A 230,686-nucleotide genomic window follows, 5' to 3' on the forward strand; every position below is an offset into this window, starting at 1 on the left:
GGGAGTGATGACCCGCCCGCCCAAGCGGACAATGGTATCCAAATCTTTTGCCGCCGAATCGATCTCACGCCGAACCACTGTCGGACCGCGTAGTGCTGCGGGCAGCTCGTGCTCACGAACAGCACGGGCGGCCTCACACACCCCGACCGAGGCGATCAGTGCCGACAGCGGCGCACACGGCCCCTGCACCACCCGCGACAGATACACCCAGGCGAGCCTGCGATCGTCTCGATCACCGTCCAGATCCACCACATCACCGACCACACGCAGCTCGCTCATTGCGCACCTCGCTGCCGGAAGTTCAACGACGACATCACATCCTGCACGGTGGGCAACTCCCCTTCGCGCAGATCGCAGACCGTCCAGGCCACCCGGATCGCCCGGTCGGCACCACGCGCCGACATGCGCCCGAGCCGTAAGGCCGCCTCGATCGGCGCGATGGATTCCCTGGGCAAGGTGAAGCGCTTGCGCAGGATATGGCCCGGCACTTCGGCATTGGTCGTCCAGCCGTCCGCGCTCCACCGCTGCGCCGCGCGGGCCCGTGCGCACGCAACGCGTTCGGCCACCGTGGCACTGCTCTCGACCTGTTCGTCGCTGAAGGTCGCCCCGGCCTGGCCGTGCATCTGGACCCAGATGTCGATGCGATCGAGCAACGGACCCGACAGCTTGCCCAGGTAGCGGCGTCGTGCCAGCGGCGCGCAGATGCAGTCCACATCGCGCGCGGGTGCACACGGACAGGGGTTGGCCGCCAATACGAGTTGGAAGCGGGCCGGGTACCGGGCGACACCATCACGCCGGGCGATCCGCACCTCCCCCTCTTCGAGCGGCGTCCGCAGTGCCTCCAGGACCTTGGTGCCGATCTCGGCGCACTCGTCGAGGAACAGCACCCCGCGGTGCGCCCGGCTCACCGCGCCGGGACGAGCCATGCCGGAACCGCCGCCGATCATGGCGGTCACCGATGTCGAATGATGCGGTGCGACAAAGGGAGCCAGCGTGAGCAACGGCTGCTCGGCCGAGAGCGATCCCGCCATCGAATGGATCGCGGTCACCTCGAGGGACTCCACCTCCGACAGCGGCGGCAACAGACCCGGAAGACGTTGCGCCAACATCGTTTTGCCGATTCCGGGCGGCCCGGTGAGCAGCAAGTGGTGCCCACCCGCCGCCGCGACCTCCAGCGCCCAGCGCGCCTCGTCCTGACCGACCACGTCGCTGAGGTCGCCGCACGGTGTCTGTATCCCCGGCACGACCCCGTCGGGTTCGACCAGTTTGCCCTCACCACGCAGCCACGCCACGACCGCTCGCAGACTCGTCGCGCCGAGTACCTCGATCCCCTCGACCAGTCCCGCTTCGGCAACCGCCGCGGCGGGCACGACCACGGTGGGCAACCCGGCCGCACGCGCAGCGATCACCGCGGGCAACACCCCGCGGACCCGCCGCACCCGGCCGTCCAGCGCCAACTCGCCCAGCAGCACCGTTTTCACCAGCCGCTCGCCGGGTACCGCCCCGGCGGCATCGAGCACCGACACCGCCAGTGCCAGGTCGTACACGCTGCCCACTTTCGGCAACGTCGCGGGCGAGAGGGCCAGGATCACCCGGCCGTCCGGCCACTTCTCCCCCGTGTTCGCCACCGCGGACCGGACCCGATTGCGTGATTCCTGCAGTGCGGTATCCGGCAGGCCGACGAGATTCACCGAGGGCAGACCCTGACCGATATCGGCCTCGATCTCAACCAGTTGCCCGTCGACGCCGGTCACCGCCACCGACAACGCCCGTCCGAGTGCCATCAGAAGGCCGCGGTCAGATGATTGATGACCGGCCCGCTCCCCCGCGGGACCAGCACCGACACCACGTCGAAGCGAATCCGCCGCCACGGCGCGTTCTGCTCGGCCAGCCACAGCAGCGCCAGCCGCCGGATGCGCTGCTGCTTGCTGAAGGTGACCGCCTCGGCCGGAATACCGAATCCCAGCCCCGACCGCGTCTTCACCTCGACGAACACGGTGACCGACGGGTCCTGGACGATCAAGTCCAGCTCACCGTATCGACACCGCCAATTACGGGCGACGATCTCCATCCCCGCCTCGCACAGATACTGCGCGGCCAGCTTCTCCCCGTATGCGCCGAGCGCCTGTTTGTGTGCCATGAGCGAAAGCATGGCCACCCACGCTCACCCAGCTGACTCACGCGACCTGGGCAAACAGAAAACCTGTGGATAACTGCCGCCCTGTGGATAACTACTCGGGCAAGCGCAGGTCCGGCTTCTCCAGCTCCTCGATGTTCACGTCCTTGAACGTGATCACCCGCACGTGCTTGACGAAACGTGCCGGGCGGTACATGTCCCACACCCAGGCATCGCTCATCCGCACTTCGAAATACACCTCGCCGTCGGCGTTCTGCGGGCGCAGTTCGACAGAATTGGCCAGGTAGAAGCGCCGTTCGGTCTCCACCACGTACGAGAACTGGCCGACGATGTCCTTGTACTCGCGGTACAACGACAGTTCCATCTCGGTTTCGTACTTCTCGAGGTCCTCAGCACTCATCGGGTGGGACGTCCTCCTGCTAGCAGCGCCGCGTTCATTGGTGACATCATCGCGCATGTGCCGCGCGAGTAGCCACTCGGCTACCTCCGGGCACCTCTAGCTCGCGCACATTCCGCCAGGAACGGCGGTGTTCGGTGCTCGGTCCGAGCTGTCGTAGCGCGGCGGTGTGCTCGGGCGTGTTGTAGCCCTTGTGCGCGGCGAAACCGTAGCCGGGCAGCTGTGCGTCGAGCTCGACCATCATCCGGTCCCTGGTCACCTTCGCCAGGATGCTCGCGGCCGCGATGCAGGCCGCGGTGCCGTCGCCGCCGATCACGGGCAGCGACGGCGCGGGCAGTCCGGGGACCTTGAATCCGTCGGTCAGGATGTAGCCGGGGGTGCGTCCGAGGCCGGCGACGGCTCGGCGCATGCCCTCGATATTGGCCACGTGGATCCCGATCGAGTCGATCTCCCACGCGGGCACCACGACGACGCTCCAGGCCAGCGACAACCGCTGAACCACCGGGAACAGCTCCTCACGCGCCGCCTCCGTGAGTTTCTTGGAGTCGTCGAGCCCGGCGAGCTTGTCGTAGGCCTTGGGCGCCAGCAGGCACGCCGCGACCACCAGCGGGCCCGCACAGGGTCCGCGGCCCGCCTCGTCGACTCCGGCCACCGGCGCGAGGCCACCGCGCACGAGCGCGGCCTCGAGCGTGCGTAGGCCGCCCGCCCGGCGCATCACCATCCGCGGCGGCCAGCTGGTCCGATCCTGCCCCACAGTTCGATTGTCCCGTCGCGTCAGTTCTGCCGGGGTGTTCCTGGTGCGCATTCGCTCCGGAACACCCCTGCTCAACGTGTCAGTTCTCTTGGGCGTTCTGGCTCTTCACCGGGCCCATGCGGTTCGGCGGCCAGATCTTGAACACCGTCTTGCCGCGGACATTGTCCACCGGCACCGTGCCCTGCAGATCGTCGCTGACGTGGGCGCGCGAATCAGCCGACTCGTTGCGGTTGTCGCCCATCACCCACAGATTGCCCTCCGGCACCTTCACCGGACCGAACACCCGGCCCGCCGGGTAGACGGCGTTGGGACGGTCGGTGTACCACGGGTAATCCTTCTTGATGTACGGCTCGTCGAGCGGTTTGCCGTCGACCATCACGCGGCCCTGCGGATCGCAACACTGCACGGTCTGCCCGCCGACCGCGATGACGCGCTTGACCAGATCGTTCTCGTCCGGCGGGACCAGCCCGAAATAGGACAGGAAGTTCTGGATACCGCGCACGACGGAGTTGTCGGAACGCACGGACTTGTAGTGCCCGTTCCACGACGGCGGCCCGACGAAGACCACCACGTCGCCAGGCCCGGGTTCGGAGCCGTAGTAGCTGATCTTCTCGACGTAGATTCGATCACCGATCAGCAGCGTGTTCTCCATCGACTGCGAGGGGATCACATACGGACGCCCGACGAAAGTCACCATCAGCGCGGCGATCACCGCCGCGATCACGACCAGTATCGGCAGCTCCTGCCAGAACGGGCGCTGTTTCTTGTCGGCGCGCTTTTTTCTGCGCCGCCCACCGTCGTCACCCGAATCGGACACCGACACCGAACCACTTTCGTCTGCCACGCCGAACAGAGTAGCCCGGCACCCCGACGTGAGTCGGGTACCGGGCTACCTGAAGAATTCTGGTACTGCGAAGTGCTACTGCGAGATCAGCGCTTTTCCTTGATCTTGGCAGCCTTGCCGCGCAGATCGCGCAGGTAGTACAGCTTGGCGCGACGCACGTCACCACGGGTCACGACATCGATGTGGTCGATGTTGGGGCTGTGCACGGGGAAGGTGCGCTCGACACCGACGCCGAAGGACACCTTGCGGACCGTGAAGGTCTCGCCGATGCCGCCGCCCTGACGCCGGATCACGACGCCCTTGAAGACCTGGACGCGCTCCTTCGAGCCTTCGATGACCTTCACGTGCACGTTCAGGGTGTCGCCCGGACGGAAGTCGGGGACATCGCTACGCAGCGACTTCTGGTCGACGAAATCAAGGGTGTTCATTTTCCACCTTTTCGGATTCTTTGCGTGAACAGAGGAACCTGGCGGCACTCGCGCGCTCGACCGGTTCATGCTCAGAACAGGAGTGCTCTCGGACATGACTCGTCCAAGGCAACCGGTTCATTGTGCCAGACCGGGTAGCCGCGATCGAAATCGGGCCTCACTCATCGCCGTGCTGGTCGGACGCCGGGTTCCTGGACGCTGGGTTCTTGGACGGTGGGCTTTTGGACGCTGAGATGTCGAATGCAGGGTCGGTCCGACGTCGCGGCAGCAGATGCGGGTGCGGCAGCGGGGCGGGCGGCGCCGCGACGACGGTGCGCGCCAAGACCGCCTCGGCGGCGGTGCGCGCGTGCTCGACGTCGGGTTTGCCCGCGATCAGGTCCTGGACGAAGATCTTCGCGCGGATGACCGGTCGACGGTACCGCCGCTCGCGCGCGATCGCCCGGTTCATGGTCTTGGGCCGGTTCCCATAGCGCCAGCGCGCCCACGGCGCGCCTGGCCGGCTCAACCGCACCGCCCCCACCAGGAGAAACGGCGTGAAGAACATACCGAACAGCCCGGTCCAGATCTTGCCCTTGGCGATCACCACCGCGGCGAGCGCCAGATTCACCACGACCGTGATCGCCACGCCGACCCGCACCCCGACCCCGGCCGACTTGCGGAATTCGTCGTAGTCCAGAAACGTCGCGGGCTGCACGCCGAGCAGCAGCAGCCCGGTCACCGCGAGCGCGACGAACACCGCGTCCACCGAGGTGCGTCCCTGTTCGGACCAGTAGACGTCACGCAGATAGAAGATCAGCGCGAACTCGTCGAGTACCAGCGCGGCGCCGATCCCGAAGATGGCCGACAGCACGCTCGAGGTGACCTGGGTGGCGTCCTCGGCGGTGGCGATCAACCCGATGCCCGAGAGCAGCACGGTGATCACGCCGAACACCATGTGGTGGATGTGGGTGTCGCCGGCTTTCACGTTGCCGGGCCACCAACGCACGTTGGCCCGGATCATCCGCACGCTGACCCGGATCACCACGAAGCCGAGGATGAACCCAAGCAGGAAGCAGAGCAGGGGCAGGCGGCCGTGCGAAATCACCTCGTCTTCGAGCCACCGTCGCATGCCGCCCGCCCTGTCGTCGAGTTCCTACTTGTTGCCGAAACCAGCCGCACGCAGTGCGTCCGCCATCGAACCGGTCGGTGCGGCGGCCTGCTTGCGCTGGTTGCCGCCGTTACCCTGTCGGCCCTGGTTGCGAGCCGGGGCCGGACCGCGACCGCCTTGCTGGCCACGACCCTGACCGCGCGGCGCGCCGCCACCACGATTGTCCCCCTGCGCGGGCTTGCCCGGCTCGTCATCGAGTCGCAGAGTGAGCCCGATCCGCTGCCGGGCGACATCGACCTCGAGGACCTTCACCTTCACCACGTCACCGGACTTCACCACTTCGCGCGGATCCTTGACGAAGTTGTGCGACAGCGCCGACACGTGCACGAGGCCGTCCTGGTGCACGCCGACGTCGACGAAGGCGCCGAACGCGGCCACATTCGTGACGACGCCTTCGAGCACCATCCCCGGCTTCAGGTCGGCGACCTTCTCGATACCCGCGGCGAACTCGGCGGTCTTGAATTCCGGACGCGGGTCGAGGCCCGGCTTCTCCAGCTCGGCGATGATGTCGCTGACGGTGGGCACACCGAATTTCTCGTCGGTGAAGTCACCGGGCTTGAGCGCACGCAGGGTGCTGGTGTTGCCGATGACCTCGGCCATCTCCCGGCCGGTGTGTTCGAGAATGCGGCGCACCACCGGGTAGGCCTCGGGGTGCACGGCGGAGGTGTCGAGCGGGTCGGCACCGCCGCGGATACGCAGGAAGCCCGCGCACTGTTCGAAAGCCTTGGGGCCCAGGCGCGGAACCTCGAGCAGGGCCTTGCGGCTGTTGAACGGCCCGTTCTGATCACGGTGGGCCACAATGCTTTCCGCCACCGGCGAGGAGACACCCGACACGCGCGAGAGCAGCGGCACCGAGGCGGTGTTCACGTCGACGCCTACCGCGTTCACCGCGTCTTCGACGACCGCGCCCAGCGAGCGCGCGAGCAGTGTCTCGGAGACGTCGTGCTGGTACTGGCCGACGCCGATCGACTTGGGATCGATCTTCACCAGTTCGGCGAGTGGATCCTGCAGGCGCCGGGCGATGGAGACCGCACCGCGCAGCGACACGTCCATGTCGGGCAGTTCGGCCGAGGCATACGCCGAGGCGGAGTACACCGAGGCGCCCGCCTCCGACACCACGATTTTGGTCGGCTTGTTCTCCGGGATCCGCGAGATCAGTTCCACCGCAAGGGCATCGGTCTCACGGGAGGCGGTGCCGTTGCCGATCGCGATGAGCTCCACGTTGAAGCGGGCGACGAGCGCGGCCAGCACGGCGAGGGACTTCTCGGTCTGCCCCTGCGGCTTGTGCGGGTAGATGACCTCGGTCGCGACGGCCTTACCGGTGGCGTCGACGACGGCGACCTTCACACCGGTGCGATAACCGGGGTCAAGGCCCATCGTGGTGCGGGTGCCCGCGGGCGCGGCGAGCAGCAGGTCGCGCAGGTTCGCGGCGAACACGTCGACCGCGTCCTTCTCCGCCGCCTGCCGCAACCGCATCCTGGTGTCGATACCCAGGCTCACCTGAAGTTTCGTTCGCCAGGCCCAGCGAACAGTGTCGAGCAGCCAGGAATCGGCCGGGCGGCCCTTGTCGGCGATGCCGAAGGCGACCGCGATGCGGCCCTCGTAGATCGTGCGCTCGCCGGGCGCCGGTTCCTCGGTGTCGGCTTCGAGGTGCAGCGTGAGCATCTCCTCCTTCTCCCCGCGCAGCAGCGCCAGGATCCGGTGCGAGGGGAGTTTGTGGAAGGGCTCGCTGAACTCGAAGTAGTCGGAGAACTTTGCCCCCGCCTCCTCTTTGCCCGCGCGCACCGTCGAGGTGACCTGGCCCCGGTTCCACATCAGTTCACGCAGCTCACCGACCAGGTCAGCGTCTTCGGCGAAGCGTTCGACGAGGATCGAGCGGGCGCCGTCGAGCTGTTCGGCGGTGTAGCCGGCCGGATCGGTGTTCGGGTCGCCGATCAGCGCGTCGGCCACCGGCTCGTGGCCGGCTTCGCGCGCGATCTGCGCCTTGGTGCGGCGCTTGGGCTTGTACGGCAGGTAGATGTCTTCCAGGCGCGCCTTGGTCTCGGCGAGCATGAGCTGCGAGTGCAGGGTGGGATCGAGTTTGCCCTGGCCGCGGATGGATTCGATGATCGCGCCGCGACGCTCGTCGAGTTCACGCAGATACCCGAGCCGTTCCTCGAGCTGGCGCAACTGGGCATCGTCGAGGCCGTCGGTGACCTCCTTGCGGTACCGCGCGATGAACGGAACCGTCGAACCGCCGTCGAGCAGTTCGACGGCGGCGCGGACCTGGGTCTCGCGCACCCCCAGCTCATCGGCGATCCGCCTGCCTACGCTGGCGATGGTGGTCGTGCTGTCGGCGATCTCGGGCGCTGTCGTCACAGCCGCAGAGACTACAGCTCATCACCGACACCTCGCTGGCACCCAGGTCAGCGGATTGCTCGCACCTCGGGTTCGGTGATCGGCCGATCCAGCGCGGTGTCGGTGCGTTCGCGCAGGAATTTGTCGAACATCGCCGCGACGTAGCCCCGCACCAGCGACGCCACCCGATCCGGATCGATCGCCCCGATGTAAGTCGACGCGGCGGGCCGGGCGAGCGCGGGGACCAGCGATGGCATATCGGTGAAGTCGTAGTGCGCCGAATCCGCCACGGCCAGATGACGTTTCCAGCCGGTAGCTCGCTTCCAGAACGCGTCGAGGGACGGATTCGCATCACCGACTTCCTCGATCTGACCGCTGGTCAAGACCAGGGTCGGCCGGTCAACGCCCTCGGTGGCCGCGCGGCCGAAGGCCTCGTCCACCCCGATCTGCCCGTCCATGTCGACGGCGGCATCGATCCGGCGATCCTCGTGCATGGCTTCGACGGCTGTGTACCCGCCGGAGGAGTGCCCGACGGCGCCAACCCGGTCCAGGTCGAGTACCCGGCCCAGATCGACTGGCAGAGAGTCGGATACGGCATCGGGGTTCGCCCCTGCGGCCAGCGCGGCCAGCGAGTCGAGGACGAACCGGAAGTCGAGCAGTCGTGCCGCGATGTACTTCTCGCGGATGGCGGTGTCGAAGCCGTTCGGCGCAGCGGCGGGCCGCACGATCCGGCCGCCGGGGAACTCGACGGCCGGACCGGTTTCATAGGTGTGATCGATGGTCACCACCACGTAGCCGCGCGACGCCAGGTCCTCGGCGAGCCCGGTGCCGAGAACCCGCGAGACACCGGCGCCGGGGGTGTACAGCACGACCGGATAGGTGCTCGCCGCCTGTGCGGGCGCCTCCCGGTGGGCGTGGGCCAGGGCGCCGGGCAGCTCGATGCCGAGTTCGGCCTCCAGTCCCGGGATCAGTTCGGTCGACGCGTAATGCGCACGCGGGTAGCGATCTACCTCGGTCGCTGGGTAGAACACCGACACCATCAGTTCCCTCGACCGGTCGGGCTGGAACGGGTCCGGCCGTGCGTCGTCGACCAGGTGCAGCGTCGTGGCGCCGACCGGCAGAGTTCCGGTGGGACCCGGGAGAACGCCGACGCCACCCGGTCCGGCATCGGCACCGCCCACACTCGACGCGACCAACCCGCAGACCGACATCGACACCACCATCGCGCGACGGAACACCGTCTCCCCCATCATTATTCGGCACGGGGCCGAAACGCCCGACCGTCGCGAACACGCTAGCAAGAAGCTCCGGTGCCCGCGACGGATCGAGCCCACACGCTCAGCCGAGGATCTCCCTGGCGAGTTCGCGCATCTCGGCCTTGCGGACCTTCCCGGTGACCGTCATCGGGAACTCGTCGACCACGTGCACATAGCGCGGGATCTTGTAGTGGGCGAGGCGGCCGGTGCAGAAGGTACGGACGGCGTCGGCGTCGAGGGGTGTCGCACCCTCGCGCAGGCGAATCCAGACCATGAGTTCCTCACCGTATTTCTCGTCCGGTACCCCGATGACCTGGGCGTCGACGATATCGGGGTGGGTGTAGAGGAATTCCTCGATCTCGCGGGGGTAGATGTTCTCGCCGCCGCGGATGACCATGTCCTTGATCCGGCCGGTGACCGCGAGGTAGCCGTCTGCGTCCATGACGCCGATGTCGCCGGTGTGCATCCAGCGGGCGGCGTCGATCGCCTCGGCGGTCTTGTCGGGTTGTTCCCAGTAGCCGAGCATCACCGAGTAGCCGCGGGTGCACAGTTCGCCCGGTTCGCCGCGCGCCACGGTGCGCCCGGTCTCCGGGTCGACCACCTTCACCTCGAGGTGCGGGCCGACGCGTCCGACGGTCGCGGTGCGGCGGTCGATGCTGTCGTCGCGACGGGTCTGGGTGGACACCGGCGAGGTCTCGGTCATGCCGTAGCAGATGGCGACCTCGCCCATCCCCAGCCGATCGATCACCCGTTTCATCACCTCGACCGGACACGGCGAGCCCGCCATGATGCCGGTGCGCAGGCTCGACAGGTCGTAGTCGGCGCCGGCGTCGAGTTCGGCCAGCATCGCGATGAACATCGTCGGCACGCCGTAGAGCGAGGTGCAGCGTTCCGCGGCGACGGCGGCCAGCGCCGCGGCCGGATCGAACGACGGCGCCGGAATCACCGCTGCCGCACCGTGGGAGGTGACCGCGAGGTTGCCCATCACCATGCCGAAGCAGTGGTAGTACGGAACCGGGATGCAGACCCGGTCGGCCTCGGTGTACCCGCACAGCTCGCCGACGAAGAACCCGTTGTTGAGGATGTTGTGGTGGCTCAGCGTCGCACCCTTCGGGAAACCCGTTGTGCCCGAGGTGTACTGGATGTTGATCGGATCGTCGGCCGACAGCGTCGCGGCGATCGCGCCGAGGCGTTCGTTGTCCGGCACGGCCTCGGCCACCTGCCGCCACTGCGCGGTGCCGAGGATCAGCACCTGTTCCAGGGCGGGACAATTCGGCCGGACCTGCTCGATCATCGCGACGTAGTCCGAGCTCTTGAACTCCGGCGCGGCGATCAGAGTGCGTACCCCGGCCTGCACGAGCACGTATTCGAGTTCGCTGGTGCGGTAGGCGGGGTTGATATTGACCAGGATGGCGCCGATCTTCGCGGTGGCGTACTGCACGAGAAACCATTCCGCGCAGTTGGGCGCCCAGATACCCACCCGGTCACCGGCTTCGATGCCGTGTGCGGCGAGGCCGGTCGCGACGGCGTCGACCGCGGCACCCACCTCGCGGTAGGTCCAGCGCCGGTCCGTCGGGTAGTCGATGAGTGCGTCACGTGCCGGGTAGGCCGCTACGGCGCGGTCCAGGTTCGCGCCGATGGTGTCACCGAGCAACGGGATGTCGGCGGGACCGCAGCTGTAGCTGAGTTCGGACATCACCGGATCTCCTTGCCGCGCAGCAGGAATCGCTGCACCTTGCCGCTCGGCGTCTTGGGCAGGCTGTCCACGAAATGGACCCTTCTCGGATAGGCGTGGGCGGCGAACTTGTCCTTGACCAGCTGCTGCAGTTCGGCCGCCAGCTCGGCGCTGCCCTCGGTGCCGGTCTGTGTCACCACGAAGGCCTCCAGCACCTCGCCGCGCAGGTCGTCGGGCATCCCGACCACGGCGGCCTCGGCGACCTGATCGTGCATGACCAGCACACTCTCGACCTCGAACGGGCCGATCCGGTAGCCCGCCATGATGATCACGTCGTCGTCGCGGGAGCTGAACCGGAAACAGCCGTCGGTGTCGCGGGAACCGACGTCACCGGTCAGATACCAGCGACCGTCGGCGGTGAACCGGGTCGCGGTGCGCTCCGGATCGTCGAGGTAGCCGAGGAACCACAGCAGCGGGCTGTGCTGGGTGTCGATGGCGACCCGGCCGATCTCGCCGGGCGCTGCCTCGCTGTCGGCGTCCTCGGACAGGACCACACAGGACCACCCGGGGAGCTGCCTGCCCATCGAACCGAGTGGGACGGCCACGTCGAGGGCGGGGTGCCACGCGTGGCAGATCACCATGCCGTGCTCGGTCTGGCCGTAGTGATCGCGCACCGGCACCCCCAGCGTCCGCTGCGACCACGCCACCACATCCGGGGTCAACGGCTCGCCCGCCGACGACGCCCGGCGCAGCGTGAATCCCGCCGGGACCGGACCGCTGTCGGCGCGCAACGCCCGGTAGACGGTCGGCGCGGCGGCGAAGTTGGTGACGCCGAAGCGCTGCAACACTTCCCAGGTGAGTGGCGCCGAGAAGCCCGCGTGCAGCAGCAGGCTGCGCACGCCCGTGGCCAGCGGCCCCAGGATCGCGTAGTAGAGGCCGTACGCCCAGCCCGGATCGGCCGCGTTCCAATAGACGTCCTCGGGGCGTACGTCCAGGGCGAACTCCTGGTAGGCGTGGAACGACGCCAGCGCGCGTACCGGGATCGGCACGCCCTTGGGGGTGCCGGTGGTGCCACTGGTGAACAACTGGACCAGCAGACCGTCACCACCGACCACCACCGGCTTCGCGCGTGGATCGTCGGGCCGGTGCCCGTCGAGCAGATCGTCGAAGCGCAGCGCGCCGGGGACCTCAGCGTCGCCGACAACGATCGTTCGGCAGTCGGTCGCCGCGAGTTTCGGCGCCTGGCCGGCATCGACGACGACGACTTTCGTGTGGCTCGCCGTCAGCCGGAACTCGACCGCCGGCGGCGCGAACGCGGTGAACAACGGCACGTGCACCGCGCCGCGGCGCCAGATACCCAGCAGGGCCACCACGAGCTCGACGGACTTCGCCATCAACGTCGCCACCCGGTCGCCCGGTTCGACGCCGAGTTCGGCCAGCGCGGCGGCGAATCGGGCCGAGCGCTCCCGCAACTCACCGTAGGTCAGGTCGTACGCGCGCAGATCGGACTCGATCACCGTGAACGCGATCTGCTCGGCCGGGTGCCGATCGCAGAGCAGATCAGCCGCACAGGCCTCGGGGCGGTCGTAGTGGTCGAGCAGGTCGCGCACCCGCACGTCCAGATCGGTAGTCATCGCAGCTTCTCCTCAACACCCCGGATGTCGGCCACCGGGTGTGTCCTAGAATGTGGCATAGCTCACGTACACCACTACCCCCGAAAAGGGGTGATCCATGACTTCCCTGTTGCGCCCGCGCGACGGTGACGCGCTGCGCGCCGAGATCCGCTGGGTGGCGGGCCGGGCGGGTGTCCCGGTGGTGTTCGGCGGCGCGGTCGACGAGGACACCCTGCTGCTCAGCGAGTTCGCCGGCACCGTCACCACGGGTCTGCGCGGACTGTCGGTGCTGCGCACCTCTGGGCTGGGCGGGCAGGCCATGGAGTACCGCAGGCCCGCGTCGGTGGCCGACTATCGGGGTTCGTCCGCCATCACCCACCACTACGACGCCGCGGTGGTCGGCGAAGGGCTGCGGTCGGTGATGGCCGTGCCGGTCCTGGTCGCCGATCGACCTCGCGCGGTGCTCTATGCGGCCACCCGCGGCACTGGTCCCCTCGGTGACCGCACCGCCGAGGTGATCCTGCAGGCGGGTAGGCGGCTGGCCACCGAGATCGCCGTCCGCGACGAAGTGGACCGCCGAGTCCGGCTGCTCGAGCTCGCGACGCCACCGTCGACGACCGCGCCCGCCGCGACCGAGGAGTTGCGCGAGATCCACGCCGAACTCCGCGCCATCGCGACCGCCACCGGCGATCCCGCACTGCGCGACCGGCTTTCCGGGGTCTGTGAACGACTGACCGGGGTGTTGACCGGCGAGTCGGTTGGCGATGCGCCGCGGCTGTCGCGGCGGGAACTCGACGTGCTCGCTCAGATCGCGCTCGGCTGCACGAATCAGGAAGCGGCGCTGCGACTCTCGCTCGGTGCCGAGACGGTGAAGAGTTATCTGCGGCAGGCGATGAGCAAGCTCGATGCCAGCACTCGGCACGAGGCGGTGGCGCGGGCACGTCGGCACGGCTTGCTGCCCTGAAGTGCCGACGTCCAGGGCTCGCTCAGCTGTGCGTGAATTGTGGGATATATCACTACTATTCGAGTGTCGGTGGTGTCACGGCAACGGTGCAAACGGCCAGTGGGTATCCAAGGCCTGACACCGTGGCACCAGACGCCGACGCCGAAGGTCGCATCACGCGCACTCCGGCAGTACCTAATCACCAAGGGATGCAATGCCTGTACTGGGAACATCGGCACACAGCCCGTTGCGCCCCATCATCTCCGGCACGACCGCACCGACAGGCGCCGGGGCCGAACCCGTTCCGGATGGAATCAGCAACCCTCACTCTGGACGATCGCACAAAGAATGACCTCGATGGATACCCAAATGTCTTTAGCACAAAACAATCTCGGCGCGCATCCGGCCCGGTACCGTCGGTCCGATGACGGAGCCTTTTCAACTGGCCGGCCTCTCACTGGACTGTGACGACCCCGAGTCCCTCGCCCGCTTCTACCTCGGGCTGCTCGGTGGCCGTGTCCTGTGGAACGATGCGCACAGCGTCGGGATCCGTATCCCATCGGGACTGACCGTCGCCGCGCAACGCGTCGAGGATTATTTTCCGCCGCAGTGGCCGGGCACCGCCGCGGTGCATCTCGACCTCGCCGCCGACGCCGACCTGAATCTGTGCGAACAGCACGCACTCGCGATCGGCGCGAAACCCGCACCGGTACAACCGGACCCGCGCTGGCGCGTGTTGCTCGACCCCGCTGGGCATCCGTTCTGTATCACCACCCGCGTGGTATCGGGATAGATCAGGGCAGCAGATCCGGACGGCGTCGCGCCGTCCGGTCCAGCGACTGTTCGTGGCGCCATGCGGCGACTTTGGCGTGATCGCCGGAGAGCAGGATCGGGGGCACGTCGAGGCCACGCCAGGACACCGGCCGGGTGTAGCTGGGGCCTTCCAGAAGTCCGTCGGAGAACGAATCCTCCTGGTGGGACTGCTGATTGCCGAGCACGCCGGGGATCAGCCGTACCACCGCCTCGGTCATCACGAGCACCGCGGCTTCACCGCCGATGAGGACGTAGTCGCCGATACTCACCTCTTCGACCCGGACGCGGCGAGCGGCATCGTCGAACACGCGCTGGTCGATGCCCTCGTAGCGCCCGCAGGCGAAGACGAGGTGTTTCTCGGTGGCCCAGCGCTGCGCGGTGGCCTGGGTGAACGGCACACCCGCCGGGGTGGGGACGACGAGCAGCGCGTCGTCGGGGCACACCTCGTCCAGGGCATCGCCCCAGACGGTGGGCTTCATGACCATGCCGGGACCACCACCGTAGGGCGAGTCGTCGACCGATTTGTGCACGTCGTGCGTCCAGTTGCGCAGGTCGTGCACGCCGATCGAGATCAGGCCCTTGTCGACGGCCTTGCCGAGCAGCGCGGTGCGCAGCGGCTCGAGGTATTCCGGGAAGATCGTGACGACGTCGAGTTGCACGAATTACTCCGGATCGAGCAGGCCCTCGGGCGGTGTGATGACCACCAGTCCATCGGCGAGCGAAACCGTCGGCACGATGGCGGTGACAAAGGGAATGAGAATTTCGCGACCGTCGTCGGCGGCACGCACCGACAGCAGTTCGCCCGCGGCCGAATGCAGCACCTCGGTGACCGTGCCGACGGCGGTGCCGTCGGCGAACTCGACCCGAAGGCCTTCGAGTTCGTGGTCGTAGAAGGCGTCGTCGTCCTCCGACGGCGGCAGCGAATCGCTGTCGACGACGAACAGGGTGCCACGCAGAGCGTCGGCGGCGGTGCGATCGTCGATGCCGTCGACGAATACCAGAAGCCGGCCCGAGTGCTCTCGGGCCGACTTCACGGTGTAGTCACGGGTCGCCGAGGACTTCGGCATCCTGCCGCGCAAGGTGACACCCGGCGCGAACCGGAGGTCCGGCTCGTCGGTGCGCACATCGACGACGAGTTCGCCGCGCACGCCGTGCGACTTGGCGACCCGACCTACGACGAGTTCCATCTAGGCGTCGGTATCGACCACGTCGACCCGGATCCCACGGCCACCGATGCCGGCGACCAGGGTGCGCAGCGCGGTCGCGGTACGACCACCGCGCCCGATCACCTTGCCCAGGTCTTCAGGATGGACGTGTACCTCGACGGTGCGTCCACGACGGCCGGTGAGCAGCTCGACACGGACGTCGTCAGGGTTGGCGACGATGCCGCGAACCAGATGTTCGACGGCATCGGCAACAACAGCAGTCATTACTCGGCAGCCTCGGTGGCGGCTTCCTCAGCGGCAGCCTCGTCCTTCTTGGCGGCCTTCTTCTTCGGGGTGACGGCCTCGGTGGTGGGCGCGTTGTCGGCGGCGGCGAGCGCGGCGTTGAACAGGTCCAGCTTGGAGGTCTTCGGGGCCTTGACCTTCAGGGTGCCCTCGGTGCCCGGCAGGCCCTTGAACTTCTGCCAGTCGCCGGTGATCTCCAGCAGACGCTGCACGGACTCGGTGGGCTGCGCGCCGACGGACAGCCAGTACGCGACGCGCTCGGCGTCGATCTGGATCAGCGAAGGCTCTTCCTTCGGGTGGTACAGGCCGATGGACTCGATGGCCCGGCCGTCGCGACGCGTACGGGCGTCGGCGACGACGACGCGGTACTGCGGGTTGCGGATCTTGCCGAGACGAGTGAGCTTGATCTTGACAGCCATGCTGGTCAGTCTTCTTTCAGTAGTTTGGTCACCACGCGATTCAGCGACCCGCATGGTCTGCGGGTCCGGTTTCGCGCATGTGTGCGTGACCGCCGCGCGGTACGTAACCGGAGACGGGCTGACACTGTCCAGGAAGGACGAGGGTTCATTCTGCCAGACGACCCACTGCCCCCGGAAATCGCCTCCGCCGTTCGCGCGCTATCTCACCGCAACTGAGCGGTGTCCACCACGACCGGCACCGGACCCGGCGCCTTGATCGACTCACCGTCAGTCGCGAACACTTCCTGGCGATAGCCGGACTCACCCAGCGTGTAGGCCCAGAATCGAGCGGGCTTCCCGTCGGGGAGTTCGACGATCCACAGGTACGGCACCCGAGCCGAGGCGTAAGAGGCAATTTTGGTATCGCGTTCCTCACGACTGTTTCCGGGCGACCAGACCTCGGCAGCGAGCAGCACATCCTCGGCGGCGAAGGTGGTGTGCTCAGCAGAGGCGTGCACCACGACAACATCCGGGATGATGCTGGTCCGGAACGGGGTACTGATCCGCACCCCAACGGCAGGCAGTGCCGTCAGATCCGGACGATCCGCGGCTCGAACGGCGGCGCGCAGAGCGACGAACAGCTCACCGGCGGCGTACTGATGCGGACCACCGGGCGGCGGCGTCATGTGCAGGTACCCCCAGATGAGTTCGAGTCGCGATCCATCGACCGGCTGCTCTTCGGCGAGCCAGTCCTCCACAGTCTTCGGGCCCAACGGGTGGATCATCGAAACCTCGGCGCTCATGGTCATCTCCGCCGATCTCCCCTGGTCGTACCGACAAACTGACAACTCGGACCGGACTAGTTACTGGGGCCGCGCGACGATCGATTCAACCTCGATCACATGTTTGCACAAGTTTGCAGCCTGTAGATAACACTACAGAGTCATGACCATTGGCCAGGGGGAATGTTGTGCCACAGGCAGCGACATCGCGAACCGCGGCCTCAGCGGTGGCCGGTGACAGGATCAGGGGTTTTCACCACCAGGCCGCGCAGGACGACCCATTGCGGGTCTGTGAGTGATCGGGGGTTTACCCGAGGATCGTCGGCGTAGACGACGAAGTCGGCCGGGGCGCCGTCTTCGATGCTGGGGCGGCCGAGCCAGGTGCGGGCGTTCCACGAGGCAGCGCCGAGGGCCTCGTGCGGGGACAGGCCCGCGCCGGACAACGCGGTGATCTCGTCGGCGATGCGGCCGTGGCGGATGGAGCCGCCCGCGTCGGTGCCCGCGTAGATCGGCACCCCCGCCTCGTGGGCCTTGCCGACGGTGTCGCGGACGCGGCGGTGCAGGTCGCGCATGTGGGCGGCGTAGACCGGGAACTTCGTGGCGCTGTCGGCGATGCCGGGGAAGGTATCGATGTTGATCAGGGTGGGGACAAGGGCGGTGCCGTTGGCGACCATCAGCTCGATGGTGTCGTCGGTGATGCCGGTGCCGTGTTCGAGGCAGTCGATGCCCGCGTTGATCAGACCGGGCAGCGCGTCCTCCCCGAACACGTGCGCGGTGACCCGAGCGCCGTTCGCGTGGGCCGCGTCGATGGCCTGCTTCAGGATGTCGTCACTCCACAGCGGCCGCAGGTCACCCACGGAACGGTCGATCCAGTCCCCCACGATCTTCACCCAGCCGTCGCCGAAGCGGGCCTGCTCGGCGACGATCTCGGGCAGGTCGCGTTCGTCGTCGAGTTCGATGCCGAGTTCGCGGATGTAGCGCTTGGGGCGGGCGATGTGGCGGCCCGCGCGGATGATCCGCGGCAGCTCGGCGTGCTCGTCGATGAAGTGGGTGTCGATCGGCGAGCCCGCGTCACGCAGCAGCAGCGCGCCCACGTCGCGTTCGGTCTCAGCTTGCTCGATCGCGCCCTCGTGGGTCTCGTCACCGCCGCCGTAGCGGATGCCGACATGGCAGTGCGCATCGACGAGGCCGGGCACGATCCAGCCGGTCCGGCACAGCGTGTCGGCGCCGGCGACCGGTTCGAAGGTCACCATGCCGTCGACCACCCACAGGTCGCGTTCCTCGTCACCGGGCAGCACCACCCCGCGCACGTGCATGAAGAGCCTCCTCGATGTCGACGCTGCCTGCCAACCTACCGCCGACGGCACCGCGCCGCAGACGGCGACGCCCTCATCGACGCGGCCAAAGCCGCTGCCGCCCTAGACGATCAGCTCCCCTGCATCTTTCGAGGTCGCGGCGCGAACACGCGGAGCTGGGGGCTCGAGGCATCGGGAGCCCGGCCGCAGTGCCCACGAGACCAGCACGCAGACCGCGAAGAGTCCGGTCCACAGCAGGTGTTCGACGCCGGAATCGGACGCGAGGTGGGACGCGAACGCTCCGGTGAAGTTGTAGAAGGCTCCGGCATAGGCCCATTCCTTCACGCGGCGCAGACCCGGCGCCACGATCACCACCGTTCCCAGGATCTTCCAGACGCCCAGCATGGTGACGAAATAGGTGGGGTATCCCAGATCGACCATGCCCGCGACCGTCGAATCCCGGCCAAGCAGATCGGCGATGCCCCCGCTCCCGAGGACCGTCACGACGATGCCGGTCGATACCCAGAACGCAACAGCCACCGCGCGCCCCGTACCGATCCGCGCGCGCAACCGCCCGGGTGTCCACGCACCGACGGCAATGGATCTGCGCTGCTCAGGACGGGTCGCCCAGGACAGGCACGTCATCGTCGCGAAACCGAGCGGGCCGACCGCGGCGGGGTCACCGTCGACGGCCAGCGAGACCACCGCACCGAGATAGACGAACAGCACCCCGGCGTACACCCACTCCTTGCACCGAGGCAGGCCGGGCGCCAGCAGCACGAGCGCCCCCGGAATCTTGGCGATGCCGAGGATGACCAGCACGTAGGCGGGGTAGCCGAGCTGGTCGACGGCCACGTCGCGCACGATGTCGATGCGCAGGATGTCCCAGACGCCGCCCATCGCCGATTCGAAGGCGATGATGGCGGTGGTTATCCAATAGACGATGCTCCGGCTGTTGTTCGCGATGCGCGACAATACGGTCATGGCTGATCCTCAGGTCGGTGGCCGCCGAGCACGGCGAATTCGGGTTGACACCGATCTGACCGAGCAGCGGATCCCGATGTGACAGCGTGCGGAATCAGTGCTCGTCGAGGACCATCGTCGCGAGCCGACCGGGGTCGCCGATCATCTCGATACCCACGATCCTGTCGCCAAGGATCGTGAACGCGAACACGATCCTGGCGCGACCACCGACCGACCAGACCGCACCGGGTTCGCGGTCGATCGTGGCGAGCCTGGCCCCCTTGGCACGACCCGAGAACGTCCGGGCGACGGCGTCCGCCCCCAGGACCTCCCCGCCGGCGCCTGCCGCGACGACGGTCTCGTCTGCGCGCAGCACCACGTCGGGGTCGAGCAGTTCGAGCAGTGCCTCGAAGCGTCCAGTGCGCGCCGCCCGCAAGAAGGCGTCGACGATCTCGCGCCGTCGGCCCACATCGACGGTGGCGGGCTCGTCGATGCCATGGACGCGGCGTCGCGCGCGGCTGGCGAGCTGCCTGGTCGCCACACTGGAACGGCCGAGGATGGCGGCGATCTCGTCGAAGGGGACAGCGAACAGATCGTGCAATACGAAGGCGAGCCGTTCGGCCGGGCCGAGCGTGTCGAGGACGACCATCAGGGCCGAGCCGACCGAGTCGGCCATCAGCAATTCTTGTTCGGGCGCCATCGCGCCCGCGCGTTCTGCCCCGTCGTCGACGAGTTCGGTGCCGTAGAGATGTTCGCGCAGGCTCTTGCGACGTTGCAGGACATTGAGCGCGACGCGCGACACGACCGTGGTCAGCCAGCCCGCCAGGTTGTCGACCTCGGAGACGTCGGTTCGGTTCAACCGGATCCAGGCCTCCTGCACCGCGTCCTCGGCGTCGGTGGTCGAGCCGAGCATCCGGTACGCCACCGCCCGCAGGTGCGCCCTGTTGTCCTCGAATTCGCGGGTCAGCCAATCGGTGTGGTCCATGTGTCACATACCTCCTCGGGGATCGGTCAGTAGTGATGACCGGCCGACCCGCGCCGGTGTGACAACGCCCCACCGAGGAGACCCGACCATGACCGCACCAGCGAAGACCCTGATCTACCCGGTCACGAACCTGGGGCAGGCAAAAGCGCTCTACCGCAGGCTACTTGGCATCGAGCCCGTGATGGACGAGCCCTATTACGTCCAGTTCGATCTCGACGGGCACCTCGTCGGGCTCGACCCCAACGGCCACGCCAAAGGCCTGACCGGACCTGCCCCGTTCTGGCTCGTCGCCGATATCCACCAGCATCTGGCCGAGCTGATCGCCGCGGGCGCCGTCGAAGTACAGGCGGTGACCGACGTCGGCGGCGGAAAACTCATCGCGTCGGTCACGGACGCCGACGGCAACATCATCGGTCTGATGGAGCGGTGACGATGGTTGCTCACCGTGTACCCGCCTGGTTGCGTACCGGCTTCTACTGGTTTTTGGCCTTCGAGTTCTTCGTCGGGTTCGTCACTAAGTTCTGGCCGGGCGAGACCTTTTTCGGACCGGCCTATGCCGAGAAATTCGCCGACTGGGGTTTCGACCCGAACATGCGTTATGTGGTCGGCGCGATCGAACTGGTCTGTGCGATCCTGCTGGTCGTTCCCCGCAGACAGACACGATTTCTCGGCGCCGCCACGCTGGTGCTGCTGCTGACCGGGGCGGTGACCACGCATGTCATCGATGACGCGCCGGTCTACGAGGAGGTCTCGGCGCCGCTGCACCTGGTGATCATGCTGTGCGTCGCTGTCGCGAACTGGCCCACCGATGTACGGCAACTGCTGTGGTGGCGCCCGGCGAGCGGCGGACCGCCCGCGCGGATATCGACGCGCGACGCGGCGTTCCTGGAATGAGGTGATAGCCGGGGGTGTCGCCCAGCCCGGCTACACCCCCGCTGCCACTAGCTCCCCGACGGATCCCCGTCGAGGAAGACTGTCACCCTGGCGATACGCGCTGAGTCGGGCGCGAAATCGACGAACGCCACACCCGGCGCCGCGCCGACCCACACGCTCACGCTGACCGTGTGTCCGGCAGCGATCATCTTGTCCCACCGCATGTTCCGCGCGCTGTCGACGAAATCTGCCACCGAGATCGGGCGCCCGGCGGGTAGCTCCACCACCGTGCGATCGTCGAGGAGTGCCCGCACCCCACCCGAGTCACCGGATGCGGCCGCGGTGAAAAGCCGCCGGACGACGCGCTTGCCCGACCCACCCACACCGCGCAGCGCTCGCATCATCCCCATCGCCCCGCCGACACCGAGCTCGGCGACGAGTTGCGGCCCGAGCTTGGCCCCCGCGAGCAGTCCGGACGGCCCCGTGCGCAGCAGTCGCGCGATCATCACCCCCAGCTCCCAGTGCGCGGCGAGCCGGGCGATCCGCCAGCCGCCGTCGGTGGCGACCAGGTCGTAGCGCAGATGCATCGGCACGGTGACGGTGGCGCCGGTCGACATCGTGGTCTCGATGTGCAGGTCACGGACCACCGTGTATCCGGCGACGATGTCGCGGTCGACGCGGAAGGCGATGGAGTTCGGCGCGATGAAGACGTTGTAGAAACGCGAGATCGCGGCCGGACCGATGTGCTCGCGCGAGCCGTACGGGTCGTGCACCGCGGCCTGCTCGGCGAACAGCCCGACCCAGGCGGCCTTGTCGTGCGCGGCCACGGCACGCGGCGATGCCTGCACCGCCGCCAGCAGATCCTGGGCGGTCCGATCCAACGGCATGTAGGTCCTCCATAGTCACGCTTCCCCTGTGCGATCCATGATAGAACGTGTTCTAGTTTTGCGTCGGCGATCGTGTGCGGCGCCTGTTGGACAAGAGGATCTCGATGGACTGGTACACCGGGAACACCACCTACGACACGGTGCTGGCCATCGCCTTCGCCTTCGCCGCGTTCGTGATCGTCGGCGGATTGTTCGCGCAGAGCCCCTACGGCCGCTTCGCGTCGAACAAGGTCGGCTTCAATCTCAACCCCAAGCTGGGCTGGTGGCTGATGGAGCTGCCCGCGACCGTCGTGTTCGCGGTGTTCTATCTCAGCGGCCCCGATCGCTTCGAGCCGGTGCCGCTGGTACTGGCCGCCATCTGGCTACTGCACTACGGCAACCGCGGCTGGTTCTTCCCGCTCTCCATCCGGCAGGTGCCGGGCAAGAAAAGCAGCTTCAACGTGTCGGTGGTCGCGGCGGGCGTGTTCGTGACGGCCCTGCACGGCTACCTCAACGGCGCGTTCTTCAGCAACGACTACAACAACCAGTACGGCACCGCATGGCTCACCGATCCGCGCTTCCTGATCGGCGTGGTCGTCTACCTGTGCGGGTTCGGACTGCTGGTGCGGTCCGAGGCGATCGTGCGCAATCTGCGCGACAAGAACGACCCCGGCGCCGCCGAGTACCGGATCCCGCACGGCGCGGGCTTCCGCTTCGTCAGCAGCCCGGCCTACCTGGGCGAGCTGATCGCCTGGGCCGGATTCGCCCTGCTCACCTGGTCGCTGGCCGGTGTCGTGATCTTCCTGATCACCGCGGGGAACCTGGTGCCACGCGCCTTCGCGACCCACCGCTGGTACCGGGAGAAGTTCGCCGACTACCCGGCGAACCGGAAAGCGCTGATCCCGGGCGTGATCTAACACCCGGCCAGCATCCGCGACCCTTGGGGAGCGGCGGCCACGAAGTGGCCGGTCCGCGGCCGGGTCGCCGGTTAGATGCCGTTGCGTAGGCGACGAAGGAGCAAGCAACGGCATCTAACCGGCGGCCCCTTGGGGCCGCGGACACGCGCGCGCCAGCGCGCCAAAAGTTCAGTTTTTGGGGAACTTCAGCTGGGAGAGGTCGATCCCGTCCAGGCCGGGCGGCAGCTGATCGAGACCGGGCGGCATGTTCGACAGATCCATGCCCGGCGGCAGGCCCGGCATTCCGGCGGGCATCCCGGGGAACCCGCCGCGCACCTTCGGCGGTGTGGGCCCACGCCCGCCCTTCTTGCCCTTCTTGCCACCCTTTTTGTTGTTGCCGCGACGCGCGCCCGGCATCCCCATCTGCCTGCCCATCGCGGCCATCATCTTCTTGGCTTCGAAGAACCGGTCGACGAGCTGGTTGACCTCGGACACCTGCACGCCGGAACCGTTGGCGATGCGCAGGCGGCGCGAGGCGTTGATGATCTTCGGGTTGTCCCGCTCGGCGCGCGTCATGCCGCGGATGATCGCCTGCACCCGGTCCAGCTGCTTGTCGTCGACCGCGGCCAGCGCGTCCTTCATCTGGCCCGCGCCGGGCAGCATCCCGAGCAGGTTGCCGATCGGGCCCATCTTGCGGATGGCCAGCATCTGGTCGAGGAAGTCCTCGAGGGTGAGCTCGCCGCTGCCGATCTTGCGCGCGGTCTCCTCGGCCTGCTCGGCGTCGTAGACCTGTTCGGCCTGCTCGATGAGGGTGAGCACATCGCCCATGCCGAGGATGCGCGAAGCCATCCGGTCGGGATGGAAGACATCGAAGTCCTCGAGCTTCTCACCGGTGGAGGCGAACATGATCGGCGCACCGGTGACATTGCGCACCGACAGCGCCGCACCACCGCGGGCGTCACCGTCGAGCTTGGTGAGCACGACACCGGTGAACCCGACACCGTCGCGGAAGGCTTCGGCGGTGCTGACCGCGTCCTGACCGATCATCGCGTCGAGCACGAACAGCGTCTCGTCCGGCTGCACGGCATCGCGGATGCCCGCGGCCTGGCGCATCAGCTCGGCATCGATACCGAGGCGACCGGCGGTATCGACGATGACCACGTCGTACTGCTTGGCCTTGGCTTCTTCGATACCGGCCGCGGCGACGGCGACCGGGTCGGCCGCGGTGATCCCGAGCGGGTTCTCGCCGCCACCGATGGAGGTGCCGCCATGCGGGGCGAACACGGGCACACCCGCGCGCTCACCGACGACCTGCAGCTGGGTGACCGCGCCGGGACGCTGGAGGTCACAGGCCACCAGCAACGGCTGGTGCCCCTGACCCTTGAGCCATTTGGCCAGCTTGCCCGCGAGGGTGGTCTTACCCGCACCCTGCAGACCGGCCAGCATGATGACGGTCGGCGGGTTCTTGGCGAGGTTGAGGCGACGGGTCTCGCCACCGAGGATCGCGACGAGTTCCTCGTTGACGATCTTGACGACCTGCTGCGCGGGATTGAGCGCGCCGGAGACCTCCGCGCCCTTGGCGCGCTCTTTGACGTTGGCGATGAAACCGCGCACCACGGGCAGCGCGACGTCGGCCTCGAGAAGTGCGAGGCGGATCTCACGCGCGGTGGCGTCGATGTCGGCCGGTGACAGACGCCCCTTACCGCGCAGATCCTGCAGTGCACCGGTAAGCCGGTCGGACAGGGATTCGAACACCGATCGCGCTCCTGATCTGAAAGGGTCTCAGGTCGTCAGACCGAAGTCGGACGTCTATTGCCCTCCCAGGGTAATGGAGGTTATTCGGTATGTTGCACGTGCGGTGGCGCCGTGCGGCGCAACTCGTGCGATTCGATGTTCACCAGGTACACCGCTTCTCTGCCGGTGAGACCGAGTTCCCGGGAGAGCGCCTCGATCCGGAGCCATTCGGAATCGGCGCTGTCGGCGTGACGGGCGGCGGTCGAGGCGATGGTCATCGCGGCCAGCGCCTGCGCACCACTGAGGGTGCGACCCGGCAACCACGAAACCACCCACAGGTCACCACCGACGCAGCGCGCGATGTGCGCGGTCGCGTCGCTGGTCATCATTGACGCGGAAACGACTTCGATAGCCACGGATCAGCTCCCCTCGTACGAGTGACAGCCGGACCAGAGAAATGCTATAGGTCACATCTCGACTTATCAGGCCGCGAGATCGCTGTGTAGCAACCTGATAGCAATCAGTGAGTAAACCGTGTCCTTACGATGTCAAGCGGTGCCGTCGGTTTCGGTGGGCGGCGGTGCGGGAGCAGGCCGCGGAATCACGTCGAGGACGGCCTTCTCGATGCGATCGCGCACAGCCGGACTGTCGGTGTCGCCCAGATCGAGGCAGAAGGCGTCGACCACGGCCGAGCCCATCGTGACCACCTTCGCCCACCGGACATTGGCGCCCGTCGCGGCGAAGGCGCCGGCCAGCCTGCTCAGCAAACCGATGCGATCGTCGGCACGGAGCTCGAGAATCACCTGGCCGGATGTGCTGGTAGGTGACCAGATGAGTCGAGGCTGAGCGCGCGCGTACCGACCGGGCCCGGTTCCGGCCGCTTCGGCTTCGCGTTTGGCCAGCACAGCGGGCAGGTCGAGCGCGCCGGACGTTGCCCGGATGAGTTCCTGCCGCAACAGGCCAGCGTCCGGCGGATCGCCGAATTTCGGCATCACCACGAAAGTGTTGATCGCCGAGTCACCCGCGCCGCCCAGCGAGGCCGACAGCACCCGCAGCGAGTGCAGCGCGAGCACGCCTGCCGCGTCGGAGAGCAGGCCGGGCTCGTCGGGAGCGATCACCGTCACCACGAACGTGTGTTTGCCGTCGCCGGGCGCGAGCGTGACGTGTACGCCGCCCGCCGTGGCCTTGTCCACGAGTTCCGGGTCGATCGGTTCCGGTTGCGGCAGCGGCTCGCCCGCCATGACGAGGCGGCAGCGGCGCACCAGTTCACCGATCAGCGAGGCCTTCCAGTCGCCCCACACACCGGGGCCGGTGGCCATCGAATCAGCCTCGGCCAGCGCGTGCAGCAGTTCGAGCAGGCCGACGTCACCGCCGAGCGCGTCGGCGACCCGCTGCACCGTCGCCGGGTCGTCGAGGTCACGCCGGGTCGCGGTGTCGGGCAGCAGCAGGTGGTGGCGCACGATCGCGCTGAGGGTGCGCACGTCCGAGGGCCACAGGCCGAGCCTGCGGCCGATGTGGGTGGCCAGTTCGGCGCCCACGATGCTGTGGTCACCGATTCGGCCCTTGCCGATGTCGTGCAGCAGCGCGCCGAGCGCGAGCAGATCGGGTCGGGCGACCCTGGTGCTCAGGCCGCTGGCGTAGGCGACGGTCTCCATCAGATGGCGATCGACGGTCCAGGTGTGCAGCGCGTCGCGCGGCGGCAGGTCGCGGACCGCGCCCCATTCAGGAAAGAGCCTGCCCCACAAGCCCGTTCGATCGAGTGCCTCGACCGCGTCGATACTGCCGCGGCCCGCGCCGAGCAGCACGAGCAGATCGTTGAGCGCGTCCTTGGGCCACGGTTCGCGCAACTCGGGCGCGTCCTCGGACAGCCGGTTGAGCGTGGTCGCCGACATCGGCAGACCGGTCTGGGCCGATGCCGCGGCCACCCGCAAGATCAGCCCCGGATCGCGTTGCGGGCGCGCGTCTCTGGCCAGCACGACTTCGCCGGAGTGCTCGACCACCCCCTCATCGAGTGGTCGGCGCACCGGCATGCGGCGCAGTCTCGCCAGACCGCGTCGCGGGAGCGCGTTGGCGGCCGTGCGCAGACCGACGTCGCACGAATAGCTCACCGTACGCGCCGAATCGGTCAGTGTCCGGGCGAGATCGAAGCGATCGCCGATGCGCAGGGCGGCGCCGATCTCGTCGGCGTCCTGGGCGCGCAGTTGATCGCGGGCGCGACCGGCGACGCGATGCAATTCGGTGCGTACGTCGAGGAGCCTGCGGTGTGCCTGTTCGAGTCCGCCACCGGGGACCTCGGGGCCCAAACCCGGCATGGCATCGGTCAATTGGGCGATCGAGAGCGCGTCGAGCAGCTGGATGTCGCGCAGGCCCCCGCGACCGTTCTTGAGGTCGGGTTCGGCGCGGTGGGCGATCTCGCCGCTGCGCTGCCAGCGGGCGGTGGTCTGGGCGATGAGGTCGTCGAAGCGGCCCCGGATTCCGGTGCGCCATTCGCGGCGCACGCCGCCGATGAGCAGATTGCTGAGGTCTTGGTCGCCGACGATGTGGCGGGCTTCGAGCAGACCGAGCGCCGCGATCATGTCGCTGGAGGCCACGCGCAACGCTTGCGGCACGGTGCGCACGCTGTGGTCGAGCTTGATGTGGGCGTCCCAGAGGGGATACCAGAGCTGGTCGGCGATCTCCGAGACCACCTTGGGGTCGACGTCGTCGTGCAGCAGCACGAGGTCGAGATCGGAGTAGGGCAGCATCTCGCGGCGTCCGAGTCCGCCGACCGCGACGACCGAGAGGCCGCTGTCGGCGGTGATGCCGAGTTCGTTGCCCTTGCTGGTGAGCCACAGTTCGAACAGATCGACCAGGGCCCCGCGCAGCGATTCCGGATCGAGTCGCGGGTTTCGGGTGCCCGCACCGTCGAGCAGTTGCGCCCTGGCCTTGACCAGATCCGCCGCTCCGTTGTTCTGAATACCGCCGTTCCGCTGTGCCACAGCCCACACCACCCATTCATGCGGGCGGCCCCGCCCCGACCGGATTCTCACCGGTGGGAGCGGGGCCGCCACTCGATAGTTTGTCGTGCGTTCCCTACCGAATTACAGTGCGTCGCTTCCGCGTTCGCCGGTACGGACGCGGATGATGGTGTCCACCGGGGTCACCCACACCTTGCCGTCACCGATCTTGCCGGTACGCGAGGCTTCGACGATCACCTCGACGACCTTCTCGACCGACGCATCGTCCACGACGACCTCGACCCGGACCTTGGGCACGAAATCCACCGAGTACTCGGCACCGCGGTATACCTCGGTGTGGCCCTTCTGCCGGCCGTATCCCTGGACTTCGCTGACGGTCATGCCGAGCACGCCTGCCTGTTCCAGCCCGGTTTTCACATCTTCGAGCGTGAACGGTTTGACGATTGCCGTAACCAGTTTCATGTTCGTCATGCCTCCTTGACGAGTGAGCGTGCCGTGTTACCCACAGCAGCGAAATCGTATGCGGTTTCCGCGTGCTCGGACTCGTCCAGGCCCGCGGCCTCGGACTCTTCACTGGCGCGCAGGCCGATCGTGAACTTGATCGCGTACGCGATGATGGCCGTGGCGACCAGCGAGTAGGCGAGAACGGCGAAAGCACCGACGGCCTGCAGCTTCAACTGCTCGACCCCACCACCGTAGAACAGTCCATCGACAGCTGCGGGAGCTTCGGCCGTAGCGACAAGGCCGACCATCAGGGTGCCGACCAGACCACCGACGAGGTGGACACCGACGACGTCGAGCGAATCGTCGAAGCCGAAGCGGAACTTCAGGCCGACGGCCAGCGCGCACAGCGCACCGGAGACGACACCGATGGCGAGCGCGCCGATGACGTTGACCGAGGAACAGGCCGGCGTGATGGCGACCAGACCGGCGACGATGCCCGAGGCAGCGCCGAGCGAGGTCGGGTGACCGTCACGGATCTTCTCCACGAGCAGCCAGGCCATCATCGCGGCCGCGGTGGCGAGCGTGGTGGTGAGGAAGGTGGCACCGGCGATGCCGTTGGCACCCAGCGCCGAACCCGCGTTGAAGCCGTACCAGCCGAACCACAGCAGACCGGCGCCGAGCATCACGAACGGCAGGTTGTGCGGGCGGAACGGGGTCTTCGGCCAGCCCTTGCGCTTGCCGAGGATGAGGCAGAGCACCAGACCGGCGGCACCGGCGTTGATGTGGACCGCGGTACCACCGGCGAAGTCGATCGCCTTGAGGTTGGTGGCGATCCAGCCGCCGTTCTCCGCGGTGATGCCGTCGAAGGCGAACACCCAGTGCGCGACGGGGAAGTAGACGACCGTGGCCCAGATTCCGGCAAATACGAGCCACGACCCGAACTTCAAGCGGTCGGCGACCGCGCCCGAGATGAGTGCGACCGTGATGATCGCGAACATGAGCTGGAAGGCGACGAACACCGAGAGCGGGATCGTGCCTGCGAGCGGGACTGCAGCGGGGGCCGCGGGGTCGGTGGTGGCGAGATAGTCGCCGCCGAAGACACCCTTCAGGCCGAAGTACTGCGTGGGATCACCGAGTAGGTTGCCCTTGTCCTCGCCGAACGCCACCGAGAAGCCGTACAGACACCACAGAATGGTGATCAGGCCCATCGCGGAGACGCTCATCATGATCATGTTCAGGACGTTCTTGCCACGGACCATGCCGCCGTAGAAGAACGCCAGACCCGGCGTCATCAACAGCACGAGTGCGGCCGCGGCCAACATCCATGCTGTGTCACCGGCACTTGGATCGCCGATTACGGGAAATGCCACCTTGTGTTCCTCCTCATCTCGGGCCCTGCCGATGACGGCAAAAGGACCTGTACAGAAGGGTCGCGACTCGGTGTTTCATCCGTTGAGCTGTGGTGTTTCACCTGAGTGAACGGATAGCGCTGTTGTGTTGCGTCCACGTTTCGTGTGGTTGGCATGAGCTTGTCAGCTCACGGTGAGGTCGGTACGCAAGTGCGATTCGCCGCGAGTTCGCCCGGCGATTCGCCGCGGGCATCGTCGCTGGCAGACAGCGCTGCCCGCCCGATCGCCGGATCGGACGGGCAGCGCGCGAACAGCTACGCGGTACCCCCGAGCAGCGCGTCGACGAACGCTCCCGGCTCGAACGGGGCCAGATCGTCGGCGCCCTCGCCCAGGCCGACCAATTTCACCGGAACGCCGAGTTCGTGCTGCACCTGGAACACGATTCCGCCCTTGGCGGTGCCGTCGAGTTTGGTGAGGACCACGCCGGTGATGTCGACGACGTCGGCGAAGACGCGCGCCTGCATCAGGCCGTTCTGGCCGACGGTCGCGTCGAGGACCAGCAGCACCTCGTCGACCTCACCCTTCTTCTCCACGACCCGCTTGACCTTGCCCAGCTCGTCCATCAGGCCGGTCTTGGTGTGCAGGCGGCCCGCGGTGTCGATGAGAACGGCGTCGACACCGCCGTCGATGCCCGCGGTGACCGCGTCGAACGCGACGGCTGCCGGGTCGGCGGCCTCCTTACCGCGCACGGTCTCGGCGCCCACCCGTTCACCCCATGTCTGCAGCTGATCAGCGGCGGCGGCGCGGAAGGTGTCGGCGGCGCCGAGCAGCACGCGGCGACCGTCCGCGACGAGCACGCGGGCCAGTTTGCCGGTGGTGGTGGTCTTGCCGGTGCCGTTCACGCCGACGACAAGCAGGATCGCCGGCTTGTCGCCATGCGGGAGGGCGTGGATGGAACGGTCGAGCTCGGGGCGCAGCGCTTCGATCAGCACGTCGCGCAGGGCGCCGCGGGCCTGTTCGGGGGTGCGCACGCTGCGCGAGGCCATCTCCTCGCGGAGGCGCTCGACGATCTTCGCGGTGCTCGCGGTGCCGATGTCGGCCAGCACCAGGGTGTCTTCGATCTCTTCCCAGGAGTCCTCGTCGAGGTCGCCGCCGCCGAGCAGGCCGAGCAGGCTCTTGCCGACGGCGTTCTGGGAGCGGGCCAGGCGGCCGCGCAGGCGGACGAGGCGGCCGGTGGTGGGGTCGATCTCTTCGATCGCGGTGGTGGTCGCGTCGACTTCGGCCGGGGCGGTCTCGGCCGCAACCTCGGTCGACGCCGTGTCCGCGGGCTCAGCCTCGGTGGGTGCGGTCTCCGGCGGCGTGGCAACGGTGTCCGAAGGTGCGGCCTCCGCAGGGGCCGCGGTAGGCGCGGTAGCCGGGGTGTCGGTCGGCAGCGTGTCCGCGGGCTCGGCCGGTGCGAGGGTCGACGCGTCGTCGGGGACCACCACCGGCTCGTCGACGGCGACATCGCCCTCGGGCAGCGGCACGTCGGTGATGCCGCGCCGCGGGGCGTCACGCGGGACCGCGGCGTCGTCGCCGATGTGCGGTTGGCCGTCGGTGTCGGTGCGCTCACCGACGGGCTCGGGTCTCGGCACGGTCGCCGTCGAGCCGCCCTGGCTGAAGCTGAATCCACCGGACGCGGTGTAACCACCGGAGCGGTCCGTCAACTCCTTGTCCGGCTCGGGCGGGGCCAGCGAAATCTGGCGTCGCTTGTACAGGACGAAACCCGCGACGAGCGCCACCAACAGGACGGCGGCGATCGCGGCGATCAGGATCCACGCTTGCGAACTCACCCGGCGAGTCTATTCGGGCGGCAAGTTACCGCACGTCGGCGGCGTCTGCGCGGCGGGTCGGCGAGGCGATTGCGGGCCTGTCGCCACATGGCGGAAACACTACAGATTCGTTGTCCTGCGGAACTTCTGGCGGTTGCCCCATAGGATCAGCGGAGTGACCGATCGAAACGTGCTTGGGGGGCCGCTGGAAGAGTGCGGCGCCGATCCTCTCACGGGCTTCTACCGGGACGGCTGCTGCAGCACCGGTCCGGAGGATCTCGGCAGCCACACCGTGTGCACCGTCGTGACGGCGGAATTCCTGGAGCATCAGGCATCCATCGGCAACGACCTCAGTACCCCCCGTCCAGAGAACAATTTCCCCGGCCTGCAACCGGGCGACCGCTGGTGCGTGGTGGCGGTCCGCTGGTTGCATGCCCACGAGGACGGCGTCGCCGCCCCCGTGGTGCTGGCCGCCACCCACGAGAACGCGCTGGAAGTCATTTCCATGGACATCCTGCGCAAATACGCCGTCGATGTCCCCGACGACGTCAGCGACCTGCTGTAAGGGGTCGTCTCCCGTTCCGTCGGCGGTGAGCCTTCTGGCGGCAGGCCGCCGAGCAGTAGCGGGCGGGCCTGCCGGTGGTGGAGCGATCGAGTCGACCGCCGCAGACGGGGCACACCGGCGGAGTTTCGTCACCGTCCCTCGTTTCGTTACGGTCGATTTTCGCGAGTTCCGTGACAAGCGGCGGGCGGGTTCGCAGGGCGTCGAGAACGAGGACGACAGCGGGGGCGAGGGGGTCTTCCGCACGTCGATGCCGTTGGATGGCAACGCATCCCGTGAAGATGTCGAGGACGTCGGTGACGACCACATCGGAACGCACCGCCCCTTGACGTTGGGCTGAGACGAGCAGGGCACCCAGCGCGCGGTGGAAGCGGTCGCCCGTGCCGCGGAGCAGGGCGCGTGGCCAGCCGTCGTCGGATTGCACCAGGTCACACAGGTCCTTGTTGCCGGGCGTCGTGACGATGACATGCGCGCACAGGGCGAAGAAGGCCTCGCCCGGGTCCGGATCGGTGAGGTGTTCGGCGGCCAGCGCGGCCAGTCGGTCGACGCGCTGTTGCATAACCGCTTCCAGCAGATCGGTTTTCGTGGGGAAATGCCGGTGCACGGTGCCCGCGCCGACGCCCGCGCGGCGGGCAACTTCGGCCAGCGAGACGGTGGTACCGCGTTCGGCGAGTGCCCGCTGAGCGGCGGCCAGGATCAGCGCGCGGTTGCGTCGCGCGTCGGACCGGATCGCCGGTTCCGCGCGGTTGTCGACCGTCATTTCGTTACGCCTTCCCTGCACCGGACCTGGCCAACCGGGTGTGAGCGCCCGTAACGTCCGGAATACGGGTCGACCGACCCGATTGTAGGCCTACGATCGTTCACGAACGGAACTCCTCCGCGATGACCTCAGCACTCCCCGTCCTGATCACCGGCGCCACCGGCAAGCAGGGTGGTGCGACCGCCCACCGATTGCTCGCCGAAGGACACCGGGTCCGCGCGCTGGTGCGCGACCTCGACTCCCCCGCCGCTCGCGCACTGGCCGACGCCGGTGCGCAATTGACCGCCGGCGACTTCGACGACCCCATCTCCCTGCGCGCCGCGGCAACCGGCACCCGAGCCGTATTCCTCGTTCCCCCAGCTGATTACCGCGCGAAAGGCTGGGGTGAAGACACCGAAGCCCGACGCGGTCTCGCCATGATCGCCGCGGCCGAAGCCACGGGTGTAGAGCAGATCGTGTTCACCGGCGTCGCCACGATGGGCGCCGCGAAATCATGGGGCCAACAGGGCAAACGCCAGATCGAAGACGCCCTAGCCGCCTCCGGCCTGCGCTACACCGTGTTGCGCCCGGTGCGCTTCATGGAGAACTACCTCCTGCAGGGCTCCCCCGTCGACGGCATCCGCGAAGGCGGCGAACACCGCCACCTGTTCCCCGCCGATCGCCCCCTCCAGATGATCGCCGTCGACGACATCGCCGCCTTCGCCACCCTGGCCTTCGCCGCCCCCGAAACCTGGCACACCCGCACCCTCGAACTCGCAGGCGAAGCCATCACCCCCGTCGACGCGGCCACCATCATCAGCGCCGCGACTGGCCACCCCATCCACTACCGCGAAGTCACCGAGGCAGAAGCCGACGCCATCGGCCCCCAACTCGGCAACACCTGGCGCCTGATCCGCGAAACCGGCGGCTGGCAAGCCGACCTCCCCACCTTGCGCACCCTGTACCCGCACCTGACCTCCCTGCACGACTGGCTAGAACGCAGCGGCACCCAACGAATCCACGCCCAAATCAACACCAAAACCCCGAAAACCCACCGCCCGCACTGACACACAACCCAAACCACACCGCCCACCCCAAACCCGCCATAACCGCACTCCCGACCACACCGCGCACCTCGGCCCGTCCCCGTCTTCCACACCCACCCCACAACCACGCGCACCCAGCTCGTCCCCGTCTTCCACAACCCACCCACCCCAGCCACCGCACTCCCGACCCCTAGGTGTGTTGACCTGAGAGGTTAGGGACGCGGCTAGCTGGCGGACGTCCTCCGAGTGCGGTGTGGGCTCGGTGGTGATTGTAGGTATGGAGCCACTCGGTGAACGCGGCTCGGCGTTCGGTCTCTGACCGGTAAGCGCGGGCATAGGCCCATTCATCGACAAGGGTGCGGTTGAACCGTTCGACCTTGCCGTTGGTTTGTGGCCGGTAAGGGCGGGTCCGTTTATGGGTGATCGAGGCCGCGGTCATCGTCTGGGCCCAGAGCCGGGACCGGTAGCAGGGACCGTTGTCGGTCAGGACTCGTTTGACGGTGATCCCGTTGGTGGAGAAGAACTTCTGGGCTCGTTGCCAGAACCCGGCAGCGGTTTCCTTGCGTTCGTTGGGCAGGATCTCGGTGTAGGCGAGGCGGGAATGGTCATCGATGGCGTTGTGGAGATAGCTGTAGCCCAGATGGCTGCGACCACGGCTGTCGAGAGTCTTGCCCGCGGTCCGGGTGCGGTTGGTGCGCCCGAGTTTTTGCCCGACCGCGCGGGCCCCGCCGCCGTCGGGGATGTTGCCCAGCTTTTTGATATCGACATGGACCAGGTCGCCGGGGTGATCGTGTTCGTAGCGGCGGATCGGGGTGCCGGTGGTGCGGTCGAGCCAGGCCAGGCGGGCCAGTTTGTAGCGTGTCAACACCCGGTGCACGGTGGAGGGATGCAAACCGAGTAGGTAGGCGATCCGTGCTGGTCCCCACCGGCGTAGGACACGGATTTTGATGATGCGGCGTTCGGTGCGGGTCGGGGTCCGGTTCGGGCAGTGGTGCGGGCGTGAGGATCGGTCGGACATGGCCGCGATGCCGTGGTGGCGGTAGCGGTTGGCCCAGCGGGCGGCGGTGGTGGGTGAGACTTGGAATCGTTCGGCTGCCCGTCGTAGTGGCCAGCCGTCGTCGATGACACAGCGGGCTAGTCGTAGACGGCCGAGTTCGGTCAGGGGTGCATTACGGTGTGTCATTGAAGACCTCCGTTGAGAGACGCGTTCCTTAGACAGCTCGCATCTCACTCGGAGGTCTTCGCCATGTCAGCTCGCCACGCCGTTACCAACCTGCATGGTCAACACACCTAGGGAGGGACGGCCACGAAGTGGCCGGTCGCGGCCGGGTCGCCGGTTAGGCGCCGTTGCGTAGGCGACGAAGGAGCAAGCAACGGCGCCTAACCGGCGGCCCCTCGGGGCCGCGACTCGAGCGCGCCAGCGCTCCAACAAACACAGCCAGCGCCTCCAGGACTACTCAAACCCCCGGAGTTCTGCCACAACCCCTCTCACACCGTGGCCGACACCGACTCAGCAACCTCAGCCCGGTTCAACCGCTGCGAGATCACCTGAGTGATGCCATCGCCGCGCATACTCACACCGTAAAGCGCGTCGGCGATCTCCATAGTCGGCTTCTGGTGCGTGATCACGATCAACTGACTCTTCTCACGCAACTGCTCGAACAACCCGATCAGCCGACGCAGGTTCGTGTCGTCCAAAGCCGCCTCGACCTCGTCCATCACGTAAAACGGGGACGGCCGAGCGCGGAAGATGGCAACCAGCAAAGCCACTGCCGTGAGCGACTTCTCACCACCGGAGAGCAGGGAGAGACGCTTGACCTTCTTGCCGGGCGGCCGGGCCTCGACCTCGATACCGGTGGTGAGCATGTCCGACGGGTCGGTGAGCACCAGCCTGCCCTCACCGCCCGGGAACAGTTTCCCGAACACCCCGACGAATTCGCGTTCCACATCGGCGTAGGCCTCGGTGAACACCTGAAGGATCCGAGCGTCGACTTCGGCGACCACATCGAGGAGGTCCTTGCGCGCGTTCTTGACGTCCTCGAGCTGGGTGGCGAGGAAGGTGTAGCGCTCCTCGAGTGCCGCGAACTCTTCCAGCGCAAGAGGATTCACCTTGCCGAGGGTGGTGAGGTCCTTCTCGGCGCGTTTGGCGCGACGCTCCTGAGTGGGCCGGTCGTAGGGCATCGGCTGCGGTGCGCTCACCTGCTCGCCGCGCTCCTTGGCCTCCTCGTACTCGTGCATCTCCAGCGCCGACGGCGGCAACGGCACGTCGGGTCCGTATTCGGAGACGAGGTCGGCCAGCGCGATGCCGAACTGTTCGGAGATGGTCGTCTCCAGCTGTTCGATGCGCAGTGCCGCTTGGGCTTTGGCGACTTCGTCGCGGTGCACGGCATCGGTGAGCTGGGCCAGCTGGGTGTTCAGCGCACGCGCGCGTTCCTTCACCTGTTCGAGCGCGGCCGCGCATTCCCCACGGCGACGGACCAATTCGTCACGCCGTGCCGCGGCGGTGGTCACCACCTGCTCGAGTTCCTGCTTGATCTTGGTACCGGACTCGGCGACCGCCGCGGCCACCGCGGCCGCCTGGCGCCGAGCGGCCTGCGCACGCTCCGCGCGAGCCCTGGCCTCCCGCTCACCACGAGCAGCCCGGCGCAGCGAATCCGCTTTGCCACGAACAGATTCCGCGCGTTCCTCCGAGGTGCGCACCGACAGCCGCGCCTCGACCTCCATGGTCCGGGCTTCGGCGAGCGCGGCGGCGGCTTCCTCACGCGCGTAGCCCGCGGTCTCGGTGCTCGCGGCACCGAAACTGTCATCGCTGCCGTCGTGTTCGAACTCGGCGTGGCGCAGCCGGTCTTCGAGTTCGGCGAGGGAAGCGAGTGACTTCTCCCGTGCCGCTTCGGCTTCCGTACGCTGAGTGGCCAGCCGCTCGCCTTCGGTCTGCGCCGCACGCGCACTCTGCCCGACACGCGCGAGCCGGTCGTAGATCGCCAGCAGTGCCTGATCGGATTCGTGCAGCGCCATCAACGCGTGATCGGCGGCGTCCCTGCGGTCGGTCTGTTCGGCCAGCGCGCCTGCCAGCGCCGCTTCCAGCTCCTCGGCTCGACGTTGCGCGGCGGCCAACTCGGCGGTGGCAGCGTCGATGTCGGCCTGGACCTCGAGCTGGCTCGGCATCCGTTCCGAGCCGCCGACGACCCAGCCGGCACCGGCCAGATCACCGTCACGGGTGACCACCCGCAGTTCCGGGCGCCGGGTGACGAGTTCGCCCGCGCTCGCCAGATCATCGACAACCACGACGCCTGCCGTGAGGGCAGCCAGCGCGGGCCGCACCTGAGCGTCGCCGTCGAGCACGTCCGCGAGCCACTGCGCACCGGCGGGCAACGACCCGCGCTCGCTCGCTACCGTGCCCTCGGTCGCGAAGACGAACGCCACCCGTCCCCCGTCGCCACTACGCAGTTCGCGCACCGCGGCACCAGCGGTGGTCGCCGTGTCGGCGGTAATGGCGTCGGCGAGCGGACCGAGCAGCGCGGCCACGGCGGCCTCGAATCCCGGCTGCACGCGCAACAACCCGGACAACCGCCCACCGACCCCGCTCACCCCGTGCTCGAGCAGCCAGGCCGCGCCGTCCTTACGGGCCAGGTTCATGCCGAGCGCTTCGATGCGGGCGCCGAGTCCGGCGACCAGTTTGCTCGCCTCACGGTCCAGCTCGCGCAGTTCCCGCACGCGCTCGTCGGCGAGTTCCTTGGCGGCGACGGCGTGTTCGTGCTGGGCGTCGAGACCCTTCTCCCCCGCGTCGAGTTCGCCGAGTTCGTCCTGCACGGCGTCGTATTCGACCTGCGCGGCCTCGCCACGGTGCCGGGCGTCGGCGATGGCCACGGACAGCCGCGCGATCTCGGCGTCCACCGACTGCGCGCGGGTGCGCAGATTGTCGACCTGGCCGGACAGCCGGGCCAATCCCTCACGGCGGTCCGCGATCGCGCGTACGGCCGCCAGGTGTGCCTGCTCGGCGGCCTTGGCGGCATGTTCACGGTCGGCGAGGGCTTCGCGGGCCGCTTCGAGCGTTTCGGTGGCCATCTCGACCGCGTACCGCAGTTCGGCCTCTTCGGCCTCGATCCGGTCGGCCTCGGCCTCTAGCTGCTCCGGGTCGCGGCCGGTGCCGACCGGCGCCTCGGTGTGCAGGTGCCTGGCCCGGTCACTGGCGATGCGGATGGTGGCGTTCACCCGTTCGGTCAGCGCCGAGAGCTGGAACCAGGTCTGGGCGGCGGCCTCGGCGCTGGGGCTCAGCCGCGACAGCTGGAACTCCTGCTGCGCGAGCGCGGCATTAGCGGCGTCGAGTTCGGTCTGCACGTTGATCTGCTGCTCGCGGGCGTAGGCCTCTTTGCTGAGCTGGGATTCCAGCTCGCCACGGCGGGTGACCAGGTCGTCGGCGGCCAGCCGCAGCCGGGCATCGCGCAGGTCGGCCTGCACGGTCTGCGCGCGGCGGGCGACCTCGGCCTGGCGGCTGAGCGGCTTGAGCTGGCGGCGCAGTTCGGTGGTGAGGTCGGTGAGCCGGGCGAGGTTGGCCTGCATCGCGTCGAGCTTGCGGACCGCCTTCTCCTTGCGCCTGCGGTGCTTGAGCACGCCCGCGGCCTCTTCGACGAACGCGCGCCGATCCTCCGGCCGCGATTCCAGGATCGCCGACAACCTGCCCTGACCCACGATCACGTGCATCTCGCGCCCGATACCGGAGTCCGACAGCAGTTCCTGCACATCCATCAGCCGGCACGTACTGCCGTTGATCTCGTACTCGCCCGCGCCGTCGCGGAACATCCGCCGGGTGATCGACACCTCGGCGTAGTCGATGGGCAGCGCGCCGTCGGAGTTGTCGATGGTCAGCGTGACTTCGGCGCGCCCGAGTGGAGCCCGCCCGATCGTGCCCGCGAAGATGACGTCCTGCATCTTCCCGCCCCGCAACGCCTTGGCACCCTGCTCGCCCATCACCCACGACAGTGCGTCGACGACATTGGATTTGCCGGACCCGTTCGGCCCGACGACGCAGGTGATGCCCGGTTCGAAGCGCAAAGTGGTCGCGGACGCGAAGGACTTGAACCCCTTCAACGTCAGACTCTTCAAATGCACTACCGAGGACCCTTCCTACGCGCGAGCAACCATGCTAGCTCCCCCGCCTCCCCGTGACTCGGGCCAGACCTGGGCGCGTGGGCTTACCGCAGGCGAGCGGCGGTCATCTCGATAGCCGAGTCTGCCCGCACCCGGCGAGTTACCGATGTTCTTACTTCGGCATGTCGGCCAAAGTACCGGCAATTCATGGTTGGTGCGGATCGATGGGCTTCGCGTGTGGGTCGAGGTGCTTCATCTGCTTCTGCAGCTGACGGAGATGGGTCTGGGTGCCGGGGGTCGCTTCCCAGCCGGTGATCACGCGGAAGACCAGGACCGCGCCCCACGGGCCGATCACCCACATCGGCCAGAAGTAGGTGAGTTCGCCGGCCGTCAGCGAGATCAGACCCCAGATGACCAGCACGATCACGCTGACACCCAGCCAGGAGCCCGCCTCGATGCGCTGCCAGACCGGGAAGCGCGTCCCGGGCTTGCGTTCGACCGGCGCGGCCTGCTGCTGTTTCGTCAGCGCGGGCAGGTCGGACAGGACGACGGCGAGTTCGTCGCGTGTGGTTGTCGCGTAGACCTTGGCCACACGCAGGTCGTATTCGCCCAGGTCGAGTCTGCCGTCGGCCAGATGCGTGCCCAGCTGGGCGACGATCGCGTTGCGTTCGGCGTCGGACGCGCGCGTACCCGGGGTGATATCCATGCCGACGTCCTCTCGGTCACATCCACGATGGAGTGCTGAATTCCAGCGTCCACCCTCCACAGTGCGATGTCAACCGTTCACGCTCGCTCAGAGGATGGCGAAGGCCACCACGAGACCCAGCGCGAAGTGCGCGGCAGCGACGACGAGGACCTCGGGGGTGTAGGTCTTGGCGTGCAGTGTGCGGCCGATGTCGATGCCGGTGACCTTCTCGATCACCCGTACCGAGATCACCTGGGCGATGATGCCGACCAGGCCGTACACGATGGCCGCGATCAGCCCTTCGGACAGCTTGCCGCTGCCGCCGGTGGCCAGCACCGCGAACACGACGATGAGCGCCATGCTGATCATCCCGGCCGCCGAGACGATGATCGCGTTCGGCATGCCGGCGACCACCAGGTCGCGCAGCTTGCCGGGCGTGGTCAGGTCGATGGCGTAGAAGCCGATCAACATGAGGACGAGGCCGATCAGGCAGTACAGGATGATGGCGCCGACGCCTTCACCGAGCGCACTCCAATAACCCGATTCCAGGGCGAGGGCGGTCATCGTGGTCCTTTCGAACAATGTTGTGAGGTCAGAGTTGTCAGTCGACGATGCGGTGCGGCACGAACGCGGCGCCGTCATCGGTGATCAGGCCGGCGGTCTCGCGAATGCCGAGCCCCGCCGCGGTGTCACCCACGACCCAGGCGCCGAGCACCGGGCGCATCCCGTCGAATTCCGGTAGCGGGTCGAGCAATTGGTAGACGAAACCCTCGGCGCCGTAGACGCCGCCGGTCGCGGTCTCCATGCCGGGGCCGACGATGGTCATGTTGGCACCTTCGCGGCCGAGCTTGGGCTTGCGAATGTATTCGGTGAGCTCGTGCGGGTTGTCGAGATAGGCGGGCAACAGGTTCGGATGGCCGGGATACATCTCCCACAGGACCGCCAGGATCGCCTTGTTGCTCAGCAGCGTGGTCCACAGCGGTTCGACCCACGCGGTGGCGGGCAGGCTGCCGACGACGCGCTTGCCGAAGTCGTCGTCGAGGATCCACTCCCACGGATACAGCTTGAAGATCGCCTCGATCGGCGCCTCGGCCAGATCCACGAACCGGTTCAGCTCGGTGTCGAAACCGACTTCCTCGATCGGCAGCGCGACCGTGTCGAAACCGGCTTCGGCCGCCGTCTCCTGCATGTACGCGGTGGTGACGTTGTCCTCGCCGGTCGCATCGGCACCCGACCAGGTGAAGTGCAGTTCGGTGCCGGGCAGCACGCCGCGCAGTTCGGTCCAGCGCTCCACCAGTTTCTCGTGCAGCGAATTCCATTGGTCGCCACCGGGATACATCTGCTGCAGCCAGTGCCACTGGATGATCGCGGCCTCCAGCAGGGAGGTGGGAGTGTCGGCGTTGTACTCCAGCAGCTTGGCCGGGCGGCGCGCGTCGTAGCGCAGGTCGAAGCGGCCGTACACGTAAGGGTCACTGCGACGCCATGATTCGGCGATCGGGCCCCACGTCCATTCCGGCAGACCGAAATCGGCGAAGCGCTCGGTGAGTACCACGTGTTCGGCGGCGTGCAGGCACATCGACTGCAGCAGTTCCACATCGGCTTCCAGCGCGAGGATCTCGTCCATCGAGAACTCGTAGTGCACCGACTCGTCCCAGTACGGCCGCGGCTGTCCGCTGGCGTCGCGCCCCGGCGCGCCGTAGACCAGCCCCTGCTTCTCGACGATCTGCTGCCAGTCCGCGCGTGGCGTGCTCTTGTTACGCCGCATCTACGATCCGCTCCCGCCGGTCGACTTGCTGCCGAGGCCGCCGCGCTGCACCGTGGTGCCGCTCTTGGTCTTGATCTCGGCGTTGCGCGGTTTCACCGAGGTGCCGCCGGTGGGTGGCTTGCCGATCGTCGGTGTGCCGCCGTAGTGGTAGCGGTACTGCGGCCAGCCCAGAATCAGCAGTCCGCCGCCGTGGCCACCGCTGGAACCGTCGCTGCGGAAATTGGTCTTGCCGTCGCCGCAGTTCTCGTCGGGGACAACGACTTCCTGTCCGTTCTCGTCGATCTGCACGCACGAGGCCGTCACCTGGTCGGGTGCGGTGATCGCGCGGTAGGCGAGATAGCCGCCACCGACGAGCGCGGCGACACCGACAATGGCGACGCCGCCGATCATCACGCGTTTGCGGTTGCGCCGCTTCTCTTCCGCCGCGGCCGCCGCCGCACGCTCGGCTTCCTCGGCTTGCCTGCGCGCCTTGTCCCTGGCGCGGGCCTCACCGACGGTCGGGGGACGCGGCTGCGTGACACCGGGTTCCTGCCGCGACATCCGGCCGGACTGTGGCCTGCCCGGTTGCGGCTGGCCGGGTTGCGGCTGGCCGGGTTGCGGCTGGCCGGGTTGCGGCTGGCCGGGTTGCGGCTGGCCCGGTTGCGGCTGGCCCGGTTGCGGCTGGCCACCCGCACCGAAAACCGGCTCGGACGGTGTCGAACCCGTGCCCGGGTCCGGCGTCACACCGGCATTCGGGTCGAACGGCTCCGAACCCGCGTTCGGCGGCGTCCAGCCCGCGCCGGCGTCGGGCGGGGTCCACGGCGATCTCTCGGGTTCGCCGTTCGAGGGTTGTTCCGGTCGATCGGGCGGACCAGGGTTCTGTGTGCTCACCGCTGCCGCCCCCTAGCCCCCGCAGTCACCACTAGCGCTCCTCGAATCCCGTCATGTCGCCCCGCGCGGGCTCCCAGCTTTCCACAACCAGGTCTACCCGCCCGGGCGCACGCCCAGACAAACTGTGTGTCGCGTGCCCGATGGCTTGCGAACTATCGAGCGCTTCGCCGGACCGTAGCAGTTCCAGCAATTTCTCGCCCGCCGTTCGTGGCCCTTCGGCGACGACGTGGACGCGACCGTCGCTGTGGTTGCGCGCGTAGCCGACCAGGCCGAGTTCCAGTGCGCGCGACCGCGTCCACCACCGAAACCCCACGCCCTGGACATACCCGTGCACCCACGCGCTCAGCCGAACCGGCTCGTCGCTCATGGCTCCATCTCGCTGACGCTCGGCTCCGTCATCACCGCCGGGTCGGCGGTGCCCACCGATCGCTCGCTCATGCGTCGATGTCGAAGGTCAACGTCACCTTGGTGCCCGCTTTGAGCGTGCGGCCCACGGTGCAGACCTTGTCGACGGCGCGCTGCACGGTGACCAGTAGTCGCTCGCGGGCGGCCTCGTCGAGTTCGGACAGGTCGAGTTCGAGGACCTCGTCGAGCTGCGGGTAGAGCTCGTTCTCGCGGTCGGCGTCGCCGGAGACGCGGATGGTGGCGTCGAACTCGTCGCCGAGGCGGCGCGACAAGGGCAGATCCGAGCTCAGCCCGGTGCACCCCGCGAGCGCGATCTTCAGCAGTTCACCCGGGGTGAAGGCGCCCGGCACGCCCTGGGAGGCGATCAACACCTCGGCGCCGCGGTTGCTGCGCCCGGTGTATGCCCGGGTTCCGGTGCGCTCGACCCACAGTTCGGTGGGGGCGTTGGTCACGGGTGCGGTCTGCTCAGCCATGCCTTGATCCTGCCATTCGCTCGAGGACGATCCACGCCTGGGAACGTCCACGCCACACCCGGCATTCCGGTCGGGTGACCGGGCGCACGCTCATTCCTGGAAGCGGTAACCCATCCCCGCCTCGGTGAGCAGATGACGCGGATTGGCCGGGTCGTCCTCGAGCTTGCGGCGCAACTGCGCGAGGTAGACGCGCAGATAGTGGGTCTCGGTCGCGTACGCGGGCCCCCACACCTCGCGCAGTAATTCCTTGCGCCCCACCAGCTTTCCGCGATTGCGCACCAGCATCTCGAGCATCCCCCACTCGGTCGGGGTGAGGTGGACAGGCGCACCCTTCTTGGTGACCTTCTTGGCGACGAGGTCCACGGTGAACGAGTCGGTGACCACCACCGGTTCGACGGCGTCGGTCGCGCTGGCCCCGCGCCGAACCGCCGCCCGCAGCCGCGCGAGCAACTCGTCCATCCCGAACGGCTTGGTGACATAGTCGTCGGCACCGGCGTCGAGTGCCTCGACCTTGTCGGCCGAATCGGTCCGCGCCGACAGCACGATCACCGGCGCCGAGGTCCACCCACGCAGTCCGGCCAGCACGTCGATGCCGTCCAGATCCGGCAAGCCCAGATCGAGAATGACGACGTCGGGATGCCGTTCGGCGGCAGCACGCAAAGCCGCGGCACCATTGCCCGCGGTGATCACCTCGTATCCGCGCACGGACAAGTTGATCCGCAGCGCACGCACGATCTGCGGCTCGTCATCGACCACCAACACCTTGATCAGTGGATGCGTTTCCCCGCCTCCGCGCGTATTCGAGCCGGACTCGTGCGCGTCGTCACGCGACGTCGGCGACCGACGGTCGAGCGCGTCGCCCGTCCCCGATGAGTTACCCATGTGCTCACTTTCCTCGGGGGTCGACGTGTGCCGCTGCCGCGGGTGTGCCGGACGGTAGGTCGACCAGCATGGTCAGGCCGCCGCCCGGGGTCGGCTCGGCGTGGACGGTGCCGCCCATCGCTTCGACGAAGCCGCGGACCACCGAAAGGCCGAGGCCGACGCCGGTGGTGTTGTCGCGGTCGCCGAGGCGTTGGAAGGGTTCGAAGAGTTGCTCTTCGGTGCCGGAGGGGACGCCGGTTCCGACATCGACGACGGCGATCGACACCCGGTCGCCGTCGTGTTCGGCGGTCACCCGCACGGGCGACTCGCGACCGGAGTGGCGCAGAGCGTTGTCGATCAGGTTGGCCAGTACGCGTTCGAGCAGGCCACTGTCGGCGAGCACGGAAACCTCACCGACCTCGACCTTCACCCGGTCCATCGCGGCTCGGCGCAGGCCGCGGGTGCCCATACCGACGCTCACCAGCGCGCGGTGCACCGCCTCGTCCATGTACACCTGCCGCAGCTGCGGGGTGACGACCCCGACTGCCAGCCGCGAGGAGTCGAGCAGATTGCCCACCAGCGCGGTCAGCTGGTCGACGGATTCCTCGATCGCTTCGAGCAGTTCGCCGGTGTCCTCCGCCGAGAATTCGATGTCGTCGCTGCGCAGGCTCGACACCGCCGCTTTCGCGCCTGCCAGCGGTGTGCGCAGATCGTGGCTGACCGCCGACAGCAGCGCGCGGCGCAGCCGATCGGCTTCGAGCAGTGCCGCCGCCGCACTGGCTTCCTCGGCCAACCGGGCTTGGCGCACCAACCCGACCGCCTGATTGGCGACCGCATTGAGTACCGGCCGGTCGGTGGAGTCGATCGACCGCCCGGCCAGCAGCAGATGGCTCTGCGCGTCACCCGCTTCGATGACGGTCTCGGCGTCCGACGGCCGGCTCGGTGGCTCACTGCCGACCGCGGCCACGATCTGGTCCCCGCACTGCACGCTCACCGCGCGCTGCCCGTAGGTTTCGCGGACCTGCTCGAGCAGATTGGGCAGGTCGGCGCCGTGCAGCACGGATCCGGCGAACATCGTCAGCAGCTCCGCTTCACGAGATGCCTTGCGCGCCTGCAGTGTTCGCTTGGCCGCGACATCCACCAGTGCCGCCACGGCCACCGCCACGATGAGCAGCACGACCACAGTGACGAAGTTGTCCGGTTCGGCGATGGTGAAGCTGTAGCGCGGATCGGTGAAGTACCAGTTCAGCAGCAGCCCGGACAGCAACGCCGACAAACCGGCGGGGACGACACCACCGAACAGCGCGACCGCGACGACACCGACGAAGAACATGGCGCTGAGCCCGCCGAGCTGCAACCACCGGTCGAGGAACACCCCGCAGATCACGCTGACCAGCACCGGGACGATGATCGCCGCCGGCCACGCGCTCACCGGTCGCCGCGGACGCAGCCAATGCCTGCGCACCCCACGATTGGCTTCCTCGTGGGTCACCATGTGCACGTCGATCTTGCCCGAGCGCTGCACGACGGTGGAGCCGATGCCCTCGTCGAGCATTCGCGCCCAGCGCGAGCGCCGCGAGGTGCCTAGCACCAATTGGGTCGCGTTGACCTCACGCGCGAAATCGAGCAGTGCGGTGGGCACATCGTCGCCGGTCACGGTGTGCAGTGAGGCGTCGAGACCGGCGGCCAGATCACGCAGCTTGGCCATCCGCTCGGTCGATACCCCGACCAGCCCGTCACCGCGCACCACATGCAACACGACCAGATCGGCACTGGACTTCGACGCGATCCGCCCGGCCCGGCGCACCACCGTCTCCGACTCGGGACCGCCGGTGACCGCGACGACGACCCGTTCGCGCGCCTCCCACAACTCGGTGATCTTGTGGTCGGCCCGGTACCTGGCCAGCGCCGCGTCGACCTGATCGGCCAGCCACAGCAGCGCGAGTTCACGCAGCGCGGTGAGGTTGCCGGGGCGAAAGTAGTTGCGCAGTGCCGCGTCGACCTTGTCGGCGGCGTAGACGTTGCCGTGGGAGAGCCTGCGCCGCAACGCTTCCGGTGTCAGGTCGACCAGTTCCACCTGATCGGCGCCGCGCACCACCGCGTCGGGCACGGTCTCGCGCTGTTCGACGCCGGTGATCTGCTGGACCACATCGTTGAGGCTTTCGAGGTGTTGCACGTTCACCGTGGAGATCACGTCGATGCCCGCGGTCAAAAGTTGCTCCACGTCCTGCCAGCGCTTCTCGTGCACGCTGCCCGGTGCGTTGGTATGCGCGAGTTCGTCGACCAGCACCACCGCGGGCTTGCGCGCGAGCACCGCGTCGACATCGAGTTCGGGCAGCTCGGTCCCTCGATAGGAGACCATCGTCGGCGGAATCCGCTCGATGCCGTCCAGGAGTTCGGCGGTCTTCTTACGCCCGTGCGTCTCCACGACAGCCGCGACCACATCGCGGCCGCGTTCGGACCGCCGATGCGCTTCGCCGAGCATGGCGTAGGTCTTGCCCACGCCGGGCGCCGCACCGAGGTAGATGCGCAGTTGTCCGCGTTTCACCGTTCCATCATCGCGTGTCGGCGCGCCGGAGCCGGCGGGCGCACCGGCAACACCGCGACGGTCACCATCGGTGCGTGCGAGGAGTTCAGCCGACCGAGCACCCGGATCAAGAGCAGTGCTCCGACAAAACCGAAGATCACCGCAAGGGTCACTACCGACACCGCGATCTCACTTTCCGTGCGCGAGGGAATCCGACGGCGCCCTTCGCCGACCGGTGCCCACTTTCTACCGCCCGAACGGGAGCGTGATCTCGATCTTTACGGTGTGTTGACAGCTATCGCGCCTGCTTTGACGGCATCAACACACCCGTCGCGTCAACATTCCGCAAAGGCCGGGCCCCGAGGCGCTAAGGAGTCGTAAGGAAGCCACGCCGAGCCGCGATCCGGCGTTTCACTCACCTAGGCGCTCCACCTCGGAGCCCAAGGAGGTTGGAAATGTCTGTCGTGGTGTTCACGGTGCTCACCGTGGCGATCTTCGCGCTGCTGGGCTTGATCCAGCGAGGGGTGGAGAAGCTGTGATCGCGAACCTTGCCGGTCTCGTCCTGGCCGCATCCGTCGCCGTCTTCATGGTCGCGGCGCTGCTCTTCCCCGAGAGGTTCTAGGTGAACACGACAACCGCGGGGATCGCCTTCGTGGCGGCCCTGGTCATCACGCTGGCCCTGGTGCACGTGCCGCTCGGCGACTACATGTTCCGGGTGTACAACGGCGACAAGCACTCTCGGGTCGAACGACTGATCTACCGCGCCATCGGCGCCAAGCCCGAGGTCGAGCAGACCTGGCCGATCTACGCCCGCAGTGTGCTGGCGTTCTCCGCGGTAGGCCTGCTTTTCCTGTTCTTCTTCCAGCTGGTCCAAGGCGCGCTGCCGCTGCACCTGAACGATCCGGGCACCGAGATGACCCCGGCGCTGGCGTGGAATACCGCGGTCAGCTTCGTCACCAACACCAACTGGCAGAACTACTCCGGCGAATCCACCCAGGGACACCTGGTGCAGATGGCCGGGCTGGCGGTGCAGAACTTCGTCTCCGCGGCCGTCGGCATGGCGGTGGCGGTGGCGCTGGTGCGCGGTTTCGCCCGCCGCCACACCGGTGAGCTGGGCAACTTCTGGGTCGACCTGGTGCGCGGCACGCTGCGCATCCTGCTGCCGATCGCGTTCGTCTTCGCGATCGTCCTGGTGGCGGGTGGCGTGATCCAGAACTTCCACCTGCACGACCAGGTCGCGCAGACCGTCGGCGGCGCGCAGCAGACCCTGACCGGTGGACCGGTCGCGAGCCAGGAGGTGATCAAGGAGCTGGGCACCAACGGTGGCGGCTTCTACAACGCCAACTCCTCGCACCCGTTCGAAAACGCGTCGACCTGGACGAACTTCCTGGAGATCTTCCTGCTCCTGGTGATCTCGTTCTCGCTGCCGCGCACCTTCGGCCGGATGGTCGGCAGCACCAAGCAGGGGTACGCGATCGTCGCGGTGATGGGCACCATCGCCCTGACCAGCATCGCGCTGACCAACTTCTTCCAGCTACAGCACCACGGCACGGTGCCGACCGCGATCGGCGCGTCGATGGAAGGCGTGGAAACCCGGTTCGGCGTGGCGGATTCGGCCACCTTCGCCGGTGCCACAACCCTCACCTCGACCGGTGCGGTGAACTCGTTCCACGATTCCTACACCAGCCTCGGCGGCATGATGACGATGTTCAACATGCAGCTGGGCGAGGTGGCACCCGGCGGTGTCGGCTCCGGTCTCTACGGCATGCTGATCCTGGCCGTGATCACGGTGTTCGTGGCCGGTCTGATGGTCGGCCGCACCCCCGAGTACCTCGGCAAGAAGATCACCCCGCGCGAGATCAAGCTGGCCGCTTCGTATTTCCTGGTGAGCCCGCTGATCGTGCTGGTCGGCACGTCCGTCGCGATGGCGCTGCCCGGCCAACGGGCGAGCATGCTCAACTCCGGCCCGCACGGACTCTCGGAAGTGCTGTACGCCTTCACATCCGCGGCCAACAACAACGGTTCCGCCTTCGCCGGTCTCACCGGCAACACCGAGTGGTTCAACACCGCGCTCGGCCTGGCGATGGTGTTCGGGCGATTCCTGCCGATCATCTTCGTGCTGGCCCTGGCCGGCTCGCTGGCCGCGCAGGGCACCACTCCCGCGTCGATCGGCACGCTGCCGACGCACCGGCCGCAGTTCGTCGGCATGGTCGTCGGCGTGACGGTGATCCTGGTCGCGCTCACCTTCCTGCCCGCTCTCGCGCTCGGGCCGCTCGCCGAAGGAATTCACTGACATGACAAGTTCCACACTCGAATCCGCACCGCGGACCAAGGGCGTGCGCAAGGGCGTTCTCGACCCGAAGCTGCTGCTCACCGCACTTCCCGACGCGGTCCGCAAGCTCGACCCCCGCACCCTGTGGCGCAACCCCGTCATGCTGATCGTGGAGATCGGCGCGGCGTGGTCGACGATCCTGGCGATCGGCGACCCGAGCTTCTTCGCCTGGGCGATCGTCGTCTGGCTGTGGCTCACGGTTATCTTCGCGAACCTGGCCGAGGCCGTCGCCGAAGGCCGTGGCAAGGCGCAGGCGGAGAGTCTGCGAAAAGCCAAGACCGACACCGTCGCTCGCCGGCTGGCCGACTGGACGCCCGGTGGCCGCGTCGTCGAAGAGCGCGTCGCCGCACCGGAACTGCGTCGCGGTGATGTCGTCGTCGTGGAGGCCGGTCAGATCATCCCCGGCGACGGCGATGTCGTCGAAGGCATCGCCTCCGTGGATGAATCGGCCATCACCGGTGAATCCGCGCCGGTGATCCGCGAATCCGGCGGCGACCGTTCGGCGGTGACCGGCGGCACCACCGTGCTCTCGGACCGGATCGTCGTCAAGATCACCCAGGAGCCGGGCGCCAGCTTCATCGACAAGATGATCGCCCTGGTCGAGGGCGCGAGCAGGCAGAAGACGCCCAACGAGATCGCGCTCAACATCCTCCTCGCCGCACTCACGATCATCTTCGTGTTCGCGGTGACGACCCTGCAGCCACTGGCGATCTTCGCCAAGTCGAACAACCCCGGCGTGCCGGACACTTCGGCGCTGGACGCGCACGGCATCACCGGCATCGTGATGGTCTCGCTACTGGTCTGCCTCATCCCGACCACCATCGGCGCACTGCTCTCGGCCATCGGGATCGCCGGCATGGACCGTCTCGTGCAGCGCAATGTCTTGGCCATGTCCGGTCGCGCGGTGGAGGCCGCGGGCGATGTGAACACGCTGCTGCTCGACAAGACCGGCACCATCACCCTCGGCAACCGGCAGGCCGCCGAATTCATCCCTGTTCCGGGGGTCCTCGACGACGAACTGGCCGACGCGGCGCAACTGTCCAGCCTCGCCGACGAGACCCCGGAGGGCCGCTCGATCGTCGTGTTCGCCAAGGAGGTGTTCAACAAGCGCGAACGCAGCGCGGGGGAACTGCCTGGCGCGACGTGGGTGGAGTTCACCGCACAGACCCGCATGTCGGGTGTCGACCTCGCCGACGGGCACCAGCTGCGCAAGGGGGCAGCCGGTGCCGTCACCGAATGGGTTCGCGCCCAGGGCGGTTCGGTGCCGAGCGAAGCGGCGGCGATCGTCGACGGCATCTCCGCCTCCGGCGGCACGCCGCTGATGGTCGGTGAACTCCGTGACGGAACACCACGCCTGCTCGGTGTCATCCATCTCAAAGATGTGGTGAAGCAGGGCATGCGGGAGCGTTTCGACGAAATGCGGCGCATGGGCATCCGCACGGTGATGATCACCGGCGACAACCCGTTGACCGCCAAGGCGATCGCCGACGAGGCGGGCGTGGACGACTTCCTCGCCGAAGCCACTCCCGAGGACAAGCTCGCGCTGATCAAGTCCGAACAGGACGGCGGCCGCCTGGTCGCGATGACCGGCGACGGCACCAACGATGCCCCGGCTCTGGCCCAGGCCGATGTCGGTGTCGCGATGAACACCGGCACCTCGGCCGCCAAAGAGGCGGGCAACATGGTCGATCTGGACTCCGATCCGACCAAGTTGATCGAGATCGTGGAGATCGGCAAGCAATTGCTGATCACCCGTGGCGCGCTCACCACGTTCTCCATCGCCAACGACATCGCCAAGTACTTCGCGATCATTCCCGCGCTGTTCGTGGCGCTGTTCCCCGGGTTGGACGCACTGAACATCATGCGGCTGGCCAGTCCGCAGTCGGCGATCCTGTCCGCGGTCATCTTCAACGCGATCATCATCGTGGCGCTCATTCCACTCGCCTTGCGCGGTGTGAACTATCGAGCGACCAACGCGTCGAAACTGTTGAGCCGCAACCTGACCATCTACGGCCTCGGCGGCATCATCGCGCCGTTCGCCGGCATCAAACTCATCGACCTGCTCGTCCAACTTCTCCCCGGGATGGCCTGAAATGCGCTTGTCGACCTGGATCCGGCAGCACCTGGCCGCGCTACGCGCCCTGCTCGTGCTGACCGCTATCACCGGAATCGTCTATCCCCTGACCGTTTTCGCGATCGCCCAACTGCCGGGACTCAACGAGAACGCGGAAGGCTCGCTCATCGAGCGGGACGGAAAGCTGGTGGGCTCCAGCCTGATCGGGCAGTCGTTCACCGACGCCGACGGCACCGCCATGGCGCAGTACTTCCAGAGCAGGCCATCGGCCGCGGGCGACGGCTACGACCCGCTGTCCACCGCGGCGAGCAATCTCGGCCCGGAGGACATCGTCGACACCGCCGACCGCACCAGCCTGCTCACCACCGTCTGCGCACGCTCGAAGGAGGTCGGCGACCGTGAGGGGGTCGACGGCGCCCGGCAGTTCTGCACGAAAGACGGTGTGGGCGCAGTGCTCTCGGTGATCGGACCGCGTGCTGCCGATGGTGATGTGGCGCAGCCGGTGCAGGTGGTCAGCGTCAACGAGCTCTGCCCCGCGCGGCCGTTCCTGACCACGTTCCGCGGCGTCGCGGTGGAGTGCGCGCAGGAGGGCGCGGACTACTCCGTCGGCCGGATCATCCCGATCCTCGGTGACGCATCGGCCGAGGCCGCCGTCCCCGCCGACGCGGTCACCGCGAGCGGCAGCGGACTCGACCCGCACATCTCCCCCGAATACGCGACCATCCAGGTCGAACGGGTGGCGAAGGCGCGCGGCGTCACCGCCGCGCAGGTACGGGAGCTGGTTGCCGCGCACACCGACGGACGCACACTCGGATTCCTGGGTGAGCCTCGGGTGAATGTCGTCGAACTCAACCTCGACCTCGACGCCCGCTACCCGTTCAAGGGCTGAGACAACCACAAGCGGGGCCGGAACCACACTGGTTCCGGCCCCGCTCGGGTGCATTCAGTCCCCGACCCGCTGCGCTAATCCTCGTCTGTGATCAGAGCCCAACCCTCCGGCAAGCCCGTCACGGTCACAGCGGAGCCGCAAACCTCGAGATCCACCGTCACCCCTTCGCCGAGCCGGAACTCCGACATCCGCACACACCCCCAGGCCGGGGGCACCTGCGGCCGCAGCGTCAGCGTCTTGGCGGGCACATCGGGATCGAGCCCGAGGAACGACCGAACCAGTAGCAACGGCGCCGCACTCGCCCACGCCTGCGGCGAACACGACGTCGGATACGGCACGGGCGCGGCGAATCTCGCCCGCGGGAACCCACAGAACAACTCGGGCAGCCTGCCGTCGAACGCGGCCGCCGCGTCGAGCAAACCACCCGACAGTTTCGTAGCGAGTTCCACCGCACCCGGCACATGCTGGTACCGCATCAATCCGGCGACCGCGATCGCCGTGTCATGCGGCCAGATCGACCCACTGTGGTAACTCATCGGGTTGTAGGCACCCATATCCGAAGCGAGTGTCCGTAGCCCGAAGCCCGAATCCATCTCCGCGCGAGACAGGTTCCGGATCAGCACCTCGGCATGCTCGTCGGTCGCGATCCCCGACCACAGGCAGTGCGCCGCATTGCTGGTCAGCGCGTCGACCTGGCGCTTGCGGCCGTCCAACGCCACCGCGTACCACCCGTAATGGGGTAGCCAGAACTGTTCGGCGAACTTGGTGCGCAATTCGTCGGCTCGCTCCCGCATCCGCACGGCCAGCTCGGGATCGTCGAATTCGTCGGCCAGTTCCGCGCGGGCCAGGAACGCCGCGTACACGTACCCCTGCACCTCGGCCAGTGCGATCGGGGCTTCGGCGATATGTCCCGCGGCGTCGTTGATTCCGTCGAAACTGTCCTTCCAGCCCTGGTTGATCAGGCCGCGATCGGTGGCGCGCACGTACTCGACGAAACCGTCGTCGTCGCGGTCACCGAAATCGGTGATCCAGCTGATCGCGGCGTCGGCCGCGGGGAGCAGGGTGGCGATCGACGCCGGATCCGCGCCCCACCGTAGACATTCCGCGAGCAGCATCACGAAAAGTGGTGTGGCGTCCACGGTTCCGTAGTAGATCTGGCCGCCGAGCACCTGCCCGACCGACGGGCCGCGCCGCATCTCGTGCATGATCCGGCCCGGCTCCTCCTCGACGAGCGGGTCGATGGTCTGGCCCTGCAACTCGGCGAGCTGCTGCAGAGTGCCCAGTGCCAGATCGGTTTCCAGCGGCAGCGACATCCACGCCGTGAGCAGCGAGTCGCGGCCGAACAGCGTCATGAACCACGGTGCGCCCGCCGCCACGAAGGGCCGGTTGGTGCCCGAGTCGGTGTGGATCTGCAACGCACCGAGATCACTTTCGCTGCGCCGCAGGATCTGGTTGAGCAGCCCCGAGTCGGCGGAGATGTCGGTGGCGGTGGCCCGCCACGCCGCGATCTTGCGCACGGGCTCGCTCGCCCGGTAGCGCTCACCGGGCGTGCCCGCGGTCTGCGGGCGTTGCGCGGCGCCCGCGGGTTGCGCGGTGATCTCGGTCTGCCAGCGCCCGCCCGCCGGGACGACGACCCGCCAGATCATGGTGCCGGGCAGCACCATCGGCTCGACCGTCGAGGTGAGCGCGAGCCCACGGGACAGATCGGCGCGGTCGTGCAGCAGCAGTTCACCGTCGGTGGTCGTCATCTCCGCGCGGCGCCCGTGCGTGCGACCTTCCTTCACCGCGAACAGGTCGACGAAATCGGCGTCGACGTGCAGTTCCAGCACCACCGCCGTCGCCTCGCGACTCATGTTCTCGAGCGTGATCAGCTCGTGCATGCCTTCGGCGACGAGCCGATCACGCACCACGAGCAGGGTGCTGTCCGCCCGGCCCTGCTGCGGCGGTCTGCGCAGCACGAACCGTGCCGCGAAGGCCTCCGGGCTCAGTACCGACAGCGCCTCGGGCCGTTTGCCGTCGATCATCAGCTCCCAGCGCGAAATCACCCTGGCGTCACGGAAGAACAGGCCCTGCGGCTTGCCCGGCTCGATATCGCCGAGCCGGTCGGACAGGCAGAACGTGCCGCCTTCGACAAGAGTGATGTTGCCACCGCCACCGAGCCCCGCGGGTTCCCCCGCGTTGAGGGGGCTCGGCGCCGAGGCGCTGTCGCTACTCATGCGCGCCCGTTGGCGACCGCCCCGACGGGCATCGACATCGCGTAGGCGGAGTCGTACCCGATCGTGGTGCGCGCGAGCAGTTCCCGGTACACCTGTTCGTAACCGCGGCCGAGGGTGTCGGCGCCGAAGTTGTCGACCACGTGTTTGCGGCAGACTGCCGGATCGTAGGTCTGCACTTCGGCGATGGCGGCGGGCAGTTCGGCCGGATCCTCACAGATCCGTCCCGTGACCCCGTCGACCACCACTTCGCTCACCGCACCGCCGCGCAACGCGACCACCGGCGTTCCGCAGATCATCGCCTCGATCATCACCATGCCGAACGGCTCCTCCCATCGAATGGGGAACAGCAGACACTTTGCTTCGGAGAGCAGTTTACGCTTGGCGGTGGCGTCGGCGAGACCGAACATCTGATCCTGGTCGGTCATCCGTGGCCGCACGAACTCTTCGAAGTAGGCCTTCTCCGGCGGCTCACTGCACTTGCCCGCCAGGATCAGCGGCATGCCGGCGGCGTGGGCGGCATCGAGCGCCAGATGTGGGCCCTTGTCGTGGCTGAAACGGCCGAGAAACAGCGCGTAGTCCTGCTTCTCGGTCTGGTACGGCCACTGATCGGGACGCAGCGCGTTGTGCACCCGGCCCGCCCACTGCAGGTCGGGCGCCAGCGCACGCTGACGGTCGCTGATCGCGACGAGCGAGCATTCCTCGCCCAGTTCCTTGTAATAGCGGTAGCAATCGTCCTGCACCGGACCGTGCACGGTGACCACCGTCGGCAATCCGAGATTGGCGTAGGCGGGCGCGTTCAGCGGGCCCGCGAAGGTGTGGTCGTGGACCAGATCGATGCCTTCGGTGTCGGCCAGCCGCTCGATGGCGCGGCGCACCCGCAGCGCGTGCACGATCTCCGGGAACGGGTCACCCAGCCGTTCGGGCTGGATCCGGTCCCACAGCGGGACGAAATTCGCCTCGGTGCCGTCGATCCCCGCACCGAACAGGGTGACGTGATGGCCACGCTCACACAGTGAGTCGACCAGATCGGCGACTACGGCCTCGACGCCGCCGTAGGCCTTGGGTGGAACATCGAAATACGGTGGAACGACCATGGCGATCCGCAGTGGACCACCGTGGTGATTGATCGGATAGAGATCGGACGCGGACAAACCGACCGGCGACATTGCCGACGTGTCTGTACTCATGACCTTCCTTCCAGGGACGCAACCTCGCAACACTTGCGCGAACAAGAGGTGGCCGCCTCGGCGGAGGTGGAGACGAGAGCTTCACCGCCGTCCATGGGGCATGGTTGGCCTGGCCAGACGCAGAGCGCACCGTTTCGGGTGCCCGCCTGAACAGAGGGGCCGTCAAAGAACGTACCCCGCTACCGCAGAGTAAACCAGCGTGTTGCTGGAAAAGTTCGATATCGATTCCCTACCGGGGCAGGAGATTACGCCGTCAGAGGCGCTCTACACCGTATAGATTTCAAGATCTATCAAGGTCAGCACCGGATTTATCCCGCACCCGAAGATGGCGAGCCTGGCCTTACCGAACGTTTGCCGTTCATGAAAAGGAGAATCCAGCGAATCACCGGCGATCGGCTACGGCGTGCAGTCTCTCGGCGTCGCCAGTTCCACACACGCGGCGGCGCCGAACTCCTCGATGACAAGTTTGCCGCGCCCGTGAATGAGGTACTCGATGAAGTTCGCGGCCAGCGATTCCGCCGGAATCCTGCCATCGGGGTGGTCGGTCAGTGCGTATTCGACCGACCAGAACGGATAGGTGTGCGCGAGCATGTTCTCCTTGGTGGCGGCCACGCCACTCAACATGATCGCCTTGACATCCCCGGTAACCGCCGCGGTCTCCACATAACCGATGGCGCCGGGGATCTCGGCGACGGCGCCGAGCATCGCCGTGGTCGAATCGGCGCGGCAATGCCTGCGCTCGGGCGGCCTGCCGAGGCACGAAGTGGTGGCGTCGGACTCGCGGGTCGCGATGCCGAGCCGCCAGTTGATCGCGTTCATGGTTCCCGACCCGGGTTGACGATCGACCAGCGTCACCGGAAGGTCGGGACCGCCGACCTGCTGCCAGTTCTTCACCCGCCCCGCGTACAAGTCCTGAACCTGCCGCACTGTCAGGCTTTCCAGGTTCAGATCGCGATGCAGGATCACCGAATAGACAGCCGCGGCGATCGCACGTTCGGTCAGCGTTCGATAGCTGTCGAGCTTGGGGCCTTCACCGATCGAGACCATATTCGGCGCGGGCGCGGACTCGACCATCTTGTCGTGGCCTTGCGTGGTTCCGTGGAAGTCGAAGGAGAACTTCGCCTCGGTACACCTCGCCCCGTATGTTTGCGCGGCACGCTGGATCATCGGCGCCATAGCGGTGGAGCCGACCAGCGTGAGTTCGCCTGCGGCACAGTCACTCGGCGGCGGGTCCGGCTGCAGGGCGAGGACACCCTGTACCGCGATCAGCGCGACCAGGAACCCCGACAGCGCCATCAGCTTCTTCGACGGGCCACCATGGCTGGTGGTCAGCACAACTTTGCCCCGCTTGACACCCCCGACCAGCACCGGCTGCTTGGGCTCGCCGTCGCCGTGCACCCGTTTCAGCACCGCGAGAATCTTGTAATGCTGGCGCCGTTCGAGCTGCACCTTCGGTAGATCGATCACACCCGCGAAGCGCTCACCCTCCCCTTTGGTACGTTTGCCGATGCCCGACCCGGGGCCGAGGTTGTCAGCGGGTGGGCCGTCCAGCTCGGTCACCGCCAGGCCGATGACCTCACGGCCGGGAAACTCGACATGCAATCCGACGAGGGGATCGGCTCCCCGCATCGTGTAGTCGTCGGGGTCGATAGCGAGCGTTCCGCTGTTCTCGACGCGCATCAGCACCACCGACAGCTTCGACAGATCCAGCGCTTCCCCGCCGGCTTCCGGGGTGCTCAGGTTGTTCAGAGCGCCGACCAGCGAAGCGGTGTCGGTCTCGCCCGTCACCGGGGTATCCATCTGGAAGCGGTACCCGAGCCGGCGCCGCCCGACCAGGACGAATTCACGCACGAACGCCGCCGACGCGACCACGAGGCCGGTCGCCGACAGAATCAGCTCCAAAGGAATATCCATCGCTCCCCCACTCGAACCACATGATCAATTGACAAGCGAGTTGATATGTACCAGGCGGAATTCCGCCTATCGCAAATCGAAATCAATTGTTGGGCAAGGCTTCACCTACCGTGCAGAATGTGGGTTCGACCGGTTCGCTGCACGGAATGTTGCCGAACTCGATCATGGTGAGCCTGGCCTTGCCGCGCATCAGATAGTCCAGGAATTGGGCAACCAGTGAATCGCCGGCGATCGGACCGTGCGTATAGGCGTACTCGACCCCGGTGAACGGGTAGCGACCCGCCCGCATCGCGTCCGGCGACGCGCTGACCCCGTCGATCGACACCGCGGTGACCTCGGCCGTGACCGACGAGGTCTCCAGATAGCCCACCGCACCAGGGGTTTTGGCAACGAAGGTAGCCATCTCGTCGGTCACATCGACCTCGCAATGGTCACCGGTGCGTGCCATGCCGATGCAGCTGCTGTAGCGCAACACCTTGCGGTTGTCCTCGAGCATGCGCGATTCGAGTGCACGACGGGTGCCGGAGCCCGCCGTGCGGTCGATCAGGACAACCGGTAGATCGGCGCCGCCGAGCTGACTCCAGTTCCGTATATTTCCGCGGTAGAGGTCTCGGATCTGATGAGTGGAGAGGTCTTTGATGCCGATGCCGGGATGCAGGACCATCGAGAACGAGCTGAGCGCCAATCGGTGCCCGGCCAGGGTTTCGAAGGAATTGCCCTTCGAGCCGTCGCCGATCGCGAGCATGTTCTGCGTCGCGCCCGCACGGGTCAGCGTGCGCAGACCCGGCTCGGTGCCGGTGAAGTCGAAGGCGAATTTCGCGTCGGTGCAGGTCTTCTCGTAGCTCTGCGCGGCGCGCCGGATCATCGGGGCCATGGCCGTGGACCCGACAATGGTGAGTTGACCAGCGGCGCAGTCCTTCGGCGGCGGATCCGGTTGCACGACAGCATAAATCAACTGGATCACGAACACCACGGCCATGAACAGGCCGAAGCCGAGCAGCAGCGGCTCGCGCCGGGACCGGGTGGTGGTCATGTAGATGCTGCCGCCCCGGAGGCTGCCTCCGTGCACCACGATCTCGCGATCGTCGGTGATCGGGTCGGCGTCTTGGGCTTGCAACAATGCGAGCACCTTGTAGTGCTCGCCGCGCTGCAAGATCTCCTTCGGCAGCACGATCCTGCCCTGCCCCTGCGCGGTGGTGCTGGTTTCGATGGCGCGCAGTTCGGCACTGAAGTGATCGCGCGCTCGACGTTCACCGGACCGGGTGACCCGCTCGGTCACCTCGGTCGCCAGCACGCTGTGCCCCGGGAACACCAGGCGCGGGCGATCGGCGGACCGATAGTCGTCGTCATCTATGACGGTGCCGCCGTCGTTCTCGATTCGGATCAACACCATCGTCATGTCCGAGGCATTGGGCACCATGAGCGGAATCCGACTCACCGGCGTATTCATCTGCACGCGATAGCCCAGGTATTTTCGTCCGACGAAGACGAATTCGCGCAGGAAGGCGGCTACCGCTACCGCGATGCCGACCACCGACAGCGCGATGTCGATCGGAAATTCGCTCACCAGTCCCCCACAATGCTCGCCGCCGCGTACAGCGAGTTGAGTTATATCAGAACGTCACCCGTTCGAGTCCCCGCACCAGGCGAGCAACTCCTCGACCGGCCAGGTGTCGATCACCTTATCGGCGGACACGCCGTGTGCGAGTGCGCGTTCGCATCCGTAACCCTGCCAAGCCAATTGGCCAGGTGCGTGGGCGTCGGTGTCGATGCTGAACAAGCAATCCATCTCGACCGCCAGCTCGATCAGACGACCAGGCGGGTCGCGACGTTCGGGGCGGCTGTTGATTTCGACGGCGGTGCCGTAGCGGCGGCAGGCCTCGAAGACGAGTTCGGCGTCGAACGACGATTCAGGGCGGGTGCCACGAGACCCTTCGACGAGGCGGCCGGTGCAGTGGCCGAGGATATCGACATTCGGGTTCGCCACGGCGTAGACCATGCGTTTGGTCATGGTGTCGCGGTCGTCGCGCAGGTGCCAGTGCACGCTGGCGACAACGACATCCAGACGTTCGAGGAGTTCGGCCTGCTGGTCGAGGGTGCCGTCGTCGAGGATGTCGACCTCGATGCCGGTGAGGATGCGAAAGGGCGCCATCTGCTCGTTGAGCTCGGCGATCACGTCGAGTTGACGTAGCAGCCGCTCGGCGGACAGGCCGTTGGCGACTTTGAGGCGCGGGGAATGGTCTGTCAGAGCGCAGTATTCGTGCCCCAGCGCCGCCGCTACGCCCATCATCTCAGCGATCGGACTACCACCATCGGACCAATCCGAATGGGTGTGCAGATCGCCACGCAGCGCCGCGCGCAACTCCTCGCCCGCCGGCGCGATCGGCTTCGCCTCCTTGCGGAGCTCAGCCAGATAGTCGGGCACCGCACCGGCACAGGCCTGTTCGATGATGGCCGCGGTCTTCGGCCCGATTCCGGCCAGCTCACGCCAACTGTGTTCGCTTGCGCGAGTATCGAATTCGCCCGAGGAGAGACCGGCCACGACATCGGCGGCGCGGCGGTAGGCCTTCACCCGGTGCGTTTCCGCGCGACTGCGTTCGAGCCAGAACCCGACCTCGCGCAGCGCCGCCACCGGACCCGGACTCGCCGCCGATGTCATCGCGGCTACTTGATCCGGCCGTACTTGAGGAACGCGACGCCGTCGGCGTACACCCGGCTGGTGATCACCCGGAACCGCTCCGGCGCGGGAAGTTTCGCTCCGCCGCCGAAGAGTGGCCTGCCGGTGCCGAGCACCACCGGATGCAGCTTCAGGAACACCTGGTCGATTTCGGGCAGCAGCGTCTGCGCCAGTTCACCACCACCGCAGAGCCAGATCCCCAGTCCGTCTTCGCGTTTGAGCTCGCGCACCGCGGCGGTCGGGTCCTCGGCGATCAGCTCCACACCCGGCGCGGGCGATTCGGGCAGCGTCGTGGACACCACGAATTGGCGTAGATGTTCGTACGGGCTGGCGGTACCGGTGCGCACCCCGAAGTCGTGGGTCTTGCGGCCCATGATCACGGTATCGAAGTAGATGTTGCCCGCCCCGATGCCGCGCGCCTCGCGCACCTTGGTGGGCAGGGTCTCCGGGTACTGCGAGATGATCGCGGGCCCATGGTCCCCGCCTACCGGAAAGAAATCCAGCGTCCCGTCCTCGGCGGCGATGAAGCCGTCGATCGTCGATGCCACGAAATAGGTCAGCTTGCGCATAACGTCCTCCCTGCACGGACCCGGCCTGTCACGACCTGTCACTGGAAACGTTAGCGTGCCCGGATCAGCGGTGGCGCGGCTTCCGTTGACACTTCGGACAGGAAAACGACGATCGATTCATGAATTGCTCACGAACCAGCAACGTGGCGCACCGATCGCAGGGTTCGTTCGCGCGCCCGTAAGCGGCCAGTGACCGGGCGAAATAGCCGGATTCGCCGTTAACATTCACGTACAGGGCGTCGAACGAGGTGCCACCGACGGCCAGCGCTTCGGTCATCACCGCGGTGACCCCGTCGAGCAGGGTGCGCACGACCGGGCGGGTGAGATCGGCGGCGAGGCGGGTGCCATGCAGACCGGCCCGCCACAGCGCTTCGTCGGCGTAGATGTTGCCGATGCCCGAGATCACCGTCTGATCGAGCAGCACGCGTTTGATCTCGGTGTTCTTGGCGCGGATGGCCGCGACCACGGCCTCGCGGTCGAAGAGTGGGTCGAGCGGATCGCGCGCGATATGGGCCACGGAATCGGGCACCACGGTCCCGTTCACCTCGACGAGGTCAGCGAGCGCCCAGCCGCCGAAGGTGCGCTGGTCGACGAATCGCAGTTCGGCACCGTCACCGAGCACCGCGCGGATGTGCGCGTGTTTCTCGACGGGCGCGCCCGCGGGCTGCACGAGCATCTGACCGCTCATGCCCAGATGCACGACCAGCGCGGTATCGGGCTCGTCGAAGGTGAGCCAGAGATATTTCCCGCGCCGCTGCGCGGAGTCGATCCGCAATCCGGTGAGTCTGGCCGCCAGATCAGCACCACCCGCGACGTGCCTGCGCACAGCTCGCGGGTGGGTGACAGTGACGGTATCGATGGCCCGGCCGACCGCATGATCGGCAAGACCGCGCCGAACAACCTCTACCTCGGGCAGTTCGGGCACGGATCAGGCTTTGTCTGCGGATTCGGCGGTGAGAGCCTTGTAGGCGGTACCGGCGGCCTTCTGCTCGGCTTCCTTCTTGGAGCGGCCGACACCCGAACCGTAAGGATGACCGGCGATCACCGTGGTAGCGGTGAACTCCTTGTTGTGGTCCGGTCCGGTGGAGGTGATCTCGTAGGCGGGCACACCGAGACCGCGCTCGGCGGTGAGTTCCTGCAGGCTGGTCTTCCAGTCGAGGCCCGCGCCCATGCGAGGGCCGCGCTCGAGCAGATCGGCGAACAGGCGAAGCACCACCACGCGCGCGGTTTCGATGCCGTGCTCGAGGTGCACCGCACCGAGCAGCGACTCCATGCCGTCGGCGAGGATGCTCGGCTTGTCGCGGCCGCCGGTGAGCTCTTCGCCCTTACCGAGCAGCAGATACTGGCCGAGTCCGCCGTCGCCGAGGCCACGCGCCACCTCGGCGAGCGCGTGCATGTTCACCACGCTGGCGCGCAGTTTCGCGAGTTCACCCTCGGACTTCTCCGGGTGCTCGGTATACAGGCGCTCGGTGATGCTGAGGCCGAGTACCGAGTCGCCGAGGAACTCCAGGCGCTCGTTGGTCGGCAAACCGCCGTTCTCGTACGCGTACGACCGGTGCGTCAGCGCTAGGCGCAGAAGCTCCGGTCGTACGTCGACACCGAGGGCGGTGAGCAGGCTGGCGTGATCCGCCGCGCCCACATTGTCTTTACTGGCTGTCACGTTGCTAGGAATGATCTACAACGATCAGACTGCAGAGGTGACCTGGCGGCCCTTGTAGGTGCCGCAGGACGGGCACGCGATGTGCGGGAGGGTCTTCTCACCACACGCGCGGTTCGGGCAGGTGACCAGGGTCGGCGCGGTGGCCTTCCACTGGCTGCGCCGCGACCGGGTGTTGGAACGGGACATCCGGCGCTTGGGAACAGCCACGGTACTTCTCCTCTTGGTATTCGCTGACCGCGCGGCATCGCCTGCCGCGGGAGCGGATCGGTATTAGGTGGTGGAACCCTCAGGCGGGGTCGCCGGTACCGGGCTCTTCAGTGGCAAACTTCGCCAACTTCGCCCAGCGAGGGTCCAGTATCTCATGCCCATGATCAGGACCCGCAATCGCCATCCGCACACCGCACTCCGGGCACAGGCCCGCGCAGTCCGGCGAGCACAGCGGCTGCAGCGGAAGCTCCAGCCCGATGGCGTCGAGGATCACCGGCTCGAGGTCGACGAGATCGTCTTCCATGCGGTAGACCTCGGCATCCTCGGTCGTCTGTTCGGTGGTGCTGTCCGGATACGCGAACAACTCCGTCAGACGAATCTCCACCTGGTCGTCGAATGGTTCGAGGCAGCGCGAGCACTCCCCGGCCGTCGGTCCGGACGCCGTGCCGGTGACCAGCACACCCTCCGAGACCGCCTGCAGTTGCAGGTCGAGTTCCACCTCGGCGTCGGCCGGGATGGCGATCAGGTCGAGACCCAGCCGCTCGTGGTCGGTGACAGTGCGACGCAGCTCCCGCATGGTTCCCGGCCGGCGGCCGAGATTGCGGACGTCCAGCACGAAACCCGCCTCCGACACAGGACCATTGGTCTTGCGTGGACGCGTGGGCGAACCGGAACCGGCGGACATCACTGACTCACTAACCTTTGAGGGGATGATGGGCAACCACTCAACAGTACGGCAGGACCCCGTCGGAACTCAAAACGCGCGGTGCGATCAGCGGCGGTGGTCGGCAGCGTATTCGGGGTATTCGGCACCGGGCCCGCTGCGCATCTGCTGGCGACCGCGGGTGATCGAGCGCCGGGTGGTGTTGAGCGTCTCTTCCATCGACGCGAGCCGGTTGCCGAAATCGGCCATCTGCTCGTCGACGTAGTCGTCGCATTCGGTGCGCACCCGGTCGGACTCGGCCTGCGCCTCGTCGATCAGGCGGGCGGATTCGGCGTGCGCGACCCGCACCACCTCGGTCTGCGCGACCAGGCGGGCCTGTTCGGCCTTGCCGTCGGCGACCGAGCGCTCATAGGAGGCCTTGCCCGCTTCGATGGCGCGGTCGGCGTCGATCTGGGCGCGGCCGGTGAGCTCGTCGTATTCGGCGTTGCCGTCGGCGACGACCTGGTCGGCCTCGGCCTGGGCCGAGGTGACGAGGCGGTCGGCGTGGGCGGTGGCCTCGGCGACCATCCGATCGGCGTGATCCTTGGCGTCGGCGAGGATGCGATCGGCCTCGGCGCGCGCGGAGTCGATGGTGGTGCGCGCCTGCTCGTTGGCCGTGGTGACCGTCGTCTCGGCGCCGCTGCGGGCATCGCCGACGATCTTGTCGCGGTGATCGAGGACGTCCTGGGCGTCGTCGAGTTCGCCGGGTAGCGCGTCGCGGACATCGTCGAGGAGTTCGAGGACATCGCCGCGCGGCACGATGCAACTGCGCGTCGGCGGGATGCCGCGCGCCTCTTCGACGATGGCGACCAGTTCGTCGAGTGCTTCGAATACGCGATACATGCTCACTACCCTCCTGCTTCGATCCCGGCGAAACCACTACCGCCGACGCCCAGTGTGCCCTTCTGGGGCGCGTGAGCCGAATGTCGTCGCGGTGTGTCGCGACAGTGTCCAAGATCGCACAGATATCAAGTGGAGTGCGGCCCTCCACTTCGGCTACCATCGGTAAGCACGACAACGCCGTCCGCCGGGAAGCACCGCAGCTCATCCGCTGTTGTACTCACTCGACAGCGACGGTCGTCCACGGAGCGGAGCAGCGTTTGTTCGAGGCTGTTCCACTCGAGCGTCTGTTCATTGGGATCGGAGTCGAACATGACCCTCCTGGAAACCCCTAGGAGTCCGGTGTCGCACGTCGCGGGCATGTTCACTCCCTGGACCGGCCCGTTTCCCGCGGTGGCACCGAGCGAAGTCGCACCCACGCTGCGCCCGCAGTTCGAGGGCGCGCTCACCTACCTGCGCGGCGATCGGGCCCTTCCCCAGCTCTTCCGGTTCGCCCTTGTCGGCGGATCCAGCAATATCGCCTATGTGCTGCTGTTCTTCGCGATGCACAGCGTCGGCCCGCTGATCGCCAACGTGGCCGGGTCGGTGGTCAGTACGGTCATCGCCAACGAATTCCACCGTCAGCTCACCTTCCACGCCACCGACCGGGTCACCTGGTTCACGGCGCAGTGGGAAGGCGGCGGAATCGCGTTGATCGGTCTCGCGATCACCACCGCGGGTTTGGCCGGACTGGATTTCTGGGCGCCCGGTCTGGGCGACATCACCCAAGCCCTGACGGTCCTCGCCATCACCGCCGCGGTCGGCGGCATGCGCTTCCTTGCGCTGAGAGGCTTGTTCCGCCTCCCGGTCCCCGCGACATCCAGCCAGGGCTAGCCGGCCGGGACTCGCGTCGGCGGCCGGCGGTTGGGCGTTCGGCCCAGTCGGCTCCGGTCCGGTGCGCTAACCCTGTTCTGACGAGATCAGCTCTTGCGTTCCGCGATCCGGTCGAGGAGGCGCTTGTGGACGGCCGGCGGGAGCATGTCGCTCACGTCGCCACCCAGGGCCGCTACTTCCTTGACCAGGGAGCTGGACAGGAAGCTCAGGGACGGGTTGGTGGCGATGAAGAAGGTGTCCACGCCGGCCAGTTTGTGGTTCATCTGGGCCATTTGGAGTTCGTAGCCGAAATCGCCCGCGTCGCGCAGGCCCTTGACGATCGCGGTGACGCCTTCCTGCTTGGCGAAGTCCACCGTGAGCCCCTGCCAGGAGGCGACGCGCACGTTCGGCAAGTGCGAGACCGATTCGCGCAGCAGGTCCATGCGCTCCTCGACGGTGAACATGCCCTGCTTCTTGGGGTTCACATTGACGGTGATGATCACCTCGTCGAACTGCGCGGCCGCGCGAGCGAACACGTCGAGGTGACCGTTGGTGACCGGGTCGAAGGAGCCGGGGCACAGTGCTGCAGCCATAGGTCAGACGCTAGCACCGTACTCGGCCAGCTCGACTCTGGTCTCCCCGTATTTACGGGTCTTCAAGGCCACATAGCCTGTGGGCCAGGCGATTTCGGGTGAACGACTCGATCGTTCGACTACCACCAGCGCCTCGGGGGCGAGCCAGCCGTTGCTCGCCAACGCGGTGAGGTCGGCGATCACGTCTTCGGTGCTCACGTCGTAGGGCGGGTCCGAGAACACCACGTCGTATGCCCTCGGCGCGGTCTGTTTCAGCACCGAGGAAACGCTGCCGAGCCGCAATTCGGCACCGGGCAACCCGAGCTCGGCGATATTGGCGCGTACGACCTCGCCCGCCTTGCGGTCGGACTCGATGAGCAGCGCCTGCTCGGCGCCGCGTGAGAGCGCTTCCAAGCCCAGCGCACCCGAGCCCGCGTACAGGTCGAGGACCAGCGTCCCGTCCAGATCGAGGCGGGCATCGATCGCGCTGAACAGGGCTTCGCGCACCCGATCGGAGGTGGGCCTGGTGCCTGCGGGCGGCACCTTCAAGCGCCGCCCGCCTGCCACACCCGCGACGATGCGCGTCATTCCGACTCGCGTGCGACCAGTTCCACCAGCAGGTCGCCGCCCTCGACCTGGGCCACCTTGGTGGTCGCGATCCGGCCGACCACGCCACCGCGCGGCGCGGTGATGGCCGCTTCCATCTTCATCGCCTCGATCGTGCCGACAGTGTCACCGGCGTGGATCTCGTCGCCCTCCGACACCGCAAGGGTCACCACACCGGCGAACGGCGCCGCGATATGCCCTGCGTTGTTCTTGTCGGCCTTCTCCGCCGCGGGCACCTCGGAGGCGACGGAGCGGTCACGCACCGCGACCGGGCGCAACTGCCCGTTCATGATGCACATCACCGTGCGCATGCCCTTCTCGTCGGGCTCGGAGATCGCCTCGAGGCCGATGAGCAGCGTGACGCCCTTCTCCAGCTGCACGCGGTGTTCTTCGCCGCGACGCAGGCCGTAGAAGAACTGGTTCTCCGACAGCCCGGTGGTGTCGCCGTACTTCTCGCGGTGGGTGTTGAATTCGGCGGTCGGGCCGGGGAACAGCAGCCGGTTCAGCGTGGCGCGACGCTCGTCGGACGAGCCGTCGAGCAACTTCTGATCCGCCGGGCTCAACGGGGTCTCGGGCTTGGGCTCGTTGCGCCCGGCCAGCGCCTTGCTACGGAACGGCTCGGGCCAGCCGCCCGCAGGGGTGCCGAGTTCACCGCGCAGGAAGCCGATCACCGAATCCGGGATGTCGTAGCGGCCCGGATCGGCGGCGAAGTCCTCGATGTCGACACCGGTGCCGACCAGCGCGAGCGCGAGGTCACCGACGACCTTCGACGACGGAGTCACCTTGATCAGGCGACCGAGCAGCCGGTCGGCGGCCGCGTACTTGGCCTCGACCTCTTCGAACCGGTCGCCCAGGCCGAGCGCGATCGCCTGCTGACGCAGGTTCGACAGCTGACCACCCGGGATCTCGTGGGTGTACACACGACCGGTCGGCGCGGGCAGGCCCGACTCGAACGGCGCGTAGACCTTGCGCAGCGCCTCCCAGTACGGCTCGAGGTCGCACACGTTGCGCAGGTTCAGGCCGGTGTCGTGTTCGGTGTGCGCGGTAGCGGCCACGATCGCCGACAGCGCGGGCTGTGAGGTGGTACCCGCCATGGCCGCGGACGCGCCGTCGACCGCGTCGGCCCCGGCCTGCCAGGCCGCCAGGTAGGTGGCCAGCTGACCACCGGGGGTGTCGTGGGTGTGCACGTGCACCGGCAGATCGAAGTTACTGCGCAGTGCGGTCACGAGTTTCGCGGCCGCGGGGGCGCGCAGCAGGCCGGCCATGTCCTTGATCGCGAGCACGTGCGCGCCCGCGTCGACGATCTGTTCGGCCAGCTTCAGGTAGTAGTCGAGGGTGTAGAGCTGTTCGTTCGGGTCGAGCAGGTCACCGGTGTAGCTGAGCGCGACTTCGGCTACGGCGGTACCGGTTTCGCGGACCGCGTCGATCGCCGGGCGCATCTGGTCGACGTTGTTGAGCGCGTCGAAGATGCGGAAGATATCGATACCGGTGGTGGCGGCCTCGGAAACGAACGCGCGCGTGACCTGTTCGGGGTAGGGCGTGTAGCCGACGGTGTTGCGACCGCGCAGCAGCATCTGCAGGCAGATGTTCGGCACGGCTTCGCGCAAGGCGGCCAAGCGTTCCCACGGGTCCTCGTGCAGGAACCGCAGTGCCACATCGTAAGTCGCGCCGCCCCAAGCTTCGATCGAGAGCAGTTCGGGGGTCAGCCGCGCGACGTGCCCGGCCACACCGAGCAGACCGTTGGTGCGCACACGGGTCGCCAGCAGCGACTGGTGCGCGTCACGGAAGGTGGTGTCGGTGACGCCGAGCGCCTTCTGCTCGCGCAGCGCCTTCGCGAAACCCTCCGGCCCGAGAGCGAGCAGACGCTGACGCGAACCGTCCGGCGGCGGCAGCGTCAGGTCGACGGCGGGCAGCTTGTCGTAGGGGTACACCGTGGTCGGACGGTCACCGTTGGGCTTGTTGACGGTGACGTCGGCCAGATAGGTCAGGATCTTGGTGCCACGGTCGGCCGACCCACGCGAGGTGAGCAACTCGGGACGCTCGTCGATGAACGAGGTGGTCACCCGGCCCGCCTGGAAATCGGGGTCGTCGAGCACCGACAGCAGGAACGGGATGTTCGTCGTCACGCCACGGATCCGGAATTCGGCCAGCGCGCGGCGGGCGCGCGCGGCGGCGGCGGGCAGGTCGCGTCCACGGCAGGTGAGCTTGACCAGCATCGAGTCGAAGTAGGCGCCGATCTCCGCGCCCAGGTTCGCCCCACCGTCGAGACGGATACCCGCGCCGCCCGGGGTGCGGTAGGCGGTGATGCGGCCGGTGTCGGGGCGGAACCCGTTGGCCGGGTCCTCGGTGGTGATGCGGCACTGCAGCGCGGCACCGCGAATCTGCACCGTCTCCTGACTCAGGCCGAGGTCAGCGAGGGATTCACCCGCCGCGATGCGCAGCTGCGACTGCACCAGGTCGACATCGGTGATCTCCTCGGTGACCGTGTGCTCCACCTGGATACGCGGGTTCATCTCGATGAACACGTGGTTGCCGCGCTCGTCGAGCAGGAACTCCACGGTGCCCGCGTTGATGTAGCCGATCTGGCGAGCGAACGCCACCGCGTCGGCGCAGATCCGTTCGCGCAGTTCCGGTGACAGGTTCGGGGCGGGCGCGAGCTCGATCACCTTCTGGTGGCGACGCTGCAGCGAACAGTCCCGCTCGAACAGGTGCATGACATTGCCGTGCTGGTCGGCCAGGATCTGCACCTCGATGTGGCGCGGGTTCACCACCGCCTGCTCGAGGAACACCGTCGGATCACCGAACGCCGACTCCGCTTCGCGCGAGGCCGCTTCGATCGACTCACGCAACTGCTCGGGCGCGGCGACCCGGCGCATGCCACGACCACCACCACCGGCGACGGCCTTGACGAAGATCGGGTATTCGAGTTCGGCCGAGGCGGTGAGCAATTCGTCGATATCGGCCGACGGCTCGCTGGACTTCAGCGTCGGCAGCCCGGCCGCCTTGGCCGCGGCGATGGCCGTGGCCTTGTTGCCGGCCATCTCGAGGATCTGGGCGGTGGGTCCGATGAAGGTGATGCCCGCGGCGGCACAGGCCGCGGCGAGGTCGGGGTTCTCCGACAGGAAACCGTACCCGGGGTAGATCGCGTCCGCGCCCGCGCTCTTGGCGGCCTCGATGATCGCCTCGATCGACAGATACGCGCGAACCGGGTGACCCTCTTCGCCGATCTGATAGGACTCGGCCGCCTTCAGGCGATGCACGGAATTGCGATCCTCGTACGGGAACACCGCGACCGTTCCGATGCCGAGTTCGTAGGCCGCGCGGAAGGCACGGATAGCGATCTCACCACGATTTGCGACCAAGACTTTCGAGAACATTGGCCTACGGTACCCGGACCCGACCGGCGGCCGGACACGCAAGGTGGCTTCGCAGCAATCTTCACACCGCACACCCGCCCACCTGCGAAGTTGCGTTCATCAGGCCGTCACATCTCACCGCGGAAAGCGGCGTGCGGTGCGCCGCGCACGGTCGGTGCGCAACCGCAGGTCACAGCACTGATCGTGGCGCCTCGGCGCACCGCGTGCCCGCCGAGGGCCTATGCTGGGTGACGCAGCTGGTTCGCCTGCGCGGTGGAAGAGTCGGAGCCCCGACCTCCCGCACAGGCGTCGAATCCGAGTGCGATTCAATTCGCGCCGGGTGAGAGGGAACCCGGTGAGAATCCGGGACTGTCCCGCAGCGGTGAGCGGGAACGACCGCCGTCATCAGCACTGGGCCGCACGCCTGGGAAGCGACGGCCAGTAGGTCGGTCGATCACACGACCGGTGCCCGCGAGTCCGAAGACCTGCCGACTGTGCCGGATACGCCGTATCCGGCGGCCACCGCCTCGTGGATCGGGCGCGCGGACCACCGAAATGCCGGCCTGTCGTGTTCACGACCGGTTCCGGCGGTGTGGCGCGTACCCGCGAAAAGGCGACGGCTCCCCCTGCACGACACTGGAGAATCTCCGTGACTGTTACGCACACCCCGTTCACCGCAACGGTTCTCGGCCTACCGCGCGTCGGCCCGAACCGGGAACTCAAGCGCGCCACCGAGTCCTACTGGGCGGGCCGCGCCGACGCCGCGCACCTGCATTCGGTGGGTCGTCGGCTCCGTCGCGACCAACTCACCGAACTAGCTGCGGCCGGACTGGATTCGGTGCCGGTGGGCACCTTCTCCTACTACGACCAGATGCTCGATGCGGCCGAACTGCTCGGTGCCCTGCCTGCGCGCGTCGCCGGGATCGCCGACCCGCTCGACCGGTATTTCGCGGCCGCGCGCGGCACCGGCACGGTCGCTCCGCTGGAGATGACCAAGTGGTTCGACACCAATTACCACTACCTGGTACCCGAAATCGACGCGACGACCACCTTTTCCCTGCACCCGGGCAAGCTGCTGACCGAACTCGACGAGGCGATCGAGCTGGGCCTGCCCGCGCGGCCGGTAGTGATCGGTCCGATCACCTTCCTGAAGCTGGCCAAGGCCGCCGCCGGGACCGCGCTGGAGCGGCTACCCGAACTGCTGCCGCTGTATCTGGACCTGCTGGCCCAGCTGGCGGACGCGGGCGCGCGGTGGGTGCAGCTCGATGAGCCGGTGCTGGTCACCGACCTCAGCGACGCAGAGCTCGCCCTGGTCGGCCAGACCTACAGCGCGCTGTCGGCCGCGCCGCACCGGCCCGCGATCCTGGTCGCCACCTACTTCGGGCACCCCGATGCCGCCCTGGCGGTGCTGGCCGAGACCGAGATCGAAGGTGTCGCTCTCGATTTCACCGCGGGCACCGAGGTCTCGGCGGTCGCCGCGCTGCCCGCCCTGGCTCGCAAACTGGTGGTGGCGGGTGTGGTCGACGGGCGCAACATCTGGCGCGCCGACCCCGACGCGGCCCTGGGCACCCTGGGCACCCTGCTCGGCAGCGCCGGCTCGGTGGCCGTGTCGAGTTCGTGCTCGCTGCTGCATGTGCCGTATTCGCTGGCCTCGGAGACCGGGCTCGACGAGCGGCTGCGCTCGTGGCTGGCCTTCGGCACCGAGAAGGTCGGCGAGGTGCGCGTCCTGGCGACCGCCCTCACCGCGGGCGTCGACGCCGTCGCCGACGAGCTGGCCGCGGCCCGCGCCGCCGCCGACTCACGCCGCACCGACCCGCGCCTGCACAACGCCCAGGTCCGCGACCGATCGGCCGCGCTCGACGAGAACGATCTGGCTCGTTCCCCGGCCGACGAGCGGCGCGCACTGCAGCGCGATCACCTCGACCTGCCGGTGCTGCCGACCACCACCATCGGCTCCTACCCGCAGACCTCGACCATCCGGCTGGCCCGCGCGGCACTGCGCAAGGGCGAGATCGACCAGGCCGAGTACGTGCGGCGGATGCGGGCCGAGATCGCCGACGTGATCGCCCTGCAGGAGACGCTCGGCCTCGACGTGCTGGTGCACGGCGAACCGGAACGCAACGACATGGTGCAGTACTTCGCCGAACTGCTCGACGGTTTCGCCGTCACCGAGGCGGGCTGGGTGCAGTCCTACGGCACCCGCTGCGTGCGCCCGCCGATCCTGTTCGGCGACGTCACCCGGCCCGAACCGATGACGCTGTCGTGGATCGGCTACGCCCAGTCGCTGACCACCAAGCCGGTCAAGGGCATGCTCACCGGCCCCGTGACCATCCTGGCGTGGTCGTTCGTCCGTGACGACCAGCCGCTGGGCGACTCGGCCCGCCAGGTCGCGCTCGCCATCCGGGACGAGACCGTCGACCTGGAAGCCCAGGGCGCGCGGATCATCCAGGTCGACGAGCCCGCCCTGCGCGAGCTGCTGCCGCTGCGGGCGGCCGAACAGCCCGCTTACCTGCGGTGGTCGGTGGACGCGTTCCGCCTCGCCACCGCGGGCGTCGCCGACACCACCCAGGTGCACACGCACCTGTGCTACTCGGAGTTCGGCGAGGTCATCTCGGCGATCGCGGGCCTTGACGCCGATGTCACCTCGATCGAGGCGGCCCGCTCGCACATGGAGGTCCTCGACGATCTGAACGCGGCCGGTTTCGCGCTCGGCGTCGGGCCGGGTGTCTACGACATCCACTCGCCGCGGGTGCCGTCGGTCGAGGAGATCACCCGCTCGCTGTCGGCCGCGTTGAAAGCGGTTCCCGCCGAGCGCCTCTGGGTGAACCCCGACTGCGGCCTCAAAACCCGCGGCCCGGTGGAGGTCGAAGCGGCACTGCGCAACCTGGTGGCAGCCGCGGCGACCCTGCGCTGACCTGACCACTGCCCCGGCGGTCTTCGCGTCCGTTCGGGGCAGTGTGTGCCGGGAGGGGGTCGGGCGAACTCCCGACTGCGATTTGCCCGATAGGAGTTCGCTATCTCTACCGAAACAGCTGGAACAGGCGTATTTTCGGGAGCGGCGTCCAGCGGAAGGTGACGGCAGCGAATTTCCCCGATGTGCCCGGCACACCGGGGAGCCGGTGTGCCCGACCAGCGCACTCTTCGCACGTTACGCACGAGTAGTGTCGCGTAAAATCCCTTGCAGCACTGGACATCTCCGCGAGTATTCACGTCTTTCAGCGAATATTGCGAACAAGTCGCGTTAGGATCTTCGTCGTGCGGAAGATGTACGCGGGGGCCAGGCTACGAAGGCTGCGCGAAGAACGGCGGATGACCCAGGCAGCGCTAGCGAAGTCGCTTGACCTCTCACCCAGCTATCTCAATCAGCTAGAGCGGGATCAGCGGCCGCTCACCATTCCTGTTCTGCTGAAACTCAACTCGACCTTCGACCTCGACGTGCAGTTCTTCGCCGCCGACTCCGACGCGCGGCTGGTCTCGGACCTGCACGAGGTGCTGGTGGAGGCCGCGGGCGGCGGCGACACCGCACCGATCACCGAGGTCGAGGAACTGGCCACCAGGCTGCCCGAGGTGGCGCGCATCGTGATCGCGATGCACCGACGGCTGCGCGCGGCGACCGACCAGCTGGACCTGTTGTCCTCGCGCGTCGACACGCCAACCGGCGCGCCGGGCGCACCGATGCCCTACGAGGACGTGCGCGACTTCTTCTACGACCACCGCAACCACATCGCGACCCTCGACCACGCCGCCGAGCAGCTGTTCGAGGAATCCGGTCTGAGCATCGGCTCGCTGGATCGTCAGCTGGCCAGGATCGCCGAGGAACGCGCGGGCGTCACGGTGCTGGTGCGCGGCGACGGCGCCGACCCGGCCATCCCGAAACGCCACTACGACCCCGACACCCGCACCCTCACCCTGGCCAGGCGGCTGCGTCCAGGGCAGCGGGCCTTCCAGATCGCGACCACGTTGGGCCTGCTGCTCTACGGCCGCGAGATCGACAACGTGCTCGCCGAATCCCGGGCGCTCACCGGCGAATCCCGCACGCTGGCCCGGGTCGGGCTGGCCAACTACTTCGCCGGCGCGCTGATCCTGCCCTACGGGCGATTCCTGCGTTCGGCCGAGGAACTGCGCTACGACGTCGACCTGCTCGCCCTGCGTTTCGAGGTCGGTTTCGAGACGGTCTGCCATCGGCTGGCCACCCTGCAACGTCAGGGACAGCGCGGTGTGCCGTTCTTCCTCGTCCGCACCGACCGGGCAGGCAACATCTCGAAACGCCAGTCCGCCACCGCTTTCCACTTCTCGCGGGTCGGTGGCAGCTGCCCGCTGTGGGTGACCCACGAGGCCTTCGCCCATCCCGGTCGCATCCTCACCCAGATCTCGGAGATGCCCGACGGGCGTCGCTACCTCTGGATCGCGCGCACTACCCCCGCCGCGGCGCAGGGCTTCGGGACGGCGTCGAAGAACTTCGTCGTCGCGCTGGGCTGCGATATCGAATACGCCGATCGGCTCGTGTACTCGCAGGGAATGCAAGTGGACGATCCGCAGGTGGCTGTGCCGATCGGCGCGGGGTGCAAGGTGTGCGAGCGGCCGTCGTGCCCGCAGCGCGCGTTCCCGCAGATCGGGCGCCCGCTCGCCGTGGTCGAGCACACCAGCACCGATCTGCCGTATCCGCGGTTGCCACACACCACCGCGAACGCCGTCACGCGATCGGCGCCGGCCTAGCCGCTGTGGCGCCGAGCTCGTTCGGCGGTCAGGATTTGGCGAGGTATTCGATGCGTTCGCCGTCGACGGCGGCGTGCATCATGCCCGCCAAGCCCGGGTGCTTCACCAGACCCGGGTCCTCGGCGACGACCTGGCGGGCGAGTTCCTGTGCGGCGGTGATCACTTCGAGGTCGTCGAGGAGCGAGAGCAAGCGCAGCGACCGGGCGGTGCCGGACTGGGCCGAGCCGAGGACGTCACCTTCGCGGCGCTGACGCAGGTCGAGCACCGAGAGTTCGAAGCCGTCGGTGGTCGCGGCGACGGCCTCGAGGCGCGCCATCGCCGTGCCGCCGGGCGCGGCATCGGTGACCAGCAGGCACAGACCGGGGTGCTTGCCGCGGCCGATGCGACCGCGCAGCTGATGCAGCTGGCTCACGCCGAACCGGTCGGCGTCGACGATCACCATGACGGTCGCGTTCGGTACATCGACACCGACCTCGACCACGGTGGTGCAGACCAGCACGTCGATGGTGCCGTCATTGAATTGGCGCATCACGTGGTCTTTTTCATCGGACGGCAGCCTGCCGTGCAACAGGCCGACCCGCACCCCCGCCAGCGGACCGGCGCCCAGCGTCTCGTACATCTCGACAGCGGCCGCGGTGGTCGGCCCTTCCTTCTCGGCCTTCTTGCCCTTGGCCGGTGGCGCGTCGGGATCCTCCCCGATGCGCGAGCACACCACGTACGCCTGCCTGCCCTGGCCGACCTCTTCGACGATGCGTTCCCACGCCCGATCCACCCAGCCCGGATGCAGTTTGCGTGGCACGACTTTCGACACGATCGGCGATCGACCCTTGGGAAGCTGGGTGAGCGTGGAGGTTTCGAGGTCGCCGAGGGTGGTCATCGCGATGGTGCGCGGGATCGGGGTGGCGGTCATCACCAGCAGATGCGGGCTGATGCCGCCTTTCGCCTTGGCGCGCAACGCGTCTCGCTGCTCGACCCCGAAGCGGTGTTGCTCGTCGACCACGACGAGGCCGAGGTCGTAGAACTCGACGGCATCCTGGATGAGGGCGTGGGTGCCGATGACGATGCCCGCCTCGCCGGTCATCGCGTCCAGCAGCGCCGCCTTCTTCGCGGCCGTCGACATCGATCCGGTGAGCAGTACGACCTTGGTCGAGTTCTCGGCGGCACCGAGTTCGCCCGCGTTACCGAGGTCACCGAGCATCGCGCGCAACGACCGATAGTGTTGCGACGCGAGGACTTCGGTCGGCGCGAGCAGTGCGCACTGGCGGCCCGAGTCCACCACTTGCAGCATCGCGTTCAGCGCGACGATCGTCTTGCCGGAGCCCACCTCGCCCTGGAGCAGGCGGTGCATCGGGCGGGTGCGGGAGAGGTCCTCCGAGATCTCCGCGAGCACCTGCTGCTGGCCCTCGGTGAGTTCGAACGGCAAGCGCTCGTCGAAGTCGGCGGCGATGCCGTCCGCCGAGGGTGGGCAGGCCGGGGCGGTGCGGCCCTCTACCTCGTGGCGACGCTCGGCCAGCACGAGCTGTAGCGCGAGCGCCTCGTCGAAACGGAGCCTGTCCCTTGCCTTCTCGATGTCGAGCTGGTGCTCGGGCAGGTGGATCAGGCGCAGCGCTTGCGCGAGCGGAAGCAGTTGACGTTCCTCGCGCAGGTCGGCGGGCAGCGGGTCCTCGATGGGGTCGAGCTGGTCGAGCACCTGCCGGATGCAGGCCAGCAGGTCCCAGCTCTGCACCTTCGCGGTCGCCGGATACACGGGCACGAATTCGCGCTCGAAGAACGCGGCATCGACGCCCCCAGCGCCTTTCGCGCTCTGCGCCAGGCCGCGCAGGGCACCGCTGCCGCGCACGGAGGTGAGTTCCTCCACGCCGGCTTCCGCCTTGTCGGGCAGGATCAGGTAGTCGGGGTGCGAGAGGTTCCAGCGGTCGGGGCGCCACCAGTGGACGGTGCCCGACATCATCGCTCGCACACCTTCTTTCACCAGATAGCGCACTTTGTCACCGTTGAAGAAGGTCGCCTCCAGCGGGCGCTGCGCACCGGTGTCGAGCTGCACCTTCAACAGGGAGCCGCGGCGGTTCTTCATCGGGCGCAGTTCGGTTTTCGTGATCCGTCCGATCACGGTGATGTGCGCGCCCTCCTCGGGTTCCTCCTCGGTGAGCGGCTGCCCCTGGGTGGCGTAGCGCACCGGATAGTGACGCAACAGATCCTCGACGGTGGTCATGTCGAACGCCTCGGTCAGCCGGTCGGCCGCCTTGACGCCGAGCACGTGGTCGAGCCGGTCACTCAACGTCGCCATCTACTCGACCCCTATCTGCACCAGATCCGCTTGCTGTCCACCGGAATACACGACCACCTCGACGCCGGGGAAACCGGCCGTCACGTGATCGGCGAGCACCTGCGCCAGCTCGGGCCCCGCGTCGGCGCCCATCAGCAATGTCACCAATTCCCCACCGAGACCGAGCATCCGGTCGAGCAGGATGCGTCCCGCGCCGACCACATCGGGGTCGATCACCACCACATCGTGCCCGACCAGGCCCAATCCGTCACCAGGGGAACACATTCCGACCATGGTCAGGGCCCGCACCCGTGCCGCCCGCAACGCACCCCACCGGGTGGTCGCCGCCGCCTCCGACATCGCGAACGCGTCATCCACCGCGATCCGCCCCCGATCGTGCACGGCCAGCGCCGCGAGTCCCTGCACCATCGACGCGCTCGGCAGCAACAACACATCGCGCGACCCGTCACGCGCGGCCACACCGACCGCGACGAGTTCCTGCGCGGGCAGTGCCCCGTTGGGCAAGACCAGCACTTCCCGATTCGGCATCGCGCGGATCGCCCGCAGCAGGGTGCTCGTATCGACCTGCCGATCCTCCCGCAACACCACCGCCCCGGCATCTTCGAACAGGCGCGCGGCAGCAGCGCCGGCAGCCACCGCGAGGACACCACGGTCCGCGCGGGCATCGTGATCGGCCGGGCCTGCACGCCCGTCGCCGGTCGCCGGCACGGCATCTCGTTCCACGGGGCGCACGGGTCGACCACCGGCACCGCGCGCGTGCGGCTCGCACGGCGCGGAGTTGTCGGGCGCGCCGTCCCGGCCCTGCGTGTGATGTGTGGCGAGGCCGTCGACGCGGAGCTCGTGGTGGCCGCCGAGTGTCGCGGTCACCGCGAAACTCTCGATTCGGATCGCGGTCACGGGCCCTACCGCGAGCCCGGCCTCGATCGCGGCCCCCGCGTCACGGCAGTGCACATGGGCGGACCAGGTGCTGTCACCGTCACCGACCACCACCACCGAGTCGCCGAGCACGGCCAGCCGATCCCGCAGCCCACCGGCGGCGGCGTCATCGGTGCCGGAGATCACGTACATGACCTCGAAATGCGGATCGGCCGCCTGATCCCGGCGATCGTGGTCGTCACCGAAGTCGGGATGCCTGCGGTCCTGGTCACCCCGCGACGGGCGCGATTGTTCGTCAGCTGTACTGCCCGCGGTGCCGGCGGCAGGCTCGCCAGCTCGGCTGTTCTGGTCGTCGGGGTGCCGGTGTGGGCCGTGGTCGGCTCGTTCACCCCTGGTGTACCTGACGCGATGGGGTGCGACACCGCAGACTTCGGCCACGAGGCAGTCGAGCAGCACCAGCAGCCCGCGCGCCCCCGCGTCGACGACTCCGGCCGCGCGCAGCACGCCCAGCTGTGCCGGTGTCTCGCTCAGGGCGCGTGCGGCACCGGCGGCGGCGGATCGGGCGACAGTCACGAGGGACTGATCGGTGGACTCGGCGGCCGCCACCGCGGCACGATCGAGAACTGTCAGGATCGTGCCCTCGACCGGGGCACTGAGCCCGGTTCGCACGAGCACCGCCGACCGCCGCAGGGCCACCTGCAGCCGCTCCCCGGTCAACGGACCGGCGACGACGGCCTCGGCGATCCCGCGCAGCACCTGCGACAGGATGATCCCCGAGTTCCCGCGCGCGCCCACCGTCGCGCCGCGCGCCAGGGCCTGGGCGATGAGGTGCGGCGAAGGCCTGCCGACACCCCCGCTGTGATCGTCGGCACAGGGTTCGTCGCGGGCGGCGAGGCTCGACAACTCCCCCTCGACAGTGCCGAGGGCTTCCTGCCTTTCGGGGACGCCGACAGCGGCGGATCGGACATCCAGCACCGCCCGGTCCGCGGCCGCGACGGCCGCTCGCATGGTGGCGAGGAGGTTGGTGCCGGTGTCGGAGTCGGCGATGGGGAAGACGTTGAGTGCGTCGATCTCGGCACGGCGCAGTTCTAGGTCGGCGCGGCAATTGCGTGCCCAGACCAGCAGGTCGGGGCCGTCGAGAGACTCCCGCACGTGCGCCACCGCCACCTCGCTCCCCGTTCTACGTGCCCGCGCGCCGAGCACGCACGCCAGGTTAGCGGCAGCGACCGACCGCGCCTCACTGAGCGCCGCCGCCGAGCGTCCACAGCCCCGCGCACGGCCGGGCGCGGGCAGCGGTACGCTGACCTCGGACGGGCCCTCATCCGGGCTGTGCTCGGCGATTCGACCGGGATACCCGGTTTGGAACTTCGAGGCCCGGCCCGCTAGTCTTGCAGGGTTGCCTCGTGCGGCCCACGTGGGTCTGCGCTGGCCGACGTCAGTCGGCAAGGCATTTGACGACATCAGTTTCCGGTTCAGCGGGCATTCGTGCGCCGCTGGCCGCTTATGACATGAAGGAGCTCGCGACATGGCTGCCGTTTGCGACGTCTGCGCCAAGGGCCCCGGTTTCGGGAAGTCGGTCTCGCACTCGCACCGGCGCACCAACCGTCGCTGGAACCCGAACATCCAGACCGTGCGTGCGCAGGTTGCCCCTGGCAACACCCGCCGGATGAACGTGTGCACCTCCTGCCTGAAGGCGGGCAAGGTCGTCCGCGGCTGATTTTCAGCCCGTACATTCTGCCGACAGTGCCCCGGCACCCTTCGTGGGTGATCCGGGGCTTTGTCGTACCACGGCCCGGCCTCCTCGTCCGGACTCGTCGTGGCTGACTGGCGGATCGCACCGCTGACCGCGACCCGGGTCACCGAACTCGCCGCCTGTCACATCGCCAGCTGGCGCGAGGCCTACGGGACTCTCGTTCCCGCGCACATCCTCGACGGCTTCGACCTCGAACGCTCCGCGATCACCTGGGAACGTCGCCGGGCAGGCGGCCGCCACCAGCTGCCGGTCGCGCTGGCCGGCGACCGGCTGATCGGCTTCGCCGCTGGGACGAACTCGGCTCGCCACCCCGAGGCCGGCCTGCCCGCGTCCACCGAAGCCGAACTCGAAGCGCTCTACGTTCGCAGCGCCTGGCACGGTACCGGCGTCGCCGACGCGCTGATCGACGCGGCCGTGCCAGGCTCGCCGTGCACCCTCTGGGTCTTCGCCGACTATCCGCGCGCCCACGCCTTCTACCGCAGACACGGCTTCACCGACACGGGCATCCGCCGCACCGACCCCTTCACCCTGCTCCCCGAACAGTTGTGGCGCCGCGCTCGCCGCTGAAGCCAAGGCACGGTCCGTTCGCGGCTCTGCGCCGAACACCGGGCCCACGAGGTAGTACTTCTCGCCGTGTGGATCTCCGCAGCGAACCCGATGACGGCGAAGGGGTTCGCCCGAGCGTGACGACCGGGAACGGCGCCGATTAGGGTGACGCCCATGAGTACCACCGAACCGGTCCCCGCCGCCGAGATCATCGACGGCGTGCTCCAACTGACCATCGCCACCTCCGCCGCGGGCACCTCGATGGATTTCGATCTGATCAACGCGGGCACCGCGGCCCTGCGCGCACTCGACCCATCGGTCGGCGCCGTGCTGCTCACCGGCGCGGGCGCGAACTTCTGCGCGGGCGGCAACGTCCGCAATTTCGCCGCGTCCGATGACCGCGGTGCCTACCTGCACCAGCTGGCCGACGAGCTCCACGATTTCGTCCGCGCACTGGCGGATGCCCCCGTCCCCGTGGTCGCCGCCGTACAGGGCTGGGCGGCGGGCGCGGGCATGAGCCTGGTCTGCGGCGCCGACATCGCGATCGGCGGCCCGTCGACGAAACTGCGCCCCGCCTACCCCGGCATCGGCTTGTCGCCCGACGGCGGCATGTCCTGGCTGCTCCCCCGCATCGTCGGCCTGAGCCGCGCCACCGAGATCCTGCTCACCGACGCCGTCATCGACGCCGAAGAAGCCGTCCGCCTCGGCATCCTGAGCCGCACAGTCGCCGACGACGACATCCGCGCCGAAGCCCTGCGCGTAGCGCAAACCTTCGTCAACGGCCCCCGCGCCACCTACGCGGCCATGAAAAAACTGCTGGCCCAGTCGCCCACGGCGATCCTGGACCAGCAGCTCGACGCCGAACGCGACAGCATCTCAGCCGCCGCCGACAGCAAAACGGGCCAAGAAGGCGTAGATGCCTTCGTAGCCAAGAGAAAACCGAACTACGTGGGCCTCACTTAAGAGTCACCCACTCCCGCGAGTGAACTGACCCACCTGACGCGACCGCGCCACGCAGGAAAGCCAGCCACCACGGGTTTTCGGCCGCCTCGCATCCGAAGGGCGAGACGGAACGCCGAAGGCGCAGTATCGCTCTCGGATGCGAGGTAATCAGGGCCGAAAACCCAGCGGTGCCAGCCGCTTTAACACGCTGCGCCGAGGGCGCTGAAGGTGTTCTGCAGGAGGCAGGTCACCTTCGCGTTCACGCCCGAGGAAATCGTGGAGGTGCCGGTGGAGGTCCATTCCTCGCCGACCTGGGTGGTGGCCACCGGGGCGGCCTGCTCGTTGTAGGGCTCGAGCTGCAGGCCAGCGGCGGAAGCCGAGCCCGCGCCCGCGGTAATGGCGGCGGCGACGGCGGCGGTCGCGAGGGCAGCGCGAACGGTGGAGATGTGCATCGGGTTGTGCTCCTTCATCATTCTCTTCTGGTGCGGGCGACGCCCCGGGTCAGGGCAGCCGCCAGTCGACGGGGTCGGCGCCGAGTTCGTCGAGCAGTTCGTTGACCCGGGAGAACGGTCGTGAACCGAAGAACCCGCGCGAGGCGGAAAGTGGTGAGGGGTGCGCCGATTCGACATAGGGCACCTCGGCGTCGACGAGGGTGGGCTTGAGCGAACGCGCGTCGTTGCCCCACAGCACGGCCACGAGCGGCTCGTCGCGCGCGACCAGCGCCCGGATCGCCTGCTCGGTGACCGCTTCCCAGCCTTTGCCGCGATGCGAGGCGGGCGCGCCGGGGGTGACGGTGAGGACCCGGTTCAGCAGCAGCACACCCTGATCCGACCAGGGGCTCAGGTCGCCACAGGTCGGCGTATCGAAGCCGAGGTCCTTGCAGTATTCGGCGAAGATGTTGGACAGGCTGCGCGGGACGGGCGAAACCTGCGGTGTCACAGAGAAACTCAGCCCCATCGCGTGGCCGGGCGTCGGGTAGGGATCCTGGCCGACGATGAGCACGCGCACCTTGTCGAACGGGCGCCCGAACGCACGCAGCACGTTCTCCCCTTCGGGAAGATAGCCGCGGCCTGCCGCGTTCTCCTCGCGTAGGAACTCGCCCATTTCGCTGATGCGGTCAGTGACCGGCTCCAGTGCCCGGGCCCAGCCCGGATCGATGATCTCCGACAGTGGTTTGGCACCCATGACCGCACAACCTATCGTTCGTCGCCGGTGAGCGTGGCGTCCGCCCCACGGAACGATTCCCAGCCGGTGCCGCCGGTGGGTGCGATGCCGTCGACCGTGACGCCACTGCCTGCGGTGACGACGCCGATCGGCCGCCAGCCCGCCGGTAGCGCGATGTCGGCAGACCAGGTTCCGGCGAAGGCGTGGTCCTCGCCCCCGGCCAGAATCCATTGCGCGGCATCGGCATCGAGCAGCTTCGCGACTGCGGAGAGTCCGGGATCGGACAGCGCCGAGCTGTGGACATCGATCGCGACCTTCGAGGCGGTGGCGAGATGTCCGAGGTCGGCGAGCAATCCGTCGGAGATGTCGGTGAGCGCGGTCGGGGTGTGCGTGCCGAACGCGTCGATCACCGCCGCGTAGGGCGGCTGCGGAACACGATGTGTCGCAAGGGCATAGGTGAACTCGGGATCGGCGAGGTCCGCGTCCCCGGTCAATACGGCCAGCCCGGCACCGGACCAGCCGAGTTCGCCTGCCACCGCGACGATGTCGCCGACCATCGCACCGGATCGAGTGATCGCGGACTGCCCGCCCAGATCGCCGAACGCGGTCACCGAGACGACCAGCTGTTCGCTGTGCACCAGATCGCCGCCCGCGATCGACCCCCCGGCGCGGCTCGCCTCGATCCACATCCCGTCGGCGATCCCCTCGACCACCGGCACGGGGGTGTCGGCCGGGCAGCCGAGCGCGACCACGAACGCCGTCGGCCGCGCCCCCATCGCCACCACGTCGGCGGCGTTCTGCGCGATGGCCTTGCGGCCGATGTCGACGGGCGAGGACCAGTCGAGCCGGAAGTGCCTGCCTTCGACGAGCATGTCGGTGCTCACCACGAACCGCCCGTCGGGCGCGGCGATCAGCGCGGCGTCGTCACCGGGTCCGAGCAGCACGTGCGCGGCCTGCTCCCGACCGGCGTTGATACGGTCGATCAAGGCGAATTCGCCCAGCTCACGCACCGTCTGCGGACGGCTGTCCTCGCTGATGGCCGACCCCTTCCCACTGTGCTGCTGACCGACGAAATCGCCCCGACGGTACCCTTTCGGAGGCGATCGGGCACCACCGACGGTGCAGGCGAACCCGCGAACGGAAGGACCACACAGCTATGGCGGACTCGACACCGGAGGATCGCGACGAGGCGACCACCCCCGAGGACACCGCCACCACCGACGCGAAACCGTCGATCGGCGAGCAGACACCGGCCGACACCGACGCGTCAGGCGACGAGGCGGCGTCCACCGGGAACACCCCGACTTCAGCGGATCCCACCGTCGACATCGCGAAGGCGAGCCCCGCTGCCGAAGCAGACCCCGATGCCGAAGCAGACGACGCCGACCTCGAGACACACCACTCCCCCGCGCTCATCGCCACCGCGGTCGCCCTGCCCGTCGTCCTGATCGTCGCCGTCTTGGTCGCCGCCTTCATCGCCCTGCGCGCCCCTGTCGAACGCGAACCCCTCGCCCTCGGCCCCGTCCCGGCCCCCGCCGCCGACGGCCCCGCCTGCCAAGCCCTGCTCCCCGCCCTGCCCGCCGAGCTCGGCGACTACACCAAGGCCACCCTCGTCGAGCCGGCCCCGCCGGCCACCCGCGCCTGGCAGCTCCCCGAGGGCGGCGACCCGATCACGCTGCGCTGCGGCCTCGACCGCCCCCTCGAATTCAACCGCGCATCCCCGCTCACCGTGATCGACGGCGTGAAGTGGTTCCAGGTCCGCGACGAGGTCGGCAAGACCGGCACTTGGTTCGCCGTCGACCGCGAGACCTATATCGCCCTGACCGTCCCCGACGGCTCCGGCACCAGCGCGGTCCAGACCGTCTCCGACACCATCAACGCGAATCTGCCTGCCCGCGAACCGACTCCGGGCGAACTCTGAGTTAACAGCCTGGGGCCGTAAGGCTTTCGAGCACAACCCCGCCGAAAGCCTTACCGCAGAACAGAACTAGCGCAGCCCGGTCCCGCGTGCGACGGCGGTCTCGATCAGCGTCGACACCAGCGTCGGGTAGTCGATCCCGGTGGCTTCCCACATCCGCGGGTACTGCGAGATCGGCGTGAAGCCGGGCATCGTGTTGATCTCGTTGATCACCGGACCGTTCTCGGTGACGAAGAAGTCGACCCGTGCCAGCCCCTGGCAGTCCAGCGCGCGGAACGCCCGCACCGAAAGCTCCCGGATCTCGTCGGCGACATCGTCGTCGAGCTTGGCGGGCACATCGAATTCGCACACGTCGTCGAGGTATTTGGTGGCGAAGTCGTAGAACTCGGGCGCTGCCGTGTCGGCATCGGGCATCCGGATCTCGGAGACGACGCTGCCGCGCACCGCGCCGTCGGCGAATTCCAGTACGCCACACTCGACTTCGCGTCCCACGATGCCCGCTTCGACGATCACCTTCGGGTCGTGCGCACGGGCGGCGGCGATAGCCGCGGGGAGATCGGCCCAGTCGGTGATCTTGGTGATGCCGATCGAGGAACCACCGCGCGCGGGCTTCACGAAGGCGGGCAGCCCGATCCGAGTGCGGTCGGCCGCCGGCAGGGTTTCGACACCCGGCCGCAGCACAACCTGCACGCCGACGGGCAGGTTCTCGGCCGCCAGCAATTTCTTGGTGAACTCCTTGTCCATCCCCGCCGCACTGGCGAGAACGCCCGCACCGACATACGGGATCCCGGCGAGTTCGAGCATGCCCTGGAGCGTGCCGTCCTCGCCGAAGGGCCCGTGCAGGATCGGGAACACCACGTCAACATTGCCCAGCACCGCGTGCGAGTCGAGCGCGACCAGCGCACCGGAGCGGCTGGGGTCAGCGGCCAGCGTGAGGGCCGTCCCCGACGCGTCGACCTGCGGCTGCACACCGTGACTCAGCGCCAGCTCGCCGATCCCGTCGGCCAGCACCCAGCCACCGGCGGGGGTGATGCCGATCGGCACCACCTCGTAGCGCGCCGGATCGAGGTTGCGCAGCACACTGCTCGCCGACACACACGAGACGGCGTGCTCGCTGCTGCGCCCGCCGAACACCACAGCTACCCTGATCCGTTCCGTCATGAACGTCACCGTAGTAGGTTCGCGCCGCTGTGGCGCTATCGCCCTTATTCGGGCTTGATCCGCCTGCCGAGCAGGCTGCCGACCGCCTCGCTCACCGATAGCCCCTCATGACACACCTTGTGCACCGCGTCGGTGAGCGGCATCTCCACCCCGTGCTCGGCGGCAAGGGCCCGCACCGATGTGCACGACTTCACACCTTCGGCCACCTGCCCATTGGTCGCCTCCTGAGCGGCGGCCATCGAGCCGCCCGCGCCGAGCACATACCCGAAGGACCGGTTGCGCGACAACGGCGAGGTACAGGTAGCCACCAGATCGCCGACGCCCGCGAGCCCGGCCAAGGTCACCGGTTGCGCCCCGAGCGCGACGCCGAGCCGCATCACCTCGGCGAGCCCGCGCGTGATCAGGCTCGCGACCGAGTTGTCGCCCAGACCCATTCCCGAGGCGATACCGCACGCGAGCGCGATGACGTTCTTGCACGCGCCACCGATCTCACAGCCGATCACATCGGTGTTGGTGTACGGCCGGAAATATCCGGTGGCACACGCTCGCTGCGCTGCCCCGGCCCGCTCGGTGTCGGTGCACGCGATCACCGTCGCCGCGGGCTGGCGTTCGACGATCTCGTGCGCCAGATTCGGACCCGACAGCACCGCGATCCGGCTCGGCTCGGCCCCGGTGACCTCCGCGATCACCTGACTCATCCGCAGCAGCGACCCGGTCTCGATCCCCTTGGCCAGACTCAGCAAGGTGGCATCGGCGCCGATATCGCCCTTCCACAGATCCAGATTCGCCCGCAACGACTGCGACGGCACCGCGAGCACCACCAGATCCGCCCCGTCCAGCGCGACCCGGTGATCGTCGGTCCCCCGCACCGGCGGCAACTGCACGCCGGGCAGGTAGAACGGATTGCGATGCTCGGTGTCGAGCGCCTGCGCCACCTCGGCCCGTCTGGCCCAGATCGTGACGTCGGTCCCCGCCTCGGCCAACACCTTCGCGAACGCAGTACCCCACGACCCCGCACCCATTACCGCCGCCCTCGTCATCAGCCCAATATGCCATGCAAGGATCGAAGCCATGCACACCGTGCACGCCGTGATGGCGGTCAAACACATCGACCGGGCCAAGAGCAGGCTCGCGAGCGAGCTGAGCACCGAGCAACGCGCCCAGCTCGTGCTGGCCATGTTCACCGATACCGTCGTGGCCGCCACCGCCGTGCCCGAGGTGTCGTCGCTGACCGTGGTCACCCCCGACCCGCTGGTCGCCGCCCGAGCCCGCGAGCTCGGCGCGCACGTGATCGATGAACCGCCCGCAGGCGACGATCCACTCAACACGGCACTGGCCGCGGGTGCTCGCGATGTGCGCGATCGCCACGGACCCACCCACCTGCTCGCCCTCCAGGCCGATCTGCCCGCCCTGCGCACGGCCGAATTGGCCGACGTGCTCGCCGTCGCCGTCGGTACTCGCTCGGTGGTGATCGATCACACGGGCACCGGCACCGCCGCATTGCTGGTCCGCGACACCATCGCACCGCTGTCGCCTCGCTTCGGCGCCGATTCCGCGCGCGCACACCGGGCGGCCGGTGCCGTGCCACTGTCCGGGCACTGGCCTGGCCTGCGCTGCGACGTCGACACCCCCGAGGATCTCGATGCCGTCCGCACGCTGGGAGTCGGCGAATTCACCACATCGACCCTGCGTGAATTCGGATTCTCATCGCACAGAAGTGATCCCGTTCGCACCGTGTGCTAGCCGATCGCCACCCTCGCCGGGAAAGGGACGAATCGTGCGATGTCGTGATGCGCAAGGCCCCTTCCTCGAGGGATGATTGATCTCGTGAGCGATACGGAAACCATCAAGCAGCTGCCCCCGATTTCCCCGCCACCCGCGGCCGCCATCACCTCGGGCGGTGACGCGAGCACGCAGCGATTGCCCCGAGATCGCTACCTCAACCGCGAACTGAGCTGGCTCGACTTCAACGCCCGCGTTCTCGCCCTCGCCGAGGACGCCTCGCTGCCGTTGCTGGAGCGGGCCAAGTTCCTCGCGATCTTCGCGTCCAATCTCGACGAGTTCTATATGGTGCGCGTCGCCGGTTTGAAACGCCGTGCCGAAACCGGTCTCTCGGTGCGCTCGGCCGACGGTCGCTCACCGTCGGAGCAGCTGGAGATGATCACCGCCCGCGCCCAGGAGCTGGCCGATCGCCACGCCCGCGTCTTCATCGACGACGTGAACCCCGCCCTGGCCGCCGAGGGCATCGACATCATCGGCTGGAGCAACCTCGACGACGATGAGCGCCAACGCCTTTCGAGCTACTTCACCGATCAGGTCTTTCCGGTCCTCACTCCGCTCGCCGTCGACCCGGCGCACCCGTTCCCCTACATCTCCGGTCTGAGCCTCAACCTCGCCGTGACCGTGCGCGACATCGGCACCGGCGGCGAGCACTTCGCCCGCGTGAAGGTGCCCGACAACGTCGACCGCTTCGTGCGCGTGCGCCGCACCGGCGCGCCGTCGGCGATCGCGGCGTTCCTGCCGATGGAAGACCTCATCGCCGCCCACCTCGACCTGCTGTTCCCCGGCCTGAGTGTGGTGGAGACACATTCGTTCCGGATCACCCGCAACGCCGATTTCGAGGTCGACGAGGACCGTGACGAAGACCTGCTGCAGGCGATGGAGCGCGAACTCGCGCGCCGCCGTTTCGGCAAGCCGGTGCGCCTCGAGGTCTCCGACGACATGACCGAGCACATGCTGGAGCTCCTATTACGTGAGCTCGAGGTCGACCCCGCCGACGTGATCCAGGTGCCCGGCCTGCTCGACCTGTCCTGCCTGTGGCAGGTCTACGGCGTCGACCGGCCCGAACTCAAGGACGCGCCCTACGTTCCGGCCACCCCGGCGGCCTTCGGTGAGCGCGAGACCCCGCGCAATGTCTTCACCGCGCTGCGCGAGGGCGACGTGCTGGTGCACCACCCCTACGACTCCTTCTCCACGAGCGTGCAGCGCTTCATCGAACAGGCCGCGGCCGACCCGCAGGTGCTCGCGATCAAGCAGACCCTCTACCGCACCTCCGGCGACTCCCCCATCATCAACTCGCTGATCGACGCCGCCGAGGCGGGCAAGCAGGTCGTCGCGCTGGTGGAGATCAAGGCCCGCTTCGACGAGCAGGCCAACATCAAGTGGGCGCGCGAGCTGGAACAGGCGGGCGTGCACGTGGTCTACGGGCTGGTCGGCTTGAAGACCCACTGCAAGACCTGCCTGGTGGTGCGCCGCGAAGGTTCCACGATCCGGCGCTACTGCCACATCGGCACCGGCAACTACAACCCGAAGACCGCGCGCCTGTACGAGGACGTCGGGTTGTTCACCGCGGCACCGGAAATCGGCGCCGACCTCACCGACCTGTTCAATTCGCTGACCGGATACTCCCGCAAGGAGGACTACCGCAACCTGATGGTCGCGCCCCTCGGTGTGCGCGCGGGCATCATCGAGCGGATCGATCGCGAAATCGAGCTGGCCGCACAGGGTTCGGCCGCGCGGATCCGAATCAAGGCCAACGCGATCGTCGACGAACAGATCATCGACGGCCTCTATCGCGCGTCCCAGGCGGGCGTGCCGGTGCAGATCGTGGTGCGCGGCATCTGCGGCCTGCGCGCGGGCGTGCCCGGCCTGAGCGAGAACATCGAGGTGCGCTCGATCCTCGGCCGGTTCCTCGAGCACTCCCGGGTGATGGAATTCGGTGCGCAGCAACAGACCTGGATCGGCAGCGCCGACATGATGCACCGCAATCTCGACCGTCGCGTCGAAGTGATGGTGCAGGTGAAAGATCCCAAACTCGTCGCACAGCTCGCGCAGGTGTTCGATTCCGCGCTCGATCCGGCGACTCGCTGCTGGATTCTGCTCCCGGACGGGACCTGGCAGGCGAGTCCGGCCGATGGCGAGGCAGCCCAGGTGCGTGATCACCAGGCGTTCCTCATGCGTCGGCGTCGCCCCGACCAGCCGTGAGCGGTAAGGACGCGGCGATGCGCGATCCACGGGTACGGCCCAATATCCATGCGGCAGGCGCGGTTCTGTGGCGAGACGGAGCCGAGGGCGTGGAGATCGCCGTGATCCACCGGCCGAAATACGGTGACTGGTCGCTGCCGAAAGGCAAGCTCGACCCCGGCGAGACGCCCGTGGTCGCGGCAGTGCGCGAGGTAGGCGAGGAAACCGGCCTGCCTTGCACGCTGGGGCGCTATCTCGGCCACGTCACCTATCCGATCCCGGGCCACCGCCAGCTCAAGCGGGTCGACTACTGGGCCGCCGAGGCCGCCGACGGTGACTTCGCCGTCAACGACGAAGTCGACCAGTTGCGCTGGTTCCCGCTGGCACAGGTGATGGACCAGCTGTCGTATCCGATGGACCGCCAGATCGTCCGGATCTTCGCCCGGCTGCCCGCCCGCACCGACACCGTGCTGCTGGTACGCCATGCCAAGGCAGGCAAGCGTCACCGCTTCGACGGACCCGACGACTTGCGACCGCTCGAGGCCGCCGGGGAACAGCAGGCGAAGGGATTGACGCCGAATCTGTTGGCGTTCGGCGCATCCGAGATCTATTCCGCCGATCCACTGCGCTGCGTCCAAACCGTGACCCCGTTGGCAGAACAGCTCGGCGCCGAAATCAATTGCGAGCCAATGTTTTCCGAGAAAGGTTACGATTCAGCGAAAGGCACGGCGCGGCAACGATTTCTGTCGTTGGTTACCGGTCGGGGGGTGCCGGTGGTGTGTAGTCAGGGTGGGGTGATTCCCGATCTCACACAGTGGCTCGCCGAGCGTGGTGGCCTCACGCTGCCCTCGGCGCGCAATCGCAAGGGCAGCGTCTGGGCATTGTCGTTCGTTGGGGACCGATTAGTCGCCGCGGACCATATGGACCGCTCGCTGTCGACGGCAATCGTCACCACCTAGGTCACGCGCACAAGCGCGAAACAGCCGAAACGGCCCCGGGTTCCCGGGGCCGTTCTCGGTCCAGTGGTGGGTGATGCGGCCTACGTGCACATTCCCCGACCTGATCCCGCTGCGGCAGGATCAACGAGCACGACGGGCGGCAGTCTTCTTAGCAGCAGTCTTCTTTGCGGGAGCCTTCTTCGCAGCAGTGGTCTTCTTGGCCGCCGTGGTCTTGGCGGCCGTGACCTTCTTGGCCGGCGCCTTCTTGGCCGCCGTCACTTTCTTTGCCGCCGTGGTCTTCTTGGCCGCTGTCTTCGCCGCCGTGGTCTTCTTGGCGGCAGGAGCCTTGGTGGCGGCCTTACGGGCGGTGGTCTTCGCCGGGCCCTTCGACGGCGTGGCCTTCTTGGCGGCCGTCTTCTTGGCCGCGGTCTTCTTGGCCGCCGCCTTCTTGGCCGCCACCGGGGCATTCGCGCCGCGCTTGACGGCAGGCCCGGAGGCGGTCAGCTTCTGCTTACCCGCGATGACCGCCTTGAACTGCGCGCCCGGCCGGAAGGCAGGCACCGAAGTGGCCTTCACCTTCACGGTTTCACCGGTACGCGGGTTACGGGCAACCCGGGGAGCACGCTTGCGCTGTTCGAACACACCGAATCCGGTGATGGTGACGCTTTGACCCTTGTGCACGGCACGGACGATGGTGTCGACAACATTCTCGACAGCCGCGGTAGCCGTCCGCCTGTCCGTACCCAACTTTTCGGTCAGAACGTCGATCAGTTCCGCCTTGTTCATTGAATCCTCCGCAGACTAATGGCCCGTCGTCGGACCGACTAGGTACCACGGTAAACCCAGTTTGAGCAAGAGTCTATGTGCCACGCCAAAATTCATGTGGTTTAGCACACGTCCAGCTACCGCCGCCCGGGATGCGCCCCTAAGCGCCCCAGCTGATTACGCCCGCGAAATAGGCTCCGGCAGCGTCACGGGTTTCCATGACGGCCTTCCCTTTTCGAACTCGCTGATCTCGTCGGCGCGGCGCAGCGTGAGGCCGACATCGTCCAAACCCTCCAGCAGACGCCAGCGGGTGTAGTCGTCAATATCGAACGGCAACACGACGGTTCCCGCTGTGACGGTGCGCGCGGACAGGTCGACAACCAATTCGATGCCGGGCTGTTCCTCGATCAGCTTCCAGAGCATTTCGACATCGTTCTGTGACATCTGCGCGGCCAACAGCCCGCCCTTACCCGCATTTCCACGGAAGATGTCGGCGAAACGCGACGAGATGACCACCCGAAAGCCGTAGTCCGACAGCGCCCACACGGCGTGCTCACGCGAAGAACCGGTGCCGAAATCCGGGCCTGCCACCAGCACACTGCCCCGGTTGTAGGGCTCGGTGTTGAGAATGAACTCCGGATCGGCCCGCCAACCGGCGAACAAGCCGTCCTCGAAACCCGTTCGGGTCACCCGCTTCAGGTAAACGGCGGGGATGATCTGATCGGTGTCGACATTGGACCGGCGCAGCGGCACACCGATGCCTTTGTGAACGGTGAAGGCTTCCATAACGATTCCCTTTCGATCTGTAGATGATCGGTGTGACTCAGGCCAGATCGGCCGGCGAGGACAGCGTTCCCCGGACCGCCGTCGCGGCCGCGACCAGCGGCGAGACCAGGTGCGTGCGACCGCCCTTGCCCTGTCGCCCCTCGAAATTGCGGTTCGAGGTGGACGCGCAACGCTGACCCGGTTCGAGCTGATCGGGATTCATCCCCAGGCACATCGAGCAGCCCGCCTGCCGCCATTCCGCGCCCGCGGCGGTGAAAATCTCGCCGAGTCCTTCTTTTTCCGCCTGCGCGCGCACCCGCATAGAGCCTGGCACCACCAGCATTCGCACGCCCTCGGCGACCTGGCGGCCCTTCAAAACATCGGCGACGGCACGCAGATCCTCGATCCGGCCGTTGGTGCAGGAGCCGACGAATACGGTGTCGACGCTCACCTCGCGCAGCGGCATTCCCGGCGTCAGGTCCATGTAGCGCAAGGCCTTCTCGGCGGATTCGCGCTCGTTCTCGTCGCTGATCTGGGCCGGGTCGGGCACGTTCGCGCCCAGCGGCAGGCCCTGGCCGGGGTTGGTGCCCCAGGTGACGAACGGGGTGAGCGTGTTCGCGTCGATGTGGACCTCGGCGTCGAATTCCGCGCCCTCGTCGGTGACCAGCGCGTCCCAGGAGGCCACTGCGGCATCCCAGTCGGCCCCCTGCGGTGCGTGCGGGCGGCCCTTCAGGAATTCGTAGGTGGTCTCGTCGGGGCCGATCATGCCCGCGCGTGCGCCCGCTTCGATGGACATGTTGCAGATGGTCATCCGCGCTTCCATCGACAGCTTGCGAATCGCCTCGCCGCGGTACTCCAGCACATAGCCCTGACCGCCGCCGGTGCCGATCTCGGCGATCACGGCCAGGATCAGGTCCTTACTCGTGACGCCGGGCGCCAATTCACCGTCGACGGTGATGGCCATCGTCTTGAACGGGCGCAGCGACAGCGTCTGGGTGGCCAGCACGTGCTCGACCTCGCTGGTGCCGATGCCCATCGCCAGCGCGCCGAACGCGCCGTGGGTGGAGGTGTGGCTGTCACCGCAGACGACGGTCATGCCGGGCTGGGTGAGACCCAGCTGCGGACCGACCACGTGCACGATGCCCTGTTCCGCGTCACCCATCGAGTGCAGGCGCACGCCGAATTCGGCGCAGTTGCGGCGCAGCGTCTCCACCTGGGTGCGCGAGATCGGGTCGGCGATCGGCTTGTCGATATCGGTGGTGGGGACGTTGTGGTCCTCGGTGGCGATGGTGAGATCGGTCCTGCGCACCGGACGGCCCGCCGCGCGTAGCCCGTCGAAGGCCTGCGGACTGGTCACCTCGTGCACGAGGTGCAGATCGATGTAGATCAGGTCGGGTTCACGGGAGGAACCATCGCCTTCGCCTTTCGCGACGACGTGCTGTTCCCACACCTTCTCGGCCAGTGTGCGAGCGCGCTCGGCCATTGCTTGATCACCTTTCGACGGGCATACTTGGTATCTCAGCATTTGAGACGTTAGTATCGTTCTATGAGACAGCATAGCGGTATCGGTGTTCTCGACAAAGCCGTGGCGGTGCTCTACGCCGTCGCCGACGAGCCCTGCGGTCTCAACGACCTGTGCACCCGCACCGGCCTGCCACGCGCCACCGCGCATCGGCTGGCGGTCGGGCTGGAGACGCACCGGCTGCTGGCACGCGACGGCAACGGTTTGTGGCGGCCGGGTCCGGCGCTCACCGAGTTGTCGGCGGGGGCGGCCGATCCACTGGTGGAGGCCGCCGGTGCCATTCTGCCCCGCCTGCGTGAGATCACCGGCGAGAGCGTCCAGCTGTACTGCCGCGACGGGCACGCCCGCGTCTGCATCGCCGCGCTGGAGCCGCCGGTGGGTCTGCGTGACACCGTGCCGGTGGGTTCGCGACTACCGCTCACCGCAGGTTCGGCGGCGAAGGTGTTGCTGGCGTGGGCCGATCCCGAGCTGCAGCGCACGGTCCTGGCCGACGCGGTGTTCGGCGATCGCGCGCTGGCCGAGGTGCGCAAGCGTGGCTGGGCGCAGAGTGCCGCCGAGCGCGCGCAGGGCGTGGCGAGCGTCTCGGCGCCGGTGCGCGATGCGGGCGGTGTGATCGTGGCCGCTGTCTCGGTTTCGGGGCCGATCGATCGAATGGGTCGCAGGCCGGGCGCGCGCTGGGCGGCGGATCTGGTCGCGGCTGCCGAGGCATTGCACAAGCGGCTGTAGACGCAAGCGAGGCCCCCGGTCGGATTCGACCGGGGGCCTCAACTTTGCTTTGTAGCCCCGACGGGATTCGAACCCGCGCTACCGCCTTGAGAGGGCGGCGTCCTAGGCCGCTAGACGACGGGGCCAGGACGATCTCACAATGTGAAACCTTGCTGGGGTACCAGGACTCGAACCTAGAATGGCTGTACCAGAAACAGCTGTGTTGCCAATTACACCATACCCCAAAGACCGAAACGCCCGACCTTGCAATCTCCACCGAGTGGTTGTCGGTGTTGCGAGGCCGTGTTCCGCGGCGATGAGAAGATTACCAAACACTAGGGGGTAAACTACAAATCGCCTGGTCAGAAGCCGCTTTTCGGCCGTTTTCGACCCGATCGGAGCGGATGCGGCGCATGGCCGCACCCGCTCCCCACGGCTACTGCGCGGCAGGCACCCAACCACGGGCGGCCCGCAGCCGATCCAGCGAAACCTCGCGGCCGAGCAATTCCATCGACTCGTACAGCGGCGGGCTGATGTGCGAGCCCGTCACCGCGACCCGCACCGGCGCGAACGCCTTACGCGGCTTGAGCCCCAGATCGTCGATCAGCGCCTTTTTCAGCGCCTCCTCCAGTGCGGGGGTGGTCCACTCGTTCAGCGGCTCCACAGCGGCGATCGCGGCGTCGAGGACCGGGTCGGCCTCTGCACCGAGATTCTTGGTGCCCGCGGCCTGGTCGATCGCGAAGTCCGCTGGGGCGACGAACAGGAACTTCAGCAGGTCCCACGCGTCACCGAGCACCACGATGCGGGTCTGCACGAGTTCGGCGGCGACCAGGAAGGTCTTCTCGTCGATTTCGGCCCCGATGTGACCCTTCGCGGTCAGGAACTCGCGCAAACGATGGCCGAAATCGCCGGGCTCAAGAAGGCGAATCTGCTCGGCATTGATGGCGTCGGCCTTCTTCTGATCGAAGCGGGCCGGATTCGAATTCACCGTCGAAATGTCGAAAGCCGCGACCATTTCCAGCATGGAGAACACATCGCGGTCCTCGCCGATACTCCAGCCGAGCAGGGCGAGGTAATTCAGCAGACCTTCGGGGATGAATCCGCGGTCGCGATGCAGAAACAGATTCGATTCCGGGTCACGCTTGGACAGTTTCTTGTTGCCCTGGCCCATGACGAACGGCAGATGACCGAACTCGGGCGTGAACTCGGCAACCCCGATACGCTGCAGCGCGGCATACAGCGCGAGCTGGCGTGGGGTCGAGGAGAGCAGATCCTCGCCGCGCAACACATGGGTGATCCGCATCATCGCGTCGTCGACCGGATTCACCAAGGTGTAGAGCGGGTCGCCATTGCCACGGGTGAGGGCGAAATCGGGGATCGTGCCGGCTTTGAAGGTGGTTTCTCCGCGCACGAGATCATTCCACCCGAGATCTTCGTCGGGCATCCGCAAACGGACCACAGCGGGGCGACCCTCGGCTTTGTACGCCGCGATCTGCTCGGCGCTGAGATCGCGATCGAAATTGTCGTAACCGAGTTTCGGATCGCGGCCGACGGCGCGATGCCGGGCCTCGACTTCCTCCGGTGTCGAGAATGCCTCATAGGCCTCGCCTGCCTCGAGCAACCTTCGCACCACGTCCAGATGCTGGTCGCGGCGCAGCGACTGACGGTAGGGCTCGTAGGGTCCGCCGACCTCGGGACCCTCGTCCCAGATCAGCCCCAGCCAGCGCAACGCGTCGAGCAGCGCGCGGTAGGAATCCTCGGAATCGCGTGCGGCGTCGGTATCTTCGATGCGGAACACGAATTTGCCGCCGTGGTGGCGCGCGTACGCCCAGTTGAACAGCGCCGTGCGCACCAGGCCGACGTGCGGCGTACCGGTCGGCGACGGGCAGAAACGGACCCGTACTTCAGTCATGACTCTCTTCTCCGCTTGTTCAGCGCTTGGTGGCAACAGGATTGGTGAGGGTGCCGATGCCCTCGACGGTGACCGACACGTTCTGCCCGGCCTGCAGCGGACCCACGCCTTCCGGTGTGCCGGTGAGGATCACGTCACCGGGCAGCAGGGTCATCACCGAGCTGATCCATTCGATGATCTTCGGAATGTCGTGCAGGAACAGCGAAGTGCGGCTGCGCTGACGGATCTCGCCGTCGACCTCGGTGGTGATCTCCAGATCGCTTGGGTCCAGCGCGGTTTCGATCCACGGGCCGAGCGGGCAGAACGTGTCGTAGCCCTTTGCCCGCGTCCACTGACCGTCGTGACGCTGCTGGTCACGCGCGGTGACATCGTTGGCGACGGTGTAGCCCAGGATCACCTCGGCGGCCTTTGCCGCGGACACGTCCTTGCACGGCCGGCCGATCACCACCGCCAGCTCGCCCTCGTAGTCGACCTGAGAAGAGCTGGGCGGCATGATGATCGACGCGTTCGGGCCGACGATCGAGGTGTTCGGCTTGATGAAGATCACCGGGTCCACCGGTGCCTCGCCGCCCATTTCGGCCGCGTGGGCGGCGTAGTTCTTGCCGATGCAGATCACTTTGCTCGCCAGGATCGGCGCCAGCAGGCGGATATCGGCCAGCGGCCAGCTCCGCCCGGTGAACGTCGGCGTGCCGAACGGATGTTCGGCGATCTCCTTGGCGACGGCATCGCCGCCCTCGCCTTCGATGCTGACGAAAGCGACTCCATCGGGACTGGCAACTCGACCTAAGCGCATGCTCCGGAGTCTATCGAGGCGTGGCTACCTGCCCGAACGCGCCCGGGATGCGGCCGGGGTCGCTCGATAGCTACCCCGGCGAGGTGCGACCGAACTCACACCGATGTCATTCGAAGCCACTGCCCGCGTGCGGGATTCACGAGTGCGCCGATGTGACCTGTCAGACACCTCACCGGTGGGCAACATTCACGGGTCATCGGTGTAGCGTGATCTTTGATGTTCAAGCAATGAGACATCAATCTCAGATATTGGGATGCAATCGTGCAATCCGGCGAGGTGAGAATCGTGACAGATGCGCGGCCGACGGCCGAAGTGACGCAGATCCGGGACGGCAGACGCTGGCTGATGCTCGCCCTCGGCGTCTTCGCGCAGACCTCGAGTTCGATCTTCATCCACGGCACCCCGTTTTTGCTGCCCGCGCTCACCGCTCGTGGCGATTCGCTCGCGTCCGCCGGTGCCCTGGTGGCATTACCGACCGTAGGTCTGGTCTGCACCCTGATCGCCTGGGGGTATGTGGTCGACCGGATCGGCGAACGCATCGTGCTCGTGGCGGGCGCGCTACTGATGTTCGTGGCCGGTGTCGGCGCCGCGGTGGTGGACAACCCGGTCGCGTTCGGCGCGCTGCTGTTCGCCGGCGGAATCGGCGCCGCCAGCTCCAACGGAGCCAGTGGCCGGTTGATCGTCGGCTGGTTCCCACCGGATCGGCGCGGCGTGGCCATGGGCATCCGGCAGGCCGCGCAACCGCTCGGTGTCGGCATCGGCGCGATGACCATTCCGTGGGTCGCCCAGCACCACAGCATCCCCGCTGCACTGCTCGTCCCCGCGCTGATGGCGGGCGTTGCCGCGATCGGCTGCCTGATCGGCATCGTCGACCCGCCGCGTCCACCCGCCAAGGCCGCCGATCGAGCCAACCCCTACCGTGGCGATTCCACGCTGTGGCGCATCCACGGCGTCTCGATCCTGCTCGTCATCCCCCAGGGCACCCTGTGGACCTTCGGCCTGCTGTGGCTGCACCGCGACCTCGGCTGGTCACTGGCCGCGGCGGGCGCGCTGATGACCGTCACCCAATTCCTCGGCGCTGCGGGCCGGATCGGTGCCGGAGCCTGGTCCGACCGGGTCGGCACCCGGCTCGGCCCGCTGCGCCAGGTGGCGATCGCCGCCGCTATAACCATGGCCGCGCTGGCCGTCACCTCCTGGACCGACTGGTGGTGGGCGGCCATCCCCCTGATGATCGCCGCCTCGGTGATCTCGGTGTCCGACAACGGTTTGGCCTTCACCGCCGTAGCCGAGATCGCGGGCCCCTTCTGGAGCGGCCGTGGCCTCGGCATCCAGAACACCGGCCAGAACCTCGCGATAGCCGCCGTCCCACCGCTTTTCGGCGCGGTCATCGCCGTCACGGGCTTCCCCGCGGTCTATGCCTTGGCCGCGATAGCCGCCGCGGCGGCAGTACCCCTGGTTCCCAGGCCCCCGAAACCAGCTGCACAGCTGGTCGATTCATCGACAAACCGCGAATAATCTTTCAGCACAGTCGGATACCTCAATCCCTTGCTCACCGAACGTCATTCGATCCACAGCCACGAATGACAAAGGCTCGCTCCGGCATTCAGCCGGAGCGAGCCTTTCGCGTGCGGTGGGATCAGACGATGGCCGCGATGCGGTCGCCGACCTCCACGGTGGAGGCGGTGCCGGTGCGCGCGGCCAGGTCCTTGGCGACGGCGGATTCGATGCGGGCCGCGCCTTCGGTGTTGCCGAGGTGATTGAGCAGCAACGAGACCGACAGGATGGCGGCGGTCGGGTCGGCCTTGGACTGGCCCGCGATATCGGGGGCACTGCCGTGGACCGGCTCGAACATCGACGGGTTCACGCCCGAGGCGTCGATATTGCCCGAGGCGGCCAGGCCGATGCCACCGCTGACAGCGGCGGCGAGGTCGGTGATGATGTCGCCGAACAGGTTGTCGGTGACGATCACGTCGAAGCGGCCCGGGTCTGTCACCATGTGGATGGTGGCAGCGTCGATGTGCTGGTAAGCCGTTGTCACATCGGGGAATTCGACGGCGACCTCGTCGACGGTGCGCTGCCATAGCGAGCCGGCGAAGGCGAGCACATTGTTCTTGTGCACCAGGGTGAGGTGCTTGCGGCGGGCCTGCGCGGTGGCGAAGGCGTAGCGCACGACGCGCTCGATGCCGAAGCGGGTGTTGTTGGACACCTCGGTCGCCACCTCGTGCGGCGTGCCGACGCGGATCGCGCCGCCGGTGCCGGTGTATGGCCCCTCGGTGCCCTCACGCACGACTACGAAGTCGATATCCGGGTTGCCCGCCAGCGGGCTGGTGACGCCGGCATGCAGCTTCGACGGACGCAGGTTCACGTGGTGATCCAGCGCGAAACGCGTCTTGAGCAGCAGCCCACGCTCGAGCACACCACTGGGCACCGACGGATCGCCGATCGCGCCGAGCAGAATCGCGTCGTGCAGCTTGAGCTCGGGCAGCACCGACTCCGGCAAGATCTCCCCGGTGCGGTGGTAGCGCGCGGCCCCCAGGTCGTACTCGGTCTTCTCGACACCGGGCACCACCACGTCGAGCACCTTGAGCGCCTCGGCAATGACCTCGGGCCCGATGCCGTCACCGGCGATTACTGCAAGCTTCATCAACTAACTCCGTTCAAAGGAAAAGCGTGCCGCCCACCGCCACGCAACGAGTCCGCCATGACCAACTCCCCAGCCACACCGTCAAACCCCAAATCCGCCATGACCGCACTCCCAACCCCGCACCCGCGACCCCTGGGGAGCGGCGGCCACGAAGTGGCCGGTCGCGGCCGGGTCGCCGGTTAGGCGCCGGTGCGTAGGCGACGAAGGAGCAAGCACCGGTGCCTAACCGGCGGCCCCTCGGGGCCGCGACTCGAGCGCGCCAGCGCTCCAATAAACACAGCCAGTGCCTAATGGACCGCCAACACCCCGAGTCTCAGGCCAAATCGACCAGCACAACCTTCGAAGCACCAACAGCCTCAGCGATCGCGGTCTGCACCTCAGCCGGAACCTCAGCGTTGACGCGCAGCACCACGGTGGCGCCTTCGGCATCCACGTCCTGGCTCAGCTGCGCGGCCAGGATGTCGATCTCGGCCTCGCCCAGCTTGGTGCCGATCTTGCCCAGCGCACCCGGCTTGTCGCTGTAGTTCAGCACGGCCAGGTTCAGGCCCTCGGCGCGCATGTCGTAGTTGCGGCCGTTGATGTTGACAATCTTCTCGACCAGGTTCGGCTCGGTCAGCGTGCCTGCCACGTTCAGGGTCGATCCGTCGCCGAACACGGCGCGCAGGTCGACGACGCTGCGGTGGGTCGGGCTCTCGGTGGCGGTGGTGACGGTGGCGGTGATGCCGCGATCCTTGGCCAGCGCGGGCGCGTTGACGAAGGTGACCTGGTCCTCGACCAGCGCCGAGAACACACCGCGCAGCGCCGACAGCTCCAGCACCGCCACATCCTGCGCGGACAGCTCGCCACGAACCTGCACCTCGACGCTGACGGGCAGCTCGTTGGCGATGGCACCCAGCAGCGCGCCCTGCTTGCGGACGACGTCCAGCCAGGGGGCGACCTCGTCGTTCACAGCGCCACCGGTGACGTTCACCGCGCCCGGCACGAACTCACCGGCCAGTGCCAGCAGCACCGACTTGGCGACATCGGTGCCCGCGCGGTCCTGCGCCTCCGAGGTGGAAGCACCGAGGTGCGGGGTCACGACGACCTGCGGGAGGTCGAACAGCGGCGAATCGGTGCACGGCTCGGTCTCGAACACGTCCAGGCCCGCGGCGCGCACGTGGCCGGACTTGATGGCGTCGGCGAGCGCCTGCTCGTCGATCAGCCCACCACGCGCGGCGTTGACGATGATGACACCCGGCTTGGTCTTGGCCAGGGTCTCCGCGTTCAGCATGCCCTTGGTCTCAGGGGTCTTCGGCAGGTGGATGGAGATGAAGTCGGCGCGCTCGAGCACCTCCTCCAGGGTCAGCAGCTCGATGCCCAGCTGGGCGGCGCGCGCGGGCGAGGTGTAGGGGTCGTAGGCCACGATCTTGGTCTCGAAAGCCGCCAGACGCTGTGCGAACAGCTGGCCGATGCGGCCGAGGCCGATCACGCCGACGGTCTTGCCGAGGATCTCGACACCGTTGAACTTGCTGCGCTGCCAGGTCTTCTCACGCAGGGTGGCATCGGCGGCCGGGATCTGGCGCGCGGCCGAGAGCAGCAGCGTGACGGCGTGCTCGGCGGCGGTGTGGATGTTGGAGGTCGGCGCGTTGACGACCATCACGCCACGCTCGGTGGCGGCGGGCACGTCGACATTGTCGAGGCCGACACCGGCGCGGGCCACGATCTGCAGCTTCTTGCCCGCGTCGAGCACCTCGGCGTCGACGGTGGTGGCGGAGCGCACGAGAATCGCGTCGGCCTCGGGGACCGCGGCGAGCAGCGCCGGGCGGTCGGGTCCGTCGACCCAGCGAACCTCGACACCGTCACCGAGTGCGTCGACGGTCGACTGGGCGAGCTTGTCGGCGATCAGAACTACAGGACGGCCTGCTTGGCTCACAGTGGGGTACTCCTGGGGAAGAATGGGTCGGCATTACCGCCGCCCAGAATAGTCGCCCGGACTTCGGCTGCCCTTACCCCCCTGCCCGAAAACCGGGTGAAGCCTGGGCGCCGCGCCCCTCTACCATCACCGCATGTCATTGCGCACCGTCCCCGATTCGATGGACCCGGCCGTGGTGGCCGCCGTCGACGCCGAGCTCGATCGGGTGGCGGCCGAGCACACCGTGTCCATCCGGCTGGCCATCGAAAGTGGCAGCCGTGCTTGGGGTTTCCCCTCGCCGGACTCCGACTACGACTGTCGTTTCGTCTACGTGGCGGGGCTGGCGACCTATCTGTCCCCGTGGCGCACTCGCGATGTGATCGAAACCCCGCTGATCGGCCTGCTCGACGTGAACGGCTGGGATCTCGCGAAGGCGTTGCGCCTGCTGGTGGCAGGCAACGCGGTGCTCGTCGAATGGTTGATGTCGCCGATCGTCTACCGCGGTGACGAGGCGTTTCGCACCAGGTTGCGCGAGGTGGCGACGGAGGTGGCCGATCGCGACCGGATCGCCCGGCACTACCTGCACCTTGGCGCGCGCCAGTGGGCGCTGTTCGAGCGCAACGGCGGCTTGAAGAAGGTGTTCTATTCGCTGCGTCCGGCGATGGCGCTGCGGTGGCTGCGTGAGCACCCCGGCGCCGCGGTGGCGCCGATGCACCTGCCGACACTGCTCGCCGAGTGCGACCTACCCACCGACCTGGTCGCGGCCATCGCCGAACTGACCGAGCTCAAGTCGCGCACGAGAGAAATGGGTTCGGCGGCCCCGCCTGCGCTGATCGCGGCGTTCATCATCGACGAATTCGCCCGCGCGACAACGGAGTTCGATTCGCGCGGTCCGCGTGACCTGACCTCGGCCCGGGCGATCACCGACGAGTTCTTCCGGGCCGAAGCCCTGCGATGACTACGTCCTGCGACAACTACCCCTGAATAGCAGAAACTCCGCACCAGCTGGTGCGGAGCTTCACATTCGTACGCTAGTTCAGCGCAGAATCAGATGGCGCGAACGTCCTGAGCCTGGGGGCCCTTCTGACCCTGCCCGACCTCGAACTCCACGCGCTGGCCCTCTTCGAGGGACTTGAAGCCGGAGCCGCCGATCGCGGAGTAATGCACGAAGACGTCCGGGCCGCCTCCGTCTTGGGCGATGAAGCCGAAGCCCTTTTCGCCGTTGAACCACTTAACAACACCCTGTGCCATTTCAAAACCTTCTGTAGATGAGCTAGGTCCTAATAGTCCGGTCCTGGTCTCGATGTCCACCATGCCATGATCCGACGAATTCGGCCACATCCCACGGTGCAAAGTGTGCGAACTGTGAGGAAGGCAACCCCCGGAGGCCGCCAGCTGGTGCTGCCGCAGGGGTGACGTGGCCCGCTTTCGGGTGGATGCTCGGCGTATGCCGAGGTAGTTGCTCCGTGGATGCCGGATTAGCTGGGAGAACGCACCAAACCGACTGGCATGCTTCACCATCGAGAGCTCTACGTATTTGTGACGCGTCATCGTCAGCAACCCTAGATATTTTCGAGAAACCCAGTGCGGCAAATTCCCTACCAGCGTATTTTCCGAGTTCGGGAGGGCTCGCACGCCTCGCCGGGAAATCACGCTAGGAGTAGACGGTGCTGGATATCAACCATTTCACTTACGGCTGGGTAACGCCCCTGCTGGCCTATGCCATGTCGGTCATCGGGTCGATGCTGGCGCTGCGTTGCATGGTTCGCTCGCGCGCTTCGGGCATGCACGGTGGCTGGCTCACCGCGGCCGCGATCGCACTCGGTGGCACCGGTATCTGGGTCATGCATTTCATCGCGATGCTCGGTTTTTCGGTACGCGGCGTGACCATCCGCTACAACGTTCCCGTCACCTTGTTCAGCGCCGCCGTCGCCATGGGTGTGGTGTGGCTCGGATTGTCCATCGTGGTGCGCCGCAGCTGGGACAGTGCCGCGTTACCGGTCGGCGGCACCATCACCGGACTCGGTGTGGGGGCGATGCACTACGCGGGCATGTACGCGATGAAAACCGACGCCGAGATCATCTACGACCCGGTCGTGGTCGCCGCGTCGCTGGCCATCGCGGTGGTCGCCTCTATCGCGGCCCTGTGGTTCGCCCTGCACATCCACGGTTTCCTCGCCACCATCGGCGCCGCCCTGCTGATGGGCGTGGCCGTCACCGGCATGCACTACACCGGCATGTTCTCGATGAGCGCCCACACCAGCGCCCACGTCGCCCACGCGACCGGCGCCACCGCCGCCCAGCTGCTCACGCCGCTGATCATCGGCATCAGCATGGTGACCATGATCCTGCTGATGCAGGTCGGCATCACCGAAGCCGAGGACCCCAACCTCACCCGCCCCGTCCACAACCAGAACGCGAGCCGCTTCTGGCCGAGCGGGCAGAACTAACCGGCCTGCACGTGGTGGGCTTCCGGCCCGCGCCGAGTCTCGGTGACGGTGTATTCCACGCGCTGACCGTCGCGCAGCGTGCGGAACCCCTCGCCGACCAGCGCGGTGTACTCCACGAACACGTCGGGTCCGCCGGCGTCGGGGGTGATGAATCCGAACCCCTTGCCGCTGTCGAACCAGGCCACGACCCCGCTTGGCATCAACCGACCTTCCGACTCCTGTGCCTGCCAACCTGATTCGCTCATCGTCGCATGCCGGTGCCCGCGACACGAATGGCGTTCGATTCCAGGAGCCGATCGCCTGGTCGTGACATGGATATGCTCGGCGACACGGTCCGACCGGACCGGGTCAGCCGCGAGAACGGGGATTCGGTGCCGCCTTCCACCGTTCGCTGCGCGGCCGAAGCCGTCACGGTCTTCGTGGCCACGTCGGTGGCGGCGCTCGCGATCATGTTGCCGCTCAGTTTCGCGTCGTTGGCGGCGTCGCTGCACGTCGATCTGCTGGTGTTCAACGTGCCGAGGGCGATGACCGGCGCCGCGTTCGTCGCGGTGATCACCGCCGCGGTCACCATGGCCATCGGTAGCGCGCGAACGGCCCGCTGGACCGCACTGCTCGCCCTGGTCGGCATCCTGGTCAACCATCTGGCCTTCATCCCGGACAGCACCGACGGACATCTCGACGCACTGTCACTGCCCACCCTGAACTTCATCGACGCGCTGCTCGCGGGTGTGGTCGTCGGCGCGCTCGCGGTCGCGGTCTGGAACGAACCGTTGCTGCGCACCGTCTACTTGTTCGGCACGCTCGGCGGCACCATTCTCGGCGACCTGACCCAATCCCCCACCGACCCTGACTCCGACGGTTTCAGCCGCGCGCTCGGCGGCACGCTGCCCCTGTGGTTCATCGCGGCGAGCGTGCTCGCGCTCGCCTATTTCGCACTCACCACCGTGGTCCCGCCCCGCTCCACCATCGAAACCGCCATCCCGCTGGCGCCGGTGTTCGCCGCCGTCGTCGCCTTCACGACGACCATCATCACCGCACTCGCCGTGGCCTCACACAAGACCAGCGCCCCCTATCTGATCGTCGCCTCGATCGTCGCCGTCGCGACCGCGGTCGCGGCCGCGATGATCCTGCCCGGCCGTGACGGGATCCTGGTCCTGCAGATGAGCAGTTTCTCGGTGGCGGGCAGCCTCGTCATCACGCTGCCGCGCTCCGGGTGGGTCGATCTCGCGACCCTCGCCGTCACCGCCGCCTGCCTACTGATCGGCATGCGCGTCCCACGCCCGCTGGCGGCCGCGGCGAGCGTGCTCGCGCTGGCCTGCTTCGTCCTCGCCGCGGACGTCTTCTCCCCGCCGACAACCCTCACCGCCGCCCTCGGCTGCCTCGCCCTCGGCGCTGTCGCCGGGTACTGCCTCGGCACTTCGGTCCCGGTGAGCCCCGCGTCCGGAACCGTCGGTCTGGCAATTCTGTTCGTGCCGTCGATCGGTGTCGCCTTGAGCGACAGCGATATCGGCCACCTCGCCTATTCGTCCTCCTGGTACCGCACCACCGATGTCGACCGGGGTGTCGGCCCTGGCGCGGTCGCGGTCGTCGTCGCCCTCGGCTGCACGGTCGCCGTCCTTGCCCTGCTCCGCCACCGCCCGGCGCCGCCCGAGATCGTCAATCCCTAGCCGATCCCCACCCGTATTCCGAGAACGCCTGTCCTGCCATCACCTCGCCGATGCCGACCCGGCAGTAGTCGACGATCTCGTGCGGCAACCTCGCGGGATCGAACCATTCCAGTTCCGAACACTTTTCGGGCTCACGGTTGGCGACCAGGCCGGTCCAGCGGCGCACAGTGAAGAACATCTGCACCCTGCCCGCACTGTGCAGCACATGCGCGAATTCGATGTCGCACGCCTCTATTTCGACCCCCACCTCCTCGCGCGTCTCCCTGATCAACGCCGCCACCGCGGACTCCCCCATCTCCAGATGCCCAGCGGGGACATGAAACAACCCGTCCCCGAACCCCGTGTTCACCCTGCGCCCCAACAGCACCCGACCCTGGGCATCGAACAACACCAGATGAACCCCCACCAGCACCCGATACTTCGCCACTGTCACCCCTCCTGATCGAATTCCCTCCCCTAGAACTTCGAGACAGCGCCTGCCACAGATGTTTTCGGGGTATACCCACGGTATGAGTTTCCCGGTGTCCTTCGGGTTCGCCCAGGTCGGTCTCCTGGCCCTGATCGCCCTCGCCATCGCCCTCCTGGTCATGGCCGCGCTAGCCGTCACCCGCCGCCGCGGCCCGAAAGCCGTTCTCGGCCGTGCGATCCCCGGCGCCACCCTGCTCCTGGTAGCGGTCGTCCTCCTCTGGATCGCCACCCTCCTACAGACCTACCTCGGACTCACCGGCGAGATCAAAGCCGCCCACGTTGTCGCGAAACCCGTTGCAGGCCAAGAACACCAACTCGACCTGGTCCTCACCCAGTTCGACGAAGACGGCACGGCAGGCCAACCGACGACCCACCGCATCGAGGGCGACCTGTGGGCCTTGCAGTCCAACATCGTCGAACTCGAACCGTGGGTCAACGCCCTCGGCTTCCACTCCGGCTACAAGATCACCCGCCTGTTCGGCCAACGCCTAGACGGCAAATCCCCCGCCCAAGACCACACCTTCCTCAACGGCGGCGACCGCGACTTCTTCGAGGACATGAACGAAAACCGCTGGTACACCTCCCCGTTCATCCGCTCCGCCTACGGCAACGCCGTCATCGCCACCCCCGGCGAATACGACGTCTTCATCTCCCGAGACGCCATCAAAGTCCGCCAGACCGAGGGTTAGTTCACCCCGAATCCCCCGATCCCGGGTGTAGAAAGGCCTCGCGACCGACTTCGCCCCCGCCACCTGCTGGACCGACTCCGCCCTGCTCCTCAGTGCCATCGCCCTGGGCGACACAAAGCTGCTCACCCAGGCCATGGATCCTCACTACACCGCCGCTGGGCCGCCCTCTACATGGTTCGCTCTCGCATGCCGGGGCGGCGGCGTCGTGAATCGCTCAGTCGAAGAGTTCGCCAGCTCGGGTGGCGGTCACTGCCTGCATGAGCCATGCGTTGAGCTGATCGAGGTCGACGGTTTCGGCGAGGAGTTCGCGCTGGGCAGCCGAGAGCTCGATTCCACGACCGGTGAGCACGGTCAGCACCGAACGCGCGACACCCTGAGCGACCCCCTGCTCAAGGCCCTGCTCGAGGCCCTGCTCGAGGCCCTGCGCACGCAATCTCTGAGCAGATTCCGAACGGAAGAACGACAGATCCGTGTCCATTTTGTCCCTCCAGAGCTGGGCGGCGTCGGTGTGCGAGATTCCCTGTTCGATCAGTTCGGCGTAGAACTCGGTCTCATCGTCGCACCCCCGCCTGCGGAAAGCCACGATGATCGAGTCCAGTATCTCACTGATCTCCGGCTCACGCGCGTGCGTGATCGCCGACAGCGCGGCCAGGGGCAAATCAGCGAGCACCTCCGCTGGATCGGTGATCGCCGGCACGTTGTGTGGGCCGAGGACCAGCGGTTGCAGCGTGAAGCTCGTCCAGCCCCGATACGTGAGTGTCAACGGGCTGCTCGCCCACGTGGCGGTCTCCTTGTCATGGCAGACGACCACCAACACGACCGGCAACTCGTACTTGTTGTGCAGGAATGTCACGTAGTACGACCACGCAGCGATCCTGGTGCTGTCTCTGTTCGACTGCGCCTCGACGATCAGCAGGAACTCGTCGTCCGCGGTTGTCACCCGCAGGATCGTGTCGGCACGCCGTTCGACCGGCGCAGTCGCGGTGAGATCGACCGAAATCTGTTCCACTGCAATGGGTTCAGGAAAGGGGAGATCAAGAACGCGGAAGGCATGACCGACTGCGGCGGCATCATGGGTGAAGATCCCGTGCATCGCCTCATGCGATGAGCTGACCATGCGCGAAGGCTATCAATACTCGAACAAGAGTTCGAATCGGACAATTGGCGCACAGGCTGCCGACCTCACACGGGCGCTCCAACAACCATGGCCGCTAGACAACACTCGGCTCGACTCCGGAGACGCTCGCGTATGGACTCGGGTGAATGAACGATGTTCCGTCCCCTCTCGCGCGGATGTAATTGATCCACGACGCGGATCACCCCGCACGACGAAAGGTCAGGCAGATGTCCGAACGCGATATGGCCATGATGTACGCAGCACACGACGCCTTCCGGCGCGACCTCCGAGCGCTCGCCACCGCCCCCGATCCTGAACGCTGGACACAATTCCGCACCCAACTCTCCGTCCACCACACCGCAGAGGACGTCGTACTCTGGCCGAGCCTGCGCCGCCGCGGCGTGAGCGCACAGTTGGTCGAGGCGATGGCCGCCGAACACGACCGGATCGATCCGCTTCTCGCCCAGGTGAACCGAGCCTTCGACACCGCGGGCCCGGAAGCCGCGCGACCAACGCTCGTGGCACTGTCCGAGCTGTTGCACAACCACCTTCACCACGAAGAGCAGGAAACCCTGCCATTGATCAACGATCGAGAATGGTCACTACTCGACCGAGAGATGCGCCGCCGCATAGGCATTCGCGGCCTTCGCTCCTACTACTCGTGGTTGCTGCGTGACGTAGAGGGTGAACGCCGCCGCAGGGCGCTGTCCACAATCCCCGGCCCACTACGCCTGGTCATCTCGTAGACGAATAGTTGCACTTCTACAGTTCGGAGCCACTGAGGTCCCGATACTGCGCGACACGATCCCTCGATTCCCTGACGGCTGGGATCGTCACAGCCAGACGGGACCCGACCGACTAGACGCGCTGCATGTCGATGACGTATTTGCCGACCAGGCCCGTATCAGCCCTCACCACACGCGAATTCCATAGACAGCAGCAGCTTTTCGCCGCGTGCTACGCTATCGCGCTGAGCATCGGATAGCTCGACGACCGTGCGGAGTGCATTGCCGCCGATTACACGGTCGACGCTGATACGACAATCGTCAGGATAGTCTCCGTGAACTAGCCATTCCGCACCAGGCCGACCAGGTCGGCCTATCTCCCGGAACGCGGCACCAGGCGCCACAATGTGATCTTGTGGTCTATCGACCGCCGGGCCTATGAATATCTTCGATACGACCAAGCGGTCGAGATTTGCTGTGCTGGTCGCGACAGTTTCGAAGCCGGTCACCTCGGTTGCGGCGGCGTGCTGCATGGCAAGCGGCGGATCCAACTCCGCACGGATCTTGGCCCAGATGACGATGCAGACAAGGACAACCGGCACGACGACGACAACGACAAGAACACCGAGACCTGCGAACCGGCCGAGTTTAGGAATGCGGCGGACTATCGACATGTGTAGGCTCCGTCGATCAATTCGGATGCTTTCGCGTACGAACCCTCGTTCATCTTGAGGTAGTTCTTGACCTGCGGGCCGAGATCCGCCTGCGCCAGATAGTCTCTCATGGCGCCTTCCGCGTTGTATCCCGCAGCCATGAACTCATCACTCCTGGGACCGCGCAGGTCGGGCCGACTCCGTCAACCGATCGTAAGTTGCCGTGGGTACGCGACGACATCCTTGCCCCTTATCGGTCTGTGCCCCGGGTGAGCTCGGCGATGCGGTCGACCGACGGGTTGTTGCTGAACATTTTGACGCGCCGGGGCGCGGTAGCTGCCCGCAGCCCGGTACTGAGCATGGAGGAAACAACACGGTCCGGGTCGAAGGCGAATGCGATCAGCCGCCCTCTGCGGGCCAGCCGCGCCTGGTAGGCACCCAAGCCGGTGCCGACGACATCAACGATCACATCGAATCGATCGAGATCATCGGGTCGGGTCGTGCGGTAGTCCAGTGCATCGTCTGCGCCGAACTGGGTGATCCAGTCGAGGTTGCGCGCGCCGGCGAGGGCGGTGACATGCGCGCCGAGTGCCTTGCCCAGTTGCACGGCAACGCTGCCGACGCCACCGGTGGCACCACGGACCAGGAGCCGCTCCCCGGCCTGGAGCTGCGCTTTGTCGGTCAACGCGGTGGTCCCCGACACCGGGAGGGCGGCGGCTTCGAGCAGGCTCAGATTCCGCGGGGCGCGGGCGAGCCGCTGCTCGGGCACGGCGACGAAGTCTGCGATGGCCCCGAAGGTGAAGTGCGGCATGAGCCCCCACACCTCATCGCCAACGGACCAGGTACGCACGTCGGCGCCGACGGCCACCACTGTGCCGGCGAAGTCACTACCGATGCCGCGAGGGAAACGGGTTCGGGTTACCCGGCGCATCTTGCCCGCCCTGAAGGCGGTCTCGCCTGCGTCGACGCTCGCGGCACGCACCTCGACGAGGACTTCCCCCGGTCCCGGCCGGGCGTGGGTATATCTACGATGCGTAGCACCTCGGGAGGGCCGAAGCGGTCGAACTGTACGGCACGCAGGAACCGGCACAACCACGTCGGCTCCGCGAGACTCGAGCTGCGAGCAACTGCTGATGGCGGCCGGCACCGACCTCCTGGCCCGTGCTCAGGACGAGGGAACCATCCGCGACGACGTGACAATCCTCGATCTACTCACCCTCGCCAATGGGTATCCCTGGCGGTCGAACATGCTCCCAGCGCTGCCGAACACGCCACGCGACTGATGGGGATCGCCGTCGAAGGCCTCAGCGCGCCTGGACACCACACACACGAGTGACCCGATCCGTGCCCTACACCCGAGAACTCGCCCGCACGGTACTGACCACGATGCCCGGCCCACTCCGCCGGATGATCTCGTAGCTGGATGACCACTTCACCGAGCGCTGATCTCGTCCGACCGGAGCCTCCTTTGAGCTCGCTCCATCCACCCGGCGAATCCGACCGGTAAGTCATCCTCAACAGCTGGTCGGACAGCGATCCTGTCTTGCGTGCGTCGTTGCAGGTAGCGTCCGTCGTCGGTGAGATCGACCCACTGCGTGGTGTACCACGGATCAGGGCGGTCCAGAATATGACCGACCAGCAGTCGCGCCTGACCACTACCGTCGATCGGGCGCCGGGTCAGGGCTTCGTACTCTTCTCGCGGACTGCGACGCGCGTACGACTGGTGCACCGCAGAGGACTCGAGGTCGACGACATCGACGGAAATCGGCGCCTGCCGCCCAGGTTTGCACGTTGGCACCCGCCCGGCGAGACGCTTCGGCAAGTGCTCAGACGGACACAGTCGACTATGGATCGGACCATCGACCCCGTCGACGATCGCCTGCGCCAGCACCACACCGTGCGGACCGTTCTGCGCACCGACGATCCGATATTCGCGCATCATCCCCGGGTTGGTAGCCGTTGAGCCACCGCGTATTTCGATTCTGAACTGCCCGAATGTCAACGTGTGCAACGCCAACCGGATCAGTTCGCTCTCGTCCTGGTCGAGTGCCGCGAGGACACGGGCACGATGAGCCTCGTAATCGTCGACAAAGCGAAACCGACTCTGATAATGCAGCGGACGCGGGAACCGATCGATACCGTCGCCGTACCAGAGCGCAGCGAAATCATCTGGCTCCCAAACCCATTCAGCCATCGAGGGTTTGTTCTCCTGTTCAGTTCTGCGGTCGTGGTGCATCCGGCGGTGTGTTCGCCGATGGCGCGTCACCGCCGATGACCCCACCGGCGATCATTTTCGGCATCTCGCCCAACAGTTCCTCGGTGTTCTCCGCGGTGATCAAGTAGTCCGGAATCTCATGGGTGTCGTCATCGTCGCCGCCCTTGCCCCGTCCGGCGCCCGGCGCGCCCATCATCCCCGGCATTCCCGAACGGCCAGCACTCGACGACGCCGACCCGGCACCCGCAAGACCAGCCGGTGCGCCAGCTACCGGCGAACCAGCGGCCGCGCGACCCGGAATAGGCGCTGCCACAGCTGAACCCGGCGAACCACCGCCGCCGGCCCCGCCGCTGCCGGGCGAACCGGTCGACGGTGTGGCCGCGGCAGGAGAGGCAGCTGCCGGCGCGGTAGTGCCCTCCGGCGTCGCGCTACTCGGAGCGGTCTCGTCGTCTCCGCCGTCCTCGTCGTCGTCGTCGGAGGAGTCATCGTCCGCGGAATCGTCGCCACCTTCGACGGTATCCTCGGGTTCTTCCTCGACCGCCGGATCCTCAGTGGTCGCAGGCTCGGTCGTGCCGGAACCGTCACCGTCGTTCGTGCCACCGCCGTCGGTTCCGCCGCCTTCGGTTCCACCACCGCCGGTGCCGTCGTCGATCGACCCATGCAACGGGTTCGTCGGACTCACCGGGGTCGGCAAGACCGGAATACCTTCGTCCGCGGTGGTGAACGGCTTCACATAATGTTCCGCCATCACCAGGCGAGCTTCTTCTTCTTGTTCGTCCGGATCCACGTTGTTCCAGATATCCCAGGTACTGGGAGGCGTCAATTCGAAATTCTGCCCGGGCGCGGGCAGCCGATCCTTCGTCGTGGTGATCGCCTGCGCTGTCTCCCCCACCCGAGTCGCCAGCGCTTCCAGCTCCGGTGTCAGCTCGGTCGCGCGCTGGGTGTAGTTCTTGATCGCCTCACGGGACCGCTCGGCCGCCTGACCTTCCCACGCCGCAGCACTCGCACGATTCATCCGCGCGGCGAAATCGGTGACACCCTCCCGCCACTTCTGGGCGATCTGGCTGTACTGACCCGCCGCGGCCAACGCATTACCGGTGGGCTCCAACGGCTTGAACGCGCCATTGATCTGCGGGTGCTTGAAGTCAGGGGTGTACTCCTGCTTCTGGATCTGCTTGCCTTCGAAAACCATTCGTCGCTCTGCCGTCGCTCGTGGATCAGGTAGCGGGCGCTAGACGCGCTCGGCCGGGGTGTCGCCGCCGCCAGGGGTGCCGGGCGCGGGTGCTGCGGCGAGGAGTTCTTTGTAATAGGAGGCGAATTCGGCGTCGGTCTCCTGATAGCGCTGGGCGATCAGACGGTGCAGTTCCTGCAGGTCATCGACGATCTTGTAGTGCTGATCGAGGATCGCGTGGACGCTGTTGTCCGAGCCTTGGCCCTTCTCGCGGAAGCGGCGGACCATGGTCTGCGCAGAGACCAACTCCGCGACCGCCTCACCCAAACCCCACACTTCGCGTTGGGAAATATCTGTCGCGGTGCGCTGCAGTTCACGAATCAGCGTCTTGAACGTTTCGCACTCGCGCTCGATGTAGACGAATTCCTCGGCATCGACGCGCACGGACCCACCGAACCGCATGGTCAACCGCCCCTCCTGCGCTTCGGTGAGCAAGTCCTGCAGCGGACGATCACCACTCATAGTCAAATTCCCCCTGATCGAGTCTGAGTAGCCGTGTGGCAGTCACGCGCCAGCGGGAATCAAGGGAACAACCTTCTCCGCAAGACCGCGTGCAAGCTGGCAGGTATCCAAATGACCTGTCAGCTCGTTGGATTCGGGATTGTCCAGCGAGAACTCCAAGCCCCCGCCCTGCATCGCGACAGTGAGCGTGCACACCGAGCGAGGATCCTTGTTGTCTGCACGGCTAGCAGCAACGGCAGCCCGCCCGCCGATCATGTACTCGTCCCGGATCGTCAACTTCGTGTTGGCACGGACTCGGTCCACCGTCAGGTTTGTCGTGGTGATGCCCACGGCGTAACTGTCCGGCGCCGCCCAACTACAGCCACGCCACTTGACCCCACCCGCGCCGTCGTAATCAGCATTGTTGTTGGAACTGGCCACCCGCAGTCTCTCCGAATCCAACACCGACTTCGGTATGTCCCGGCACGGATCAAACCCCGCCGGCACGTCCGCCGCGAGCCCCTGCCCACTTGTCGTGGTCTCAACTCCTTCGGCCTGACCGTCGGTCGAGCCCCCGCATCCGGCGACCAGCAAAACCGCACCAACAGCCATGAACCCAGCCCGACTACGCCGCACCCCACCCCTCCTCGACATCACATGAGCCCGTCCGGGGAGTCCCCACCCCTTGAACATGCCACGCTACCCACTGATGCGACATCGGGCAATCGCGCTTCACAGACCTACAGCCCCACTCACCCCGTACCAGATCGGCGTCGAATCTCGCCCGATCGATTGGGGCCGCAACCTTCGGTGATGCGTCCGTCGAAGGCGACAACGAGTCCAAGTGGAGGTTGAACTATCGGCATCGCGCTCGGTGTTGCCGGACTGTGCGCGGTGACGTGTTCCGTGCGGCCACCCGTCGGCCGAGCTCGACTGGCAATCAAGGCGGCGTTCTTCGGCCTGGCGTATCCGACCGTCGCGATTGCTGGAGCAGCCGCGACGGTCGAGGTCATCAACGGACGGGCACCCGGTTTGGGTCTTTGGCTGCTTCCGCTGTATCCAGGATTGATCTTCAGCCTGCACGCGCTGTACGAGCGCTGTGTAGAGAGCCCTGCCACTGGCGGACATTGACCCCGTACATCTGGACTCGCAGCCCGATGGCGGCGCCACACATCGGGCGTTTCCGGGGAGCGAAGATACCGCCGCTCCTGGAGTCTCAGCCCTACCGAAATAGGCTGGGAACATGGCAAGCTGGACCGGGTGGATCTCGATGTCGAACTCGCTCTCCGAGCCGAAATCTTCACTGCTCTAGACCGATTGGTCGCGAAGAGGGGTGGCTCGCTCACTCGGAAAGAGCTTTTCAACTTCGAACTCCAAGGAGAGCGCCTTCCGCTCGTCGACGGCCAACGCGGCATCCGCAACCCCGCGTCGTTCTCATCGACACTGTCGATCATGACCACGCCGAACGGCCAGTACGTAGACGAGGTCGTCGGCGAGTCCTTGCACTCCTACGCGTACACGGTCGGCCCGATCAACAAGGGAGACAACGTCAAGCTGCGGCACGCGGTGACCACCAGACTGCCGATGATCTTCCTTCAATGGATCAACGTCGACGAGATCCGGTACGTACCTATCTACCCGGTCTACGCCATCTACGACGATCCCGAGAACAGGCAGATCATCTTGGCGCTCGACGAGAAGTTGCTGGACGTAGGGGACCCGCTGCATTTGTCGCCGGTGGAAAAGCGCTACGCCCAGCGGGTAACCGACCAACGGCTCCATCAGCCGAAATTCCGAAGCCAAGTGCTGATCGCGTACAAGAAGCGGTGCGCCGTCTGCCGCCTGGGCCGACCCGAATTACTCGAAGCTGCGCACATCATCCCTGACAACGCGGCACACGGGGTAGCGGAGATACCAAATGGGTTGAGTCTCTGTCGCATTCACCACTCTGCTTTCGATTCCAATCTTGTCGGATTCTCCCCTGACCTGGAAGTCCATGTCGGTCCGGCTTTGATGGCCGCTGAGAACGAGGGTCCGATCCTGAAGTTCGCACTGAAAGGGATGCACAAAGCCAAGCTCTCAGTCCCGGAAGAGGACCACTATCGCCCCTCGGTAGACGGACTCGCCGAGCGATTCGACGAGTTCTTGTCCGGCAAGCGACCTGCGAGACTCAGGAACCTTGATGTCGCCCGAACGGAACCCGTTCTTTGGGGCGGCGGCAAGTAATCGAACGGTCAGCAGTCCGATCGAATCTGACGGCGTTCAGCGATCACCGACCGAGCGACCGACAGGTTGCCGAGCCGCCTAGCGAGTGTGTCCATCGCGAGAGACTCAGGAAGCGCGGTCGAAAACTTCAGGCCTGCAAGGGCTTGCCGATTCACACGCGGCAGAACCAACGCCCGGCCTGTTCGTAGAGTACCCAGGTCCTCGATGCCGAGCCCGCTACGAATGCGAATCGACTTGTCATCGATCCGTTGGGCGGGCTCGAAGAGATCCGCGAACGAGGCATGGAGGGTGCGGTTGGCCGTAGTGCCTGCCCACGTCCACCATCGGGCGCCTTCATCGTCCGACATCGTGACGATCAAACGGTCAGGCGACACAGCCTGCGAATACGCCCCACGTTCGGCGGCGAGCACTCTCGCCGCGCGATCCGTAACCTGCACTCCGGGCACTTCCTCTCCCAGAAGTACTGCTCGCATTCCCCGCGCCAATTCATACGACCAGTCCGACGCGGTTCCCGACCACTTCGCCCTGCCGCCGTCGCCGACCTCCACGACCCAACACCGTCGACGCCGCCAATCGATGTTCTGCACCTGCCACGACCGTCCGGCCAGCAACAACACCGTGGCCCCGTCGCGACGTTCGGCGAGCAATTCTGTTCCGACGGTACCTATTTCGTCGTTGCCCGCGAAGACTACGAACTCGGGTGGTGCGCTGAAAACCGCCGTCAGGTCCGAGAAGTAACGGTGACCGAAGCGTCGTTCTGCTTCGGGACCGATGATCAGATAGTTCCCGTCGCGAACCAAGAAGCCCGCTCGAAGGAGATGTTCGAGGATGCGCTCGGTGTCATCATCGAATACCGAGAGCGATCCCCACCATCGACTCGCGCTGTCGAATGTCAGCTTGCTCTCTTGGAGGCAGAGAGCCAGAAACTGTTGGGCGACAATGTGTCTCGGAACGGGTGGCGGCGCGACCGGCTCGACCCAGCCGCGGGCCCAGCAATGCAGCATGCCGAACGTCGGCAGGACTTCCTCGCTGTCTATCGCGAGGAACAGGCAGTTGCGAACCGAGCCGGCCCGACGACCGGTGCGACCCAGTCGCTGCAGAAACGATGCGACCGTTCGAGGCGGTCCGACCTGAATCACCCTGTCCAGATCGCCGATATCGATACCGAGCTCGAGGGTCGACGTCGCGACGATGACGGTGTCACGAGAGTCCGCGAACGCCGCTTCGGACCGCCGACGTTCGGCTGCAGACAACGAGGAATGACACAGGTAGGTTTCAACACCCACGTCGAGGAGCGCGGCACCCAACTCCTCGGCTCGTCGCCGACTGTCGACGAACACCAGTCGCTTCTCGCCACGATGCAATGCGGCAATGACCCTGGCGGCGTTCGGGATCGAACCGACATAGTCCGCTTCTACCTCTGGCTGTGCCAGCGGACGCTCAGGTACTGGTTCGACGACGGCCCGCGGTCGGTCCGTGCTACTACCTTGGAGCCACTCGACCATCTCCGCCGGATTCCCGACTGTTGCCGACAAACCGATCCGCTGTGGAGGACGTTTCGCGAGGCGCGACAATCGCTCCATCACTGCGAGCAGATGCCAACCGCGGTCGTCGCCAGCGAAGGAATGCACTTCATCGACAACGACAACCCGCAGATCGGCGAAGAAGGCAGTGGCGTCGGTTCTGGTCGAGACGAGAACCGCTTCGAGCGACTCAGGTGTGGTCAAAAGGATGTCTGGACGGCTCCCCACGATTCGCTGTCGCTCCGGCTGGCTGACATCGCCGTGCCACACCGCGGCCGTACGGCCCAACCAAGCCGCGTACTCCAGAACTCGGGGGCCGAGATTGTTCAGCAACGCGCGAAGCGGACACACGTAGAGGATCGAAACCCCGTGCCAATCCTCGTGTGCCATACGCGAAAGTAGCGGAAAGACAACAGCCTCCGTCTTTCCTCCCGCTGTCGGTGCCACGACCACCAGATCCTGACCGGACAGCACGGGCGCGATCGCCGCTGTCTGCGACTCGCGCAACCCATCCCACCGGAGCGTGTTCACGATGTGGTGTCGCACACCCGGATGAAGCAGAGAGAACGCCTCGTCAGCGCTATCGGCGGTCATAGGTCCAGCTGCACGTCATTCGCGCTCACCGCGGCCTTCTCCGCCTCATCCATCTCGGACTCCGAGATCTGGACCTCATAGTCGTGCATCGGATCGAACGCTTCGAACTGGTCGATCTTGTCGAGCACGTCGACCAGTTTGCGCAGGAAGAGCCGTGGCGCGATCCCCACCTGCTTTCCCAAACGCCCTGCCACGGCGGACGCCAGCTGCTTGATGAAGGCATCCGTGGCAACTGAGCGAACCCGCTCGGTATTGTCCGCACCTGTCGCGTACAACTCCCGCACCCGGGTGCCGAGTTCGACCAGCTTCGCCAAATCGAAGGCAGTCAATCGCAGCTGAGGCGCGCGCACATTATCGAAGCGCGGATCCGACGAGAAGTCGGTGTGCAGTCGTTCCGCGAGTGGTGGCAGCAGTCGAATGCCCTGTTGTCCATCGAACAACGGCGGTGTCCCCGTCACCAGAAGGTAGAGGCCTGGGTACTCGCCCTTGTGGACTTCGTCGATGAATTGTCGGAGGGTGTTGAGCGCCTTCAGCCGGATGTCGGAACGCATCCGCTGAACCGTCTCGACCTCGTCGAGCACCAGAACAAGCCCTGGGTGCCCAGCGTCCTTCAAAACGGCAAGGAGCCCACGAAAGAAGCTCGGTGCGAGTTCGTTGGTCAGGTCGCCGCGAATGTTGGCTTGCCGCTTGATCGTTGCCGCCACGTTCGGTTGGCCGCCGATCCATGCCACCATCGCATCGGCGCCCGTGCGGTCTTCGGCGTCGCTCATCCTTCGGTATGCCCGGATGGCCAAGGGAAAGATCGGCGCCTTGTCGCTCACCGCGGCAAGGCGGCGATCGATCAGTACGTCGACCTCTACCCCCTGCTCGTCGGCTTCTTCGTGGACGGTGTGCAGCCATGCGTCCAGGAGCTTTCGAAGGGCACTCGGCTGCACGCTCGCCATGCGCAACGATTCGATCGCGCGTCGGTAGACCGAATCCAGCTTGTAGAGCGGGGTGTCCGACTCGTTGATCTGGACTTCGGCGACTGCGTAGCCCATCTTCAGCGCACGGTCGCCGATCCATCGCGAGAAGAACGTCTTTCCCGACCCGTACTCACCGCGAACGGCCTTGAACACCGAACCGCCCTGGGCGAGATTGCCGAGGTCCTGGGCGACTCCCATATCGAATTTCTCGAGCCCGACCGCCAATTGGTCGAGCCCGTTCGCCGGGACGGTTCCGACCCGGAGCGCGTCGAGGATCTCGCGGCGCCTCCTGTTCGACACCTGGCTCATCGGCTCAACCCGAACTGCTCGACCATCGCACCCTTATCCAGGCGCACCACATCGTTGCTCCCGAGGATCAACACCTCGTACCCCTCCACATCGAGAATCTTCTGCACTTGAGTCAGAGCGCCGGTTGCCCGACCCAGCGGGACATCCAGCAGAGCCGCGGCCTGGATGCGAGTCACCTCGAGGAACCGCGTATTCAGGAGCGCTCCGACCAGTTGACCGATCTTCGCATCAGGCACCGACACACGGCCGGCAAGTCGCCGTTGAAGGGTGAATATCTCGCTGTTCAACAGCTCGGCGACCAGCGGGTGTTCCGGTGACGGAACCTCGACCGGAGCATTGTCCGGCACGTCGGTCGAAACCTCGGGTACAACCGCGTCGCGATCTCCCAGATCCCGCGAGGTCGGCTCCCGTCCATCACGCACGTCAGGCAACGGCAATGCCTCGAGCGACCGGTCCGGAGCTCCGAACGCTTCGACGAGAATCGCGATCAGTTCGTGTCCCACACCTGCGCCGAGCTGAATAGACTGGCTACTCTTCCGCTTTGACGCACGGTTGGTCGATCCGAAGGTACTGAGGTGCAACAACGGCGAACCGTCGGTGTCGACGATGATCTTCCACTCACATTCGACCTGGTCCTCGGCTTTGTGCGGCCTGATCTGTTGCAGGCTCGGAAGTACCTTCGAAATACGCGCCATCGCGGCCTACACCCCCATCACGTGACTCGGTCGTCAGGTGCGAGCAACGTTACCGTCGCCAGGTCGCCTGATCTCGGACGACGTCACCGTACCGGTTGGCGCTCAACGATCGACAGAACTCTGCATGGCGGACTCGGACGGCTCCACCGTGGTTGGTGGCATGGAACCAGGGACCCTGAGTGTTCCTGACTGTCTTCGGATCGAAAGACTCTGCAGGAGTAAATATTTCGGCGCAATCTGACTGCCGAACGATGTGCCGCACAAGTTCAGCGGAATAGAGCGCTAGTCGCCCTGTCTGACGATCTTGTCGTATTCGAAGTCGGCCGGGAGTTCCGGGATGCCGCCCACCAACGGAATTGGATTTTCCGGCCATACTCGCACGGACATGCTCTGCACCACTTCACGCATGTAGGGAGCGATATCTCGAAGCGCCTGGTTGACGATGCGCTTGATCCCGGACCGATCGAGCGTGCCGATGAACTCGGCAGTGTCCGTCACATTGCCGCGTCTGGGAGCGCGCTCTCCGGGGGGAACGATGGCAACTTCGTAGATTGCCGCGATGTCAGCCTCGACCGCGCGCGGATGGTCGTCTCTCGCGAGCAGCTTGACCGCGACCACGACGCGGCTCTCAGGTTCAGCACCCACGTTGATGGTGACTGAGCCCTCTTCGGCTACCCAGTCCGGCAACACACCCGCTTCCCAACGCTCGACATGGATGGACCGGGTTTCGACGCGATCCAGCCGGATGGCGAAACGAAGATCCGACAGCTCGACGCGCCGACCTCGGCCCTCAACGGATATGGTGCGGTCATCGCTCACAGCGCGGCAGCTTCTTGATCGACCATCCAATCATCGGAGGAAGTCTCAGCGAGAGCGCTGTCCGGAATGAAGCCGCCGACGCCGAGAGCCCCTGCCCGCATACGGGTGTGCCACACGAATTCCTCGCCCACCTCGGGCAACCTGGACAGTTCCCGCGCCTCCATCGGTTCAGCACGCAATGTGAGCGCGGCGCCAACCGCGTGGGCGTACCGCAATACGACATCGAACGTGGGGTTGCTGGTCTCGATGTCCACCTCGAACCGGCTGATCCCGGAGCGATTGATCCCGATCGCGTCGGCCACCTTCGCCTGCGAAATGCCCCGATGCACTCGGATACCGATGAGGTCGTTGAACAGGCGGCGCCGTGCCTGCGTCAACTCCATCGCATTTCTGATGTTGTCGTCGCCGGTCAGATCCAGCGGCTCGGACTGCTTCCGCCATGGCCTCATGTGTTGCACTGTAGCGCAACAGGTAGGTGAGGAAGCTCACTTGTGACTTATTTGGGACCACGCGGAAACGGGGCCCAACAGTAGCCCTGGCTGCGGAAATAGGTCTTCAGGAAGCGCATCGCCTGCGTGATGTGCTGACGCTGTCGGCTGCGATTCTGGACGACACTCAGCTTGGCCCGCTTGCTGTCACGCAGTGCCACGCCGACGACGAGTGCGCGGTGGTTGATCGGCTCACCGAAGTAGAGGCGCCACTGAGTGCCCCTCTTGCCACCCGCTTTCAGCTCGCCGGGTTGCGTCCAATAGCGTGGTGTACGGCCCGACCATCGGACCAGGTCCGAGCGTGTCGTAGCCGGAAATAGGGAGGTCACCGCGTGACCCTTGAAGAGACCGCCAAAGTCACTTGAAGGAGAAACCACGCGATGACCTCTGTCCAGCGTATCGACCCGAACAAGCCCTTCGACGCTCAACTCGCCGCGGCCAGCCCTGATCTGCTGCGAGAAATGCTGTCCAGCTTCGTCCACACGATCATGAACGCCGAAGCCGACACCCTCTGCGGGGCCGACTACGGCCAACGCAGCGACGACCGCGTCACCTCCCGAAACGGATACCGCCACCGCGACTTCGACACCCGAGTCGGGACCATGGACGTCGCGATCCCCAAACTCCGGTCGGGCACCTACTTCCCCGACTGGCTGCTCGAGCGCCGCAAACGCGCCGAACGAGTATTGACCAGCGTCGTCGCGACCTGCTATCTGCTCGGTGTCTCGACCCGACGGATGGAGAAACTCGTCGAATCCCTCGGTGTCACACAGCTTTCCAAGTCCCAGGTCTCGATCATGGCCGCTGATCTGGATGCCCAAGTCGAAGCGTTCCGCACCCGACCGCTCGATCAAGGGCCTTACACGTTCGTCGCCGCGGACGCGTTGGTGCTGAAAGTCCGCGAGAACGGGCGCGTGGTCAACGTCCACGCTCTGGTCGCGACCGGAGTCAATGCCGATGGCTTCCGCGAGATCTTGGGCTTGCAAGTAACTTCGGGTGAAGACGGCGCCGGCTGGTTGGCGTTCTTCCGCGACCTCGTCGCGCGAGGTTTGTCCGGGGTCGAGCTGGTGACCTCGGACGCTCACGCGGGCCTGGTGGCCGCGATCGGGGCGACGTTGCCGGGGGCGTCGTGGCAGCGGTGCCGCACCCACTACACCGTGAACTTGATGTCGATCACTCCGAAGACGTCGTGGCCCTGGGTTCGGACTTTGTTGCATTCGGTGTTCGATCAAGCTGACCCTGAATCGGTTGCCGCGCAATATGATCGGATGCTCGATGCATTGACCGAGAAGCTGCCCAGAGTGGCCGCTCATCTTGATGCGGCGCGCGCGGATCTGCTCGCGTTCACCGCGTTCCCGAAACAGATCTGGCGTCAGATCTGGTCGAACAACCCTCAAGAGCGGTTGAACAAGGAGATCCGTCGCCGCACCGATGTCGTCGGGATCTTCCCGGATCGGACCGCGATCATCCGTTTGGTCGGGGCGGTGTTGGCCGAGCAACACGACGAGTGGATCGAAGGCCGCCGCTACCTCGGCTTGGATGTTCTTGCCCGGTCGCGCGGGGTCGGCGAGCTGGCTGACGCGCAGGAGGGAGACGGTGTTGAAGCGTTGACTGCCTGACCAACTGCGGTCACGCGGGGATCATCCCGTTACACCACGCATTTGGACTTGACCGCTCGCCGAGCCACGGCGCGTCAGGCTCCCCACTCGGTGCAAACTCGAGCGGACACCGATAGTCCACAGGCGAACGGTATCCACTCGCTCCGAGACCGCCCTGCTCCGACTCTTCGATCTGACCCTGGAGGTTGCCGTAGGCAAACGGGTCAGAGGCCCGGAGCTGCGCTAGCCCGGCATCCGCGTCTGGTGTGTGCTGCCACGTGCACCGACCGCGAACGACCCTGTCGCCGTGGGGATATGTGCTGTCCTCAGATTTCACTCTGCCCCTTCGAGCACGTGGCGAATACAGGTTGCCCGCCACCGAATACTACCGGTTCTGCTGTACGCCAAGGCCGTTCGCCGCCCTCACGAACAGCACGACAAGTCATCGCCGATATTCCCCAGTCGGAACAACTCTGGATCAATTGACCAGGTCGGATCAGAATGGAGCAGGCGGTCGAGCGGCAACGAGGCGCGCGTGACTGTTCCCACTCTGGGCACCGACGGCACTCGATGCCAGAAAGTTGCCGAGCTATCGCGACACCGCCGAATGGATTGAGACAGGCCGGTCCGCCTCGACGGCGACCGGGTACCTCGTCCTGGTACGGAATCAACAACCGATGTCGTTCTGACGCACGTTCGCTTGTTGAGATTTACTTGCAGACCCGATCCTCCTGCGCGTTACCGAAAGTGGTACGTCTGTTCACATGTACCTGCGGTGCACTTTTGGTTGTCGTGCACAGTGATTCGGCGAAGTTCTGGCGCGTAGCGGCGGAAGAGGGGACCCTCGGAGGGAGAGATCGCGTTACCCAGGAGCCGCATGACTGTCAGAAGTGACCGTGAAGGTGGCTTGCCCGAGACACTGCCGGCGTTGGAGCAACTGCCGGCTGATGAGGCTCGGGATCTGTTCGAGTTGATGAGGGCCGCAAGTGCGTTCGAGGCGGCCGCGTTGGACAAGTCCATCGATTCGATGGTCTCTGCGTTGCCTCGGCCCTTGCGTCGGGTGACCAAGAAGATCATGTTCGGCGGCAGATGACGGACCTCACTACGCGGGCGCAGTTGATTCTGCTGGCTCGGACGTTGCATGTTCATCCGCAGCGGTTGGATCACCTGCGGTATCTGGGGGCCGATCGGTTGCATGCGTTGCAGCAGCAGATTTCGGGGGTGTTGTTCGATCAGCACACGGAGACGTTTCGGCGGATCAGTGCGCTGGTGCCCTACATTCCGTTGACGATCTCGATTCCGTTGGTGCAGAAGCTGGTTCCGCCGATGATGACGGGGCGGGCGGCGGGGTCGGTGGGGTTGGATCATCCGGGCAAGGCGGCGGAGACGTTGACGATGTTGCAGGCGGGGTACGCGGCCGATTGCGCGCCCTATCTCGATCCGCGGGCCGTCGAGCAGCTGGCCGATCAGATGGCGCCGGAGCCGATCGTCGAGATCGTCAACGAGTTGTTGCGGCGGCGCGATTATGTGACGGCAGGACCGTTCTTGGCTTGTGCCACCACGGAAGTGATCGCCGCTGTCGAGGCGGGCGTGCGTGATGACGCGGGACTGATCTTCTCAGCCGCGTACTCCTATGACGTCGAGGTGCTCAGCGCGGTGGTTCGCCAGCTGCTCGATGGGCCGCACCGGCGGGTTCCGCGGATGACGCAGACGGTGTTGACAGGTTCTCCTGAACTGCAACATGCTGCGCTGTCGGTGTTTTCACGGTGTGCGCCCGATGTGATCCGTCGGGTCGGTGACATCCTGTTCGGGAGTGCGCAGCCCGGTGATGTCGCGCGGCTGGTGCGCACTGCGCTCGCGCTCGGGGCGGTGCCCGAATTCCTCACGCTGATCGGTCATCTCACGCCGTTGGGGCTGTGGACGTTGGTGGGCAATCCGGTGTTCAGTGATCCGGATGTGGGGGTCGACCTGGTCGCGCCGATGGACGGGCGGGGCGATTCGGAGAGTTGGCGTGGGCTTTTCACGTTGATGGCGCGGATGGATGACGATGTCAGGGGCGCTGTGGGGTACGCGCTGGCGTTGCTGTCGGAGACGACGGTGTCGGAGTTGCCCGCTCGGGCGACCGAAACCGGTTGCTGGCCCGCGTTACTCGATCTGGTCGCGGTGTCCGGAGAGCGGGGACAGTCGAGGTTCGGGGCGATCTGGGCGCAGTTGGGGCCGGAGCGGCGGGCATATCTGCATCGGTGCATCACCGAGCTGCGCTACGACACGAGGTTGGCCGAGATCACGGCGCTGGTGGAGCCGGTGGAGGTCGATCTGCTGTTCTATCAGCGTCGGCAGAAGGGGCGGTATCGCAACGGGTGACGCGTGCGGGTGCGACAAATTGGGTACTTCGGACATCGACTGTCGATTTCCAGGAGGACACCCCATGTATCCCGCTCCCGCCCAGCGCCCAGCCACCGGAGGAACGGCGGTGACCGCGGCGATTCTGGCGTTGCTCGGTGGGCTCGCGGCGTTCGGCGGGGTGGTCATGTACGCGGCGAACACGCTGCGCTTCGACTCACCCTGGTTCGGATGGGGGATCGTGCCGGGGTGGACGTCGATCGTGACGGTGCTGTTGCTGGTGATCGACGTGGTCGCCGCGGTCATGCTGCTCGCCGGTGCCGCGCTGATCTTGCGCAGGCGCAAGGCGGGGCCGACACTCGTGATCCTGGGCTGCCTCGGCGAGATCGGCACCTTCGTACTCGGCGGGTTGTCCACCGTGATCCAGCTCCTGGACTACGGACTTCCGTTGAGTCGGCAGCTGGAAGCGATCCTGGGGAATTCGAGCATCAATTTGCTGCTCGGGGCCGACGTCGACATCCACTGGGCGGTTTCGCTGTTCATGATGGTGTTCCCGGTGCTCACCTTCGTGCTGGCGGTGCTGCCGACGACGCGACGCTGGTGCCGAGGTGACGATCGCCGCCCGGCGGGGTTCGGCGCACCCGGGATGCAGCCTTTCCCGATGCCGCAACCCGGCATGCCCCAGGGCCGCGCTTACGGTGCGCCGCAAGGACAGTGGCCGCGACCGCAGGAGGGGTATCGGCCCCGATAGCGGGGGGTTTCGGCTCCGGCGGGGTCAGGACGGTGTACCTGCGCGCGTGAACCGGGTCCCCCACTCCCGCAACTGCGTGACCAGTTCCGGTGGGCCGAGGACCCGGAAGTCGGCTTCCACCTTGCCCAGCAACAGGACCGGCCAGCTGAGGTCGTCGACGGTCAGTTCTATGTGGGTGCGGTTGTCGGGGAGGGCGGTGATCGTGCACCAGCGGCCTACTCGGGCGTGGACGTCGGTGGCGGGGGCCTCGATCTCGGCGGTGACGGTGTAGCCGGAGCGGCGGGCACCGATGGCGTCGCGGACGAAGGTGGCGGCGTCGGGGGCGGGCAGAGTGCGGGGGCGGAAGCGGGTGCCGGTGGTCGCGGAGGCGGTGAGGCGGTCTACGCGGAAGGTACGCCAGTCGTGGCGGGTGAGGTCGTAGGCGACGAGGTACCAGCGCCGGCCCAGGGAGACGAGGCGGTGGGGTTCTACTTCTCGGGTGCTGGTTCGGCCGTCCGCGGCGGTGTAGGTGAAGGTGAGGCGTTCTTCGCGGCGGCAGGTGAGGGCCAGGTCGGTGAGGACGGCGGGGTCCACGTCGGAGAGGGGGACGGCGGTCCAGGCGGTGGATTCGGTCATGGCGCGCAGGGCGTCGACGCGGCGGCGCAGGCGGGTGGGTAGGACGGTGACCAATTTGCCGAGTGCTCGGATCGACGGTTCGGCCAGGCCGTCGCCCGCGCCCTGGGAGCCGGCTTGCAGGCAGACGGTGATGGCGACGGCTTCGTCGTCGTCGAGGACCAGGGGCGGCATGGCGGCGCCCGCGGCCAGTTGGTAGCCGCCGTCGACGCCGGGGCGCGCGTCGACCGGGTAGCCGAGTTCGCGCAGGCGGTCGATGTCGCGGCGCAGGGTGCGGGCCGAAACACGAAGGCGTTCAGCGAGTTCCGTGCCCGGCCAGTAGCGATGAGTCTGCAGCAGTGAGAGCAGTCGGAGGGTGCGTGCGCTCGTATCGGCCATATTTCGATTGTCCCGCAATTGCGGTCAGAAACTGGCCGCAATGGGTTCTACCTTGGATTTCACAACACCGACAAGCAAAGGATCAGCCCATGACCGAGACCTTGATCGACACCGAGCGCACCGACATTCTCGAGATGCTCGCCAAGCACCGGCACTTCCTGCGCTTCACCGTCCGCGACCTGACCGACGAGCAGGCTGGTCTGCGCACGACCGCGAGCGAGCTGTGCCTGGGCGGACTGATCAAGCATGTGGCTGCGGTGGAAGCGAATTGGGCGAGTTTCATCGTCGACGGGCCCGCGGAAGGCCCCGACTTCGAGTCGATGACCGAGGAACAGATCGCACGCTGGGGCGACATCTTCAAGATGCTGCCCGGTGACACGCTCGCCGGTGTACTGGCCGAATACGAGCAGGTTGCCGCGCGAACCGACGAACTCGTGCGCACTCTGCCCGACCTGAACGTGAGTCAGCCGCTGCCCGCGGCGCCGTGGTTCGAGCCCGGCGGGCGCTGGACCGCGCGCCGCACGTTGATGCACATCATGACCGAGACCGCGCAGCACTCCGGCCACGCCGACATCATCCGGGAATCGCTGGATGGTGCGAAGTCGATGGGCTGATTTCCGCGAAGAGGGACTCGGCTGCCGCGCGGTGTTCGGTGGCGGTGGCCGGGTCCGTCAGGTCCAGGATGTCGGCGATGCCCTGGTGGGCTGTTGCTTCCTCGAAGCGGTGGCCGAGTTGTGGTGCCAGGGTGAGGGTTTGGAGGTAGAGGGTGAGGGCTTCTTCTGGGAGGCCGGCCAGACGGCAGGTTTTGGCGTAGCTGTTGAGGAAGTGAATCTTCCAGTGGTCTTCGAAGAGCGCATCGAGCAGCGCGAAGGCCTCGCGGTGACTGGCCAGAGCCTCTTCGTGGCGGCCCATGTCGCGCAGGGCCACGCCGCGGCAGTTCAGGCACCAGGCTTCGTTGTGTTTGTGGCCGTCTTCGCGGGCGAGGGTGAGGGCGCGGTTCAGGTGGGCGAGGGCCTCTTCGGGCTTGTCGGGGGCGATCGCTACGCCAAGGGTGATCTGGGCCTGTTGCGACGGGTGGATGGCGATAGCCTCACGGGCCAGTTCGGCGGCTCGGTCGCGGTGGCCCAACTGGAGGTTGGCCCAGGCTTCGCCGGCGATGGCGTCGGCGGCGCTCGTGGGACAGCCGCTGGTGGTGTAGAGATCGCGGGCTTGGCGGAACAGTTCGAGTGGTTCTTCGATATCGCCTTCGTCCCAACGTAATTGGGCGCAGCGCATCGTCAGTTCCGCGCGCGGCAACGGGTCGCCTGCCTCGGCGACCAACGGTGCGGCGGCGGCGTAGGCGGCAGCCGCCTCGGTCATGCGGCCCGCGTTGTAGCGGGCGAACCCGAGGTCGCTGTGGGCTTCGGCGAGTTGACGTGGGTCGCCGAGATTCTGTGCGGCGGTGAGGGATTGCTCGAACAGCGAGTTGAGATGTGTGGTGCCGCACCGGCGGGCGAAGAACGCGCGCATGAAGCGCGGCAGCTCGCAGACATGGGTGTCGGCGCCCGCCTCGACGGCGGCGTAGAACACGGCCATCAGGTTGGTGTATTCGGAGACGAACCAGAAGAACGCGGGGTCACGGCCGGGGAAGTGCGGCAACTCCGCCGGGGGTGCACCGGCGGAGACGGGTCTGGTCGGCGACAGGAACGGCATGGCGGAATCGGCGGCGGCCGCGGTATGCACGTAGAAGTCGAGGATGCGGTGCAGGGCGCGATCGCGGTCGGCGGGGGTGTCCTTTTCGAAGGTGGCGTGGCGGGCGTGCTGGCGGACCAGGTCGTGCAGGCGGTAGCGGCCGTCGGCGGGTTGCTGGACGAGGTGCGCGTCGAGCAGGTCCTCGAGCATGGTGCGGGCGCTGCGCAGCGAGACGTCGGCCACGGCGGCGGCGACGTAGTCGGTGAACGTGGAGCCGGGGATCAGGCCGAGTAGGCGGAACAGGCGGCGATGATCGCGGTTGAGCTGACGGACCGACATGCCGAAGGCGGTGTCGAATTCGCTTGCGCCCTCGGCCATTCGCTCCACGAGGATGCCGACCGACCAGCCTGGTCGATGCCGAAGCCGGGCGGCGGCCAGGCGCAGCGCCAGGGGTAGGTTGCCGCACAGGCGCAGCACTTCGGCGGCTTGCTCGGGCTCTTTGGCGAGCCTGCCGACGCGCGCGTCGCCACTGGCCCGCACCAGCAGTTCGGCGCTCTCCTCGGGGGTGAGCACGTCGAGGGTCACCGGCGGGACCTCGTCGAGTTCGAGCAGCCGGTTGCGGCTGGTGATGATCGCGACCGACTCCCCCGCACCGGGCAACAGCTGGCTGACCTGGGCGGCATCGGCGACATTGTCGAGCACGACGACAGCGCGCAACCGCGCCAGCTCCGAACGCCAACAGGCCGCGCGCAACTCGACTCCCCCGTCCTGCGGCACCTTCTCCGAGGGAACCTGCAGGGCAGCCAGCAACGCGCGAAGGGCGGCGTCGGGGTCGAGCGGTTGGCGGCCGTCGGTGAAGCCGTGCAGATCCAGATACAGCTGGGCGTCCGGGTACTCGGCGGTGAGCTGGTGCGCGGCGTGCACGGCGAGGGAGGTCTTCCCGACTCCGGCCATGCCGTCGATGGCCACCACCCGGTCGGATCGCACGGCCGCGATCACGTCGGCCAGTGCTTGCTCGCGGCCGGTGAAGTCGGGCACGTCGCGGGGCAGGTCGTTGCGCGGCGGCGGTGGCGCGTCGGCCGGTGGGCTCGGCGGGGCGGGCTGGCGGCTGGTCTTCGGCGGGGCGGGCAGCGGGTTGTTGGCGCGCTCCCACAGGGGACGCAGCGGGCGCGGGTCGCGTTTGACCAGGCGGCACAGCTCCAGCACCGCGGGCCACGGCGGGACCGTCTGGCCGCTGAGGTAGCGCGAGAGCGACGACGAGCTCAAGCCGGTGTCGCGGGCCAGGGCGCGCACACCGCGGCCGGACAGTTCCTGGATCAGGCGCAGCCGCGAGGCGAGCTCGTCCTGCGGGTAGGCCCGTGCCGTCCGCTGTTGCACAACCACCGTGTTCCACTCCGTTTGTCCCGGCCCGAACCAGAAATCTTCCGACTGAGGATCAGGTGGTCAGAGCCGTTTTTCACTGTCCCACAGTGTCCCACAACCATTCTGTCGCGGCGTCCGACGGGGTGCTATCGAGTCACACCGCAAGCAGCGGAGACACCACGAACAAGGAGAACGACATGCAGTCTCGGATGAAGAACCCCGCCATGATCCTCACCGACGCGATGGGCCCGATCCAGCAGGTACTGAAGGCTGTGGAGACCGGCGGCGTCGATGCCGAGATCCTGGAGCTGGTCCACCTGCGAGTGAGCCAGATCAACGGCTGCGCTGCCTGTGTCTACGGCGGCACCACCACCGCACGCAAAGCCGGGGTGAGCGAGCAGCGCCTCGACACCCTCGTCGCCTGGCGGGAGACCCCGTTCTTCAGCGACGAAGAGCGCGCCGCCCTCGAATTGGCCGAGGCCGCCACCCGGATGGCCGACCGTCCCGACGCGGTCACCGACGAGGTCTGGGACACCGCCGCCAGCTACTTCGACGAGAAGCAGCTCGCCTCGATCGTGCTGATGATCGGCGTGACCAACATGTTCAACCGCCTGAATGCCACCACCCGTCAGATCGCCGGCGCCTGGGGCTGACGCTCCCCCTTCGAAAGGACCTTGGACGATGTCCACGAATCAGCAACCGAGCAAGAGCAATGCGCACAGCGGGTTCTCCCGGTGGATGCAGCACAGGATGAACGCGCGGATGAACCGCAAGATCCGTCGCGGCAAAGGCACCTTCATGGGGATGGATGTGCTGATCCTGCACACTGTCGGCCGCCGCAGTGGCGAGCCGCGCGACACCCCGATCAGCTGGTTCCCCGGCGAGGACGGATCCTGGCTGCTGGTCGCCTCCGGCGGCAAGAACGGACATCCCGACTGGCTCCTCAACCTGCTGGCGCATCCCGATCAGGCCACCGTCCAGCTGCCGGGCGAGGCCGGCGTCGCCGTGACGCCGCACGTCCTCGCGGGGATCGAGCGGGCCGCGGCCTGGGAACACATCGCCGCGGCACAGCCGCGGTACGACAAGTACCAGACCAAGGCCGGTCGCGAGTACGCCGTCGTGCGGCTCACCGCCTGAGGCGCGTATGCCGGTGGCGGTCAGCACTGCACGTGGCTGGGCAGGCAGCACGCGCTGAATCAGGCGGGAAGGAGCCTGCCGATCACCTCGGCGAGCTGGGCGACATTGCGGCATTCGTGCATGGTGACGATGTCGGTGTAGGCCTCGGCGGCCGAGTCGCCGGTCGACCACGAGCGGGCCGGTTCCGGATTGAGCCAGTAGACCGCTTTCGCGTGCTCCGTGATCGCTTGCAGGGCAGCGAGATTCGGGTCGGTGCGGTTGGTTCGGGCATCGCCGAGGATCAGCACGCAGGTGCGCGGGCCGACGGCGTCGAGGTAGTGGTCGACGAAACCCTGCAGGACCTCGCCATAATTGCTGGATCCGAACCGGGCGACGCCGCCTTCGCGGACGATGTTCTGCGCGAAGCCGGGCGGCGGGGGCTCACCGGGGGTGAAGTACTGGGTGATCTCGGCGCAGGTGTCGACGAAACCGAAGCTGCGGACCTTGCTGAACTGGTCCTGCAGGGCCTGCACCAACTGCAGCGTGAACTCCGCGAAACCGCTCACCGAGCCCGAGACATCAGCCAGCACAACGAGATCGGGGCGACCACGCTTGCGGGCGCGCAGCACCGGATCGACGGGGACTCCGCCGGTGGCCATCGAACGTCGCAGGGTGCGACGAAGGTCGATCTGGCCACGGACCGCCTTCTTGCGGCGTACCGCCAGACGGGTGGCGAGTTTGCGCGCCAGGGGGTGCACGAGGCGGCGCATCTCGGCGAGGTCCTGTTCGCGGGCACCGAGGAAATCCGTTCGGTCCGCGGAGTTCTCGACGCCGCGGCGGGCGATGTAGTCGGTGCCGCGCAGTTCGGCCGAACGCAGGCGGGCCTCGGTCTGGACGTCGGCCCGGAACCGATCGACGCGACGGCGGGCCTCGATGGTGCGCACAGCGGTGTCGAATTGACCTGTACCGCCCATGGTTTGGGCCACCTGCTCGGAGATCTCGTCCGGGCGTAGCGATTTCATGGTCAGATACGACGACCAGCCCGCGCCGGACGCCTGGGTGACTCGGCCCGCGCTCTCCCCCGCGCCACCGTAGGCGCCGAAGGTGTTGAGGGCTTCGCGCGCCAGCTCGGCGGTGTCCTCGCCCTGCACCAGGGTCGCGATCAGGCGCTCACGCAGGGAGTCGGCGTCCTCGCTCGGCCGGGCGGGCGGGAGTGCGACGCCGAGGAAGTACAGATCGAAGAGCTGGTCGAAGACTCCGCGCTGACCGTTGCGGCGGAGCAGGCAGGAAGCCAGGCCGGAGCGCAGGATACGGGGATCGGTGGTGCCGAGTGCCACCACCGCGGCCGCGGCGTCGATGGTTTCGCTGGGGCCCGCGTGAATGTTGTGCTCGCGCAGCAGGGTGACGAAATCGACGAGCCGAGCGCTTGTCGGGGCGAATCGGTCGGGGGGCGGGCTCACGGCCGCACACTGCTGTCCGGCTGGTCGTCGAGACCGAGCCGGTCGATGGCCACGCGATGGTCGGACTGGTATTTCAGCAGAACGCCGAGCGTCGAGCGGACCACACCGCCGGTCAGCGTCCGGGTCCCCAACGCCACCAGAGTTCTTGCCCAATCGACGGTTTCAGCGATCGATGGCGCCTTACGCAACGACAACTGACGTAGCGCGCTCACCGTCGTCACCACCGGCTCGGCCAGCGCCGCATCGAGCTCGGGGACTTTGAGCGCGACGATCGCCTTCTCCAATTCCGCTGTCGGATAGTCGATATGCAGATACAGGCAACGACGCTTCAGCGCTTCGGACAGGTCGCGGTGCGCGTTGGAGGTGAGGATGACGAAGGGCTTGCGGACAGCGGTGACGGTACCGAGTTCGGGGATGCTCACCTGGAAGTCCCCGAGGACTTCCAGCAGCAGGCCCTCGAGTTCCACGTCGGCCTTGTCGAGTTCGTCGATGAGCAGGACCGTGGGGTCGGGGTTGCGAATCGCCGCCAGGAGCGGGCGGGCGAGCAGGAATTCCTCGGTGAAGACGTGGTCGCGCGTACTGTCCCAGTCTTCGCCGGAGGTGGCGGTGATGCGAAGCAGCTGCTTGGCGTGGTTCCACTCGTACAGGGCGCGGGCCTCGTCGACGCCCTCGTAGCACTGCAGGCGGATGAGCTCGGCCCGCACCGCGGCGGCGACCGCCTTGGCGAGCTCGGTCTTGCCGACACCGGCCGGACCCTCGATCAGCAGCGGTTTGCCGAGGCGGTCGGCGAGGAAGACCGCGGTCGCGATATCGAGGGACGGCAGGTAGCCGGCGGCTGTCAGCCGGTCGGTCACCTGGTCCACCGAGGAAAAGAAGTTACTCATCGGTAACCAGTATATCGAGTGTTACCCGCGCCCGGCGATCGCGGCGGCGACTCCGTCGAGGATGAGGTCGAGGCCGAAGGTGAAATCGCCGTCCGACGATTCCTCGTCCGGCGGGACGTCGGCGAATACCTGGTCGACGAAGAGCGCGGCGACCTCGGGGAAAGGAGACAGGTCGAGGGTCGACACGTCGCGCTGGTACGCGTCGAGAGATTGAGCCTCGCTGCGCTGTTCGGTGCCGCGCTGCTCGGCCATGTGCCGGTCGGTGACGAAGGACTGCCGGACATAGCCACCGACCACGGTGATCGCACCGATCTTGGCGCCCCAGTCCAGGCCGGTATCGCGCAGGGCAGCGAGACCGGCGTTCATCCAGGCGAGGGCGTTCAGGCCGCGCGGCGGGCCCGTAATGGGGATCTGGGTCAGCCAGGGATGGCGGGCGAACACGGCTCGCTGACCGGTCGCCCAATCGCGCAGGGCGGGCCGCCAGGCGGGACCGATGACCGGCGGCAGGCCGAAGGCAGTGTCGGCCATCAGGTCGGTGAGACCTTCTTTCGAACCGATGTGGCGGTAGAGCGACATCGGTGTGACATCCAGCGCGGCAGCCACTTTCGTCAGTGACGCGGCGCGGAGACCTTCGCGATCGGCCAGCGTGATCGCCGTCGCGACGATGCGTTCCGCGTCCAGTTCGGCCGGGCGGCCGACGCGCGGTCGTGGCGAACCGGACTGCTTGCTGGTCACCGTCTCCTCATTCGTTCGGGGGTTCCCTCAACTTAACATAGGGTTTATAGTTTAAGACCTATACTAATTCCGATCGAGCCGGAGCGCTCGGAGGCAAGGGTCGAATAGCTATGGGTATCAACAAGATTCAGCGCACCACCGGGGCTGCCGCCTTCGCCGGTGCCGGGTGCACGCTGATCGAACTGCCGCTGTATTTCGTCTACGCGGGGGCACCGCCGGACGCGAACGTGCTCACTCGATGCCTGCTCGGGCTGGTCGGGCTCACCCTGTTCATCGTGTTCATGAGCGGACTCACCTACGTGGTGAGACAGCGTGACCCGGAACGCGACTGGTTCGGGTCGCTGGCTGCCAGGGCCGGAACAGCGTGGCTCACGGTGATTTTGGTGTCGACCGGCCTAGAGGTCGGTGCCGTGATCGCCGCACCGGAGCCGATCGATCCCACCATCACCGTCACCGGTACCTACATCCTGTACGGGACCATCTCGCGATTGCTGGAGGGACTGTTCCTCGTGGCATTCGCCATCGCGGCCGCACGGCTACTGCCCCGCTGGTGCATCGTGACCAGCTGGGCACTCGCGGCGGTGAACTTCGCGTTCGTGCCGTCGCTGTTCTTCGGGAACACGCCGGCGAACTTCTACGCGGCCAACGGATGGGGCAGCACGGCCACCGTCGGCGGGCTCACCATGCTGTGGTTGTTCGCGATCGGGATCACGCTGTACCGGTCGGCACCGACCGAGGCCGATCAGTACGCGTTGTCGGCCACTTCCACCTGACCGTCCTTGATCGCGGCCAGCAGCAGCCGGTAGTCAGCCATGGTCTGATCCGAATACGACATCGCGAAATCGCGCAATCCCTTGTCGAATTTGTCGCTGCCGCCGAGATAGGTGCCGATGGCGGCCGGGTCACCGGAGCGGCAGTGGGCGCGGGCCAGTACGCCACCGCACAGGCCGCCGTAATTGGCGAGCTGGCGGTGGGTCATATTCTCGAAATCGGCCGAGCCCTTCATGTCGCGGAACTGGCGCCAGTAGTAGTCCACACCCTTCGGCCCGGTGGCCCAGCCGAGGAAGATGTCACTGGCCGCCTGCATCAGCCGCTGACCCGCGACGACGCGATGTCCCTGCTGCTGGTATCGGCTCGGCTTCTGATACGGCGCCAGCACCGAGGTGCCGGCCTCCTTCATCTGCAGGAACAGCGGAGCGCCGGACTCCTTGTCCATCATCAGCGCGATGAAGCACCGCGTGCCGACGCTGCCGACCCCGACGACCTTCACCGCGGTATCGACCAGGGTGTAGCGGTTGAGCAGTACGCGCGTCTGGTCGGGCAGGCTGCGCCGGTACTCGGCGAGCACGGACTTCACGGTCTTCTCGTCGGGCAAGGTGACGGGCACCAGCAGGGGTGGCTGATTCTTGATCCGCGGGATGCCCTCGGCATCGGGTTCGGTGAGCTTTTCCAGTGCCTGCAGGCTGGTGCGCTTCATGGCCGAGGCAACCGTCTTCTCGGCCTTCTTGCGGAACTTCTTCTTCGGGATCTGCGCGATGACCTGGTCGGCATCGACGCGGTCATACCAGATTTCGAGACTGTCCTGCTGTGTCATCTGCTCGATGCCCTCGCGATAGCCACGGGCGGTCGCCTCCGCCGCCGACGCCGCCTCCGCATCGGAACAGCCATTGCCGAGCGCCGCGACCGCGACACTGGCGACCAGACGTTTGACGTCCCACTCGAACGGGCCGGGCAGTGTCTCGTCGAAGTCGTTGACGTCGAAGACGAGGTGGCGTTCCGGCGTACCGAAAAGCCCGAAATTCGCCAGGTGCGCGTCGCCGCACAGTTGCGCGATGAGCCCGGTGTCAGGACCGCAACCCAGGTCATAGGCCATCACCGCCGCGGCACCACGCAGGAAAGCGAACGGCGACTCCGCCATCCGCGCCATCCGGATCGGCACCAGATCCTGCACCCGCGTCGCGTTCTGCTGCTGCAGAATCGCCACCGGGTCCTCCCGCCCCGACACCGCCTTCCACTCCCCCAGCTCAGAACGCGAAACCCGCCTTCGCGCCGCTTTCCCCACCTCAGCGGCCTGCCGATCGAAATCCTCAACCGTCGTCATCGAGCAAGTCTTGCGCTACCGGACCGCCACGACAAGGGCCGGCGGATAACCACTCGGACACAGCAGCCCGCCCGCACCGGCAAATGCGAACGGCTCATCGAGCAAGTCTCCCGCTATCGGCCGTCGACAGCAGGGGTGGCGCTACGGACCGAGCCGCCTGCGCCACTCGTCGACTCGGCGGACGAGCTCCTGCCACCAGGTCCGGTCCGGTGGCGGAGACGGCCGAGGCTGGGGCTCTGGGGTCGGCGTGGGAGTCGGTTCGGGGTCGGGTACGGGGACCAGCACCTTGCGGCGAATCCCGGTGCAGGTGAATTGGGTCGCCCGATAGGGATTCCCGTTCTCCGCCCACTCGGAGACGATGAGCGTGAACTTGCCGTCCTCGAGCTTGCTGTAGGGATGTATGTAGCCGCCGTACAGGCGCGGGACTGTGTCGACACCGCGCGGCATCCCGGTCACCGGCCGGTGTGTGTGGGTCGTGATCCAGTTCGTGTTGTCGATGCGGTCGCCGACCTTGACGAAGATCGAGTAGTCCCCCGCGTCGAATCCGGATATCACGGCCCTGTTCTCGACATAGCGCAGGCAGATCTCGCCGAATCGCCAACCGGGCAAGATCGGCGTCGGCTCACGGTTCCAGGCCCAGTCGTCACCGTCCCAGCCCCAGCCCTGCCAGGCGTGTGGATCGGACAGGCCGTCGACCGTCGCGCGCCACAGCAGCATGTCCTTGTTCCTGGCCAGGCCGCCGGTGGAGATGATGTGCACCCAGTCGCTGTGCGGGTCCTTGGCCCAGGAGATCATGACGCGCTTACCGGCGAAGGCGTCGCACCAGAACTTCGAGCCGCTGCGCGCCCAGGTGATGCCGCTGTCGTCGGATGTCCATACCTCGCACCACTTCTCGTTGCCCAGACCCTGGGTGTACATGACCCACAGGTAGATCCGGCCGTCGATGGTCATCGCGTCGCACGGCAGGACGGTGGAGTATTCGGCGTTGTCGTGCTGGTAGTCCCACAGCTGGCGGCCGTCGGTGCTCGGCGAGGTGGCCATGACGATCGGCTCGGCGGGGTCGCGCGCAGATGTGCGAGTGATGATGGGGGAACGCCAGTTCCCGATGCCGCCCATCGGTGGGCCGTACGGGCCGTCCCCGGAGAACGAGTCGCCCCAGATGAAGCCGACGTCGCCGTTGGGCAGCTCGAACGGAATCGCGAGATCGCCGCCACCGAGGTCGGCCGAGGGCACCGGGTTCAGATCCGTGACGCGGATGACACACCTGCCCCGGTCGGCGCGAGCCGAAATCGTTGGGCTGCTTTCACTTCCGTCACGCCACCACGGTACGTCAAAATGCCGAAAGGCCCGCTCGCACGTGGCGAGCGGGCCCTTCGAGACGCGATGAAACCTTACGCGGTTTCGGTGATCGGGCTTCAGAATGCAAGCAGGACATCGAGACTCGACACCAGGTCGCGGTCTCGGTTGAAGCCACGTTCGGCTATCAGGCACACAGCCGAACGAGCTATCGAGATGTCGTCCTCGGTGGCGACGCTCAACAACTCACGCAGATCCGCGAGATCCTGCGGACGCGTCACATCGTCGCGAGAGAGCAATTTGAGAGCGATCAAGTGCCCGGTTGTCGCCACCGGCAGACTCAGGTCGGGGACGATCTCGATCTCGTCGGCAGCGGCGGCGATCTCGTGCTCTATTCCTGAACTTGCGAAGAGCAGATCGACCAGGACAGGGACGCCGTCGAAGTTTCTGCGCAGACGGATCGTGGCGAGTCGTCCGTTGTCGTGTTCGACGGACGCGTGCATGCTGTAACCGGCGTCGAACATGCTGCGCACCAGCGCTTCCGCGTCGCCGTCATCGGCTACTGCGACCGCGAGGTCGATGTCATGGGTGAATCGGGGAATCGAGCGGGCCGAGACTGCGAAGCCTCCGACGAGGGCCCAGCGGTAGCCCAAGTTGTCGATGTCGGCTCGCGCACGCCGCAGCGCTGATTCGAGGGCGTTCACGCAAACCTGGCGGATGGCCGACCAGCTGTGTCTTCAACGCCTGACCGGGACAGGAGCCAGGATGCGACTCTGTCCGCAATCTCGGTCGAGGACGCATTCGGGTACATCCTGCGCATCCGCGTGCGATACATCTGCACACCGAATTCGGACATCTCCAGGGCTAGCCGAAGCCGCTGAGCTGGTGTTCCTTCCGTCACCCCCCCAGGTTACGTCAGAACGACGAAAGGCCCGCTCGCACGTGGCGAGCGGGCCCTTCGGGGATCAGCGAATTACGCGGTTTCGGTGATCGGGCGGTCGACCCAGCTCATCAGGCCGCGCAGCTTGGCGCCGGTGACCTCGATGGGGTGCTCGGCGTTGGCCTTGCGCAGACCCTCGAGCTCGGTGTTGCCGTTCTCGACGTTGGCGACGAGACGCTTGACGAAGGTGCCGTCCTGGATGTCGGCCAGGATTGCCTTCATGCGCTCCTTGGTGCCTGCGTCGATGACGCGCGGGCCCGACAGGTAGCCACCGAACTCGGCGGTGTCGGAGACCGAGTAGTTCATGCGGGCGATGCCACCCTCGTACATGAGGTCGACGATCAGCTTGAGCTCGTGCAGCACCTCGAAGTACGCCATTTCGGGGGCGTAGCCGGCCTCGACCATGACCTCGAAGCCGGTCTTGACGAGCTCTTCGGTGCCACCACAGAGCACGGCCTGCTCACCGAACAGGTCGGTCTCGGTCTCTTCCTTGAAGGTGGTCTTGATGACGCCGGCACGGGCACCACCGATGGCCTTGGCGTAGGACAGCGCCAGAGCCTGGCCGTCGCCCTTCGGGTCCTGATCCACGGCGATGAGCGCGGGCACACCCTTGCCGTCGACGTACTGACGACGCACCAGGTGGCCGGGTCCCTTCGGGGCGACCATCGCGACGGTGACGTTGGCCGGAGCCTTGATCAGGCCGAAGTGGATGTTGAGGCCGTGGCCGAAGAACAGCGCGTCGCCGTCCTTCAGGTTGGGCTCGATGTCGTTGGTGAAGATCGACGCCTGGGCGGTGTCGGGGGCCAGCACCATGATCACGTCGGCCCACGCGGAGACCTCGGCGGGGGTGCCGACGGTCAGACCGGCCTCTTCGGCCTTCGGACGCGACTTCGAGCCCTCGGTCAGGCCGACGCGGACGTCGACGCCGGAGTCGCGCAGGCTCAGCGAGTGCGCGTGGCCCTGGCTGCCGTAACCGATCACGGCGACCTTGCGGCCCTGGATGATCGACAGGTCAGCGTCGTCGTCGTAGAACATCTCGACTGCCACTTGATTGGTCCCTTCTGAAAATGATGGTTAGGAAAAGTTATCGCGGAGGTTGCTGAGGTCGACTCAGCGGGTCGCGGTGATCGACTTCGGGCCGCGGCCCACAGCCACCACACCCGATTGCACGATCTCGCGGATGCCGTACGGCTCGACCATGCGCAGCAGCGCGTCGAGCTTGGAGCGAGTACCGGTCGCTTCGATGGTCAGCGCGTCGGGCGAGACGTCGATCACCTTGGCGCGGAACAACTGCACGGCCTCGATCACCTGCGTGCGCACCGACGCGTCGGCGCGCACCTTCACCAGGATCAGCTCGCGGGCCACCGAGGCGTCGGCGTCCTGCTCCACGATCTTGATGACGTTGATCAGCTTGTTGAGCTGCTTGGTGACCTGCTCGAGGGGCAGATCGTCGACGGTCACGACGATCGTCATGCGCGAGATCTCGGGGATCTCGGTGCCACCGACGGCCAGGGATTCGATGTTGAAGCCACGGCGCGAGAACAGGCTCGCGACTCGCGCCAGCACGCCCGGCTTGTCCTCGACAAGGACGCTCAGGGTGTGGGTCGTGCTCATTCGTCGTCGCCCTTCTCGAATGCGGCCTGCTCGCGTTCCATCGCCTCGTGGATGACGGCCGGTTCGGAGACCGACTCGTCCTCGTCGAAGAGCGGACGGATGCCGCGGGCGAACATGATCTCGTCGTTGCTGGTGCCGGAGGCGACCATCGGCCACACCTGGGCGTCCTTGCCGACGATGAAGTCGATGACGACCGGGCGGTCGGTGATGGCCTGGGCCTGCCGGATCGCGTCCTCGACCTCGGACTCCTTCTCCACCCGGATGCCCACGCAACCCAGCGCCTCGGCCAGCTTCACGAAATCGGGGATGCGCAGCGAGTGCGTGCCGAGATCGGTGTTGGAGTAGCGCTTTTCATAGAACAGGGTCTGCCACTGGCGGACCATGCCCAGGTTGCCGTTGTTGATCAGGGCGACCTTGATCGGCACGCCTTCGATCGCGCAGGTGGCCAGTTCCTGGTTGGTCATCTGGAAGCAGCCGTCACCGTCGACCGCCCAGACTTCCTTGTCCGGCGCGCCCATCTTGGCGCCCATGGCGGCGGGAACCGAGTAGCCCATGGTGCCGAGACCGCCCGAGTTGAGCCAGGTGCGCGGGTTCTCGTACTTGATGAACTGCGCGGCCCACATCTGGTGCTGGCCGACGCCGGCGCAGTAGATGGCCTCGGGACCGGCCAGGCGGCCCAGCGTCTCGATGACGTACTCCGGCGAGACGGAACCGTCGCTGGGCGTCTTCCAGCCCAGCGGGTAGTTGTCGCGGATGCCGCTGAGGTAGGTCCACCACGGACCGAGCTCGAGCAGCGGTGCGGCGCCCGACTGCGGATCGGCCTTGAGGGTCTCGATCAGTTCGACGATCACCTCACGCGCGTCGCCCACGATCGGGACGTCGGCGTGGCGGTTCTTGCCGATCTCGGCTGGGTCGATGTCGGCGTGGATGACCTTCGCGTCGGGCGCGAAGGAGTCCAGCTGACCGGTGACGCGGTCGTCGAAACGGGCGCCGAGGGTGATCAGCAGGTCCGACTTCTGCAGCGCGGCGACAGCGCCGACGGTGCCGTGCATGCCGGGCATGCCCATGTTCAGGGTGTGGCTGTCGGGGAACGCGCCCCGCGCCATCAGGGTGGTGACCACCGGGATGCCGGTGAGTTCGGCCAGCTCGAGCAGTTCGGCCGAGGCATCGGACTTGATGACACCGCCACCGACGTAGAGCACCGGCTGCTTGGACTCCAGGATCATCCTGGCGGCCTCGCGCACCTGCTTGCCGTGCGGCTTGGTGACCGGACGATAGCCGGGCAGCCGCATCTCCGGCGGCCACGAGAACGTGGTCTGGGCCTGCAGGGCGTCCTTGGTGATGTCGACCAGGACCGCGCCGGGGCGACCCGAGGCAGCGAGGTAGAACGCCTCGGCCAGGGTGCGCGGGATCTCGGCGGCGTCCTTCACCAGGAAGTTGTGCTTGGTGATCGGCATCGTGATGCCCGAGATGTCGGCTTCCTGGAACGCGTCGGTGCCGACCAGGCTCGACGGCACCTGACCGGTGATCGCCACGATCGGAACCGAGTCCATCTGCGCGTCGGCCAGCGGGGTCACCAGGTTGGTGGCGCCGGGACCGGATGTGGCCATACACACACCGACCTTGCCCGAGGCCTGCGCGTAACCGGTCGCCGCGTGACCGGCGCCCTGCTCGTGCCGGACCAGGACGTGGCGGACCTTCTTGGAATCGAACAGCGGGTCGTAGACAGGAAGGACCGCGCCGCCGGGAATGCCGAATACCGTGTCGACGTCGAGCTCTTCGAGGGACCGGACCACCGACTGGGCGCCGGTCACGCGCTCGGGCGCGACCTGGCGGCGGGTGGGGTTGGTCGCCGGGCTACCGGGGGTAGCTGAAGGCGCTGACCTGCGGGCCGATGGCCCGGGTCGTGCGGTTGGTGCACTCACCGTCTTCGTTCCTCACTGTCTCGTTCTGACTCGGACTGGCCCGGGGGCCACTGGCATTCGCCCGAACACAAAAAAGCCCCCGCCCAGCACATGGCTGTTCGAGGGTGGCGCGTCGCAAACGCGAGCTGACGTATTGACTACCTAGTCAGGCTCGACGCTGGACGCGCCGGCCGATTACGAGCTCGTTTCGAATCACACGTACGACGTTAGGCGCGCGTACTGCGTCGAGTCAAACAGGCTTTCCGCTCCGGTCCCATTCTGTGGGACTCGAGTGGTTGCGTGGGTCCGTGTACCAAGATGCGAGGATAGGAGGGTGTCATCACCGCATCAGTCCGTGCCACCGGCTAAATCGTCCCACACCACCGACGAGGGAACCGATACGGGTCGCCCGTCGCGACCCGGCGGCCTGCGCTCGGCCAGTCCGGGGCGGCTCGCGGCGATCGGGGCGGTGGTCCTGGCGTACCTGATCTTCGTCATCGCGGGAACGGTGCAGGACTGGTCGCTGGTGGTGCGGATCGGGGCGATCGTGCCCGCCGCGGTGATCGTCTGGTTGCTGATGCCGCGCAGGGCGAACACCGCGACGCCGGGTGTGCATGTGATCGCGGTTCCCCGGTTGGCCTATATCGGCGTGCTGGTGCTGGCGTTCTGCGTGTTCTTCCCGTTCGTCGGGTGGCCGGTCGCGCTGTGGCCGTTGCTGCTGGCGCCGGTGATCGCGGTGTGGTGGGTGGTGCGTACGCACACGACCGTGTCCGCGTCCGGACTGGATCTGAGTTCGATGACCGGGAAGAAGCACCTCGACTGGGCGCAGGTCAAGGGGATCAGCATTCCCAAGCGCGGCTATGTGCGCGCCCGGCTCGACGACGATTCCGAGGTGAAGCTGCCTGCCGTCAGCTACGACCGGTTGCGTGAGCTGATCGAAGCGTCCGGCGGGCTGCTGCCCGATGTTTTCGCCGCCGCGGAAGCCGCCGAGGCCGAGCGCCTCGCCGCTGAGCGCGCTGCGGCGAAGGTCGAGTCCGACGCGAAGGTTGAGCCCGACGCGAAGGCCGAGTCCGACGCGACAGCGGCGACCGATGCGAAGCCGGAGTCCGGCACCGAGCAGTAACCACGCGGGGACCCCGCAGCGATCGTCGGCTCCATCACTGTGGGAATCAGGACGTCGGTGTGCGCCGTTGTAGCGGTAAGCTGACGGCGACCGGGCACCCCGCGCCGACGGCACCACCGCGGCGACATCCCACGGAGCGACACTCCCGCCTCGAGCCCGGTTCCATCACTGGCGCACGTACCACCGGCGCGACGCGACCATCGCCCGCCGGAGTAACGTTGCGGCTTGCCGGACGCACCGCGTACTCGCACGTGGCGCGCAGGTCAGCCCCCTGCTCGCACGCTTGCCACGCACCCAGCGACTCTACGAGGATTTCAATGCCACCGCTTCGTTCACGCACCACCACCATCGGCCGCAATGCCGCGGGCGCGCGCTCGCTCTGGCGCGCGACCGGCATGACCGACTCCGACTTCGGTAAGCCGATCATCGCGATCGCGAACTCGTACACGCAGTTCGTGCCCGGTCACGTGCACCTCAAGAACATGGGCGAGATCGTCGCCGAGGCGGTGGCCGCCGCCGGTGGCATCGCGCGCGAGTTCCACACCATCGCCGTCGACGACGGCATCGCCATGGGTCACGGCGGCATGCTCTACTCGCTGCCCTCGCGCGAGATCATCGCCGACTCCGTGGAGTACATGGCCAACGCCCACACCGCCGACGCGCTGGTGTGTATCTCCAACTGCGACAAGATCACTCCTGGCATGCTCAACGCCGCGATGCGTCTCAACATCCCCGCCGTGTTCGTCTCCGGCGGGCCGATGGAGGCCGGTAAGGCCGTGATCGTCGACGGTGTCGCGCAGGCGCCGCTCGACCTGGTCAGCGCGATCTCCGCGAGTGCGAGCCCGGACGTGTCCGACGAGGGCCTCGACGAGGTCGAGCGCTCCGCGTGCCCGACCTGTGGTTCGTGTTCAGGCATGTTCACCGCGAACTCGATGAACTGCCTGACCGAGGCGCTCGGCCTCGCGCTGCCCGGCAACGGCTCCACCCTGGCCACCCACTCCGCTCGGCGTGCACTGTTCGAGCGGGCAGGCACCGTCATCGTCGATATCGCCAAGCGCTGGTACTCCGACGACGACGCGTCAGTGCTGCCGCGAAACGTGGCCAACGCCAAGGCTTTCCGCAACGCGATGGCCCTCGACGTCGCCATGGGCGGCTCGACCAACACCGTGCTGCACATCGTCGCCGCCGCGCAGGAGGGCGAGATCGACTTCGACCTGCAGACCATCGACGACATCAGCCGCAAGGTGCCGTGCCTGTCCAAGGTGGCGCCGAACTCGGATTACCACATGGAAGACGTGCACCGCGCCGGTGGCATCCCCGCCATCCTCGGTGAACTGCGTCGCGGCGGCCTGCTCGAGACCGACGTGACCACCGTGCACACCGCCGACTACGAGGAATTCCTCGACACCTGGGATATCCGCTCGGGCAAGGCATCCGACGAGGCGCTGGAACTGTTCCACGCCGCGCCGGGTGGCGTGCGCACGGTCGAACCGTTCTCCACCAGCAACCGCTGGTCCTCGCTCGACACCGATGCCGCCGGTGGCTGCATCCGTGACATCGAGCACGCCTACACCGTCGAGGGCGGGCTGTGCGTGCTGCGCGGCAACATCGCCCCCGACGGCGCGATCCTCAAGACCGCGGGCATCGACGAAGACCTGTTCACCTTCGAAGGCCCGGCCGTGGTGGTCGAGTCGCAGGAGGACGCGGTGTCGATGATCCTCGGCAAGAAGATCCAGCCCGGTGACGTGGTCGTCATCCGGTACGAAGGACCGGCCGGCGGTCCCGGCATGCAGGAGATGCTGCACCCGACCTCGTTCCTCAAGGGCCTCGGTCTCGGCAAGGTGTGCGCGCTGATCACCGACGGCCGCTTCTCCGGTGGTACCTCGGGGCTGTCGATCGGCCACATCTCCCCCGAGGCCGCCTCGGGCGGTGCCATCGGCCTGATCGAGAACGGCGACCGCATCCGCATCGATGTGCACACCCGCGCGCTGGAAGTGCTTGTCTCCGACGAGGTCATGGCCGAACGCCGCGCGAAGATGGAAGCCTCGGAGCGCCCGTGGCAGCCCGTCAACCGCGACCGCACGGTGACCACCGCCCTGCGTGCCTACGCGGCGCTCGCCACCTCGGCGGACAAGGGCGCTGTTCGTAAGGTGCTGTAGCCGCCTCTCCGCGTATTCAGGCTCGCCGCCGGTCGTTGACGCGACCGGCGGCGAGCCTGTTATCGGGGTAGCCCGATCCCGGCGGGTTACCTATGTTCTTGCGAAATCACGGGTTGCGTTTCGCGGGTGGGGCAGACTGTCCTGCTGTCAGACGAGCGCGGGTTGTGTTGTCTGCGTTGACGACTCGTCGTCGCGTCCGGTCCGGGAGGGAATCAGAGCGGTGGCCACGAGGCCGAGCAGGACGAACCCTGCGGCCAGGTAGGCGCCGAGGTTGACGCCCGTGGTCATCGCGGATCGGCCCGCGGTGGCCACTTCTTGCGTATCCGGTTGGGCCGCAAAGCCTTCGATCGCCGCGCCCGCGCTGCCGGTGATGGCGTGGGCGAACTGCTGGGACTGGGCGGGCGGCATTCCCGCCGCGGTCAGGTCTTTGTCGACGTTCGAGCTCAGGGTGGTGAAGAAGATCGTGGTGAGCAGCGCGATGCCGAGGGCGGAGCCCAGTTGACGGAAGGCACTCTGGATACCGGAGGCCTGGCCGTTGTCGGCTTCGGGGATGTCGGCGAGAACGACGTTGGTCACCTGAGCCGTGGCGAAGCCGACGCCGATGCCGTACACGCACAGGACCAGCGAGATCGACCACCACGAGCTGTCGGTGGCGGCGAAGAAGCCGAGCGCGGCCAGACCGACGACTTCGAGGCCGAGGCCGAGCCGGACCATGTTCAGCGGCGACGCCTTGCCCGCCATCCCGAAGCTGGCACCACTGGCGATGAAGCTGCCGATGGCGATCGGCACCAGGGCCAGGCCGGATTGCAGCGCGCTGTAGCCGAGGGTGAACTGCAACCACAGCGGCAGCACGGCGACGATGCCGAACTCGCCGAGACCGATGATCAGGGTCGCGATATTGCCGTTGCGGAACGAGGAGAGCGAGAACAGGCTGAGGTCCATCAGCGCTTTGTCCGCATTGCCGCCGCGCCGCAACAGCACCTGCCGGACAATGAAGCCGCCCAGTGCCAGCACACTCAGCACCAGCGCGACCAGCACCGGCGAAGGTCCACTGGACCAGGTGAATCCGGCGATGCCCATCGGATGAGTGGTGGTGATCCAGCCGTAGGTGCGACCTTCGACGAGCCCGAAGGCCAGCAGCCCGAGGCCGAGCACCGACAGGATCGAACCGATCACATCGAGGCGGCCGGCGACCTTCGGTGAGGGCGCGATGCATGCCATGACACCGACCACGATCAGCACCGCCAGCGGCACATTGATGCCGAACGCCCAGCGCCACGACACATGTTCGGCCAGCCAGCCACCGAGCAGTGGACCGAGCGCGGCGGCCGCACCGATCGTCGAACCCCACACCGCGAACGCCTGACCACGGGCTTTGCCGGTGAATGTCGCGTTCAGCAGGGCGAGTGAGGTCGGCAGGATCATCGCCGCGCCCGCACCCTGCAGGAATCGCGCGATGACGAGCAGTCCGCCATCGGGGGCGAGCCCGGCCAGGATGCTGGTCGCGCCGAACACCACGACACCGGCGACGAACACCCGGCGCGCCCCGACCATGTCGGCGACGCGGCCGACCACCAGCAGCAGGGCCGCGAACACGATCGCGTAGGACTCCTGAATCCATTGCGCCTCGGTCGAACCCGTGTCCAGGTCACTGATGATCGACGGGATGATCACGTTCACGATCGTGGTGTCGACCACGATCAGCGCGACGCCGAGGGCAATGGCGATCAAGCCGAGCCATCGGCGAAGGGACGACTCTTGACTCATCGCACACTCCTATTTCCATGGTGGAATAATTCCACGGTCAAAGTATATTCAGGGCAATAGGATGTCAAACGATGCGAAAGGAACCTATGAGCCAGGCGGACGCTCGCGCCCAGTACGAACGAATCCACGAAGGCATGCGGGCCTACGGCGCGAGTTACCGGGAGCTCGCCCGCCGGTTCGCGACCTGGCTCGGGTTGCACTCCACCGATGCCGAGGCGCTGATCGAGATCCTCACCGCCGAGGAACGCGGGGGCACGCTGTCACCGGCGCGGCTCAGTGAACGGATCTCGTTGTCCAACAGCGCGACAACCGCGCTGCTGAACCGGCTCGAACAGGCCGGTCATATCGTGCGCAGCAGGGAGCACGACGACCGCCGCGTCATCACGCTGCGCAGCACACCGCGAATCCACACCCTCGCCAATGACTTCTTCGGCCCGCTCGGCGTGCAGGTGGAGCGCACGGTGATGGAGAAATACTCCCCCGAGGAGCTGCGTCGGTTCGAGTCGTTCCTGGCCGACGTGCACACCACGATGACCGCCCACCTGGCTGAGCCCGCGCCGTCGCGACCACTGATGCAGTAAGTACATAGGCACCGGGTACCGGCTGACCCAGCCACCACACGCGACCGCCTGCCGCGTCATCGACGTACCGCGCCCTCAGGTCTGGCCGAAAGGTGCGGAGCGGCGGATCAGAAGGGGCCGATGCCCTTCAGCGGATTGCCGCCGTGCAGGAACCAGAAGGTGAGGATCGCGGCGGCGATGGCCAGCAGGACCACCACGAAGGATCCGTAAGCGGGGCGGGTGGCCCAGCCTCGGGTGCGGTCGAAGGACCAGCGGCCGGGACCGGTGAGGATGATCGCCAGGGCGGAACCGGCCAGGATGCTGTCGAGTTCGACCCCGGTGGGGGTGCCCGCGTTGTATTGGAAGCCGGGAACCATGCCCTGCTTCCACATCCACGCGTTCAGGATGGTGGCCAGCACGGCGCCCGCGGCGAGGGGTGTGGCCAGGCCGATCACCAGGAGGATGCCGCCGCCGAGCTCGCCGGCGATCACCAGGGCGGTCGACAGTGACGGGTAGTCCCAGCCGCCGCTTTCCATCATGGTCTTGGTGCCGTCGAGGCCGGGGCCGTGGAACCAGCCGGTCAGCTTCTGCAGACCGTGGTAGATGAAGGTGTAGCCGACCACCAGGCGCAGGACGAACAGGCCAAGATCCAGCGTGCCGCGACGGGCCTCGCGGTTGCGGCGTTGCAGGCGGACCGTGCCCGCCGAGGCCGCGGAGGCGGGGGGAATCGTCGCGTACCCGTAATCTTCGTCGGTGTCGTCGCGACTGGTTTTGGCGGTGCTCGCGCCGGGTACCTCATCACCGGGGTCGAGACCGAGATCCTCGTCGGTGCGCGGAATATCGCGCGGATCCGGCTTGCGCATCTGCGTCGTCGGCGAATCGAACGGGCTGGTCACCGGGCGACCTGCCGCCGACGCGCCCTGCCCGGCCTGCGCCGAACCATCGGCCTTCGGAATGTCATTCGACTTGTCGGTCACCGACCCACCTTATGACGTGGTGCGGCAGCGCGGCGTCCTTCCCCGCAACGGGCGTGTCAGCCCCGCTCGACCGTCGATGGCCGCCGGCAAGCGTGCCCGGCCCGCACCGGTGCCGGTAACGTCTGGAATATGAGTTCGGGAATCGCGCGACGCGTGGCAGTCGGGGTGGCCCTCGGCACCGTTTTGCTGGCCGGGTGCGCCCGTTTCGACGAGTCGGCGTCGAGTCCGTTCACCACCGAACCGCAGCTCGGCGGGTCCGGCGCGGAACCGAAGAAGCCACAGGAGGACCCGTCGCAACCACCGCGGCCGACCGGGCCGTGCATCGACCCCGATCCCAACGTGATCGCCACCTGCATGGAATCGGGCGCCGGGCTGATCTCGGTGGGCGAGGGCGCGCTGGTCGCGGAGCGGAAGACCGGGCGGATCCTGCAGGTGACGGCGGTCGACGCGAGCACACCGCAGCCGGAGCCGGTGGAGGTCGCCAGCGTGCCGGTCGACGGGTCGGCCGATGGCGGCCTCTCCGATATCGTGCTCTCCCCCACCTTCGGTGAGGACGGGCTGATGTACGCCTACATCACCACCGGCAGTGACAATCGGGTCGTGCGCTTGTCCAAGGACGGGGCTCCCAAGCCGATCCTGACCGGAATTCCCAAGGGCGCCAACGGCAATCGCGGCGCCCTCGAATGGTCGACGCCGACGCAGCTGATGGTCCTCACCGGCGATGCCGGAAACCCCGGTGCCGCAGCCGATCCCGGCTCGCTCGGCGGAAAACTCCTTCGCCTGGAATCACCGTCGTCGGGTACGAACACCCCGCAGGTGGTCGCGTCGGGCCTCGGTTCGGCCGGTGACATCTGCCGCGACGGCAAAGACGGCATGTGGGTCACCGACCGCACCGCCGCCGAGGACCGCCTCCAGCACCTGAGCCCCGACGGCACCCTCAGCGTCGCCTGGACCTGGCCCGACCGTCCCGGCGTCGGCGGCTGCACGGCCACCGGCGACGGCGTCGGCATCGCCCTGAGCGAAGGCAAGGCGCTGGCCGCCGTCGCCGCCGACCCCACCAGCTTCGCCGTCACCACCGCCCCCACCCTGATCGCCCAGGACAAGTACGGCAAGCTCCTCGGCGCCACCGCCAGCGCCGACGGCAGCATCTGGGTCACCACCACCAACAAAACCGACGGCGAGCCAGGCGAATTCGACGACCGCGTCGTCCGCATCCCGCCGCCGCAGGGTGGGGCAGGCGGCCCGGACTAGGTTCCGGGTCGGGCGCGAAGGCCCACGGCACCGCACGGCCTTCGCGTACCGTTGATCGAGTTGTCAGCATGCTGGCCGACTACTCGGGGGTTCGTCATGGGTGGGAACGATCGCGCGACTCGACTGGTGCAGTTCTGGCGCACCGTGGAAATGTTCAGTCCACAAACAGTTCCCGACCCGACACCACCCCGCAGGCGCGATGCCGACAGTCGAGTGGTCGATCTCGCACCCGACCAGCCCGCACCATGGGAAGACGATTCCCCGATCCGGCTGCCCGCGGCTGCCCGCGGCAAGGTCTGGCAATACAGCCTGTACGGCGGACTGTTCGACCTGGACCGGACCAGAGACGTCCTCGTGCGTTCCTTCGGTGCGGACCCGGTTGACGAGGACGGCCGCCGATCCGGCACCACGGCGGTATTCGCCTTCACCGTCACCCACGACGGCGCGATCGTCGAGAACTCGCCGACGCTGTCGGCCCTGGCCTGGGCAGTCAGCCGCCTACGCAACCCCGGCCCGCGTAATCCGCAATGGCTGGACGGTTTCGACCGCGAGGAACGGGAGTTCGTCACGGCACTCAACACTCTCGCTCCGCCGAGGCTGGGCGAGAGTGACGCACGGACACCGCAGCGCGGACCACGGTCCACCCGGATTCGTCACGCCGCCGCCGATGCGGCGAGCAAGGGCGCAGGCGCAGCAGCGACTGTGGCGGTCACCGCGGCGGCCACCGCCCTGGCCGGACCGGTCGCAGGTGGCATAGCGGGCACTGTCGCAGGCACATTCGCAGAAAAGCTATTGGCACGCGACACAGCGCCCGGTACGTCGGCGACCGAGTCCGGACCGCGGCGCGCTCGCTCGCTCACTACGAAGGATCTGTGCGCTTTCACTGCCGAACTGGCTGCCGCACTGGGTATTTCGGCAGATCTCGCGCCCACCGGGTTGCGCATCAAATGCGTACAGGTCCGGGCATGCAGTAGCGACGAAGCCGGCAGTCAGGAATTCCTGAACAGCTTCATCGCCACCGACCTGGGTGAGATCGAGACCGCGGTACGCAAGGGCGACCTCGGGCCGGCACTGCGCGACTACCTCACCGACACCGCCGACATCGCGGTCGGTCGGCGGATCGATGTGCGCCACGACACCCGCGCGGTCCTCGCCGGCGTCGAACCGAAACGGTTCCCGCCCGGGCGCTGGCCGGGCAGCACCGAGCGGCCGCTGGTGACGAGCCAACAGTTCGCGGTCAACGAAATGATGGACCGATTGGGCAGCAGCGCAGGAATTTTCGCGGTGAACGGGCCGCCGGGTACCGGCAAGACGACGATGTTGCGCGATGTCCTGGCAGCCATCGTCGTCGCGCGTGCCACCCGGTTGGCCGGCCTGACCGAGCCGAGCGCGGCATTCGGCGCGGCCGCGGGAGCGGTCCAGGTCACCAAGAACTACACGGCGACCGTCCATCGCCTGATACCGGCGCTGACCGGCTTCGAGATCGTCCTGGCCACCGCGAGCAACGACGCGGCCACCAATGTCACCGCCGAGATTCCCGGAGTCGCGGCGATCGCGGGAGCCGAAACCGATGCGCTCGGCACCGACTACTTCGCCGATCTCGCGACAGCGGTCCTCGACCAACCGGCCTGGGGTCTGGTGGCGGCGGCCCTGGGCAATATGGGCAAACGACGGCAGTTCGGGGAGCGATTCTGGTTCGGCGGTGGCGATCGCTCGCCGGACACCCCGGGGATGCTGAGCATGCTCAAACTCGCCGAGTCCGATCCGAGCACGGTGCCCGATTGGATGACAGCGGTCACCGAGTACACCGAACAGCTGAGCGAGGTCGGCTCGCTCGCCGACCAGCGCCAGGCGATCGCCGATGCCATCGCCGAGATCCCCGCCCTGCGAACCGATATCGACGTGGCGATGAGTGCGGTGCACGTCGCCGCGCAGGCGCACGCCGAGGCACGCGAGCAGAACCGACTTGCGGCCGACGACATAGCACGCGCGCAGGAGCGATCAGCGGACATCAGCGCGCGGATCGCCGAGCACGCCGGACTCCGGCCCGGCTTCTGGGTCTCGCTGTCGACTTGGTTCCGCGCGGGACGTGAATGGCATGCCGACGCCGCCGAGCTGGTGCGGGAGCGGCAGACCGTGACAGAGACGATCCGGCGACTGCAAGCTGAACTCACCCGCACCGCGCAGGTGTGGGCCGACGCGACCAGACGCGGCAACTCGATGGTTGCCCAGCACCGCGCCCTGTCCGAGCAGCTGGCCGACCGCCTCCAGCAGATACACGAGTCGATCGACAGCAGGCCGGGCACGGTGCCATACGGCGAGGTCCTCGACAGTGACGTCACGTTGCAGCTGTGCACAGTCTGGGCCGACGAACAGTTCAGCCGAGCGCGGCATCGGTTGTTCCTCTCGGCGCTCGCGCTACACCGTGCGTTCCTGCTGAACTCCGCGAAGAAGGCGCGCGCGAATCTGGCGGTGGCCGTCGCCGTCATTCGCAATGACATCGACGGTCGGCCTGCTGCGGAGACCATCGAAGCAGCGTGGCAGACACTGTTTCTCGTGGTTCCGATGGTGTCGACGACGTTCGCGTCGTTGCCTCGCCTGTTCAGCGGTCTCCAGCGGGAATCGCTGGGTTGGCTGTTCATCGACGAGGCCGGTCAGGCCACCCCGCAGTCGGCGGTCGGCGGGCTGTGGCGGGCACAGCGTGCCGTTATCGTCGGTGACCCACGCCAGCTCGAACCCGTTGTCACGCTGCCACGAACCGCCCAGACAGCGATCCTGGACCACTACGGCCTCGACCGGGAGTGGCTGCCGGACAACACATCGGCTCAGCAGGTAGCCGACCGGCTGGCACGGTTCGGCACGGCACTCGACGCCACCGGTGACGGCGACCCGGTCTGGGTCGGTGCACCCCTGCGCGTGCATCGACGGTGTGACCGGCCGATGTTCGAAATCGCCAACCGCATCGCCTACGGCGGCGACCTCATGGTGTACGGAACCCCCGAGCGCCCGGAGTTCCCCGGCGCGAGTGTGTGGCTCGATGCCAAGGCCGAACACAGCGAGGGCAAGTGGATTCCGCGCGAAGGTGAGGTACTCGCGCGCTTGCTTCGACAGCTCGTCGATGCCGGTGTGCCGCAGGCCCAGATCCGGGTGGTCAGCCCGTTCCGTGAGGTGGTCAGCGGCGCGAAGCGTGAGGCCAGAGGCTGTCTCGGAGCCGAGTTCTCCGCACGAAACGTCGGCACGGTCCACACGGTTCAGGGGCAGGAAGCCGACGTGGTGATCCTGGTGCTCGGCACCGCACCGTCGGCAGCGGGGGCACGCGCCTGGGCCGGGGCGACGCCCAATCTGCTGAACGTGGCGGTCTCCCGCGCGAAGCGCCGGTTCTATGTCATCGGTGACCATCGACTATGGCGGACACAGCGACATTTCGACGTGCTCGCCGCCGGATGGCAAGTGCGGCACTGAGCGCCGAACGGCCGCCTGGACTACGAAAAGTAGTGCAGGCGGCCGGATTTTCGGAATCAGCTGCAGGCGGCGATGACCAGGTCGCGGACGCGGGCGGCGTCGGCCTGGCCGCGGGTGGCCTTCATGACGTCGCCGACGATCTTGCCCGCGGCCTGGACCTTGCCGGAACGGATCTTCTCGGCGATGTCGGGGTTCGCGGCGAGGGCCTTTTCGACCTCGGTCTGCAGGGCCGAGTCGTCGCTGACCATGCCGAGGCCCTTGGCTTCGACGATGGCGGCGGGTTCGCCCTCACCGGCGAGGACGAAGTCGACGACCTGCTTGGCGACCTTGTTGTTGACGGTCTTGGCTTCCACCAGTGCGATCACCGCGGCGACCTGGGCGGGGGTGATGGGCAGGTCGGCGAGGGCGATGTCGCGTTCCTTGGCCTTCTCGGTGAGGTAGGCGACCCACCAGGAACGGGCCTCGTTGGCGGGGGCGCCCGCGTCGACGGTGGCGATGATGAGGTCGAGGGCACCTGCGTTGACGAGATCGCGCATGACCTCGTCGGACAGACCCCAGTCGGCCTGGATGCGGGCGCGCACCAGCCACGGGTACTCGGGGATGGTGGCGCGCAGTTGTTCGACCCACTCGGCCGCGGGGGCGACGGGCTCGAGGTCGGGCTCGGGGAAGTAGCGGTAGTCCTCGGCGGTTTCCTTGCGGCGACCGGACGCGGTTGACCCGTCGGCTTCCTGGAAGTGGCGGGTCTCCTGGATGATCTCGCCACCGGCGGTGAGCACGGCGGCCTGGCGGCGCATCTCGTAGCGCACCGCGACCTCGACGCTCTTGAGCGAGTTCACGTTCTTGGTCTCGGTGCGGGTGCCGAGTTCTTTCGCGCCGATCGGCATCAGGGAGACATTGGCATCGCAGCGCAGCGAACCCTGCTCCATCTTCACGTCGGAGACATTGAGCGACCGCAGGACCTCGCGCAGCGCCGTGACATAGGCGCGGGCCACCTCGGGGGCGCGCTCACCGGCACCGCTGATGGTCTTGGTGACGATCTCGATCAGCGGCACGCCCGCGCGGTTGAAGTCGAGCAGCGAGTGGCTGGCGCCGTGGATGCGTCCGGTCGCGCCGCCGACGTGCAGGGACTTGCCGGTGTCTTCCTCCATGTGCGCGCGCTCGATCTCGACGCGGAAGATGGACCCGTCGTCGAGGGTCACATCGAGGAAGCCCTCGGTGGCGATCGGCTCGTCGTACTGGCTGATCTGGTAGTTCTTCGGCTGATCCGGGTAGAAGTAGTTCTTGCGCGCGAACCGGCCCCACGGGGTGATCGAACAGTTCAGCGCGAGACCGATCCGGATGGCCGACTCGATGGCCTTCTCGTTCACCACGGGCAGCGAGCCGGGCAGGCCGAGGCACACCGGGCACACCTGGGTATTGGGTTCGGCGCCGAACTCGGTGGGGCAACCGCAGAACATCTTGGTCGCCGTGGACAACTCGACGTGGACCTCCATGCCGAGCACCGGCTCGTACCGGGAGATGACATCGGCGTAATCCATCAACTCGACCGTGGGTGCGCTCATGGCAAGCAGTCTATGTAAGCCCCATGACGCCCGTGGCCGGTGGTCCTAGCGCGGCGGAATGTGCTGGGTGAGCCAGTCCGTGACGTAGGTCAGCACCGCTGGGTCGATGGTGGTCTCGATGGTCGAGTATTCGCTGGGTTTGCCGGTGGCCGACGGCTGCATCAGGTGGTTGAGACCGGGGAACGTGTGCACGGTCGCGTCGGGGTCGGCGGCCAGGGCGGCGCGCATCGGCGGCTCGTTCTGGGTGGCGATCACCTGCTGGTCGGTGCCGCCGAAGAAGGCGAGGACCGGAATACGCATGGCTTCCAGCGCGGGCTTGGGGTCGTAGGTGATCAACGCGCTCATGTACGGGGTGTTCAACGAATCGACGGCACCTTGCGGCGCGCGCTCATCTTCGGGCAGGGAGTCGTTGCGCTGCTGGGAGTAGGCCTTGGCGCCTGCGGTGTCGCCCGCGCGCAGCAGCGCCGACCATTCGGTGAGATAACGCACCTGCGCGTCGATCTTGTCCTGTGGTGCGCCCGCCGCGGCCATGACCACCTTGTTCTGCTCGATCAGGACCTCGGCGCCGAGCACCGCGGGGCCCGCCATCAGCACGGCGAACGCGATATTGCTGTCGGGCTTCGCGGCGACCATCGGTGCGAGGTAGCCGCCTTCACTGTGTCCGAACAGTCCGACGCGCGCCGGATCGATCTCCGGACGCCCCCGCAGGAAGGCCACGCCTGCGGCCACATCGGCGGCGAGATCCGGATAGGTAGCCTCGTCGAGCACACCGGTCGAACCACCGACGCCGCGATCGTCGGTGCGCAACACCGCATATCCCGCGCGCGTGAAGGTGTCGGCCAGCACATGGAAGGGCCGGTGCCCACTGAGATCTTCGTTGCGATCCTGTGGGCCGCTGCCGGTGATCATCAGCATCGCCGGAAACGGCCCGCTGCCTTCGGGTTCGGTGAGGGTGCCCGCGATGGTGATGTCGCCGCTGCGATAGGTGACGTCCTCCGACCGATAGGGGTACGGCGGTGTCGGGTCCTGTGGGCGGGCGATCCTCTCGATTACCCCGCGTTCCAGCGTGAGCGGGACCTTCTCGCCGAATTGCACCCAGTCGCCGACGATGCGTTCACCGTCCAGCTTGCCCTGGAATCCCGGTTCGCCGGGCGCGTCGGGAATCTTGAACTCGATGCGATCCGGTTCGGTCCGAACATCTTTCAACGCCGCGGCGCGCACGCTCTGGATAGGAATGTCGATGGTGGCGGACCCGTTTTCGGCGAACGTCACCCCGATCCCGATCGGCTGCCCCGGCCCTTGGATGTCCCCGTGCCACGACCCCTGGACCACGGGACCGGCAGGTTCGTCAGCGGACGAGCATCCCGCCACCAGCGCGGCGACGACGAACAGAACCGAAACGACCACTCGACCGGTGCGCATGAATCCACGGTACCGACGCGCACCGACAAAATTCGGGAACCGCCCGATCTCAGCCGAAGAAGGCCGACGCCTCGCTGAGCCGTTCCGGCGGAACACGTTTGAGCTGCTTGGTCGCCTCCGACAGCGGGACCAGCCCGATCTTGGTGCCGTGCAAAGCCACCATCTGACCGAAATGCCCGGCATGCACCGCCTCGGCCGCGTGCACCCCGAACCTCGTCGCGAGAATCCGGTCGTAGGGCGTTGGACTGCCACCGCGCTGGATATGGCCGAGCACCGTGGTGCGAACCTCCTTGCCGATGCGGCGTTCGATCTCCGACCCCAGCTGCTGGGCGACACCGGTGAACCGCTCGTGGCCGAACTCGTCGATCCCACCCTCGCGCAACGCGAATCCGGAATCCGGCGCGGGATGCGCGCCCTCGGCGACCACGCAGATGAAGCTCTTGTCACCGCGCTGGAAGCGGGCCTTGATCATCGCGCACACCTGCGACACGTCGAACGGTTCCTCGGGCACCAGGGTCAAGTGGGCACCCGCGGCGATCCCGGAGTTCAGCGCGATCCAGCCGGCGTGGCGGCCCATCACCTCGACCAGCATCACCCGCTGATGGGACTCGGCGGTGGTGTGCAAGCGGTCGATGGCCTCGGTGGCGATCGACAGCGCGGTGTCGTGACCGAAGGTGACGTCGGTGCAGTCGATGTCGTTGTCGATGGTCTTCGGCACACCGACCACCGGCACGCCCTCGTCGGCGAGCCAGCTCGCGGCGGTGAGGGTGCCTTCGCCGCCGATCGGGATCAGTGCCTCGATGCCGTTGTCGTCGAGGGTCTGCTGAATCCGGCCGAGGCCCGCGCGCAGTACCTCGGGGTTGGTGCGCGCGGTGCCGAGCATGGTGCCGCCCTTGGTGAGCAGGCGGTCGGTGCGATCATCGTTGTGAATGCGGATCTTTCGATCCTCCAGCAGGCCACGCCAGCCGTCCTCGAACCCCACGATGGCATCGCCGTAGCGTCCGTTCGCGGTGCGGACCACAGCCCGGATCACCGCGTTCAAACCTGGACAATCCCCGCCTCCGGTCAAGACTCCGATGCGCATGCCGTTCATCTTGCCGCACCGGTGCGGATCAGGGGCAGTGACCTCCGGCCAGTTCGGTCAGGTGCCCCGAGATCAGCGTCGCCATCTTGTCGAGCATGGTCATGCCGTCGTTGAAACTGCCCGAATCCGGTTGCGCGGCGAAGGCGATCGCGATCCGGCCCGTGGGCGAGTCGATCAGACCGAACTGGCGAACCAGGTACTTACCGCCCTGGTCGGGACCCCAGCCGCCCTTGAACTCGGCGCTGCCGAACACGCCGAGGCCCCAGTGGTGGCTCGCGATGATCTGCTGCATGAGCCCCACCACGCGCTCGCTCTGCGGGATGCACGGCAACTGCGAGGCGAAGCGCACCTGATCGGCGAGGGTCCATTCGGCCTGGCCGTAGACCGACGCGTCGGCACGGGTGCGCGTCGTCGGCACGGTGGTGCGGGTGTCGCCGCCTTCGCGCAGCACGCCCTCGACCGCCTTGGCCGCGTCGGCGCCGCTGCCGAGCGAGGCCCACAGGGTGTCGGCGGCGCCGTTGTCGGACGCGGTGATCGCGGCGGAGGCGTAGGACGAGTAGGAGGCGCTGTTGCGCAGCGCCGCGATGGCGAGCGGCACCTTGATCGTCGACCAGGCCGGACCGGAGGACCAGCTGCCGAAGGTGACCATCTTCTTGCCACCCACCGGCATGATCGCCAAACCGGCGCTGCCGCGGAAGCCTTGCTGGAGCTCGGTGAAGTCGGCGGCCAGGCTGCCCGGCATCGCGACGGAGAAGGTCCCGTTGTCGGCGCCGGGATCGGCGGCGGGAACCGTCGTCGTCACGCGCGGTTCGGCGGCCTTCTGCTCGGTACCGCAGCCGGCCGTGGCGAGCACGATCATGCCGACCACTACCGACAACGCCACCCGGATGCGGTGGCGTCCTTCTTTATTCACTATCTGAAGCATTTTTGTTTGCAAACTCCCCCGGGGCGTTCGGTGCTGGCGACCCGTACCGTTACCGTACTGCGACATATGCCGATCGCCCACTTCGAGCGCATAACCTCAGGTCAGTCGGTGTTCGCCCGCGTAGATATTCATCGTCTCGCCACGGAGGAAGCCCACCAGTGTGAGGTCGCTCTCCGCGGCCAGGTCGACGGCGAGCGAGCTCGGCGCCGACACCGCGGCCAGGACCGGAATCCCCGCCATCACCGCCTTCTGCGCCAATTCGAACGACGCGCGACTGCTCACGACCAGCACCAGATCGTGGGCAGGCACCCGGTTCTCGCGCACCGCCCAGCCGATCACCTTGTCGACGGCGTTGTGCCTGCCGATGTCCTCGCGCAGCGCGAGCAGGGTGCCGTCGGCGGTGAACAGGCCCGCCGCGTGCAGGCCGCCGGTGGCCTCGAACACCTTCTGTTCGGCGCGCAACCCTTTCGGCAGGTCGGCGAGGATGTCGGTGCTGATCGACACGGCCTCGTGCGGGATCGGGAAGCGGGTGCGGGTGCGTACTTCGTCCAGGGCGGATTTGCCGCAGAGCCCGCAGGCACCGGTGGTGAGAAAGTTGCGGGTGTGGATCGGGACCGGGTTACGCAGGCGCAGGTCAAGAACGTTGTAGGTGTTGCGGCCTTCGCTGTCGGTGCCCGCGCAGTAGCGGGCGGTGACGATGTCGTCGGCCGAGCCGATGATGTCCTCACCGAACAGGAAGCCGTGGACGAGGTCGATATCGTTGCCGGGAGTGCGCATGGTGACGGTGAGCGACTGACCGTCGACCCGGATCTCGAGTGGCTCCTCCACGGCCAGAGTGTCGGGTCGCTCAATCCGCCCGGCCGGGGAAAGGCGGGTCGTCTTGCGCCGTGCGGTCACTCTGCTCATCCCATGACTCTGCTCACTGAGTGGGTTCTGATCAACACCGGTTGCCGATCAGCTGATCGGCGCGACGAATCGTCGCTCACGTCGAGGCCACAGCAACCGGGTTGTCATGGTCGTGCACAGTACCCAACGGTCGCCCGGTTACCGTCGAATCGGATCAGCTGGCGACCGGGCGCGGCGTGACGGCGAAGTCGGTGGTCCGCGCGGTGTCGATGAGGGCGGTGGTGAGCACCGATCCCGGCTCGGCCGACGCGGTCACGAGCACGATCTGCGCGGTGACCACCGGGTCGGCGAGTTCGAAGACCCGGATATCGGCGGTGGGTCCCAGCGCGGCGACCCACGGTTGCGGCACGATGCACGCCCAGCGCCCGGTCCTGGCGTGTTCGAGCAGAGTTGCCACCGAGTCGCTTTCCAGCTGCGGGGTCGCGGTGAGGCCTAGGGTCGTCAGCGCGTCGTCGATGAGCTGACGACCACGCATTCCCTTCGGCAGCAGGCACATCGGCAGTTCCAGCGCGTCGGCCCAGGAGATCGACGTGCGACCAGCGACCAGCGTGGTCCCCGCGACGAGGACGTGACGTTCGGTGTAGAGCGGGGTGAGAGTGAGCCCGGAGGTGTCGACACCCTGCACGTAGACCAGGCCCGCGTCGAGTTCGAATCGGCGAATCCGTTCGACGATGTCCAGTGACCGCAGACTCGTCTCGATCCGCACCCGCATCAGCGGATGTTCGGTGCAGAACGGGTCGGTGAGCAGCGCGACCGTGCTCGACGCCGCGGGCACAACGCCGATCCGCAGTTCGCCGCTGAGACCGGTCTGCAGCGCACGGACCTCGTGTTCGAGTGCCTCGCGGTCGGCGATGATCCGCCTGGCCCACAGCACCAGCCGCTCGCCCTCGGGGGTGAGTCCCTCGAACGTGCGGGCGCGGCGCACCAGCGGCACGCCGAGCTCGTGTTCGAGTTTGCGGATCGCCTCCGACAACGCGGGCTGGGAGACGTAACAGGCTTTCGCCGCCCGGGCGAAATGTCGTTCCCGGGCGAGTGCGACGAAGTATTCGAGCTGACGGAACAGCATCCAGGTATCGGGTCAGTCGTCCTGGTCGTCGGCCGCTTTGTTGCGTGCCTTCGCGATCGCGAGTGCCTGCTCGGCGGTGGCCTGGTCCGGGTAGGGGCCCATCCGGTCGCCGTACCAGCAGCTCTTGCCCTGTTCGGCCTTGTGGTGCTTGATGCAGTAGTACCACTCGTTGTCATCAGCCATCTCGCCAGTATGCAACGTTTCGCATACCGGCGTCTCGTCTGCCGGTAACGCGGCGATAGCGGGTTCGCGAATGAGCAGGGCGACAGCGATTCCCACCGCGACACCGATCACCGTGTCGATCCCGCGTTCGGTGAGCATGGTGAGCGGATCGGCCGGATCGGCGAGTTCGGTCATCGACATGATCAGCGGGGTGAAGAAGCCGAGCGCGACCGCGTAGTGCCGCGCCATGAACAACTCGGTCGGGTAGAGCAGCGCGATGATCGCCAGACCCAGCATCGCCGGGCTCAGGTGCGGGATCAGCAGCGGCGCGGTGACGGCGAGTCCGATGAACGTGCCGACCACCCGGTGCATCCCGCGGGTGATCCGGTCGCGCGAGCTCGCCGCGGCCAGCGGCACCGCCGCGCCCGCCATCGCCCAATTGGCATGGCCGACACCGAGCAGCAGCCCGATTCCGCCGGAGGTCGAGATCGCGAGCGCATACCGGCCCGCCTGGACACAGGAGACCCGTCCGGTCCGATGCGGCTCGATCCGGACCAGGTCCGCACAGGCCCCGGTGCGGCGGACCCGTTGCGCGGACTCGACATAGCCGACCACCACGCACAGCACCGCCGTACCCGCGCAGAGCACCAGCGCCAGGATCGGATCGCGCTGCGCCCCGGCCACCATAGCGATCGCGCCGAACGCGAAGATCCCGAAGAACGGTCCCTCCGGACGCAGGCCGAGCCGGTCGGTGCTCGGTGAGGCTACCGCGGCGAAGACCGCGACCGCGGACACCAGCACCGCGGGATGGGCGTTCACGCGGGCGAGCAGGATGCCCGCGCCGACAGCGCCGACCAGCATCACGGCCGCTTCGCTCTGGTGGATCAATCGTTGCCGCGGCGCTTCGGCGAAGCCGTACATTCCGGTGAAGGAACCGAAGACCGCGTAGATGAGCAGATCGGTACGTCCCATCGCGATCAGCGCGAGGCCGGGTATCGCGAGCCCGACGAAAACGCGGGCGGCGGGCAGATGATCGATCTCGGTGACGAACCGTCGGCAAAGCTGGCGCGCCCCTGTTCTCGTGGTGCGCAAGGGTTCCTCCGAAGTCGGTCGCGGGCATGCCCGTAGGGCCGATGATCAAGGGTGCATGATCGGCGCGCAGGCCGTCAACCTGCGGTGATCCCGGTCGCATCGAGGAAAAGCGCGCTGTACCGGCGGTGATAAGCGCGACCGATCGGCCGTTCGGAAACCGGTCTCGGACGCGACCGAACGACACGACGGCAGTGACCTTCGCCCGTTCGTGATCTCGGCGGTAGAGAATCCAACCGAGGCACTGGACAGAGCACATCTTTCTCGATCCGCATTCATCGCGAAGGGAAGATTTGACATGGCTGAGGGTCCGCACACCATCTGGGATCCCGATCGGGGCCCGAGCGAAGCAGCCGACCGGGCGGCCGTGCCGAAATCCAAGCATTACCATCACCCCGCGGCGGGCTGGGGCGCGGCGATCGCGGTCGGGAAATTCATGATCGGCAAGGAGCACGAGCCGCTCATCGGCACCAAGGCCATCCTGAAGATGAACCATCAGGAGCGTGGTTTCGACTGCCCCGGCTGCGCGTGGCCCGACGCGACCGACGGCTTGGTCCTCGATGTGTGCGAGAACGGCATCAAGCACGTCACCTGGGAGATGACGCACAAACGGTGCACCCCGGAATTCTTCGCCGAGCACACCGTGACCGAGCTGGCCACCTGGAGTTCCTTCGATCTCGAAGATCAGGGCAGGCTCACCGAGCCGATGGTCTACGACCCCGAGACCGACCACTATGTGCCGATCAGCTGGGCCGACGCGTTCGAGATGGTAGGCAAGGCGCTGCGCGAGCTGTCCGACCCGAACGAGGCCGCGTTCTACACCTCGGGCCGGCTCGCCAACGAGGCCACCTTCCTCTACCAGTTGATGGTGCGCGAGTACGGCACCAACAATCTGCCCGACTGTTCGAACATGTGCCACGAAGCCAGCGGCCGCGCGCTGCAGGCCTCGCTCGGCACGGGCAAGGGCACCTGCGACCTCGAGGACTGGGACAAGGCCGACGCCCTGTTCGTGATGGGCCTCAATGTCGCGTCGAACGCGCCACGCATGCTGACCTCGCTCGCCGAGGCCTATAAACGCGGCGCCCAGGTGGTGCACGTCAATCCGCTGATCGAAGCGGGCTCGCGCAACGCGATCATCCCGCACGACTTCCTCGCGATGGCCACCTTCCACCCGACCAAGACCGGCACGCTCAATCTGCAGGTGCGCATCGGCGGCGATTTCGCGCTGATCCGTGGCATGGCCAAGGCCGTCCTCGAAGAGTCGGCGACCGACGAGAAGGCCCTCGACCACGAGTTCATCGAGCGCTACACCGTCGGCTTCGACGACTACGTGCGCGAGGTGGAGGCGACCACCTGGGCCGATATCCAGACCGAGTCGGGACTGAGTGAGGCCGAGGTCCGCAAGGCGGCGCGCATCTACTGCGACTCCGACCGCAGCATCGTCAGCTGGTGTCTCGGCGTCACCCAGCACGAGCACGGCGTGGAGACGATCCGCGAGATCGTCAACCTGCTGCTCATGCGGGGCAATCTCGGTCGCGAAGGCGCGGGCCCCTCGCCGGTGCGTGGGCACAGCAATGTGCAGGGCAACCGGACGTGCGGCATCGACAACAATCCGCCCGCCGAATTCCTCGACCGGCTGGCCGAGGTGTGTGGGATCGATGTGCCGCGCGCCAACGGTTACGACGTGGTCGCGGCCATCGAGGCGATGCAGAAGGGCAAGCTGAAGTTCTTCATGAGCATGGGCGGCAACCTGGTCCAGGCCGCGCCCGACAGCGAATACACCTTCGAGGCGTTCCAGAAGGCCGACTTCACCGTCATGGTCTCCACCAAGCTCAACCGCAGCCACGTCGTGCACGGCAAGCGCGCGCTGATTCTGCCGTGCCTGGCGCGCACCGAACACGACGAGCAGCGCAGCGGCCCGCAGGTGGTCTCGATGGAGAACGGCATGGCGGTGGTGCACCTGTCCAAGGGCATGAAGAAGCCCGCGTCACCGCATCTGCTGTCGGAGCCCGCGATTGTGGCCGGCATCGCCAAAGCCGCACTGCCCCATACCAAGACACCGTGGGAGTACTACGTCGAGGACTACGACCGCATCCGCGACACCATGTCGAAGGTCCTCGACGGTTTCGAGGACTACAACCGGCGGGTGCGGCTGGGGCTCGGGTTCCGGATCCGGCAGCCCGCCCGTGAGCTGATTTTTCTCACCCCGTCGAGCAAGGCGGAGTTCTCCGTGGCGACGCTGCCCGACACGACCAACCCGGCCGGTGTGCTCACCCTGGCGACGCAGCGTTCGCACGACCAGTGGAACACCACCATCTACACCAGCAACGACCGCTATCGCGGGGTGAAGAACCTGCGCACGCTGATCTTCATGAACTCTCGCGATATGCACGACCGCGGCTTGACGGAGTTCGACGAAGTCGACATCACCAGCACGGCCAGGGACGGATCGACGAGGTCGCTCCACAAGTACACAGTCGTCACCTATGACATTCCCGCGGGCTGCGCGGCCGGGTATATGCCGGAGATGAATGTGCTGTGCGCGATCGGCGACTACAGCACCGAGAGCGATCAGCCGATCATGAAGAGCGTGAAAGTGACTGTCACACCGTCGAGTTGAACCACTGACTTCCATCGTCGGGCATCCGGCAAGGTGCAACGTCGGGAGTGTTCGCGGCCGCGGCCCGAGTCAGGGCCGCGGCCGTGCTGGGTCAGTAGACGTAGACCACGGCGTTGTCACCGCCGGTGCAGGTGACGAGCTTGCCCTCCGGTGCGCAATTCATCGTGTAGGTGGTGCCCGTGACCGGGCTCGTGGCCACTACCGGGCGTGCGCCGGTTCCGCCCGCGGCGTAGGCCTGCCTGACCGCTTCGGCGAAACCGCAGCTGGTGACGGTGGTGCCGACGGCTACCTTGCTGTAAGCGCCTGTGGTGGAACCGGATTCGCAGGGCTGTGCGCCCGCGGGCAGGGTGACCGGCCCCGCCGAAGTGGTGGGGGCCGCGGTGGTCGCGCGCGGGGCGGTGGTCGCGGGTTGGCCGGCTCCGGCCGGTGCTTGCGAAGTCGGTGCGGCCGTGGCGGTTTCGGCGGTTTCGGTTGCCGACATCACGCGCCAGCCGATCGCGCCGCCGACCGCGAGTACCACGACGGCGAGAACGCCGACGAGAACCGGTAGCAGGACCGACCGCTGTCGACCCGAATCCTGGTGTGACCAAGCCGGATCGGGGCCGTATGCCGGATCCGGACCGTAGGCGGGTTCGGGCCCGTAACCGGGATCGTAGGCCTGATCGCGGTAGGCGTGATCACCGTAGGCGCTGGGCGGTTCGTCGTAGTTGGAGTACGCGTTCTCCTGACCCGAGTACTGCCTGGTCGCGGCCGCCCGCGCTGGATCGTCGAACTCCCGCGGGGCCTGATGCGCGCCGAAAGGTGCTGCACCGCCCCGATATTGATGCGTCGGCTGCGAGCGCTGCGGGTCCGGTTCGCCGGCACCGTAATGCTGGGTCGGCGCCGACCGTTGCCGCTCGACGGGGTCGTACTGCTCGGTCGCCGGACCGAACTGCCCGTCGGGCGCACCACCGTAATGCTGGGTGGCGGCGAAACGCTGGGGATCGATCCGAGCCTCCGGATCGTCGGCCTGCTCGCCGAACCGCTGCGCCGGTGCCCCGAACCGATCGACCGGGTTCGCGCGGTCGTCACCGAACTGACCGGGCGGACCGCCGAATCGGTCGTCAGGGTCGCTCTGGTCATCAGTGAACCGCTGCGTCGGAGCCGCGAAAGGCGGGTTCGAGGTCGGCGGGCCTGACCCTGGTGCGGGAGCGGGGAAACGGGGGTTCGACGCCGGGGGGTGGTATTGCTCCGTCGGCGGGGTGTACGCGTCCGGGATGGGGTGTTCGCCGGAGTAGCGCTGGGTGGGGGCTGCTCGGTGTGGGTCCTGGCCGTATTGCTGGGGCGGGAGAAGTGGCGGGCCGGTGGGGGCCGGGTAAGGGGTGGCCGAGGTGGGGCGCTGGGGTTGCAGGAGGGGGGCGGAGGTTTCGCCAGGGGCGGTGCCGTCGTAGAGGTGCGCGTCCGGGAAGGGGCGCATCCGTGGGAGGCCCTGGTCGGGGGTATAGGCCGGCGGGGGCTCGGGGGCAGCCGGTTCCTCGGCTGACGGTAGGGGGGCGAAGTAGGCGTCGTCGGGCCGGATCTCGGCGGGGCCGGTCGGCTGGATCACCGCGGGGATCGAGATCTCGCCGGTGCCCTCGGCGGGGACGCGGCGGAATCCGGTGGTGTCCGCGGCGCCGGTGCGCGCCTCGGGTGGGCGGATGATCAAGGTCGGCTGAGCGCCGGTCGCGGCCGACTGGCTGCGCGAGGTCTCCACGCCCCCGGTCGCGGTCACCGCGCCGATCACCCGGAACTCCCCGGTCGGCGTCGGCACCTGCTCGACGTTCTCGGGCTCGTTCGCGTCGGGTTCGACCTTGCGGGCGCCACTGGCGGCACCGATGGGCACAGCACGCGCGACGCCGCCGGGCGCGGATCCCGCTGGGACACCACGCTCGGCACCACCGGTCGGCGCACCACCGCGTCCGGCACCCGCGGCGAAACCGGCCGCTGCGGCGAACCCACGCCCGGCACCGGGACCACCAGGTGGGGCACCGGCCTGTGCTCGACCCGGCGCACCAGCGGGCCCACGAAGGGTGGGACCCGACGGAGAATCAGGAGTCACATCATGACCGCCGGGGACTCGGCGAGCCCCGGAGTACGAGGCGAAAGCACCCGATGGCGGCGCGGCGACCTCCCGCACGGCCGAGGCCAGCGCTCGGCGAGCGGCGACAGCCAGCTCACCGGCCGTCGCGTATCGATCGGCCGGGTCCTTGGCCATGCCGGTCGCGATGACGTCATCGAGCGCCGCCGGTATCCCGTGCAATAACTCACTCGGACGTGGCGGGGCCTCGGACAGATGCGCGCGGACCAGCACGCTCATGCTCGCCGCAGGGAAAGGCGAAGCGCCGGTGAGGCATTCGTGCAGCACACAGGCCAGTGAGTAGACGTCGGCGCGGTGCGAGATCGGCCCGACATCGAAGCGTTCCGGCGCCATGTAGATATAGGAGCCGACCGCCATCCCGGCCTGGGTCACCGCGCTGTCACCCTCGGTGTGCGCGATGCCGAAGTCGGCGAGGTAGGCGAAATCGGCGGGTGTGACCAGGATGTTGGCGGGCTTCACATCGCGATGCACCAGCCCACCCGCGTGCGCGGCGTCCAGCGCGGCGGCGATCTGCTCGACGACGGCGACCGCGCGTTCCGGGCTCATCGGCCCGCCCCCGCGCAGCACGGTCCGCAGATCGGAGCCGGGCACCAGGCGCATATCGATGAAGAGAACCCCGTCGATCACACCCCAGTCGTGGATCGGGATGACGTGCGGTTCGGCCAGCTTGGCCGCGGCCTGGGATTCCCGGCGGAACCGGACCTGATAGGCCGGGTCCTGCGCGAGCTCCTCGGCCAGCAACTTCAGAGCGACCACTCGATCTTTGCCGGTGTCGTAGGCCTCGTAGACCTCGCCCATCCCGCCCTTGCCCAGCATCGACCGCAACTCGTACGGGCCGAATCTGCTCCCCGTCCGTGACCCAGGTGCCTGCACCAGCGTCCGCCTCCCACTTCTGGCAGGTCCGTGGACCTGCTTCTCAGTAGGCAGATTCTCCCGGTGTCACTACGCCGTGGTCAAACGCGAACACGATCGCGGCGGCCCGATCGCGCAGGTCGAGCTTGCCGAATATGTGTCCGACGTGGCTTTTCACGGTTACTTCCGAGATACCGAGTTCGGCGGCGATCTCGCTGTTGACCCGGCCCGAACCGATCAATTCGAGCACTTCGTACTCGCGGGCGGTGAGTTCGCCGAGCCGGCGATCGGTACGGGTACCGACCGGTTTCACTGTTCGGTACGCCGTGAGCACCCGTCCGGTCACCGAGGGATCGAGCCACGCGCCACCGCCCGCCACCGTGCGGACGGCGCGGATCAGATCCTCCGCCGGCGAATCCTTGAGCAGGAAGCCCGCGGCGCCTGCCCGCAACGCGCCGGAGAGCAGTTGATCATCGTCGAAGGTGGTGAGCACGAGGACCGGCGGAGCGTCGGGGCGCGCGCGCAGCAACCGGGTCGCATCGATGCCACCGACCCGCTTCATCCGCAGATCCATCAGCACCACATCGGGTCGTTGCGCGGCGACGGCGCCCGCGACCTCGTCACCGTCCGCGCATTCGGTGATGGCGAAGCCGTCGCGGCGGCGCAGGATCCGGCGCAGACCGCCGCGCACCAGTTCCTGATCGTCGACCACGAGCACTGTCAGCACCTGCTCGATCGGCGAAGCGGTTGTCACGTGTCCTCCTGCGGTTTGTTCCAGAGCTTGCCCGGCAGCAGCATGGCCGACACGCACGAACCCGCCTTCAGCGGGAACCCGACGCGCACGGTCCAGCCGTCGTCACCGTTGCCCACGGTGATCTTCCCACCCAGCAGTTCGGTGCGTTTACGCATGCCGCGCACTCCCATCCCGGTGTCGCGGCGGGGCGCGGGACCGAGCGGCAGCGGATTCGACACCACCAGCGTCGCCACCTCGGCGGTGACATCGAGGCGGACCGAGGCGGCAGTGCCCGGCGCGTGTTTGATGACGTTGGCCAGCGATTCCTGGCCGATCCGGTAGAGCGCGTGGCCGATCGCGCCGGAGACGGTGGCCAGATCGCCGGTGCGCGCGTAGTCGACGGTGAGTCCGGCGCGGCGGAAGTCACCGACGAGCTCGTCGATATCGGCGGCGCCCGGCTCGGGGGCCACCTGCGCTGGGCCCGCGTCGAGCATGCCGACGGTGCGGCGGATGTCGGCCATTGCCTGGCGGCCGAGCCGTTCGGCCTCGACGAGCGCTTCCACCGCTTCGGCGGGGTCGTCGTCGGTCTGCAGTGCGCGCCGGGCCGCGGTCAGATGCAGCAGGGTGATCGAGAGCGAATGAGCGATCACATCGTGGACCTCGCGGGCGATCCGGCGCCGTTCCTCGTCGGCCGCCTGCCCCGAGCGAATCGCCTGGTTCTCGCGTTCCTGATACAGAAAGCGCCGCTGGTACTGCAGCATCACCCCGACGAACATGCCGAGCAGGATGCCGATGATGTACATCGGCAATCCCTGCAGCGACTGATCGCCCCACTGCACGTTCCCGGCCAGGTCGAACGCGACCAGTTCGAGGATCGCGAGCAGGGTGAATCCGATCGTCCACCCGCGAGTTGCGACCGCGGCGACCTCACCGGCGACGATCACCAGCACGAACGGCGCGAAGTCGGCGGTGACCGGCTGCAAGAGGAACAGGGCACACGACAGCAGTGCGCTGCCCTTCAACAGCACGGGGTGTGGTTTCACGCGGAAGATCGCGAACAGCGGAACCGGCAGGAACGCGGTGGCCATCGCCAGCAGTGGCAGCACGCTCGGGAAGTAGGAATGCCGTTGGATCACCGCCGCACCGGTGACCACCAGCAGGGCGAAGTCGGCGGCGAGGATCACCGCGGGCGGGTAGTCGTAGGGCAGCGATTCGATGCGCTCACGCACGGTCACCATGAACTGCCGGCAGCCGTTCATCACCCGGGCGGAGAGCCGCTGCCGACGGCTCGCCCGGCCCGGCGCCTTCGCGGGGATGGCGTGACTCACATCCATGAGGTAAGGCTAGTCGCCACCTACCGGGCGAGCATCGTCCCGCGAACGGTACCGGTCTCCTACCGGGGTAGGAGAAGAAGTCGGGCCTCCGGCACGACGATCAGGCCGGTCACCGCCCGTAGCGTTTGGTTTACCCGCTCACGGAAGGTGAAGCCCATGACCTGGACCGATCTACACCACCGCACCGAGATCGTGCACACCGTGCTCGCCAGGGCCGCGATCAACCCGCACGATCCCGCACTGTTCGACGGCATCGCCGAACTCGACCGGCTCTTCGGCGGCGTCGAGGGCCTGCTCCTCGCGCTGAGCAACCGCTGGGACAATCATCTGCACGTCAAACTGGAGCTGGCCGAGATCGACGGCAGCACTCCGATGGAGGCCTATCTCGAACTGGCCGCCGAACAACCGGCGCTGCGTGCACTTCTCGACGCGCGTCCGGCGATCAGGCAGACTACCCGCGACCGCGCACTCGCACGCTGAGGCCCGACATACATTGGGGGACAAGACATGTCCGACATCGAGACACCGCAGCAACCGATGCTGGAGCTGACCCGGGTGGTCAAGCGGTACCGCGTCGGCGATCAGGAGGTGCGCGCGCTCGATGAGGTGAGCATGCGCATCGAAGCGGGCCAGTTCACCTCGATCATCGGGCCCTCTGGTTCCGGTAAGAGCACCCTGCTGCACCTGCTCGGCGCGCTCGATCGTCCCGACGAGGGCTCGATTCGCTTCCGCGGCACCGAGATCGGTGATCTGGACGAAGACAAACAGGCCGCGTTCCGGCTCGAACAGGTCGGCTTCGTCTTCCAGTTCTTCAATCTGCTGCCCACCTTGTCGGCGTGGGAGAACATCGCTGTCCCGAAACTGCTGGACGGCACCGGATTACGCAAGGCGAAGCCGCGCGCACTCGAGCTGCTCGACCTGGTCGGTCTCGGCGATCGGGCGAATCACCGACCCGCGGAACTGTCCGGTGGGCAGATGCAGCGCGTAGCGGTGGCGCGGGCGTTGATCATGGATCCGCCGCTGATCCTGGCCGACGAGCCGACCGGCAACCTCGACTCCAAGACCGGTGCGGCGATCCTCGACCTCCTCGGTACCATTACGGCGCAGGGTAATTCGGTGGTGATGGTCACCCACGACATGAACTCGATCGACTACTGCGACCGGGTGATCACGCTGCGCGACGGGCAGATCGGCGCCGACGAGCTAGCCGCCACACGGGTGGACGCATGATCGCCGCGGCATGGGATCGACTGCGGCTGTTCAACTTCGGTGAACTGCTCCGCCATCCCGGCCGAACGATGATGTCGGGGGCGGTGATGGGGGTGTCGGCGGCGTTGATCGTCGCGGTGCTGAGTATCTCCGGCTCGGTCACCGGATCGGTCGACAAGCTCACCAAAGGCCTGGCGGGCACTGCCGAGCTCGAGGTCACCGGCATCACCGATGCCGGTTTCGAACAATCACTGCTACCCCAGATCACCGCGACCCCCGGGGTGGCAGCGGCGGTGCCGATGCTGCGCGGGACGCTGGGCGCCGGGCCGGATCGGGCGCTGCTGATCGGGGCCGATCAGACCATCGGCGCGCTCGGCAGCGATCTGGCCGGGCCGATGTCGCAGTACACCACCAAGCTGATCAGCACCGAACGCGGCGTGCTGGTCGGCGCGGCCATGGGCCTGCGCGAGGGTGACCCGGTGCCGATCGGGTCGGGCACCGCGACGGTGGCCGCCGTCCTCGACTCCGAGGCCACCAACCGGCTCAACAGCGGCCACCTGGTGGCCGGGCCGCTTCCGCTGATCCAGCTTCTCACCGACCGGGTCGGCAAGCTCGATTCGGTACAGATCGTGGTGGAACCCGGCACCGATGTGGCCGCGCTGCGCACCACGCTCACCGAAGCGGTGGACGGGCGGGCCGTGGTGGCCGAGCCGAGTCTGCGGACCGCGCAGGCAGGTGGCGCGATCCAGATCATGCGGTACTCGACCCTGATGTCGTCGGCAGCCGCGCTGATCGTGTCGGCCTTCCTGATCTACAACGCGATGAGTATGGCGGTGGCACAACGCAGGCCGACGCTGTCGCTGCTGCGGGCGATCGGTGGCAAGCGTGCGCCGATGGTGCGGGATCTGCTCGTCGAGGCGGCGCTGCTCGGGCTGATCGGTGGGGCGATCGGCGCGGGGATCGGTGCGCTGATGGGGCGGTTCGCGATCGATCGATTGCCCGCCGCGATCGTGCAGTCGGTCGAGGCGAGAACCGAGTTCCAGGTGCCGAATTACGCGGTGCCCGTGGCGATTGTCGCGTGTGTCGTGGCGACGGTGCTGGCGGCGTCGATCGCCGCGCGGCAGGTGTACAAGGTGGCCCCGGTCGAGGCGCTGGCGCCCGTGGAGGCCAGCGACGCGGCGGCCACCGGTTCAGTGCTGAGGTGGGTCGCGCTCGCCGCGGGGCTGGTCCTCGGCGCGGCGGCGGTGGTCATGGCCTTCCTCGATCTCGGTCGCCTGTCGCTCGGCGCGATCACGACCTCGTTCACCGCGACGGTGTTCCTGTGTTTCGCCGCCACCGGGCCGATCGTGCGCGGGTCGGCGGCGATCGCGCGCTGGTTCGGGGCGCCGGGCGCGCTCGGAGCTACCTCGCTCGAGCGTGCTCCACGTCGCGTGTGGGCCACCGCGATGACGGTGATGATCGGGGTCGCGGCGGTGGTCGCGCTCGGCGGTGCGTCGGGGAACATGGTGAAGTCGGCGACCGATTCCTTCGAAAGTCTCGGCGACACCGACCTTTACGTGAGCCCGAGCCCGGTCGAGCAATTCCCGACCGGTCCCGTGCTACCCAGCGGTTTGGCCGAGCGGGTCGCGACGGTGCCCGGCGTCGAGCGGGTGAGCCCCGCCCAGATGGCCTTCGCGACGATCGGCAGCGGTCGGGTGATGCTGCAGGGTTATCCGCCGAGCACGTCCGAAACGCGACTCGGCGCGGTGGACCAGGCGGTGATCGATCAGATGGAGCGCCGCGAAGGCGTGGTGATCACCCGCGATGTCGCACGCTCGCTGTCGCTGGGCGCCGGCGACGAGATCACCATGCCCACGCCGTCCGGCGAGCGTAAAACAACTGTGCTGCAGGTGATTCCGTACTTCACGGCGGTCTCCGGGGTGGTGATGATGAACCTCGACCAGATGCGGGAGTGGTATCAGCGGCCCGGTGAGACGATCCTGTCGATCCAGTACGCGCCCGGCGCGGATCCCGACGCGGTGCAATCCGCGGTCCGCGCGATGGTTCCCAAGGAGATCCATGTCGACACCGGCGCCACCATGGTCGCCGCGATCTCCTCGGGCGTCGAGCAGGGTGCGGCGATGAGCAACATGATCCTGTGGATCGTCGTGCTGGTGGCGACAGTGGCGTTGCTGAACACCCTGATGCTGTCGGTCCTGGAGCGGCGCAGGGAGCTGGGGGTGCTGCGCGCCATGGGCACCAACCGCAAGTTCCTCCTGCGCTCGGTGCTGGCCGAGGCCGCGGGCATCGGATTCATCGGCGCGGCAATCGGACTCGTCGTCGGCATCGCGGTGCAATACCTGGCCACCATCGCGATCGGGCACGCGATGACCATCGACATCGTCTACCGGCCGAGCCCCCTGATCGCGGTCTACGGCGCGGTCGCCCTCGGCCTGGCGCTGCTGGGTTCGATCCCGCCCGCCCTGCGCGCATCGAGGATGCCGATCGTGGCGGCGCTGGCGGTGGACTGAAATTGCCGCCGCGGCGCCGGGCCTGCTGGTCCGGCGCCGCGGGCCGGTACTGGTCAGAGCGGGACTTCTTCCCACCAAGCGATGACCTCGTCCTGCGCGGAAGGGCGTAGGGCTCCGGCGGTGCCACTGCTTCCCCGGCGACTCACCGCGACAAGGTAATTCGCGCGATCATCATCGTCAGGGAAGCTCACGACCTGGTACGCGGTCTGCGTTCGCGCGCTGCCCGGGTCGGCAACGGCCCACCGCTGCAACGAGAACGGCACCCCGTCCTTGTCCCCCGCATCGCGAACCGCCGCCGGTAGCGCCTGCACCACCGACCGCGCCTGCCCCGCGTTCGCGTACTCCAGCACCAGGTAGCTCACGGCACCGGCCTGGCTGTCCACCCGATCGCACTGCCACGCGGTAGTGATCGGAGTCCATTGCAGCGCAGGCTCTTTCCACGCCAACTCGCTGACACTGCGCACCCCCACACACTGGACCCCGCGATACCCCAGCCCGTTACTGTTCTCCCCCTGCGGAACCAACGTCGGAAACACCCGCCGGCTCTCCGCGAACGAATCCGCCACCACCGCCACCGAACTCGACGTCACACCGGCGCCACCGTCGGCAGCGAAATCGTCGTCGTCGCCCGATGACACCACCACAACCAACGCGAGCACCAACGCCACCAGCACCAGAACCAGCGCCACCAGCAGCACCCAGCCGAACCGCTGCATCCCCGAAACCCGCCGCGGCACCGGCCAATGCACCCGATTCGAGGCTACCGACGCCCCTCTGTGCTGCGGGGGTACGGAACCGCCCGGCTGACCGGGTCCGGGCGGCTGTCCGGCATTGCCCGGCTGAATCACGGTGCCCGGGGGACCCACCCGGCCCAGCTGCCCCGCATTGTCCTGGCCGGCGCTGCCCGGCTGTATCGCATGACCTGATGGCCGTGCGACTTCCTCGGGCGCCACAGGTCCAGCCGGGGGTGCGTTCGACGCCCCCGCGATCGACGTCACCTTGGTCATGGCCGACGCGTTCACCGCGTCCAACTCGCCCGCATCGCCGGTCGACATGACATCGGTGGCAGCGGTGGGCGATACCTCGTCGACGGCAGCCTCCGCCCCGAGCGACCCTGCCACGGCGGATTTGTCCAGAGATACCGGACCGGACGGCGTTCCGGCTTCACCACCGGCCTGCAACGGTGCGCCTTCGACCGGGCCCGCCGAATCCACGGGTGCGACCTCCGCTCCGGACGCGGATTGCCGGGGATTCGACTGTGCAGCAACGGGTCCCGCTGCATTCTGCTGGTCCGGAGGCACTTCTCCATGCGGCGCCGCGGCACTGGGCGCAGCTGGCCGCTGGGCTGGAGGCAGCTCACCAGGCGGGGCCGCAGCGCTGGGCGGAGCCGGCCGCTGAGCCGGAGGCACTTCACCATGCGGGGCCGCAGCACTCGGAGCAGCCGATCTCTGGGCCGGAGGCACCTCACCATGCGAGGCCGCAGCACCCGGCGCAGCCGATCTCTGGGCCGGAGGCACCTCACCAGGCGAGGCCGCAGCACCCGGCGCAGCCGATCGCCGGGCCGCCGGAGGCACTTGTCCGCGCGGCACCGCATCCGGCCGCTGGTCCATCGGCGGAACAGCTCCGAACGGGCGGGAGGGTGGTTGCCAATTGGGTTGTGGCGCAGGCTGCATGGGCGGGGGCCGGTAACCGGGCTGCGCGAAGGGCGCGGCGGGTCCTTGCGGTGGAGCAGGCGGGTAGTAGACGGGCGCCGGGTTGACGGGTGGACGTGGCAACACCGGTGGGGTCTTCGAGGTCAGTGCCTGGCGGGCCGCCTTCGCGAAAGCGGTACACGAATCGAACCGCGCCGCAGGATGTTTCGCCATCGCGGCCGCGAGCACAGCATCCATGATCGGTGGCAGACCCGCGCGGCGCAGCGCCAGCGGTGGCGGCGGGTTGTACAGGGTCCCGCGGATGATCTCGTTCGGGTCGGCGGAGTCGAAGGGCGCCAGCCCGGTGAACAACCAGTACAGCGAACACGCCAGCGAGTACTGGTCGGAGCGGTGATCGAGTTCAGCGCCGGTCATCTGCTCCGGCGACGCGTAAGCCAGTGTCGCGGTGAACATTCCCTGCTGAGTCAGGTGGGTGGAGTCGGCACGCAGGCGGGCGATGCCGAAGTCGGTGAGGAAGACACGCTCGCCCGCACCACCGGTGGATCGGGCCAGCAAGATGTTGGCGGGCTTGACATCCCGGTGCAGCACTCCCCTGCCGTGCGCGTAATCCAGTGCGTCGGCGACCCCCTCGATGATCTGCACGGCCCGCTCCGGCGGCAACGCCATCGGGTCGACTGTCGCGGCGTCGATCCCGTCGACGTACTGCATGCTGATCCAGAGTTGCTCGCCCTCGGTCCCCCGATCGAAGACGGTGACGATACCGGGATGGTCGAGCCCGGCCGCGAGATCGGCCTCCCGTTCGAACCGCGCGCGAACTCGCTCGTCGGCGAACAGATCCCGGTTGAGCAGCTTGAGCGCGGTCAGCCGGTCAAGGCGCGGATGCCGGGCCAGATAGACCGTGCCCATGCCGCCCTGGCCCAGCATCGCCTCGATGGTGAACCCGGCGAACACCTCACCGATGTCGTGCACAACGACCCCCTTCCGACCGTGTGACCACGCTCATTCGAATTCTCGCCGAAAATCGGTGAAACTTGCTAACAGTCGTCCGGGAGTTTCCGGGCGCGCTCGACGAGAAGTTTGCACCGCCGGAGCACGCGCAATGGGTGGTGGGGAGGATTCGGTGGTGAAGTCGACCGTCATGGCGGCTGCCTGTCGCAGGCTGCTGCTCTGTGGGGTGCTGGCGGCTGCCGCACTGTCCACCTCGTGTGCCACCCCGGGCAAGCCGACGGCGGTGAGCGCACCCACGGTCAACGTCAGCAGCGAAGATGCCTGGCATCCGGGGCTGTCCATCGGCCTGCCCGATTCGCTCGCCGCGGAGTTCACCCTGCTGCAGTCGAAGCTGCCGGGGCAGGTGGGGATGGCGCTGATGCCGGTCGGCGGCGGCCGGATGACCGTCTACGGCGACTGGAGCACCGGCATCGCCTGGTCCACGATCAAGATCCCGCTGGCCGTCGCCGCGCTGCGCCACGATCCCGACCAGTCGATCTTCGAGATGGTGCAGGCCGCGATCACGGTGTCGGACAACGACGCCGCCGAAGGCCTGTGGGAATCCCTCGGTGACGCACCGGAAGCCGCCGACGCCGTGCAGCAGATCCTCGACGAGGCAGGCGACGCGGCCACCGGAAAGTCGGGCACCCGCACCGAACTCGACGACACCTCTTTCGGTGGCACCGAATGGTCGCTGGCCAACCAGGTGCGGTTCGCGTCGCGACTGCCGTGCCTGCCCAACAGCGAGATCGTCACCTCGCTGATGGGTGAGATCACCGAAGATCAGGGTTGGGGTCTCGGTCTGCTCGACGACACCGAGTTCAAGGGCGGCTGGGGCCCGGACGACGTCACCGGGATCTACACGGTGCGTCAGTTCGGACTGGTGCCCGTCGGTAGCGGCCAGCTCGCGGTAGCCCTTGCGGCACAAGCCGATTCGGGCTCGTTCGACGACACCACCGCGCTGCTCGACCGGATGGCGCTGCTGCTGGCCCGGCACCTGCCGAACCTGCGCGGCGGCGTCTGCCCGCGCTGAGCTCACCGGCTCAGCCGGGAACGACCAGGCCGGATTCATACGCCAGGACCACCGCCTGGGCGCGGTCGCGCAGCCCGAGCTTCGAGAACACCTTGGAGACATGGGTTTTCACGGTCTGCTCGGCCACGAACAGCGCCGAGGCGATCTCGGTGTTCGACAGCCCCTTCGCCACCAGTTCGAGCACCTCGCGCTCGCGCGGGGTGAGCGTGCCGAGCGCGGGGGCCGGGGCCGCGCGCACCGTATTGCGCCTGCGGGTGACGTCGGCGATGAGCCTGCGGGTGATGGTCGGGGCGAGCAGCGCCTGCCCGTCGGCGACCACCCGCACCGCGCGCACCAGTTCCTCGGCGGGCGCGTCCTTGAGCAGGAATCCGCTCGCGCCGATGCTCAGCGCCTCGTAGACGTAGTCGTCGATGTCGAAAGTGGTGAGCATCAGCACCCGCACCGGCGGATCGAAATTCGCGCCGAGAATCGCGCGGGCGGCGTCGAGACCGTTCATCTCCGGCATCCGCACATCCATCAGCACCACATCGGGACGCAACCGCTTGGCCTCGGCCACCGCCACTTTCCCGTCGGGTGCGTCACCGATGACGCTGATATCGGTCTGCGCGCCCAACAGGGCCCCGAACCCCTGGCGCACCATCGCCTGGTCGTCGGCGATCAACACGGTAATAGCCACGCCACCACCCTAATGTGCACAGACACGCAGCGTTTCACAGCAGCGCACGGTCTGAGTCTTTTCGGGCGATTGCGCCCAATAGCGAACCGCTACAGCGTCGGCAACTTCGCCGAGACCTCGAACCCGCCGCTGAGGGTGGGCGCCGCGGTGAGTTCACCGCCGACCGCGCCGACGCGGGTGCGCATGCCGTCGATGCCGTGCCCACCGCCCGCGCTCGGCAGTGCCACCGTGGCAGTCGCCGCATTGTGCACGCTCACGCTCACCACACCCGGGTCGACCGCCACCGCCACGTGCACCGCCGCTCCCGGCGCGTGCCGCGCGCAGTTGGCCATCGATTCCTGCACGACCCGATACATCACCAGCCCCGTCGTCTCCGGCACCGATGCCAGATCGCCGGTCACACTCCACTCGACCGGCATCCCCGCGCGCGCGGCCGACTCGCACAGCGCGGGCACATCCGCGGCACGCGGCTGGGGCGCGTGTTCGGGCAGCTGACCGTCACTGCGCAGTACCCCGAGCATGCCCCGGATCTCGTTGAGCGCGGTGCGAGCGGTGGCGCCGATCGATTCGAATTCAGCGCTCGCGGCCGGGTCGAGATCGGCGATCCGGTACGGCGCGGTCTGCGCCTGCACCACCACCATGGACATGTGGTGTGCGACCACATCGTGCAGGTCACGGGCGATACGTGCCTTCTCCTCGAGAATCGCCCGGCGCGCGCGCTCGAGTTCGGTCACCTCCTCCTGCCGCTCGAGCTTGCGCCGCGAAGCCAGCAGGATCCGCACGAGGTAGCCGAACAGGGCCAGCGCGCCGAACCCCATCGCCCAGCCCCACAGCGGACCGGTGTCCGAGCCGGGCATCGTCGTGGCGAACAGCATCGAGGTGGCCGCCCAGGCGACGACCACGATCGGCACCGCAGCCCGCAACGCCACCGCGAACAGCAGCACGAACAGCACGATGATGTGCACGACCTGGAAGGGCAGATCGTTGTTCGCGGCCGGCTGCAAGCCGATCGAGAACAGCAGCGCGGCGCCCGCGGAGATCGCCCACCCCAGCGCCGGGTTGACCCGGACGAACAGAATCGGGAAGACCGCGAGTGCCGACAGCATCGGCGCCACCACCGGCGAGACCTCGTGTGTCACGAACAGCGTCGGCCACGCGATGCTGTACAAAATGAGCGCGACCAGCACCGTTGCGAAGTCGAACCAGGTCTGCGCGGATATCGGTCGCGCCGCGGGGCGCAGTGGTGCGGTCATGACAATGAGACTACGAACCGTCCGGTCAGCGGACCTCATACCCACGAACCGAATGCGACCCCCTACCCTGGTGTGACCCTGGCGCCGGGTCTGCCACCCGCGCGCCCCGATAAACAAGTCCGCAGCGGGATGCCCGCGGTGAGACCCGCTCCTTACCGTCGGAGGCCATGAACACCCCGCTTCGCCCGGTACCCGCCGCTGATGCGGCCCGTACCGCAGATTCCGCCGCCTCCGCGCCATCCCCCGCTCCCGCGCAGCACCGCCGTCGTAGCGGTGTCGCGCTGTGCACCGCCGGATTGGCTATGGCCGCTGCCGTCGTGATGTCGGCTCCCGGTGCCATGGGCACCACTCCGAGCGGCGCCGAGAACGTCGCGGCCGCCGCGGCGGTGCGCGCGCTCACCGACGACAGCCCGGACGCCACCTCGCTGATCCCCCGCGACTTCGGCTACAAGTTCGGCTACGACCCGGCCGAGCAGGACGACCTGCTGGTGAATCCGAACGGTGGCTGTTCCTCGCCGGTGACGCTGCCCGCCGAGTTCGAGTCGGCCTGCAAGGCGCACGACCTCGGCTACGACGTGCTGCGCTACGCCGAGCGGGTGGACGAGCCGCTCGGCGCGTGGGCGCGTCGCTCGGTGGACGCGGCACTGAACCGGCGCATCCACGCCTCCTGCGAACTGCGCGACGACGAGTTCTCCCGCGCCCGCTGTGGTGTGATGGCCGATATCGCGTTCACCGCCGTGGACGTGAACTCGCGCCGCCAGGAGTACGGCGCCCCGGTGGTCGAGAACGTCTTCGCCCAGACCGACCCGGCCGACCGCCCCAACCTCTGGCCCCTGGCACGCACGGTCCTCGGCCTGTTCGCGGTGACGGCGGCCTCGGCCGTGATCATCGACGCGCTGCGCAAGGTGCGTCGCCGGTTCGCGTGATGCAGTTGCCGAAAACTAGGACTTGTTCTAGTTTTCACGCATGTCTCTAGTCATCGACGAAACGATCGAGATCGACGCCCCCGCCACCAAGGTGTGGGAGGTGCTCACCGATTTCGACCGCTACGGCGAGTGGAACACCTTCTGCTACGAGGCGTCGAGCACGCTGGAACCGGGCTCGCCCATCGACATGCGGGTCCAGCTGGGCAGCAACCGCCGTCCGCAGCGGGAGTGGATCCGCACCCACACCCCCGGCGTCGAGTTCAGCTACACGATGAAGCCCGTGCCGCTCGGCGCGCTGCACAGTCTGCGCTCGCACACCGTCGTCCCGCTCGGCCCCGACCGCTGCCGCTACGAGTCCCGGTTCACCCTCGCGGGCTGGTTCAGCCCCGTGGTGACGTTGGCGCTCGGCAAGCACCTGCGCGCGGGCTTCGGCGCGATGACGCGCGGCGTCGCCGACCGGGCTGTCGCCTGAGTCCGGGCCGTCCGCCCAGGAACGAAAGACGGGGCGCGCCAGGCTGTTCCGCCCGGCACGCCCCGCTTCGGAGCAGTTGTTCTCAGACCGCGCCCGGCGTCGGCAGCGCGCCGCGCGCCACCTCGTAGGCCGCGCCGACCCGGTACAGTCGGTCGTCGGCCAGTGCGGGCGCCATGATCTGCAGACCCACCGGCAGGTTGTCGTCGGCCGACAGCCCTGACGGCACCGACATGCCGGGGTGGCCCGCCAGGTTGGTCGGCAGGGTGCACAGATCCGACAGGTACATGGCCAGCGGGTCGTCGACCTTCTCGCCCAGCTTCCACGGCGTGAACGGGCTGGTCGGCGAGACGAGCACGTCGACCGTTTCGTAGGCGGCGTCGAAGTCGCGCGCGATCATCGTGCGGACCTTGAGCGCCTGGCCGTAGTAGGCGTCGTAGTAGCCCGCCGACAGCGCGTAGGTGCCGATCATGATGCGGCGCTTGACCTCTGGGCCGAAACCGGCCTCCCGGGTCAGCGACATCACCTGGTCGGCGCTGTGGCTGCCGTCGTCACCGACGCGCAGGCCGTAGCGCATGGCATCGAAGCGCGCCAGGTTCGACGACACCTCCGACGGCATCACCAGGTAGTACGAGGACAGCGCGTACTCGAAGCTCGGGCACGACACCTCGATCACCTCGGCGCCCAGTTCCTTCAGGACCGCGACGGCGGCGTCGAAGGAGGCGAGCACGCCGGATTGGTAACTGTCGGAGTGCAATTCGCGCACCACGCCGACGCGCACGCCGGTCAGGTCACCGTTGGCGCCCTGTCGCGCGGCCTCGACGACCGGTGCCACCGCCACATTGCGTGAGGTGGAATCACGCGGGTCGTGCCCGGCGATCACCTCGTGCAGCAGCGCGGTGTCGAGCACGGTGCGACCGCACGGGCCACCCTGATCCAGCGACGACGCGCACGCGATCAAGCCGTAGCGGGAGACGGTGCCGTAGGTGGGCTTCACGCCGACCGTCGCGGTGACCGCGGCGGGCTGCCGAATCGAGCCACCGGTATCAGTGCCGATGGCGAGCGGCGCCTGGTACGAGGCCAAGGCAGCCGCCGAACCGCCGCCGGAACCACCGGGGATGCGGGTGGTGTCCCACGGGTTGCGGGTCGGGCCGTAGGCGGAGTTCTCGGTGGAGGAACCCATCGCGAACTCGTCCATGTTGGTCTTGCCGAGAATCGGGATGCCCGCGGCGCGCAGCCGGGAGGTGACCGTCGCGTCGTATGGCGACATCCAGCCCTCCAGCACCTTCGAGGCGCAGGTGGTCGGCATGTCGGTGGTGGTGAAAACGTCCTTGAGCGCCAACGGAACTCCCGCCAGCGATGAGGCCGGGGTCTCGCCCGCGGCGAGCGCGGCGTCGACCACGGCGGCCGCGGCGAGAGCTTCGTCACCCGCGACGTGCAGGAAGGCGTTGAGCTCGCCGTCGACCTTGCCGATGCGATCCAGGTGCGCCTGGGTGACCTCGGTGGAGGACACCTCGCCGCCGTGGATCTTGGCTGCCAGCTCGGAAGCCGACAGCAGAGTCAACTCGGTCATTCGCCCTCTCCCAGAATCTGCGGAACCAGGAAACGCTGTTCTTCCACGGCAGGCGCCTGGTCCAGCGCCTGCTCGGGAGTGAGACCGGGCACGACCACATCGGGCCTGGTCACATTGGTCGTCGGATTCGGCGACGCGGTGGCGGGGACGTCGGCGGCGACCTCGGTGATGGTCTGCACGTGGCTGAGGATCGAATCCAGCTGACCGGCGAACTGGTCGAGTTCGGCGTCGGTCAACGCCAGCCGGGACAGCCGGGCGAGGTGAGCGACCTCGTCGCGGGAGATTGCGGGCACCGCGGGACCCCTTTCGGCTTCGGTGGGCAGTATCGGTACAGCCTAATTGGCGGGTCCTAGGGGTTTTGACGCGCCCGCCCCGCACGTCGGGCGCACCCTCCTCACACGAAAGTTCGCGCATGTCGCGGGGATGGGGTCATACTTCGGGTCGAGAACCCGCGCACGGGGGTGTAAGTATTGCTTCACCGGGTATTCGTCTCGAACAACCCCGGCCGGCAAGGAAAGGACCGCACGTGTCATACCTGCTCCGCGTGCAACTTCCGGATCGACCGGGAAGCCTCGGCTCCCTCGCACTCGCCCTCGGCGGGGTCGGCGCGGACATACTCTCGCTCGATGTCGTGGAACGCGGCGCCGGCTTCGCGATCGACGATCTCGTCGTCGAAGTCCCCACCGGCGCACTGCCCGACACTCTGATCACCGCCGCGGAATCGGTGCGCGATGTGAGCGTCGACTCCATCCGCCCGTACTCCGGCGTGCTCGACACCCACCGCGAGCTCGAACTGATCGACCAGGTCGCCAGCGCCCGCGACGACCGCCTCCAGGTCCTCGTCGACGGCTGCCCCCGCGTGCTGCGGGTCGGCTGGTCCACGATCATCGGCATGGGACCCGCGGGCGCGTACCGCATCGTCGGCAGCCCGAGTGCCCCTGAGACACAAGCGGGTTCGGCTCCGTGGATGCCCATCGAGAAGCCGATGTGGCTCGACGGCGAGGCCGAATGGGTGCCGGAGATCTGGCGCGACATGGACACCAAACTGGCCGCCGCCCCGCTGGGCAACACCGGCAGGGCGCTGCTGCTCGGCCGCCCCGGCGGGCCCGACTTCCGCCCGTCGGAAGTGGCACGGCTCGGCTACCTCGCCGGCATCGTCGCGACCGTCCTGAACTGACCGTCGGCCGCCCGGACCCCGCATCGGCGAAGGCTCTCGCGCGGCGACCACCGGGCCGAACGGCCGGGACCATTCGAAGCCGACCGCGACCGGGCGGCCCACACGGGTTGGCCGCCGATCAGCTCAGCGCGAGGCGCATGACGAACAGTTGCAGCCCGTCGTGGGTGGCCCAATCCCGTTCCGGGACACCGACGAAGCCGAGCCGTTCATAGATGCGGTGGGCGTCGACCATCGAGAACATGGTGGTGAGCGCGACCGCTTCGTAGCCGCCTGATTTCGCCTCGTCGATGACGGCGCGCACCAGCCGGGTACCGACACCGAGTCCACGCGCCTGCTTCGAGACCGCGAGCATCCGGAACTCGAGTTCCCCGGGCCGGGCGATCTCCGCATACGGTGTGCCGGGCTTCGCGACAGTCAGCGAGCCGACAACCCGTCCCTCGTGCACCGCGACGAGCACCTCGGCCTCGGCCGCCCGATGCGCGACGTCACCGAGTTCGCGCACGTAGTCGTCCCCGTCGGTGACGTATCCGTCGCCCACATAGACCTCGACGGTCAGCGCGGCGATCGCGTCGTACTCGTCGGGGTGAGCGGGGCGGATCTGCAGTCCGGTGGCCTGGTCTTCGATGCCGTACATCCCGAAATGATCCCACCTGGACATTTGTGAGCGTCGACTCACCCAGCCCTCGCGAGACCGGTGCGGGTGCTCAGGAACCCGAGTAGGGGCGCTGGCCGGGGTGGTCGGGGTACCAGTCGTCGGGGTTGCGTGGTGGGTAGACAACGGCGAGGTGGTCGCCGACGGCGGGCCAGCGGGCCGCGTCCCAGGCGAAGCGGCGGTAGACGACCTGGCCCGCGACCGTGGGGCCGGTGAGGGTGCCGGTGATCGTTACGTAGTGCTCGCCGGTCATCGCGGGCAGTGGGCTGACGCCGGTCACCGACAGCGCCCCCTGCTCGAGGTTCGATCCACGTCCGCGGCTGCGCCCCGCGGCAACGGCGCCGATCGTCACCACCAGCATCGTCACCAGCGCTGCCGCCATCACCACTTCGAGCATGCGCCCATGCTAGGCCCCCGGCATTCTCGTGCGGTTGCCCGCCGTTCGGCGACTCGCTACAGCGGCGCGAGTTCGCTGACTCCCCGCTCGCGACGCAGCTGCCAGACCGCGGTGCGGGTGCGCTGGGAGCGACCGTTGCCACGGTCGATCAGGGCACGGTTGGCGGTGGTGTAGATCAGTTGTGCGCCACGGGCATTGGTTTCCGGGTTCTGGAACAGCTGGACGAGGCGGTCGGTCTCCTCGACCGGCAGGCCGGCGCCGAGATCGTCGACGGCGAGCACCTGTCCGGTGTCGAGGGCTTCCAGCATCGCGGGCAGCACACGCAGCAGCGAACGGGTGGCGGTGGATTCGTCGGCGAGTTCGAACGGGACGTCGATGCCCTCGTGCACCAGGCTCAGGCCTGCCCCGCGCCGATCCACCATGCGCCGGTACAGCGCGTCACGCGCCGCGCGCAGGGTGCTCAGTTCGCGTTCGACGAGGAGCTGCTCCGGGTGGTCGAGATGGCCTGCCAGCGCGCCGATTTCGGCATCGAGATCACGCAGGTAGTCGGCGTACATCGGATCGTGTTCGGCGACGAGCAGATCCTCGATTCCGAGATCCGCGGTGCGCAGCAGCATCAACAGACGCGCGGCGTTGTCGGGTGAGCGGGAGATGTGGCTGCCGAGATCGTGCGCGAGGGCGTCGGTGTCGACCTCGCCCTGCTGCACAGTCAGATTCGCGGCGAACCAGCGATAGGCGGGCACCAGCGCCTCGGCGTACATCTGGCCCGCCAGACTCAACAGCAGCGCGTTGGGCCGGAGCAACGGCACCAGGGCCGACACCCCGTACCGGGCCGCCTCGAACATGGGGCCGATCTTGACCTCGTCACCATCGCGCTCGAACACGATCCGCTTGCGCGAGCGCGGATGCGTGTACAACCACTCCGCGACCACATCGGCATTGTCGAGCCGGAACCCATAGGTATACGGCACCCCCTCGGCAACGAACCCGGCGACGAATTCCGTTGGGCGATCGCCGAACCCGAGATGCGGCCGCCGCACCGGGCCCGCGTAGGGATCCCACCCGCTCACCGAATTCAGCACGGCATCGCGCATCTGCCCGAGCGCGTCGATCAAGCTGGTCTTGCCTGCCGCCGCCACCCCGTGCACCGCCGTCACGGGCACCGCCAACGGCCCGGCCCCCTTGGTCAGGCGCAATTGCTGAGCCTGTGCCAGCGATCCGTGGTTCGTCACCTGAAAACTACGCAGCAAGGGCTGACCCGCCTCTCCGAGATTCATGGCCAGACTAAGGGACTTCGATTCTTCTCGATGCGGCAGGCGGTCCAGCGGCAGCGCCCCGGCCACTACTTCGAGGTTTGCCGCGCCACCGGGCCCGCCGGTCCCGTAGTCTGGCCAAAATTCGCGAAGAGACAGGACAGTGTGATGGCGGTTCGGGTGATGGTTCGCGCAGTGGTCGTCGCGGCGGTGACGGCCGGAGCGTTGGTGCCGGCGGCGCTGGTCGGTGCGCCCAGTGCGATGGCTGATCCGTGCCCGAACGGGACCGCGCGAGTGTTCCTGGGGAACTCGACCAACTCTTGTCAGGGCGCGGGGTCGGTGTCCTACACCGACGGGCCGGTGTCGAAGGTGTGCTCGATGGCCGGTACCGATGTGACGGTCGAGATTCGGACCAACATCAAGAAGCGGCCGCTGCGCACCCAGGAGCTCAGCAACGGGCAGTGCGCGTCGTTCGATATCAAGACCCAGATCGGCAACACGGTCACCGTCACCCCGAACTGACGCGAACCGGGCTGTTCGCGTCGGCGACCGGCTAGGTTTCCACGACCGGCTCGGTCCTGACCGCGTCCGGACCGCCATCGAGCAGCAGCCGGAAGCCGTCTTCGTCGAGGATCTGGACGCCGAGTTCTTCCGCCTTGGCGGCCTTCGAACCGGGTGCCTCGCCGATCACGACGAACGCGGTTTTCTTCGATACCGAGCCCGCCGCCTTGCCGCCGCGGACGAGGATCGCTTCCTTCGCGCCGTCGCGGGTGAAGGTTTGCAGCGAGCCGGTGACGACGATCGACAACCCTTCGAGGTTGCGTTCGATCGAGGTATCGCGCTCGTCTGCCATCCGAACCCCGGCCGCTCGCCACTTGTCGACGATCGCGCGATGCCAGTCGACGGTGAACCATTCGACGACCGCCGCGGCGATGGTGGGGCCGACACCGTCGGTGGCCGAGAGTTCTTCGCCGGTAGCGGCTTCGATGCGGTCGAGACCGGCGAATTCGGCGGCCAACGCACGCGCCGCGGTCGGGCCGACGTGGCGAATGGACAGTGCCACGAGCACACGCCACAGCGGAGTGTCCTTGGCGGCGTCGAGGTTGTCGAGCAGCCGGGCGCCGTTGGCCGAGAGGGCGCCGTCCTGTTTGGTGAACAGCGGCACGCCGAGCAGATCTTGCGCGTCGAGGGCGAAGAGGTCACCTTCGTCGGTGATCGCGCCCGAGGTGAGCAGGGCGTTGGCCGCCTCGTAGCCGAGGGCCTCGATGTCGAAGGCGCCACGACCCGCCAGATGGAATACGCGTTCGCGCAGCTGGGCCGGGCAGTACTGCTGGTTGGGGCAGCGGATATCGGCGTCGCCCGCTTTGGCGGGGGCGAGTTCGGTGGCGCATTCGGGGCAGTGCGTCGGCATGACGAAGGCGCGTTCGTCGCCGGTGCGGGCATCGACGACGGGGCCGAGGACCTCGGGGATCACGTCACCGGCCTTGCGGATGGTGACGGTGTCGCCGATCAGCACGCCTTTGCGCTGCACCTCGGAGGCGTTGTGCAAGGTGGCCATCGAGACGGTCGAGCCGGCGATCGAGACCGGCGCCATCACCGCGAACGGGGTGACCCGACCGGTGCGGCCGACGTTCACCGCGATGTCGAGCAGCGTGGTGGTGGCTTCTTCGGGCGGGTACTTGTAGGCGATGGCCCAGCGCGGGGCGCGCGAGGTGGAGCCGAGGCGGCGTTGCAAGGCCATCTCGTCGACCTTGATCACCTGGCCGTCGATCTCGTGCTCGATGTCGTGGCGGTGCTCGCCCCAGTAGGCGACCCGCTCGATGACCGCGTCGATGCCCTTGACCAGGCGAGTGTGCTCGGAGACCGGCAGGCCCCACGCGGCGAGGGCCCGGTAGGCCTCGTGCTGGGAGGCCGGGCGGTATCCCTCCATGCGGCCGAAGCCGTGGCAGATCATCCGCAGCCGACGCTGGGCGGTGATCGCGGGATTCTTCTGGCGCAGCGATCCGGCGGCGGTATTGCGCGGATTCGCGTACGGCGGTTTGCCTTCGGCGACGATCTGGGCGTTCAGTGTCGCGAAGTCCTCGAGCCGGAAGTACACCTCGCCACGCACTTCGAGAAGCTCGGGGATCGGGAACTCTCCGGTCGCGGTGAGTTCGGTGGGGATGTCGTCGATGGTCCGCGCGTTGAGGGTGACGTCCTCGCCCGTTCGCCCGTCGCCACGCGTAGCCCCACGCACCAGTCTGCCGTTCTCATACACCAGGTTCAGCGCGACACCGTCGATCTTGACCTCACACAGATAATGCAGGTCGGAGCCGGTTTCGGCTTCCACCCGGCTCGCCCAGGCACGCAGCTCGCCGAAGTCGAACACATTGTCCAGCGACAACATTCGCTCGAGATGGTCGACCGCGGTGAACTCGGTCGCGAATCCCCCGCCGACCAGCTGGGTGGGCGAATCCGGAGTCCGCAGATCCGGCTGCGCGTCCTCGAGCGCTTGCAGCTCGCGCAGCAACGTGTCGAACTCGCCGTCGGTGATGATCGGCGCGTCCCGCACGTAGTAGCGGAACTGATGCTCGCGCACCTCGTCAGCCAGCTCCTGCCACCGCACCCGCTGCTCGGGCGTGGCCGCTTCGGCACTCACGGACACCGCGCTGTCGTTCTCGCTCACCCACTCGAGATTAGTCGAGCCCACCGACACTTCCGGCGACCATCACCGCACGTCGCAGGGCGCGTTCCGGTCGTTGCGGGGCGTTCGCCCGGTCAGCTACTCCGGCGACCACTCCGGGTCCTCGACGAAGGCGCGGGCGACGTCGGTGGTGAGCGCCAGAGCCTTGCGAGCCCAGGGCAACGGTGCCGCCGCGAGACCGCAGGCGGGAGTGACCAGGATTTGGGTGGCCAGGGTGGAGCGAGGGAAGCCGAGGCGGTCGATCAGGCGGACGGCGGGCTCGGCGACGTCGCGCCAGGTGATGGGCGCGACCGGGGGCTCCGACGGGGTGAGACCGAGCGCGACCTTCTTGCCGGAGTCGATGATCTCGCCGAGGGCGTCGAGGCCGGCGGTGGTGATCGTCGAGGCGTCGAAGGAGATCGCGGCGGCGGCCGTTCGGCCCAGAGTGGCGAGCGGCGGGCGAGAAGCACAGGTGTGCAACAGGATCGGGGCCGACTGGGCAGCGATGACGGTGTCGAGGATGTGCAGGGCTTCCGGTTCCGGCAGCGCACGGATGGTGTTCAGGATGCTCGGGCCCCGCAGGGAGCCGTCGAGGACCGTGTTCAGCTGGGGTTCGTCGAGTTGGATGATCACCTCGGCGCCCAGCCGTTTGCGGATCTCGGCGGCGTGCCGGGCCAGTCCTTCGGCGAGAGATTCCGAAAGATCGCGCACCGCACCGGAATCGGTGAGAATACGGTGTCCGCCGGGCAGTTCGACCTCGGCCGCGAGGGTGAGCGGACCAGCGGACTGGATCTTCACCACCTGCCCGGAACCCACCAGACCCGCTGTCTCCCAAGCCTCTTCGATGGCGTCGAGGTCGGCATGCATGAGGTCGCGCGCGCGTCGCGAGACGCCGGTCGGGCGGGGGGCCAGGCGGTAACCGCGGGTGGTGGAATCGAAGAGCAGGTCGACCAGCAGCGCCGACACACGGCCGATCATGTCGGCGCCGATGCCACGCTCCGGCAGTTCGACCAGGTGCGGCAGGACGGGCAGTTCCCCGATGATCGTGGCCGCGGCCTCGCGCGGATCCGTGCCTGGCCATGAGCCGATGCCGGTGGCCGTGCCGCCGACGAGCAGGTCGACAGGCTCCGGCGCGACGTCCTGCCGGTCGTTCTCGCTTCGCCAGAGTGTCACGCGCTCAACACCTTTCGATTCATCGAACATCGGCCAGCACCCGGTCGGTGCGAACGCAACGCCCGCCAGGCCATTTTGCCCGCACCACTTCGGCCGACCCACACCAGTCCGGCGCGACTCCGACGAATCAGGCCGAAGCGTCGACGGCGTCCGCGGAAATCCCGGTGCGGTCGGTGCCGTTGATGGTGCCGCTGCCGATCACGGTGTCGCCACCGTCGGAATCGGGCAGATACAGCACGATGGCCTGACCCTTCGCGACGCCGGTGAGCGGCTCACCGAGGCGGGCGATGAAGCCGTCACCCTGGGGCTCGACCACCGCGGGGGCGGTGCCACCGTGCGCGCGAACCTGCACGACGCATTCGACAGACGCGGTCGGGCGGACGCCGGAGGTCCAGATCGCGCGGTCGGCGGTGATGACGTCGACCTGCAGGTCCTCGACCGAACCGACCTTGACCGTGCCCGAATCGGGATCGATCCCGGTCACATAACGCGGCTTGCCGTCCGCGGCCGTGTGGCTCAGGCCGAGGCCCTTGCGCTGGCCGACGGTGAATCCGTGCACACCCTCGTGATTGCCGAGCACCGTGCCGTCGGAATCGACCAGCGCACCGGGCCGGATACCGATCTTGGCGCCGAGGAACGCGCGCGTGTCGCCGGAGGGGATGAAGCAGATGTCGTGGCTGTCGGGCTTGTTCGCCACCGCCAGCCCACGCTCGGCGGCTTCCTCGCGGATGCGGGGCTTGGGGGTGTCGCCGACCGGGAACATCGCCCGGGCGAGCTGCTCGGCGGTGAGCACCGCCAAGACATAGGACTGGTCCTTGTCCGCGTCGACGGCACGGCGCAGCACGCCCTCGTCGAGGCGGGCGTAGTGCCCGGTGACGACGGCGTCGAAGCCGAGCGCGGCGGCGCGGTCGGCCAGCGCGGAGAACTTGATCTTCTCGTTGCAGCGCAGGCACGGGTTCGGGGTCTCCCCCGCGGCATACGCGGCGACGAAGTCGTCGATCACGTCTTCCTTGAAGCGATCGGCGAAATCCCAGACGTAGAACGGGATTCCGAGCACATCGGCGGCGCGACGCGCGTCACCGGCGTCCTCCTTGGAGCAGCAACCACGCGAACCGGTACGCAGGGTGCCCGGGCTCGCCGACAGCGCCAGATGCACCCCGACCACCTCGTGCCCCGCGTCCACGGCCCGCGCCGCGGCCACCGCGGAATCGACACCACCACTCATCGCGGCGAGAACTCGCATCAGGCACCTCCTCTAGCGCCGGCCAGGCCTGCGGCCCTGGCCCGATCGATGACCTGCGGGAGCACGGTCAACAGTGTTTCGACATCGGTTTCGGTCGACGTGTGACCGAGCGTGAAGCGCAGCGAACTGCGCGCCTGCCACGGTTGCACACCCATCGCGATCAGCACATGGCTGGGCGATGCGACGCCCGCGTTGCAGGCCGAACCGGTGGAGCATTCGACACCGGCGGCGTCGAGCAGCATGAGCAGCGAGTCGCCCTCGCAACCGGGGAACGTGAAGTGGGCACTGCCGGGCAACCGGTCCGCGGGACCGTTGAGGACCGCGTCGGGCACCGCCAGCTGGACTCCGGTGATCAGCTTGTCGCGCAGCACACGCAAGTGCTGAGCGCGTGCGGGCAGGTCTGCCACGCCGTCGCGCAGGGCGGCGGCCAGCCCGATCGCCGCGGCCACATCAGAGGTACCGGACCGCAGGTCACGTTCGTGTCCACCGCCGTGCACCAGCGGCACACACGGCACGTTCCGGCCCAGCAGCAGCACGCCGATCCCGTGCGGACCGCCCACCTTGTGTCCGGCCACACTGAGCGCGGCCAGCCCACTCGCGGCGAAATCGATCGGAACCTGCGTCACCGCCTGAATGGCGTCACTGTGCATCGGAATATCGAATTCCTGTGCGACAGCGGCTAATTCGACGATCGGCTCGATGGTCCCGACCTCGTTGTTGGCCCACATCACACTGACCAGCGCCACCTCGTCGGCATGCGCGGCGAGCACCTCACGCAACACCTGCGGCGAGACAACACCCTCGGCGTCGACCGGCAACCAGCTGACCTGCGCGCCCTCGTGCTTCTCGAGCCACTCCACCGCGTCGAGCACCGCGTGATGCTCGACCGCGCTGGTCACGATCCTGGTACGCCGCGGATCAGCCGCCCGCCGCCCCCAGAAGATCCCCTTGACGGCCAGATTGTCGCTCTCGGTCCCCCCGGAAGTGAAGATCACCTCGGACGGTCGAGCCCCCAGATCAGCCGCGATCGACTCGCGCGCCTCTTCGAGAGACCGCCGCGCCGCCCGCCCCGACCCGTGCAGCGACGACGCGTTCCCGACCGCCCCAAGGGCAGCCGTCATCGCCTCGACGGCGGCAGGCAACATCGGAGTGGTCGCCGCGTGATCGAGGTAGACCGTCTTGGGCACACCGTTGACCGGACCCGAATAAGCCGACTTCATGACCGACAAAGCCTATACCACCGCTGACCTGGTCATCTTCGGGGTCCACCCCTGCTTTCTACGATTTTTCTACGATTCACCCAGGACTTCCAACACGGGTATCACCTATCTGTATTCCTGGATCCACGACAAGGGCCTGATGAGACGGTCGAGTCGGTCGGGTCGGAAGGATGCAGAGCGGGTGTCGCACGACGATCCTCATCGGCACCGCAGACAAGGAAATGAGAGGTTCCGCACGCTGCTCGAACGGCACGGCGGTGGCGGCCCCGCACGGCGGGCCGTCGCGGAGGCCGTCTGGAGGACTTCAGTTGGCCAAGAATCGCCTACGCGCCTGCCCGCTTTGGTGCCCAGTTATCCGTCAAGTAGTCCGCTCTGAGGAGCAGGCAGAGTCTCGCATTTGCCTCTACATTTCGGAGGGTTATGGATGTCACCGCTTTCGAGGTGGGATCTGTGAGCTGCCTGTCTGGTTCGAGGTGCTGCCTGGCCGCGTGGACTGTCCGATGTAGTGCTGCATCGACGGGGAACTCGGCGGCCAGGTCGTCGAAGTGCTGATCGATCCAGCGGCGACCGGCGTCGGTGATGCGGGCGTAGCGCTGCCGCCGCCCCGTCGACGGCAGATGGAGCGATCCTTGATAGCGTCGCCGGGTTGTTCCGGACCGGAAAGTTTCAGCGGGCGCACTACTCATTGTCGATCAACAGCGGGCCGAAGGGGGGAGATGTCATGGCAGACGCACAGACACCGCCGACCGCGTTCGCGGTCGTCCCGGCAGAGGTTTCTGATGCAGGCAAGTTCGTCCAGCAGACCGCAACGGCGCTGGTGAACGGAATCAGGTCGGCGGACAGCGAGATACAAGGTTTGATGTCGACCTGGAAGGGACGCGCGGCCAGTGCCTACCTCGCGGGTTGGGATGAAGCGCGAGACGGAGCTGTCGATGTGCTCGAGGCATTGGAGACGATGGCCGAACTGTTGGGCGTCACCGCAGTCTCCGCCGCCGGGGTGGACGACCGCAATGCGGCCGACACCGCCGCCATCGCCAGTTCGCTCGACCTTCCCTGAACGTCTGAGATAGGAACACGACATCATGGCAGATGACGGCAGCTTCAAGGTCGACCTCGAGCACCTGGACACGGTCACTGCACGCATCGCGGGACTGGTTGGCTTCGTCGAGGACTCGCTAGCCGGGCTCGATGCCCGCATCGCGGCGACACACCAGAACTGGACCGGCAAGGCAGCGACTGCCCATGCCGCTGCGCACACCGAATGGATGACCGCGGCCACCGAGGTCCGTGAAGGCGTCGAGGAAATGCGTGCGGCCGCAGTCGCCGCGCACAGCCACTACAACGACGCCGTGGCGGCGAACCTGCACATGTTGAAGCGGTGACGGCACTCGCCATCGCGCCGCAGGTCTACTACGACGCCGCTACCACGCTCAACAACGCTGCCGCCGCCTTCTACACCGAGATCGACGGCAAATGGGCAGACCTCAGCAGCAACGGCGCTGCGATGGCCGGAACCTACGAAGAGGCCCGCAAGTGGGCCACCTCCTACGATGACCGCGCGTTCGAAGTGCTCAACACCGCGCGCGGCGTCGCCGAGGCCGTTGATGCCTACGCGACGGTACTGCGGCAGATGGGACACAACCACGCCATCGCCGAGTACAACGCCACCATGCGCGACTCGGCAACGGCTCCCGCGCCCCCTGGCGAGCCGGCAGGGGCGGGATTCTACGTGTGCAAGGTGCCGTTGCCATCGGCCGGTGGCTCCACCAACGGCCTGGTCGATGACGGAGTGGTGAAGATCGCCGAAGCGGTCGGAATCACCATCCCCAACGGCGATACCACGAAACTCGAGACAACCGCGGGTATCTGGACCCAGATCCAATCCCTGCCCGCGGTCGCCAACCTTGTCCCCGAGTTGGACCGGGCGGCACAGATGTTCGCCGAGATCACCAGCCCCGAGACCGACGTTATCGACGCCGACTTCACGCAGCTGAAGAACGCTGCGACCACACTGATCGCCGCCTTCGGTGAACTATCGACCTCACTCCGTGAGCACAAGAGCGACCTGGACACCCTTCGCGAAGAACTCGTCAGAGAGCTAGCGAAGATGGGTCAGGACATCGTCGAAGAGTTGGCGAAAGAGATCGTCATCTCCGTCGCTATCGGGGTTCTCGCCTCAACGGTCACGTTCGGCATCGGCGCCCTGGTCGCCAGTGGGCGAATCGCCCACATCGTGGCGAAGTTCGCAGTCCCGATCGGCAGGCTCGCGAATGCGTTCAAGGCGGGCAGGATCGCCCGCGGCGTCAGCAAAGGACAAGACCTCGCACCGCACAATCTGAACCTACGAGAAATCGCGAAACTTCGCGACAAGACAAAAACCCCCGGCACGAACGGCAAGAAGCCATCGGGTTCCGGTGCACCGACGCAATTGAGTCAACGCGAAATTGACGAGATCGCAGACTACACCGGATCAACCCATCAGAAGCTCAACGGGGAATTGCGGTCGGGCGAGGTGACCCCTGCAACACAACAGCGGGTCGATACGCTGAATAGCGCATTGGACAAAATGCCGGACTACCGAGGCGGGGTCACTCGCGTGACCGATCTCCCCCCGGAAGTCCTGGCGAAATATAAGGAAGGCGGATCTGTGACAGAAGATGCCTTCACCAGTACGTCACCACTTGCCAACGGCGGCGGCGTTCGGTCAGGGCAGGTGGAGATGCAGATCTTCTCCAAGACCGGCAAGGACATCACTGAGCATAGCGCGCCCGGAAATCCCGAAGTTCTGTTCCGCTCCGGGACCGAATTCAATGTCACCAAGCGTTACTATGATTGGAATACTGGTCGTACCGTAATTCAGATGATTGAGAAATAGAAATCGCCCAAAAAGGAAAGGGTCGGATGATGACAGAAGAAAGAATTGCTGGAAAAACATTCAAGGATACGCAGGATAATCCGCCTAGCCCGGAGCTTCTGACAGAGGCAGAAGCCGCATTCGCCAAACTCAACGCAGATCGTGCCCTCACGCCGGTGTCCGGAGAGGAGGAGCCCGAACGGTTCCATGACGATATGGTCGGCACTGAATACGAAGACTGGTATCGGCAGAAGCGCGCCCAAAGGGCGAACCGAGATCAGTAGGGCGGGGCTTGTCACGAGCTGGGCTGGGCACGTAGCCGCCCGAGACCGCCTTCGCAGACCCACGACGGGCCGCGTCGTGGTCGGGATGGCCGAGAGGTAGCCGGTAGTCAGTCGCCCCCCACGACGAAGAGTTCGACCCGATCGGCAACCCGATCAACTCCTGAACGACACACGGCTCATCCCAACCGCCGGTCTGCGCATCTGAAAGGTTCTCGACATCGTGACGAGGTGGAAGTGGCGTTCGACCCCAGCTATTGATCGGGTCGGACTGATGCTCGATTCACTCGACGGACTGTCCGTCGGCGATGCGCTGGGTGCGCAGTTCTTCATCATGGGACGATCGCTGTCGAGCCTTCGATCGGGCAATCCCCCGCTGGGACCGTGGGACTGGACCGATGACACCGAGATGGCCTGCAGCGTGGTCGCCCAACTCCACCGGTACCAGGAGATCGACCAGGATCGACTCGCGGCGGGTTTCGCGCGCCGGTTCTCACCAGAGCGCGACTACGGACATGCAACTGTCACCACGCTTCGGCGAATCCGCGACGGCAAACCCTGGAAAGAGACAGCAGGCGCGGCATTCGAGGGTCAAGGTTCCTGCGGCAACGGTGCTGCCATGCGGGTCGCCCCGCTCGGGGCGTACTTCTACGATGACCCGCAACGGGTCGTTACCGAAGCCATCCGGTCGGCACAAGTCACCCACATGAACCACGAAGGAGTGAGCGGCGCCGTCGCGGTAGCAGTCGCCGCGGGACAGGCCGCGCACCTCCGCGGCACCCGAAATTCGTGCACGCCAACGGAATTCCTCACCACCGTGCTGGGCCATCTCGAACCGGGTGAGACAACGCACGGCATCGGCCGCGCTCGCGCCCTGGTCGGCACAACCGTCGCCGAGGCCGCACACGAATTGGGCAACGGCTCCAGAGTGAAAGCCCAAGACACCGTGCCCTTCGCGTTATGGGCCGCCGCAACATATCTCGACGACTACCCGGCAGCGGTCGCCGCGTGCATCGAAGCAGACGGTGACATCGACACCACCTGCGCGATTACCGGGGGCATCGTCGCGGCCTACACCGGCACCGCTACCGAGACCGGCGTACCCCAGAATTGGCTCGCGGCCCGCGAACCGCTACCGGCCTGGGTCGCCACGATCGATCGCTCACGCCGTCGACCTTGATTCCAACGGATCAGCCTCGCCGACTCGACGAGGCACCTACCGCCAGGTTCGGTCGAGGGACACGTGTCATCGAGTCCGAGCGGCCATGCTGCCCTGCGGGTCGCAACCCAACCGTTCGGCGACCTCGGAAATGTTCCCGGCCAAGGCCACGCGCAGCAGCCGACGCCCCGCCCCGATCACTGATCGCCTACGACCACTGACCAGGCTTCGGACTCACTCGTTCAGCGCACGAGTTCGATCACGGCGGCGAGTTTGTCCATGTTGTGTTCGAGCACGGTGATGTAGTTGATCCCATAGGTTTTGCGACGTTCGCGCAGTCGCTCGGCCATCTGCTCCGGTGTGCCGACGAGCACAGCGATCAAATCGTCCAGCTCCGTCGAGTCGGTTGCGGGCAAGTAGGGCACGAGTCGCAGTAACGCCTCGTCGCGCTCGTGCGGTTCGATCAGCGCCTGGATCAGCAAATTCACCTCGGTGCTGGCGGCCCGCACGCCGAGCAACTCCCGCAGATAGGCGACCCGGTCGGCGGCCTCCGCGGTACCGGCCAACGTCAGCGTTCCGCTGTCAGCGGTTCCGGCTCCGGTGAGGGCGATGATGTCGGCGTGCTCGGCGGCGACGCGCAGCATGCGATCACCCCACCCCGCGATCAGCAAGGGCGGGCCGCCCGCCTGTGCGGGCTGCGGCTGGTAGCCGGGGTCGGAGTAGAGCCGCCGCAGGGTGGTCGCGGTCTCGCCCACCAACTCGACGCGTCGCCCTGCGCTGGGAAACGGGATACCAGCGGCCTCGAACTCGTCTTTGACGTAGCCCGCGCCGAGACCCAATTCCACTCGCCCGCCGCTCAACCCGTCGACCGTCGCGACATCGCGCGCCAACAGCACCGGATTGTAGAACGGCACGTTGAGCACGAAGGTGTTCAATCGCACCCGCTCGGTGACTTCGGCGGCGAGCATCATGGCGGGGAACGGTGCGGGCATACCCAGGTGGTCCGGAACGCCGATGACGTCATACCCGAGCGTCTCGGCCCTCCTGCATTTTTCGATCCACACGTCCCGCGAACCCGTGGACATCATGTTCACACCGAATCGAAACCCGTTGTCTACACCCATCTTTCCTTTCTACCCCGCCATGTTGTCGTAATACCCGAAATACCTTGTGGCCGGTTTGTTTTCGCTGGTCGATGCGGGGGTCCGGTAGCTTCGAAGTATGGCAGCTTCGACACCTCCGGACAGCTCTGGCCATGCCGCGGCGTACGATCCGATCGCGGAAGCTTACGCCGCGGAAAATGCGACCGGTCTTCTCAACGAGTACTACAACAGGCCTGCGATCCGTGATCTGCTCGGTGACGTCTCCGGCAAGCACGTGCTGGACGTGGGGTGTGGCTCCGGTCCAACGCTCGTCGACTTGATCAAGGGCGGAGCTACTGCCGTCGGAATCGACGGCAGCGAGGCTCTCATCGACATCGCCCGTGACCGCGTCGGAAGCGCCACACAGCTGTACGTCGCAGATCTAGCTGAGCCGTTGCCATTCGACGACTCCACCTTCGACGATGTCGTGTGCTCGCTGACGCTCCACTATCTCGAGGACTGGCATTCCCCGTTGACGGAGATCCGACGGGTGATCAAGCCCGGAGGCCGCCTGATCCTGTCTGTGGAGCATCCGCTTGTCATGTGGTTCACCGACCTCCAGGCAGGCAACACGACGAACTACTTCGCCACGCGGCCACGGCATGTGACGGACATGGCGGGGCAGGACGCCGACCTGACGTTTTGGGACCGGTCGCTGTCGACGATGTTCAAGACATTCTTCGACACCGGATTTCGAGTGACCCACCTCGATGAGCCTGGTCCCGCACCGGAGGCGCTGGAGCGGTTTCCAGAATTCTTCGACGACAAGGATGACCCCCGATTTCTGGCCTTCCTGTTCCTGGTCCTGGTCCCGGTGGACGAAGCAGAGTCCGGTGGTGCGCGCTTGTAGGCTCCACGCATCAACGATTCGATGTGGGGGTAGGCATTGGCAGGCAACGGATTACGCCGAATCGCAGTGGCCCTGGCCATGGCGGTGGTCGCAGCGGCTAGTGGTACTGGGCTAGCCGCCCCGCAGGTGCCGACAGTGGTGAGCGTGGACCTGCCCGCACCGACCGGCCCGTCCTCGGTCGGGGTCACCGAATGGCATCTGGTCGACAGCACCCGCACCGATCCGTGGATCGGCGGGCCGCGGGAAGTGCTGGCCCAGATCTGGTATCCCGCCGAGAACACCGCGGCCGAGACCGCACCGTGGATGCCGCCTGGCGCGTCGGCCGAACAGGAGGAATTCCTCAGCGAGCTCGGCATTCCCGCCGGGTCCTGGACCCTCGCACCGAGCCATAGCCGCCGCGACGCACCAGCGCGCACGCGCGATGGCGGGTTCCCGGTCCTGCTGAACTCTCCCGGAATGGGCGACGCCACCGGCTGGAGCATTGCCCAGGCCGAGGACCTCGCCAGCCACGGCTACGTGGTCGTCGCCCTCAACCACACCCACGAAGCGTTCGCCGTCCAGTTCCCCGACGGCCGCACTGCCCCGACACAGGTACCGCTGGACTCCCCCCAGGAGGTTCTGCGCGACCTGCTGCTCCCCACCCGGGTGGCCGACACCCGCTTCGTCCTCGACGAACTGACCGCCGCCCACACCGGCGAGCGGCTCACGACGGCGCTGCCGACCGGACTCATCCAGAATCTGGACCCGAGCCGGGTGGCGATGTTCGGGCACTCACTCGGCGGATCGACCACCATGCAAGCCCTGCACGAGGACCCCCGGATCCGGGCGGGTGTGAACTTCGACGGCCCGGTACTCGGATCCGTCGCCGAGGGCGGTATCGACCAGCCGCTGCTGATGCTGGCCAGCGAGTTCTCACCGTGGTTCGACGCGCCGGGCTGGGAGCCGTACTGGCATCACAACATCGGGCTGAAAGTCCCGCTGCGGGTACGGGGAACTCAGCACATGTCGTTCTGCGACCAGCAACTGATCCTTGTCCGTCTCGCCGATACTGGGCTGCTGTCCGGTGAGGTGCGACAGAAGGCGGTCGGTGCCATCGACCCGTCCCGCTCGATCGACCTGCAGCGCACCTATCTACGTACTTGGTTCGACACCGTCTTCGGCCGCGGCGACCTGACCACAACGATCGCCGGCCTGGCGCAACCGGAAGTGGTGCCGTACCCATAGATCGACGGGAGTCACAGTGTTCGAGAACGACCGTCTGTCCGACTCTGAACACGCCGAGCGTCCCGACGGCTTTCCCTGAACTGCCATAGATCTCAGCGATCGACCGCCCGGAGAACGCGAGGGGTCGGTGTGGTGGATGCGGGTGTCAGGCTGGCGAGTCACGCGTCGTCGAGCTGACGGCGGAACCAGTCGGCCACGAAATCCGTGCGTTCGGCCGAGTGGTTGTAGATGGTGTGCTCGCCGTCCGCCCAGACCCGCAGCGACGAGTCGGCAGACAGGTCGAGGAACGCGCGCTGCTGGTCCAGTGTGATCAGCGGGTCGGCCTCGCCGTGTAGTACGAGCACGGCCGCTGCGGTGCGGTCGACAGCCGGGTCGATCCAGAGCGTGCGGAAGACGGCGGCGGCCGCATCGTCGGTGCCGACACCTAGCAGGGCTTGCGACTGCTCGCGGGCGGTACGGAACGGTGCGGGTTCCGGTCGCGAGGGTGCGCCGTTGACACAAAGCGCTCCGAAGCGACTGTCGTGGAGGGCGGCACGCGCGGCGATCAATCCGCCGAAGCTGTTGCCCCACACCCCGGCTGGGCCGTCGAAACCTGTGCGTTCGTGCACAGCGTCGAGCGTCGCGCTGAACGCCTCGTCCGCGTGTTCGTCGAGGTGCAGACCGTGGAAGATCCGTGTCTCGCCCTGGCCGGGAGCCTCGAGCAGGACCGCGGACAGCCCCCGCCGGGCGAGGGCTGCGGCCTGCCGATGGTAGGCCGGTCCCCATCCACTCTGTCCGCCCACGATGATGACCGTCGGGGTCGGGTGATCCGTGCGAGGACGGACGAACCACGCGTTGCAGTGGCGCGACCTGTGCGGGATCGCCAGCCGTTCGATGCGCAGTTCGGTGTCGAGATGGGCCGCGTCCTGGTATGCCCGCGACAGCCGGCCGTACAGCGAGCGCTTGGCGGCGTTGTCGTAGTTATAAGCCATCTGGGCGGCGACCAGTGCTGCCGCCGCCCACCGGTAGCAGTCGACCGCCGTTTCGACATTGCCGTGTTCGGCAGCGGCCGCGGCGCGGGCGAGCTGAGCTTCGGCGAGTGCGGCCGCCGTGTCGTCCCAGGGTTGGGTGGCCGGTGCACCGGCGAGTTGGGTCGCATCCCAATGATCCATGCCGTAATCGAGCATCCGGGTCAGAGTCATCGAGCGCAGGAGCGCTGCCCGTGTCTTGACGGCGTCCGCTGGTTCCTGGGATTCTTCGGTGAGTTCGGTCATGAGGCTCCGATAGTCGAGGGCCGAACCGGCATCAGCGGCGGTCGAGCGGGTGGACGGGATCGGCGGCGACGATCGTATTGCGAAGACTCCCGAGCCCTTCGATGGTGGCGACGACCTCGTCGCCCTCCTGCAGCCACGGGTAGGCCTCTTCGCTGTGTGTGCGGGACAGCTCGAGAATGCAGCCCGTTCCGCACGTGCCCGATCCGATGACATCTCCCGGCCGGACCTGGGTTCCGCGCGAGGCATACGCGATCATCTGCGGGAACGACCAGTGGACATCGGCCCAATTCGCCTCGGTGTAGAGCCGGCCGTTGACCGTCAGCGTCATGGCCCGGTCGAAGCCGTAGCCCGCGGCGAACGGAGCGAGTTCGTCGGCGGTCACCAGGTAGGGCCCGAGACCGGTAGCAGTGTCCTTACCCTTGACCGGGCCCATGGACAGTGTCATCTCACGCTGCTGCACGTCGCGACCGCTCCAATCGTTGAGGACGCAGTAGCCGATGATGTGATCGGCTGCCTCCTCGACGGTGAGGTTGGCGCCCGCCTTGCCGACAACCGCCGCCACCTCGAGCTCGAAGTCGAACTTTGTGGCTCCCGGGGTCATGGGGATCTCGCCGTCGCCGCGGAACGCGTACGGATTGGAGAAGTAGAAGACGGGGATCTCGTACCAGGTGGGGTCCATCTCGAGCCCACGCCAGGCGCGCCCGGCCCGGACGTGTTGTTCGAAGGCGTAGAAGTCCCGGAAGGTGGGAGGTGTCTGCAGCGGCGAAAGGATCCGCACGTCCACGGGATCCACTTCCTCGCCGGAAGCCGCTGCCTCGCGTCCGGCTGCCAGCAGTGCCGCCTCGCCGGACTCGATCAGCGGCAGGAGGTCGGCGTAGCCGGGCAGGACACGGAAGCCGGTTGCGGCGACGACCGCTACCTGGACCGCACCGTCGGTGCGGGCGAATCGAACGAATTTCATTGTGCGACCTTTCCGTTCGTGACGGTGCCCTGCGGCGCCGCGTGCTCGTGGGTCCACCGCTCGTAGCTTTCCTCGGTGAACCCGACGGTTCCGTACTTGTCCACCGAAGCGCGGATGGCGGCCATGAGTTCCTTTGCCGGGGTTTCGATATCGATGGTCTCGACGAACGGCTGGCGCGCCACCAGGCCGGTCCGCCAATACACCTCGGCCCGATTGCCTTCGGGGTCGAAGAAGTACACACCGACGGCGTTGCCGTGGGACACGATCATGTCGAACTCGGTCCGGTGCTCCCGCAGCTGGCGATACAGCCCGAGCAGATCATCGAACGTCTCGCAACGGAACGAGATCTGCTGGATCAAGCGGCCGTCGCGGGGCACGTCGCGCCCCTTCGCGAGCAGGAGTTCGTGGTGCTCGTCGTCGGGACGAGCGGAGAGGAAGTAGTTACCGAGGACGGGGTCGTGATCGGTGACGACCAGCCCGAGCACCTCGGTGTAGAACGCGAGTTGCCTGTCCACGTCGAGGCAGCGGATGCCGACGTGACCGAGCTCTGCGACCTTCCGTCTGGGGTTGTCGATGTGCGCGCACATGGAGCGTGTCCTTTTCAGCGATGAGCGGTCGATGACCCTCGACCTCCAGCTATTCTGTTCAGCAGACACTGTTCTTGTCAATAGAACATTTGCGATCACCCTCCGCATACACGGTTCTGCACAACAGAATGATTTCGCCGGGTCCGTGATACGGTGCGACCGCCACCGGGCGTGGTCTTCATTCGTCTCATCACCGTGGAGGGCTCCGATGGCGGCGCTGGCAAGCTATCCGATCGAGTCGGTGGAGAATGCCGCCCGCGTCCTGCTGATGCTGCGCGGCCAGCGCGTTCTCCGCGTGGCCGAGGTCGCCGCGGAGCTGGGCATCGCCCGGTCCAGCGCCCATCGCATGCTCACCACGCTGCAGTCCCAAGGGCTGCTGCGCCAGGATTCCGCGACGCGCGGCTATGCCGCAGGCCCTCAGCTCGTGCAGCTCGGTATCGCGGTCATCGGCGCGAACGACCTGCGGGCGGAGGCGCGGCCGACACTGGAGCGGCTCTGCCACGATATCGGCGAGACGGCGCACCTGATCGTGCTCGATGGCGCGACGATCGTGTTCCTGGACGGCGTCGAGGGGCGATTCGCGATCCGCGCCGCGGAACGGACCGGAGACCGGGCGCCCGCGCACGCGGCGGCGGCGGGCAAGGTGCTGCTGGCCTCGTTGACCGGCGAAGAGCTGCGGGAACGATATCCGGGGAGCCGCATTCAGGGCGGCACGGCCGAAGCGGTGAGCAGCCGGCGCAAGCTCGAAGAAGCACTCGAGACCGTCCGCGGGCAGGGTTACGCGGTGAACCTCGGCGAGAGCGAGTTGGGTCTGCATGCCATCGCAGCCCCGGTTCGCGATGCGGCAGGCAATGTCCGCGCCGCCATCAGCATCTCCGGGCCGTCGTTCCGGCTGACCGAGGACAAGCTGGTCGGTCACGCTCGCGCGTTACTCGAGGCGACCGACCGGCTCAGCGCGACGCTGAGCTAGCGACCGTTTCAGGTCAGCGAGAGCGCCGGTCCCAGCGAGGCGAGCAGTGCCGGCACCTCGGCGAGCTCGGACGCCGAACCGAGGACATAGAAGTCCGGGCGAACCAGTACCGCGATTACGCCGGCCTCCTTCATCCACCGGCTGAACGTCTCACCGTCCTCATAGAGCCCGTGCGGGGAGTTCACGACCACCGAGCGCAGGCCGATCGAGCTCTCGAGCTCGGCGACCGCCGCGCAGGCGGCCGCGTCGAGTTCGACAAGGCTGAAGAGGGTGAACCCGTTGCCGAGGATGTCGTCGCAGCGGCTGGTCCGGCCCTCCGCCGTGCGCAGCAGCGGCTGGACACCGAGGTAGCCGGCCAGCGGCTCGCCGGCCCGAAATCCCGCCCCGACCGGCGGCTGGAACGGCGGTGGCAGTTCGGTCCCGGTACGCAGGGCCTCGCGGCGTTGCGCCGCGCGTACCGGATCGGTCTCGCAGACGACGGTCCCGATCCGGATCGACTCCTCGATGTACGCCAAGACCTGCGGCCTGCGCGAGGCGGTGTACAGATCCAGTAGCCGCGGGTCCGCGGCTCCGCTCAGGATCAGGTCGAGAATCCAGGCGAGCGTCGCGGCGTCGCGAATACCGGAGCTCATACCTTGTCCCAGGAAGGGCGGCATGACGTGCGCGGCGTCGCCCGCCAACAGGACAGGTCCGGCGCGGAACGTCTGCGCCACAATGGATCTGAACTGGTAGACGGTCTGCCGGATGAGCTCGCCCTGGTCCGGCCCGATCCACGGCCGCAGCAGCTTCCACACATTTTCCGGAGTCGCCATCGCCGCGGGATCATCGCCGTCAACGAGCATGAACTCCCAGCGAAAGTATCGCTGGGCCACCCGGCCCATGTGACTCGGCCGCGCAGGGTTCAAGACCTGTCCTGTGTGCGGAATGTCGAGGGCGGGTGCGCCGGGCTTCGGGCGGATATCGGCGACCAGCCAGTCCCCGCGAAAGCCCAAGTCCTCGGTGCCGATCTCGCACAGGTCCCGTACCACGCTGTTCGCGCCGTCCGCGCCGACGGCGTACCGAGCGGTGACGACGGCACCGTTCGCCATGGTCACCGCGACGTGGTCATCGTGGCGGCGGAGGTCGACGACGGCGTTGCCGAAGCGGAGGTCCACCGTGGGAATCTCTCGGACCGCCGCGTCGATGACTTCCTCGAGTTCGGGTTGGTAGAAGTGATACGACGCGTCCCACCCGGACGGTGCATCCCATGCCCGTGGTAGCCGGGCGAGCACCTCCCCGCCGGGATCGAGAAATTCGTACAGTCGCGCGGGATCGGCGATACGACCGACCGCGTCGGCGGTGCCCATCGCCTGGAAGATTCGCATGATCTCGTGGTCGAAGTGACCGGCACGCGGCGTCTCGTAGCGGCCGGAACGCCGTTCGCAGACGATGACGCGGTGTCCCGCCCTGCCGAGCAGGGCTGCCAGGCTCTGGCCGACGGGGCCGTACCCCACGATCAGGACGTCCGCGTCCAGAGGATCAGCTGCGGTGGTGTGGGGAGTCATGTGCTGCGGCCTTTCGCCTTGCCGTCGTCGACCCATCGCGCGGCCGGCGGGCCGCACGGGACTCGCACCGCGACAGCGGTCGAGTGCGAGCATCCGCCATTCTGTTTAGCAGAACATGTTCTGTCAAGCAGAGCGGCGCCTCCGCGATTCTCCCGGAGTTGTCCCTGGCGGACACCCCTTGCATGGGTTGCGAATGTGTTCTATCTTACAGATCACGTTCTGGTGAACAGACAATCGATAGCCGCTTCTTCGCGCCTTTCGGCTTGTCCGTCCCGCTCCACAATCCACTGGCTGACACATGAACGGGATGGTTTCGACAATGGGAAGCGCAGTAGCGAACGCGATCGACCAGGCGCTCTCGCGCGGCGAAGTCGGCCTGCAGGTCGCGGCGTACCACCGAGGTGAGCTGGTCGTCGATATCAGCGCCGGGAAAGCGTCGCCGGACGGTCGTGACGTCGACGCGGGCACGATCTTCTGGGTGGCCTCCGCGGGGAAGGTGTCCACGGCGACCGCCCTGCACGTGCAGGTGGAACGGGGGCTGCTCGACTACGACCAGCCGGTGTCGTCCATCTGGCCGGAGTTCGGCACTCATGGCAAAGAGTCGTCGACGGTGCGCGATGCCCTCACCCACCGCGTCGGTCTCCCCGACTTGCCCAGCGACGCGACGCCGGAACTGCTCGGCGACTGGGAATGGATGGTCGAACGACTCGCCCGTTCGGCCCCGAGTGACTATCCGGCCCATCGGAACGCCTATCACGCACGTACCTGGGGATACGTCGTCGGCGAGATCGCTCGGCGGGTCGACCCAGCGGGCCGATCGTTCGAGGACCTCGTGCGCGAGGAGGTCCACACACCCTTGGGAATCACCGAGATATGGCACCGGCTGCCGGAATCGGCGCAGACAGATGTCGCGGTAGTACAGGGGGAGATCCTCAGCGGGGATCCGGCGAAGTTCACCGTCACCGCCGACCACGAGATCAACACTCCCGGGTACCGGGATCGGATCGATCCGAGCGGCGCGTGGGCGACCGCACGAGGGGCCGCACGCCTCTGGGCGCTGTACGCCCAGGGCGGCCGGCTCGACGGAAAGCGCCTGCTGCCCGCCGAGCGCATCGAGACCTTCCTGGCACCTCGGGCGTGCACCCACCCGGCCGGTTCGATCGCAGGACCACGAGCCGTCATCGGAACGGGCGGACTGATGGTGGGCTCAGCGCTACCCGCGTGCGACGAGCTCCTGGGCTTTCGAGGCAATCGTGTCCTCTGGCACCCCGGCGCGGGCGGAGCCCTCGGGTTCGCCGATGTGGACGCGGAGCTCGCCGTCATGATCTGTCACAACGAGTTCTTCGACGAGCGGCCGCACCCGCGGCACCCGTTCGCGGATCTCGTCCGCGCCGTGTACGCCGATGTCGCCGGGTGAGCTCCTGAATCAGGCCGCGACAACAGCCGCGTGGGTCGCGGGGGTAGGACCCGCACGGCGATAGCCTCGGGTGATGACCGACAACGAACAGCCCGCTGAGCGGCACCGGCGACCCGCCGGTGCCGACGCGGCGACCGTGGCCGCGGTGGGCAAGCTGTCCGAGGCGTTGGAGACCACCGAGCGGGCCCGCGGGCACCTCTACAGCTTCCATCAGCTCACCGGCGGCGCCGATCTCACGCTCGGTGACGCGGTGGACATGCTGCGCGCGGCCGGCCACCACCGGCTCGCCGGGAAACTCGCGGCCGAGCTGGTCGGCCGCAATGTGCTGCCCGGCCGGTGGACTTTCCAGATCGTGGAGGAATACGACGAGGACTACTACGCGCGGTTCCGGCAGCTCGAGCGCGAGATCCGGGACGAGCTCGTCGACGGCCGCACCCATCTGTACGAGGCCGAGATGAAGCAAGCCCGCCGTTCCCACGGTCGTGCCGGCCACGAGGCCACACCGGACAGCTAGTCCGTCATCGTGGCGCCGAGCAGATCGCGCAGCGCCCGCTTCGGGTCGGGCAGAATGACATTCATGACAGACCTCAACGGCCAGTTGACGATTCGGAGCGCGGGCGGCACCGACGAGTTGTTCCGATTGCTGGAGTGGTTCCGCAACGACGACGCGCTGCGTGGCCGGGTCGGCCTGCCCGCCCCGCGGATCCGTGAGGGTCAGCTGGGCGATATCTACGATGTGCTCGTCGTCGCGGTCGGCGCCGGTGGTCTGGCACCCGCTCTGGTCAGGTCGCTGAATTCCTGGTTCACCACTCGCCGTTCCGATATCAAGCTCACGCTCGAGCGCGACGGCGTCACAGTCGAGGTCGATGCCAAACGCGCCAAAGCCCCCGAACTCGTCCGCGAGATCCAGAACCTGCTCGGCGACACCGACACCACGGAATAACCGTGCCGTCACCTCGTCCCGGTGCACGTGCGATCCTCATCGGCACCGCCTCCTACACCCACCCGGACCTGACCGCGATCCCCGCCGCACTCAACAACCTCACCGACCTTCGACAGATACTGACCTCCGCCGGCGGGGCTTTCGCCCCGGAGCACTGCGTCGTCGTGCCCGACCCACGCAGTGGCACCGAGGTCGGCGAAGCTCTGGCAGAGGCCGCGGGTGAAGCCACGGATGTCCTGCTCGTGTACTACACCGGCCACGGAGTCCTCGATTCCCGCGGCCGCCTCCATCTCACGGTGACCGGGACCAACCCGGCACGTCCGTCCTGGTCCTCGGTGCCGTTCCAGATGCTGCGCGAAGAAATCCTCGAATCCCGCGCCACCGCCCGCGTCTTGATCCTGGACTGCTGCTATTCCGGTCGCGCGTTCGAAGCGATGAGCGATACCACCACGGTGATCGCCGGCGAAACCAGCATCCACGGCACATATACCATCACCTCCTCGGCCGCGAACGAAGCGTCCTTCGCGCCTCGCGGCGACCGCAACACAGCCTTCACCGCCGCGCTGTTGGCCGCGGCGAAGGCCGCGGACCTCACCCTCGACGATCTCTATCGCCGTACCGAACAACACCTGATCGATCACGGCCATCCCCGTCCCCGACGACGATCCATCGATGCCGCCGGTGGCCTCAAGCTGCTCGGCGCGACCGATGAACTCCGATTCCGGCGCGCCGCCGATGCCGGAGACGTTGCGACGATGAACAGCCTCGGGGTCCTGCTCCACAAGCGCGGCGATCTCGACGAAGCAGAGACCTGGTACCGCAAAGCCGCTGACACCGGCCACACCAGCGCCATCTACAACCTCGGCCTGCTCTTCGAGGATCGCGGCGGATTCGACGAAGCCGAAATCTGGTACCGCAAAGCCGCCGGCACCGGCCACACCAGAGCGATGAACAGCCTCGGGGTGCGTCTCGACAAGCGCGGTGAACTCGACGAAGCAGAGACCTGGTACCGCAAAGCCGCCGACACCGGCCACACCAGCGCCATCTACAACCTCGGCCTGCTCCTCGAGAATCGCGGCGAATTCGACCAAGCCGAAACCTGGTACCGCAAAGCCGCCGACACCGGCCACACCAGAGCGATGAACAACCTCGGGGTGCGTCTCGACAAGCGCGGCGAGCCCGACGAAGCAGAGACCTGGTACCGCAAAGCCGCCGACACCGGCCACACCAGCGCCATCTACAACCTCGGTCTCCTCCTCGAGAAGAACGGTCAACTCGACGAAGCCGAAACCTGGTACCGCAAAGCCGCCGACACCGGCCACACCAAAGCCTTGAACAATCTCAGGCTCCTCGTCGAGAAGCGCGGTAGCTCCTGACGACGCCACCGCGACCTCTGCGCGGTGGCGCCGGGGGATCAGCGGAGCAGGTCGGCCGCCTTCTCGCCGATGACCACCGCGGGGGCGTGAGTGTGGCCGCGGATGATGCTCGGCATCACCGAGGCATCGGCCACGCGTAGGCCGTCGAGGCCGCGGACCGTCAGGTCGGGGGTGACGACGCTGGCGGCGTCGGTGCCCATCCGGCAGGTGCTGGTCGGGTGGTAGAGGGTGTGGGAGTGCCAGGTGAGGGCGTCCTCGAGGGTTTCCTCGACCGTGGGCTGTTCGCGTTTCGGCTGGAGGAATCGGCCGATCCGGGAGCCGAGCGGCTCGGCGGACACGATGCTGTGCGAGATGCGCAGCCCGGCCAGGAGCGCGGCGCGGTCGGCGCCGTCGGGGTCGGACAGGTAGCGGGGGTCGACGAGCGCCTTGGCCATCGGGTCGGCGGAGGCGAGGCTGACTGTGCCGCGGCTGCGTGGCTGGAGCAGGATCGGGCCGATCGCGATGCCGTGGCCGGGCGCGACGCCGATCCCCTCGTCGTAGAACGGGGCGGGCCCGAAGATGATCTCGAGGTCGGGGAGTTCGAGTTCGGGCCTGCTGCGCACGAAGCCGTACGCCTCACCGACATTCGAGGTGAGCATGCCCTGGCGTCGCGCGAGGTAATTGAGCAGTTCCAACGGCTTCTCGGCGGCGAACAGCGTGTCGGAGTCGACGGCGAAACCGATCAGCGAGATCAGGTGATCGGTGAGGTTACGGCCGACCTCGGGCAGGTGGTGCACAACCGGAATGCCCTGGCGCCGAAGCTCTTCCCGATCACCCACACCGGACAGCTGCAGCAGCTGCGGGCTGTTGATCGCACCGCCGCACAGCACCACCTCCTTGTGGGCGCGCACCAGCCGGGTCTCGCCGTTCCTGCGGTATTCGACACCGACGGCACGGGTGCCCTCGAACACGATCCGGGTCGCCTGCGCACCGGTGAGCACGGTCAGATTCGGCCGCTTGCGCGCGGGCTTGAGATAGGCGTCGGCGGTGCTCCAGCGGGCGCCGCGCTTCTGGCACACCATGGTTTTCGTGAAGCCTTCGGGCTGCGGCAGATTCGCGCGCTCCCGCTTGAAGCCGGTGTGCTCGGCCGCGGCGAGGAAGTCGTCGGTCCAGCCGCGCGCGCTGCGCTGATGCGCGATGCGCAGCGGTCCGGAGCGGCCCTCGTCGGGTTCGGCGGCGTCCTCGACCGATTCGATGCGCCGGAAGTACTCGGCTACCTGTGCGAACGACCAGCCGGGCCCGGCGGCGCGGGCCCACGCGTCGTAGTCGGCCGCGAAGCCGCGGACCCACATCATCGCGTTCATCGATGACGACCCGCCGAGCATCTTGCCGCGCGGCCAGAAGATCTGGCGGTCACCGAGTTCGGACTGCGGGGTGGTGAGGTAGTTCCAGTCGAGGTCGGTCTGGAACAGCTTCGAGAACGCCGCCGGAATGTGGACGGCCTGGTTCTTGTCCTCTGGTCCGGCTTCCAGGGCGATGACGCTGGTGCCCGAGCGCTCGCTGAGCCGTGCGGCGAGCACAGCGCCCGAGGAACCGGTGCCGACGACGACGTAATCGGCGATGCTGGTGTTCATCTGATTCTCCATGGAGGTCGGGCTCAGCCACGCAGGGCGGAAGCGAAGATCTGGGGCAGGCGCAGCCAGCCGGGCTCGGCGCCGAATCCGGCGAGCAGCCTGCCCGTGCTCGCGGCGGTCTTGTTGCCGACGAACCACGGCGGCTTCGGCGAGATCGCGAGTTCGCCGTGCAGCACCGACCGCGGCGCCGGGCGGAACGGGCCGCGCACGACGGTGCGTTCCACCAGGTCGATCAGCCACGCGTTGTGGACGACGCCGATACCGCTCTGCACGTCGTCGATGGTGTGGCCGGGGAAGGCGCCCCAGGACGCGGTCGGTGTCAGGTAGCCGACGCCGGTCCACGCGTTGATCGCCACCGTGCCGTAGCGCAGGTCCTCGATCAGCTCGTCGAAGGACGCGCCGAGCTCGTCGATGGTGTCGGGCTTGGCGATGATGTTGACGCCGAGCGTGCCGACGAACGCGTCGTTCGCGGTTCGGGCCGCGGCCCTGGCGAATTCCGTTCCGGTTCCCGGCAATTCGACCACGCCGAGCACCGGCGCGAAGTACTCCTCGGCCAGCAGCGGCTCAGCCGGAGATGCCGTGATCCCGGTGACCAGCACCCGTTCCCCGCCACGTCCGAGGCGCTCGGCCCGCGGATAGGACTCGCAGGCCCGCGCGAGGCGATCATCGCTGCCCGGGTAGTACGCCGGGCGGGCGGGGGCGTTCGCGAGCGCGGTGCGCACCGCGGCGAGGAATTGATCCTTCTGCGCCCAGTCGGCCGAGATGATCATGGCCTGCGCGGCGACGCAGTTGTAGCCGCCGTTGTGCAGACGCTGGGTCGCGACATGTTCGGCTTGGAAGGCGATATCGGCCGCGCTCCAGTCGCCCGGCAGCACGATCGTCGGCGACACACCACCCAGCTCGCTGGTGACCGGCTTGGTCAGCTTCGGTGTGCCCGCCCGTTTCCGCTCGGCCGCCTCGGCGCCGGTACCCCAGACGATCGCGTCGTGGGTGCGCGCGCTGCCGGTCATGTGCACGTGATCGACGAGGTCGTTGTCGATGAGGTACCCGCCCACCTCGGCGCCACCGGTCAGCAGGCGCACCGCGCCGAGCTCGATCAGCGGCGCCAGGATCTTGCCGAGTATCGGCAACATCGGATCGGTGATCGGGTTGAGCTTGAGCGCGACGACCCGGTTGTGCGCGATCAGCTCGTAGAGCACGTCCAGCGGCGCGATCGAGGTGATGTTGCCCGCGCCGAGTACGGCGCCGATCCCCTGTGTCCGTCTCGGATCCAATTGGGCCAGACCGGCATTCGCCTTCGCGGCGGCAGTGCTGACGCCCCGCCGCAACCACACCTTCGCGCTGAAACCGTTGAGCAGCAGCGCGTCGAACGGGCTCGCGGGCAGCACGTCGACGGTGACCCGGTCGCCCGCGATCCCGAAAGTGGCCTTGTCGAGCGGACTCTCGCCGCGCGCGAGGACATCGAGCGTCTTCGACAGCGCGCCGAGCCCGGCGGCCATCACATACGGTCCCGAGATCCACTCCTCGCCGACCAGCGGCGAGGAAGCCGCGAGGCCCTTGATGCCGACGGCCGCGTCGACCCACTCCTGAGCGTGCCGCCCGGTGAGCTCGCGCACCCGGTCGAGCAGCGCACGCCGGCCGGTCAACGAGGTGGCCGCCCACCTCTTCTCGCCTTCGACGAGCTCGGACAACGCGGTATCCACCGCGGCGAGGGCGGGCTCTGCCTTCTTGGTGACCACTGGCGATCCTCCACAACTGTTGGGCCGGTCCACGACACGCGGCGGCCGAGATAGTTCGATTCTGTCGCCGCGGACCGGATGAGCGCCATGTGCGCCCGTTGCGGATCTACCCCCGCTACGTTTGTGCCCGGGCACAAACACACCGTTACCTGCCTCATGCCGATCTTCGGACGATTCGCTAACAAATGCGGCATACCAGTGATAACTACAATGCCGGGCGATAGTCACGATGTGCTCGTGCACAAACCCGTAGTGGCGTGACTCACGTCGGAGACCTAGTCTGTAGGGATGACCGCACCACCGCCGACCACCACCGCGCCGCCACTCGGGTTGGCCGCACCCCTGCTCGATTCGGTCGAGGCGATGGCCGTGGAGCTGGTCAGCCGCATCGCCGGTGCGGACCGGTCCTATGCCGATCCCGGACTGCTGACGGCCGAGGAACTCCAGCAGGCGTGCCTGGACAACCTCACCGCGATCATCAGCGCCCTAGCCGGAACCGAGCCGACGCGACTGCATGCCGCACGCGCGGTCGGACGGCTCAAGGCCGAGCGTGGCGTCCCGCTCGCCGCACTGCTGCACGCCTACCGCCTCGGTGGCCGACTGACCTGGGAGGAACTCACGGCCAGGTCCGCCGGTCCGGGCGATCCGCGGCTACACGACCTCGCCACCGACCTGTGGGAGCTGATCGACAGCTTCTCCGACGCGGCGGTCGAGTCCTACCGCGAGACCGAGATCATGCTCGCCCATGTCGACGCACAAGCCCAGAGCCGTTTGATCCGTACGCTTTTCGACGATCACTCCGACAATCCCGCGCACACCATGACCGCGCTGCGCACCTTGGGCCTTTCCGAGAACGGCACCTTCGCCGTCGTGTCGATCGAGACCGCCGACCCCGGTGCCACCCTCCCCGGCCGCCTGGTCGGCGCGCTGCGCGATCTCGGCGCCAAGTCCGTGTGGGATTCACAGATCGACTCGCACACCGGGCTGCTGTCCGCGGCGACACCGGCGGCGGTCGAGCGGGCCTGCGACGCACTGGCCGAGCTCGTCGACGGACGGATCGGCCTCAGCGCCGCCTTCACCAGCCCGACCGCCATACCCGGCGCGCTGACCGAAGCCCACCTCGCCGCCCGCAGCGTGCGACCCGGCGCGCACGCTGTCGTCCGGTTCGGGACTGAGCCGCTCGCGCACCTGCTCGTCACCGTGCCCGAGGCCAGCCGCCGCGCCGCCGCCCAGATCCTGGGACCGGTGCTGCGACTACCCGCGCCCGACCGTGACGATCTGATCGCCGCGCTCGACGCGTGGTATCGCCACCGCGGATCGACCGCCGCGGCCGCCGACGAGCTGCACTGTCACCGCAACACAGTGCGCTATCGCCTGCGCAAAGTTCGCGACCTCACCGGGCGCGACACCGCCGACCCGGTGCATTCGGCGGAACTGCATCTCGCGTTGCGAGCAGTCACACTCCTGGGGCCGTAGCTGCCGGACCCGTCGGGAACCTGCGATGAGTTTTGCCGGGTGGGCTCGTCTGCATCGATAGACCTCGCAGACGACAAAGGAGAATCCGATGGCGACCACGTACACCTTCGACGTCTTTTCCAGCCTCGACGGATACGGCGGCTACAACGGCGACGGCGACTGGGGTGGGTACTGGGGCAAGCAAGGGCCCGAACTGCTCGACCATCGCCTTGCCCTGTTCGCGACCGAGCAGCGAATGGTCTTCGGGCCCAAGACCTATCAGGCATTCGCCGAGATGCTGGCTTCGGGCGAGGTGGCCGAGGTGCGCGACCCCTGGGTCACCCGGATGCGCGATCTCCCGGCGACGGTGGTGTCGACAACGCTGGAAGGACCGCTCGACTGGCCCGACGCGACCATCGCCCGCGGTGACGCCGTCGACGTCGTGGCCCGGCTCAAGGAGGAGTCCGAGGTGCCGTTGCGCTCACACGGCAGCCTGTCGATGAACCGGGCGCTGATGGCGGCGGGACTCGTCGACCGCGTCCAGGTGACGGTGTTCCCGGTGATCACCGGACGGACCGGTGACGACCCGATCTTCCGTGGCGCTGCCGACTTCGACCTCGAACTGCTGGAGAGCCGCACGCTCGACGGCAATATCCAGGAACTGATCTACCGCCCGACCCTGCACGGCTGAGTCCCGCCGAGCTCACCCCTGACCGGGGCACCACCGCCGGCCGCGCCACGCGTCAGGTCGTCGCGGAGTGCGCCGACGGGACGACACCGAGTTGCTGCATCATCCCGAGCGTGTCCCAGCACGCCCAACTCTCGATGATCTTGCCGTCCCCGAAGCGATTGATGGTGATTCCTTGGACGACCGCTGATTTGCCGGTGGCGGGCATCCCCATCATCGGTTCCGGTTCCGGTCCATCGGGTGGTGACGAAGTCGCCTTCGGCGATCTGCTCGTTGACCAGGAACCGTTGATCCGAGAAGGCGGCGAGATACATCTGCGCGAGCCGCTCGAGGCCGTCGGAGCCGTGGACCTCGGCGAACGGGTGGTCGTGCACGGCGGGTCAGCGGGCGGCCGAGCTCACCCCTCCCTGACCGGGGCCGGTCGTGGCGCGAGCTCGGTCGACGGGAGCGGTCCGGGGTGCAGATCGCGGCCCGTCGTCTCGGCCGTGAGCGCGAGCGCGCCGAGGGCGAGGGCGGCGGTCGCGACGATGATCACGCTCAGCGGCACACTCGAACCGTCGAACGTGGCCAGCAGGCTCGCGGCGATCATCGGGGTGAAGCCCGCGCCGATCAGTGCCGCGCTCTGGTAGGCGATGGACACTCCGCTGTAGCGGATCCGGGTGGGGAACATTTCCGACAGCAGCGGCGTCAACGGCGCGTACATCGCGTTCTGCAGCAGCTGGGCGAACATCAAACCGGCCGTCATGATCCACAGCGAATGGGTGTTGACCAGTGCGTAGAGCGGGAAGGCGAACAGGATCGCGCCGACCGCGCCCGCCATCATCACCCGGCGCCTGCCCAGCCGGTCCGAGAGCGCCGCGCACAGCGGGATGGCGACGACCGAGACCACCACCACGAACAGCAGACTACGCATGACATCGCCTACCGCGTAACCGATTCCGGTGGCGTAGGCGATGATGTGCGAACTCGTCAGCGCGGTCAGCGCGAAGGGCGCGATTCCGGCGATCACGGCGAGGGCGACCGGTCGTGGTTGCCGCAGCACCTCCAGCGCGGGGGTCGACGGACGATCCTGCGCGGCCTCGAACACCGGGCTCTCCGCCACCCGCCGCCGCACATACAGGCCGAGCACCAGCAGAGCCGCACTCAACAGGAACGGCACCCGCCAGCCCCACGTCGTGAACTCGGACTCGGGCAGCTGGGTCACCACGGCGACGGCGGCCGTCGACAGCAGGAACCCGAAAGGCGTGCCCAACTGCATGATTCCCGCCCAGCGACCGCGACTGCCCGCGTCCGCGTGCTCGACCACCATCAGCGCCGCACCGCCCCACTCCCCACCGACAGCGATGCCCTGCACCACCCGCAACAGCACCAGCAGCACCGGCGCGGCCGCACCGATCGTGTGATAGGTGGGCAACAGACCGATCAGCGCGCTCGAGACGCCCATCATGACCATCGTGATCATCAACATCGATTTGCGGCCGAGCCGATCGCCGAAGTGCCCGAAGATCACCCCGCCGAGCGGACGGGCGACGTAGCCGGCGGCCAGGGTGCCGAACGCCGCGATCGTGCTCAGCGCCGGATTCGACCCGGGGAAGAACAGCGGCCCGAACACCACCGCGGCCATCGTCCCGTAGAGGATGAAATCGTAGTATTCGATCGTCGTCCCCAGCAGACTCGAGAAGGCCGCGCGCCGCCGTAGGCTTGCCTCGACTCCCTGCGGGACAACGGGATTCGTACTCTCGGGTGGCGGCGTACTCATGGAGTCGCTCCTTCATCGTCGCATCGCAGAACCCGGCGAGAGTCCCAGTGCGACAGCACCGTCGGCAACGCCCGCGACCACTGAGCGGGATCGCGCGACGAATTCGCGGCGTCAGCCGGTCGCGCCGAGGACTTCGCGCAGCCTGGCCGCGAAGGCTTCGGGCTGACCGGCGTAGCCGTACTCGTCGTCGACGAATCCGCCGTGATGGCTGGGGAACACGGTGGCCTCCTGACCGAGCAGGGCGGCGATGGCGTCCGCGGTGCGAGCTGTTTCCAGGCCGAGGGATTCCTCGCCGACCGCGATGACGATGCGGGTGGGAGCGGCGGTGAGGGCCGAGATGTCGGGGCGGTAGTCGCTGACCGCCCAGGAGGCGTCCGAGAGCAGCGGGTCGGTGCGGACGCCGTCGTCCTCGGTGGGCAGGCCGAACGCGGCCGGGTCCGCCGGGGGCTGGGCGAAGTATTCGTCGGTGAATTCGCCTGCCCAGGACGTCATCGCGATGAAGGCCGCCATGCCCGCACCGAATCCTTTCGCCTCGTAGGCGTCGCGGACCGCCGCGCGGGCGCGTTGCGCGGCGGGCGCGTCGTCGAGCAGGGCGATGAGCGGCGGCTCGTGCGCCACGAGGGTGGTGACATCGCGGGGATGAGTGGCCACCAGCGCGAGCGCGGTGATCGCGCCGCCGCTGCTGGCGAACATCTCGACCGGGCCTACCCCGAGCGCGGTGATGATGGCGTGCACGTCGGCGACCTGCGCGTCGGGAAGGTGTTCGGTCCGGCTGTCCTTACGGACGCTGCGCCCGAGCCCACGTGGGTCGTAGGTGACGACCGTGCAGTCGGGGAAGTTCGACACCAGCGCGCGAAACCCGCTGGCGTCCATCGGCTGGCCGATCATCATCAACGGTGGACGGCCGTCGGCTGTGGGCAGCGGACCGTGCAGGTCGTAGGTGAGGTCGGCTTCGGCGGTCTCGAGTACATGTGTGGTCATGCCGATAGAGACGCCGCGGGACCGTGAATTTCATCGGCGACCGGTACAGTCCGCTCGGTTGCGCGGTCCGTTTCACCGACTGCCCGGCGTGTCAGAATGCGGCCATGACCATCAAGTTCGACGCACTCGATGCCGCCTTGCTCGCCGAACTGGCCAAGGACCCGCGGGCGCCGATTCTCGAGTTGGCGCAGCGGCTCGGGGTGGCGCGCAATACCGTGCAGGCGCGGATGAAGCGGCTCGAGTCGTCGGGGGCGGTGCGCGGGTATCCACCCGATATCGACGTGCAGGCGATCGGGTTCGCGGTGCACGCGTTCCTCGGGATCGAACTCGATCAGAACAAGATGGATCCGATCATCGAGACGCTGCGCGGGTTCCCGCACGTGCTCGAGGTGCACGCCACCACCGGTCGCGCCGATCTGCTGGTGCGCATCGCCGCGCGATCGCAGCAGGATCTGCTGGAAATCATCCAGCGGGTGCATGCCATCGACGGCGTGAACCACACCGAGACCATGCTCGCCCTTGCCACGCCGATCGGGTTCCGGAGCCTGCCACTGGTCGAACATCTGACGAACCGGGCGAACCAGTCGTGATGTGACCCAGGTCTCCGAACTCGAGCAGATTGGCACATCCACGCCAGTGGCCCAGATCACTTTTGAGCAGACTGATCAACTTTTCCACTGACTGTTGACACCGATTGCCCCTCCACGGCACATTTCGCAGCACCGATAGCAAGTTCCTTCGTTGCGCAGCTCACGATCTGGGTTGTGGAAAGTGTGGTGAGGCGTCAATGACCACCGTCGTCTGTGCGACTACCCGACAGCTGCCCGAGCCGGCCGCGCCCTACGACCTCGCCGACCGCTATCGCTCCGGCGCGGGCCCGGTGCTGCTGACCGGGGTCCAGGCCATCGCCCGGCTGCTGGTGGAACAGCATGTGCGCGATATCCGCGCCGGTCGCCGCGTCGCGACGTTCGTCTCCGGCTACCAGGGCAGCCCGCTGGGCGGGGTGGACAAGATGCTGCTCGGCATGCCAGAAGTACTCACCGAGCACGACATCACCTTCGTCCCCGGGTTCAACGAGGAACTGGCGGCCACCTCGGTCTGGGGCAGCCAGGCCGACTTGCCCGCCGGGCAGCCGACCCACGACGGCGTGGTCGGCGTCTGGTACGGCAAGGGCCCCGGCGTCGACCGCGCGACCGACGCCATCCGGCACGCCAACATGTACGGCGTGAACCCGCGCGGCGGCGTGCTGCTGCTGGTGGGCGACGACCCGGCCTCGAAGTCCTCGACCGTGCCCGCGGTGAGCGAACGGTCACTGGCCGCCATGGGTGTGCCCGTCCTGTTCCCGCGCAACGCCGAGGAGATCATCACCCTCGGTATGCAGGGGATCGCGATGTCACGGGCCTCGGGATGTGTGGTGGCGTTGAAGATCGTCGCCGATGTCGCCGACGGGGCATGGACGATCGACGCGGACGTGGCCGACCTCGCCGTGACGGTGCCCGAAGTGCAGTGGGAGGGAGCACCTTTCGTCTACCGGCAGCGGCCGATGGCGGCGCCGACCGACAGCGTGCTCGCCGAGGCGGACCTGTACGGGCCGCGCTGGGCGACGGTGCACGCCTACGGCGCGGCCAACGCCCTCGACGTGATCGAGGTGGACCCCGCCGACGCGAAGGTCGGAATCGCCGCCACCGGAACCACATTCGACGCGGTCCGGCAGGCACTGCTCGACCTCGGTGTCGACGAGGCGACCATGCACCGGGCCGGCATCCGCCTGCTGCGCATCGGCATGCCGTATCCGCTCGGCACAGCGGCGCTCACCGAGTTCGCCCGCGGACTCGAGCAGCTGATCGTCGTCGAGGACAAGACCGCGTTCATCGAAACCCAGGTCCGCGAGATCCTCTACGGCACCCCGGACGCGCCGCGCGTGCTCGGCAAGCAGGACGAACGCGGCGCGCGGCTGATGCCGGTCGACGGCGAACTCACCACAGGGCGACTGCTGGCGCCGCTGCGCCGGGTGCTGCGCGGGCGGGTGGAGCTCAAACGAGCTGCGCCACCGGCACTTCCACTGGAAGTCCTCTCGGCCAAGCGCACGCCCTACTTCTGCAGCGGCTGCCCGCACAACCGCTCCACCGCCCTGCCCGAGGGCTCGATCGGCGGCGGCGGCATCGGCTGCCACACGCTGGTCACCATGTCCGGGCGCACGGACAGCGCCGTCACCGGGCTGACCCAGATGGGCGGCGAGGGCAGCCAGTGGATCGGGCAGGCGCCGTTCACCGATGTGGGGCACCTGTTCCAGAACATCGGTGACGGCACCTTCTTCCATTCCGGGCAGCTGGCGATCCAGGCCTGTGTCGCGGCCGGGGTGAACATCACCTACAAGCTGCTCTGGAACGAAGTCGTCGCGATGACCGGCGCCCAGGACGTGGAGGGCGGGCTCACCGTCGCGCAGCTGACCCACAAGCTCAGCACCGAGGGTGTCCGCAAGATCGTCATCTGCGCCGATGAGCCGAAGCGGCACAACAAGCGGGCGCTGGCGAAGGGCACGCTGCTCCTGCATCGCGACCGGCTCGACGAGGCGCAGAAACTGCTGCGTGAGGTCGAGGGCGTCACGGTACTGATCTATGACCAGCACTGCGCCGCCGACGCCCGCAGGCAGCGCAAGCGTGGCACCCTGCCGGTCCGCAACACCCGCGTGGTGATCAACGAGGCCGTGTGCGAGGGCTGCGGTGACTGCGGCGCCAAGTCGAACTGCCTGTCGGTACAGCCGGTCGAGACCGAGTTCGGGCGCAAGACCCGCATCGATCAGACCTCGTGCAATACCGACTACAGCTGCCTGGACGGCGATTGCCCCTCGTTCGTGACGGTGGAAGTGGTCCCCGACAAGGCAAAAGCCAAGCCGCGCAAGACCGTTGAGCCGCCCGCCGTGGCCGACCCTGGCGTGGACGCACCGCAGCGAACCCAGAACGTGCTGATCGCCGGCATCGGCGGCACCGGCATCGTGACGGTGAACCAGGTACTGGCCACCGCCGCGCTGCGCGCCGGGTACGAGGTGGAAAGCCTGGACCAGATCGGCCTGAGTCAGAAGGCCGGTCCGGTGCTGTCCCACCTGCGTTTCGCCGCAACGGAATTGGAGCCTGCCAACCGGCTCACCCCGGGCAGCGCGGACTGCCTGCTCGCCGTCGACCTGCTCACCGCCACCGATCCCCGCTACCTCCAGTACGGCGATGCGGCGAGCACCGTGGCCGTGGCGTCGACGAGTCAGACCCCGACCGGCGACATGGTCTTCGACAAGTCGGTGGCCTACCCCGCGACGGAAACCCTGCTGGATCGGCTTGCCGCGGCGACGAATTCGATCAGCCACTTCGACGCGCTCGCCGCGGCGCTGACCCTGTTCGGGAACACGGCGGCGGCCAACTTCCTGATCGTCGGCGCGGCCGTGCAGACCGGCGGGTTGCGACTGCCCGTCGCCGCGATCGAGGAGGCCATCGGGATCAACGGTGTCGCCGTCGATGCCACCATCGCGGCGTTCCGGTGGGGACGGGTCGCCGTCGCCGATCCGGCCGCGTTCGCCGCGGCGGTCGATACGGGCAGGCCGCAGCGGACCCAGCCGGTGGTGCCCGCGGAGTTGCTGGCGCACACCAGCTTCGAGGGCGAGGTGCGGCGGCTCGTGGAACTGCGAGCGGCGCAGCTGATCGGCTACCAGAACGAGAAGGTGGCACACCGCTACGTCGAGACAGTCGAAACCATCTGGGCGGCAGAACGTTCCGTCACCGAGCGCACCGATTTCAGTGAGGCGGTCGCGCGCGGGCTGTTCAAGTTCACGGCCTACAAGGACGAGTACGAGGTGGCCCGACTGCTCGTCGACCCGGATTTCCTCGCCGACGTGCGAGCCCAGGTGCCAGGCGGTGAGCAGCTCACCTACAAGCTGCACCCGCCGATGCTGCGCGCGATGGGCCGCGACAAGAAGATCGGGCTCAGGCCGAAGTCGCATGTGGCGCTGAAGGTGCTGGCCAAGGGCAAGTTCCTGCGCGGTACCAAGCTCGACCCCTTCGGCTACGCCCACGTCCGCAAGGTCGAGCGCGAACTGCTGGCCCACTACACCGACCTGGTGCACCGACTGGCAAACGATCTGACCACCGAGAACTACGAAACCGCCACCGCGGCAGCCGCACTGACCGACGTCGTGCGCGGCTACGAGGACATCAAACTCGGCAATGTCGAGTTGTACCGCGCCGGACTACGCGAGCTGGGCATCGAGTACTGACCCGGGGGCACCAGCCCCTCCGCCGCGACTGCGGCTGAGCACATCGCCGCGCCCGCGGCACCACCACGTCGCCGCACCAGCGGCACAACTGAACCGCCGCGGACCCGCGGCACCACTACCCCGCCGCCCAGGGCACAACCCCGGCACGCGGAAACCGGAAAGGAATCGACAGTGACCGTTGCGCACACCGAAGCAGGAGTCTTCGGCCGATCGCACGAGCTCAGCGCCCGCGCCCACGAGCAGGTCGTGTTCTGCGAGGACGACAGGTCGGGACTCAAGGCGATCATCGCCATCCACTCGACCGCGCTCGGCCCCGCCCTCGGCGGTACCCGCTTCTACCCGTACGCCGACGAATCCGCGGCCCTGCAGGACGTGCTGCGCCTGTCGTGGGGCATGACCTACAAGGCCGCCGCGGCGGGCGTCGACCTCGGTGGCGGCAAGGCGGTGATCATCGGCGATCCGGCCACGCTCAAGAGCGAGGAACTGCTCGCCGCGTACGCGCGTTTCGTCGAAACCCTCGGTGGGCGCTACATCACCGCCGGTGACGTGGGCACCGACACCGACGATCTGGACGTCATCGGCAGGCACACCCGCCATGTCACCGGCCGCAGCGTCGGCGCGGGTGGCAGCGGCGACAGCGCCAGGCTGACCGCGCTCGGCGTCTTCCACTCGATGCGGGCAGGCGCCGAATTCGTTTGGGGCGCACCGACACTCGCCGGTCGCACGGTCGGCGTCGAAGGTGTCGGCAAGGTGGGTAGCGAACTCACCGCCCTGCTGCTCGCCGACGGTGCCGACGTCTGTGTCACCGATGTGAACGAGGCGGCGCTGGCGCGCATCGCCGCGGAACAACCCGCCGTTCGGCTGCTGTCGGCCGTGTCCACCGCGCCGGTCGACGTGTACGCCCCGTGCGCCATGGGCGCCACCCTCACCGCGGCGAGCGCCGCGACGATCGAGGCGAAGCTGATCTGCGGCGCGGCCAACAACCAGCTCGCGACACCCGAGGTCGAGCAGGCGCTCACCGACCGCGGCATCACCTGGGTGCCCGATTTCGTCGCCAACGCCGGTGGCCTCATCCAGGTGGCCGGTGAGCTGCGCGCCGCCGCGCTCGCCGAGGTCGAAGCCGAGGTCGCCGACATCTACGCGCGCTGCCGCGAGATCATCGCCGCCGCCGTCACCGAGGGAATCGGGACCGGTGCCGCCGCCAATCGTTTCGCCGAGCGCCGTCTCGATGCCATTCCGCGGTCGCTCTCATGATGAACAAGAGCGGCCTGTTCCGCACCAAGTCCGTCGAGCAGTCGATCCGGGACACCGACGATCCCGATGCCAAGCTGAAGAAGGATCTGACCGCCAAGGATCTGACGATCTTCGGTGTCGCGGTGGTGATCGGCGCGGGCATCTTCACCCTCACCGCGCGCACCGCGGGCACGGTGGCTGGACCGGCGGTCTCGCTGGCCTTCGTCTTCGCCGCGATCGCGTGCGGGCTCACGGCCCTGTGCTACGCGGAGTTCGCCTCGACCGTGCCGGTGGCGGGCAGCGCGTACACCTTCGCCTACGCCACTTTCGGTGAGGTGATCGCCTGGATCATCGGCTGGGATCTGATCCTCGAGTTCGCGCTCGCGGTGTCGGTGGTCGCCAAGGGCTGGTCGCAATACCTCGGCGACGTACTCGGGTCCTCGGCGCCGGTGGTGCACTTCGGATCGGTGACCTTCGACTGGGGCGCGGTGCTGATCATCGCGGTGGTCGGCGTGCTCCTGGCCACCGGAACCAAGCTGTCCTCGCGGGTCTCGGCCATCGCCGTCGCGATCAAGCTGGGCGTGATCGCGCTGGTCCTGGTGGTCGGCGCGACCTACTTCAAGCCGTCGAACCTGACGCCCTACATCCCACCCGCGCAACCGTCGGCGAAGGCAGAGGGGATGCACCAGTCGCTGTTCGCCTTCCTCACCGGCTCCGGCGGCACCAGCTACGGCTGGTACGGCCTGCTCGCCGCGGCCAGCCTGGTGTTCTTCGCCTTCATCGGCTTCGACGTGGTCGCCACCACCGCCGAGGAAACACGTAACCCGCAGCGCGACGTCCCGCGCGGCATCCTCGGTTCGCTGGCGATCGTGACGGTGCTCTACATCGCGGTCTCGGTGATCCTCACCGGCATGGTGTCCTACACCGAACTCGCCGACGGCAATGCCACGCTCGCCACGGCTTTCGCCATCCACGGCGATACGTGGGTGAAGAACATCATCGCCATCGGCGCCCTCGCCGGCCTGTCGACGGTGGTCATGGTGATGTTCCTCGGCCAGACCAGGGTGCTGTTCGCCATGGCCCGTGACGGCCTGCTCCCCCGGAGTCTGGCCCAGACCGGCAAGAAGGGCACGCCGGTCCGGCTGACCGTGCTCGTCGGCGTGGTCTGCGCGCTGCTCGCCGGATTCGTCGACTTCGGCACGCTCGAGGAAATGGTCAACATCGGCACGCTGGTCGCCTTCGTCCTGGTGTCGATCGGCGTTCTGGTACTGCGCCGCACCCGCCCTGACCTGCAGCGCGGATTCCGCGTGCCCTTCGTCCCGGTGGTCCCCATCCTCGGCGCCCTGGCCTGTCTGTGGCTGATGCTCAATCTCTCGATCGAGACCTGGCTGCGCTTCGTGATCTGGATGGCACTCGGTGTCGTCGTCTACTTCGCGTACGGCCGAAGGCACTCGATCCTCGGTCGCACACACCAACAACCCGAGGAACCGGAGTTGACACCGGTTCGATAATCCCGCCGCACGATCGAGGCCCGGCGATCCCACCGGATCGCCGGGCCTCGATCGTGCGGTCAGAGTGTCAGCTGATCGGCCGCCGATGTGAGCAGGTCGATGAGATCGCGATCGTGCACAGGCAGCCGGCCGGTCTTGCCGATCGCGGCCAATGCGCCGGTGACGGTGCCGTCGGCGGCTCGGACCGGGACGGCGACGGCACTGCGGCCGAGGCGGCATTCGTTCACCTCGACCGCGACGGCGTTCGCGGCGACTCCGCGTAGTTCCACGGCGAGGTCGGCGGCTGCGGTGATGGTGAAAGTGGTGACCTTGCGCAGGGTTGCCTCGTACGCGAACTCGGGGTGCTGCGCCATCAGGATCTTGCCGATCGCGGAGGCGTGCGGATAGCTCACCAGCACCTTCTCCCCGCTCAGCTCGTGGTCGGGGTCCTTGTCGATCATCCTGATCCGGCCGCCGGCGAAGGCGGCGAGATGGATGCCGAAGCGCAGCTGGGCGCGCAGTTCGCCGAGGATCCGGGGATTGCCCGACACGGGCTCGGCCGCCCCGGCCAGTTCGCGGGTGCGGCGGCCGAGCGCGAACCCGGACAGGTCCTCGATGCGGACCAGGTAGCCGTCGGCGACAAGGAGATTCAGGAGGCGGTACGCGGTCGCGGGGGCGATGCCGGTCTGCGCGGCGATGTCCTTCGCGGTGGCACCCGAGCCCAGTCGCGCCACCGCTTCGAGCAGGGCGAGGGCCTTCTGGACAGCCCTCGGCTCGTGACCGGTGGGGCCGTCGCGGCGGGTCGTCGTTGTCACTGTTCGCCGCGGTCCGCCCCTACCAGGGCCATCGCGCCGCGGGCGTTGACGGCGAACACCCCGGCGCCGGGCAGCACGTCAGCGGATTCGGGACTGTCGAAAACACCCATGGCAGTGAGGCTTTCGAGGTGGCTGTCGCGGAGATACCGGTACCAGGCGGCGCCGACCAGCAGCACCGCGAGCACCGTCGCGGGCGCGACCACCACGCCGTCGCTCGCCTCCGACACCGTCAGGCAGACAACAACCGCGCCGAGCACACCACTGCCGATCCACCCGGCGAAACGGTCGACCCGGCTCAGCTCACGGATACGGCCGAGGAACAGCACAGCGCCCACCGCGACCAGGATGTAGGACAGCGCGAGCGCCGTGCGCATCACGGTCTTGGCCGCGGCGGGCACACCGTCGAGAGCGACGAAACCCCAACCGGCCGTCGCCACGATGCCGGTGATCACCACCAACGCCACATGCGGCGTCCGTAATCGCGTACCGACCCGGCGGAAGATCCGCGGCAGCACCCCCTCCACGCTCATCGAATACACCAGCCGCGACGCCGCATTCGACGACGCCATCGCCGATCCGAGCCACGAACACGTCAACGCCGCGTCGAGCAGGATCACCACGAGCAGACTCGACCCGCTAGCCGTCCCGTGCAGATACGCGTTGACCACCGCCCCCGCGTGCCCGGACCAGGCCGCCCACGACGCGAAGATGAACAGCGCCCCGCACAGCACCGGCGTGAGCAGCACGGTGCGCGTGACCGTGACCAGCGGACGCCGCGTTTCCGGCGCGAAGAAGGCGGCGCTCTCGAAGCCGGCGAGCGCGAACAGCGCCGACATCGTGATCGCCAGCACCGCAGGCACATTCGGCGCGGCCGGGGTGATCGCGACCGCGGGCCCCGAGACCAGCATCAGGCCGATGATGAAGGCCAGCGAACACACCTCGACCGCCAGAATCGCGATCGCGGCGAACCGCACACCACGCACGAGCACCGCCCCGATCAGCACCGCGATGCCGAGATAGACGGCCCCGACCTGCCAGCCGCGCAGCGTGATTCCCAGCTGCGCGGCCAACGCGAGAGCGGTCTGCGACCCGTGATACATCGTCAAAGACGCACTGCCCAGGTACTTCACGAGCATCCCGACGCCACAGGTCAGCGCCGCGCGCGGGCCTGCGCCATGGCTGACGAAGGTATAGAGCCCACCCGCCGCGGACAGGCGCCGGGTGAACTGTGCGACGCAGTACGCGATCAGCGTGATGACCAAGGTCGCGACGATGATCGTCACCAGGCCGGGCAGCAGCGCGTTGTGGGTGAGCATCGTGACCGGCAACAACACCATCGACGCGGCGGGCGCGGTGGTCGCGATCGACTGGCCGAGCAACGCCACACCCGGCAGTTGTCGGCGCCCCAGCGCGCGCAACGGCGACACCGCGGGTCGCTCGGGTTCCCCCGCCGCGAACGACCGCGCGACCGCGTCGGCCAGTGCCGTCACCACACACCTCCCAGCGTTGTCGGGTGCGGGGAGGATATCCAGGCCTGGTTTCGGCGGTATTGCGGGCGCGAGTCGGCCGATGGACACCGAGCGAGAAAGTACAGGCGGCGGTCTCACTCGCCGAACGGCGAACGTTTTCCACGGCGTAGCGGCGCCGACCCACCGCCGACGGACGCTGTCGCAGAACGGAAATCGCGGCGGACGGAGCTACCCATGACAGTCACCAGAAGATCTTTCATGCAGAGTCTCGGCATCACCGGCGGTGCGGGCCTCGCCTACGGCGCGATGTCGACCCTCGGCCTCGCGCCCGCCACGGCGCAGGTCTCGTTCCGCTCGCCCGCCATGGGCGACCTCATCGGCAAGGGCGGCGGCGCGAAGGTGGCGATCCTCGGCGGCGGCCCCGCCGGGCTGTGCGCGGCCTACGAACTGGGCAAGGCCGGATACGACGTGACCGTGCTCGAAGCCAGGAAGCGCGCGGGCGGACGCGTGTGGTCGGTGCGCAACGGCACCACCGAGACCGATCTCAACGGCGAAACCCAGAGCTGCACCTTCGCCGACGGGCACTACTTCAACCTGGGTGCTACCCGAATTCCGCAGGGCCACATCACCCTCGACTACTGTCGCGAACTCGGTGTCGAGATCCAGCCGTTCGGCAACCAGAACGCGTCCACTTTGGTCAACTACCAGAGCAGCACTTCGATCTCCGGCCAGTCGGTGCAGTACCGCGCGGCCAAGGCCGATATGTACGGCTACATGTCCGAGCTGCTGCAAAAGGCCGCGTCGCGGGGCGCACTCGACGACGTGCTCTCCGGCGCCGACAAGGAAGCGCTGTCGTCGTTCCTGCGCGATTTCGGCGACCTCTCCAGCGACGGCCGCTATCTCGGCTCGACCCGGCGCGGCTACACCTCCGAACCCGGCGCAGGCCTGAACTTCGGCGAACAGCCCAAGCCGTTCCCGATGTCCGACACGATCCGCAGCGGTCTGGGCCGCAATTTCAGCTTCGAATTCGGCTACGACCAGGCCATGATGATGATGACCCCGGTCGGCGGCATGGACCGCATCTACGCCGCCTTCCAGCGCGAGATCGGCAAGGAGCGAATCCATTTCGGCGCCGAGGTGTCGGCGATGAAGAACACCCCGAACGGTGTGCGGATCGAATACACCCAGGACGGCGCGCAGAAGTCTCTCGATGCCGACTACTGCATCTGCACGCTGCCGCCCAATCTCGTCGGTCGCCTGGCCAACAACCTGCCCGCCGACGTGCTCACCGCGCTGAAGGCGGCGGTCCCGGTGTCCTCCGGCAAGCTCGGCATCGAATACTCGCGCCGATGGTGGGAGCTCGACGACCGGATCTACGGCGGCGCGAGCAATACCGACAAAGACATCGCGCAGATCATGTTCCCGTACGACCACTACAACGGCGACCGCGGCGTGGTGGTCGGCTACTACAACACCGGCAAACGCCACCAGGCCTTCGAATCACTCACGCACCGCCAACGTTTGGCGAAAGCCGTGGACGAGGGCGCGGCGATCCACGGCGACAGGTACCGCGGCGACATCGCCTCGTCGTTCTCCGGCAGCTGGCGACGCACCAAGTACTCCGAGGGCGCGTGGGTCGGCTGGGCGGGCAGCAATTCCCACGGCGGCGAGGCCACCCCCGAGTACACGAAACTCCTTGCCCCCGTAGAGCGCATCTACTTCGCCGGCGACCACCTGTCCAACGCGATCGCCTGGCAGCACGGCGCCTTCACCTCCGCCCGCGATGTGGTGACCGCCCTGCACACTCGCGTCGCCGCCTGAAACCCTCACCTCGACAAGGAGTATCGACCATGAAGACGACGATCACCCTGGCCGTGACGACCCTCGCGGCGCTGGCCCTCACCTCCTGTTCGGCCGACCCGGTCGAGTCGGCGCCGTCCGGGGCGCCGAGTACGTCGGTTCTCGAAGCGGGACAGGCGAATCCGATGATCGCGCAGGGCGTGACGATCGCCGCCGGCGCCGCCGTCTACAAGACCAGCGGCCTCGGCCCCACCGCCACCAACAAAGCGGCCCCCACGGGCAGCCCCGAATCCTTCATCGACACCCAGCAATTCGCGGACGCGAAGCTGCCCGCCGGTGTCACCGTCACCGAAGCACAGGGCATGTCGGTGCTGGCCAGAATCCGGGAGAACCTCGAGGCGCAGGGCCTGACCCTGGACAACGTGATCACCATGCGCGTGTTCCTCGACAACGCCCCCGGCACCGACCGCGCCGACTACGCCGGCTGGAACCGCGCCTACCGGCAGTTCTTCGCCAATACGAACCTCACCACCGGCGACACCGAGCTGGTCCCCCTCGGCACCGCGGCACCGGCCGCTCCCCTGGTCCGCAATGCCGCACGACCGAGCCGCTTCGCCCTGGAAGTAGCGAGTCTGCCGGTGGCGGGGTGGTTGGTCGAAGTCGAAGTCGACGCTGTCTACCCCCGCCCATAAGTGAGTCGGCTCGCATGCGGAATTCCCTGGTCAGGGTCGCGGTCGGCCGGTGCGATAACTCACGTTCCGCCGAGCCTGTGGCACTGAGTGCCAGTCCGGGTGAAATAATCCCCGGGACAGCCAGGGCAATGCGATGTTGGGAGTTCTCCAGTGGAGTTGATCGGTGTAATCGGTGGCGGCACGATGGGCGCGGGGATCGCGGAGGTGTGCGCCAAGGCGGGCAGCTCGGTGCTCGTGCTCGAGACGAAGCCGGAGTTCGCCGAGGCGGCGCAGAACCGGATCGCCACGTCGATCGCCCGTGGCGTGACCAAGGGCAAGATCACCCAGGACGAGGCCGACGCGGTGCTCGCGCGGGTGCGCGTCACCCTGGACATGGACGAGTTCGCCGATCGTGACCTGGTGATCGAGGCCGCGCCCGAGATCGAGGCGCTGAAGTACGAGATCTTCGGCAAGCTGGACAAGATCGTCAAGCCCGAGGGCATCCTCGCCACCAACACCTCCTCGATCCCGGTGATCAAGGTGGCCGGGGCCACCGAGCGGCCCGAGCGGGTCGTCGGCGTGCACTTCTTCAACCCCGTGCCGGTGATGCCGCTGGTCGAGATCATCTCGACCCTGGTGACCGCGCCGGAAACGGCCGCGGCCGTCACCGACTACCTGAAGAACACCCTCGGCAAGATGGCCGTGCAGGCCGGTGACCGCTCCGGGTTCATCGTCAACGCGCTGCTCATCCCCTACCTCTGTTCGGCGATCCGGATGCTCGAGTCGGGCTACGCCACCGCCGAGGACATCGACGCGGCGATGAAGGGCGGCTGCGGCTACCCGATGGGCCCGCTGACCTTGCTCGACACCGTGGGCCTCGACATCGCCCTTGCCGCGTCGGAATCGCTCTACGCGGAGTTCGCCGAGCCGCACCTGGCCCCGCCCGCGCTGCTGCGCCGGATGGTCGACGCGGGCCGGCTCGGCCGCAAGACCGGCCGCGGGTTCTACGACTACGCGAAGTGAGGTGCTGTCCCGCAGGAGCACGTGCTCCTGCGGGACGCTCAGGCTCGCGTCAACGACTCCGCGCCGGGCGCGGGGAAGAAGCCGATGTCGATGTAGTGGTCGAAGTAGCGGGTGATGACCGTGGCGTCGACCGCGGGGAACTCGATCGGCAGCCCGCGGAACGGTTCGACGGGGGCCGATTCCACCGCACTCAGCACCGTTGCCGGATTCGCCGCGGCGATAGCGGCCACGTAGTTGCCGCTCAGCGCGGATGCCCGAGCCAGAATGGGATCAGCGTCCGGACGTTCGGCGGCTGTGGAGAGCTGAAGTCCGAATTCCATCGGGTCGATGAAGTCGAAGCGATAACCGCGACTGCGGATTTCCTCGTAGACGACCTGCAGCGGTACCTGCGCACCCGCCGCCCGGAAGATATTGCCGATGGCCCCGGCATCGTGGGACCGGCTGACGATCCCGGCCGCGACATGGTCGACCGGCGCCATTTCGATGCTGATCGCCCGCACATCGACTGCCACACCGAGCACGAGCATGGAGCGCAGCATCGTCCACCAGGCATCCTCGGCCGGTGCCACGCCCGTGCGGGAATCACCGGTGATCAGGCCGGGACGGTAGACCGCGATGGGTACGCCACGCTCGATCGCGGTGTGCACCAACTGTTCCGCGACCCACTTGGTCATCGCATAACCGGGCAGACCGGCGGGCACACCGTTGTCCTGCGCGATCCCCGCCAGCACCGACAGCGTCGACACATAGTGGATCGGCTTGACCCGGGTGGTGGTGGCCAGGCGCAGCACCTCGGTGGTGCCGCAGACATTGGCCGCCCGCATCCGCGCGTACGGTTCGAGGTGGTTCACCAGTGCACCGTTGTGATAGATCGCGTCCGTCCTGGCGGCGAGTTCGGCGAAGCGCAAGGGGTCCATGCCCAGGTTGGGCTGCGCGAGATCGCCTGGGACGCCGATGATTCGGTCCAGGTAGGGCGTCAGGTCGATACGGTACTTCGCCGCCGTCGAGACGACTCGATCCACGGCGCCCTGGTCGTCGGTGGCGCGGACCAAGCAGTAGATCGACGCGGTGGTCTGTTCCAGGAGTTCGCGCAGGAGGAAGCTGCCGAGGAACCCGGTGGCACCGGTGAGCAGCAACGTGGCCGGTACGCCGGTGCGCTGGGGCGCGCAGCCGGTGAGGTCGATCGACGGGTCGAGGATCGCGTCGACGGCAGGATCCGGGCCGGCGGCCGACACCGAGGACTCGTCGCGCACGGCCCGTGCCAGATCGCTGACCTGCGGATAGCTGAACAGCAGGCGCAACGGCACCTCGATGCCCAACTGCTCGGCGAGTGCGGCGCGCACCCGGATCGCCGCGAGTGAGGTGCCGCCGAGGACGAAGAAGTCGTCGTCGCGGCCGACCCGCTCTAGGTCGAGCACGCCGGCGACCGCCGTGGCGACGATCTGCTCGTCGGCGGTGACGGGAGCCTGGTATTCGCGGATCTCCACCGCGGGCGCGGGCAGCGCCTTGCGGTCGAGCTTGCCGGTCGCACCGAGCGGGAACTCGTCGAGTGCGAGCAGCCGGTGCGGAATCATGTACGGCGGCAACAGGGTTCGGATCGTAGCCAGTACCTCGGCGGTGTCGGCGTCCGCGGGCGTCACGTAGCCGACGAGCTGTTCGTGGTGCACCGCGACCGCCGCACCGGCAACCGCCGGATGCGTGCGCAGCGCCGCCTCGATCTCACCGGGCTCGATGCGCAGGCCGTGCAGCTTGAGCTGAACATCGGTGCGGCCGAGGTAGGTGAGGTCACCGGACGCGAGCCTGCGCACCAGATCGCCGGTGCGGTACATTCGTTCGCCGACCGGTCCGTATGGGTCGGCGACGAATCGCTCCATCGTCTTGTCAGGGCTGCCGAGGTAGCCGCGGGCCAGTTGCGCACCGGCCAGATACAGCTCGCCCGGCGTGCCGGCGGGCACCGGCTGCAGGCGCGCATCCAGGACGTAGGCACGAGAGTTCCAGTGCGGCAAGCCGATCGGGACGATGCCGTCGCCGATATCGGTCACATCGGCGCCGGTGATGGACACCGTGGCCTCGGTGGGGCCGTACAGGTTGTGCAAGCGGCCCGCGGTGAGGGTGGTGAAGCGTTCGATGGTGGCGTTCGGCAAGGCTTCACCACCGACCCAGACCGCCCGCAGCGAACGCAGGGTGCCGGTCGGTGCGGCGTCGAGCAGCATCTGGAGTACCGAGGGCACGATGGTGGTCCCGGTAACCCGGTGGCGCGCAATGATTTCGGCGAGGTAGGCGGGGTCGGTGAGACCCCGCGAGGCGGCCACGATCATGTGCGCACCCGCGCGCAGGGGCGTGGCGAAACCGATCATCGAGGCGTCGAAGGTGAACGGGATCGACTGCAGGACAGTGTCGGACTCCCCCACCCCGTATTCACCGACCATGAACGCCGCCTGGTTGACGATCGCCGAATGCGGCACACCGACGCCCTTCGGCTTGCCCGTCGAGCCGGACGTGAAGATCACATACGCCAGGTCGAGGGTGCGCAGCGGACGGAGCCGATCGGCATCGGTCAGCCAGGCCTCCGAGAAGCCCGCACCGACGAGCTCGTCCACCGAGATGACCGGCAGTCCGGGCGCCGCGATCGCGTCAGTGGCGGTGGTCAACAGGCAGACCGGCCGTGCGACGGCGAGGATGTCGGCGCGGCGTTCGGCGGGCGAATCGGGATCGAGTGGCACATACGCGCCACCGGCCGCGAAGACCGCGTACATGGCGACGACGAGCTCGATCGACGGCCGAATCGCCACGCCCACGGTGCTTCCGGGACCGACACCGTCGGACACGAGCAGCCGGGCCAGCCGGTTCACGCGCCGTGCCAGCTCGCCGTAGCTCAGCGTGACCTCGCCGAAGGTGACCGCGGGCGCGTCCGGACGATGCTGGGCACGGGCCTGGAATTCGCCGAGCAGGGTCGCGTCGGGGACGAGTCGCAGCTCGCCCTGTGGCTCGGTCCGCTCGGCCGCGGTCAGCAGCGGCAAGTCGCCGACCGGCCGGTGCGGTGCGGCGACGGCCGCGGACAGGAGCCCGGCCAGGCGCGCGCCGAGCGTCTGCATCGTCGACGCGTCGAACAGGTCGGTGGCGTAGCGCCAGGAACAGCGCAGACCCGCGGGCCCGTCGGTGTCCTCGAGCGGAACCACGGTGAGCTGCAGGTCGACCGGCGCTGCCTCCTCACCCAGATCTACCGCAGACACGGTCAACTCGGGCAGTTCGAGTCGGGTGGCACCGAAGTTCTGGAACGACAGCGCCACCTGGTACAGCGGGTGGTGTGCTTGGGTACGCGGCGGATCCAGTTCGGCGACAAGGCGTTCGAACGGAACATCGGCGTGAGCGAAGGCGGCCAGATCGATGTCACGGACCCGATCCAGCAGGGCGGCGAAGGATTCGGCGGCATCGATGCGGGTGCGCAACACGACCGTGTTGACGAACATGCCGACCAGATCGTCGAGCTCGGGTTCACCACGGCCCGCCACGGGCGCACCGACGGTGACATCGTCGGTACCGGCGACCCGTGCCAGCAGCACCGACAACGCGGCCCGCACCACCATGAACAGTGAGGCATTGTGTTCGCGCGCCAGTGTTTCCAGCGCCTGGTGCACCTCGGCGGTGACGGCGAAGTCCTGCGCGGCGCCGCGGGTGCCCGCGACCGGCGGACGCGGCCGGTCGGTGGGTAGCTCGAGCAGCGCGGGAGCACCGGCGAGCGCGGTACGCCAGAACCCGAGCTGGGTGGCCA

Annotated in this window: 204 protein-coding genes, 2 tRNA genes, 2 pseudogenes and 1 riboswitch (2 of these 209 only partly in view); of the genes and pseudogenes, 73 read left to right on the plus strand and 135 right to left on the minus strand. The window is 67.4% G+C overall.

The features are described 5' to 3' along the window. The 12 genes from dprA to ACWZHB_RS19630 all read right to left on the minus strand — a co-directional run. On the minus strand, positions 1-279 hold the start of the coding sequence (dprA, locus tag ACWZHB_RS19575; protein WP_427903308.1) for a DNA-processing protein DprA. Its footprint begins 903 nt before the window's first position; 279 of the gene's 1,182 nt are visible here — the first part of the coding sequence; it begins with the start codon at positions 277-279; its stop codon lies off the left edge, out of view. Then, positions 276-1,784, minus strand: a complete 1,509-nt coding sequence (locus tag ACWZHB_RS19580) for a YifB family Mg chelatase-like AAA ATPase (RefSeq protein ID WP_427903309.1) — start codon at positions 1,782-1,784, stop codon at positions 276-278. The genes dprA and ACWZHB_RS19580 overlap by 4 nt, the downstream gene beginning before the upstream one ends. Beyond that, positions 1,784-2,140, minus strand: a complete 357-nt coding sequence (locus tag ACWZHB_RS19585; protein WP_427903310.1) for a YraN family protein — start codon at positions 2,138-2,140, stop codon at positions 1,784-1,786. Before ACWZHB_RS19585 ends, ACWZHB_RS19580 begins: the two co-directional genes overlap by 1 nt. A 91-nt stretch (positions 2,141-2,231) precedes the next feature. Then, the gene (locus tag ACWZHB_RS19590; protein ID WP_011210678.1) at positions 2,232-2,537 is read right to left on the minus strand and encodes a DUF2469 domain-containing protein; all 306 of its coding nucleotides are present in this window, start codon (positions 2,535-2,537) and stop codon (positions 2,232-2,234) included. Between the two features lie 46 nt (positions 2,538-2,583). Further along, positions 2,584-3,288 carry a ribonuclease HII gene (locus ACWZHB_RS19595; protein WP_427903311.1) on the minus strand — a complete coding sequence of 235 codons (705 nt, stop codon included), beginning with the start codon at positions 3,286-3,288 and terminating at the stop codon, positions 2,584-2,586. 79 nt (positions 3,289-3,367) lie between these two features. Next, positions 3,368-4,132 (minus strand): signal peptidase I, encoded by a 765-nt coding sequence (lepB, locus tag ACWZHB_RS19600; protein ID WP_427903312.1) that lies wholly within the window; start codon positions 4,130-4,132, stop codon positions 3,368-3,370. Positions 4,133-4,218: 86 nt separating this feature from the next. Beyond that, positions 4,219-4,560, minus strand: coding sequence for a 50S ribosomal protein L19 (rplS, locus tag ACWZHB_RS19605; protein WP_427903313.1), 342 nt, complete (start codon positions 4,558-4,560; stop codon positions 4,219-4,221). 157 nt (positions 4,561-4,717) lie between these two features. After that, complete coding sequence (locus tag ACWZHB_RS19610; protein ID WP_427903314.1) at positions 4,718-5,668, minus strand: hypothetical protein; 951 nt, start codon at positions 5,666-5,668, stop codon at positions 4,718-4,720. 24 nt (positions 5,669-5,692) lie between these two features. Continuing rightward, positions 5,693-8,065 carry a Tex family protein gene (locus ACWZHB_RS19615; protein WP_427903315.1) on the minus strand — a complete coding sequence of 791 codons (2,373 nt, stop codon included), beginning with the start codon at positions 8,063-8,065 and terminating at the stop codon, positions 5,693-5,695. 47 nt (positions 8,066-8,112) lie between these two features. Next, the gene (locus ACWZHB_RS19620; RefSeq protein WP_427903316.1) at positions 8,113-9,294 is read right to left on the minus strand and encodes an alpha/beta hydrolase family protein; all 1,182 of its coding nucleotides are present in this window, start codon (positions 9,292-9,294) and stop codon (positions 8,113-8,115) included. A gap of 88 nt (positions 9,295-9,382) precedes the next feature. Then, positions 9,383-10,996: an AMP-binding protein gene (locus tag ACWZHB_RS19625; protein WP_427903317.1), complete on the minus strand. Its 1,614-nt coding sequence runs from the start codon at positions 10,994-10,996 to the stop codon at positions 9,383-9,385. Beyond that, a complete protein-coding gene (locus tag ACWZHB_RS19630; RefSeq protein WP_427903318.1) occupies positions 10,996-12,609 on the minus strand; it encodes an AMP-binding protein in 1,614 nt (537 codons plus the stop codon). Before ACWZHB_RS19630 ends, ACWZHB_RS19625 begins: the two co-directional genes overlap by 1 nt. Positions 12,610-12,706: 97 nt before the next feature. Here ACWZHB_RS19630 and ACWZHB_RS19635 point away from each other — a divergent pair, with 97 nt between their 5' ends. Together ACWZHB_RS19635 and ACWZHB_RS19640 are read left to right on the plus strand one after the other, a co-directional pair. Next, positions 12,707-13,552: a helix-turn-helix transcriptional regulator gene (locus tag ACWZHB_RS19635; RefSeq protein ID WP_427903319.1), complete on the plus strand. Its 846-nt coding sequence runs from the start codon at positions 12,707-12,709 to the stop codon at positions 13,550-13,552. 403 nt (positions 13,553-13,955) lie between these two features. Next, positions 13,956-14,324 (plus strand): VOC family protein, encoded by a 369-nt coding sequence (locus tag ACWZHB_RS19640; RefSeq protein ID WP_427903320.1) that lies wholly within the window; start codon positions 13,956-13,958, stop codon positions 14,322-14,324. Position 14,325: 1 nt separating this feature from the next. Here ACWZHB_RS19640 and trmD read toward each other — a convergent pair whose 3' ends face one another. The 8 genes from trmD to ACWZHB_RS19680 form a co-directional block, all read right to left on the minus strand. Beyond that, positions 14,326-15,003, minus strand: coding sequence for a tRNA (guanosine(37)-N1)-methyltransferase TrmD (trmD, locus tag ACWZHB_RS19645; protein ID WP_427903321.1), 678 nt, complete (start codon positions 15,001-15,003; stop codon positions 14,326-14,328). A gap of 3 nt (positions 15,004-15,006) precedes the next feature. Further along, positions 15,007-15,531, minus strand: coding sequence for a ribosome maturation factor RimM (gene rimM / locus ACWZHB_RS19650; protein WP_427903322.1), 525 nt, complete (start codon positions 15,529-15,531; stop codon positions 15,007-15,009). After that, on the minus strand, positions 15,532-15,774 hold the full coding sequence (locus ACWZHB_RS19655) for an RNA-binding protein (RefSeq protein ID WP_056811833.1): 243 nt from the start codon (positions 15,772-15,774) through the stop codon (positions 15,532-15,534). After that, on the minus strand, positions 15,774-16,211 hold the full coding sequence (rpsP, locus tag ACWZHB_RS19660; RefSeq protein WP_427903323.1) for a 30S ribosomal protein S16: 438 nt from the start codon (positions 16,209-16,211) through the stop codon (positions 15,774-15,776). The genes ACWZHB_RS19655 and rpsP overlap by 1 nt, the downstream gene beginning before the upstream one ends. Positions 16,212-16,414: 203 nt before the next feature. After that, a complete protein-coding gene (locus ACWZHB_RS19665; protein WP_427903324.1) occupies positions 16,415-16,993 on the minus strand; it encodes a Uma2 family endonuclease in 579 nt (192 codons plus the stop codon). Between the two features lie 200 nt (positions 16,994-17,193). Further along, positions 17,194-18,288 (minus strand): amidohydrolase family protein, encoded by a 1,095-nt coding sequence (locus ACWZHB_RS19670; RefSeq protein ID WP_427903325.1) that lies wholly within the window; start codon positions 18,286-18,288, stop codon positions 17,194-17,196. A 102-nt stretch (positions 18,289-18,390) separates the two neighbouring features. Beyond that, entirely contained in the window at positions 18,391-19,251 is an 861-nt protein-coding gene (locus tag ACWZHB_RS19675; RefSeq protein WP_427903326.1) for a DoxX family protein, read from the minus strand. 94 nt (positions 19,252-19,345) lie between these two features. Next, positions 19,346-20,215 carry a sigma-70 family RNA polymerase sigma factor gene (locus tag ACWZHB_RS19680; RefSeq protein WP_427903327.1) on the minus strand — a complete coding sequence of 290 codons (870 nt, stop codon included), beginning with the start codon at positions 20,213-20,215 and terminating at the stop codon, positions 19,346-19,348. Positions 20,216-20,303: 88 nt separating this feature from the next. On the opposite strand from ACWZHB_RS19680, the gene ACWZHB_RS19685 reads away from it, so the two are divergent. Further along, entirely contained in the window at positions 20,304-20,645 is a 342-nt protein-coding gene (locus tag ACWZHB_RS19685) for a VOC family protein (protein ID WP_427903328.1), read from the plus strand. Between the two features lie 2 nt (positions 20,646-20,647). Then, positions 20,648-21,109 (plus strand): DoxX family protein, encoded by a 462-nt coding sequence (locus tag ACWZHB_RS19690; protein ID WP_427903329.1) that lies wholly within the window; start codon positions 20,648-20,650, stop codon positions 21,107-21,109. 47 nt (positions 21,110-21,156) lie between these two features. Here ACWZHB_RS19690 and ACWZHB_RS19695 read toward each other — a convergent pair whose 3' ends face one another. Next, positions 21,157-21,975, minus strand: a complete 819-nt coding sequence (locus ACWZHB_RS19695; RefSeq protein WP_427903330.1) for a nuclear transport factor 2 family protein — start codon at positions 21,973-21,975, stop codon at positions 21,157-21,159. A gap of 104 nt (positions 21,976-22,079) precedes the next feature. On the opposite strand from ACWZHB_RS19695, the gene ACWZHB_RS19700 reads away from it, so the two are divergent. Next, the gene (locus tag ACWZHB_RS19700; protein ID WP_427903331.1) at positions 22,080-22,871 is read left to right on the plus strand and encodes a phosphatidylethanolamine N-methyltransferase family domain-containing protein; all 792 of its coding nucleotides are present in this window, start codon (positions 22,080-22,082) and stop codon (positions 22,869-22,871) included. Positions 22,872-23,039: 168 nt separating this feature from the next. Here the strand turns inward: ACWZHB_RS19700 and ffh are convergent, their stop codons facing one another. From ffh to ftsY, 6 genes are all read right to left on the minus strand, one after another. Continuing rightward, positions 23,040-24,605, minus strand: coding sequence for a signal recognition particle protein (ffh, locus tag ACWZHB_RS19705; RefSeq protein ID WP_427903332.1), 1,566 nt, complete (start codon positions 24,603-24,605; stop codon positions 23,040-23,042). 80 nt (positions 24,606-24,685) lie between these two features. After that, on the minus strand, positions 24,686-25,000 hold the full coding sequence (locus ACWZHB_RS19710) for a hypothetical protein (protein ID WP_378912418.1): 315 nt from the start codon (positions 24,998-25,000) through the stop codon (positions 24,686-24,688). A gap of 132 nt (positions 25,001-25,132) precedes the next feature. Then, positions 25,133-27,571 carry a [protein-PII] uridylyltransferase gene (locus tag ACWZHB_RS19715; RefSeq protein WP_427909229.1) on the minus strand — a complete coding sequence of 813 codons (2,439 nt, stop codon included), beginning with the start codon at positions 27,569-27,571 and terminating at the stop codon, positions 25,133-25,135. Positions 27,572-27,664: 93 nt separating this feature from the next. Further along, entirely contained in the window at positions 27,665-28,003 is a 339-nt protein-coding gene (locus tag ACWZHB_RS19720; protein WP_110036141.1) for a P-II family nitrogen regulator, read from the minus strand. Between the two features lie 5 nt (positions 28,004-28,008). After that, entirely contained in the window at positions 28,009-29,355 is a 1,347-nt protein-coding gene (locus tag ACWZHB_RS19725; protein WP_427903333.1) for an ammonium transporter, read from the minus strand. Positions 29,356-29,648: 293 nt separating this feature from the next. Next, positions 29,649-31,166, minus strand: a complete 1,518-nt coding sequence (gene ftsY, locus ACWZHB_RS19730; RefSeq protein WP_427903334.1) for a signal recognition particle-docking protein FtsY — start codon at positions 31,164-31,166, stop codon at positions 29,649-29,651. Between the two features lie 154 nt (positions 31,167-31,320). On the opposite strand from ftsY, the gene ACWZHB_RS19735 reads away from it, so the two are divergent. Further along, positions 31,321-31,710 carry a DUF2237 family protein gene (locus ACWZHB_RS19735; RefSeq protein ID WP_014987060.1) on the plus strand — a complete coding sequence of 130 codons (390 nt, stop codon included), beginning with the start codon at positions 31,321-31,323 and terminating at the stop codon, positions 31,708-31,710. Here ACWZHB_RS19735 and ACWZHB_RS19740 read toward each other — a convergent pair. Further along, positions 31,694-32,467 (minus strand): TetR family transcriptional regulator, encoded by a 774-nt coding sequence (locus tag ACWZHB_RS19740; protein WP_427903335.1) that lies wholly within the window; start codon positions 32,465-32,467, stop codon positions 31,694-31,696. The genes ACWZHB_RS19735 and ACWZHB_RS19740 overlap by 17 nt on opposite strands. Positions 32,468-32,589: 122 nt before the next feature. Between ACWZHB_RS19740 and ACWZHB_RS19745 the strand changes: the two genes are divergently transcribed. After that, entirely contained in the window at positions 32,590-33,513 is a 924-nt protein-coding gene (locus tag ACWZHB_RS19745; protein ID WP_427903336.1) for an NmrA family NAD(P)-binding protein, read from the plus strand. A 169-nt stretch (positions 33,514-33,682) separates the two neighbouring features. Here the strand turns inward: ACWZHB_RS19745 and ACWZHB_RS19750 are convergent, their stop codons facing one another. From ACWZHB_RS19750 to ACWZHB_RS19800, 11 genes are all read right to left on the minus strand, one after another. Further along, the gene (locus ACWZHB_RS19750; protein WP_427903337.1) at positions 33,683-34,675 is read right to left on the minus strand and encodes an IS481 family transposase; all 993 of its coding nucleotides are present in this window, start codon (positions 34,673-34,675) and stop codon (positions 33,683-33,685) included. 305 nt (positions 34,676-34,980) lie between these two features. Beyond that, entirely contained in the window at positions 34,981-38,601 is a 3,621-nt protein-coding gene (gene smc / locus ACWZHB_RS19755; protein WP_427903338.1) for a chromosome segregation protein SMC, read from the minus strand. Positions 38,602-38,785: 184 nt separating this feature from the next. Continuing rightward, positions 38,786-39,286 carry a DUF1707 SHOCT-like domain-containing protein gene (locus tag ACWZHB_RS19760; protein WP_427903339.1) on the minus strand — a complete coding sequence of 167 codons (501 nt, stop codon included), beginning with the start codon at positions 39,284-39,286 and terminating at the stop codon, positions 38,786-38,788. Between the two features lie 87 nt (positions 39,287-39,373). Continuing rightward, complete coding sequence (locus ACWZHB_RS19765; RefSeq protein WP_427903340.1) at positions 39,374-39,829, minus strand: DUF350 domain-containing protein; 456 nt, start codon at positions 39,827-39,829, stop codon at positions 39,374-39,376. 37 nt (positions 39,830-39,866) lie between these two features. Next, positions 39,867-41,030, minus strand: coding sequence for a glutathionylspermidine synthase family protein (locus ACWZHB_RS19770; protein WP_427903341.1), 1,164 nt, complete (start codon positions 41,028-41,030; stop codon positions 39,867-39,869). Beyond that, positions 41,031-41,900, minus strand: a complete 870-nt coding sequence (locus tag ACWZHB_RS19775) for a hypothetical protein (protein ID WP_427903342.1) — start codon at positions 41,898-41,900, stop codon at positions 41,031-41,033. Positions 41,901-41,931: 31 nt separating this feature from the next. After that, the gene (locus ACWZHB_RS19780; protein ID WP_427903343.1) at positions 41,932-42,267 is read right to left on the minus strand and encodes an acylphosphatase; all 336 of its coding nucleotides are present in this window, start codon (positions 42,265-42,267) and stop codon (positions 41,932-41,934) included. Positions 42,268-42,334: 67 nt separating this feature from the next. Further along, positions 42,335-42,778, minus strand: coding sequence for an OsmC family protein (locus ACWZHB_RS19785; protein ID WP_062986925.1), 444 nt, complete (start codon positions 42,776-42,778; stop codon positions 42,335-42,337). A gap of 90 nt (positions 42,779-42,868) precedes the next feature. Continuing rightward, on the minus strand, positions 42,869-43,549 hold the full coding sequence (locus ACWZHB_RS19790; RefSeq protein WP_427909230.1) for a response regulator: 681 nt from the start codon (positions 43,547-43,549) through the stop codon (positions 42,869-42,871). Between the two features lie 115 nt (positions 43,550-43,664). After that, positions 43,665-46,187 carry a sensor histidine kinase gene (locus ACWZHB_RS19795; RefSeq protein ID WP_427903344.1) on the minus strand — a complete coding sequence of 841 codons (2,523 nt, stop codon included), beginning with the start codon at positions 46,185-46,187 and terminating at the stop codon, positions 43,665-43,667. After that, on the minus strand, positions 46,184-46,348 hold the full coding sequence (locus ACWZHB_RS19800) for a hypothetical protein (RefSeq protein WP_427903345.1): 165 nt from the start codon (positions 46,346-46,348) through the stop codon (positions 46,184-46,186). The genes ACWZHB_RS19795 and ACWZHB_RS19800 overlap by 4 nt, the downstream gene beginning before the upstream one ends. A 273-nt stretch (positions 46,349-46,621) precedes the next feature. On the opposite strand from ACWZHB_RS19800, the gene ACWZHB_RS19805 reads away from it, so the two are divergent. The 4 genes from ACWZHB_RS19805 (at position 46,622) to ACWZHB_RS19820 (ending at position 51,461) form a co-directional block, all read left to right on the plus strand. Continuing rightward, complete coding sequence (locus ACWZHB_RS19805; RefSeq protein WP_067449012.1) at positions 46,622-46,705, plus strand: potassium-transporting ATPase; 84 nt, start codon at positions 46,622-46,624, stop codon at positions 46,703-46,705. Positions 46,706-46,788: 83 nt separating this feature from the next. Beyond that, the gene (gene kdpA, locus ACWZHB_RS19810; RefSeq protein WP_427903346.1) at positions 46,789-48,459 is read left to right on the plus strand and encodes a potassium-transporting ATPase subunit KdpA; all 1,671 of its coding nucleotides are present in this window, start codon (positions 46,789-46,791) and stop codon (positions 48,457-48,459) included. A 1-nt stretch (position 48,460) separates the two neighbouring features. Then, positions 48,461-50,590, plus strand: a complete 2,130-nt coding sequence (kdpB, locus tag ACWZHB_RS19815; RefSeq protein WP_427903347.1) for a potassium-transporting ATPase subunit KdpB — start codon at positions 48,461-48,463, stop codon at positions 50,588-50,590. 1 nt (position 50,591) lies between these two features. Next, positions 50,592-51,461: a potassium-transporting ATPase subunit C gene (locus ACWZHB_RS19820; RefSeq protein ID WP_427903348.1), complete on the plus strand. Its 870-nt coding sequence runs from the start codon at positions 50,592-50,594 to the stop codon at positions 51,459-51,461. A 74-nt stretch (positions 51,462-51,535) separates the two neighbouring features. Here the strand turns inward: ACWZHB_RS19820 and ACWZHB_RS19825 are convergent, their stop codons facing one another. The 11 genes from ACWZHB_RS19825 to ACWZHB_RS19875 all read right to left on the minus strand — a co-directional run bounded on the left by ACWZHB_RS19825 (position 51,536) and on the right by ACWZHB_RS19875 (position 63,437). Further along, positions 51,536-53,677, minus strand: a complete 2,142-nt coding sequence (locus tag ACWZHB_RS19825; RefSeq protein ID WP_427903349.1) for an amylo-alpha-1,6-glucosidase — start codon at positions 53,675-53,677, stop codon at positions 51,536-51,538. Further along, positions 53,674-54,843: a glycosyltransferase family 4 protein gene (locus ACWZHB_RS19830; protein WP_427909231.1), complete on the minus strand. Its 1,170-nt coding sequence runs from the start codon at positions 54,841-54,843 to the stop codon at positions 53,674-53,676. The genes ACWZHB_RS19825 and ACWZHB_RS19830 overlap by 4 nt, the downstream gene beginning before the upstream one ends. A gap of 417 nt (positions 54,844-55,260) precedes the next feature. Next, positions 55,261-56,778, minus strand: coding sequence for a substrate-binding domain-containing protein (locus ACWZHB_RS19835; RefSeq protein WP_427903350.1), 1,518 nt, complete (start codon positions 56,776-56,778; stop codon positions 55,261-55,263). An 82-nt stretch (positions 56,779-56,860) separates the two neighbouring features. Continuing rightward, positions 56,861-58,345: a substrate-binding domain-containing protein gene (locus tag ACWZHB_RS19840; protein ID WP_427903351.1), complete on the minus strand. Its 1,485-nt coding sequence runs from the start codon at positions 58,343-58,345 to the stop codon at positions 56,861-56,863. A gap of 54 nt (positions 58,346-58,399) precedes the next feature. Beyond that, positions 58,400-59,437, minus strand: coding sequence for a PHP domain-containing protein (locus tag ACWZHB_RS19845; protein WP_427903352.1), 1,038 nt, complete (start codon positions 59,435-59,437; stop codon positions 58,400-58,402). Between the two features lie 5 nt (positions 59,438-59,442). Then, the gene (locus ACWZHB_RS19850) at positions 59,443-60,024 is read right to left on the minus strand and encodes a dihydrofolate reductase family protein (protein WP_427903353.1); all 582 of its coding nucleotides are present in this window, start codon (positions 60,022-60,024) and stop codon (positions 59,443-59,445) included. A gap of 64 nt (positions 60,025-60,088) precedes the next feature. Next, a complete protein-coding gene (gene mutM / locus ACWZHB_RS19855) occupies positions 60,089-60,949 on the minus strand; it encodes a bifunctional DNA-formamidopyrimidine glycosylase/DNA-(apurinic or apyrimidinic site) lyase (protein WP_427903354.1) in 861 nt (286 codons plus the stop codon). A gap of 3 nt (positions 60,950-60,952) precedes the next feature. Continuing rightward, complete coding sequence (rnc, locus tag ACWZHB_RS19860; RefSeq protein WP_427903355.1) at positions 60,953-61,684, minus strand: ribonuclease III; 732 nt, start codon at positions 61,682-61,684, stop codon at positions 60,953-60,955. Positions 61,685-61,708: 24 nt separating this feature from the next. Next, a complete protein-coding gene (gene rpmF, locus ACWZHB_RS19865; RefSeq protein ID WP_040708879.1) occupies positions 61,709-61,891 on the minus strand; it encodes a 50S ribosomal protein L32 in 183 nt (60 codons plus the stop codon). 79 nt (positions 61,892-61,970) lie between these two features. Next, positions 61,971-62,576: a YceD family protein gene (locus ACWZHB_RS19870; protein WP_427903356.1), complete on the minus strand. Its 606-nt coding sequence runs from the start codon at positions 62,574-62,576 to the stop codon at positions 61,971-61,973. Between the two features lie 87 nt (positions 62,577-62,663). Beyond that, a complete protein-coding gene (locus ACWZHB_RS19875) occupies positions 62,664-63,437 on the minus strand; it encodes a DivIVA domain-containing protein (protein WP_427903357.1) in 774 nt (257 codons plus the stop codon). 309 nt (positions 63,438-63,746) lie between these two features. Between ACWZHB_RS19875 and ACWZHB_RS19880 the strand changes: the two genes are divergently transcribed. Beyond that, positions 63,747-64,307: a GtrA family protein gene (locus ACWZHB_RS19880; protein WP_427903358.1), complete on the plus strand. Its 561-nt coding sequence runs from the start codon at positions 63,747-63,749 to the stop codon at positions 64,305-64,307. An 86-nt stretch (positions 64,308-64,393) separates the two neighbouring features. Here ACWZHB_RS19880 and coaD read toward each other — a convergent pair whose 3' ends face one another. The 3 genes from coaD to ACWZHB_RS19895 are packed head-to-tail and all read right to left on the minus strand — an operon-like array spanning position 64,394 to position 68,841. After that, entirely contained in the window at positions 64,394-64,879 is a 486-nt protein-coding gene (coaD, locus tag ACWZHB_RS19885; protein WP_427903359.1) for a pantetheine-phosphate adenylyltransferase, read from the minus strand. Between the two features lie 3 nt (positions 64,880-64,882). Continuing rightward, positions 64,883-65,446, minus strand: coding sequence for a 16S rRNA (guanine(966)-N(2))-methyltransferase RsmD (rsmD, locus tag ACWZHB_RS19890; protein ID WP_427903360.1), 564 nt, complete (start codon positions 65,444-65,446; stop codon positions 64,883-64,885). Beyond that, positions 65,443-68,841, minus strand: a complete 3,399-nt coding sequence (locus ACWZHB_RS19895) for a pyruvate carboxylase (RefSeq protein WP_427903361.1) — start codon at positions 68,839-68,841, stop codon at positions 65,443-65,445. The genes rsmD and ACWZHB_RS19895 overlap by 4 nt, the downstream gene beginning before the upstream one ends. Before the next feature lie 293 nt (positions 68,842-69,134). Beyond that, positions 69,135-69,327, plus strand: a riboswitch (cobalamin riboswitch). Between the two features lie 136 nt (positions 69,328-69,463). Between ACWZHB_RS19895 and metE the strand changes: the two genes are divergently transcribed. Both metE and ACWZHB_RS19905 read left to right on the plus strand, forming a co-directional pair. Then, on the plus strand, positions 69,464-71,734 hold the full coding sequence (gene metE, locus ACWZHB_RS19900) for a 5-methyltetrahydropteroyltriglutamate--homocysteine S-methyltransferase (protein ID WP_427909232.1): 2,271 nt from the start codon (positions 69,464-69,466) through the stop codon (positions 71,732-71,734). Between the two features lie 341 nt (positions 71,735-72,075). After that, positions 72,076-73,536, plus strand: a complete 1,461-nt coding sequence (locus ACWZHB_RS19905) for a short-chain fatty acyl-CoA regulator family protein (protein WP_427903362.1) — start codon at positions 72,076-72,078, stop codon at positions 73,534-73,536. 28 nt (positions 73,537-73,564) lie between these two features. Here the strand turns inward: ACWZHB_RS19905 and recG are convergent, their stop codons facing one another. Then, positions 73,565-75,823, minus strand: a complete 2,259-nt coding sequence (recG, locus tag ACWZHB_RS19910) for an ATP-dependent DNA helicase RecG (RefSeq protein ID WP_427903363.1) — start codon at positions 75,821-75,823, stop codon at positions 73,565-73,567. Continuing rightward, positions 75,824-77,851, minus strand: a complete 2,028-nt coding sequence (locus ACWZHB_RS19915) for a DAK2 domain-containing protein (protein ID WP_427903364.1) — start codon at positions 77,849-77,851, stop codon at positions 75,824-75,826. A gap of 373 nt (positions 77,852-78,224) precedes the next feature. Between ACWZHB_RS19915 and rpmB the strand changes: the two genes are divergently transcribed. From rpmB to ACWZHB_RS19930, 3 genes are all read left to right on the plus strand, one after another. Beyond that, on the plus strand, positions 78,225-78,416 hold the full coding sequence (gene rpmB, locus ACWZHB_RS19920) for a 50S ribosomal protein L28 (RefSeq protein ID WP_011210730.1): 192 nt from the start codon (positions 78,225-78,227) through the stop codon (positions 78,414-78,416). A gap of 99 nt (positions 78,417-78,515) precedes the next feature. Next, positions 78,516-79,019, plus strand: coding sequence for a GNAT family N-acetyltransferase (locus ACWZHB_RS19925; protein ID WP_427903365.1), 504 nt, complete (start codon positions 78,516-78,518; stop codon positions 79,017-79,019). 153 nt (positions 79,020-79,172) lie between these two features. Then, a complete protein-coding gene (locus ACWZHB_RS19930) occupies positions 79,173-79,961 on the plus strand; it encodes an enoyl-CoA hydratase/isomerase family protein (RefSeq protein ID WP_427903366.1) in 789 nt (262 codons plus the stop codon). Between the two features lie 179 nt (positions 79,962-80,140). Here the strand turns inward: ACWZHB_RS19930 and ACWZHB_RS19935 are convergent, their stop codons facing one another. The 3 genes from ACWZHB_RS19935 to ACWZHB_RS19945 are packed head-to-tail and all read right to left on the minus strand — an operon-like array spanning position 80,141 to position 82,141. Next, the gene (locus tag ACWZHB_RS19935; RefSeq protein ID WP_427903367.1) at positions 80,141-80,392 is read right to left on the minus strand and encodes a hypothetical protein; all 252 of its coding nucleotides are present in this window, start codon (positions 80,390-80,392) and stop codon (positions 80,141-80,143) included. A gap of 49 nt (positions 80,393-80,441) precedes the next feature. Further along, positions 80,442-81,125, minus strand: coding sequence for a uracil-DNA glycosylase (locus ACWZHB_RS19940; RefSeq protein WP_427903368.1), 684 nt, complete (start codon positions 81,123-81,125; stop codon positions 80,442-80,444). 11 nt (positions 81,126-81,136) lie between these two features. Further along, the gene (locus ACWZHB_RS19945; RefSeq protein ID WP_427909233.1) at positions 81,137-82,141 is read right to left on the minus strand and encodes a thiamine-phosphate kinase; all 1,005 of its coding nucleotides are present in this window, start codon (positions 82,139-82,141) and stop codon (positions 81,137-81,139) included. A gap of 119 nt (positions 82,142-82,260) precedes the next feature. On the opposite strand from ACWZHB_RS19945, the gene ACWZHB_RS19950 reads away from it, so the two are divergent. After that, positions 82,261-83,025 carry a DUF3515 domain-containing protein gene (locus ACWZHB_RS19950; RefSeq protein WP_427903369.1) on the plus strand — a complete coding sequence of 255 codons (765 nt, stop codon included), beginning with the start codon at positions 82,261-82,263 and terminating at the stop codon, positions 83,023-83,025. 66 nt (positions 83,026-83,091) lie between these two features. Here the strand turns inward: ACWZHB_RS19950 and ACWZHB_RS19955 are convergent, their stop codons facing one another. Together ACWZHB_RS19955 and ACWZHB_RS19960 are read right to left on the minus strand one after the other, a co-directional pair. Beyond that, complete coding sequence (locus ACWZHB_RS19955; RefSeq protein ID WP_427903370.1) at positions 83,092-84,183, minus strand: D-alanine--D-alanine ligase family protein; 1,092 nt, start codon at positions 84,181-84,183, stop codon at positions 83,092-83,094. A gap of 44 nt (positions 84,184-84,227) precedes the next feature. Further along, positions 84,228-85,223, minus strand: a complete 996-nt coding sequence (locus ACWZHB_RS19960; RefSeq protein ID WP_427903371.1) for an NAD(P)H-dependent glycerol-3-phosphate dehydrogenase — start codon at positions 85,221-85,223, stop codon at positions 84,228-84,230. Positions 85,224-85,254: 31 nt separating this feature from the next. Between ACWZHB_RS19960 and cofC the strand changes: the two genes are divergently transcribed. The 3 genes from cofC to ACWZHB_RS19975 all read left to right on the plus strand — a co-directional run bounded on the left by cofC (position 85,255) and on the right by ACWZHB_RS19975 (position 89,105). Further along, entirely contained in the window at positions 85,255-85,926 is a 672-nt protein-coding gene (gene cofC / locus ACWZHB_RS19965) for a 2-phospho-L-lactate guanylyltransferase (protein ID WP_427903372.1), read from the plus strand. Positions 85,927-85,998: 72 nt separating this feature from the next. Next, positions 85,999-88,167, plus strand: coding sequence for an RNA degradosome polyphosphate kinase (locus ACWZHB_RS19970; RefSeq protein ID WP_427903373.1), 2,169 nt, complete (start codon positions 85,999-86,001; stop codon positions 88,165-88,167). 17 nt (positions 88,168-88,184) lie between these two features. Next, entirely contained in the window at positions 88,185-89,105 is a 921-nt protein-coding gene (locus ACWZHB_RS19975; protein ID WP_427903374.1) for an NUDIX hydrolase, read from the plus strand. A 120-nt stretch (positions 89,106-89,225) separates the two neighbouring features. Here the strand turns inward: ACWZHB_RS19975 and ACWZHB_RS19980 are convergent, their stop codons facing one another. The 3 genes from ACWZHB_RS19980 to leuC all read right to left on the minus strand — a co-directional run bounded on the left by ACWZHB_RS19980 (position 89,226) and on the right by leuC (position 92,097). Further along, the gene (locus ACWZHB_RS19980; protein ID WP_379234668.1) at positions 89,226-89,870 is read right to left on the minus strand and encodes an HU family DNA-binding protein; all 645 of its coding nucleotides are present in this window, start codon (positions 89,868-89,870) and stop codon (positions 89,226-89,228) included. 156 nt (positions 89,871-90,026) lie between these two features. After that, entirely contained in the window at positions 90,027-90,635 is a 609-nt protein-coding gene (leuD, locus tag ACWZHB_RS19985; protein ID WP_358187574.1) for a 3-isopropylmalate dehydratase small subunit, read from the minus strand. Positions 90,636-90,672: 37 nt separating this feature from the next. Next, complete coding sequence (gene leuC, locus ACWZHB_RS19990) at positions 90,673-92,097, minus strand: 3-isopropylmalate dehydratase large subunit (protein ID WP_427903375.1); 1,425 nt, start codon at positions 92,095-92,097, stop codon at positions 90,673-90,675. Between the two features lie 63 nt (positions 92,098-92,160). Between leuC and ACWZHB_RS19995 the strand changes: the two genes are divergently transcribed. Then, positions 92,161-92,862: an IclR family transcriptional regulator gene (locus ACWZHB_RS19995; protein ID WP_378912467.1), complete on the plus strand. Its 702-nt coding sequence runs from the start codon at positions 92,161-92,163 to the stop codon at positions 92,860-92,862. Between the two features lie 52 nt (positions 92,863-92,914). Here ACWZHB_RS19995 and ACWZHB_RS20000 read toward each other — a convergent pair. From ACWZHB_RS20000 to ACWZHB_RS20015, 4 genes are all read right to left on the minus strand, one after another. Then, a tRNA-Glu gene (locus ACWZHB_RS20000) sits at positions 92,915-92,987 on the minus strand. Positions 92,988-93,014: 27 nt separating this feature from the next. Further along, positions 93,015-93,086 (minus strand) — tRNA-Gln (locus ACWZHB_RS20005). Between the two features lie 191 nt (positions 93,087-93,277). Continuing rightward, positions 93,278-94,753 (minus strand): glutamate--tRNA ligase, encoded by a 1,476-nt coding sequence (gene gltX / locus ACWZHB_RS20010; RefSeq protein WP_427903376.1) that lies wholly within the window; start codon positions 94,751-94,753, stop codon positions 93,278-93,280. A 19-nt stretch (positions 94,754-94,772) separates the two neighbouring features. Continuing rightward, on the minus strand, positions 94,773-95,546 hold the full coding sequence (locus ACWZHB_RS20015) for a fumarylacetoacetate hydrolase family protein (protein ID WP_427903377.1): 774 nt from the start codon (positions 95,544-95,546) through the stop codon (positions 94,773-94,775). Positions 95,547-95,891: 345 nt separating this feature from the next. On the opposite strand from ACWZHB_RS20015, the gene ACWZHB_RS20020 reads away from it, so the two are divergent. Beyond that, positions 95,892-97,061 (plus strand): MFS transporter, encoded by a 1,170-nt coding sequence (locus ACWZHB_RS20020; protein WP_427909234.1) that lies wholly within the window; start codon positions 95,892-95,894, stop codon positions 97,059-97,061. Positions 97,062-97,182: 121 nt separating this feature from the next. On the opposite strand, the gene ACWZHB_RS20025 is transcribed toward ACWZHB_RS20020, so the two are convergent. Beyond that, a complete protein-coding gene (locus ACWZHB_RS20025) occupies positions 97,183-98,190 on the minus strand; it encodes a 3-isopropylmalate dehydrogenase (protein ID WP_427903378.1) in 1,008 nt (335 codons plus the stop codon). Between the two features lie 313 nt (positions 98,191-98,503). Next, positions 98,504-100,102 (minus strand): phosphoglycerate dehydrogenase, encoded by a 1,599-nt coding sequence (gene serA / locus ACWZHB_RS20030; protein ID WP_427903379.1) that lies wholly within the window; start codon positions 100,100-100,102, stop codon positions 98,504-98,506. A 133-nt stretch (positions 100,103-100,235) separates the two neighbouring features. On the opposite strand from serA, the gene ACWZHB_RS20035 reads away from it, so the two are divergent. Beyond that, positions 100,236-101,039, plus strand: coding sequence for a nucleotidyltransferase domain-containing protein (locus ACWZHB_RS20035; protein ID WP_427903380.1), 804 nt, complete (start codon positions 100,236-100,238; stop codon positions 101,037-101,039). Between the two features lie 89 nt (positions 101,040-101,128). Here the strand turns inward: ACWZHB_RS20035 and ACWZHB_RS20040 are convergent, their stop codons facing one another. After that, positions 101,129-101,332, minus strand: a complete 204-nt coding sequence (locus tag ACWZHB_RS20040) for a cold-shock protein (RefSeq protein WP_056812000.1) — start codon at positions 101,330-101,332, stop codon at positions 101,129-101,131. Between the two features lie 416 nt (positions 101,333-101,748). On the opposite strand from ACWZHB_RS20040, the gene ACWZHB_RS20045 reads away from it, so the two are divergent. Further along, positions 101,749-102,531, plus strand: a complete 783-nt coding sequence (locus tag ACWZHB_RS20045) for an MHYT domain-containing protein (protein WP_427903381.1) — start codon at positions 101,749-101,751, stop codon at positions 102,529-102,531. On the opposite strand, the gene ACWZHB_RS20050 is transcribed toward ACWZHB_RS20045, so the two are convergent. Further along, on the minus strand, positions 102,528-102,731 hold the full coding sequence (locus ACWZHB_RS20050) for a cold-shock protein (protein WP_427903382.1): 204 nt from the start codon (positions 102,729-102,731) through the stop codon (positions 102,528-102,530). The genes ACWZHB_RS20045 and ACWZHB_RS20050 overlap by 4 nt on opposite strands. 111 nt (positions 102,732-102,842) lie before the next feature. Between ACWZHB_RS20050 and ACWZHB_RS20055 the strand changes: the two genes are divergently transcribed. After that, complete coding sequence (locus ACWZHB_RS20055; RefSeq protein WP_427903383.1) at positions 102,843-104,198, plus strand: hypothetical protein; 1,356 nt, start codon at positions 102,843-102,845, stop codon at positions 104,196-104,198. Here ACWZHB_RS20055 and ACWZHB_RS20060 read toward each other — a convergent pair. Beyond that, positions 104,188-104,631 carry an NUDIX hydrolase gene (locus ACWZHB_RS20060; protein WP_427903384.1) on the minus strand — a complete coding sequence of 148 codons (444 nt, stop codon included), beginning with the start codon at positions 104,629-104,631 and terminating at the stop codon, positions 104,188-104,190. The two genes, ACWZHB_RS20055 and ACWZHB_RS20060, sit on opposite strands and share 11 nt — an antisense overlap. A gap of 76 nt (positions 104,632-104,707) precedes the next feature. On the opposite strand from ACWZHB_RS20060, the gene ACWZHB_RS20065 reads away from it, so the two are divergent. After that, the gene (locus ACWZHB_RS20065) at positions 104,708-105,355 is read left to right on the plus strand and encodes a hypothetical protein (RefSeq protein WP_427903385.1); all 648 of its coding nucleotides are present in this window, start codon (positions 104,708-104,710) and stop codon (positions 105,353-105,355) included. Positions 105,356-105,569: 214 nt separating this feature from the next. Here the strand turns inward: ACWZHB_RS20065 and ACWZHB_RS20070 are convergent, their stop codons facing one another. Then, on the minus strand, positions 105,570-106,472 hold the full coding sequence (locus ACWZHB_RS20070; RefSeq protein ID WP_427903386.1) for an RpnC/YadD family protein: 903 nt from the start codon (positions 106,470-106,472) through the stop codon (positions 105,570-105,572). A 227-nt stretch (positions 106,473-106,699) separates the two neighbouring features. On the opposite strand from ACWZHB_RS20070, the gene ACWZHB_RS20075 reads away from it, so the two are divergent. Further along, a complete protein-coding gene (locus tag ACWZHB_RS20075) occupies positions 106,700-107,218 on the plus strand; it encodes a hemerythrin domain-containing protein (protein ID WP_427903387.1) in 519 nt (172 codons plus the stop codon). Between the two features lie 158 nt (positions 107,219-107,376). On the opposite strand, the gene ACWZHB_RS20080 is transcribed toward ACWZHB_RS20075, so the two are convergent. From ACWZHB_RS20080 to ACWZHB_RS20090, 3 genes and pseudogenes are all read right to left on the minus strand, one after another. Beyond that, entirely contained in the window at positions 107,377-107,871 is a 495-nt protein-coding gene (locus tag ACWZHB_RS20080) for a hypothetical protein (RefSeq protein WP_427903388.1), read from the minus strand. Positions 107,872-108,100: 229 nt separating this feature from the next. After that, positions 108,101-108,619 (minus strand): zinc-binding dehydrogenase, encoded by a 519-nt coding sequence (locus ACWZHB_RS20085; protein WP_427909235.1) that lies wholly within the window; start codon positions 108,617-108,619, stop codon positions 108,101-108,103. Continuing rightward, positions 108,602-108,844 (minus strand): annotated as a pseudogene (locus tag ACWZHB_RS20090) (alcohol dehydrogenase catalytic domain-containing protein); the annotation flags it as partial. The gene ACWZHB_RS20085 and the pseudogene ACWZHB_RS20090, both read right to left, overlap by 18 nt. On the opposite strand from ACWZHB_RS20090, the gene ACWZHB_RS20095 reads away from it, so the two are divergent. Continuing rightward, positions 108,744-109,133 (plus strand): SbtR family transcriptional regulator, encoded by a 390-nt coding sequence (locus ACWZHB_RS20095; protein ID WP_427909236.1) that lies wholly within the window; start codon positions 108,744-108,746, stop codon positions 109,131-109,133. The pseudogene ACWZHB_RS20090 and the gene ACWZHB_RS20095 overlap by 101 nt on opposite strands. A 149-nt stretch (positions 109,134-109,282) precedes the next feature. On the opposite strand, the gene ACWZHB_RS20100 is transcribed toward ACWZHB_RS20095, so the two are convergent. Genes ACWZHB_RS20100 through ACWZHB_RS20115 form a run of 4 tightly spaced genes read right to left on the minus strand, consistent with a single transcriptional unit; the run spans position 109,283 to position 112,349 of the window. Continuing rightward, positions 109,283-110,044, minus strand: a complete 762-nt coding sequence (locus ACWZHB_RS20100) for an ESX secretion-associated protein EspG (protein ID WP_427903389.1) — start codon at positions 110,042-110,044, stop codon at positions 109,283-109,285. 19 nt (positions 110,045-110,063) lie between these two features. After that, positions 110,064-111,257: a WXG100 family type VII secretion target gene (locus ACWZHB_RS20105; protein ID WP_427903390.1), complete on the minus strand. Its 1,194-nt coding sequence runs from the start codon at positions 111,255-111,257 to the stop codon at positions 110,064-110,066. A 39-nt stretch (positions 111,258-111,296) separates the two neighbouring features. Further along, positions 111,297-111,758: a hypothetical protein gene (locus ACWZHB_RS20110; RefSeq protein WP_427903391.1), complete on the minus strand. Its 462-nt coding sequence runs from the start codon at positions 111,756-111,758 to the stop codon at positions 111,297-111,299. A gap of 42 nt (positions 111,759-111,800) precedes the next feature. Beyond that, positions 111,801-112,349: a DUF3558 domain-containing protein gene (locus ACWZHB_RS20115; protein ID WP_427903392.1), complete on the minus strand. Its 549-nt coding sequence runs from the start codon at positions 112,347-112,349 to the stop codon at positions 111,801-111,803. Between the two features lie 648 nt (positions 112,350-112,997). On the opposite strand from ACWZHB_RS20115, the gene ACWZHB_RS20120 reads away from it, so the two are divergent. Continuing rightward, positions 112,998-113,963 (plus strand): HNH endonuclease, encoded by a 966-nt coding sequence (locus ACWZHB_RS20120; protein WP_427903393.1) that lies wholly within the window; start codon positions 112,998-113,000, stop codon positions 113,961-113,963. An 8-nt stretch (positions 113,964-113,971) separates the two neighbouring features. Here ACWZHB_RS20120 and ACWZHB_RS20125 read toward each other — a convergent pair whose 3' ends face one another. The 6 genes from ACWZHB_RS20125 to ACWZHB_RS20150 all read right to left on the minus strand — a co-directional run bounded on the left by ACWZHB_RS20125 (position 113,972) and on the right by ACWZHB_RS20150 (position 119,685). Further along, complete coding sequence (locus ACWZHB_RS20125) at positions 113,972-116,080, minus strand: DEAD/DEAH box helicase (protein WP_427903394.1); 2,109 nt, start codon at positions 116,078-116,080, stop codon at positions 113,972-113,974. Then, a complete protein-coding gene (brxD, locus tag ACWZHB_RS20130) occupies positions 116,077-117,354 on the minus strand; it encodes a BREX system ATP-binding protein BrxD (RefSeq protein WP_427903395.1) in 1,278 nt (425 codons plus the stop codon). The genes ACWZHB_RS20125 and brxD overlap by 4 nt, the downstream gene beginning before the upstream one ends. Continuing rightward, the gene (locus ACWZHB_RS20135; RefSeq protein ID WP_427903396.1) at positions 117,351-118,049 is read right to left on the minus strand and encodes a hypothetical protein; all 699 of its coding nucleotides are present in this window, start codon (positions 118,047-118,049) and stop codon (positions 117,351-117,353) included. Before ACWZHB_RS20135 ends, brxD begins: the two co-directional genes overlap by 4 nt. A 282-nt stretch (positions 118,050-118,331) precedes the next feature. Next, the gene (locus ACWZHB_RS20140) at positions 118,332-118,868 is read right to left on the minus strand and encodes a hypothetical protein (RefSeq protein ID WP_427903397.1); all 537 of its coding nucleotides are present in this window, start codon (positions 118,866-118,868) and stop codon (positions 118,332-118,334) included. Continuing rightward, positions 118,865-119,317 carry a helix-turn-helix domain-containing protein gene (locus ACWZHB_RS20145; protein ID WP_427903398.1) on the minus strand — a complete coding sequence of 151 codons (453 nt, stop codon included), beginning with the start codon at positions 119,315-119,317 and terminating at the stop codon, positions 118,865-118,867. The genes ACWZHB_RS20140 and ACWZHB_RS20145 overlap by 4 nt, the downstream gene beginning before the upstream one ends. A 47-nt stretch (positions 119,318-119,364) precedes the next feature. After that, positions 119,365-119,685: a hypothetical protein gene (locus ACWZHB_RS20150; protein ID WP_427903399.1), complete on the minus strand. Its 321-nt coding sequence runs from the start codon at positions 119,683-119,685 to the stop codon at positions 119,365-119,367. A gap of 51 nt (positions 119,686-119,736) precedes the next feature. On the opposite strand from ACWZHB_RS20150, the gene ACWZHB_RS20155 reads away from it, so the two are divergent. The 4 genes from ACWZHB_RS20155 to ACWZHB_RS20170 all read left to right on the plus strand — a co-directional run bounded on the left by ACWZHB_RS20155 (position 119,737) and on the right by ACWZHB_RS20170 (position 124,048). Then, entirely contained in the window at positions 119,737-120,975 is a 1,239-nt protein-coding gene (locus tag ACWZHB_RS20155; protein WP_427903400.1) for an IS256 family transposase, read from the plus strand. 886 nt (positions 120,976-121,861) lie between these two features. After that, positions 121,862-122,047 carry a hypothetical protein gene (locus ACWZHB_RS20160; RefSeq protein WP_427903401.1) on the plus strand — a complete coding sequence of 62 codons (186 nt, stop codon included), beginning with the start codon at positions 121,862-121,864 and terminating at the stop codon, positions 122,045-122,047. After that, the gene (locus tag ACWZHB_RS20165) at positions 122,044-123,318 is read left to right on the plus strand and encodes a hypothetical protein (RefSeq protein ID WP_427903402.1); all 1,275 of its coding nucleotides are present in this window, start codon (positions 122,044-122,046) and stop codon (positions 123,316-123,318) included. The genes ACWZHB_RS20160 and ACWZHB_RS20165 overlap by 4 nt, the downstream gene beginning before the upstream one ends. 64 nt (positions 123,319-123,382) lie before the next feature. Next, on the plus strand, positions 123,383-124,048 hold the full coding sequence (locus ACWZHB_RS20170) for a hypothetical protein (RefSeq protein WP_427903403.1): 666 nt from the start codon (positions 123,383-123,385) through the stop codon (positions 124,046-124,048). 24 nt (positions 124,049-124,072) lie between these two features. Here ACWZHB_RS20170 and ACWZHB_RS20175 read toward each other — a convergent pair whose 3' ends face one another. Then, positions 124,073-125,038, minus strand: coding sequence for a helix-turn-helix transcriptional regulator (locus ACWZHB_RS20175; RefSeq protein ID WP_427903404.1), 966 nt, complete (start codon positions 125,036-125,038; stop codon positions 124,073-124,075). A gap of 89 nt (positions 125,039-125,127) precedes the next feature. On the opposite strand from ACWZHB_RS20175, the gene ACWZHB_RS20180 reads away from it, so the two are divergent. Next, the gene (locus ACWZHB_RS20180; RefSeq protein WP_427903405.1) at positions 125,128-125,652 is read left to right on the plus strand and encodes a DinB family protein; all 525 of its coding nucleotides are present in this window, start codon (positions 125,128-125,130) and stop codon (positions 125,650-125,652) included. Here the strand turns inward: ACWZHB_RS20180 and ACWZHB_RS20185 are convergent. Further along, a complete protein-coding gene (locus ACWZHB_RS20185) occupies positions 125,612-128,092 on the minus strand; it encodes a tetratricopeptide repeat protein (RefSeq protein WP_427903406.1) in 2,481 nt (826 codons plus the stop codon). The genes ACWZHB_RS20180 and ACWZHB_RS20185 overlap by 41 nt on opposite strands. Positions 128,093-128,268: 176 nt before the next feature. Between ACWZHB_RS20185 and ACWZHB_RS20190 the strand changes: the two genes are divergently transcribed. Together ACWZHB_RS20190 and ACWZHB_RS20195 are read left to right on the plus strand one after the other, a co-directional pair. Next, positions 128,269-128,724 (plus strand): carboxymuconolactone decarboxylase family protein, encoded by a 456-nt coding sequence (locus ACWZHB_RS20190; RefSeq protein WP_427903407.1) that lies wholly within the window; start codon positions 128,269-128,271, stop codon positions 128,722-128,724. Between the two features lie 28 nt (positions 128,725-128,752). Further along, positions 128,753-129,208, plus strand: a complete 456-nt coding sequence (locus ACWZHB_RS20195; protein ID WP_427903408.1) for a nitroreductase family deazaflavin-dependent oxidoreductase — start codon at positions 128,753-128,755, stop codon at positions 129,206-129,208. Positions 129,209-129,267: 59 nt separating this feature from the next. On the opposite strand, the gene ACWZHB_RS20200 is transcribed toward ACWZHB_RS20195, so the two are convergent. Genes ACWZHB_RS20200 through ACWZHB_RS20210 form a run of 3 tightly spaced genes read right to left on the minus strand, consistent with a single transcriptional unit; the run spans position 129,268 to position 132,266 of the window. Then, positions 129,268-130,647 (minus strand): vWA domain-containing protein, encoded by a 1,380-nt coding sequence (locus ACWZHB_RS20200; protein ID WP_427903409.1) that lies wholly within the window; start codon positions 130,645-130,647, stop codon positions 129,268-129,270. Continuing rightward, positions 130,644-131,531, minus strand: a complete 888-nt coding sequence (locus ACWZHB_RS20205; protein ID WP_427903410.1) for an AAA family ATPase — start codon at positions 131,529-131,531, stop codon at positions 130,644-130,646. The genes ACWZHB_RS20200 and ACWZHB_RS20205 overlap by 4 nt, the downstream gene beginning before the upstream one ends. Positions 131,532-131,552: 21 nt before the next feature. Continuing rightward, positions 131,553-132,266, minus strand: coding sequence for a TetR/AcrR family transcriptional regulator (locus tag ACWZHB_RS20210; protein ID WP_427903411.1), 714 nt, complete (start codon positions 132,264-132,266; stop codon positions 131,553-131,555). A 110-nt stretch (positions 132,267-132,376) separates the two neighbouring features. Between ACWZHB_RS20210 and ACWZHB_RS20215 the strand changes: the two genes are divergently transcribed. Beyond that, complete coding sequence (locus tag ACWZHB_RS20215) at positions 132,377-133,039, plus strand: hypothetical protein (protein WP_427903412.1); 663 nt, start codon at positions 132,377-132,379, stop codon at positions 133,037-133,039. Here ACWZHB_RS20215 and ACWZHB_RS20220 read toward each other — a convergent pair. The 7 genes from ACWZHB_RS20220 to ACWZHB_RS20250 form a co-directional block, all read right to left on the minus strand. Next, positions 133,009-134,367 (minus strand): DUF2252 domain-containing protein, encoded by a 1,359-nt coding sequence (locus ACWZHB_RS20220; RefSeq protein WP_427903413.1) that lies wholly within the window; start codon positions 134,365-134,367, stop codon positions 133,009-133,011. The two genes, ACWZHB_RS20215 and ACWZHB_RS20220, sit on opposite strands and share 31 nt — an antisense overlap. 141 nt (positions 134,368-134,508) lie before the next feature. Further along, positions 134,509-135,600, minus strand: a complete 1,092-nt coding sequence (locus ACWZHB_RS20225; RefSeq protein ID WP_427903414.1) for a DUF4185 domain-containing protein — start codon at positions 135,598-135,600, stop codon at positions 134,509-134,511. Between the two features lie 182 nt (positions 135,601-135,782). Continuing rightward, positions 135,783-136,367, minus strand: coding sequence for a nucleotidyl transferase AbiEii/AbiGii toxin family protein (locus ACWZHB_RS20230; RefSeq protein ID WP_427903415.1), 585 nt, complete (start codon positions 136,365-136,367; stop codon positions 135,783-135,785). Continuing rightward, a complete protein-coding gene (locus ACWZHB_RS20235) occupies positions 136,364-136,564 on the minus strand; it encodes a hypothetical protein (RefSeq protein ID WP_427903416.1) in 201 nt (66 codons plus the stop codon). The genes ACWZHB_RS20230 and ACWZHB_RS20235 overlap by 4 nt, the downstream gene beginning before the upstream one ends. Before the next feature lie 72 nt (positions 136,565-136,636). Beyond that, a complete protein-coding gene (gene ilvC, locus ACWZHB_RS20240) occupies positions 136,637-137,638 on the minus strand; it encodes a ketol-acid reductoisomerase (RefSeq protein ID WP_427909237.1) in 1,002 nt (333 codons plus the stop codon). A gap of 75 nt (positions 137,639-137,713) precedes the next feature. Next, positions 137,714-138,217, minus strand: a complete 504-nt coding sequence (gene ilvN / locus ACWZHB_RS20245) for an acetolactate synthase small subunit (protein WP_019048314.1) — start codon at positions 138,215-138,217, stop codon at positions 137,714-137,716. After that, positions 138,214-140,142 (minus strand): acetolactate synthase large subunit, encoded by a 1,929-nt coding sequence (locus ACWZHB_RS20250; RefSeq protein ID WP_427903417.1) that lies wholly within the window; start codon positions 140,140-140,142, stop codon positions 138,214-138,216. Before ACWZHB_RS20250 ends, ilvN begins: the two co-directional genes overlap by 4 nt. A gap of 313 nt (positions 140,143-140,455) precedes the next feature. Between ACWZHB_RS20250 and ACWZHB_RS20255 the strand changes: the two genes are divergently transcribed. Beyond that, positions 140,456-141,244: a PH domain-containing protein gene (locus ACWZHB_RS20255; protein ID WP_427903418.1), complete on the plus strand. Its 789-nt coding sequence runs from the start codon at positions 140,456-140,458 to the stop codon at positions 141,242-141,244. Positions 141,245-141,561: 317 nt separating this feature from the next. Next, complete coding sequence (ilvD, locus tag ACWZHB_RS20260; RefSeq protein ID WP_427903419.1) at positions 141,562-143,403, plus strand: dihydroxy-acid dehydratase; 1,842 nt, start codon at positions 141,562-141,564, stop codon at positions 143,401-143,403. Positions 143,404-143,550: 147 nt separating this feature from the next. Here ilvD and ACWZHB_RS20265 read toward each other — a convergent pair whose 3' ends face one another. Beyond that, on the minus strand, positions 143,551-145,170 hold the full coding sequence (locus ACWZHB_RS20265) for a DHA2 family efflux MFS transporter permease subunit (RefSeq protein WP_427903420.1): 1,620 nt from the start codon (positions 145,168-145,170) through the stop codon (positions 143,551-143,553). A gap of 71 nt (positions 145,171-145,241) precedes the next feature. Here ACWZHB_RS20265 and ACWZHB_RS20270 point away from each other — a divergent pair, with 71 nt between their 5' ends. Continuing rightward, on the plus strand, positions 145,242-145,751 hold the full coding sequence (locus ACWZHB_RS20270; RefSeq protein ID WP_427903421.1) for a MarR family winged helix-turn-helix transcriptional regulator: 510 nt from the start codon (positions 145,242-145,244) through the stop codon (positions 145,749-145,751). A 107-nt stretch (positions 145,752-145,858) separates the two neighbouring features. On the opposite strand, the gene ACWZHB_RS20275 is transcribed toward ACWZHB_RS20270, so the two are convergent. After that, on the minus strand, positions 145,859-146,707 hold the full coding sequence (locus tag ACWZHB_RS20275) for a DoxX family protein (protein ID WP_427903422.1): 849 nt from the start codon (positions 146,705-146,707) through the stop codon (positions 145,859-145,861). Positions 146,708-146,836: 129 nt separating this feature from the next. Between ACWZHB_RS20275 and ACWZHB_RS20280 the strand changes: the two genes are divergently transcribed. Together ACWZHB_RS20280 and ACWZHB_RS20285 are read left to right on the plus strand one after the other, a co-directional pair. After that, complete coding sequence (locus ACWZHB_RS20280) at positions 146,837-147,958, plus strand: PQQ-dependent sugar dehydrogenase (protein WP_427903423.1); 1,122 nt, start codon at positions 146,837-146,839, stop codon at positions 147,956-147,958. Positions 147,959-148,054: 96 nt separating this feature from the next. Then, positions 148,055-151,420, plus strand: coding sequence for a DEAD/DEAH box helicase (locus ACWZHB_RS20285; RefSeq protein WP_427903424.1), 3,366 nt, complete (start codon positions 148,055-148,057; stop codon positions 151,418-151,420). A 56-nt stretch (positions 151,421-151,476) separates the two neighbouring features. Here the strand turns inward: ACWZHB_RS20285 and gatB are convergent, their stop codons facing one another. The 7 genes from gatB to ACWZHB_RS20320 all read right to left on the minus strand — a co-directional run bounded on the left by gatB (position 151,477) and on the right by ACWZHB_RS20320 (position 159,639). Continuing rightward, positions 151,477-152,982 carry an Asp-tRNA(Asn)/Glu-tRNA(Gln) amidotransferase subunit GatB gene (gatB, locus tag ACWZHB_RS20290; protein WP_427903425.1) on the minus strand — a complete coding sequence of 502 codons (1,506 nt, stop codon included), beginning with the start codon at positions 152,980-152,982 and terminating at the stop codon, positions 151,477-151,479. 45 nt (positions 152,983-153,027) lie between these two features. After that, positions 153,028-154,404, minus strand: a complete 1,377-nt coding sequence (locus ACWZHB_RS20295; RefSeq protein ID WP_427903426.1) for an alpha/beta hydrolase family protein — start codon at positions 154,402-154,404, stop codon at positions 153,028-153,030. A gap of 49 nt (positions 154,405-154,453) precedes the next feature. Next, entirely contained in the window at positions 154,454-155,488 is a 1,035-nt protein-coding gene (locus ACWZHB_RS20300; RefSeq protein WP_427903427.1) for an ATP-dependent 6-phosphofructokinase, read from the minus strand. 28 nt (positions 155,489-155,516) lie between these two features. Next, positions 155,517-156,401 (minus strand): hypothetical protein, encoded by an 885-nt coding sequence (locus ACWZHB_RS20305; protein ID WP_427903428.1) that lies wholly within the window; start codon positions 156,399-156,401, stop codon positions 155,517-155,519. A 108-nt stretch (positions 156,402-156,509) separates the two neighbouring features. Further along, positions 156,510-157,319, minus strand: coding sequence for a formate dehydrogenase accessory sulfurtransferase FdhD (gene fdhD / locus ACWZHB_RS20310; RefSeq protein WP_427903429.1), 810 nt, complete (start codon positions 157,317-157,319; stop codon positions 156,510-156,512). A 154-nt stretch (positions 157,320-157,473) separates the two neighbouring features. Next, a complete protein-coding gene (locus ACWZHB_RS20315) occupies positions 157,474-158,385 on the minus strand; it encodes a LysR family transcriptional regulator (protein WP_427903430.1) in 912 nt (303 codons plus the stop codon). Positions 158,386-158,397: 12 nt separating this feature from the next. Next, the gene (locus ACWZHB_RS20320) at positions 158,398-159,639 is read right to left on the minus strand and encodes an FUSC family protein (RefSeq protein WP_427903431.1); all 1,242 of its coding nucleotides are present in this window, start codon (positions 159,637-159,639) and stop codon (positions 158,398-158,400) included. 295 nt (positions 159,640-159,934) lie between these two features. On the opposite strand from ACWZHB_RS20320, the gene ACWZHB_RS20325 reads away from it, so the two are divergent. Beyond that, entirely contained in the window at positions 159,935-162,256 is a 2,322-nt protein-coding gene (locus ACWZHB_RS20325; RefSeq protein ID WP_427903432.1) for an FdhF/YdeP family oxidoreductase, read from the plus strand. 91 nt (positions 162,257-162,347) lie between these two features. On the opposite strand, the gene ACWZHB_RS20330 is transcribed toward ACWZHB_RS20325, so the two are convergent. From ACWZHB_RS20330 to ACWZHB_RS20340, 3 genes are read right to left on the minus strand one after another with little or no spacing between them, the layout of a single operon-like run. Further along, positions 162,348-165,245, minus strand: coding sequence for a serine/threonine-protein kinase (locus ACWZHB_RS20330; RefSeq protein WP_427903433.1), 2,898 nt, complete (start codon positions 165,243-165,245; stop codon positions 162,348-162,350). Positions 165,246-165,288: 43 nt separating this feature from the next. Then, positions 165,289-165,978 carry a response regulator gene (locus ACWZHB_RS20335; protein ID WP_427903434.1) on the minus strand — a complete coding sequence of 230 codons (690 nt, stop codon included), beginning with the start codon at positions 165,976-165,978 and terminating at the stop codon, positions 165,289-165,291. Continuing rightward, entirely contained in the window at positions 165,975-167,291 is a 1,317-nt protein-coding gene (locus tag ACWZHB_RS20340; RefSeq protein WP_427903435.1) for a sensor histidine kinase, read from the minus strand. Before ACWZHB_RS20340 ends, ACWZHB_RS20335 begins: the two co-directional genes overlap by 4 nt. A 156-nt stretch (positions 167,292-167,447) precedes the next feature. Here ACWZHB_RS20340 and ACWZHB_RS20345 point away from each other — a divergent pair, with 156 nt between their 5' ends. The 3 genes from ACWZHB_RS20345 to ACWZHB_RS20355 are packed head-to-tail and all read left to right on the plus strand — an operon-like array spanning position 167,448 to position 171,010. Continuing rightward, entirely contained in the window at positions 167,448-167,771 is a 324-nt protein-coding gene (locus ACWZHB_RS20345) for a hypothetical protein (RefSeq protein WP_427903436.1), read from the plus strand. 27 nt (positions 167,772-167,798) lie between these two features. Then, complete coding sequence (locus tag ACWZHB_RS20350) at positions 167,799-168,521, plus strand: ABC transporter ATP-binding protein (RefSeq protein WP_427903437.1); 723 nt, start codon at positions 167,799-167,801, stop codon at positions 168,519-168,521. Then, positions 168,518-171,010: an ABC transporter permease gene (locus ACWZHB_RS20355; RefSeq protein ID WP_427903438.1), complete on the plus strand. Its 2,493-nt coding sequence runs from the start codon at positions 168,518-168,520 to the stop codon at positions 171,008-171,010. The genes ACWZHB_RS20350 and ACWZHB_RS20355 overlap by 4 nt, the downstream gene beginning before the upstream one ends. A 53-nt stretch (positions 171,011-171,063) precedes the next feature. On the opposite strand, the gene ACWZHB_RS20360 is transcribed toward ACWZHB_RS20355, so the two are convergent. After that, positions 171,064-173,631 (minus strand): serine/threonine-protein kinase, encoded by a 2,568-nt coding sequence (locus tag ACWZHB_RS20360; protein WP_427903439.1) that lies wholly within the window; start codon positions 173,629-173,631, stop codon positions 171,064-171,066. Positions 173,632-173,785: 154 nt separating this feature from the next. Between ACWZHB_RS20360 and ACWZHB_RS20365 the strand changes: the two genes are divergently transcribed. Continuing rightward, positions 173,786-174,682, plus strand: coding sequence for a serine hydrolase (locus ACWZHB_RS20365; protein WP_427903440.1), 897 nt, complete (start codon positions 173,786-173,788; stop codon positions 174,680-174,682). Positions 174,683-174,692: 10 nt separating this feature from the next. Here ACWZHB_RS20365 and ACWZHB_RS20370 read toward each other — a convergent pair whose 3' ends face one another. Together ACWZHB_RS20370 and ACWZHB_RS20375 are read right to left on the minus strand one after the other, a co-directional pair. Further along, complete coding sequence (locus tag ACWZHB_RS20370; protein WP_427903441.1) at positions 174,693-175,358, minus strand: response regulator; 666 nt, start codon at positions 175,356-175,358, stop codon at positions 174,693-174,695. Positions 175,359-175,447: 89 nt separating this feature from the next. Next, positions 175,448-176,611, minus strand: coding sequence for a sensor histidine kinase (locus ACWZHB_RS20375; RefSeq protein ID WP_427903442.1), 1,164 nt, complete (start codon positions 176,609-176,611; stop codon positions 175,448-175,450). Between the two features lie 167 nt (positions 176,612-176,778). On the opposite strand from ACWZHB_RS20375, the gene ACWZHB_RS20380 reads away from it, so the two are divergent. Both ACWZHB_RS20380 and ACWZHB_RS20385 read left to right on the plus strand, forming a co-directional pair. Further along, entirely contained in the window at positions 176,779-177,537 is a 759-nt protein-coding gene (locus ACWZHB_RS20380) for a hypothetical protein (RefSeq protein ID WP_427903443.1), read from the plus strand. A gap of 40 nt (positions 177,538-177,577) precedes the next feature. Continuing rightward, positions 177,578-178,009 carry an SRPBCC family protein gene (locus ACWZHB_RS20385; RefSeq protein WP_427903444.1) on the plus strand — a complete coding sequence of 144 codons (432 nt, stop codon included), beginning with the start codon at positions 177,578-177,580 and terminating at the stop codon, positions 178,007-178,009. A gap of 82 nt (positions 178,010-178,091) precedes the next feature. Here the strand turns inward: ACWZHB_RS20385 and gatA are convergent, their stop codons facing one another. Together gatA and gatC are read right to left on the minus strand one after the other, a co-directional pair. Continuing rightward, entirely contained in the window at positions 178,092-179,579 is a 1,488-nt protein-coding gene (gatA, locus tag ACWZHB_RS20390; RefSeq protein ID WP_427903445.1) for an Asp-tRNA(Asn)/Glu-tRNA(Gln) amidotransferase subunit GatA, read from the minus strand. Further along, the gene (gene gatC, locus ACWZHB_RS20395; protein WP_301902357.1) at positions 179,576-179,872 is read right to left on the minus strand and encodes an Asp-tRNA(Asn)/Glu-tRNA(Gln) amidotransferase subunit GatC; all 297 of its coding nucleotides are present in this window, start codon (positions 179,870-179,872) and stop codon (positions 179,576-179,578) included. The genes gatA and gatC overlap by 4 nt, the downstream gene beginning before the upstream one ends. 233 nt (positions 179,873-180,105) lie before the next feature. Between gatC and ACWZHB_RS20400 the strand changes: the two genes are divergently transcribed. Continuing rightward, the gene (locus ACWZHB_RS20400; RefSeq protein WP_266291834.1) at positions 180,106-180,756 is read left to right on the plus strand and encodes an ACT domain-containing protein; all 651 of its coding nucleotides are present in this window, start codon (positions 180,106-180,108) and stop codon (positions 180,754-180,756) included. A 118-nt stretch (positions 180,757-180,874) separates the two neighbouring features. Here the strand turns inward: ACWZHB_RS20400 and ACWZHB_RS20405 are convergent, their stop codons facing one another. The 3 genes from ACWZHB_RS20405 to ACWZHB_RS20415 are packed head-to-tail and all read right to left on the minus strand — an operon-like array spanning position 180,875 to position 183,082. After that, positions 180,875-181,414 carry a GNAT family N-acetyltransferase gene (locus tag ACWZHB_RS20405; RefSeq protein ID WP_427903446.1) on the minus strand — a complete coding sequence of 180 codons (540 nt, stop codon included), beginning with the start codon at positions 181,412-181,414 and terminating at the stop codon, positions 180,875-180,877. 46 nt (positions 181,415-181,460) lie between these two features. Next, complete coding sequence (locus ACWZHB_RS20410; RefSeq protein WP_427903447.1) at positions 181,461-181,805, minus strand: hypothetical protein; 345 nt, start codon at positions 181,803-181,805, stop codon at positions 181,461-181,463. A 56-nt stretch (positions 181,806-181,861) separates the two neighbouring features. Beyond that, the gene (locus ACWZHB_RS20415) at positions 181,862-183,082 is read right to left on the minus strand and encodes an AAA family ATPase (RefSeq protein ID WP_427903448.1); all 1,221 of its coding nucleotides are present in this window, start codon (positions 183,080-183,082) and stop codon (positions 181,862-181,864) included. Between the two features lie 159 nt (positions 183,083-183,241). Between ACWZHB_RS20415 and ACWZHB_RS20420 the strand changes: the two genes are divergently transcribed. Then, the gene (locus tag ACWZHB_RS20420; protein WP_427903449.1) at positions 183,242-183,580 is read left to right on the plus strand and encodes a hypothetical protein; all 339 of its coding nucleotides are present in this window, start codon (positions 183,242-183,244) and stop codon (positions 183,578-183,580) included. Positions 183,581-183,611: 31 nt separating this feature from the next. Here ACWZHB_RS20420 and ligA read toward each other — a convergent pair whose 3' ends face one another. From ligA to ACWZHB_RS20440, 4 genes are all read right to left on the minus strand, one after another. Further along, positions 183,612-185,702 carry an NAD-dependent DNA ligase LigA gene (gene ligA / locus ACWZHB_RS20425; RefSeq protein WP_427909238.1) on the minus strand — a complete coding sequence of 697 codons (2,091 nt, stop codon included), beginning with the start codon at positions 185,700-185,702 and terminating at the stop codon, positions 183,612-183,614. Positions 185,703-185,819: 117 nt separating this feature from the next. Beyond that, positions 185,820-186,836: a methionine synthase gene (locus tag ACWZHB_RS20430; RefSeq protein WP_427909239.1), complete on the minus strand. Its 1,017-nt coding sequence runs from the start codon at positions 186,834-186,836 to the stop codon at positions 185,820-185,822. 184 nt (positions 186,837-187,020) lie between these two features. Then, the gene (mnmA, locus tag ACWZHB_RS20435) at positions 187,021-188,136 is read right to left on the minus strand and encodes a tRNA 2-thiouridine(34) synthase MnmA (RefSeq protein WP_427903450.1); all 1,116 of its coding nucleotides are present in this window, start codon (positions 188,134-188,136) and stop codon (positions 187,021-187,023) included. Next, positions 188,136-189,356 (minus strand): cysteine desulfurase family protein, encoded by a 1,221-nt coding sequence (locus ACWZHB_RS20440; RefSeq protein WP_427903451.1) that lies wholly within the window; start codon positions 189,354-189,356, stop codon positions 188,136-188,138. Before ACWZHB_RS20440 ends, mnmA begins: the two co-directional genes overlap by 1 nt. A gap of 721 nt (positions 189,357-190,077) precedes the next feature. Here ACWZHB_RS20440 and ACWZHB_RS20445 point away from each other — a divergent pair. From ACWZHB_RS20445 to ACWZHB_RS20465, 5 genes are all read left to right on the plus strand, one after another. Further along, positions 190,078-190,413, plus strand: a complete 336-nt coding sequence (locus ACWZHB_RS20445; RefSeq protein ID WP_427903452.1) for a WXG100 family type VII secretion target — start codon at positions 190,078-190,080, stop codon at positions 190,411-190,413. Positions 190,414-190,438: 25 nt separating this feature from the next. Continuing rightward, positions 190,439-190,738, plus strand: coding sequence for a WXG100 family type VII secretion target (locus ACWZHB_RS20450; RefSeq protein WP_427903453.1), 300 nt, complete (start codon positions 190,439-190,441; stop codon positions 190,736-190,738). Beyond that, the gene (locus ACWZHB_RS20455; RefSeq protein ID WP_427903454.1) at positions 190,735-192,231 is read left to right on the plus strand and encodes an ADP-ribosyltransferase; all 1,497 of its coding nucleotides are present in this window, start codon (positions 190,735-190,737) and stop codon (positions 192,229-192,231) included. Before ACWZHB_RS20450 ends, ACWZHB_RS20455 begins: the two co-directional genes overlap by 4 nt. Positions 192,232-192,257: 26 nt before the next feature. Then, positions 192,258-192,494 carry a hypothetical protein gene (locus ACWZHB_RS20460; RefSeq protein ID WP_427903455.1) on the plus strand — a complete coding sequence of 79 codons (237 nt, stop codon included), beginning with the start codon at positions 192,258-192,260 and terminating at the stop codon, positions 192,492-192,494. A 220-nt stretch (positions 192,495-192,714) separates the two neighbouring features. Then, a complete protein-coding gene (locus tag ACWZHB_RS20465) occupies positions 192,715-193,671 on the plus strand; it encodes an ADP-ribosylglycohydrolase family protein (protein ID WP_427903456.1) in 957 nt (318 codons plus the stop codon). Between the two features lie 221 nt (positions 193,672-193,892). On the opposite strand, the gene ACWZHB_RS20470 is transcribed toward ACWZHB_RS20465, so the two are convergent. Then, positions 193,893-194,774: an LLM class F420-dependent oxidoreductase gene (locus ACWZHB_RS20470; protein ID WP_427903457.1), complete on the minus strand. Its 882-nt coding sequence runs from the start codon at positions 194,772-194,774 to the stop codon at positions 193,893-193,895. Between the two features lie 97 nt (positions 194,775-194,871). On the opposite strand from ACWZHB_RS20470, the gene ACWZHB_RS20475 reads away from it, so the two are divergent. Beyond that, positions 194,872-195,642, plus strand: a complete 771-nt coding sequence (locus tag ACWZHB_RS20475) for a class I SAM-dependent methyltransferase (RefSeq protein WP_427903458.1) — start codon at positions 194,872-194,874, stop codon at positions 195,640-195,642. 138 nt (positions 195,643-195,780) lie between these two features. Further along, entirely contained in the window at positions 195,781-196,866 is a 1,086-nt protein-coding gene (locus ACWZHB_RS20480; RefSeq protein WP_427903459.1) for an alpha/beta hydrolase family protein, read from the plus strand. A 158-nt stretch (positions 196,867-197,024) separates the two neighbouring features. Here ACWZHB_RS20480 and ACWZHB_RS20485 read toward each other — a convergent pair whose 3' ends face one another. Genes ACWZHB_RS20485 through ACWZHB_RS20495 form a run of 3 tightly spaced genes read right to left on the minus strand, consistent with a single transcriptional unit; the run spans position 197,025 to position 199,667 of the window. After that, positions 197,025-198,119, minus strand: a complete 1,095-nt coding sequence (locus ACWZHB_RS20485) for an alpha/beta hydrolase (protein ID WP_427903460.1) — start codon at positions 198,117-198,119, stop codon at positions 197,025-197,027. A 31-nt stretch (positions 198,120-198,150) separates the two neighbouring features. Beyond that, positions 198,151-199,080 carry a fumarylacetoacetate hydrolase family protein gene (locus tag ACWZHB_RS20490; RefSeq protein WP_427903461.1) on the minus strand — a complete coding sequence of 310 codons (930 nt, stop codon included), beginning with the start codon at positions 199,078-199,080 and terminating at the stop codon, positions 198,151-198,153. Continuing rightward, positions 199,077-199,667 (minus strand): VOC family protein, encoded by a 591-nt coding sequence (locus ACWZHB_RS20495; RefSeq protein WP_427903462.1) that lies wholly within the window; start codon positions 199,665-199,667, stop codon positions 199,077-199,079. Before ACWZHB_RS20495 ends, ACWZHB_RS20490 begins: the two co-directional genes overlap by 4 nt. Positions 199,668-199,875: 208 nt before the next feature. Between ACWZHB_RS20495 and ACWZHB_RS20500 the strand changes: the two genes are divergently transcribed. After that, a complete protein-coding gene (locus ACWZHB_RS20500) occupies positions 199,876-200,637 on the plus strand; it encodes an IclR family transcriptional regulator (RefSeq protein ID WP_427903463.1) in 762 nt (253 codons plus the stop codon). An 8-nt stretch (positions 200,638-200,645) separates the two neighbouring features. On the opposite strand, the gene ACWZHB_RS20505 is transcribed toward ACWZHB_RS20500, so the two are convergent. After that, complete coding sequence (locus ACWZHB_RS20505; protein WP_427903464.1) at positions 200,646-202,181, minus strand: bifunctional 3-(3-hydroxy-phenyl)propionate/3-hydroxycinnamic acid hydroxylase; 1,536 nt, start codon at positions 202,179-202,181, stop codon at positions 200,646-200,648. A 319-nt stretch (positions 202,182-202,500) separates the two neighbouring features. Here ACWZHB_RS20505 and ACWZHB_RS20510 point away from each other — a divergent pair, with 319 nt between their 5' ends. The 4 genes from ACWZHB_RS20510 (at position 202,501) to ACWZHB_RS20525 (ending at position 205,917) form a co-directional block, all read left to right on the plus strand. Next, complete coding sequence (locus tag ACWZHB_RS20510; protein WP_427903465.1) at positions 202,501-203,598, plus strand: serine hydrolase domain-containing protein; 1,098 nt, start codon at positions 202,501-202,503, stop codon at positions 203,596-203,598. Between the two features lie 73 nt (positions 203,599-203,671). Then, positions 203,672-204,112: a hypothetical protein gene (locus ACWZHB_RS20515; protein WP_427903466.1), complete on the plus strand. Its 441-nt coding sequence runs from the start codon at positions 203,672-203,674 to the stop codon at positions 204,110-204,112. Between the two features lie 63 nt (positions 204,113-204,175). Beyond that, on the plus strand, positions 204,176-204,541 hold the full coding sequence (locus ACWZHB_RS20520) for an effector-associated constant component EACC1 (protein ID WP_427903467.1): 366 nt from the start codon (positions 204,176-204,178) through the stop codon (positions 204,539-204,541). A 2-nt stretch (positions 204,542-204,543) separates the two neighbouring features. Next, positions 204,544-205,917 carry a caspase, EACC1-associated type gene (locus ACWZHB_RS20525; RefSeq protein WP_427903468.1) on the plus strand — a complete coding sequence of 458 codons (1,374 nt, stop codon included), beginning with the start codon at positions 204,544-204,546 and terminating at the stop codon, positions 205,915-205,917. Between the two features lie 38 nt (positions 205,918-205,955). Here the strand turns inward: ACWZHB_RS20525 and ACWZHB_RS20530 are convergent, their stop codons facing one another. Next, a complete protein-coding gene (locus tag ACWZHB_RS20530; RefSeq protein WP_427903469.1) occupies positions 205,956-207,530 on the minus strand; it encodes a GMC family oxidoreductase in 1,575 nt (524 codons plus the stop codon). 23 nt (positions 207,531-207,553) lie between these two features. Further along, positions 207,554-209,269, minus strand: a complete 1,716-nt coding sequence (locus ACWZHB_RS20535) for an aldehyde dehydrogenase family protein (protein ID WP_427903470.1) — start codon at positions 209,267-209,269, stop codon at positions 207,554-207,556. A 288-nt stretch (positions 209,270-209,557) separates the two neighbouring features. Between ACWZHB_RS20535 and ACWZHB_RS20540 the strand changes: the two genes are divergently transcribed. Beyond that, a complete protein-coding gene (locus ACWZHB_RS20540; protein ID WP_427903471.1) occupies positions 209,558-210,745 on the plus strand; it encodes a PucR family transcriptional regulator in 1,188 nt (395 codons plus the stop codon). Between the two features lie 88 nt (positions 210,746-210,833). Then, positions 210,834-211,415 carry a dihydrofolate reductase family protein gene (locus tag ACWZHB_RS20545; RefSeq protein ID WP_427903472.1) on the plus strand — a complete coding sequence of 194 codons (582 nt, stop codon included), beginning with the start codon at positions 210,834-210,836 and terminating at the stop codon, positions 211,413-211,415. Positions 211,416-211,467: 52 nt separating this feature from the next. On the opposite strand, the pseudogene ACWZHB_RS20550 reads toward ACWZHB_RS20545, so the two are convergent. The 3 genes and pseudogenes from ACWZHB_RS20550 to ACWZHB_RS20560 form a co-directional block, all read right to left on the minus strand. Then, positions 211,468-211,786, minus strand: a pseudogene (locus tag ACWZHB_RS20550) (ester cyclase). Between the two features lie 23 nt (positions 211,787-211,809). Then, positions 211,810-213,171, minus strand: a complete 1,362-nt coding sequence (locus tag ACWZHB_RS20555; RefSeq protein WP_427903473.1) for an MFS transporter — start codon at positions 213,169-213,171, stop codon at positions 211,810-211,812. Between the two features lie 111 nt (positions 213,172-213,282). Then, positions 213,283-214,152, minus strand: a complete 870-nt coding sequence (locus ACWZHB_RS20560) for an alpha/beta fold hydrolase (RefSeq protein ID WP_427903474.1) — start codon at positions 214,150-214,152, stop codon at positions 213,283-213,285. A 104-nt stretch (positions 214,153-214,256) separates the two neighbouring features. Here ACWZHB_RS20560 and ACWZHB_RS20565 point away from each other — a divergent pair, with 104 nt between their 5' ends. The 4 genes from ACWZHB_RS20565 to ACWZHB_RS20580 all read left to right on the plus strand — a co-directional run bounded on the left by ACWZHB_RS20565 (position 214,257) and on the right by ACWZHB_RS20580 (position 221,157). After that, positions 214,257-214,742, plus strand: a complete 486-nt coding sequence (locus tag ACWZHB_RS20565; RefSeq protein ID WP_427903475.1) for an Lrp/AsnC family transcriptional regulator — start codon at positions 214,257-214,259, stop codon at positions 214,740-214,742. Between the two features lie 197 nt (positions 214,743-214,939). Continuing rightward, positions 214,940-218,413 carry an indolepyruvate ferredoxin oxidoreductase family protein gene (locus ACWZHB_RS20570; RefSeq protein WP_427903476.1) on the plus strand — a complete coding sequence of 1,158 codons (3,474 nt, stop codon included), beginning with the start codon at positions 214,940-214,942 and terminating at the stop codon, positions 218,411-218,413. Between the two features lie 171 nt (positions 218,414-218,584). Beyond that, positions 218,585-219,667 (plus strand): Glu/Leu/Phe/Val dehydrogenase dimerization domain-containing protein, encoded by a 1,083-nt coding sequence (locus ACWZHB_RS20575; RefSeq protein ID WP_427903477.1) that lies wholly within the window; start codon positions 218,585-218,587, stop codon positions 219,665-219,667. Further along, positions 219,664-221,157 (plus strand): APC family permease, encoded by a 1,494-nt coding sequence (locus ACWZHB_RS20580; protein WP_427903478.1) that lies wholly within the window; start codon positions 219,664-219,666, stop codon positions 221,155-221,157. Before ACWZHB_RS20575 ends, ACWZHB_RS20580 begins: the two co-directional genes overlap by 4 nt. Positions 221,158-221,216: 59 nt before the next feature. On the opposite strand, the gene ACWZHB_RS20585 is transcribed toward ACWZHB_RS20580, so the two are convergent. Both ACWZHB_RS20585 and ACWZHB_RS20590 read right to left on the minus strand, forming a co-directional pair. After that, positions 221,217-221,951 (minus strand): IclR family transcriptional regulator, encoded by a 735-nt coding sequence (locus ACWZHB_RS20585; RefSeq protein WP_427903479.1) that lies wholly within the window; start codon positions 221,949-221,951, stop codon positions 221,217-221,219. Next, complete coding sequence (locus ACWZHB_RS20590) at positions 221,948-223,441, minus strand: APC family permease (RefSeq protein WP_427903480.1); 1,494 nt, start codon at positions 223,439-223,441, stop codon at positions 221,948-221,950. The genes ACWZHB_RS20585 and ACWZHB_RS20590 overlap by 4 nt, the downstream gene beginning before the upstream one ends. Positions 223,442-223,678: 237 nt before the next feature. On the opposite strand from ACWZHB_RS20590, the gene ACWZHB_RS20595 reads away from it, so the two are divergent. The 3 genes from ACWZHB_RS20595 (at position 223,679) to ACWZHB_RS20605 (ending at position 226,914) form a co-directional block, all read left to right on the plus strand. Next, a complete protein-coding gene (locus ACWZHB_RS20595) occupies positions 223,679-225,241 on the plus strand; it encodes a flavin monoamine oxidase family protein (RefSeq protein WP_427909240.1) in 1,563 nt (520 codons plus the stop codon). A gap of 29 nt (positions 225,242-225,270) precedes the next feature. Next, on the plus strand, positions 225,271-225,912 hold the full coding sequence (locus ACWZHB_RS20600) for a Rid family hydrolase (protein WP_427903481.1): 642 nt from the start codon (positions 225,271-225,273) through the stop codon (positions 225,910-225,912). 150 nt (positions 225,913-226,062) lie between these two features. Next, a complete protein-coding gene (locus tag ACWZHB_RS20605; RefSeq protein ID WP_427903482.1) occupies positions 226,063-226,914 on the plus strand; it encodes a 3-hydroxybutyryl-CoA dehydrogenase in 852 nt (283 codons plus the stop codon). 38 nt (positions 226,915-226,952) lie between these two features. Here the strand turns inward: ACWZHB_RS20605 and ACWZHB_RS20610 are convergent, their stop codons facing one another. Further along, positions 226,953-230,686, minus strand: partial view of a non-ribosomal peptide synthetase gene (locus ACWZHB_RS20610; protein WP_427903483.1) — the 3' portion only. 2,413 nt of this gene lie beyond the right edge of the window; the window shows 3,734 of its 6,147 coding nt (coding positions 2,414-6,147); its start codon lies off the right edge, out of view — the gene reads right to left on this strand; its stop codon occupies positions 226,953-226,955.

Source organism: Nocardia sp. FBN12 (genome assembly GCF_054031145.1).

Excerpts from the sequence above, each read along its gene's own strand:
- ACWZHB_RS19580 (WP_427903309.1), bottom strand. The coding sequence starts at position 1,784 with ATGGCACTCGGACGGGCGTTGTCGGTGGCGGTGACCGGCGTCGACGGG.
- ACWZHB_RS19585 (WP_427903310.1), bottom strand. The coding sequence starts at position 2,140 with ATGGCACACAAACAGGCGCTCGGCGCATACGGGGAGAAGCTGGCCGCG.
- ACWZHB_RS19590 (WP_011210678.1), bottom strand. The coding sequence starts at position 2,537 with ATGAGTGCTGAGGACCTCGAGAAGTACGAAACCGAGATGGAACTGTCG.
- rplS (WP_427903313.1), bottom strand. The coding sequence starts at position 4,560 with ATGAACACCCTTGATTTCGTCGACCAGAAGTCGCTGCGTAGCGATGTC.
- ACWZHB_RS19610 (WP_427903314.1), bottom strand. The coding sequence starts at position 5,668 with ATGCGACGGTGGCTCGAAGACGAGGTGATTTCGCACGGCCGCCTGCCC.
- ACWZHB_RS19620 (WP_427903316.1), bottom strand. The coding sequence starts at position 9,294 with ATGGGGGAGACGGTGTTCCGTCGCGCGATGGTGGTGTCGATGTCGGTC.
- ACWZHB_RS19625 (WP_427903317.1), bottom strand. The coding sequence starts at position 10,996 with ATGTCCGAACTCAGCTACAGCTGCGGTCCCGCCGACATCCCGTTGCTC.
- ACWZHB_RS19630 (WP_427903318.1), bottom strand. The coding sequence starts at position 12,609 with ATGACTACCGATCTGGACGTGCGGGTGCGCGACCTGCTCGACCACTAC.
- ACWZHB_RS19635 (WP_427903319.1), top strand. The coding sequence starts at position 12,707 with ATGACTTCCCTGTTGCGCCCGCGCGACGGTGACGCGCTGCGCGCCGAG.
- ACWZHB_RS19640 (WP_427903320.1), top strand. The coding sequence starts at position 13,956 with ATGACGGAGCCTTTTCAACTGGCCGGCCTCTCACTGGACTGTGACGAC.
- rimM (WP_427903322.1), bottom strand. The coding sequence starts at position 15,531 with ATGGAACTCGTCGTAGGTCGGGTCGCCAAGTCGCACGGCGTGCGCGGC.
- ACWZHB_RS19655 (WP_056811833.1), bottom strand. The coding sequence starts at position 15,774 with ATGACTGCTGTTGTTGCCGATGCCGTCGAACATCTGGTTCGCGGCATC.
- rpsP (WP_427903323.1), bottom strand. The coding sequence starts at position 16,211 with ATGGCTGTCAAGATCAAGCTCACTCGTCTCGGCAAGATCCGCAACCCG.
- ACWZHB_RS19665 (WP_427903324.1), bottom strand. The coding sequence starts at position 16,993 with ATGAGCGCCGAGGTTTCGATGATCCACCCGTTGGGCCCGAAGACTGTG.
- ACWZHB_RS19670 (WP_427903325.1), bottom strand. The coding sequence starts at position 18,288 with ATGCACGTGCGCGGGGTGGTGCTGCCCGGTGACGAGGAACGCGACCTG.
- ACWZHB_RS19675 (WP_427903326.1), bottom strand. The coding sequence starts at position 19,251 with ATGACCGTATTGTCGCGCATCGCGAACAACAGCCGGAGCATCGTCTAT.
- ACWZHB_RS19680 (WP_427903327.1), bottom strand. The coding sequence starts at position 20,215 with ATGGACCACACCGATTGGCTGACCCGCGAATTCGAGGACAACAGGGCG.
- ACWZHB_RS19685 (WP_427903328.1), top strand. The coding sequence starts at position 20,304 with ATGACCGCACCAGCGAAGACCCTGATCTACCCGGTCACGAACCTGGGG.
- ACWZHB_RS19690 (WP_427903329.1), top strand. The coding sequence starts at position 20,648 with ATGGTTGCTCACCGTGTACCCGCCTGGTTGCGTACCGGCTTCTACTGG.
- ACWZHB_RS19695 (WP_427903330.1), bottom strand. The coding sequence starts at position 21,975 with ATGCCGTTGGATCGGACCGCCCAGGATCTGCTGGCGGCGGTGCAGGCA.
- ACWZHB_RS19700 (WP_427903331.1), top strand. The coding sequence starts at position 22,080 with ATGGACTGGTACACCGGGAACACCACCTACGACACGGTGCTGGCCATC.
- ACWZHB_RS19720 (WP_110036141.1), bottom strand. The coding sequence starts at position 28,003 with ATGAAACTGGTTACGGCAATCGTCAAACCGTTCACGCTCGAAGATGTG.
- ACWZHB_RS19740 (WP_427903335.1), bottom strand. The coding sequence starts at position 32,467 with ATGACGGTCGACAACCGCGCGGAACCGGCGATCCGGTCCGACGCGCGA.
- ACWZHB_RS19745 (WP_427903336.1), top strand. The coding sequence starts at position 32,590 with ATGACCTCAGCACTCCCCGTCCTGATCACCGGCGCCACCGGCAAGCAG.
- ACWZHB_RS19750 (WP_427903337.1), bottom strand. The coding sequence starts at position 34,675 with ATGACACACCGTAATGCACCCCTGACCGAACTCGGCCGTCTACGACTA.
- ACWZHB_RS19760 (WP_427903339.1), bottom strand. The coding sequence starts at position 39,286 with ATGGATATCACCCCGGGTACGCGCGCGTCCGACGCCGAACGCAACGCG.
- ACWZHB_RS19765 (WP_427903340.1), bottom strand. The coding sequence starts at position 39,829 with ATGACCGCCCTCGCCCTGGAATCGGGTTATTGGAGTGCGCTCGGTGAA.
- ACWZHB_RS19770 (WP_427903341.1), bottom strand. The coding sequence starts at position 41,030 with ATGCGGCGTAACAAGAGCACGCCACGCGCGGACTGGCAGCAGATCGTC.
- ACWZHB_RS19780 (WP_427903343.1), bottom strand. The coding sequence starts at position 42,267 with ATGAGCGACGAGCCGGTTCGGCTGAGCGCGTGGGTGCACGGGTATGTC.
- ACWZHB_RS19785 (WP_062986925.1), bottom strand. The coding sequence starts at position 42,778 with ATGGCTGAGCAGACCGCACCCGTGACCAACGCCCCCACCGAACTGTGG.
- ACWZHB_RS19805 (WP_067449012.1), top strand. The coding sequence starts at position 46,622 with ATGTCTGTCGTGGTGTTCACGGTGCTCACCGTGGCGATCTTCGCGCTG.
- kdpB (WP_427903347.1), top strand. The coding sequence starts at position 48,461 with ATGACAAGTTCCACACTCGAATCCGCACCGCGGACCAAGGGCGTGCGC.
- ACWZHB_RS19820 (WP_427903348.1), top strand. The coding sequence starts at position 50,592 with ATGCGCTTGTCGACCTGGATCCGGCAGCACCTGGCCGCGCTACGCGCC.
- ACWZHB_RS19825 (WP_427903349.1), bottom strand. The coding sequence starts at position 53,677 with ATGAGTAGCGACAGCGCCTCGGCGCCGAGCCCCCTCAACGCGGGGGAA.
- ACWZHB_RS19830 (WP_427909231.1), bottom strand. The coding sequence starts at position 54,843 with ATGTCGCCGGTCGGTTTGTCCGCGTCCGATCTCTATCCGATCAATCAC.
- ACWZHB_RS19835 (WP_427903350.1), bottom strand. The coding sequence starts at position 56,778 with ATGGATATTCCTTTGGAGCTGATTCTGTCGGCGACCGGCCTCGTGGTC.
- ACWZHB_RS19845 (WP_427903352.1), bottom strand. The coding sequence starts at position 59,437 with ATGACATCGGCGGCGAGTCCGGGTCCGGTGGCGGCGCTGCGCGAGGTC.
- ACWZHB_RS19850 (WP_427903353.1), bottom strand. The coding sequence starts at position 60,024 with ATGCGCAAGCTGACCTATTTCGTGGCATCGACGATCGACGGCTTCATC.
- ACWZHB_RS19870 (WP_427903356.1), bottom strand. The coding sequence starts at position 62,576 with ATGTCCGCCGGTTCCGGTTCGCCCACGCGTCCACGCAAGACCAATGGT.
- ACWZHB_RS19875 (WP_427903357.1), bottom strand. The coding sequence starts at position 63,437 with ATGTATCGCGTATTCGAAGCACTCGACGAACTGGTCGCCATCGTCGAA.
- ACWZHB_RS19880 (WP_427903358.1), top strand. The coding sequence starts at position 63,747 with ATGACCCTCCTGGAAACCCCTAGGAGTCCGGTGTCGCACGTCGCGGGC.
- coaD (WP_427903359.1), bottom strand. The coding sequence starts at position 64,879 with ATGGCTGCAGCACTGTGCCCCGGCTCCTTCGACCCGGTCACCAACGGT.
- rsmD (WP_427903360.1), bottom strand. The coding sequence starts at position 65,446 with ATGACGCGCATCGTCGCGGGTGTGGCAGGCGGGCGGCGCTTGAAGGTG.
- ACWZHB_RS19895 (WP_427903361.1), bottom strand. The coding sequence starts at position 68,841 with ATGTTCTCGAAAGTCTTGGTCGCAAATCGTGGTGAGATCGCTATCCGT.
- recG (WP_427903363.1), bottom strand. The coding sequence starts at position 75,823 with ATGGCGACGTTGAGTGACCGGCTCGACCACGTGCTCGGCGTCAAGGCG.
- rpmB (WP_011210730.1), top strand. The coding sequence starts at position 78,225 with ATGGCTGCCGTTTGCGACGTCTGCGCCAAGGGCCCCGGTTTCGGGAAG.
- ACWZHB_RS19930 (WP_427903366.1), top strand. The coding sequence starts at position 79,173 with ATGAGTACCACCGAACCGGTCCCCGCCGCCGAGATCATCGACGGCGTG.
- ACWZHB_RS19935 (WP_427903367.1), bottom strand. The coding sequence starts at position 80,392 with ATGCACATCTCCACCGTTCGCGCTGCCCTCGCGACCGCCGCCGTCGCC.
- ACWZHB_RS19940 (WP_427903368.1), bottom strand. The coding sequence starts at position 81,125 with ATGGGTGCCAAACCACTGTCGGAGATCATCGATCCGGGCTGGGCCCGG.
- ACWZHB_RS19950 (WP_427903369.1), top strand. The coding sequence starts at position 82,261 with ATGGCGGACTCGACACCGGAGGATCGCGACGAGGCGACCACCCCCGAG.
- ACWZHB_RS19955 (WP_427903370.1), bottom strand. The coding sequence starts at position 84,183 with ATGACGGAACGGATCAGGGTAGCTGTGGTGTTCGGCGGGCGCAGCAGC.
- ACWZHB_RS19960 (WP_427903371.1), bottom strand. The coding sequence starts at position 85,223 with ATGACGAGGGCGGCGGTAATGGGTGCGGGGTCGTGGGGTACTGCGTTC.
- cofC (WP_427903372.1), top strand. The coding sequence starts at position 85,255 with ATGCACACCGTGCACGCCGTGATGGCGGTCAAACACATCGACCGGGCC.
- ACWZHB_RS19970 (WP_427903373.1), top strand. The coding sequence starts at position 85,999 with ATGATTGATCTCGTGAGCGATACGGAAACCATCAAGCAGCTGCCCCCG.
- ACWZHB_RS19975 (WP_427903374.1), top strand. The coding sequence starts at position 88,185 with ATGCGCGATCCACGGGTACGGCCCAATATCCATGCGGCAGGCGCGGTT.
- ACWZHB_RS19980 (WP_379234668.1), bottom strand. The coding sequence starts at position 89,870 with ATGAACAAGGCGGAACTGATCGACGTTCTGACCGAAAAGTTGGGTACG.
- leuD (WP_358187574.1), bottom strand. The coding sequence starts at position 90,635 with ATGGAAGCCTTCACCGTTCACAAAGGCATCGGTGTGCCGCTGCGCCGG.
- leuC (WP_427903375.1), bottom strand. The coding sequence starts at position 92,097 with ATGGCCGAGCGCGCTCGCACACTGGCCGAGAAGGTGTGGGAACAGCAC.
- ACWZHB_RS19995 (WP_378912467.1), top strand. The coding sequence starts at position 92,161 with ATGAGACAGCATAGCGGTATCGGTGTTCTCGACAAAGCCGTGGCGGTG.
- gltX (WP_427903376.1), bottom strand. The coding sequence starts at position 94,753 with ATGACTGAAGTACGGGTCCGTTTCTGCCCGTCGCCGACCGGTACGCCG.
- ACWZHB_RS20015 (WP_427903377.1), bottom strand. The coding sequence starts at position 95,546 with ATGCGCTTAGGTCGAGTTGCCAGTCCCGATGGAGTCGCTTTCGTCAGC.
- ACWZHB_RS20020 (WP_427909234.1), top strand. The coding sequence starts at position 95,892 with ATGCTCGCCCTCGGCGTCTTCGCGCAGACCTCGAGTTCGATCTTCATC.
- ACWZHB_RS20025 (WP_427903378.1), bottom strand. The coding sequence starts at position 98,190 with ATGAAGCTTGCAGTAATCGCCGGTGACGGCATCGGGCCCGAGGTCATT.
- ACWZHB_RS20035 (WP_427903380.1), top strand. The coding sequence starts at position 100,236 with ATGTCATTGCGCACCGTCCCCGATTCGATGGACCCGGCCGTGGTGGCC.
- ACWZHB_RS20040 (WP_056812000.1), bottom strand. The coding sequence starts at position 101,332 with ATGGCACAGGGTGTTGTTAAGTGGTTCAACGGCGAAAAGGGCTTCGGC.
- ACWZHB_RS20050 (WP_427903382.1), bottom strand. The coding sequence starts at position 102,731 with ATGCCAAGCGGGGTCGTGGCCTGGTTCGACAGCGGCAAGGGGTTCGGA.
- ACWZHB_RS20055 (WP_427903383.1), top strand. The coding sequence starts at position 102,843 with ATGGATATGCTCGGCGACACGGTCCGACCGGACCGGGTCAGCCGCGAG.
- ACWZHB_RS20065 (WP_427903385.1), top strand. The coding sequence starts at position 104,708 with ATGAGTTTCCCGGTGTCCTTCGGGTTCGCCCAGGTCGGTCTCCTGGCC.
- ACWZHB_RS20070 (WP_427903386.1), bottom strand. The coding sequence starts at position 106,472 with ATGGTCAGCTCATCGCATGAGGCGATGCACGGGATCTTCACCCATGAT.
- ACWZHB_RS20075 (WP_427903387.1), top strand. The coding sequence starts at position 106,700 with ATGTCCGAACGCGATATGGCCATGATGTACGCAGCACACGACGCCTTC.
- ACWZHB_RS20080 (WP_427903388.1), bottom strand. The coding sequence starts at position 107,871 with ATGTCGATAGTCCGCCGCATTCCTAAACTCGGCCGGTTCGCAGGTCTC.
- ACWZHB_RS20095 (WP_427909236.1), top strand. The coding sequence starts at position 108,744 with ATGCCGCGAGGGAAACGGGTTCGGGTTACCCGGCGCATCTTGCCCGCC.
- ACWZHB_RS20100 (WP_427903389.1), bottom strand. The coding sequence starts at position 110,044 with ATGGCTGAATGGGTTTGGGAGCCAGATGATTTCGCTGCGCTCTGGTAC.
- ACWZHB_RS20105 (WP_427903390.1), bottom strand. The coding sequence starts at position 111,257 with ATGGTTTTCGAAGGCAAGCAGATCCAGAAGCAGGAGTACACCCCTGAC.
- ACWZHB_RS20110 (WP_427903391.1), bottom strand. The coding sequence starts at position 111,758 with ATGAGTGGTGATCGTCCGCTGCAGGACTTGCTCACCGAAGCGCAGGAG.
- ACWZHB_RS20115 (WP_427903392.1), bottom strand. The coding sequence starts at position 112,349 with ATGGCTGTTGGTGCGGTTTTGCTGGTCGCCGGATGCGGGGGCTCGACC.
- ACWZHB_RS20125 (WP_427903394.1), bottom strand. The coding sequence starts at position 116,080 with ATGACCGCCGATAGCGCTGACGAGGCGTTCTCTCTGCTTCATCCGGGT.
- brxD (WP_427903395.1), bottom strand. The coding sequence starts at position 117,354 with ATGAGCCAGGTGTCGAACAGGAGGCGCCGCGAGATCCTCGACGCGCTC.
- ACWZHB_RS20135 (WP_427903396.1), bottom strand. The coding sequence starts at position 118,049 with ATGGCGCGTATTTCGAAGGTACTTCCGAGCCTGCAACAGATCAGGCCG.
- ACWZHB_RS20145 (WP_427903398.1), bottom strand. The coding sequence starts at position 119,317 with ATGAGGCCATGGCGGAAGCAGTCCGAGCCGCTGGATCTGACCGGCGAC.
- ACWZHB_RS20155 (WP_427903400.1), top strand. The coding sequence starts at position 119,737 with ATGACCTCTGTCCAGCGTATCGACCCGAACAAGCCCTTCGACGCTCAA.
- ACWZHB_RS20165 (WP_427903402.1), top strand. The coding sequence starts at position 122,044 with ATGACGGACCTCACTACGCGGGCGCAGTTGATTCTGCTGGCTCGGACG.
- ACWZHB_RS20170 (WP_427903403.1), top strand. The coding sequence starts at position 123,383 with ATGTATCCCGCTCCCGCCCAGCGCCCAGCCACCGGAGGAACGGCGGTG.
- ACWZHB_RS20175 (WP_427903404.1), bottom strand. The coding sequence starts at position 125,038 with ATGGCCGATACGAGCGCACGCACCCTCCGACTGCTCTCACTGCTGCAG.
- ACWZHB_RS20180 (WP_427903405.1), top strand. The coding sequence starts at position 125,128 with ATGACCGAGACCTTGATCGACACCGAGCGCACCGACATTCTCGAGATG.
- ACWZHB_RS20190 (WP_427903407.1), top strand. The coding sequence starts at position 128,269 with ATGCAGTCTCGGATGAAGAACCCCGCCATGATCCTCACCGACGCGATG.
- ACWZHB_RS20195 (WP_427903408.1), top strand. The coding sequence starts at position 128,753 with ATGTCCACGAATCAGCAACCGAGCAAGAGCAATGCGCACAGCGGGTTC.
- ACWZHB_RS20205 (WP_427903410.1), bottom strand. The coding sequence starts at position 131,531 with ATGAGTAACTTCTTTTCCTCGGTGGACCAGGTGACCGACCGGCTGACA.
- ACWZHB_RS20215 (WP_427903412.1), top strand. The coding sequence starts at position 132,377 with ATGGGTATCAACAAGATTCAGCGCACCACCGGGGCTGCCGCCTTCGCC.
- ACWZHB_RS20220 (WP_427903413.1), bottom strand. The coding sequence starts at position 134,367 with ATGACGACGGTTGAGGATTTCGATCGGCAGGCCGCTGAGGTGGGGAAA.
- ilvC (WP_427909237.1), bottom strand. The coding sequence starts at position 137,638 with ATGTTCTACGACGACGACGCTGACCTGTCGATCATCCAGGGCCGCAAG.
- ilvN (WP_019048314.1), bottom strand. The coding sequence starts at position 138,217 with ATGAGCACGACCCACACCCTGAGCGTCCTTGTCGAGGACAAGCCGGGC.
- ilvD (WP_427903419.1), top strand. The coding sequence starts at position 141,562 with ATGCCACCGCTTCGTTCACGCACCACCACCATCGGCCGCAATGCCGCG.
- ACWZHB_RS20265 (WP_427903420.1), bottom strand. The coding sequence starts at position 145,170 with ATGAGTCAAGAGTCGTCCCTTCGCCGATGGCTCGGCTTGATCGCCATT.
- ACWZHB_RS20270 (WP_427903421.1), top strand. The coding sequence starts at position 145,242 with ATGCGAAAGGAACCTATGAGCCAGGCGGACGCTCGCGCCCAGTACGAA.
- ACWZHB_RS20280 (WP_427903423.1), top strand. The coding sequence starts at position 146,837 with ATGAGTTCGGGAATCGCGCGACGCGTGGCAGTCGGGGTGGCCCTCGGC.
- ACWZHB_RS20285 (WP_427903424.1), top strand. The coding sequence starts at position 148,055 with ATGGGTGGGAACGATCGCGCGACTCGACTGGTGCAGTTCTGGCGCACC.
- gatB (WP_427903425.1), bottom strand. The coding sequence starts at position 152,982 with ATGAGCGCACCCACGGTCGAGTTGATGGATTACGCCGATGTCATCTCC.
- ACWZHB_RS20295 (WP_427903426.1), bottom strand. The coding sequence starts at position 154,404 with ATGCGCACCGGTCGAGTGGTCGTTTCGGTTCTGTTCGTCGTCGCCGCG.
- ACWZHB_RS20300 (WP_427903427.1), bottom strand. The coding sequence starts at position 155,488 with ATGCGCATCGGAGTCTTGACCGGAGGCGGGGATTGTCCAGGTTTGAAC.
- fdhD (WP_427903429.1), bottom strand. The coding sequence starts at position 157,319 with ATGAGCAGAGTGACCGCACGGCGCAAGACGACCCGCCTTTCCCCGGCC.
- ACWZHB_RS20315 (WP_427903430.1), bottom strand. The coding sequence starts at position 158,385 with ATGCTGTTCCGTCAGCTCGAATACTTCGTCGCACTCGCCCGGGAACGA.
- ACWZHB_RS20325 (WP_427903432.1), top strand. The coding sequence starts at position 159,935 with ATGGCTGAGGGTCCGCACACCATCTGGGATCCCGATCGGGGCCCGAGC.
- ACWZHB_RS20340 (WP_427903435.1), bottom strand. The coding sequence starts at position 167,291 with ATGGATGTGAGTCACGCCATCCCCGCGAAGGCGCCGGGCCGGGCGAGC.
- ACWZHB_RS20345 (WP_427903436.1), top strand. The coding sequence starts at position 167,448 with ATGACCTGGACCGATCTACACCACCGCACCGAGATCGTGCACACCGTG.
- ACWZHB_RS20350 (WP_427903437.1), top strand. The coding sequence starts at position 167,799 with ATGTCCGACATCGAGACACCGCAGCAACCGATGCTGGAGCTGACCCGG.
- ACWZHB_RS20355 (WP_427903438.1), top strand. The coding sequence starts at position 168,518 with ATGATCGCCGCGGCATGGGATCGACTGCGGCTGTTCAACTTCGGTGAA.
- ACWZHB_RS20375 (WP_427903442.1), bottom strand. The coding sequence starts at position 176,611 with ATGACCGCACCACTGCGCCCCGCGGCGCGACCGATATCCGCGCAGACC.
- ACWZHB_RS20380 (WP_427903443.1), top strand. The coding sequence starts at position 176,779 with ATGAACACCCCGCTTCGCCCGGTACCCGCCGCTGATGCGGCCCGTACC.
- ACWZHB_RS20385 (WP_427903444.1), top strand. The coding sequence starts at position 177,578 with ATGTCTCTAGTCATCGACGAAACGATCGAGATCGACGCCCCCGCCACC.
- gatA (WP_427903445.1), bottom strand. The coding sequence starts at position 179,579 with ATGACCGAGTTGACTCTGCTGTCGGCTTCCGAGCTGGCAGCCAAGATC.
- ACWZHB_RS20405 (WP_427903446.1), bottom strand. The coding sequence starts at position 181,414 with ATGTCCAGGTGGGATCATTTCGGGATGTACGGCATCGAAGACCAGGCC.
- ACWZHB_RS20410 (WP_427903447.1), bottom strand. The coding sequence starts at position 181,805 with ATGCTCGAAGTGGTGATGGCGGCAGCGCTGGTGACGATGCTGGTGGTG.
- ACWZHB_RS20415 (WP_427903448.1), bottom strand. The coding sequence starts at position 183,082 with ATGAATCTCGGAGAGGCGGGTCAGCCCTTGCTGCGTAGTTTTCAGGTG.
- ACWZHB_RS20420 (WP_427903449.1), top strand. The coding sequence starts at position 183,242 with ATGGTTCGCGCAGTGGTCGTCGCGGCGGTGACGGCCGGAGCGTTGGTG.
- mnmA (WP_427903450.1), bottom strand. The coding sequence starts at position 188,136 with ATGCGAGTTCTCGCCGCGATGAGTGGTGGTGTCGATTCCGCGGTGGCC.
- ACWZHB_RS20440 (WP_427903451.1), bottom strand. The coding sequence starts at position 189,356 with ATGAAGTCGGCTTATTCGGGTCCGGTCAACGGTGTGCCCAAGACGGTC.
- ACWZHB_RS20445 (WP_427903452.1), top strand. The coding sequence starts at position 190,078 with ATGGCAGACGCACAGACACCGCCGACCGCGTTCGCGGTCGTCCCGGCA.
- ACWZHB_RS20450 (WP_427903453.1), top strand. The coding sequence starts at position 190,439 with ATGGCAGATGACGGCAGCTTCAAGGTCGACCTCGAGCACCTGGACACG.
- ACWZHB_RS20460 (WP_427903455.1), top strand. The coding sequence starts at position 192,258 with ATGATGACAGAAGAAAGAATTGCTGGAAAAACATTCAAGGATACGCAG.
- ACWZHB_RS20470 (WP_427903457.1), bottom strand. The coding sequence starts at position 194,774 with ATGGGTGTAGACAACGGGTTTCGATTCGGTGTGAACATGATGTCCACG.
- ACWZHB_RS20475 (WP_427903458.1), top strand. The coding sequence starts at position 194,872 with ATGGCAGCTTCGACACCTCCGGACAGCTCTGGCCATGCCGCGGCGTAC.
- ACWZHB_RS20485 (WP_427903460.1), bottom strand. The coding sequence starts at position 198,119 with ATGACCGAACTCACCGAAGAATCCCAGGAACCAGCGGACGCCGTCAAG.
- ACWZHB_RS20490 (WP_427903461.1), bottom strand. The coding sequence starts at position 199,080 with ATGAAATTCGTTCGATTCGCCCGCACCGACGGTGCGGTCCAGGTAGCG.
- ACWZHB_RS20495 (WP_427903462.1), bottom strand. The coding sequence starts at position 199,667 with ATGTGCGCGCACATCGACAACCCCAGACGGAAGGTCGCAGAGCTCGGT.
- ACWZHB_RS20500 (WP_427903463.1), top strand. The coding sequence starts at position 199,876 with ATGGCGGCGCTGGCAAGCTATCCGATCGAGTCGGTGGAGAATGCCGCC.
- ACWZHB_RS20505 (WP_427903464.1), bottom strand. The coding sequence starts at position 202,181 with ATGACTCCCCACACCACCGCAGCTGATCCTCTGGACGCGGACGTCCTG.
- ACWZHB_RS20510 (WP_427903465.1), top strand. The coding sequence starts at position 202,501 with ATGGGAAGCGCAGTAGCGAACGCGATCGACCAGGCGCTCTCGCGCGGC.
- ACWZHB_RS20515 (WP_427903466.1), top strand. The coding sequence starts at position 203,672 with ATGACCGACAACGAACAGCCCGCTGAGCGGCACCGGCGACCCGCCGGT.
- ACWZHB_RS20520 (WP_427903467.1), top strand. The coding sequence starts at position 204,176 with ATGACAGACCTCAACGGCCAGTTGACGATTCGGAGCGCGGGCGGCACC.
- ACWZHB_RS20530 (WP_427903469.1), bottom strand. The coding sequence starts at position 207,530 with ATGAACACCAGCATCGCCGATTACGTCGTCGTCGGCACCGGTTCCTCG.
- ACWZHB_RS20540 (WP_427903471.1), top strand. The coding sequence starts at position 209,558 with ATGACCGCACCACCGCCGACCACCACCGCGCCGCCACTCGGGTTGGCC.
- ACWZHB_RS20545 (WP_427903472.1), top strand. The coding sequence starts at position 210,834 with ATGGCGACCACGTACACCTTCGACGTCTTTTCCAGCCTCGACGGATAC.
- ACWZHB_RS20555 (WP_427903473.1), bottom strand. The coding sequence starts at position 213,171 with ATGAGTACGCCGCCACCCGAGAGTACGAATCCCGTTGTCCCGCAGGGA.
- ACWZHB_RS20560 (WP_427903474.1), bottom strand. The coding sequence starts at position 214,152 with ATGACCACACATGTACTCGAGACCGCCGAAGCCGACCTCACCTACGAC.
- ACWZHB_RS20565 (WP_427903475.1), top strand. The coding sequence starts at position 214,257 with ATGACCATCAAGTTCGACGCACTCGATGCCGCCTTGCTCGCCGAACTG.
- ACWZHB_RS20570 (WP_427903476.1), top strand. The coding sequence starts at position 214,940 with ATGACCACCGTCGTCTGTGCGACTACCCGACAGCTGCCCGAGCCGGCC.
- ACWZHB_RS20580 (WP_427903478.1), top strand. The coding sequence starts at position 219,664 with ATGATGAACAAGAGCGGCCTGTTCCGCACCAAGTCCGTCGAGCAGTCG.
- ACWZHB_RS20595 (WP_427909240.1), top strand. The coding sequence starts at position 223,679 with ATGCAGAGTCTCGGCATCACCGGCGGTGCGGGCCTCGCCTACGGCGCG.
- ACWZHB_RS20600 (WP_427903481.1), top strand. The coding sequence starts at position 225,271 with ATGAAGACGACGATCACCCTGGCCGTGACGACCCTCGCGGCGCTGGCC.